Genomic DNA, 230,686 nt, shown 5'->3' with positions numbered 1-230,686 from the left:
TCATGGATCTGCGCCGGCCACTGCGCCTCCCCCGTCAGGCGATAGCCCACCGAGACACCGGCATAGTCACCGGATGCAACAAATCTCCCCAGGTTGCCGATGCCCCCTGCCTTGTCCCCATTGCGCCAGCCACCACCGTGGATAAATACGATGACCGGCAGCGGCTTGTCAGCCTTCCGCTCCTTGGGCAGATACAGATCCAGCTTTTGACGTGGATTTTCATTCTCCGCATAGGGCAGGTCCAGCCTGGCCTCCACCCCGGCTGGCACAGGCCTCGGCCCCTGCTGCGGGCGTCCGGTGGATGCTCGGCCTGCCGCCACAGCCAGGTGTTCCGCTTTGGAAATGAAGCCGTCCTTGTCCGTATCGAGACGCTCAAAGTTAGGCCGCATCCGCTCCGGCAGTTCTTCCTTGCTCAGTTTGCCATCCCGGTTGGCATCCAGTTGTGTGAACATCCGTGCCAGCCGCTCTGCGGGCGCTGGAGATTGCTGGGCCGGGGCTGCGAAGGAAAGGCAGATCAGCAAAAAGGCGGGCAGGCAGGGTTTCATGGTCCTGCTATAAACCGCCGTCAGCAAAAAAGTTTCGTCTTTACTCAGCTGGCTCCATGGAGGCCTTCATGGAACCCAGGCTTTCCTTCATGCGCGGGTCGGCTCCGTATTCGTGGATTTGCTCCACCCGCAGCTCTGCCAGTTCCTTGTGGCAGGTCACCACGATCACACGGTCGCTCTCATCCACTTCACAGGCAATCTGATACCCTTTCTTTTCATCATACCCAAAGATCATCATCATCATCTCAATCACATACGCATAAGTATGCGTGTCGTCATTGTGCAAGATGACATGATAGGGCGGCTCCAGGTCCGGCTGCAGCTGCGGCTGGACAGGGGCAGTGCGCGGCCGCGCCGGCAATGTCGGCGTTGCGGTGCTGTTGCGGGTGGGCTGTAACGGACCTGTCACATGGACAACATGCATGTAATGGCTGACTTCTCAACCCCGGACACAAAACGGCCCGCGCTCCGGACGGGGCACGGGCCGCTAAGTCAATAAGGCAGCCAATCAGTTTTTCCCGACAATGAAAAGCATCGTGTCTCCGCCACGGTAAACTTTCAGAAAGACATTCCGTTCACGGCTCTTGGCCATTTCATTGGCTTCACCCACCGCACGCACTGGGCTGTTATTCACGCTGACAATGACATCCCCTTCTTCGACGCCTTTTGTCGCAGCATCACTTTCAGGATCCAGCTTGGTCACCACGACGCCGGTGATGTCGGCTGGAACGTCATACCTTTCACGGGTAGCAGGGGTCAGGTTCTGCACGGTCACGCCCGGAACGATTTCTGCAAAGTTGACACCGCCTCCTCCACGTTTTGGAGCCGTTTCCTCCTCATTATTCCGGGCGGCTGTGACAGCACCAGGCAGTTCGCCCAGCTTGGCTTTGATCGGCACGCTCTGCCCGTCACGCATCACCGTCATCGTCACTTCCGTCCCGGGCTTGCGGCTGCTGACGATCAACCGCAGCTTGGCACTTCCGTCCACCCGCAGACCGTCCAGGGCGACCACCACATCTCCCACTTCAATACCGGCTGCCCGGGCAGGGGAGTTATCTGTGACGCGACGCACCAGAGCACCTCCCTGATCTTCCAGACCAAACATTTCTGCTTTTTCACGGTCAATGTCTTCCAGCTCGATGCCCAGGAACCCACGACGCACGGAACCGCTGTCAATCAGGTCCTCCACGATGCGCATGGCCATGTTCACAGGGATGGCAAATCCGATGCCCGCATTCATGCCCGAGCGGGAAAGGATGGCGGTATTGATGCCCACCACACGTCCCAAAGCATCCACCAGCGGTCCGCCGGAATTACCTGGATTGATAGAGGCATCCGTCTGGATGAAGTCCTCATACCCGGCTGTGCGGCCACGGCCCACAATGTTCATGCCGCTGCGGCCCAGGGCACTCACGATGCCCTGCGTCACAGAACGGTTCAGCTCCATGGGTGCGCCAGCGGCCAGCACAATGTCCCCCACTCGCAGTTTGTCACTGTCTCCCAGAGTGGCCTGCGGAAGGCCCGTCGCATCAATCTTGATCAGCGCCACATCCGTCAGCGGATCCGTGCCGACGACCTTGGCCAGGTAAGTGCGGGTCACCCCATTGACCTCCACCACCGCTTCAATCTTGTCGGCCTCTCCCACCACGTGGTTGTTGGTCATCACATAACCGTCACTGGAGACAATGAAGCCTGATCCCACACCATTGGGCCGCAGAGGGGCGGGTGCCTGCTGGGGAGCGCGGCGGTTTCCACCCCGGGGAGCATTGCGCGGCTGGTCATCCTCGGTGTCCGGCACACCGTCTTCACCGAAAAACCGGTAAAAGAAGGGGCGCAACTGCGGCGGAACATCTTCAATGTTTGGCTGCTCCTCCCCTTTGCCTCCATAGGCAAAGATGGTCACCACGCTGGGCAGGATCTTTTCCACCACGGTGGCGTAGCTCATCTGGAGCTGTCCGCCTTCTGGCAGCGGAGCCGTATCCGTCAGCAGACGGGATTTAAATTCACTGGCGACCAGCTTCGGCGCAGCATTTTTCACCTCCGCAAAGGCAATGCCGGACGACAGGGCAAGCAGTCCTGCTGCCGCCAAAATTTGGGTCAATTGAAGAGTTGGTTTCATAGTGTTGTAGGCTTTCAAAATACGCAAGTGTGCAGAACGTATGACGAAAACGTTGAGCGATTGTTGAAAACTATTGTACATACAAAAACGCCTGGCAGCGACGTTTAGCCGCCCCCAGGCGTGATTCGAAGGCCTTGATTTTCAGGCTCCAATGATGTGCACCAGCGCTTAGCGACGGGCTTCGGCAATGGCCTTGTCCATCACGGACTTCAGGGTCACTTCGGCTCCGCCCTGGCGTTTGCTCTCATCCGCCGCTTCCATGAATGCATAAATTTCCAGTGTCTCTTCCGGGCTGACGGGTGCCACGCCGGTACGGAAAAAGTGGACGATGGAAACCAGCAACGGATCATACCCGGCGGAGGAGCCCACAGCGGCCTCCCCTTTTTCGCCGATGGCCTTGCCCGTATAGCCTTTGCCTTCCGTATAGGTGCCGGTGCGCCCGCCTTCCCAGGTGCCGACGACCTGGATTTTCCCATCCGCCGTGGTGCTGCGCTTCACCGACTGGCAGCCCTTGCCCATCACGGTAAAGAGGCTTTCCACACCATGAATGCCATACCAGAACAGATCCGGATGCGTCGGCTCCAGGGAGGCCGGGCTGGATGTCTCCGCCTGCTTCACCTTGCCAATGCTGCCCCCACGAACGGCCTGGGTATCCGCGCCAAACCGCAGCGAGGAGGATGAAAACACCGGCACACCGGCTTTCTTGGCCTCGTCAAAAATCTTCACCGCATCCACCAATGAGCCTGCGATAGGCTTGTCAATATACACTGGCTTGCCCGCCTTCAGGCAGGGCAGAAGCTGCTCCAGGTGCGGGCGGCCATCATTGGTTTCCAGAAAAACCACGTCCACTTTTTCCAGCAGCGCTTCAATGCTCGGCACGATCTCCACTCCCATCGCCTTCACCTTCTCCGTGTATTCAGGCACACGCTTGGTACTGCTTTCGATGTCCTTGGACCCTTGCGGATAGGCGGCCACCATGCGCACGCCCATGACCTCCGGCTTCTGCGGATCCGCATTCAGCGTTTTGGAAAAAGCCAGCACGTGGGAGGTGTCCAGGCCGATGATCCCGGCGCGGATGTTCTGTGCAGATACCGGCGAAACCGCCAGCAACAAGGAAGCAAAGGTAAGGAGGGAACGAATCATGGAAGCTCTCATTACGCCATATCCGCCCACGCCTTTCCCAGCTTTGCTGATTCGTGACTTCCGCACGCACACGCATCACAAAAGGCCTGATATCCTCTTGGCACCTTGAGCAGCCAAGGGACGCTGATTCGCGCATCAGTCCCCCCGTGACAGTCCGCCGGATTCAGTCTAAGATCGCACCATGCCGTCTCTTTTCACCCGCCTCCTGGCCGCCATGTCACCTTCGTTTGATGGCGGGCGGCGGCGCGGCATCGGCTGCCATCCGCGCATCATCCTGGCTGTGCTGATCATGGGCGGTACCCTGGCTTACCATTACCTCGGCACCACCGAGTATGAAAATGAATTCACCGGACGCACCCAGCGGCTGGCCTTTGCCACGGCCGAGGAGGAGATCGCCCTGGGCCTGCAGTCCGCCCCAATGATGATCCGCCAGATGGGCGGCCAGTCCCGCGATGGCAAAGCCCAGGCCCTGGTGGACCGCGTGGGTACCAAACTGGTGCAGAGCAGCCTGGCACGTCAGACACCCTACCGCTTTGATTTTCATCTGCTGGGGGACCGGCAGACGGTGAATGCCTTTGCCCTCCCGGGCGGGCAGATTTTCATCACTGAAGCCCTCTTCCGTCTGTTTAAAAATGAAGACCAGCTCGCCGGTGTACTGGGCCATGAAATCGGCCACGTCGTGGGCCGGCACTCCAATGAGCAAATGGCCACCAGCAAGCTCTGGCAGGGCCTGGCCCAGGGTGCAGGCGTGCTTTTGTCAGACGGGCAGAGCTCCGCCGGCCATCAGATCGCCGGCATGGTGGCCAACATGCGCGTCATGAAATATGGCCGTGATGATGAACTGGAATCCGATGCCCTCGGCGTACGCTTCCTCATTGATGCCGGTTACAATCCCGAGGCCATGGTCGGCGTGATGGAAATCCTGGCCTCGGCCTCCAAAGGCAGCAGCCAGCCGGAATTTATGAGCACCCACCCGGCCCCAGAAAACCGAGTGGAGCGCATCCGCGCCGAGATCGCCAAATACCGCCTGAAAAACTGACCCTTCAGAAACCTGTTCCTCCTATGTCCAAATGTGTCCTGTGCCTGCTGACGGATGGGTTCGAAGAAATCGAAACCGTCACCCCCGTGGATCTCCTGCGCCGGGCGGGTGCGGAGGTGGTATTGGCTGCCCTGGGCGGACGCCTTCTGGTGGCGGGGCGATGCGGCATCACCCTCCAGGCAGACGCCTTTTTGGATGACCTGGACACCAGCGCCTTTGACATGCTTTTCATCCCCGGCGGACCTGCCGTGAAAGCCCTGCGCCAGGATGACCGCCCGGCTGTGCTGGCACAGTCGTTTTATGAAGCGGGAAAGTTCGTGGCCGCCATCTGTGCCGGCCCGCTGATCCTCCACGATGCAGGCCTTTTGGCAGGCCGGCGACATACCGCTCACGATTCCACCTATGATGAGCTGCCCTTCGCCGAGCCTGAAGAGGAGGTCGTGATGGACGGACGCCTCATCACCTCCCGTGGTGCCGGGACCGCCCTTCCCTTTGGCCTCGCCCTGGCAGCCCTTCTCTGTGGCAAAGAGGAAGCTGACAAGGTCGCCCTGGCCATCATGGCCTGAAGCCTGGCACCTGACATCAGATGCCAGGCAAAAGGGGGAGGGCCGAAGCCCTCCCCCATGGATGATCTGTCCTGCAATCCGACCGTCTTAATGACGGCGGCGGCGGAAGCAAAGACCCATCAGCCCCACAAAGAGCAAGAGCATGCGGCTCGGCTCAGGAACCACGAAGACGATACCGTGGCTGCTGAAGAAATCCGTGTTCCAAGTGCCGCCGCCTGGGATGAAAGGAAGGTTCACAAACTCCTGAGTGCCCCCCAGAGAAGTGGTGCCCAAAGAGGCCCAGTCCACGAAGTGGAAGACATCCCCAAAGGAGGGGGTGTAATCACCCAAATAAGTGCCTGAGATGGTGACGGTCGTATTCAGGGTGACGGCATCCGTGCTGGTGATATTGAGCTGGTCGTGGCTGGTATTCCCAGCGAGGTAGCTGCTGGTCCAGGAGTCTGGCACGGTGAAGGTGCCAGGGTTGGCCTGATAAGCGGCAATGGCCGCAGGATCCACAACGGTGGCACCGCCAACCTGAAGGAAGAGCTCAGAATTCGTATTGGCCACGATGGTGCCGACGGTAAGCTGCCCGGCCGTGCTGATGCCTGCCAGGTCCACAGACCCAGGAGAAAGCATTCCGTTAAGAGTGACTGCCCCCGAAATGCTGCCCATGCCACCCAGGGTGCCTGCAACCGCCACGGTGACATTGCCCGTTCCTGTAGCAGACCCGGTTGTGTTATTGGCCAGCAATGCGCCTCCGTTAACGTTGGTGTTTCCAGAGTAAGTGTTGGCATTACTCAATGACAGAACACCGGTGCCAGAATAGGTCAGGGCGCTGTTGCCAGTGCCTGTTCCGTTGGAGACCACTCCTGAGATGAGCACATTGCCATCACCATTGACAGTCAGCGTGCGCGCAGTCGTGGCATGCTCGGAAAGGTTCACTTGTCCGGCCAGTTCAGCTCCACCGGCTCCATTCACTGTCAGCGTGCGGCTGGCCGCATTGTTCAGCCAAGTTCCCTGGAAGGTTAGTTTGTCATCACCATCCAGAACAAAGGTCCCGCCATGGGTCACATTGCGGGCGATGACCTTCTCTCCGTTTCCGTCCCCGCTAAGCGTGCCGGATGTCAGAGCCAGAGTTCCAGTGGCCGCCCCCAGGGAGCTGCCATGACCAATGAAGGTTGTGCCTCCGTTAAGCGTGGTCGTTCCCGTGTAGAAGTTCACGGCATTTAGGACAAGCGTGCCCGCACCGGTTTTATTGACACTACCTGCTCCACTACCGTCCACAATCTGGCTGTTAATGACCAACGTGGCTCCCGTCCCAGGAGCCAGACCGATCGTCCGGGCCGTTGTGGAGGCATTCGTGATGGAGAGAAGGTTTCCGTCAAAAGTGGTGATACCCGTGTTGGTCACCGTCAGGGTGCGGCTGCCTGTTGACTGGTTGACATCCCCTGTGAAGGTAAGATTGGCTGAACCGGTGATCGTGCTGCTAACTGTGAAATCCAGAGATCCCAAGGTGGTGTCAAAAGCTCCGATGTCCAGGGTGCCACCCGCCAGTGTGAGGTTGGTGCCGGAGGGTAATGCATTGGCAACTCCATAGACCACAGTCCCCAGGTTGATGGAAACGGGTCCTGCGAAATTGCCTGCCGCATTCAGCGTCAGCACCCCGTTGCCAACCTTGGTAAGCCCGCCTTCACCGCCGCCACCAAAGACATTGGCAAAGGTCACATCATTACCATTGGTATCAAAGACAGCTCCCCCGGTGCCGAATGTCACGGACCTGCCCGTCGGATCGAATGTGCTGCCTGAGGCCCAGCGGAGTCCGCCGCCATGGAAGTTCAGACCGCCGCTGCCCAAGGCATCCAGACCCGACACTTCGATCAGCCCCTGGTTGAACCAGGTGCCGCCAGTGAAAGTGTTCACCCCGCTCAGGATGAGGGTACCCGCTCCTGCCTTGGTCAGCAGGGCATCACTGGTCAAGGAAGAACTGATGGCCAGTGTGCTGGTCGCATTGGTGACATACAGCAGATACTCCCCGGTCGCAGTGCGGAGCTCTGAGAAGCCGTCCATTACCATGGCATTTGCGGGCGTGGTGGTGGTGGCCAGAAGGGCCCCGCTTGCCAGAGTCAGGATATCCGATTCACCACCTGTCAGGGTCACTGCCTCCGCGCTGGAATCAATCACCAGAGAGTTGATGGTTTTGCTTCCCCCCGTCAAGGCCGCTCCGGGGTTCGCTGCGATGCGGACGTTGTCCATCGTGACTCCTGAAAGCCCGTTGTATCCTGCTGCATTGAGGGTGTACTCGGACGTCAAGTTCAGAGGACGGAATCCTTCACCAGAACTGACCCAGGTGACAAATGAATTGCCCAGGCTGGCAAGCACTTCGGCATCCGTAGAGCTGCCAAGGAGACCAGCAGCTCCGATGAAATACGGAACGATGGTCAGAGTGGCGGAGTCTGCAACACCAGCACCGCCCACAGCCCCTGCGGGCATCGCCCCTGTCGTGATCCTGCCGCGGGTGCCGGAGGCGCCGCCAAGATTCTGCCCGCGCAATATGGCCGTGGCCTGGTTCTCACGCAGCCAGTTGGTCACGCTCATGGTGCCCACATTGCTTGAACCGCCGCTTCCGCCATTGTTGGTGGCCTGGATGACGTTATGGCCGGAGCCCAGAAGGACCGTACCAATGGTGTCTGCGCGGTTGGCGTTCTGGTTTTCATTGCGCAGCCACAGCCCGCGGGTGGTGGCCGTGTTGTTCAGGGTCACAACCGCAGCATTGCCAATGCGGTCACGGCTGCCGCTCTGTTCCTGATCAGTGAGCAGCTCACCTCCGTTCACAATGAAGTTGGAAACCGCTGTCATGGCGCCCGAGCCGCTGTCCAGATGCAGCAGCCCCCGGTTGATGATCACTGTTCCAGTAAATCCTGTGCTATTGCCTTCAAATTCCTGGGAATTCGCCCCGTTCTTGATCAAGGTGCCTGAGCCCTCAAGCCTTCCAATGAAGGTCCGCGTTGAACCACTGTTGTTAAGCAAATGCAGCGTGCCGGTGCCGATTCTGACAACGCCGCCGTCCACCCCGCCGCCGGTCAGGCCGGAAATGGTCTCGGTGCCGTTGTTGAGCTCCAAAAAGGCATCAGGACGGTTCTTCACATTGACGACAGACCGGTCGCCAATGGCATTGCCGCCAAAGACACTGAGCGTGCCTTCATTGATGGAAGTCTGGTCCGTATAAATATTGTTACCATTGACGATGAGCGTGCCTGTTCCGCTTTTGGTCAGCGCCAGAGAGCCGTTCAGGGTGGACGTCAGGGTGAAGTCATTGGCACTGTGCTGATGAACGATGAGCTCTGTCAGAACCTGCGACGAGCCGATGGGGAGGGCGCTGGTGATGACACCGCCGCTGATGCTTCCTGCACCCGAGTTCTCAGTCACCAGAATACCACCGCTGGAAACGGTGAACCGCTCACCTTCACCGATCACAAGGGCGGAACCGGAGACTGCATTGAAAATGATGCTGTTGACGCTGCTGCTGCCCAGGCTGCCGGTATAACCGGAAGCATCGGTCACATTGTCCCCCGCCAGCCAGGTGCTCACATCGTCTTTGGCTGTGGAGGTGAGGGCGATGATTTTGCCTTCGTCAATGGTGGCGAAAGCCGTATTACTGACAGTGGCCCAACCACCAAGTGAAGTCAGATTGGCAGGGTTGCTGGCCGTGGTGATGACACTGGCGTTTGCCGAAGCCAGATTAAAGTTCACGGTGCCGCCCACGGTGGTGCGGGTGATGGCGCCAAAGCTGAGATCCGCCAGCTGGCCGGTGCCATTGTTGATTTCAATGGTGGAAGCCCCGGTATTGGCACCAACGCCACCGCCCACGTTTAGCAGACTCACGCTCTGCGAGGTGGTTGCCGTATCGCTGCCGTCCACGATGAGGGTGCCGCCATACATGTTCAGATTTCCCGAACCAATTTTGCGGTTGTTGTCATTAGAGTAATCCAGGCGCAACGTGCCGTTGATCACGTTGGTCGCACCTGTGAGGCCGCTGTTGTCCCCGCTCAGGACCACTTCTCCCTGGCCGTTTTTCGCAGCAGTGACGCCACTGGCCAGTCCCGCCTCAATGCTGCCGCGATAGAGGTTCAAAGTCGTATTGACTGTCAGTGTCGCCGTTCCCAGGATGATGCCGGAGAGATCCGCACCCACCTGGCCGAGATCCAGCCGCGGAGTGGTGAGGTCAAAGCCGTTCATATTCAGAGTACCAGGCAGCACGCCGCCTGTATCTCCCAGAAAAATAAAATCCAGACCGCCGGGCTCCACAAAAGGATTCAGGGCCAGGAGATTGATGACCGCTCCATTCCGCCCATACAGACCACTGCTGGTGGTCGTGTTATGCGTAATGATGCCAGTGCCGTCCAGGTTGAGAACGGCCGTCGGGCCCTGGACCACAATGTCATCCCCGATGACGTTGGAACCGCGCAGTGTCCAGTTACCCGAGGTGACATAGACATCTGCAGCAGTGCCAGTCTGCGTGATGCCGCCAGTAATGATACCGGCGCCTGAGCCAGCCAGGGTCAGGATATTGGCACCCGTGGTAATCGGACCCGAGAAGGTCACCACCGCGCCATTGGTGCCATTGGCTGCCAGATTTTGCAGACTGATGGACTGCCCGGCTGTACCCGGATCAATGTTGATCGGGTTCGGGACGGTGAGATCCGTGCTGCCACCAAAACTGAAGAAACCAGCCTGGAGGGAGATGGAGGTATCCGACCCGCCCAAGTTAGCCAAACTGGAGAACTCCAAGGTACCCCCGCTGCCATTGATGACGATCGGTGCCGTAAAGGTGTTGTTTCCTCCCAGGACCAGAACACCGTTTCCAGTCTTGGTGATGGAGCCATTGGTCAGATTTCCGGAAAGCAATGCCTTGTCCGTATCCACCACCACTCCTTCAACCAGTGTCAGGTTGTTGATGGCATTGATCGTCCGGTTTCCGCCGTTCAGGTCAATGTTGTGAGTGAAATTTACCACGCTGTCAGCGGTGGTGGAGCCGAAGATCAGCGGCGCGCCAGCAGGGACAAAGAATTCAGTGCCACCCCAGACCAGCGGATCCGGAGCCCCGGCCAGGGTGACCGTGAGATTCCCGCCAGATGCCGCAAAACCGCCCCCAGCCGTTCCGGCCGCCCACTGCACCTGGTTGGCACCGGTGCCGAGGCTGCGGGTGAAGCTGCCGTTGCCCTCGAACACACCGCCATTGAGGATGAGGTTGTCACCCTCATCCAGCCCCAAGCCCAGAATGGCACCAGCATTGATCTGGTAGCTGCCCGTGAAGTTGTAGTTCTCCACCCCACGGATGTCCAGGGTTCCTGCCCCGGCCTTGGTGAAGATACCGCTGCCGATGACGGTGTCCATCTCCCAGGACATGTCAATATCCACCGCTCCGCTGTTGTTGATTGTGACGAGAATGCCAGTGGTACCCAGATCCAGGGTGCCTTCACCACTGATCACGGCCGTCAGGTTGCTGTTGGTGGAACTGAAGCTGATGGCCGTCGGGCGCAGGGTCACCCCCGCACCAATGTCAATCTGCGCCGAAGCACCGGCAGGACCGCCGCCCATGGCCAGCGTGGCCACGGTCTGGAGCGGCGCATTGTGATGCAGGTTCAGAATGCCGTTACTGACCGTCAGGTTACCTGTGCTGAGCGTGCCGTTACCCGTGACATTTACTGTACCGCCCGCATTGCTGCTGTTTCCAATGGTCGTAGCCCCTGTGTAGAAGCTTGGCTGGGTGATATCCAGCGTGCCATTGCCATACTTGGCGAAGGCGCTGGCTGTGGAAGCGGCATTGGTGATGGAGCCGTTGAAGATGACATTGCCGTCATCATTGACAAAGAGCTGCAGGGTGCGGCTGGAGGTCGTCGGCGTGAGCATGACGTCGCCCTGGATGATGGCGGTGCCGCCGCCGTTGACCCTGAGGCTGGTGGTGGCATTGCCATTCAGGATGGTGCCGTTGACGGTGAGTGTGGCATCAGGGGCGATATTGAGAGTGCCGTTGGAACTCGAGTTCAATACAAGGCTGCCGATGGTGGAGCTATGCTCACCGATGTCCAGTACCGCCGTGGTGCCGGTGAACGTGACTTCCGTGGTGGTGGGCAGGGCATTGGCAGTTCCAAACCGGAGAGTGCCGTTGGTGATGCTGGTGCCGCCTGAATAGTTAGCCTGTGCATTGAGGGTCAGGATGCCCACACCCGTCTTCGTGAGGGAGCCTGCGCCGCCATTACCAATGGAATTGGCCAGGGTGAGGTCCAGACCGTTGGTGTCCAGCGTGCTGTTTCCAGAGATGAGGGTCACGGTGCGGGTGGAGAAGTCGTCGCCAGAATAAGCTTCGGCATCCAGGCGGAGCGTGCCTCCGGCCAGGATGAGATTGCCTGTGTTCCCGCCGATGTTGTCCAGATCCGTGAGCTGCAAGACGCCTTCGTTGATGGCGACATCACCGATGCCGGCGTTGTTGGCGGAGAGGATGAGGACACCCGGTCCCGATTTGGTCACCTTGGCGCCCGATGTTGTCAGCGGAGATGCTACAGTCGCTGAGCTTCCCATGACATGGAAGACATACTCTCCGGCAGTGGCACTGATAGCAATGCCGTTGAATCCGCCCAGGGTGGAAGTCCCCGTGCCGCTGAAGAGGAAACCACCACTCTGCACTGTCAAGAGACCGCTGCCGTCGCCGGTGAGATCCACCGCGCCGTCACCCGTGGCGATCAAAAGCGACCGCACCGTCTGGCTGGCGGCATCGGCGGTCGTTGCATTGACCAGCACGTTGTTGTTTGCATTCACGGCACCCCAGCCCGCCGTATCGGAGGCGATGGCGTATTCCGTGCTCAGGTTCAAAGGCCGCCAGGGATTGTTTGCGGCACCCGTCGTGGTCAGGAAGGAGTCAGCAGCATCGGTGCCGCCAGTGGATGAACCAATGGCCCATGGCACAACAGGCAGACTGGTTCCGGTTCCCGCCCCGAAAGGCGAGAAGACGGCAGTGGACTGGAACTGGGAGCTGCCACTGGAGGTTTTATGAGTATTGATGCCACGCAGAACGAAGGTGGCCTGGTTCTCGCGGACCACGGAAGCGGCACGGAGGACTGTCAGAGCACTGGTGCCGGTGCTGGTGGCATCCAAACGAATGGAGCTGACACCCGAGGCAAACTTCACACCGCCGATGATCTCAATGTAATCGTCATTTTGATTGTGGCGCAGAAAGAAGGAATCCGTGGTGGAGCCACCGCTGCTGAAATTGATCCCCACATTGTTGGAAATACGGCCCTGACCGCTGATGAGGGTGATGTCATTGTGTTCCACGAACAGACTGCCGCCGTCACGGATGTTCACCGTCATTCCGGAAGCAAGCTGGGTGATCTGGTTGTTGTTTCCATTCATGTCCAGAGCCAGGCGGCCTCCGATGATATTGAGAACCCCGCCGGCACCAAGATCCACGGATCCGTCGGCGATGGTGAGCTGGCTGGCACCGGTTTTAGTCAGTGTGGCCGCACCGGAAGCTGCCTGAATATTACCCCAATAGGTGAGCGAGGCCGTCTGGTTGAAAGTCAGTGTCTGATCGTCTGCAATCTTGATCACCATGCCTTTGTAATTGGCACTGCTGCCCCCCGAGATGGAACCGATGGATTCAGAGTTCGCCACATCCAGCACAACCCCTTCGACGGGCTCCAGGATCACCGCCGCACGGTCACCCAGCGCCCCCCCGCCCTGCAGACGGACGGTTCCACCGGACAGACGTAATGTGCCATTGGCGGTATTGGTGGCGCTGTCCAGCACCATCAAGCCAGTTCCGGCCTTGGTGATGGCCTGTGTGCCCGTCAGCTGCGAGCCCAGGGTAAAAGATGCCGCCCCATCGTGGGTGACGATGAGTTCATTGACACCGCCGGTGATGCGGCCGCCAGTGATGCTGACGTTGCCGCTCGCCACATTGTCTGTGATCAGGATACCGCCGCTGGCGATGTTCAGCACATCGTTCGCCCCCACCGTGATGCCGGAACCGGCCGCCGCATCAAAACGCAGGCTGTTGATGCTCAGGCTGCCTGCCAGGGAACCTGTGAAGCCGGTGCTCTCCGTGACATCTGCACCTTCAGTCCATGCACCGATGTCATTGATGACGGTGCTTGCAAATCCGGTGATCTCCCCACCGCTGACGGTGGCAAAAAGGGTGTCCCCGCCGGCCAGCCTGTAAGTGGCCCAGCCCCCCAGGATGTCCCCCGCCGCATTGGTCGCCGTAGTGGTCAAATGGGCGTCCGTGGAGGAACGGTTGAAGCGCAGAGTCGCCCCCAGATTGCGGGTGATGGTCCCCACCTGCAGCGTCGCCGCCCCACCGGCTGCGTTGATCGTCACCACTGATGGAGCAGGATCTGAGGTGCTGCCTAAGATCATCGGCCCTGCATTCACGGTCACAGGCGTTGTGGCATGACCGTCAATCTGCAGATTGCCACCAAACATGGACAGGCCGTCGCTGCCGATTTTAGTGTCAGTATTGGCTGAGAAGTCGAGGCGCAGTGTGCCGTTATTGACCGTCGTAACGCCAGCATTGGCCACATTGTTGGAGCCGGACAGCGTCACCGTATTGGGAGAATGCTTGGCCACGGCATTGTTATTGTTAAAAAGCAAATTACCTGAAATAGTTCCACTGAAGAGGTTCAGCGCGCCGTTCAACGTAACATTGCCAGTGATGTGGCCATCAGAGCTGTATATGCCGCCATTGTCCCCGCTCACAGTGCCGCCAAGAGTGACTGTGGAGGAGGCGACGACATCCGCTGAGACGGTGCCGCTGCGCACGTTGAGAGTACTGGGGTTGATGGAACCGCCGCCGATGCTGTCCACAAGAGAGCCGGTCAGAATGGGGAGGGCGGAAGGATTGGCCGCATTGCGCCCGATGATGATGTCTGTGGGCGCGGAGCCCGTCGTGCCATAGATGTCAAAGACACCGCCACTGCTCGTTTCCCCAGAGATCTGCACATCATCCGTCGTGCGGCTGAGGGCTGCATTCACGCCCAGGCGGAGCGTGCCGGACCGGATGAAAATATCATCTGCTGTAAAGGCTTCCGCAACATTCAGGATCAGCAGACCGTCGTTCACGAAAATGTCATCTGCAATGGTCTGTGCATTATCAATCCTCCAGGTGCCTGTGCCCTGCTTGGTCAGGTCGGCGGCCGTTCCCGTCTGAGTGACCTGGCCGGAGAGAATGCCAAAACCCGTTCCATCCAGGATCTGGGTAAAGCCGGCGGCAGTTATGCCTCCAGCAAAAGTGATGGTCGCATCATCCGTGCCGGAGGCGTCCAGGATGCCGGTCGTGGTCAAGGTAATGGCCCGGTTGGTGCTCTGGTCCGTATTGCCCACAAATTGCAGGCGCCCGCCGCTCAGAGTAATGCCGTCACTCCCCTGCCCCAGGTTGCTGGCAGCACCGCCATTATCACTCACCGTGGCAAACTGCAGGCTGCCGGAAGTCACCGTCACACCGCCGGCAAAGGTATTGTCGCCAGTCAGACGGAGAAAGCCATTGCCAGTTTTGACCAGGCTGCCATTGCTGATTATGCCAGAAAGATCTGCCCGGTCTCCCAGCAAGGTGGTATTGTCCACCACCGTCACCGTGCGCGGCCCGCCGTTCAGATCCAGGTCGTTGGTGAAATCCACCACGCTGTCAGCAGTCGCTGAGCCAAAAATCAGCGGAGCCGTCTCCTCGGCAAAAAAAGCAGTGCCTCCAGTGCCGCCCCACACCAGGGCGGCGCCCCCGTTCAGCTCAATGGTATGCAAGCCACCGAATGCGGAGAAACCGCCGCCGGCACTTCCTGCAGCCCACTGGACCTCGTTGTCGCCCGTGCCAATGTTGCGGTCAAAGTCGCCATTGCCCTCGAAGACACCGCCATTCAGCAGGATGTTGCTGTCGAACGCACCGAGGCCAAGAATGGCCCCTGCATTGACCTGATAAATGCCGGTAAAGTCATTGTTCGTGATGCCCCGGATGTCCAGTGTGCCATTGCCCGCTTTCGTCAGGGTGCCGGAGCCTGTGAGCCGGGCCATCTCCCAGGACATGTCAATTTCAGCAGACAGGTTGTCCGCAATCGTGACGATAGTTTCTGTCGCTCCCAGATGCATCGTGCCAGGTCCGCTGATTACGGCCGGATCAGGGTTGGCCGTCGCCGCATTGCTCGCCCCATAAGTGATGTTGCCGTTGATGGTCAGCGTGCGGTCCGCACCGATCCTGAGTTCGGAGTAGGTGGCCGTGGAAGCGCCCATGGTGAGGTTGGCGACCACCTGGTCAAGATTGCCTTTGATATCCAGGAGACCGGCATTGACGGTCACGTTGCCCGGGCTGAGCAGACCGTCATCAATGAGGTTGATGGTGCCTGCGTTGTTGTTAATGATGGTGTTGGCCCCGGTTGCGGCCGCTGTATTGAAGGTGGTGTTTGCACCTCCTAAATTCAATACGCCATTGCCGGTGTAAGTAATATTGAGACCGAAGGCTGTGGTGGATGTGATGTCACCGTTGATGAAGGTGGTGCCTGCGCCGAGCAACGTCCATGTGCGGGCGGCGGTGATGGCATTGGCGGTGACATCCCCGGCCAGAGTCACGGTTTTCCCCGGGGCACTGATGTTGTTGGCCGTGGTGGACGGATTGCTGGTGGTGGCCAGGAGAGCCAAGTCACTGGTAAAGGTGAGGCTGTAATCGCCAATGAAGGCCGGGCCCGTGTTGTTGTTCTGGGAGACGGCGTTGGTGATGGTGCGGTCTGCGCCATAGGCAAACATTGATCCGCTGCTCAGTATGAGGGTGCCATTGCCCAGCACGGAGTCACCACCGATGCCGAGCGAGCCTGCGCTCATGGTGGTATTGCCGGAATAGGTGTTGTTACCAGACAGAATCCAGGTGGCACCGCCATCCACAATCAAGGAGAGGTTGCCGCCATTGTCACCAAGATCACTGGTGACCATGTTGCCCAGGGAATTGGAGCCGCGGAGATATAGAATCTTGGCTCCGGCTGCCATGTCATTGACGACATTGGTCAGGATCAGCGGCCCGCTGCCGTCCGCATGGATGAGGGTGCTCCCCGTTGTTGAGTTGAGCCGGATCATGCGGTCGGAAATTTCTCCCTGGCCGATGTATTGCAGTGTGGCGCCGCCGGTGCTGCCGTTACCGAGCGTCAGCGCGCTGCCAGCGGTATCGGCCGTTGTCGTATCCCCGAGGCTGGAAGCGCCCGGGCTGTCGCTGTTGCCCAATGATTTCACCACCAGGGTCCCGGCCGTGTAGGAGGTGACGCCGGTGTAGGTGTTCTCACCGAAAAGCTGCAGCACACCGTTGCCGTTTTTGGTGATGCCTGCGGCACCGCTGATCGCCCCGGAGATGGTGGCAATGTCCGTGAATGTGCTGGTGTTGTCATTCACCGTGATGACGCGGTTGCCCCCATTGAGGTCAATGGGATTGCGGAAATCCACCTCCGCCAGGGAGGTGGTGGAGCCGAGAATGAGCCGGGAACCAAGGTTGGTTCCACTTGTGGTTCCTGTTGGCAAAAACCCGTCTGCGCCGCCCCAGACGAGGGTCGTCGGGCTGTCCAGCCCGCCAATCGCCACAACCAGCTTCTCAGTGGAGGCCGCAAATCCCCCCCCGCCTGTGGAGGTGCCCGTGGCCCAGGAAACCGTGTTGGCCCCAGCATTGGCCACCGTGGCCAGATCACGTGTGAAGTTGCCGCTGCTCTGAAATACGGCGGTGGTAGATGTCGTATTGCCTAAAATCAGGCCGCTCGCGTTTGGCAGGGTGGAACCATCCTGGGCCTGCACCACCCCGTCAGTAATGGTCGTCGGCCCGCTGTAGGAATTGTTTTCGTTCCCTAAAATCCACAAGCCAGCGTTGATCTTGGTGAGGCGGGTGATGGCCCCGGCATCCACATTGTCATTGATCTGCGGGTAGAACCAGTTGTCCGAAATTGACGACCCGCCAAGGCGCAGGTCCTGGTTGGCCGTGCTCCCAAAGGCAATCGGATTCGTGTTGCTGAAGACCAGGGACGCGTTGTTCAAGCCATTGTTGGTAATGCCGGCACCCGCAGTGGCGGCCGTGCCGGACATGGTGAAGAGGCGGTCAGTGACTACAGACACCGGGCCGGTATAGGCCAGCCCGCCCGTCGTGCCGCCAAAAATCAGGCTTGCTGCATTGGAGGCCGTATCGGTGGCATCTCCACGGCCAAGGCCGCTAGGCTCACCAATATTGGCCAGTGAGGACACGAAAAGGAAACCCGTGGTGCCAGAGCCAGGGACACCGATGGTGGTGGAACCGGTATAATTGTGGATGCCATTAAAAGTCTGGCTCGCAGTAGTCCCCATTTTCACATAGCTGATCTGCCCGGCCACTTCATTAATCGTTCCATTAAAAGTGCCACCCGAACCGGCCGTTGCAAAAACCACCGGATCCGGGCTCGTATTGGTCACCACTCCGGTACCCATCAACTGGCCCACAGAACTGCTGGTTGCTGTCTGCGCGACACTTATCCCGTTCAGGTCAAACTCAGTGCCCTGACGCATCAACAGATTCACTGTGTTAGCGCTCAGCCTGCCTCCAGGAGCCAATTGGATCTTCCCTTCGAGAAGGTTCGTCGCCCCACCAGTGGTGTGGGCATTTAATTTGCTGATCACCAGAGTCCCTTCCCCTGTTTTGGTCAGTCCTTTCGTTGTGGCACTGGTTACAGGCGTGTCCAGGTAAAGAATGTCAGTATCCTTATTGACCCGGATGACCAGTTCACCGCCCGTGGATCCGGTCGTAATGCCCCCGGTGCCGGTGATCGTGGCGGAACCATCGGTCACAAGAATGCCGCCGCTGGTGCCATTACCGCCCACCCCGTCTCCGCCAGCGCGGATGGTCATCAGCGCGGTGGCGTTCACCACCCGCGACGAGCCGGTTTCTCCCAAAATCTTCAATGACCGGACCGTGATGGCCCCATTGGAGGTATCCACCCCGGCCACCACGTTGTGGCTGTCGGCCACCAGGGCATCACTGGCCAGAACAAAACCTGCATCTGCCTCAGGTCCAAAGTAAATGGGAGCGCGCAGGGTGGAGGTGCCAACAGTGGGGGCGAAGGCAAAATCAGCTCCATTGAAATAGCTGTAACCATTCAGGAAGCCCGCAGTGGTCACCCCGCCCAGGGTGATCGTGCTCGCAAAATCAGGGGCAAAGTTAACCGTGCTGCTGCCAGGAACCCGCTCAAAGGTAAGCTCACGTCCAACCAGTAAACTGGCCTGATTGGAACTGAGCACCATCTGTGTACCGTTGGTGATGCTGACGATAAAGGCGGTGGAACTGCCTCCTAAAACCCTCATGCCAGGAACCAGGCCGGCTGTGCTGGCCACAGAGACCGTCGCAGTTGAAGTTGTTCCGATGGCTACCGTTGTGTTAAGTGTAGTGACGGGAAGCTCGTTCATGGAGGCAATGTTCAACACGGCGGTGCCGCCCTCACCTGCCGTCACCCGGATGGTACCTGCACCACTAATGGTGAGCAAATTACCAATGCTTTCCTCGCTCATAGCCCCGTCAGCCCCGGCATAATGAAACAGACCGCCCGCAGTCCCCTCGGTGATCACTCCCGATGAAAAGCCCAGACCTATGAGAGCATTGTCTGCCAGAACATTCGTTGAAGTGCCGGAAAAAGTATCCTGGATTTTTAGCACGCCGTTATTGAGCAGCGTGGAGCCCGTGTAGGTATTGGCCCCGGAGAGCACCCAGGTGTTGGAACCAGTTTTGTAGAGGCTGGTGACGTTGCTGGCACTGTTGTTGGCAATGGCCCCGCGGATTTCGTTTTCCTGGAGGTTGGTGCCGCCAAGAGTGAGGGCTTTGGTGCCTGCGCCGCCCGCTGTAAAGCCCCCATTGATCACCAGCCCGGGGCTGGATCCGGTCTGGTTGGCCAGGATGAGTCCGCCTCCGGTCGTGCCGGCCAGATTGAAGGCCTTGTTGACGGCCGTCTGCGAGGCGATGAGGTTTTCACCCACCACGTTCAGGGTGCCTGCGCCCGTGCCGGAGCCCATGTTTACCGCAGCCGAGTTATCATTAATGGAGCCAATGTGCGTGATGCTCAGCGTACCTGCATTGATGTTGGTGGCTCCGGAATAGGTGGAGTTTTCACCGCGGATGGAAAGGGTTCCAGCCCCGCCTTTCGTCAGGATGTGGGCGGCGCCCGTGGCATTCAGGTTTCCGGTAATCACGGCGTTCGCGCCGGTGTTGACCGTCATGGTGAGGGTGCGGGCGGTGGTATTGGTATTGTTCCAAAAATCACCCACGAAGGATACCAGGCCGTTGGCATTCACCGTGATGTTGTTATTCCCCGCGAGGCTCCCACCGACACTGTTGCCAGTGAAACTGACCCCATACCCATTTCGGCTGTTGATGGTCAGCGTGCGCGTGGTGCTGCCGGCTGTGAGGGTGAGGGCGGAGAGACGGACAGTCTGGTTGACCAGGTTGCTGTTCAGGCCGTGGTCCAAGAACAGGACGCCATTCCCGGAAGTGCTCATATGCATGCGCCTTGAAGCAAATGAATCAGGCGTATTGGTGCGGAGCTCGAGGGTGCCTGACCCACCGCCGAGGGTGAGGGCACCGTTGGCGGTGCTGGTGCCTGCGGAGGCCCCGTCATAAATTCGCACAGACCCCGATGAGGCAAGAACCAGGCCGCTGAAGGAACTGGCATTGGAAGGGTCCAGGATCAAGGTGCCCGCGCCTTGTTTGTCAATATTCATATTGCCTGTGAGGCGGCCTGTAACGTGATAGCTGCCCGTGCCGGTCGAATTCACGACACCAAAGCGCAGCTGGCCGGCACCCAGGGCTGTCAAGTCACCGCTCAGGCTCAGCATCCCGGAGGTGGAATTGATGGCCGTGGCCACATTTCCAGCGCTGAATTCAATATTACCTGTCACCGTATTGCTGCCGATGCTGCTCATGGCCGCAGAGCGATCTGTGATCGGGCCATATCCCTGAAGGCTAAGATCACGGGTGAAAACAATGCTGCCAGCACTGCCATCCAGCAGCAGGCTGCCACCGCCCAATCCACGTGTGGCTGAGCCTGTGACCACCACCGCAGAACTGTCGGCGCCCAGCTGGGCCGGATCGCTGATGATCAGCGTGCCGTTGGCGACCGTGGTCAGCCCAGTGTAGTTGTTGGTGGAATTCCCCAACCGCAAGGCCCCACCCCCGGTAAGATTGAGGCCGCCGCCCCCGGTCAGTTGTGAATCCAGCCTCAGCATATGGCCCCGGTTGATGTAAATCCCGCCAGTCGTCAGCCCCAGACTGCCACCGGTGAAAAGATAATCCCCCTGCATCCTCAGGCTGTTGGCCACACTCCCTGCACCCAGTGTGATCGTATTGATCGTCGGAATGGGCGTCGCAAAGGGGAACACCACATCATCCTCGGCCAGAGGCACGGCGGACGGATCCCAGTTTCCACCCGTTGACCAGTCTCCGCTGCCTGCTGTCCAGTTCACCGTGGCAGCGTATGGATGGGTGACCGCAAGAAGATGGAAACACAGCATGCTGGCAGTGGCGATGCTGCGGAACAAGGGACGTCTTAGGGGCTTCATGATCAGGTTGGGGAAATAAATCGAAATTCCTGATTCGTAAGTGATTCAGGATTTTCGCGAATTTCCCCGGCTTTTAGCGGATTAACCGCTTCAGCTTCCAGAGTAATTTTCCTTCCAAAAAAAGGGCCGAAATCGCCAAATAAACTTTATTCTAATAGACTCATAAAGATGATTCAGGCACTAAAAACACCTTCCGATCCAGTGTGGTAAAGAAGCTCCACCGCACACACCAAGACTCCTGCCCAACACTTCCATCCCTTGGGCTCCAATCGCTTCAGCATCAGCGATTTCGCGATATTATAGAACGTTACAAAAGCGCCATACAAGGGCATCAAACAGCTTACCGCATGGCTCTCCTCCCACGTATCCACAAGTGGTTTTCACGCTCCTGCTGGGCACTTGCTTACCTTTCATTTATTTTAAAAACCCGTTTTTGGCAAAGATATGCCTTATCTATGATATGCCTCAACTTTATGCCCTGGAGACTCCCGGAAAGGCTAAAGAACGCTCTATAGAACTAGGATATACCCTTATCTTTGCTGATTTAAAGATTTATTCCTCTTCGTCCTATTTCTGCTTTGCCCCATACCCGGCTAATAACGCAACCCGGTTCTAAAATGGCTTAGCCGCAGATATCAAAGTCTAAAGACCTTCTGTGCCAGTGAGCCCAGATGGAGCAAGAGGTCCCCTACAGACCGTCAGCCAGGATGACCCATGGATTTTGGCTGCACTCGCAGACCAGATGACCTGGAATGACTTTAGATACCCGTTCTCCGCACGCGTTTTGTACCTCGTAGCAGCAAGGATTCGGAACAGGGATCTAAACTCACGGCATCCGACACCTCAAAAAAAAAAGGAGGGAGCCGCAAAGCTCCCTCCCCTATTTATTTTACAACAAGCTCAGTCTTGTCTTCTCAATGGCGGCGGCGGCGGAAGAACAGTCCCATCAGACCCAGGAAAAGCAGCAGCATCCGGCTTGGCTCCGGAATCATGACAAACACGATGCCGTGGCTGTTAAAGAGGGTGGTGTTCCAATTCAACGAACCTGTCAGTGTAGGAAGGTTCAATGCCGCAGGGGTGCCCGAAAAGCTTGTGGTCCCCAGGGTGCTCCAGTCAACAAGATGGAAGACATCACCATATGCCAGATCCGAATATCCGTCTGCAAGTGTCACATTGATGACAGCATTCACCGAAGATCCGCTCATGTTTTCGATGAATACCTGGTCATGCTGGGTTGTCCCTGCCTGATAGGCGCTGGTCCAGGCTTCGAGCACCGGGGCTGGAGGCGTGCTGTTTTCGTAAAGAGCCACGTTGGCGGCGTCTGAGAGGCTCGGCAGACCGAGCTGAAGGAAGACGGAAGACGTGGTATCTGCAGTCAACGTACCCACCGTGAGCTGGCCCAGTGTGCTCACCCCCATATTGATGGAGCCTGGAGAAAGCGTCGCGTCGGCGGCCAGCGTGACGCCGCCGGAGATGCTGCCAACACCGCCTAGGGTGGCTGCGGCAGCGACGGTAACGTTACCGCCACCCGTTCCGGAGCCTGCGGTGTTGTTCACCAGGAGGGTACCTGCATTCACCGCAGTGTCCCCGGTGTAAAGGTTGTTACCACTCATGGCAAAAACTCCCGTTCCGGCCTTGGTCAGTCCGGCAGTCGTGGTTGCAATGACACCACTGAATGCCGAATCCAGGTTGTTCGTGCTGCCGACGGTCAGATTCAGACCGGCATTGATCTCCAAAGACCCGGCACCATTCAGAGCGCCCAAAGTCTGGGTAGCCCCTACGCCGAAGGTTGCACCGGAGGAGACCGTGACATTGGCCAGGCTGCCCAGAGCGGTGGCGTTGTTGGAGTTCAGTCTGCCGCCTTCGATATTGACCTGCGTCCCGTCAATCAGCCCGGCTGCGGCTGTCGTCAGGGTCATGGTGCCATTTCCCTGTTTGGTCAGTGTCCGGGCGACACCACCGTCGCTCAAAGCGCCAAGAGTCAGCACAGTGGTCGCTCCAGCGGTACTATTGGTCACCAGGAATGTGGGGGAACCACTCAGGGTGGAGACCCCGAAGTTCAGGCCCATGTTACCGGACGTCGCATTGGTGCCCGATTGCACCGTGACTGTCTGACTGGCAATGGCAAGAGTTCCCAAACTGTGGGTTACGCCAGCACCACCGCTGTTGCGGTTGAGCGTAATGGTGACGTTGCCGCCGACAGTCGTTGGCCGCGCATAAGCACGACCAGTGCTGTTGAAGAGCTGCAATTCACCACCATTGAGAACCAGTGTTGCAGCCCCAACTCCTAGACCAGAGGTTCCGTTAAAGCTGGTGCGAAGCACACCCTCATTCAGAGTCACCACACCTGTGTAGTTACCAGCATCGGAGATGATCATGGTGCCGTTCCCGTTTTTGGTAAAACCATAGCCAGAAGCTGCCGGGCTTTCAGACAATGACGTAACAGTCAGAAGCGTGGTGGCACCCAGACCGTTATTGACGACGTTGAAGACCGTGGAGCCGGTGATCGTGGCTGCCCCAAAGGCAAGCCCCTGGTTGCCGGAAGTCGAAACGGCACTCGTAACATTCAGAGTATGAGCGCCCATGCTGAGGGTGCCCAGTGTATGTGTCACACCTGCACCCGCCGTCAGGCGCTGGGTGGAGATGGTCACGTCTCCCGCGATGGTGGTGTTCCTTGCATGAGCGCGTGCAGTGCTGCTGGCAATTTGGAGCTCGCCACCGTTGAGGAACAATGCGGATGCGCCGGTGCCCAGACCTGATGTGCCTTCTGTTTCCACCCGCAGCGTGCCTGCATTGAGTGTGACGTTGCCCGTAAAGGTATTGATACCGGAGGTGACCACTGTGCCTGCACCGTTTTTGGTCAGGTTGCCACTGCCGGAGATCACTCCGCTGATGCTTAATGTAGAGCCTGCATCCGCTACGGTCCAGAACTGGCTGGCGCCAAGCACAACAGGAGCAGAGATCGTCGTCAGCGCAGGAGCACCGCTTGCGATGTCAATACCGCCTTCACCGACAGTCAGAGTGCCGCCAAAGCCTGGGGCGATGGTCACAGGTCCTGCTTCAGGGTTCACTCTCAGGCCAAGGATGCTGATGGGTGCATCCAGAGTGGTGGAAAACGGTGGGGTGACGGAATCGACCGCACTGAAGTGGACCGTATGCGTCGGCCCAGGGCCGAACCCTGCATCTGGGGTGCCGCCAGGGAACTCAGACCAGTTGGAAGCCGTGCCATCCAGGCCGCCCCAGCTGCTGTTCACCGCACCGGTCCAGTAAAGATTGGTGCCAGCTACCATGCTGAGGACATTCAGCTGCACCGTGTTCGCTGTGGTGGACAGACTGTATTGATAACCTGAAGGCAGGCTGCCCAGTTTGAGGTACTCCAGTCCCACAATCGGATTGGCGCTGGTGATCAGGGTGTAAGTCCCCACGCCGAAGCCGCTCAAAGGAGTGCCGGCGATGTAGCCATTACCTTCATTGATCGTCAGCGTGCCCGTGCCACTGATCACGATGCGGTCCGAGACGCCTGGTGCGCCCAGATTGAACCCAAGCTCACCGCTGTTGGAGTTGCTCCCCAGAATAATGCTCACATTCGCAGGCAGATTCAAGTCCGCCGCTACGCCATCCTGGTAGAGATTGAAGGACCCTGCCCCCAAATCCGTGCCCACCGTCAGTGCGGTGATGTTTGGCAGTGAAGTGGCCCCGACCGAAAGGAAGCCGCCATTGATCACGACTGGCCCGTTAAAGGTATTGACACCGCCCGCCAGCGTAAGAGCCCCTGGGCCGTTTTTGATCAGCCCGCCTGAGGCGTTAGGTGCAATACCTGAAGCCGTGACAGCCGCCCCCGTGCCGCCGCCGCCAACCAGGGTAATGGTCGGTGTGCTGGTATAACCGATGCCGGGGTTGGTCATCACAACACTTGTGACCTGGCCATAGGTCGGGCTGGAATCATCCAGGTCCACCACTGCGTAACCCGTGGCACCCGTGCCGCCACCGCCGGTGATTTCCACATAAGGGGCGCCGAAATAACCACTTCCACCAGCTCCGACGGTCAACCCGCTCACGCCATCACCGGTCGGAGCCAGAAGCGGCGTCGAAACCGTGACATATCTGCCTGCCGTGTCAAAGATGGCATTGCCAGAGTACACATAGGCTTTCAGAGCGCTGCTTGCAGGAATGAAGGCTGCGGTATCAATGGCCGCCTTGAGGGTGCCGCCGTTGAAATTAATCGTCGCGCTCGCAGTCGTGGCACCGACGGTGAAGGCATTCGTGGTCAGAGTGCCGCCCACCAGGTTAAGAATTCCGGTGGCTGTTCCCGTGGTTTGCCCAAAGGAAACATCTCTTCCCGTATTGTTCACCGTACCACCCACCATGTTCATCACGCTGGTGCCTCCCAGGTTGTAGCCCAGAGCGATGTTTTGAGAAGCATTGCTGTGGTCCACTGTGCCACCTGTCACCGTGAATTCCGAACGCAGGTTGCTGAGAATGATGTATTCATTGCTCGTCAAAGTGCCGCCGTTAACGCGCAGCACCCCGGTGCCTGTGGCACTGTTGTAAAGGCTAACCCGGTTGGCGGTGAATGAACCGCCGTCGATCTGGAAGGCGCCGTAGCCGGCTGTTCCCACAGATATGCCCGCAGAGGTGCTGGCAGAAGTGGCTTCCACCGTACCCTGTTTAATCAGCAAGGAGCCGGCACCTGTGGCATTGGTGCCAATGGAATAGCTGGATGAGCTGTAGCTGCCTTCCGTATCAATCCGCATCAGGCCGTTCGTAGCAGCAGAAGCTCCTACCGATGTGGAGCCAGGGCTGTTGTTCACGGTGCCAGTGACAACCAGCGTACCCCCGATGACCGAGGTCGTCCCCGTATAGCTCTGGGTGCCCTTCAGCTCCCAAGTACCAGCTTCAGCCTTCGTCACGGCCACCACACCAAACGGACCACTGGTGATCGTTCCCGCCAGGACGTTGTTAAAGCCGGTGGTGGAGCCGCTCAGCGTCAGAGTCTTCGTTCCATAGGTCGAAGATGAAATGTTGCCATTAAGAATCAGCGCAGCGGTGCCGTCATTGTCAATGGTCGCACCACCCGTGGTCCCGACCAGGTCAAATGGACGGTCGGTCGTTCCGCCCGTGCCGTCCGCAGGAATGGCCAGGGTGCCGGTCGTTGTGCCGAAACCAAAGCGGATGGTCGCGTTGGCCCCTGTCTGGTTGCCCAGATAGCTGGCGCTGCCGACATTGCTCATGGAAGGCACACTCAGCGTACCGTTCTGGATATGAGTGTAACCGGTGTAAGTGTTGGCGGGGTTGGTCAGTGCAACCGTCTGTGCAGCCGTCTGCTTGATGAGATTCATGCTGCCGCCCAGGATCGCTCCGATTGTGCCCTGGTTCAGTGTCGCATTTCCGTTCACAGTCAGAGTGCCTGCACCCGTGATGGCATTTTCACCCAGTCCCATTGTCAGGCTGCTGACGGTTGCATTAGCGGCCATTTCCAGTGTACCGCCCGTGGTGACGACGAGTCCCGCAGTGCTGATGGCCTGCGCCACGCCCACAGTCAGCGTGCCAGCATTCACCGTTGTGGTCCCCTGATAGGCAGCCGTTGTATTCAGCGTCAGTTTGCCCAGGCCCGTTTTGGTCAGACCTCCAACGCCTGACCCCACACTGCCCACCAGGGACAGGTCATTGCCGTTGGTGTCCCAGGTCGCCCCGCCCTGAAGGATAGTGACGGTCCGTGTCGCAAAGTCATCGGTAAATCCAGTGCCCAGACGCAGTGTGCCACCGGCGAAAACAAGCTCGCCCGTATCTCCACCAATGTTCTCCAGACCAGCGATCTCCAGGATGCCTTCATTGATGGTCGTCTTCCGGGTTCCACCGCCGGCGGTGTTCGTGCCGGTGAGGACCAGCGCGCCACGTCCAGATTTGGTAATGTCTGCTGCGGAGGTCAGTGGCGATTCAATCGTGGCCGTCAGCAGCGGTGTGGTGGCTGCCGATGAAGGATTCTGCACGAAGATGATGTACTCGCTGCCGGCAGTGGTGATCCCGCTGTCAAAGCCGCTCAGGCCGATGCCATGCAGGCTGCCATTGGCGGCGGTCGTGGCCTGGGTGAAGAGCATCGTCCCGCTCGTCACTGCCAGGGTCTGGCCAGCACCTGTGCCCGTCACATTGAAGGTGCCTGCAGCATCCGTATTCTTGTGCAGCACCAGAGAGTTAAGCGTCCGTCCTGCCAGACCGGTCAGATCCGCAGTGAGCGCCTCACGGGTGTTGTTCGTAGCACCGGCGGTGGCAAAGTTGGCGTATTCAGTGCTCAGATTCAACGGGCGGAAGCCCAGTCCGGAGACGTAAGTGACCAGGCTGTTGCCCATGTTTGTCACTGCAAGAGCTGCATTGTTGTGCGTTTCACCCAGCGCCCATGGCACAATGCTCAGAGTGGGCGTGTTTGCCGCCCCTGCACCGCCCACCATCGCATTGATGAAGCTGGTCTGGTTTGTCGCATCACCGATGCGGAACTGGATGTTGTGGGTCGTGGAGGTCCCCAGGTTACGGCCGCGCACGGCCACCGTGGCACCGTTGCTGCGCACAAAGTTTGTGGCAGCCAGCGCTGCACGTGCGTTGTTGGTGCCGGAGGCATTTGCATCCCCGGACAGGTAGCTGGCCCCGGAATTAAACTCCAGGTTGCCGATGGTCTCCACGCGGCTGTTGTTCTGGTCGTTGCGGACGGTAATGCCCAAGCGAGGCGCGCCGCCAGTCCCTGTCATCGCTCCGTCCACGGAGTTGAGGATCATGGGAGTGGTGTCCAGAATGCGCGTGGTAGAAGAGGTCGTGCCCGTATTGGCGATGTCCATTGCCGTCCCCTTGTTCATCGTGATGGAAGACGCATTGAGGGCACCGATGCTGGAGAACTGAATCCCGCCCTGGTTGACGATCAGCTGTCCGGTGAACTGGTCGTTGATGTTACGGAAGCCCTGGAAGCTGGCCCCCACCTTGATGATCGCGCCCGTTCCCACGATCTTGCCGTCAAAGTTCACATCTCCTGTCAGATTCCCTGTGGTCAGGGTATGGCTGCCCAAAATGACGGTGGCGAGGGTATCCTGTCCTGCCGAATTGCTGCCGCCGCTTAGGCGGCCAATCGTTTCATCATCCAGCAGCTCCAGCGTGCTGACGCGGTCATCCGCCAGCACCACGGAAGAGAGATCGCCGATGGCATTGCCACCCGCCGCCTGGAGAATGCCGCCCTGGATCTGGGTGGTGCCTGTGTAGTCGTTGCTGCCGGAAAGACGCAGGGGGCCGTTCCCTGTCTTGGTGACGGCATTGGTATAATTAATGTCCGCCGAGAGCGTGAACAGACGTGTGCTGTCCTGGGTGATGACGAAGTCCGCCGCTCCGGTGGCCACTTTACCGCCCAGGATGCCCGGGCTGCCGGCTGTCACCTGGTCCGTGACCAGAATCCCGCCGCTCACAATGCCGAGCTGGCCCCCTGGGGCGATGTTGACCACCGATCCGGAAGCTGCATCGAAGCGAAGGCTGTTCACCGATGCCTCCGTCACAGAGCCGGTGAAGCCTGTCGTTTCATCGGTGATGTGCTCACCTGTAATCCAAGAGCTGATGTCATTTTTGGGCGTCGAAACCAATCCCACAATGTTTGAACCATTGGCAGTGGCAAACCAGGTGCCTGAGGCGTCTTTGATGGTGGCAAAGGCGGCACTGGTGGACTGGGCCGAGGTACCTGTTCCCAAAAGGCCTGTGGCAGTGTTATTTGGGCTGGTGGTGGTAACCAAACCTCCAGTTACAGGAAGATTGATGCGGACGGTGCCTGCGCCAGCTGCGCGGGTGATGGCATTCAGGTTCAGCGTGGCGGTCTGGCCGCTGCCCGGATTGATGTTGATGGTGTTGTTGCCGCCGCTGGCAAGGGTGAACGAGCCGACAGACTGGGTCGTCTGGCTGGAGGCATTGCCATTGATGACAAGGGTGCCACCGCGCATGTCCAGCGCGGAAAGCTCCCTGATCTTGGTATTGTTATTCGTGGTGTAGTCCAGCACGAGGGTGCCTTCAGCCACAACGGTGGAACCGGTGGAGGCAAGATTGATGTTGTTACCGGAGAGGGTAACGGTGCCAATCCCCAATTTCTCAAAAGCAGTGGTGCCGGTGCTGGCAAGATTGGCGGAGATGGTACCTTCATATAGATCCAGGTTCCCTGTGACGGTCAGCGTGCCACTGCCGGTGATGTTGCCTGAGCGGTCAAGGTTACGGTTGCCAAGGATGAACTCTGTGACCGTCTGGCTGTAGGTGTTCATGTTGAATGTACCAACACCTGCGGCATCCACGCCAATGCGCAGTCCGTCAAACTCTGTCACGACAATCGCGTTGTCCGCGCCGAGATTGATGATGCCCCCGCCAGTCGCCCGCAGGGTGGAATCCGCGCTGAGGGTGGCCGTGTTGTAGGAGAGCACCCCTGTGTTCATGAGGTTCAGCGTGGCATTGACGGTGACGGTAAAGTCATCCCGCACCTGGAGCAGGCCGCTCTCAAGGTTGAGGATGGTCGTGGCTCCCGAAACGGTGACGTCATCCCCGATACGGCTGGTGGCAGTGCCGAGGTTCCATGTCCCGCCGTTGACAGTCAAGTCAGCTGAATCTCCCGTCTGGGTGATGGCTCCATTGATGTTACCGACGCTGCCTGCCGTGCCGCTGAGAACCAGCCAGGCACCGTCTGCCACAGGCCCCACGTTGATGGCCCCATTGTAAGTGATGCTGGCACCATTCGTGCCATTGGCAGAAAGGGTGGCCACCCCTGTGGTGGTGGTGATGGGGCGGTTGGTGGACTGGCTGGTGACGTCGCCAATGAAGCTGAGGGTGCCGCCAAACATGTTGATCGCGCTGCCCTGGCCCAGGCTGCTGGCCGCGCCGTTCATGTTGGTCACCGTATTGAACTGGAGGGTGCCTTCGGTCAGGGAAATGTCACCGGAGAAGGTATTCAGCCCGGTCAGAGCCACGGTGCGGCTGGTGACAGTCCAGGCACCGCGCTCGTCGTTGATGGCCAGGGAGTGGCCATTGCCGCCGTCGGAAATAACGGCAGGAATCTCCAGGTGACGCACCGAGCTGCCCTGATAGCTGATGCTGGCGTCATTGCCAAGGACGATGGAATTGGTGATGTTGATGATGCTGAAGTTATCTGAGGATTGGCTGATGCGCAGGGCGTTGTTGGCATTGTTGCTGCTGCCAAGAGTGATGACACCTGTCAGGTTTACCGTCATGTCGCTCAGCGGGGTGCCTGATGCGTCCGCACTCAGCTCCAGGATGCCGCCTGAGGCATCCAGGGTAATGTTTTGCGTCAGGTCAAAGGTGGTACCGCCAGCCGTGGCGAAAATGATGCGGCCAGAGCCACCGCCCAGAATGCTGCCAGAGCCCAGGGCCTTCACGTTAGCGGCAGTGACAGTACCTCCCAGGATCTCCAGGCCGCCCGTCCATGTGCTGTTGTCCGTATTCAGTGTCAGGGTACCGGCGGTCTGGTTCAAGTTGGTCGTGACTGCCTGAAGGCTGTTGACCTTCAGACGGCCGGACCCGCTGACTGTGTTGGTGAGAGTGATATTCCGGGCCGCGCCAGTCTGGTCTGCGGAATTATTGTCGCTCAGGTTGATGGTGGAAGCTGAGCTGAGGGTGATGGCCCCGCCGTAAAAGTGGTTGCCCCCGCCAACAGAAAGTGTGCCGCCATCCAGGGTGATGTCGTGAGGAACTGGAGCCAGCGCAGTGGTGGCCACAGCATTGGTGTAATAGAACGCGCCACCGCTGTTGATGATGATTTCGGAGACGTTGTTGTTGGAAGTGGCGCCGAGGCCGCCAAGCTGCTGCATTTCCAAATTGCCGCCATCGATGGTGACGGTGCCAACGTCATAGGTCGGGTCAGCGTTTGCCCCCAGGATGAGTTTGCCCGCACCCGCCTTGGTCAGGTCTCCACTGCCGCTGAGGGCACCACCGACAGTGAGCGTGGAGGCACCTGTGATGTTCCAGGTCTGGTCGGACCCCAGCTTGACAGCGGTATTGATATTGACCGTAGCGGGACCGCTGGTCGGGACGGTGATGCCATCGTCGGAATCTTCAGGGATGATATCCAGACGGCTTGTAGCCACGGCACCGGGATTGATGGTCACCGAGCCAGGTGTGCTGGCTGGGAGAGTGTTCGGCTCAAAAGTCAGGGATTTGATTCTGAAGTTCTGTTCCAGGGTAGTCTCGACATTGCCGGTCACACTGTCCGAGACAAAAAAGACATTCGTGCCCTGCCCCGGGGTCGTGGTGGCGTCAACCGCACCGGCTTTATCCTGTGACCAGTTGATCAAGGTATTCCAAGTGGCGTTCCCCGTGCTGCCGCGCCAGTAAAGGTCACCGGAGACCAAGCTGCCTGTGGTGATGAAAACCCGGCCATTCTCAGCCGTGAGGGTGATGCTACTGAAACCGCCGGGTTTGGCTCCAAGGATCCAGTCGGTGTTGGCGAGCACGCCGGAGGTAAAGCCAGTGCCTGTAAGGAGGTCATAAGTCTCACCAGGATTCAGGCCTGCATCGGTAAGATTGAGGGTGATCTGATTGCCGGCAAAGAGGTTCAGCGTACCCAGGGCCGTGAGGGAGAGCAGATCCGTATTGGACTCGTCACCTACAACATCGCCGTCGCCAACGTTCAGGCCAAGGTAGGTCATGCTGCCGCCAGGGGAACCAAGGGTCAGAGAGCTGAGGTTGCTGAACTTGCTGCCTTTGGCATCCAGAAGGTTAAGCGTGCCGCCGTTTTCCACCACGATGCTGGTGACAGCCCCAGGATTGGTAATGCCACCCGTGAGGGCCAGGATGCTGCCTGCGCCGGTGACGCTGAAGCCACTGGTTCCATTAAGTGGGGAGGCTATGGTGAAGGTGCCCCCGGTCACACCGGTGATGCCTGTGTGTGTGAGCGTCATCCCAGCGGAGAAGGTGGCTGCGGTATTGCCTGCCTTGTAGATGGAAAGGGCACCGCCGCCGGAGTTTTGAATCGTGTAAGATCCGGTGCCGGAGCCGAAGTTGACCACGCCGTTGTTGGCCCCAAAGGTGAGCGAGGAAGCGATGGAAGAAGTGTTGTCAATGACAATGGTGCCATTGGTAATGGCGGTCATGGAGCTGACGGTGTCCGACCAGCCTTTCATATCCAGCGTGGCGGTGAGACCGAGGGCCGGATTGAAGATGAGGCCGTTATTGAGGCCGTCGAAGGTCGAGTTACCAGTCGTTCCGCCCATCTCAGGGATGACGTTATTGGCCCCGAGGATGATGGTGCCGGAGGAGATGGTGGTCTTGCCGCTGTAGGAATTGGCCCCACCAAGGGTAAGGGTGCCTGTGCCGGCATAGGTGATGCCGAAGTCTGTATTGCTGACCGTGCTGAAGATGCCATTCAAGATCGTATCCCCGGAACCGTCAAAGCCGATGCTGCGGCTGGTCGTGCCGACAGTGGCAATGTAGGCACCATTAAGAGTGAGGGTTTTACCGGTGGCAATGTTGTTGCGGATAAAACGGCCGGTGCTTGTGGTGGAGGGGTCTGACCAGGCACCCATGAGAGTGATGCTATTATCTCCAATGAAAGTGGCAATGGTGCTGGAGGTAGCCGACTGGGTGATGGGATTGTTGATGGTGCGGTCCCCGCCATAGGCAAAAACCGCGCCGTTGGAGATAGTCAAGAGGCCGTAGCCCGAACCGGCATCAATGCCGAAGGCATTGTCATGGCCGATGCCGAGGGCACCCCCCGTAACGTTGATGGCTCCGGAAAGGGTGTTGTTACCGGCCAGGATCCAGGTGGCGCTGCTGTCCACGGTGACACCGAGGGTGCCGCCGTTATCAGCAAGGATGCTGGAGATCATGTTGCCCTGGGCGTTCGTGCCGCGCAGGAAGAGGGTCTTGGCTCCGGCCACCATGTCGTTGGCGACGTTGGTAAGAATGAGGGGGCCGACGCCGTCCGAATGAATCTGATTGCTGCCGGTCGTGCTGTTGAGGCGGATCTTGCGGTTGCTGGTTTCCCCCTGGCCGATGTATTGAAGAATGCCGCCGCCGGTGCCCGAATTGCCGAGGGTGACGGCATTGGAATTCTGGTTGGCATTGACCGTGGTGCCGACACTGGAGGTGCCAGGTCCGTTGCTGCCGAGGGAGGTGACGACCAGGGTGCCCTGATTGACGTTGGTTTCACCATCATAAGTATTGGCACCCGTCATGCGCAGGGTGCCAGTGCCCAGCTTGCGGATGCCAGTTCCAGCTGATCCGGAGATGTCACCACTGATGGTCGCGTAGTCGGCACCGGTGTTACCGTTGTCATCCACGCGGATCGGACGCAGGGTGTTGGCCAGAACGGCTCCATCCGTGTAAGTGCCCGCAATGCCTGAAGTATTTGCCGTATTGGCACTCATGGTGAAGGTCGTGGCGCTGTTGATGCTGACGATATAGGCCCCGGAAGGGATGTTGGTGCCGGTTACCGTCTGACCCACGACAAGTCCCGCCGTAGTGCCGCTCGCAAGCGTCACGTTGGCACTGTTTTGTGCCAACGTCAGGCTGCCAGTAAATGCGGCTCCCGCTGCGGCACCCAAGGAAAAATCACTGGCGAGCTCGACCTCAGAAAGAGCGATGGAACCGGTAGCACCCTGGGCCCGCGCCTGGGAGCCGTTGAGCATCAGACCGTTGCGGTTATCCAGGAAACCTGCGGTGCTGCCCCAAACCGGCGTGTCATTCCAGGTGACGGTGAGCTTGCTGTCACCACCGAGGAAACCGCCGGAAAACTGGGCGGTATTGGCTGCAGGAGCCAAAAACTGCATCTGCCCAGGGCCGGTGCCGATGTTTCGGTGGAAACTGCCCTGGGAATAAAGGGTGCCACCGTCAAAAATCAGATTGGAATTAGGAGAGAGACCCTGGCCATTGGTGGCCATGAGGATGCCCTGTGTGATGGTGGTCGGACCGCTGTAAGTGTTGGCGGCGTTGCCCAGCTTCCAGATGCCCGTGCCTGTTTTCGTCACCGTCGTGGCAAATCCCGTGCTGTCAGAGATTTGAGGATTAAAGGTGTTTTCGCCTTGGGAAGTGCCGGTGAAAATAATGGTCCGGTCCGCATTGGTGCCATGGACAATGGCCGCATGATTGCTCCAGACGATGGCGTTGTTGATGTTGGTGGCCGCAGCACTGGAAAGGGTGACCCCGCTTCCGGACAGAGTGAAGAGACGGTCGGTGCTCATGGACAGACTGCCCAGGGCAAGGATGCCGTTGCGGATGTTGCCTGCGTAAACGAGGCCGGAGGCGGAGGTGCCGTTAAAAACCAGGCTGCCTGCATTGTTTGCGGCATTGCCGCGGCCGATGGCGCTGTCGCTGCCAATGTCGGCAAGACTTTCCACCGTGACCAGAGCTGTGCCGCCGATGGTGGTGACGCCGGTGTAGTTGCTGGTGCCCAGCCAGCTTTGGGCACCACTGCCGGTTTTGGTAATATTGATCACCCCTTTATTCTCCTTCTGCTCGAAAGTACCAAAGGAGGTACCGGTCCCGTTGCTGCCACCGATGGTGAAGGTGACATCCTCAATGCCGCTGTTGGTCAGGATGCCGTTGTTGTTCCAGGAATTGGTGGTGTTTACCGGTGTCACACCGTTCAGATCCAGGACGGTGCCCTGACGCATGGTGATGGACACGTTGTTACCGGCAATGGTGCTGCCGACACCGCTCAATTGAATGGTTCCTTCGTTCAGGGAGACGGTGCCTGTCTGCGCATTGGTGCCTTTCAAGATGAGTGTGCCTGCGCCGCTCTTGGTCAGGCCACCGGAAGTGCCGCTGGTCATCACAGACTCCAGGGTCAGGGTGTCAGAAGCTTCATTAACCCGGATGGAAAGGGAGCCGGTGCCGCCGACCGAGATGCCCGTGCCCCCAGTGATGACGGCTGCACCGCCGGTGGAAAGGATGTAACCGTCCGTATTCGCAGCGCCGGTGCGGATGGTCAGCAACTGGCTTGCATTAAGGGTGAGTGTGTTGCTGCCGACGATTTTCAGGGCATCAATGGTCATCGCGTTTGTGGCGAAGCTGCCCGTCATTTCATTGGTATCTGTGCTCTTGAGGACGGTGGAGGAAGTGTGGAAACCCGTGTCTGATCCTGCGCCGCCAGCACCGTCGCCATAGACCGGGGCGCGCAACAAACCGGCCTGGGAATAGGCAAAGTCGCTGCCCTCAAAGAACATGCGATTCACAAAACCGGTGGCGAGGCCGGTCATGGTGACCGTGCTGCCAGGACCGGTGCCGACGATGTTCAAACTGGCGGCATCATTGACCGTACCAGCCGAGGCAAAGACCAGCGATGCCGTCCCGCCAAGCCCCGGGGTGAGGCGGAGGGTGTTGGCACCGGCATCGACAGCAAGGGCGCCAAGGTTCTGGACGTTGTTCACGCCGGCCTGGCCAACGAACTCCAGTATACCGCCCGCATAAACGTTGTTATTCACAAAACTGATGGCGTTGGCGCTGGAAAGAACCGTCGAGGTGGCCCCATTGGCCTTGATCTTGAATGTACCATTGGAGAGACTGGTGGTGCCGGTGTAAGTATTGGTTCCAGCCAGAACCCAGGTGCCCGGACCCGTTTTGAGAAGGGAGACAACACCGGTAACGGCATTGGGAATGCTCCCATTGATAATGTTGTCCGCCTTGTTGGTACCGCCGAGCGTCAGCGTCTTGGCTGAAGTCGTGGCGGTAGCTGTGAAGTTCGAATTAAAGATGACTGGGTTAAGCCCCGTCTGGTTAGCATAAATGCTGGGCGTTCCGGTTGAACCAGCGAGGTTGATGACTTTGCTGGTGGTCAGGCCGGCTGCGGTCGGAGCCACACTTGTACCAATGATGAGGGCACCGGCAGTGCCGCCAGAACCGATGTTGATAATACCGGAATTGTTTGTGACTGAGCGGAAGTCTGTGATGACCAGGGCACCGCCCTGAACGCTGTAGGTACCGTCAATGGTTGAACCTGTGCCAAGCAGGGTCAGTGAGCCTGCCCCGGACTTGGCAACGCTGTGGTCAAAGGCGGCTGCGGTGCCGAGGATGCTGCCTGTGATCAGGGAATTGCCGTTGCCACTGAAGGTCAGCAGGCGGTTGGCAGTGTTGTTGGTATTGCTCCAGAAATTTCCCCCATAAGTGACCAGACCCGAGGAGTTGTTGGTGAAGGTGGAAGGGTTGTCACCACCGTTGACCGCCATGGCCCCAAAGGTGAATCCATAACCGTTACGGCTGTTAAGAGTCACCGTAATGTTGTCTTCGAACGAGCTGCTGCCAAAAACGGCGGTGCCGTTAATTTTGCCATCGCTGCCGATGGCGTGATCGGCAAACATGGTGGAAGTGGCGCGGAAATAAACATTTGCATTGGTGCCGCCATTGACCCGGAGATCAGGCGCATCCATTCGCACTTCCAGGACGCCGCCGTTCATGTCCAGCACACCGCCTGTACCAGTGGCTGTCCGGTTGCCCAGCACCCCGCCAGAATTGATGCGAACCGAGCTCTGGCCGGAAGCTGCACTGCCACCGACGCGCAGGATGCCATTGAATGATGCCGTGGAGGACGGATTCAAGAAAAGCGTGCCTGCCCCGGTTTTTTCCAGGGTGCCTGTGCCGGAGAGGGCGCCTGTCAGGTTGTAAAAATTGGCCCCGGCCGTGGTGACGGCCCCCAGGCTGGTGACTGTGGTGCCAGCCGTGCCAATGACCTGCAAAGACCCGGTAATGGAGAGCGTGCCATTCGCAGAGGTGAGGCGGGTGTTGATCCCGGCGGTGCCAGGCTTGGCTACACCGGAATTGATAGTCCCGGAAAGGGTGTTGTTGCCAAAACTCAGGACCGCCGCACCGCGATCCCCAATCGGACCGGTGCCCTGAAGTGAGAGGTCACGGGTGAAATTCATGCCCAAAGCCGAACCGTCCAAAACCAAGGAACCGCCACCATACCCGCGGTTGGCAACGGAATTCAGAAGAGGGTTGTTCAGAGTGATGACGACCTCAGAATTGTCAGCACCGAGCTGGTTGGGATTGGTGATAATAACGGAGCCGTTGGCAATGGTGGTGATGCCAGTGTAGCCGTTGACCGCGCTCCCGAGCCGGACTGTGCCACCACCTGTTTTCATGAAACCGGCCGAGCCTTCGAGAGATGAATTAAGAGTCAATGTCTTGGCAAAATCCACGTAGAGCCCGCCAGCCCCGAGAGTGAGAGATCCTGCATTGAAAACATAATTGTCCTTGATGGTCAGCAAATTCGCCGAACTCAGGGAATTTAGCGTGATGGAAGACCCTGCAAGAGGGAATGGAGCCGGAAAAAAGACGTCATCGTTGATGGTTGGCAGCTCGGCGTCCCAGTTGGCGGGATCTTGCCAGTTGAAATTGGCGGCGCTGCCTGCAGTCCAATTAATATTGGCCGCCAACAGTGGCTGACCGATCTGCCAGAGGCACATCAGGGCCGTGAGGAAGAGGTTAAGAATGAAGCGATGGCGGCGCAGAGTGGTCATATGGTCGTTGAACAGGGGGACAGTGCAGGCTTGAGCCGGGCATAGCAGACACGGGACTCTCCATGGAACTCATGAAAAGCCAGATGCAAACTAGGGCCGGAAGTTGGGGTTGGGACTCAAGCGAGTGCTTATTAACTCCGCTATTTCATAGAAGATGCGCCGATTAGTAAAGATTTTTTTTGGTTTCACAGAAAAATCATTCACTGACTTTGTCCATTGGGCTTACGCCCATGGTTAATTCTGCCTCATACTGAGGTTTATTTTCTTCAGAACCCGGTTTCCAGCCACAAAAGCTGCCTCAATCCCCGTATTCTAAGGCTATGAAGCGATTTTGCCTCCTTGTCTGTCTTTTGACGGTGTCTTCCTTTAACTGGGCTGCCGAACCCGGCTTCCGCGCGGGCGCTTTTGCCCAGAATATCTCCCCAACGACCTTTCCAACACCGGTCAATGGCAGCATGAAGGGGAACCACGCCAAAGGAATTTCTGATCCCATGCACGCACGTTGCTTAGCCCTCCACGATGGCAAGCGGGCCCTGGTCTATGTGGTGGTGGATGCCTGCATGATCCCCCGGGAAATTTGCGAGGAAGCAAAGCGGCTGGCCAGCCAGGAAACGGGCATTCCGGCAGCCCATATGCTGATTTCTGCCACCCACACGCACTCGGCAGGCACCCTGGCGGCCGTTTTCCAGAGCGATCCCGACCCCGAATACGTCAAAACGGTGGCTCCCAATATCGCCGCCGGGATCATTCAGGCGGTGAAAAACCTGGAGCCGGCGGAGTTTGGCTGGGCTTTCGGCAGTGAGCCAAGGCACGTTTTCAACCGCCGCTGGCACATGAAGGAGGGGCAATATTATGAAAATCCCTTTGGCATCACCACGGACCGCGCGCGGATGAATCCGGGGGCAGTGAGCCCCGTCGTGTCTGTGCCCACCGCCCCCGTGGACCAGGATGTGGCCGTGATGGCGGTGCGGGCGCTGGCTGACGGGCGGCCCCTGGCCCTGCTGGCCAACTACAGCCTGCATTATGTGGGCGGGAACACGGCCATCAGTGCGGACTACTTTGGCGCCTTCGCCCGGGAAATCGGCACGCGGCTGGGCGCCGAGGATGAGCGTTATGCGGGCAAGCCGGCCTTTGTCGGCATCATGTCCAACGGCACCAGCGGGAATATCAATAACATCAATTATGGCTCCTCCCTGCGGTATAAACGCAATCCTGGCGAGCAGATCAACATCGTGGCCGGGCATGTGGCGGAGGTGGCCCAGGGTGCCTATGAGACCATCCGCTGGGAGAAGGAGGTGACTTTGGATTCTGAAGAGGCGGACGTGGAGCTGGCGGTTCGCAAAGGCACGGCGGAAGAAATGGCCCAGGCGAAAGAATGGCTGGCCACCATCCCCAGGGACAAGGATGGCCAATGGAGTGACAAAAAAGCCATCTATGCCCGTGAAACGGTGCTCCTGGCAGACTTCCCGGACACGGTGCCCGTAAAACTGCAGGCGCACCGCATCGGCTCACTCAGCGTCGCGGCGATTCCCTGCGAGGTGTTTGTGCAGATCGGCCTGCGCTTGAAAGAGACCACGCCGTTTGTCCGCCACTTCACCATCTCCCTGGCCAATGGTTACAATGGTTATCTGCCCACGGAGGCGGACCATGCCATGGGCGGTTATGAAACCTGGCGCGCCCGCAGCAGCTACCTGGAAGTGCCCGCCTCCACCGTGGTGACGGAGAAGCTGGAAGACATGCTCGGTGCCATGAAGCGGCGGATGGAGGAGTGAGGCGCGTGTGAATCAATGGGCTGCGAAGCTCCCCAATCCCCCACATCAATGCGGCACTCCGAACGCTGAATTCAGCCAAAAACGAAGCCAGTCCCGCAAAGGACTGGCTTCGATGTTTAGAAGGCTGCCTAACTTAAAGGACTTCGAAAGGAATCAGGCAAACAGGTTGGTGATCGGCTTGCCTTTGTCCGCGATGGTGAATGGTCGCTTGCTGGGGCTGTAGATGACCTGGTCCAGCGGAAGGCCGAGGGCGTAGGCGATGGTGGCGTTGAAGTCACCGATCTGCACTTTGTCCTCGATGACTTCGCGACCTTCCTTGTCGGTCTTGCCATAGGTCATGCCACCGTTGATGCCACCACCGGCCAGGACGGCGGAGAAGGCTTTCGGATAGTGGTCACGGCCAACGTTGATGTTGATGTCCGGGGTGCGGCCAAACTCGGAGGTGAGGACGACGAGGGTATCCTTCAGCAGGCCGCGGGCATTGAGGTCCTCAAGCAGGGTGGCGAGGCCGTGGTCCAGCGTATCGCAGAGCTCAGGCACGCGGACGAAGTTGGCGTTGTGCGTATCCCACCCGCCAAGGCTGACCTCAACGAAACGGACACCGCGCTCCACGAGGCGGCGGGCCAGCAGGCAGCCCTGGCCGAAGGCTTCTTTGCCGTAGGCTTTGCGCAGCTCTTCAGGCTCTTCGGTGAGGTCAAAGGCTTTGAGGTCTTCCGACTTCATCATGGCCATGGCGCTGTCATACATGTCGCTGTAGGCGCTGACGTTGCCATGCTTGAAGGTGGAGCGGAAGTCGGCATCCAGATCCTCGGCCAGGCTCATGCGCTTCTGGAAACGGTCCTCGGTGAGGCCTTTCTGCAGCTTGACGTTCTTGAGGCCGTTTTCCGGATTGTTGACATACAGCGGGCTGTACTGGGCAGGGAAAAAGCCGGAGCCGGGATGGCGGCTGTCATTGCCGATGAAGACAAAGTTAGGGAGGGTGCTGTTGCCGCCGCCCTGGAAGACGTTCAGCCAAGCACCCATGGCGGGATGGCGGATGGTGCCACGCAGGTCATAGCTGGTGTGCATCATGTAGTTCCCCTGCTCATGCGCGCCCTGGGTGGAGGTGAGGCTGTTGATGACGCAGGCATGGTGCATCTGGCGGGAACTCAGCGGCAGGTATTCGGAAATACGCACACCGTCGGCACTGGTCTTGATGGGCTTGGTGGGGCCGGCGGTTTCCACCCCGACCTTTGGATCCCAGGTGTCCATGTGGCTCTGGCCGCCGTTCATGTACAAGTAAATCACGTTCTTCGCCGTGGCCACCTGCTTGAGCTTGGAGGAGTTTTCAAAAGCCGCATAGGACTTGCCGTTCATGTAGCTGCCCAGGAGGCCGACTCCGAGAAGGGAGGAGGCGGTCTTGGCAGCAAAATCGCGGCGGCTGATTTCACCGGAGCGGAGGAGTTTTTGGGTGAGTTCTTGGCGCATACGGGTAGTCGGTTGAAGATTGCCTGGACGTTGGGTTATTGAATAAAAATGAACTGCTGGGTATTGAGCAGGGAGAAGATGAGGTCTTCGATGTCGGCAAGGCCGTTTTCCTGGGCTTTCATCCAGACTTCTTTCTCCCGTGAGGTAGGCTTGCGGGAGAGCACGGTTTTGTAAATGGCCTCCACTTTGTCATCTGGATACTGCGCCTTGCTGACGGTGAGCATGAGCTGGCTGTGGCGGCCCATGATCTGTGGCATGAGCTGGCCGTTCATCATGGCCAGGGCCTGGGGAACGCTGGCTTCGAGGTTGGCATTTTCGATGGTCTCACGGTCGCTCTGGCCGAACTCACGCAGGTAGTGGCCACGGGGAGCGGGGCTTTCCAGCTCGGCGGCGCGCACCCAGTTGCGGGTCTGATCGGCACGGGCGCGGTAGTAGCTGGCGAGGCCTCTGCCCTCCAGGCCGTAAAAATCCGCCTCTTCCTTCCAGACGGCCTCACGGGCGGCCTGGTATGCTTTTTCCTCATCGCGGGTGCGCTTGGGGGTGTCATAGCCAGGAAGAAAGATCTTGTTCACGGCATCTCCTGTATCGGCCATGCTGGACATCATCATGTCCATGCTGGCACCTGCGGCGGCGACGACTTTATCCCCCGCTTTGCCCCCGTCCTGGAGGACGGCGGGGACCACGTCCAGCTCGGTGGCGAGCTTCTTCATGCCGGGGACGATGAGGTTCTGGTTCACAGAGGTGCGTGTTTCACGCTGAAGCTGGTTCAGCTCCCCGCGCAGCTTGTTGTAGGTCTCCTTGTCTTCATTGGCCCGTGCCTCGGCCATTTTCACCTGGAGCTCGCGGACCCTGACGGCCTGGTCTTTGTAGAGCTTGCCGGACTTTTCAGCCCCGGCGAGCACTTCCTCAGCCGTGAGGGACTCCATAGAATCGTTGATCTTTTTGGCGGCGAGAATGCGGTTGGTGAAAGCGGTGCGAAGGGCCTCATTCGGCATGTCGGGATTTGGATTGATGAGGGTGACAAAGGAATCCCACATCTGCTCCGCCGTCATGCGGCGCAGGACGGGGCCGGTGAAGTGGTAAACGATGCCGGGGGCGACCTCCTCGCGGGTGACCTGGCGCTGATAGGCGCTGGTGTTGTAAAGGATGCGCAGATAAGCCTTCATGTCATAGTTCAGGCTGACGATGAGCTTCTCCAGGTGGCTCTGAAGCTCAGGAATCATGGGCACGGTGCTGTCCATGATCTCATCCAGCGGCTCCATGAGGGCGAGGCCGAAGGCGCGCTTCCACAGGCGGTTGGCGATGACTTTATTGAAGCGGTCATTGTCTTTGGAGGCCAGCCAGCGGGCATAAGCCTGGATCTGGGTCTCGCCGGTCTTTACCTCGGCAGCGTGGCCATACATGGTGGCAGGCTCCACGCGGGACTTGGGTTTGGCATCGCTGTATTGATAGTCGTGCGGCAGCACCAGCTTGCGGTTTTCCTGGACGCTGACGGATGTGTAACGCTTCAGGTTACGGACATCAGTGATGGCCTCCTGCACATAGCGGTTGTCTTTGCGCAGCTTGTCCAGGGCGTCTTTGTACTGTGCGGCCAGCTTTTCAGTCTCTTTTTTGACACGTGCTTTTTCCTGGGCAGAGGCTTTTTTGCTGAGGGTGGGCGCTTTGAACTTCTCTCTGAGTTCTTTTTCACGCTCGCGGAGCAAGGAGAGGGCGGCGGTGGAACTGCCGTCATAATAATCATTGGTCTGCACCGGGTAGGTGAAGGCCGCCATCTCGAAGAACTGCTTCTGCGTCCACTTATCAAAGGGATGGTTATGGCACTGGGCGCACTCCACACGAGTGCCGAGGAAGACGCGGGCGGTGTTGGCCATGTTGTCCAGGGGCATGCCGCGGTCGCGCATGTAATAACCGATGGCTCCATTGTCCCAGGAATCCCCTTCGGCGGCGATCATCTCCTGGACCAGCTTGTCATAGGGCTTGTTGGTGCGAAGGCTTTCCTTCAGATAGTTCGCATAGGCTGCACCGGTGATGGCTCCCGTCTGGTTGCCGCTGGTCTGGGTGCGCAGGACGTCCGCCCAGTAATTGAAGGAGTGCTGGACGTAGCCTTCGGAGGCAAGCAGGTGGTCAATGAGCTTGGCGCGCTTGTCCGGTGCCTGGGAGTTCATGAAGGTCTCCGCCTCACGGGTGGTGGGGATACGGCCGGTGATGTCCAGATACAGGCGGCGCACGAAGGTGCTGTCATCCACTTCGGGGTTGCCTGTGACCTTGTGCTTTTTCCAGTCCGCCTCAAGAATCTTGTCAATCGCCTTGGCGGCAGACTGGGTGTCGGGGGCGGCCTGGACCGGGGTGAGCATGGCCAGGACAGCAAGCAGGGAATGGGGGAGCAAGCGTATCATATGATAAACCAACGGCAACCGGGGCGGACTTTTTCACAATCCAAACTAAATCTTTTTCGTTAGGCCGGAAATTTTTCCCGCCAGCGGTTCAGGGCCTCCACCACGGCCTCCCGCCTGTTGCCGGGGCTGAGCTCCCAGATGAGAGGCACGCCGGCAGGGACGAGCGGCATCAGTTTTTCCAAGGCCACGCCGCCGGTGCTCAGTGGTGCGCGATGGTCTTTCATGGGCCAGGCGACGTCATGGACGTGGCAGCCAATGAGGTGCGCGGAGATCTGGGAGAGGTAGGTTTCGTGGTCCAGCAGCGCGAGATTGGCCTGGCGCTGGACGTGGCCAAAGTCATGCCAGGAGCCGACCCAGGGGCAGTCCTTGTATTCCTCCAGGAGGAGGAGCATTTCATGCTGGCTGGGGATCTGCTCGTAGTGGCTGCGCGTCTCGATGCCGAGGCGCACGCCTTCGGCTTCACACACGGGCAGGAGCTGGTCCAAGGCAGCACGCACGCGGTCCATGGCGAGAGCGCTGGCGGTCTGGCGCTGGGCGACGAACTTGAGTTTAAGGTCCGAATAATCGCGTGAATAAAGCTGACCGGCGAGCGCCATGGCCTCCAGTTTATCCGTGAAAGAGCGGATCCTGGCGCTGCCAAGATGGATGACGACGCGGTCCGTGCCAAAGCGGGTGGCCATGGCCAGGGTCTTTTTGGTCAGTGAGATGGCTCTTTCCCGCTCCCAGGTTTTGTCCGAGGTGAATTCATAGGCATCGGGTGCGTCCATGGTCACCTCGACGGGCGGGGGGCAGAAGTTGTGGAGGCTGCTGACTTGGATCTCACCGGCGGCCACGGCTTCCAGCAGGCCGGGAAGAAGGGAGATTTTGGTGCCGTGGCTGACCTCGATCCATTCGAAGCCGAGCTCATGGGCTTCCTGGGCCAGCGCACGCCCTTCGGTGTGGCGATGGCTGTTCCAGCAAGTGGACAGGGAAAGAATGGATGAGGTGGCTGGCACTGAAAAAATATATGGCCTGTCCGGCGTCGGATTGTGGTCAGAAGGGGTAGGCGAGAGGTTGAAGGCAGGTTGTTTTTAAACCACTAATGCCCAGCAATAGACACTAATATCAGAATTAATGGTTCGGAACATGAGTGTTCATTGCTGGGCATTAGTGGTTTTTTGAGCTGTGGCTTTTTTTTAGGAAGGATGTCGGGGGACGGTAGCGAGACGCGCGCGCTCCAGGGTTGAAAAAAGCGGGCAGCCCTGGAACAGGACCGCCCGCTTTTGGTGACTGATGCTCGGAGGAGGTTAGTTGACCAGCTCGCAGGTGACGGTGGCGCTTTTGTCCATCTCGCCGAGGACGACGGCTCCGGTGCTGACTTTGAGGGCTTTTTTGGCCTGCTTGGCATCCACGATGGCCACCCAGCCGATGCCCATGTTGAAGGTGTCCCAGCAATCCGCAGGGTCGGCGTGGCGGAGGACTTTCTGGACCACGTCGTTCTGCCAGTAAGGCACCTTGAGATGGCAGCCGAGGCCGCGCTTGGTGAAAATGCGCCCCAGATTTTCCACCAGACCGCCGCCGGTGATGTGGGCCATGGCGGCCGGTTTCACCTTCGCCTTTTTCAGACCCCAGCACTGCTCATGATAAAGAAGGGTGGGAGTGAGGAGCTGGGCGGCGTCTTTTTTGCTGAGCTTGATGCTTTCCTTCTCGATGATGCGGCGGACGAGGCTGAATCCATTGGCATGGAAACCGGCGCTGGGCCAGCCGATGAGGACATCGCCCTCTTTGATTTCGGCTGGATTGAGGACGTCTTTCTTTTCCGCCGCACCGATGGCGAAGCCGGAAAGCTCCACCATGCCATCGAGCACCGCGCCGGGCATTTCCGCCGTTTCACCACCGGCCAGGATGCAGTTGCAGGCCTGCAGGTATTCCGACATGCCGGCGATGATGCGGGCGAGCTGCTTTTTCTTGATCTGGTTCACGCCCACGTAGTCGAGGAACATGATGGGATCGGCCCCGCAGGTCAGCACGTCATTGACGTTCATGGCCACCAGGTCCTTGCCGGCATTTTCCAGCAGGTCGTACTTCAGCAGCAGCTCCAGCTTCGTGCCCACCCCGTCACAGCCGGTGAAGATCATCGGCTCCTTGTATTTGCTGAGATCGTAGCCGGCGGCGAAGAGGCCGAAGGCATTGGCCAGCTTGCGCTTCTTTTGCGTGGCCTTCACCAGCGCGCCGATGTCATCCACAAAGGATGCTGCTTCATGGATATCAACGCCGGCCTGTTTGTAAGTGTGCTTGGACATGGGAAAGAAACCGGCGCGCTGTGGCACCGGAACCCCTGAGAGTGAAGCGGGACGGCGGCGATGCAAGTGCGGGATTACGGCCACAGAGTTTGGCTCACCGAATCGAACCGCCTTCATTTGGCCTTTCCAATTTCATCTAATTCGCCAATAAACAAGGATGGAAGCCCCCCAAGTTGCAGAGCCATCCCCTGCACCGAAAAAGTCATCGTTTAAGCAGCTCTGGCTCCCCTTTTGCATCGCCGCGACAGCCGAAGTCCTGATGTTCATACCCTGGCATTGGAACACGCGCTGGATCGGTCAACTTTCCGGTTGGGTTTGTCTCGGGGGTTTGGCCTGGTTTTTCGGTTTGGCTGTAGTTTGCTTTTTCCAAAAGCGCATTGCCAGAGGCTTCGGTTCACTCGGCATCATGGTTGTTTTGGTCGGCCTGTTTATTCCATTAAATTTTGTAGGCCTGGTCCTCGGCTTCACCTCAGCTTCTGAGGATGGGTTTGCGGATGGACTGCAACTGCCAAAAGGCGTGGCCTTGACCGAGCCATTAGAAATAACATCACATGACGAAAAGGGATCTCCAGAGGACACTTTTCAGTCAGCCATACGCTCCGAAACCGCCAAGCCCCTCCCCGCCGATCTGAAACCAGATTTGCATCTCCCCTCCCTGGAACGATTGAGAAAAGAATACCCCGATCTGCTGGATCGCTATCTGGCAGCGCATCCTGGCTGGAGACTCTATAATGAAGATGGCGGGCACTTCGCTACACGACGTTGGATGAAAGGACCCGATTGGCAGATAACGCTGCACGGTTATTACAGTTTCTTTGAAGGTGAAGGACAACCTCGTTTTCAAACCCGGACGACACTCGGTTTTTCAGGAAAAACTTGGGCATCAGGTATTCAAAGGGTCGCTGCCGATCAGCCTGAGACCATCAAGACGCGCATGTATAATGATCTCTGGGAAAGTTACATTGCCGTCCCTGTCGGCGATTTGCTGGTCGAGCAAATGGAACAGTCGGAGACTCAAAAGCGCCGTATCACTGCCGTTGCCTTTGCTGAAATGGAAAAGGAATTTTCCGCCCTGCTTCGTCAACCTGACTGGCAACATGCCCGCCTTCTTTTACCTCCATCAGCCATCATCAGAGGCTCCCCGTCCCTTACCCTCGTCACCGCCTTCCAGGGCGGCATCTACAATGCCCGTTTGCGCGCCAATCCTGGTGAACCGGGACAAATCTACCTGAAAGCCTTTGAAATCACGCGCGACTACCGCCTTTCCTCTGATCGCCTGGAATCCGCAACCAATGAATGGATAGGCTGGTCCACCGACGCCGAAGAACAGTTTTTGTCTGAGACCCATTTCACCATCTATGAAGGTGATTGGGATCAATTTTATGGGGCGCGATTTGAAGTATGGTTCCGGCCTGACAGTGGAGCCCCCGAGCGTAAACTCATGGAGGCCAACTTTAAGATCGAGGGCTGGATGCGTTAATACCACCAGGAAGCACGGCCCTCACCGGACCGCCGGTTCGGCCAGCCGCCGGGTCAAGGCCTCCTGCAGCTGCCCGCGTTCCGCCGGGCTGATGGGGGCCGTTTGGGTCCAGGTGAGGAACAGTTCCAAAGTGGCGGGCTTGAGGTCGCTCCTTCTGGCCAGTTGCAGCCGGGTGGCGCGGCCAATGGGGGCAGGAAGTTGCTGCGTCCAGGCCAGCGGCGTGGTCACCGGGACTTGTTGATCAATCCAGACCCGGCAGAAGTTGCTGGTGCGTTTAGGGACATCGCCCCCCATCTGGGCCAGGTCCAGCTTCAGGATCTCGGCGGCATTGGCATCAATGTTACCCAGTTTGTTATACTGGAGTTCGCTCAGCATCTGCAAAGCGGCCATCTGCCAGTCGCGCCGCGAGTGCTTTTGCAGATAGGCGTACGCCTCCTGCGGCCGGCCGGCAAATTTCACCATGGCGATCTGGCCGAGCGCATCCGAGTATCCTCTCGGGTTCGTGATCTGCTGAATGAAGCGCGTGGACTCCTCCAGGCTGTTCTTGGCGGAAAACTGCTTCACCGCGTGGCCCATGGCCTGGTCATATTCCGTCCCGGTCATCCCCTCGCTGAGGATCAGTTCCAGCGCGGCCTGCGGATCCACCGCCGCCAGCCTTCGGCTCAGGGCCAGCGCCATCTCCTGCCGTGCCTTGTCGGCCGGCTGCTGCTTGAGCCAATACGCCGCCGCGCCTGCATCTTCGAAAGGCAGATTCCGCAGCACCTCCTTGGCCGCCTCCACCTGGTCCACCACCGTGGTGGATTCCATGATCTTTTGCAGCTGCGCATACATGCCCTCGGTACTCCGGCCATAAAGGGCGGCCATCGCGATGTCCTGCGCCACCGGCGGAGTGCCCTCCATCATCGCCAGCAGTGTGATGTCATCAGGCAGCGGGGACAGGGCACTGAGCACATGCCGCATGCTGTTCAGGTCCTTCAGCCTCGCGGTGTATTGCAGCGCCTCCTGGGGATAAGCCACGGCCCAGCCTTTGAAAACACTGATCCGGTAGTTGCCCATCCCAGCTTTTTCACAAGCGGCCGCCAGCTCAAGGGCTGTCAGGTAAGAAACATCCGGCTGCCCATAGGCGGCGCGCATGAGTGTCACCGCCCCGTCACTGATGTGAGAATCGGCCGAAGTGGCCAGCCCCTGAAGGAAGGGAACGATGGTTTGAAAAGACAGCTCAGAGTCCAGGATCAGCCGCATCGTCCGGGCGACGATGGTGGTTTTTCCTTCACCCAGCCTGCTGCCAAAGGCTTCCCAATTCAGCTTCTCACCGCCGCGCAGCATCGCCAGGTCCACCAAAAAACCGTCGTTCCCGCCGGTGCCCAACCGCGCGATGAGCAAGGAGGGATCATCCAGCCATTCAAGCGCCAGAGCCGCCTCCTTCTGCATGGATTCCTTCTTCAGGCCGCTGATCCATTCGCCTAATGCCGCTTTCTCAAACTGCCCGGCCTCCAACGCATAGAGCAGTTGTTTGCGCATGCCGAGGCCACCGTCCGGCTGGGAGGCCACCCAGTCCAGCGCAGCCAGCGGGTGCTCGTTGCTCCAGGCCATGAGGTAATTGTCAAACATGTCCAGGCGGTTTTCCAGCACCGCAAAAGTATCCCGCCACGGAGCCACGCTGGCGTCCATTCCCTGGGCGATGAGCTTGTCAAAGCCCGCCCGCGACAGGCCGATGCCCATCTGCTGCAGCAGCGCATAGCGTTTGTCCGGGTCGCTTTCCAGCAGCACCTGTTTTTTGCGTTCATCCAGCGCCATCGCACTGGTGAATTCGAAGCTGCCCTGCCAGCTTCCCTTCTTGGCAATATTGCCAGACTTCTTGTTAGGCTCACCCCGGTCACCGGCCCCACCGGACTGCGAGCCGGCTGCATAAGGATCTGTGGACCTTGAGGCAGTAAAATAGTACCCCGCTGCGGCGAGCGTCAGCGTGCAGGACTCCGCCGCCGTGGCGAGCACAAACTTCGACGTGAGCAGCGCCGCCGCCAGCGAAGTGCTGGCCGGCACCGCCATCATCGCCGCCACCATCGTCGCTCCGCCAGCCATCGAGGCTGAGGCCGCATGGGCGGGCAGCAGACCCGCCAGGGCCACCGCGCTGACCGCCACATGGCGCTTGGTGAAAAACTGCCGCAGGGTCTCCAGGGCCGCCCCCAGCTCGCGGCTGACGACGCTTTCCGAGCAGCCCATCGCCGCCGCAGCCGAGCGTTGTGACCGGTTTTGAAAATAGCACTGCACGACCAGGTCACGCTGGCGCACCGGCAGTGCCAGCATGGCCTCGTCCAGATGCGGCTCGATCTCGGTCCACAGGTTCGGTTGGGTATCGGGTGTCATTTGATTCAAGGCCTCCGCTGAGTTTTCGCGGACCCGGCGCCGCATGGCCGCCCGCTGGTGGTTTAAAGCAATGCGGCAGGCGGCGTGATACAGCCAGCCCGCCAGTGACGTCTCCGGCGGCAGGATGGCCGCCTTTTGCATCAGCAGCACAAAGGTCTCCTGCGCCGCATCCTCCGCCAGGCCTTCATCCCGCAGCACCCGGTAGCAGGCGCTCTTCACCAGCGCTCCATGCGTGGTGACAATCTTTTCACAAGCCGCCGCCGTCTTCCCCGCACGCAGCAGGGCCAGTTCTTCATCGGGAGGTTGGGTGGACATCGGATTCATAATCTTCCCAAACAAGTGTCCGCCCGCCCGGAGAACTTGCGGAAAATGTATCTCCCCGGCTGCGAATACTAACGAAAAGCAGCGCAGGGTTCTTGTAAATGGATGCCCGTTCGAACCTAACTGCTTTCCAAAAGTTCCCTCCTCACGTCTGGGCAGTGCATTCAGGCGAAATCTTTGTTCTGCGAATCTCAAACATTCCCCGTATAAATAACTCACTTCGATGCCATCATTCCGGCGCTCGGAGTACCGCTTTCAAGCGGAATCTTTGAAGCCGCGAAGCCCGCCAATCCATCACTCCCACCTCTGATAGACAATACCTTATGAAGTACGGTTACATTCTCATCGTCCTCATATTGCTAGGCGTTGCAGCATGGCTGACAAGCGCAATTTCGAGAGGTCACGATTCCATAAAAAAGACTCGCGTGGATCAAGTCTGCAGCCTTGTCGCCCAGTCACCGCCATTCCGGCTGGATGGAAACATGAGGGTCATCTTCAAAGGCCATCTGGATGGTGACGCCACTTTGGACATTGTATCCAACCAGGGTCGTGACCGCCATCAAATCAGACTGAAACCAGGCGAGGTCATGGGCAGCTATGGGGGAGCGGAGGATTGGACAGATGACATCCAGGTGCGCTATACTCCTGGCACCGCGAGATCAGGCCATCTATACCTGTCAGTTTATAGTGGAAGAATCCTCAGCCAGGAAGACTCGCTGTTGCTCTCTGAATGAAATATGCCCTGCTCAACAGCCTCCTTGGAAGCATTATGCTGGTCTATGGCATCGGCCTCACCGGCGCAGGCTGGCTGCTTGCATGGCTGGGAATAGGCTTCCTCATCATTGGCATCGCCTATGCCCGCCGCAAAGCAGCCGTCTTTGGCAAACGGTCTGATGGAACCTTGCCGTTATGGAGTTGGGCAGCGTTTCTTCCGCTGCATCTATACACTCTGGCGGTCTGGCATCTCATCCGTCTGCTTTCAGGCGAGTCAGCCTCCGACAGCCTTCGTGGTGGCATCGTCATCGGGAGGCGTGTCCTCGGTCACGAACTCCCCTACGGGATTGCAACGGTGGTGGACCTCACCGCCGAATTTCAAGAGCCTGCCCGCCTACGTTCTGGACCGAGCTATCGGAGCTTCCCCATCCTTGACGCCAGCGTCCCCGATAGCGATATTCTTCGACCCTTTATAGCATCCCTGCCAGCCGGTCCTCTGTATATTCACTGTGCCCAAGGGCATGGCCGCACGGCTCTTTTCACGATTGCTTTGTTGATGGAAAGGCATCACTGCCAAACGCTGGATGAAGCCCAGGCAATGATTCTTCAATCAAGGCCGGGTGCCCGGATGAACCGGCAACAGCAGGCTTTCCTGCAAGGTCTATATGGTGGCGACAGGCCAGAAAAGCCTGCCCCTGAGAGGACATCACAGGGCCCTGACGACCTAACAACAAACACGTCCATCAATTTCCCCAAGCTCTGGTCGCACGTCATCACCGCCTGCCCGCCCCACGATTCCTTTTCAATACATGGGCCAGACCACTGGCGACGGGTGGAACGGAATGCGCTGATTCTCGCCACCCGGACAGGTGCAAAAATCCATGTCGTGAGACTTTTTGCCCTCTTTCACGACTGCTGCCGCCTGCACGATGGCTGGGATCCCGGTCATGGCAAAGAAGGGGCCAAATATGCCGCCTCTTTACGCGGCCAAATGTTCCACCTGTCCGACGAAGATTTCGATCTGCTCAGTTATGCCTGCGAATGGCACACCGAAGGCAAACATAACGCCGACCCCACCATCGGCACTTGCTGGGATGCGGACCGGCTGGATCTCGGCCGCGCAGGCATGATCCCCAATCCCGCCTACATGAGCACTGAGTTCGGCCGCGAGATCGCCGATCATGGCGTCATTCATCCATGGGTGCATCTCGCAGAGTCACACCAAAACGAACCAGGTACAGCTCCCTGATTCCGAATATGAAAGCCTTCACTCTTATCACACTTTGTATCGCCAGCATCCTTCATGGCGAACCGCCTAAAGAAGATAGTACCTGGGAATATTTCACGACCCTTACCACACCTTCGAAAGATAACATTTCAGTGCGCATCATCACCGGGCCATGGGATCCGACCGTACATCTCATTGAAACGAAAAAGGATGGTGCCTGGAAAGAGATTCCATTCTCAGCAGACCTCTCATCTGAGCAGACCTATCGTATTGACGGCCGAGAATCCATCTGGGGAGCGGACGGATTTGGCTGGCCCGACAGAGAGGTTAAATTGTTTGTTATACGATGGGGTGAGAAAGTGATCAATGTTCCTCAAAAACATTGGCGGGATTACTATTGGCTGCTGCTCTATACTCAAGAAGAGACGAGAAAGGATTCAGACATTGGAGGCTGCTGGACCCATGTCCGCTTCGATGAAGCTACTCAGCGTCTCATTATCGTCTCAAACGGCGGGGGTGGAGCAGGCTGGTATGAAGTCTCCTGGACTGTCAGCCAGGAAGGAATCATCACCGACTCTGCCTCATCCAAAGGCGAATAAAGCAATCAGACGGTGAAGAGGGGCGGGACGCTCCTCCCCATCTACTTCCTGACCGGAAAGCGCGTGCAGATACCGCCGCCTGCCACCACCTCCGGGATCTGCTCCGCATGGCGGCCGCTGGCGATGATGCATTCCACACCACCATTGACTGCATCCTGGACGGCGCGCAGCTTGGAGATCATGCCGCCGGTACCGAGCTTGGTTTTTTCCTCCTGGGCATGGTGGATGACCACGTCCACATCTTCCACCACAGGAATGGGACCATCTTGAGGGCAGTTCATGTCCCGCAGCAGGCCGGGGGCGCTGGTGAGCAGCAGCAGCAAGTCCGCCTGCCACAGGCGGGCGACGCGGGAGGAGAGCTTGTCGTTGTCCCCGAAGCGAAGTTCCTCAATGGCGACGCTGTCGTTTTCATTGATGACGGGCACCACCTGCGGGAATTCCAGCAGGCGCTCCAGGGTGGTTTTCACCCGGCGGGCGCGGTCGTAATTTTCCAGGTCCTCATGGGTGACCAGAAGCTGGGCGACGTGGAGGTCATGATCGCGCAGGAGGTTCTCATAGGCATGCATGAGGTGGGTCTGGCCGACGGCGGCCAGGGCCTGCAGCGTGGTCATGTCCGTGGGGCGCTCGGTCAGGTTGATCGGCTTCAGGCCGGAGGCCACGGCCCCGCTGCTGACGACGACGACGCTATGCCCGGCACGCTTGAGCAGGGCCACGGCCTCGACCAGCTTGCGAAGCTGTACGGGATCCGGCTCAGGCGCATGAAGCTTGGTCAATATGCCGGTGCCGAATTTAAGAACAATGCGCTGGGGTGCCGTCGTGGACATGGAAAGAGGGCGAGCAGTATGCCGCAAGCGGCGCGGCAGGCAACGGGATGTTTTAACCCGACCTCCGCGATTGACCGCAGGTTGCACCCACGGGCAGGGCGGGGTATATTGTTAACCCGCCCTTAAATGCTGACCACCTTTACCCCCGTCCTCGATGCCCTCCCGGCGCGCAAATCGCCCCTGATGGAGCGTTTCTGGAGCCTGCTGGAAACCAAATCCCCGGCCCAGCTGGAGGCGATGGCCCGCGAATCCCGCCAAGTAACGCGGAGGAACTTTGGCCGTACGATGCGCATGTTCGCTCCGCTGTATGTTTCCAACGAGTGCGTGAACAACTGCTCCTACTGCGGCTTTTCCCGCGACAATGCCAGCATCATGCGGGTGACGCTGACCGTGGACCAGGTCATCAAAGAGGCCCGCCACCTGACGGAGCAGGGCTTTCGTAACATTTTGTTAGTCGCCGGTGAGCACCCCAAGTTCGTCAGCAACGGCTACCTGGAAGAGTGCATCCGCGCCATCCGGGATTTTGTGCCCACCATCGGCATCGAGGTCGGCCCCATGGAGGCCCCGGAATATGAGCGTATGGTGAAAGCCGGGTGCGAGGGGCTGGTGGTTTACCACGAGACCTATGACCGCCCCCTGTATGCAGAAATGCATACTGCCGGGCCGAAGAAGGATTTCGAATGGCGGCTGGCCTGCCCGGAGCGCGGGTATGAAGGCGGCTTCCGGCGCATCGGCATCGGCGCCCTCTTTGGCCTCAGCGACTGGAGGCTGGAGGCCCTGCGGCTGGCTGCGCATCTGGAGCATCTCTACAAGCACTGCTGGAAGTCCAGCTTCACCGTCGCCTTCCCCCGCCTGCGGCCTGCAGCGGGCGGCTTTCACCCGAAGACCTCCTTTCCGGACTGGGCGCTGGTGCAGACGATGTGCGCCTTTCGCCTCATCTTCCCGGAGGTGGGCATCGTCATGAGCACCCGCGAGCCTGCCCCCCTGCGCGATGCCCTGGCCCCGCTCGGCGTCACCGTCATGAGCGCCGGCAGCCACACGGAGCCCGGCGGTTACACCGGTGCCGGCAGCGACGACCTGCACCAGACCGTGCGCGGCCGCCGCGTGGAACTGGATACCGCTGCCAAGAAAGCCGATGCCAAAGCCGAAGGCCAGTTCGGCATCGCCGATCTGCGCAGTCCGGCGGAAGTGGCCGCCATGCTGCAAGCCCAGGGCCTGGACGCCGTCTGGAAAGACTGGGACGCCGCCATCCTCAATGAAGGCGCCCTCGCCGCCTGATGGGCTCAAACTCATTTCCGCTTTCTGCTTTCCCCATTTCTTCTTTCTCCGCCTCCCATGACCATCACTCTCAACGGCCACAAGCGCGAATTCCCCGCCCCCCTGTCCCTGCCAAGCTTATTGGAAAGCCTGGATCTGGCTGGCAAACCGGTCGTCGTGGAGCACAATCAGACCGCTCTTCTGCCCAAGGAAATCTCGACTGCCGAGGTGAACGAAGGTGACATCATCGAGATCGTCCAAATCACGGCTGGAGGGTAGTTAACGGATCACCGTGACCGGAAAATTTCGCTGGTGAGGCATTGCAGCATCAGGGTGTGCAGGCCGAGCTGGTTCTTCTTCACGGCGATGTGGATTTCATCGAGTTCGAAGTCATCGGCGGGTTCCATGTGGCGGCCGGTGCTGTAGGTGAGCACCTGGCGGATGAGATGACGGGTGAAAAGCTCTTCGCGGGTTTCGAGGAGGATGTTCTTGAAGCCGGCGAAGTCGGTATACGTCTCGCCGGAGGGGAATTCGCCGGAGGAGTCTACTTTGGGGGCGGGCTTCTTGCCGTTCTTTGGCTTCGGATAGCTGCTGCGCCAGCGGCCGATGGGGTCGAAGGTTTCGAGGCTGAAACCGAGGGGGTCAATCTTGCGATGGCATTCGGCGCAGGTCTTGTCGGTGCTGTGTTTGGCGAGGCGCTCGCGGATGGTGGTGGCACCGGAGATGTCGGCTTCGATGGCGGGCACTTCATCCGGCGGCGGGGGGGGTTGGATGCCGAGAATGTTTTCGCTGACCCATACGCCACGGGTCACGGGGGAGGTCTCGACGCCGTTGGCGCTGACAGTGAGTATGCCGGCCATGCCCATGAGGCCGCCGCGATGCTTGTTGCCTTTGAGGCTGACCTTTTGGAATCCATCCTCCAGGCGCAGGGTCTTCTGCTCGGGCAGATCGTATAGCTTGGCCAGTTTTTTGTCCACAAAGGTATAGTCGGCATCCAGGAACTGGGCGACGGAGCCATTGGTTTTCAGCAGGTCGCGGAAGAAGAGACGCGCCTCGGCTTTCATGGAGGTGGGCAGGTCCTCGGCATAGTATCCGCGGTTGGTTTCGCGCGGTGGGGGCATGCTGCCGAGGTCGCGGAGGTTGAGCCAGCTATCGAGAAAACCGTCAACAAAGCCGCTGATGCGATCATCGGCGATCATGCGCTGGACCTGCTTGGTCAGCTCGTCTTTTTGAGTCAGCTTGCCGGACTTGGCGGAGGCGAGCAGCTCGGCATCGGGTGGGGCGGCCCAGAGGGCATAGGAGAGGCGCGAGGCGAGATCGTAGGCGCCGAGGGCGGGATCAGATTCGTCGGTGATCTCGCTAAAATACAGGAAGGAGGGCGAGCAGAGGATGAGCTTCACGGCATCCAGCGCTGCCTGGCGCGGGGTGGCTTTTTCAGCGAGGCGCTTCTCATAGAATACCTGGATGGGCTGGCGGTCGGCGTCGGTCAGGGGGCGGCGGAAGGCTTTGCCGGCGAAGGTATAAAGCTGCTCCAGCGCGCGCTCGGGCTGGAAACCTTCTTTGCCAAAAACGGCGCGCTCTTCTGCACTGCCGCCTTTCTCTGGCATGGGGCCCTGGATCTTCACCTCGCTGATGCGGATGTGCGGCAGATCCCAGTCGCGCAGCAGGTGGGTGCGGCTGACGCCGGAGGTGCCGGCGGGGAGGTTGAACTCTTTTTTATACTTCTTGTTCAGCGTCACCACGGAGGCGCGGGATTCATAGGGGCCGTTCGGGAAGATGAAACGCGGGGTCTGCCCGGCCTCCAGCCAGACGCGAAATTTCAGCCAGGTGGGCTTCATATCCGGCACGACGCTGCTGGCCAGCAGGGGCTCGATGGTCTGCGGATAGTGGATGTGGCCGCGTGTGACATCGCCCGGCACGACGCCGAGTATAAAGGGCTCCGAGAAATCTATACCGAAAATCTCATGGTCAAATTTGGTGTTGCGATGCATCGCGGTGGCCTCGACCTCGATGTCGTATAAACCGGAGACAGGCACGCCTTTCAGGAAGTCCTCAATGTGGCCGTATCCGCCCTGTCGGGTATCCGTATTCGGCTGCTCGTAGATGTTCAGATAGCGGTATTTAAAGGCGGCTTTATGCGGTCCGCTCAGTTCCTCATACTGGACGAAGTTTTTGTTAAACTGCCACTTCTTCGGTTCCATCTCCGGCTTGCCCAGGCGCATCTCGACCAGCCGGTTAGCGGCCTGGAAATACTGGTCCACCAGGAATCCGGACGTCACCAGGGACTGGCCGATGGTGTCCATGTGGCGGCTGGTTTTCTCCTTGGGGAAATCCCCCGTTAGGCCCAGGGTATCCACGCGGCGGCCAAAGAGGGTCGCCAGGGTATTCTCATACTCGCGGCTGGACAGGCGGCGCATGACGGTGCGGCCGCCGGAGCTCTCGATGACGCCGCGCGCGGCGACGGTGCCTTCGCGCAGGGCGCGCAGCACAGCCAAGCGCTCCTCCTCCGTTGGCTGGTCGGCCTTCTTCGGGGGCATCTCCTTCAGAGTGAGCTGGTCAATGATCTCCTTGGCGTCAATCAGGTCGGCCTCGCTCTTCAGCGGCAGGGCAAATTTTTCAAACTCGCGGTCACCTTTCTGCACATCGGCATCGTGGCATTCCAGGCAGTAGCGGCCCATGAACTGCTGGACGAGCTTGGCCTCTGGCGGTGCGTGTCCATTGGCCTGAGCTTGTGCCTGCACCTGAATCGGGGCGGTCACGTTTAAAACCGTGGCCGCCAGACTGAGGGCGAAACTGGACCGGAAAAGGGCCTGCGTGCGCATCAGGAGAAACGGCCGGTGCTGCTGCCAAAGGTATCCGTCTCCACGCCCATGCGCTGGGCGATGTCCACGTATAGGTTGCAGAGCGGGACCTTGTTGATGCCCTCGCGTGGCACCTCGCGGAATTCGCCATGCTTGTATCCGCCGCCGGCCAGGATGATGGGCAGGTCGGAGTTTTTATGGGAGTTCGCATCGCTCATGCCGCTGCCGAAAAGCACGGCGGTGGAATCCAGAAGCGTTTTGTCGCCATCCAGCATTTTGGACAGGCGGGTGATGAATTTGTTAAACTGCTCCACCTGGTATTTTTCCAGGGTGATCAGGTGGGCGATGGCCTCCGGATCGTTGCTGTGGTGGGACAGGCCGTGGTAGGATTTGTCAATGCCGAGGTCCTGCGGCAGGAAGTCGCCGCCGATCTCCAGGGTGGCGATGCGGGTGGAATCCGTCTGCAACGCCAGGGCGATCAGCTCATAGAGCATCGGCAGGTCCTGCACCGGGTTTTTGTTGGCCGGTTTGGGAAAGGGGGCTTCGGGTTTGGGCTGATCGGCCCAGCGCTTGCGCAGTTCCAGGCGCTTCTCCACATCGCGGACGGAGGTGAGGTATTCGTCCAGCTTGTCCTTGTCCTCCTGGTTCACCTGGCGGGAAAGGCGGTTGGCACCTTCCAGCACCGAGTCCAAAATGGAGGCCTGTACCTGGTTTTCCTGCACCCGGCGCGCCTGGCGCTCTTTGGTGTCGCTGATGAACAGCCGCTCAAACAGTTCTGCCGGCCCGGTGATGGGTGGCACTCGCACGCCGGATTTGGTCCAGGCGATCTGGCAGCCGCCGTGGATGCCGCCTTCGGACCCGACGGTCAGGGAGGGGAAGCGCGTCTGGAAACCGACTTCGTCGGCGATGAACTGGTCAATGCTGACATTGCCGTCCGGGCGGTTCTGCGCCTCGGAGTTCAGGACGCCGGAAAGGAAGGAATGCACGGCGAAGTGCCCGCCTTTGACCCCGTGGTCCAGGCCCTTGAAGACGGTCATGTGGTTGCGGTTTTCCCAGAGCGGCTCCAGCAGCGTGGTCTTCTCATAGTTCCGCCCGGTGGTGGTGGGGAAAAGGGATTTGACCTGGTAGCCCAGCAGATTGCCAATCGCCACAAACCGCTGCGCCCCTGCCCCGGCTCCCTTGGCTGCCTGCAGTGCCGAGTTTCCGCCCACGGATTTGGCCATCAAGGAAGGCATGCCCGGCAGCGCCAGCGAGGCGCCCAGGGACTGAAGAATAAAACGGCGGCGGTTCATAGGGGGTGAGAAGGAATGAGGGGACAGGGACAATACGCGCGTGGGTGGGGGTTTATTGCAGGGAGAAGAGGGCCAGGACTGGGTTTGCGGTTGATGGCGATGGTTGGCCGTTGTTTGCGGTGGTTGGGGAACGGAGAAGGATCGGCCACGCTCTGGGGAGCGCAGCTACGGAGGGGACCACCTTCTTGCGAAGGCGGTTCCAGGGGCGGAGGAAGATCGGGGGTGGCGGTGGGGATGCCAAGGGGCGGATTTGGGGACTTGGGACAAGTGGCGAAGAAAGACGGGGGTGGGTGTCTGCTGGAACTTGACTGGGGTAGACTTGGTTTGACTGCCATGGGACTCTGGTTGGGTCGGACGTTCGTCAAGGCATGAGGAATAAGGAATTAGTGCAAGCGGCGCTTGCACAATTGCTCAGGGATGCCCATTGCGAAGTCTGGGCCCCCGATCTCAATTGTCCAACAGCCTGTTGGACCAAATGCAGAGGGTGAGATCTCACCGAAATTTGTTTGCTGACAACAAGACTCGCTTCTTCCTGCGGCTGGCATTACAGATATATATTACTGACGTTCAATACTTTAGGCCGTGAAAATTGATAGCCTGGCTGGCGGCATGTTTTTCTGACCGTTTCCCCGCCTTATAGAGTTTCATCTATAATTAATATTAGAGAAGATGAGAGGTGCCTGGATACCGTTACTTGCTAATAGCATTTCAACACCCAAGGTATTGTTCTTTATTGAAGATTTTGGCCCAACGTACACTTTGGTTATCGGCAATTTGAGGCCTGGTAATTCCTCGCGACGGCTGATATTCAGCTTTACGTATGGAGTAACGCCGAATTGTCCATACCGGTAGTTGATCTTACTGCTGGTTTTATGAACTGTGGCCACCAATCGCCACTCTGATTCTTCTTTATATGTTGCACTCTTGAAGGCTATAAGCAGTTCCTTTGCCCTGTAACGACACATGAATCTAAATAGTGTAAGGCTATCGGGGTCAGTTTGATCTTCTAGAGCCATCCAGAAGGTGTGTGCCGCGTCAATAAATATTTTTAATAATTTATGCTGATCTTTCGTTTCGTATACAACCGGAAGTAAATGATAGCACAAGACAAAATCTGGAGGCATCTTATCGGGATCCAAATCGCGCATGACGTATTCCCCGAAACCAGAGCGGTCACGAAGTATCGATCCGTCAAATCCAATGGAAACACCTGTGCCATTTGCCGCATAAGCTCGCCACTGACTTAAAAGATCGGGTCTGGCAGAAAGACTGACGACAAAGATACGCAAATCATCTTGAATCTTGTCCGCAAGCGAGTATGAGATTTGTTCAAGAAAACCAGACGAATACTTTTTCTTGCTTGCATTTAGATATTCTTCAAAAACTCCTAGACCCCATTGGAACTCTTTGGGGTCATTAAGGAAAGTTCGTTCAGTTGCGAGAAGGCATTGGGAATTAATTATCGCCAGCAGTGATTCGCCAGAGGTGTAATGATACAGCTCATCCGGTGGATCTTTCATTGCAAATTCAAAATGATACTTCGCAAACTGATCATTTTGGCAGATTAAAAAAAGAGGATTTTCAATGGTTCTCCAAGTCATATGGACACATATCTGGTATACCTCCGGTTCCTCTATCAGGCCAATTTGCCGAGAGTGCTGACTGAGTAGGTGCCGGATTCTTCCTAGCGATAGCGTTTGGACTTAAATATGGCAACCCGGAAAATTTAATAGATGACGGATTGTGCATGGGGCCTTGGGTAGTGTTAGATCTCGGGGGAAGAATGACATAGTGATGGGCTCCAGGCATGCCTCTGAATGCAACGTTGCAGGGAGGTCATGAGGGCAAGGGTGAGGGGAATGTGTTCGCTGGCTCCACATAATGCGAATAATGGGGGCGAACGGTGTCTTTCTAGGTGAATCGACACAAGCGTGGTTTGGCGGCAGGAAGGTGGTTTATGCGGTGGCAGGTACTGGTGGTGTGAAACGCTCATGGTGTCGCTAATACAGCAAAACGCCCTCTTTTCCAAAGAATACCCTTAAAAATCCGGATCCATCAGAACGCATGCCGCATAACTGTTTCGATATTTTATTTAGAATACATACTAGACATGATGATGATTTTATGCCTTTATGCATTCATGTCAGAAGAGCCAAAAAGCAAAAAGGTACCACTCTATGCACAGGGAAGCTATGACCGCGAACTGAACTACAAGCTTTGGTCCACCTATAAAAGCAGGTTCAACGCTGCGGCACGGTGCCAAAAGAAATACAATCTTTCGTCTAGAGCTGTTTCGTTTTTATCGGCCTATGTGATAATTTTTTCCCTTATCACTACGATGCTCCCACAATTTTCCCAGGGTGCTACGGAGCAGGTAATCTTATTTATCAGTTCTGCGCTATCCATCATTATTCTTGTGGTGAGTCAGCTTGAATCCTCGCAAAATTACAGCGTTCGGACCTACACCTTTCATCAAAGTGGACTCGCAATTGCTGAACTCTACAAAAAGCTTCGTGCTCTCAAGTCTAGGCACAAAGATAAATCGTCTCCTATTTTCCTCGATGCTGTTGAATTACTCTCAGACCAATATGATGAAATACTACGTCGATCAGATAACCACGAAGATATCGATTTTGAATCTTTTAAGGCATCTAAACCTTCCTATGAAGATCACAATCTAACTATAGTAAATGTCTTGCAAATTAAAGCTAGACTTATTCTATGCCATTATTCATATTATTATCTTTGCATGGGACTGCCTCCTGTGGCCTTTGCCGTTTTTGCTTGGCTTACATGGCCTCAATCAATTCCTTTAGCCAGTAATTGAATTGGCCATTCCAGATGGTTACGCTCATGGCATTGCCGGAGAAAAAATTGCCAGGCAATTATAATACCAACCTCTTAAAGCATTGATATTCAGCACGTAAATCACCCGCTCCGACTAGGCGCAGCGTTAAAACTCCCGCTCCCCCTGCCATCCTCGACCGTCAAAAGGCGTTGCGGCACTTGGCGTAAGAGAAGACCGTTATAATGCAGGGGCAATCGAGGGGCGGCGTGTAACCGACGCAACCCCGGTTGGGGTTGGCATTGAGGGTGGATCCGGGGCATGGGGTCCCAGGGTTGTGCCAACCCTGGGCTTGGGGACGGAAGCCCTTTGGGCTTGTTGGGGGAGGCTGAGGGCAAGATGCCCTCACACCTTGGTTGCACCGGTGGCTTGGGTAAGCTGAGGGCAGCGATGATTGACCGGATTTGGCCAGCACTGTTATTAGTTTAAACCCTGCAAAAAATCGACAAACGAATTCGCGCACACATTGAAATTTTTGCGGGTACTTTTTCGATTGAATGACCTTAACTCGTGATCATAAAAAAGGAGCTTGCCACGTTCGCTTCCTTGAATCGCTAAACATAACTTATTGCCGCCAATATCATGGCCTATGGATATCAAATCTGCTGGTATTTCCTGCCTTAAAGCCAGATATTCGTCGAACAACTCCCCTTTGCCATCTGGAGCTAACGAATAAAGGGTGGATAGCATTGTTCGTTCTCCAGTTTCGAGGACGGTAAAGTTTTCCAGTTTGGGCTTCTCCCCACCATTGGAGAGCGCCAAGAACTCCCTGTAGCTGTCGGGGAGTTTACATCCCACAAAGGTCTCAAAACTCATGATTACTGACTCCTCAACGGGAGGGTTCGGGAACCAGAATTCAAATGTCATATTATTGCTCGCTTGGTTTTTTACCGAAGGCTTGCTGGAAGGCGGCGGTGGGGGCGGGCAATTCTTTTGGGCGGGTGGAGAGCTGGCCGGGGTAGGCGGCATCGGAATCCCAGTAGGTGTGGGAGGGGATGTGGTTGGCTTTGATCCAGGCGGCGAGGGACTGGATGAAGGGGGCGGAGCGGGGACCCCAGACGCCCCATTCGTCTATTTGAAACGGTTTGCCATGGGCGCGGGCGAAGGCGTGCATGCCGGCGAGGTTCCAGGCGTTGTAGCCGGTGCCATCGGTACGGATACGGAGGGCCCAGGCTTCCTGGGGGTCGTCGGTCTCCCAGCCTTCGCCGCCCATGGACTTGGGCTTCCAGTAGAGGTCGTGGCCGACGATGTCCACGTAGTCGTCCCCGGGCCACATGGGGCGGGGGTCGGTGGCGCCTTCGGAGGTGGAGAAGCTGAAGCGGAAGCGGTGGCCGCCTTTGACGCTGCGAAAGACGCGGTGGAAGCGGTGCCAGGAGGCGATGAAGTCCGGGATCATGGCCTGGCGGGAGCCGCCGACGCCCCAGGGGAACCAATCGCCATTCATCTCGTGGCTGGGGCGGATGACGATGTCCCCTGCCCCGGGGTTGTTGGCGAGGATGGAATCCGCGAGGCACTGCCAGTGGGCGTCGTAATCCCCGGCGCGGGCGGCGGCATAGGTGGCGCCGGTGATGATGATGGGGACGTCATAAACGAGGCGACGGTGGCCGCGTGCGCCATAGACGGTCTGGCTGAGCCAGTCGGCATAGCGGTAGTTTTCCCACTTTTGGAAGTCCACGGTGCAGAGGATGAGGTCCACGGGGCGGCCGAGCCATTTTTCGAAGTCGAGGACGCGCTGCATGGAGTTTTCCCCATAGACTCCGAGAGCGGGCTGGGGGGCGGGTTCCGAAGATGCGCCCGACAAGGCCAGAGACACGCATATGGCGATGAGGAGTACTTTTTGAAGCCAGGGGCGTCTGTGCATGAGGGCTGCTATAGCGAGGAGCGGTGCGGAGTCTAAAGGGGACTGCCGAGTTTAACCGACACGTCCTCGATGGGGTGGTGCGTGGAGGGTGGGTCTAGGGAATGGGGTCCCAGGGTTGTGCCCAACCCTAAGATAGGGGACGGAAGTCCTTTGGGCATGGGAGCTGAGGGCAGGATGCCCTCACTCCTTGGCTTTACCGAAGGCTTGCTGGAAGGCGGCGGAGCGGGCCTCCGGACGCTTTCAGCAAAAACCTTTGAAAAAGCTCTGCGCAGTGATGCTGGTGTCACTGGCCACCTGCTCAACAGCCTGTCCGCGCAGTGCCGCCACCGCCCGCGCCGTATCCGCCACATAGGCGGGCTCGCAGCGTTTCCCACGATAGGGCACCGGTGCCAGGTACGGTGCGTCCGTCTCCAGCATGTAATGGCCCGCAGGGACCTGGCGCACCGTTTCTCCCGCCGGACCGGGATTCTTAAACGTCACAATGCCGGTGAAGGAAATAAGGTGGCCGGCATCCAGCAGCGGCTGTGCCTGCTCCAGCGTGCCGGTATAACAATGAAACACACCACGCAGGCGGCCGCTGTAGGGCATGACGATGGCGGTCAGATCCTCCCAGCTTTCGCGGTTATGCAGCACCACGTTCAGGCCGAGTTCTGCCGCAAGCTCCAGTTGCAAATGCAGGCAGCGGGCCTGGTGCAGTTTCCATCCATCCAGGTCGAATCCCTCCGGCGGCGCATGGAAATAATCCAGGCCAATCTCGCCAATGGCCGCCACCTTGGGATGCCGGGCCAGGTCACGCAGTTCGTTGATCCAAGCCTCGCCCGATACGCTGTCCACATCACAAGGATGGATGCCCACGGCGACCCGCACATCCGGCTCCTTTTCCGCGATGGCCAGCAGCTTGCGCGCATTGGCAAGATCCGTCGCCGGGGCCATCATGCGCGTCACCCCGGCCGCACGGGCCCGGTCCAAAACAGCGGGCAAGTCTTCATCAAACTTATGGCTGCCCAGGTGCGTGTGCGTATCGAAAAACATGAGTTTCCATAGCGGGCGAAATCCCCGCACGCAAGCTCCCCCACGCAAGGATGATCGTCACTTCCGGTTCAGCAAATTTGCCGTGATGCGCTGGATGCGGTCATCGGGTCCATGCGGGCGGGAATAGTGGCTCCAGACCGGCATGTGGCCTGGCGGTTTGCTCATCGCCTGCGCCCACCAGATGGTGGAGGCATTAAAAACAAAGTTCCCTTTCGGTCCCGGAAAGATGACCGCCGCCCATTGCTGCGGCACCTTGCCCCCCTGCCAGGCCGTGCCAGCGGCGATGACCTCCACTCCCTCAAGATCCGATGGCGGGTCGCCATGATATTCCCAGCCGATGAGGCCCGGCACGCTTTCCCCGGCCTTCATGCCGGTGCCTTCAAAGAGCCAGTGATCCGGCTTCACGCAGGTCCAGTCGCCGCCGCCATTGACGGGCCGGATGTTGCGCACGCCCATCAGATACCCTTCATCCGGGCCACGATGCGGGAAAGGACCGTGGTTGTCCTCGCGGTTTTGCGCCCACTGGTTGCTGGCACCATACGGCCCGCCACGAAAGATGCGCCGGTTGGCCTCCCCTTTGGCATTGTCCATAAAGGGTGTGACCCAGCACACGGAATTGCCGGAAAGGAACAGGAGATTGACCCCTTCATCCCGCATCTTTTCCACGCTGGTGAACTGGCGGATGTCCCAGTATTCATCATGGCCGATGCTGATGAAGGTCTTGCACTTCAGCCCCCGGTCCGGCGTCACCATGTCGGCATTGGAGCAATACGTCACATCATAACCCTGCTGCTCCAGCCAGTAGGCCATGGGATACTCAAAGCACAGCCACTCCCCGCTGCCCACCGACTGCGGATTCTCATAAATCTGCGCGTACTTCGCATAAGGTCGGTCAAAGCTCACATGCGCCAGCGGCCCCTGGCCACCACGCGGATCGGTATAAAGCGAATAGTCATCCGGCCAGCGGTTATACGCTTGCCAGGTATTGTCACTGCATTGCAAAAGAATGTCCGCAGGCCGCTCATCCTTCACAATGAAGACCACATAACTCTGCCAGTAAGGCTGGTCCTCCGTCTCCGGCAGCGTCGTCAAACGTCCAAGATAAACCCCGCTCACCCACGTCTCCGGGATGGTCAGCGTGTGTGATTTTTCCCAGCGGCATTCCCGCAACCTCGTCGTTTCATCCGGCTCCGGCACCGGCTGCGCCTTGCCTTCAAACGGGCCCAGTTCAGCCATCAACCTGGCCCCGCGTCCGCCATAATAACCCGTGCGGAAGATCTCGATCTTAAAGCGCGCCGCAGGGGCCGTGCTGACAAAGACGTCCAGAGTTTCCCCCGCCTGCACGGATTGCCTGGAGCAGTATCCTTCAATGTACGGGCTGCGGAAACCGCCCGTCTTGTCCAGCCGCATGCGCGTCAACTGCCAGTCGCGGCTTCCTTCCAGGGCGTTCTCTTGCTGAATGCGGTTCATCGTCTTCAAGATAAGCCCCTCGCCCCAGGTTCCTTTCGGCAAACTGGAGGCAGACGCAAGAGCCGCCCGTGACCGTCGTTTTCATGGCACTCATGCGCGTCCTCTTTTCCCTCCTCGTAGCCTCCCTGTCCTTGCTCACAGCGACAGCGGCGGACAAACCGAATGTGGTCTTCATCCTCGCCGATGACCTGGGATACTCCGACCTCGGCTGTTACGGCGGTGACATCGCCACGCCCGCCCTGGATTCCCTGGCGGAAAACGGGCTGCGCTTTACCCAGTTTTATAACACCGCCCGCTGCTGGCCCACGCGCGGGGCGCTGATGAGCGGCTACTACGCGCAGCAGATCCACCGGGACGAGCTGCCCGGCCTGGGCGGCGGTGGCCGCGGCGTGCGCCAGCCCTGGGCGCGCCTGCTGCCAGACTACCTCAAACCCGCCGGCTACCGCAGCTATCACAGCGGCAAGTGGCACATTGACGGCCCGGTGCTGGAAGCCGGATTCGACCGCTCCCTGGACACCCGCAACCAAGGGAACTTCTTCAGCTCCAAAGGCAATGCCATCAACGACGTGCCCGTCAATGCCCCCGAGAACGAAACCGGCTACTACACCACCATCGCCACCGCCGACCACGCCATTGACTGCCTGAAGGAGCACGCCGCCAAACACGCAGACAAACCCTTCTTCCATTACATTCCCTTCATCGCCCCGCACTTCCCCCTGCATGCGCTGCCGGAGGACATCGCCATCTATCGCGACAAGTATCTGAAAGGCTGGGAGGCCATGCGCGAAGCCCGCTTTAAAAAGCAAAAAGAGATGGGCATCCACAACACGGAGCTGTCCGCTCTGGAGGAGGATGTGGGCCCGCCCTATGACTTCCCCGATGCCTTTGAAAAGCTCGGCCCCGGCGAGATCAACCGCCCCCTGCCCTGGGACACGCTGACCGATGAACAGCGCCGTTTTCAGGCCACCAAAATGGCCATCCATGCCGCCATGGTGGACCGCATGGACAAGGAGATCGGCCGCATCGTGCAGCAGATCAAGGACATGGGCGCCTATGAAAACACCGTCATCTTTTTTGCCTCCGACAACGGCGCCAGCGCCGAGATCATGGTGCGCAACGGCGGCCATGATCCGCAGGCCGCACCCGGCAGCGCCGCGACCTATCTCTGCCTGGGACCCGGCTTCTCCAGCGCTAGCAACACCCCTTTCCGCCGCCACAAAACCTGGGTGCACGAAGGCGGCATCAGCACCCCATTGATCGCCCATTGGCCCGTAGGCATCCCCGCACGCGGAGAGCTGCGCCACACGCCATCCCATGTGGTGGACATCGTGCCTACCATCCTGGAAATCGCCGGAGTGGAGAAGCCCAAGGAATGGAATGGCGAGGCAATGCCAGAAGCCCCCGGCAAGAGCCTGCTGCCCGCCTTTGCCAAAGACGAAACCATCCCCCGCGATTCCCTCTGGTGGCTGCATGAAGGCAACCGCGCCGTGCGCGTGGGCGACTGGAAACTGGTGGCCGCCAAAGGCGATGCCTGGGAGCTTTACGACCTGAAAACTGACCGCGCTGAAGCCCATGATCTCGCCGCCAAAATGCCCGACAAGGTGAAGGAACTGGAAGCCGTCTGGCAACAGCAGACCGATGAATTTTCCACCCTCGTCCAAAAGACCGTCCACCTCCAGCCCAAGCCAGCGGCTAAGGGCAAGGGCAAAGGCAAAGGCCAGGGTAAAAGGAAGCCGTGATCGTTTGCCACCCCCATCAGGAAACAGTCTTGCTAAACGCCCGGTAATTTTATAAAAGGACACTGCAAATCCCCCTTGCTGTGCCCCCCCTCCGCCACGCGCTCATCGCTGTCCTGCTGACGTTCCTGCCCGTTCCGGTCCTTACTGCCGCCACGCCTGCGAGTGCGCCCGCGACCTTGCGCACCACGCGCACAGGCGATGCCCTGTCCGTGCCGATGGCCCTGAGCTATCACCAGGTGGTGCTGGAACGCAAAAGCGGCCCTGGCTGGAAGCCGTTAGCGGTACTGTATCCGCGCACGCTGAACCGCGAGCAGATGCGCGATGTCTCTTTTCCCCTGCCAGTAGGTGTGGCTGATGATGAAGTGCGGGTGCTGGGCTATCGCACGCCGAAATTTCCCAGCCGGTTCACTTACGCGAAGCACAGCTTTTCCCGCCCGGCGGCCGCTTTTGAAGTGCCGGTTTCCAAAGCCCTGGACCGGCTGAAGAGCAGCCCCAAAGCCCCGACCACCCTTACCCAAAGCCCGGCGACAGAAACGGAAAACTGGGAACTGCGCGGCACGCGTCTGTTTTACAGTCATGCCGCACGCGGGCTGCAGGTGCTGGATGTGAGCGATCCCACAAATCCTCTGCGCACCGGCAGCCTGAGAGTGCCGGTGGAGGTTCAAAGAATGTTTGTCCTCAATGCGGCCGGGACCGAGGTGCTGCTGATAGGTCCATCCACCAGCAAGGAGCATCCGGGAGCTCTGATGCTGCTTCTCATCCACATCCAGCATGGCGAGCCCATGCTGACCGGCAGCCTGCGGCTGGAGGGGCAGATGACCGATGCCGTGCTCAATCGCAGCAGCACCGAACTGCAAATTTTAAGCTCGGTCCAGGCCGCCAAAAAGGGACGTTCGACGCTTTTAACACGGCTGGAATTGATACATCTTGAGAAGCCCAAGATCGCCGGCAAAACGACCTTTGCCGGCAACAGGTCCGCTTTCCGTATCCAGGACGGACGTCTGATGGTCAGCGTACGTGAAGCCGGCCAAAAACGCCTCCACGAAGTCCCCGTGGAAGGAGGCGCTGGCGGACTGGTGACGCAGCCGGCCAAACGCCCGCCCGTCCTGGTGATGGGATATGAACTGAGCGTCGGCGGCAGGAATCTGAAGGCCCAAAATGCCGGCGACCCAACCGAGCTGCCTGTAGAAATGACGCTGTTCTGGAGAACTGACCGCGTCATCCCCGCCGGTGATTATCTGCTGCAGGTGGAGGATGGAGGAGAGGGAATTGAAGCGCCCCCGGCCCACTTGCGCCTCACGCCTGCCATCGCCCCGGAAGAACTGCTGGAAGAGCTGCCCCTGGGCCAGGGGCAGGTGGTGGGCATCAGCCGCCAGGAGGACCGCATTTTCATCGCCCAATGGCTCCCGGCAACAGCCAGCCAGCCGTCCCGGTTGCGCACCTGGATGCTGACCCTCAATGACACCGCTGCGATCACCGTCCTGTCCACGCAGGAACAGGATCTGGATGGCCTGGATGAAGGGGGCCTGAATCTTGCCAAGGTGCAACCGCTATGGGTGGATGCAGCTACCCTGGTCTGGTTTATCCCGGCGAAACCAGAATCCTGGCACTGGTGGAAGGATCCGAATGTCATTCAAAACAGCGCTGCGCCTCAAACTCGGGCAGGCTCCGTGGTGATGGCCCTTTGCCCGCTGCGTTTGGGCAAAGATGCGCTCATCGCCGAGGAGGCCCAGGTGTTTCCTGTCCAGGCTCAGGTGATGCATGTTTCACCCGCCACCTTTGCCGGAGGTTTTGTCTTTTTCAGCTACGACCATGTTGAAGGCAGCAGCCCGGCGGGCCACGCAGCGCCTGAAATAAAAGTACCCCTGCGCCCCCGTGCAGGTGAGATACGCTCCTGGCTGCAAGTGGTGGATTTCCGCTCTGGAACTCCCCTGCTGCGCGATGCCGTTTCCATTCCAGGCCAGTTGCTGGGGGTGCGCCTTGCGGATTCCCAAGGGGCGGTGCTGGTGACGCAAAGCGAGCTGATGCTCCGTGCCGGATTCAGCCCCACCCGCGTGGTCCATGCCAGCGCCTATGACGGGGTGAAAGCGAGCCTGCTAAGTGACTACGTGACCGCCACTGCCTTTGATGCAGCAGCCAGCATGGATGAAGCGGGCCTGTATCTCGCCCGCGAAACCGGCCGCCCAGGTGTGGTCAGCATCCGCTATGATGCCATGACCGGCCGGCTTTCGCAGGCCTCCGCCTGGAATACCAATGCCCTGCCCATCCTCTTGCAGAGCATCGGCGGGCACCTGCTGGCCAGCAGCCCCGGCCATTTTGAGGTCGCTTCCATCGCCCCCGTCACCGGCCAGCTAAATTCCGTGGCCTCTTTCGATACGCCAATCAACCTCATCCTGCCCGTGGAGCGTGCCACCAACACTGCGCCCCAGGACCTCTGGATCCCCGTCGGCGAACAAGGCGTGGAATTGATGCAGAAGCAGGCGCTGGGGAGCTATTGAAACGATCCTGCGTTTCACCCCGCACGATGCCGGCTGCCCCCCGCCTTCATGGATTCAATCAGCGCCGTGAATTTCCTCGAAGGTTTCGCATAGGTCGGATATTCGGGATAAATGTCCCGCGTGGGCAGGTAGCGCCAGTGCTTATACATCCACAGCCAGCACTCCGGATGCTCGCGGATGGCCTTTTCAAAATGATCCCACACGCGCTGCGTCAGCGCAGTCACATCATCCCCCGGCTGTGGCAGGAGAGCCTCGAAGATGGTGATCTCTGACCGCCCGTCCGGCAGCGGCCGGCAGACGCCTGTGATGAGAGACAGGCCCAGCCGCAGCGCCAGCTCCACATGCAGCGTCGGCACGCAGGTCATCAGGCCGAAGCAGCGGATGACGGTCGCTGATTTTCCGGGCGCGATGTTCAGGTCCGTCAGCAGTCCGGCGTGGCCTTTTTTCTTCAGCGCCTTCACCAGTTTGATAATCGCATTTTCCTGCGGAATGACGGTGTGCCCGGAGTGCTCCCGCAGCCGGCGGAAGATCGTGGTCAGCGCCGGGTTGGCAAAATCCTGCGCCACGACCGTGAAGTGAATGCCGCGAAACCCCCAGACGAGGCTGACAAACTCAAAGTTCCCAAAGTGCGGCGTGACCCAGATGGCCCCGGTCTCGCGGGCCCTGGCCTCCGCCTCGCTGTCGTCCATCCGGAGGCTGATGTGCTGCTGCCAGGTTTCCTTCGTGAGGCTGGCGGACCAGAAAAGATCCAGGAAGGTGCGGGCAAAATTTTGGTACGACTGCCGGGCGATGCGCTTCCGCTGCGCCAGTGTATAAGTGCCAGGGAAGGCGGCATTCAGATTGTCCAGGGCGGTACTGCGGCCGCGCGCATCCAGAAAATAGGCCAGCGAACCCAGCCCACGAGCCAGCCCCAGGATCACAGATCTTGGCAGTTTCGGCAGCAACCAGGCCGCTGATGAGACCAAAACGGTCTCGCAGAAATATCGGAGCTTCTTCACCTTGGCGTTTGTGGGTTGGGAAAAGGTCGTTACGGTAGGCACATGGCAGTGCCCAACCTCACAACCATTCTCAAGCGAATTCTAAAGCAGCCTACCGCTCCTTTCCACGAATACCATGTCCGCGCCGAAATCGAGGCGCTGCTGAAGGAATGCCCCCACGTCAAAACCAAACGGGACAAATACGGCAACCTCATCGCCACGTATAAAAACGGCAAAAGCAAGAGCAAGCCCACCTGGGTGCTCGGTGCCCACATGGACCACCCCGCTTTCGTCCGCGTCCCCGGCAGCAAGGGCAAGGATGATTTTGAATTCCTCGGCGGCGTGCCCAAACCTGAGGTGGAGGCCGGCGTCAAACGCGGTCTGCGTGCGAAGCCGAAGGGCGACATCGCCACCTGGGTTTTCCCGGTGAACATCACCGATGAAAAAATCGAGGCCACTGCCTGTGACGACCTCGTCGGCTGTGCTGTCATCGTCGCCACCTTCTGGGAGCTGGCGGAGCTGAACCTCAGCACCACCTTCCATGCCGTCTTCACCCGTGCCGAGGAAGTCGGTTTCCTGGGAGCCTGGCACATCGCCCAAAAATGGCCCTTTGAGAAAGACGACGTCTTCCTGTCCATCGAGACCAGCCGTCCTGTCAATGGTGCGGTGATGGGAGGTGGCCCGGTGGTGCGCGTGGGCGACCGCCTTTCCATCTTTGACAGCGAAGGTACCGCCGTGCTGATGACAACGGCCAAGGAACAGGGCATCCGCGTGCAGCGCTGCCTGCTGGACGCCGGAGCCTGTGAAGCCACCGCCATGCAGGCCGCCGGCCACCGCAGCGCCGGCATCTCCGTACCGCTGGGCAACTATCACAACATGGATGAGAACAAAAAGATCTCCCCCGAGTTCGTCATGCAGGCAGATGTGCGGGACACGATCAATCTCCTCAAAGCTCTCGTTGCCACCAAGCACGACGGCATCGGCGAGCGCAGCATCCGCGAGCGCGTGGAAATGCGCACCGAGGAATACGCCGGACATCTGAAGGCCGCCAACAAGCACTTCAAATAAACCAGCCGGGGCCCCGCTAAGGGGCCCTTACTTTTTTATACCCCTCAGTTCTTCTCCGCTGCTGCCTGCATCTGGCGGCTTGGAGGCAGCAGTTCTGCATAACCCGCACTCGTGCGGCGCAGTTCCGCCACCGCCGCAGCACGCAGTTTTTCCAGGGTGGCAAGATGCGCTGGCTCGTCCGCCAGGTTGGTCAGCTCCTCCGGGTCAGCCTGCAGGTTGTAGAGTTCCTCTGTCTCTCCGGGGGTCAGGTAACGGATGTATTTATACTGCCCGTCATTGAGCGCTGCATACCAGGGAACGTTGTGGTAGGCGGCCTCCTTGGCATCGGTCTTCATAACCTGCGTCACATCGCTGCCGTACAGATTTCCTGTTCCCTCATAATAGCAGGGATACGGCCAGGCGGCAGTCTCTGGCTCTTTAAGTAAAGGCGTGATGTCCCGCCCATGCACCTCCCACGGCAGCGGGATGCCCGCCATGGCGCTAAAGGTCGCCACCAGATCCGTTCCGTTCACCGGCTTCGTGCACACCTTCCCAGCAGCCACCGTCCCCGGCATGGAGACAATGAGCGGGCTGCGATAGGCAGCATCATACGGAGCAAGCTTGGTGCGCAGTCCGTGCTCCCCGGTGGCAAAGCCCTGGTCTGCGGTCAATACCACCAGGGTATTCTCCAGCTGCCCGCTTTCCCTCAGCGCCTTCATCACCTCCGCCACCCCCTCATCCAGGGACTGCACGCAGTCACTGAGCTGATGGATATGGTCTTCATAGGGGCGGGCCTTCTTGGCATTGTCGCCAAAGGTCTTCCCGCTCTTCTGCGGGACGATGCGGCCCTCTTTGTCTTTCCTCCAGGCCTGGGTGTCGTTGAGATAGTCAGGCTTGCCTGGACGCGGGCCCAAAATATCCGCCGGGACGGTCACTTTGTCCTCCTTGTGCAGACCTTTGTGCCTTTTCGCCGGCGTCGTCGGGCCATGCACCCCGCCATAGCACAGCCACAGATACCACGGCTTATCCGCCGCCCGGTGCTCCCCCCGGATGTATTCCGCCGCCCACTTCGTATAATTATCCGTGGAGTAGTCAGGGTTCGGCGCATCCGCCTTCACCCCATTCACCTCCAAAATCTGCCCCGTGTAGTAGGCCCCGGCATTCTCAGGATACTTCGGCCGGTTCCAGACGATCTGGTAATCCCAGTCCCGCCCATAGCCGGCATCCGTCCCCGTGTGCCACTTGCCAATGTGGGCTGTCTGATAGCCGTTTTTGCGGAACTCAGCCGGAAAGAAAGGTGTCAGCTTCGGATCGTATTCGCTGCCCGGATACTTGCCGCTCATGCGCATGGACTCAATGCCGTGAGGATGCCTGCCGGTCAGCATTGTGGCGCGGGAGGGCATGCACCAGGCCCCCATATAAGCATGGCTGAAGCGCACTCCGCTGGCGGCCAGCGCATCCATGGCCGGGGTGCGCACGCCAGGCATGGCCTCCAGGTAGCAGGACAGCGTCTTGTAGGAGTGGTCATCTGTGAAGATGAACAGAATGTTAGGCGGCTTCGGCGCAGCGGAAAGGCTGCCTGCGGCGGATGACAAAACCAGGGCCAGAAGGAGGTGACGTACAGTCATGCCAACCTAAACGCAGCCCAAAGAAAAAACTCTCCTCTCTCTCCGCCGGTCTGAGCTGTTTTTGGGCGAAACTTACTGATCCGGATTGATCCGTGCCCCGGAGGGGTCCACTACACGAACGCTGACAAACATGACCACATTGCGCAAGCGGCGCTGCTTCACGGTGCTTTTGAAAAACCGGCCAATGAAGGGCAGATCCCCCATGACGGGTACTTTGTCATCAATGAGTTCTTCACGATCTGTGATAACTCCGCCAAGGACCACTGTGGCACCATCCCAGACCTTGACCGAAGTCACGATCCTTTTGCTGTCGAACACCGGCTGGAAGATCAGATTGGGTGTCAGTTCAAAAAATTCACCATCCGTCACTGTATTGATGGGTGAGCCATAGTTCACAAAGCCAGTGAAATCGGTAAACTCCGGGTTCAGTGTGAGGTCCACCGATTTGCCGTCTTCGGAGATTTCAGGCGTCACGTTCAAGACGACTCCGGTGCGGCGCATTTCGAAAGCTGTCGGTGTGGTCGGAGTGATGACAGCCGGGGGCAGAGGCAGGGGAATCAAGGCACCGGTAACCGCATCTACCAAAGTCGTATTTCCAACGGTGGTCGGGATCTGGGGCGGATCAAACTCGGTGGGATAGATCAACTCGCGGATAATCTCCAAACTGGCCTGCTGCCCGGTGCGGGTGATGACGCTGGGCTGCGCGGTCATATCAATGCCTTTTTTCTGATCCAGTGCCCGGAGCACCCCCTGGAACTGCGGGGTGGTAAGAACACCAGCCACGGAAAGAACGCCCGGTGAGCGCCTGGCAGTGGAGGGAACAATGCCTGCAAGCACGCCATCCACACCTTGCACCCCTAAATCAGCCGAGGACCGCAATCCTGCAGTAACCGGATTGGCACCGACCGCCGTCGTGGCATTCTGAAATGGAAAGTCCTGGGAAGCTAAGGCTGAACCGAGATTTCCCGGAGTGCCGCCGCCGAGTACATATTGGTCATTGGAGACGCCGCCACCGCCCAGAAGCCAGTCAAAACCAAGTTCTGTCAGACGGTCTTCGCCAACATCCATCAATTTGACATCAATGATGACCTGCTTCGGAGAGCGGGTGAGGGCCTGCTCAACAAGATTGTCCACCAGTTCCAGATTGCTGGCAGTGTTGCGCACCATGAGAGTGCCACTGACAGCACTATAAGTAGCACTTGCTCCTTCTCCAAAAAGGATGCCATAGCTTTGTAAATACTCCTGGGCACCCATGCGCCGGAACCCAAGACCGGATGTCGGGGCGCTGCTGGTATTGGCGAAAGGATCTGCCGTGGCGGGCGCCTCAGCGCCCACCGGCGTCCGGGTGATGAAGTCCGGCGGAACCCGGTAGGTCTTGGTGATGATGACAGATGAGCCGGATGCAGCGGTGACAAGGCGCACTGCAAACTCTTCCACCCGGTAACTCAATCCGGCAATCTCAGCCACATAACGAAGGACTTCCTCCAGCGGCACCTCAATCAAGTTCAGGGAAATAGGCCGGGAGGGAAAATCAGGCGGCAGGCTGATGACAAAATCAATGCCACGGCCTGCAGGGTCAAGATCCCTGGAGCGAACGCGCAGATACTCCACGACTTCCTGCAAAGAAGCACCGCTGAAGTCAATGCGGGCAATTTTCAGGTCCCTGAGTTTCTGCTGGATGGCTTCCCGCCCGCCACGAATGCCGGTGGCAATGCCCGTGGTCCCGCTGCCGTTGAACAGGCTGGACACATCAGTTCTGCTCACCGCAACCGGATTTTCCCAAGCTCCGCTGACGTCATTGAGCATTTTGCTGCGCGTGTGATCTTTGGCCGCATCCAGGTAGCGGGTGCGGTCAGCTTCTGTTTTCTGCATCCCCAGGCGGGCGGCAGAATTGTAGGGGTCCAGCCGAAGTACCTCTTCAAAGGTCAGGAGGGATTTGTCATACTCACCGATTTCCCGTTGGGAATTTCCGAGTTCCAGCAAGGTCTTCACTTCAGCCACGCGCGCTACATGGCCAGGAGTAAGGGCAGGAGGATAGCGGTCCGGGTCACTAAAGAGGGCCCTCATCCGGGAGATGCGTTTGTCCCCTTTCGCCACGCCCTGGCTGTCCAGCCTGTCGAGCAGAGCCGTAGCGCCGGGATAATCACCGGCAGTGGTCAGTTCCTGGGCACGGACAAGACCGGAACGCACATAGCCATCCAGGGCAAGAGCCCTGGCTTCCTGGGCCAATGGTACATCCGGGAGGCCGGTATAGACCTCTTCGTAGATCTTTAAGGCGGCAGCGGTTTCCCCTTTGCGCAGGAGGGTTTCAGCCTCAGGCAGGAGCATCTCACGTGAGGACACGGTTTCAGCACGCCTCTGAATTTCCTTTTCAGCCAGGGCAAAAGTAGATTCGCCCGCCACTGAAAAGCAGGGGAAAAGAAGGCTGCCACCGGCCATGACTAGGCAATAAGCGACAGTCTGCACTGCATGCTGGCGGGCGGATCGTGAGTTCTGGCAATACATTCGGGATCGGGGGAGCGAAGCGGAAACGCGAGGAATATCAATTTTTCCCCGCCAGCCCAAGCATTTTCTCTGTGGAACTGATCTTTCTTGCGTTATAAAGATTACACCAACCAAATATGGAGGATTCTTTTTCAAGAATCCCACAAGCCTTTAAACGCTATCCGGCATCCTTTGTCTCACCGTTCAACCATGTCTCTGCCCCCCCCACACGCAGCATTCCGTTCCGCCATCTCAAGCCGTTGTTGGAGGCTCCTCCTCTTCCCCCTTGTTCTGGGCTCTGCATCCGCACTGAAAGCGCAAATCAATGACCTCAACGATCTGCGCCAGTTGCTCAGCCAGAATGGCAGCAATACAGCCTCGACTTCTGCCTCCACATCGGCCACGCCTGCCCCCGGCCCGAACACCTTTTATGCGGCTCCTGGTCCATGGGGCAAGCTGCGCTGCTCTTACATCTATCTCGAAGCGCCTACGGCTTTGGTGGACAGCTTTCCGCTCCCCAATTCACGCCCCCGCTGGACTTTCCCAGAGGAGATGCTCAGCACACTGCCGGAGTTCTTTCGCAAAGCCTCCCTGTCCCAGGCCTTGATCACTCTCTTGCTGTCTCCAGACCAGATGGTCCGGGAAAACGGTTTCGTTCACCTTTTCCCACCACTTCCTGATCTGGAATCCATCAGCCCGGAATCCAGGGCTTTCATTTACACGGAGCTGTCCAAGTATCCGCCCAATGAATTTTGTGTGGACCCGGTTTTGATTGTCGGCCAGACGGTGGGCGAATGGTATCGCACCAGCAAACTGCGCCCGGCGCTCATCGCCAAAATCGAGCAGATGTGCTACAAACGCGGAGATACGATCGCCTTCAGTGATGTGGGTGCCATCCTCAATTATGCCGAGTCTGATTCCGAAGCCCGTGCGATCTTCAAGGCCTTCACCCGCACCCGGTCCCTGATGGTCAAGGTGGAAGTAGATCATTCCACAAATATTGATGAGCTCGTGGGCTACTGGACGCTGGGGATCGGCCTGCGGCGCAAGGACATCGAGCCGTTCGTACAATCCGTCATTGATACGGACGGCCTTGAGACACTGCCTCTGTCGCACTTGCTCCCCTCTCTGGTGCGCAAGCTGATGTACACTTACCCCGGACTGGATTTGGCCAAGCATGGAATGCTGCCGGACTGCCACTGGACATCCCTGAATTTCTTCAACTACGAGCCGCATGAATACCTGCTGGATTCACGCCTGGCCACCAGTGCGGTTTTGGAAAACTTCCAGCCGGTGGAAGCTCCCTATAAATACGGGGACATCCTGTTCTTCCTCAGCAATACCACCGGCGATGCCTACCATTCCTGCGTTCATCTGGCAGATGGAATTGTCTTTACCAAGAACGGGCGGAATCTCCTCTCCCCCTGGCTGCTGATGAAACTGGAAGATGTTGGCAAAATCTACCTCTACAAAGGGGAGGGACGCATCCAGGGCTTCCGCCGGAAGAATCCTGAGGAGTCCATCCCCAGCCAGTAGTGGCCGGGGTGACGCCAGAGTGATCAGGGGAGTTCTACGATCACCTCAATCTCCACCAGGGCGCCGAGCGGCAGCGCGGCGACCTGGACGGTGGATCTGGCAGGCTTGTGACCGCTGAAAGCCTCTTCATACAGTGCGTTCACTTTCGGGAAGTCCGCCATGCTTTGCAAAAAGACGGTGGCTTTGACGACGTAGTTCAGCTCCAGCCCCTGGCTCGCAAGCAGGGCCTTGATGTTGGCCAGCACCTGCCGCGTCTGCCCTTCCACTTCGGTCGCTTCAATCTTGCCTGTGGCCGGATTAATGGGAATCTGGCCGGAGCAGAACAGGAAACCGTTGGCACGGACAGCCTGGGAATAAGGCCCGACCGCAGCGGGCACGTCAGCAGCGTTGTTGATGAGTTCCATACAATGAGAATCTATAAGGCGTGTCAGATCAGGCTTTCACCAGGGTGTCGTACAGGGCCTTGGTACGCACGGCGATGCTTGTCCAGCTAAAGCGGTCCACGGCACGCTTGCGGCCGGCCAGGGCCATTCGGCGGCATTTTTCAGGATCGGCCATGAGGCTGTTGATTCCTTCCGCCAGATCAGCGGCGAACCGGTCCGGATGAAGCGCTTCAAAAGGGCTTTCCGTCTGCTGGTCCAAAGGCACAAGGATGCCAGTTTCCCCAGGTACGACGACTTCTTTGATACCGCCCACCGCGCTGGCGACCACGGCTGTTTCACAGGCCATGGCTTCCAGGTTGATGATGCCAAAAGGCTCATAAATGGACGGGCAGCAAAAGACCGATGCATGAGAATACATGGCGATCTTTTCCTGGACCGGAAGCATGGCCTGAATCCAGACAATGCCGCCCCGCTTTTCCTGGGCGTGTGCGACGGCGGCCTGCATTTCTGCCGCGATCTCCGGCGTGTCCGGCGCGCCGGCACAGAGGACGACCTGATATCCCGGGTCCATCTTCTCAATGGCCTTCACCAGATGGACGATGCCCTTTTGCCTGGCGATGCGGCCCACAAACAGCACATACGGCACCTCCGGGTCCACCCCATGCTTGCGCAGGACCTCAGGAGCCTCCACGCGGTGGTATTCATCCGGATCAATGCCGTTGTGAATGACGTGGATCTTATGCGGATCCAGCGGAAAGAAGCGCAGCAGGTCGCTCTTGGTCTCTTCCGAGACGGCGATGACCGCATCCGCCATTTCCAGCGCGGTCTTTTCCAACCAGACGGTGAAGTCGTAGCCGCCGCCAAGCTGCTCCCGCTTCCAAGGGCGCAGAGGCTCCAGAGAATGTACGGTGAGGACCATTGGCAGGCCGTAGTTCATCTTGGCCAGGATGCCGCCGAAGTGGGCATACCAAGTATGCAGGTGCACCACCTGGGCATCCACTTTTTCAGTATTGAAATCCAGGCAGCGCTGCACGGCCCCAAAGACGGATTTCAGATTCGGCGGGCAGTTCCAGCCTTCCATGTCCAGGCCCACGCCTTTGACCTTCAGGTTAGGCTCAGTGCTGTCCTGGTCGCCAAAGCACCTCACTTCCACTTCCATGAGCTTGGCCAGCTCGCGGGTCAGATATTCCACATGCACCCCGGCCCCTCCGTAAATGTGAGGCGGGTATTCGTTGGTGAGGAAAAGGGACTTCATGATGGCAGGCCGCTTTCTAGCCCAGTCCTGCCCCAGGGTGCAAGAAGAAGCATCAATCACCGCCCCCCTTACATCACCGTCGCCACGATCTGCTCTCCAAGACCCGGAAGCTGCTTGAGCGCCTGTGCAGGGGAAGGCCGCATGCCTGGGACCAGCAGGCCTTTGGCACTGACCGTGGCCACCAGTTCTTCCAGCGCCTCCGTAAAGGCCTGGATGGCCAGCCGCTCATCCGCCTCATCAAAAATGAGTCCGTTGAGCAGGGCCACATGCTCATAACGCTGCATCCATTCATGAGCCCGATGTTTGGCATAGCGCTCCAGCACCATGCGGAGCAGGGATTCCGCCGCACGCTCTTCCGCATCACGCAGAATTTGATACGTGAGACAGCGGACCACATCCGCCGCCGCAGCCACCAGCCCCTGTTCCAGGCCAGGGTTCACAAGCTGCCGGTGCCGGTGCTCAAAGTGAAAGCCCAGATCCACCTGGCACTGCTCCGCCGGGGTGAGATAACGGTGGGATTCACACAGCATGGCAATCTCCAGCCCCCAGGCCGGAGGCAGGCTGAACTCTGCGAGGGTCTCCAGCTCACCGGCAAACTCCCCTGACAATGGATAGCGGAAGCTTTCCAGATGCTCCAGCAGGGGCTTCACGCCCAGCACATCCTGAAAGGCCTGGATCAGAGGGAAAATAAGAAGCCGCGTCACGCGGCCATAGAGGCGGTCCGCGACACGGCTGTAGTAGCCTTTGGCAAAGCGGTAATTCAGCCGCGGATGGGCCACAGGATAACACAGCTTGGCCAGCATGGAGCGGCTGTAGTTCAGGATGTCCGTATCATGGCTGATGACAATGCCCGTATGACCGGCCGCCTTCAGGCAGGCCAGCCCCATCCAGATGTTGGCCCCCTTCCCTGAGAAAGTCCCGTCCCAGCCCTTTTCACTCAGGCGGTGATGAGCTGCCTTCAGATCCGGGCCATCATTCCACAGCACATGCACTTTTTTTCCACAAGGGGACTCCCGGCAGAGCTTCAGGGCGGTCTCCACCTGGCTTTCTTCCATGCCGTTCATGGTCAGCAGCACCTCGCTGATGTAAGGAACCTGGGAAACCTGCTCCAGGATGGCCGGCAGCGCAGGACGCTGAGTCTCCACAAACAAAGCCGGGAGCAGCAATGCCACCGGTTTGTCACGGGTCAGCTCCACCAGCTCTTCGTCACGCGCGGTGGCGTCAGGGCTGGCAAGATGATGCAGGGTGGGAAGTCGCGCGTGCTGGTAAAAATCCGCCATCCGAAAAAGGTGTCTGTCTGATGCGTCGCTGAATTAAAGAAGCTTAAATTTGGGAGGCCGGATCATTCGACCCCTCATCCTTTTTGGGGATCTCCGTCTCCATGGGGATGGGATCATCAGGCGTGTCTGCGGCTTCATACTCGATCTCGATCTCACGCCGCCAGCGGCGGGAAACCCAGGGACGCACCAAACCATAGAGCAAATAGCTGACAAAAAGCACGGAAGGCATCCACTGCCAGTTCCGCACCGCAAAGGCCACCACGATAATGGAGATGATCACCCAGACCGGGGAGCGCCGCGTGCGCCAGTTGATGGACTTGAAGCTGGGATATTCCAGATCACTCATCATCAGCCAGGACAGCAGTACCATCAGCACCGCCAGCCCGTATTTCCACTGGCCAATCTCCTTGCTGCCTTCATCCAGCCAGAGCATGAGCAGCGTCAGGGAGGCGATGACGCCCGCCGCCGCCGGGATGGGGCAGCCCCGGAAATGCTTGCTGTTGGTCTTGTCATCACTGGCGGCGATGCAGTTAAACCGCGCCAGCCGCATGGCTCCGCAGACCAGGTAAGCACAGGCGATCAGCCAGCCGAGCCCCGCAGGCTTTTCAATGCTGGAAAGCACAATGTCATGCACCAGCAGCGCCGGGGCCACACCAAAGGATACAATGTCCGCAATCGAATCCAGCTCCCGTCCAAACGGGGACTCCTGCCCGCCCAGCCTGGCCACCCGACCATCCAGCACATCAAAAAGACAGGCAGCCAAAATGGCGATGATGGCCCAGTAATAATGTTCCGTGATGGCCCCTTCCCGGCCTTTGAAAATCTGCAAAATCGCGACAAAACCGGACAGGATATTCCCGGCCGTCATCATCGTGGGCAGCACATAGATGCGAGGTTCGCGTTCAAGCATAAAGGCGGATTGTAGCGCACGCGGCCCGCTTGCCCACATGAAGTTTGCAGTTTCGTCACTTCCTACGTGCGTTATTCATTATACCCATGACCGCCCTGCCTCCGCTTTCTCCAGAAACCACCCTCTCCCAGGTCCTGCAATCCTACCCGGGAGCCCAGCGCGCCCTCTTCGCCCGCTACCACATCGGCGGCTGCAGCAGTTGTGCCTTCAGCCCGTCTGAAACCCTCGCCCAGCTCTGCCAGCGCAATGAGAACCTGGATGTTCAGGAAGTCATCGCCCACATCCAGGACAGCCACCAGGGCGATGCCACCCTGCAAATCTCCCCCGCCGACTTCGTAGAACTCCGCAAAATCACCCCGGATCTGGCCATCCTGGACGTACGCACCCGCGAGGAACACGAGGCCGTCACCCTCCCCGGGGCCCGGCTGATGACGCAGGAACTCGTGCAGGAAGCCTTTTCTGCCTGGGATAAAAACGCGCCGCTGATCCTCTACGACCACACCGGCTCCCGCTCCCTGGATGCCGTCGCCTACTTCATCGGCCACGGTTTTACCAACGCCCGCTGCCTGGCCGGCGGCATTGATGCTTACAGCCAGCAGGTGGACCCTTCCCTGCCCCGCTACAAAGTTGAGATCGAAGCATGACCCTCAGTTCTCCCAGCACCCGCTGGTCCCGGGCGGACTGGCAGGCCCGGCACGAGGCCCATCTCGGCCGCGTCGCCACCCTGGCGGATGCGTTTGTCACCAGGCGCTGCCACCAGAAGAAACATCCCGTCCACGATTTCCTCTTCACCTATTACACCTTCTCCCCGGCCAAGCTGAAGCAGTGGATGCCGCCGCTCGGTGTCGAGATTGAAGTCACCGATGAAGATTTGATCAACCTGCCCTGGCTGGCATCGGACCGCATGATTCATCAGGACGGCTGCGTGCGGCTGGATGAAACCCGGCTCAGCCCCCACCTGCGCGACCTCGCCCGCTGGGTGGCCACCCTCTGTGAGAATGTGCTGGACCGCGCACCGCGCTTCCGCTGTTTCGGCCTGCATGAATGGGCCATGGTGTACCGTCAGTCGCGCGAGCAGATCCGCCATCAGGGTTATGAACTGCGCCTGTCCCCCGAGGTGATGGCCACGTTTATCGAGAGCCAGAGCATCGGCTGCTCCCACTACGATGCCTTTCGTTTCTTCACCCCCGAAGCCAAACCGATGAACGTCCTCCAGCCCGTGCTGGAAACGCGGCTGGACATGGAACAGGGGGCCTGCCTGCACGCCAACATGGATCTTTATAAATGGGCCACCAAGCTCTGGCCCTGGGTGGGCTCGGACCTCGTCGGCCAGGTCTTTGCCCTCGCCTGCGAAGGCCGTGATCTGGACATGCGCGCCAGCCCTTACGACCTGCGCCACCTGGGTTATGAACCTGTCTGCATCGAGACACCTGAAGGCCGCGAACGCTACGAGCAAGAGCAGCGCCTCCTGGCCGAAAAAGCCGTGCCGCTGCGGAAGGAGCTCAGGCAGGCCGCGCTGCGCCTCACCGAACGCCCTTAAGCAGATCAAAGACGGTCACCATGCCTAACAGCTTTTGCTCATTATCTACCACCACCGCCTTGCTCACACCGGTGCGCATCAGTGTCTGAACCAGCTCCGGCACGGGCATGTCAGCCCGCACGCAGAAGGGCGTGGTCAGCGGCAGGTTCTTCAACGCATCCTGGTTGCTGAGGCCCCGGTTCTTCAGCCAGTCATAGGCGATGGAGCGCCTCAACAATCCAATGACCCGGCCATCTTCCGTCACGGGATAGGTGCTGTGCGGATGTGCCTGAAACTCCGCCACCGCATCCTGCACCGTCTGCTCCGCCAGCAGGGAGGTGACCTTGCGCGTCATTACCTCACCGGCGGTGGACATCCGCGTCGCCTCCGGCATCGCGGCCACGGTTTGCTGGATCTCCTCCGGCAGATGATACTGCTGGGCGGTGGAGCGGAACAGGCTGTCCAGGGAGCCGATACTTTTGACTAGCGTTTTAAAAGTCCCTCCATCAATGGCCACGAGGGAACTGGGCTCCTTGGCCGTGGCATCGAAGCGCCAGATGCCGTCGCCTAACAAAGCACGTTCGCCGAAATGTTCCCCTGCCACCGCTGACTTCACCAGCTGACCGCTGGCATCTGTGATCTCCACGCAGCCCTTTTTCACCGCATAGAGCGACTGCGCAGGCTCGCCGGATCGGAACAGCGAATCGCCCTTTTCCAGATGCATCTCTCCCAATGGCGAGGAGAAGCTGGGCGTGAGCAAGTTGATGTCGCGGGGGAAGAACATCTCAAAGGTCCACTCGGTCATGACGCGCAGCTTGCGATCCAGCCCCGGGAGCTTCATGAGATAAATGCTGCGCCACATGAACCAGGCCAGCAGGCCGGAAAAACGCAGGCCCATGACCATGGCCACGGCCTTGCGATGGCCAATGGTAGCCAGCTCGCCCAGGCCGGTAAATTTAAACGGCTTCAAAGGCCGGTCATGGAGGCTGGCCACCATGTTATCCCCGATCAAAGACCCCTGCCGCATGGCAAACTGGGCCGTTTCCGGGCATAGGCCACCATCCGACTTGGGGAAGGCTGCGCAATCCCCCGCCGCCCACACTTTTTCCACGCCCTTCACCTGGCCCGTGGCCTCCACGACCACCTTCCCCCGCTCCAGCGGCACCACGCCTGCAGCCCCGAGTGCCTGAAGGATGGGATGCGGCGCATTGCCGACGGTGCAGACCACGAGGTTGGAGGTCAGCGTGCTGCCATCATTGAGCTGCACCGTCCGCGCCGTGACCGCCCGCACGCGTTTGTTAAAGACCAGGTTCACCCCCATCTTTTCCAGGCAGCGGCGGGTGTAGTCCCCCAGGCCAGGGCCGAGCATACTGAGCAATCGCTCGCCGCTATGGACCAGGGTCACGCTCGGTTCATCCGCGCGGATATTATCATAATATCGTAAAACACCAGCGATCAGATCCTGGATCTGCCCCGCCGTCTCCACCCCCGAATACCCGCCGCCTACGACCACAAACGACAGCATCTCCTTCCGCTGGGCATGCTTGGTGATGAGGTTGGCCTCCTCCATGCGGCTGATGATGGCCGCGCGCAGCTTCATGGCATCCCCCACGGTGCGCATGAGGTAGGCATGCTCGGACATACCGGGGATGCGGCTCAGGTCCACCCCGGCCCCGGGAGCCAGCATCAGGTGGTCAAAGGTCACCGTCACTGTCGGGCTGAACTTGCCTCCATTCAGGGTCAGCACACGGCTTTCCAGGTCAATACTTGTGACCTCCCCTTTCAGCACATCCGCCGCCTCGCAGATCATGCGGATGGGATTCACCACATGCTGCGGGGAGAGCGAGCCGCCCACCACCTCCGGCAGCATCGGCTGGAAGACCATGTGGTTTTCACTGGCGATGATGCCCACCCGCAGAGACTGCCCCCGCACCCGTTTGAGCACCTGCTGCGCACAATACACCCCCGCAAACCCGCCCCCAATGATGGCAATGTCAAAATGTCGTGAGGGAGCTTCGTGCATGGTCAGGCCGTGGTTGCGGACCCTTCCCACGCACGCAGCGGGCCAGAATAGAAATAAAGTTTATTCTGAAGGCCTTGCCCGCTCCTCTTTCCTTGAGCCTAACCAACAAGACGACGCTCCATTACCAAGCGGCAATCACTTCGTAGGCATAGCCAACGAGGTACTCCGTCTCCGGAATGGTGGCCAGGATGGGGTGGTCTGGTCGCTGGGTATAAACGGCGATGCGGCGGAGGGTTTTCCGGGCATCCACTGCGGCGTCCCGGATGCTGGCGTGAAACTCGCCGCTGCTGACGTGGTGGCTGCAACTGAAAGTGGCCAGAATACCGCCGGGCTGGAGCATCTTCAGCGAGCGCAAATGGATCTCTTTGTATCCGCGCATGGCGTCCTGGACCTTGGCTTTGGTCTTGGTGAAGGAGGGCGGATCCAGAATGATGAGGTCGTAGGTGGCAGCGGCGGTTTCCTGGGCTTTGAGGAAATCGAAACAGTTGGCGGCGATGAAGTTGACCTTGGCTCCTGAGATTTCGGCGTTCTTTTTGGCTTGCTCGGTGGCGCTTTCGCTGATGTCCACGGCGGTCACCTCAACGGCTCCGGCTAAAGCGCAGGCCTGGGCGAATCCGCCCTGGTTGCTGAAGCAATCCAGCACGCGGCGGCCTTTGGCCAGTTTGGCGGCGTGCTGGTAGTTATCGAGCTGGTCCAGATAGAGGCCGGTTTTCTGGCCTTCGATGAGATCCGCATGAAACGCGCTGCCTTCATGCCGGACGATGAAGGGTGCGGGGGCTTCACCAAAGACGGCTCCTTTGATTTGCTCAAGCCCTTCGGCCTTGCGCACGCCGCCTTCATTGCGCTGGACGATGCCTTTAGGAGAGAAAATCTGGACGAGGGCCTGGATGATGAGGTCCTGCCGCTGCGCCATGGCGAGGGTCAGCGTCTGTAGGACGAGGTAATCGCCGTAACGGTCCACGATGACGCCAGGGAGGCCGTCTGACTCGCTCCAGACGACGCGGCAGAGGGCCGTGTCCACGCCCGCATCCGTGCGGACTTTCAGCGCACGTTCGATGCGGCGGGTGAAGAAGTCGAGGTCCAGGTCCTGGCGGCGGTACGAGAAAAGCCGGGCGCTGATCTGCGACTGCGGATTGTAAATGGCGCTGCCCATCGGCTTGCCACGCGCATCCTGGAGCTGGACGACATCCCCCGGCTTGGGCTCGCCGAAGCGGCCTTTGATCTCGGTGGCATAGACCCAGACATGACCGTGGAAAATGCGTGCGCGAGGCTGGATGGAGAGTGTGGGCATGGTGTGGCGGGGAAAGAGGAAGCGAACCGGGTCTATGCAACGGGATGGAGCTGAGGGCAAGTAGCTCAGTTGGGCTCCAACTGAGGTTTGTGCCGAGACAACCCCCAGATGTGCAAGGGGGCAAAGCACGTCCGGGGCCGCCGTTGCCGGCGCAACAGCACTACTCAGGCCACCAGATCATACCCGCGCCAGTCTTTAATGGTGACGTCGGCGAAGCTGCCGATGGGGAGGGACTTGTCCACGAAGACGGTGGTGTCGATATCGGGAGCGTCCATCTCGCTGCGGGCAACGCCGGGTTCTTCGATGAGGACTCGGAGGGTTTTGCCGACCTGCTCGCGGTTGACGTGCTCGACGCTGCGCTGGATGGCGCGCATGGCTTCGTTCCAGCGGGCTTTACGAGTCATGTGATGGATCTGGCCTTCCATTTTGGCGGCGCGGGTGTCCTCTTCACGGGAGTAATTAAAGACGCCAGCGCGCTCGAATTTTTCATCCTCAATGAACTGGACCAGCTCATTGAAATCGGCCTCGGTCTCGCCGGGGAAGCCGACGATGAAGGTGGTGCGGATGGCGATGCCGGGGATGCCGGCACGAATGCGCCGGATCAGGTTGCGGATATAGGCGCCATCGGTTTCGCGCTTCATCAGCGTCAGCATGTTGTCGCTGATGTGCTGCAGAGGCATGTCAATGTAACGGGCCACTTTGGGGCTTTCAGCGATGGCGGAAATGAGGTCGTCGCTCCAGTGCGCGGGATGCGTGTAAAGCAGGCGGATCCAGAAGTCGCCGGGGATGGCGTTGATCTCGCGGATGAGGGTGGAGAGGGAATCGCCTTTGGTGGAGTCCACCTCGCTGCGCGGTTTGGGCCGCTCGCCTTCCCAAAGATCCATGCCGAAGTAGGTGGTGTCCTGGGAAATGAGATTGATTTCTTTGACGCCACTTTCGATGAGCTGGCGGGCTTCTTTGACGACGCTTTCCTGGGTGCGGCTGCGATGGCGGCCGCGGATGCGCGGGATGATGCAAAAGGAGCAGGTGTGGTTGCAGCCTTCGGCAATCTTGATGTAGGCGAAGTGCTTCGGAGTGAGGCGGAAGCGCGGGGTATCGTAATCCGGGATGTACTTCGGCTGGCGGGTGACGTGGTTTTCCTGGCCATCCTCGCTGCCCATGAGGCGCTGGATGATGGGGGCGACCTGGGTGATCTGGTCCAGGCCAATGAAGGCATCTACTTCCGGCATGAGGCCGGGCAGTTCCTGCGCAAAGCGCTGGGACAGGCAGCCGGCGACGATGATCTTCTGGCGTTTGCGCTGTGGCGCTTCCTCCCGCGCATCGACAGCCTCGTGGACCGCGCCGACGCTTTCCTTTTTGGCCATGTCAATGAAGGAGCAGGTATTGATGATGAGGACATCGGCAAGATCTGCCTCCGGGGTCATGGTCATGCCTGCCTGCTGGAGGTGGCCGACCATGATTTCGGAGTCAATGAGGTTCTTGGCGCAGCCGAGGGAAACGAGACCGACTTTGATCATAGGGGCGAGGAGAATACGGGTAAAACGGCGGGATGAAAGGAGAAGATGGTGGGCGCGGCGGAAAGTGCAGGGACGAAGAGAATGAAAACAAGCCCTAGCAATCGCTGGAAATGTGCGAAGCACCCCGTATATCACTCCTAGCCATGTTTCCCGTCCGCTCCTCCACCGCCCGCGCCTGCCTCCTGGCAGCGCTGACCGTCCTGACCTTTGAGGGAGGGCGGGCGCAGACGCCAGCCCCGGAAACACCGCCCGCGCCCCCGGTGCCACCTGTCCCTGGACAGGAAGGCCAGCGCAGGCCCATCCCGGATGATCTGCTGGGCGATGAGCATGTGCGCGAGGAATTCGGCGTGAACCAGTTCACCACCCCAAGCATCCGCAAGCTTTTTGAGATGCTGGACGGGCTGGGCAAACTTTCCTACGATGCGCTGAAGCGGCCCATCTCCCGGCAGACGCCGTCTGATCGCGTACTGGTCTCCCTGGGCCTGGGGACGCTGATCGCGGATGGCTTCCTCATCGTGCAGTGTGAAAAGGTGGAGGCCATGGAGGATGTGGGCCGTGCTTTAATCAAATACGCCAAAGTACTGGGCACCGGCAGCCGGATGAACCGCCATACGCAGAGCCTGTTCGAACACAGCATTGATGGCGAGTGGGACAAGCTGCGCACGGAGCTAGCGCTGACCCAGGCGGATGTGGAGGCGGAAATGGTGCAGCTTCGGGATGTGGACATCGCGCATCTGGTGAGCCTGGGCGGTTGGCTCCGGGCTTTTGAGATCGCCACCCGCAGCGTGCATGACAATTACACGCCGGAGAAGTCGCTGCGGCTGCTGCGCAAGGACATTGCGGAATATTACCTGATGAGCCTGGAGCACCTCAGCCCGCGCCTGCAAGCCAATGCTTCCCTGAAAGCGCTGCGTGAGGGCTTCCAGGTGCTGGTGCCGCTGATGGACCTGCCCCAGGACCAGCCGATGACGCAGGAACAGGTGAAAGCCCTGAGCGACCAGGCCGCCAAGCTGGCGGGAGTGGTGACCGGTGCGATGAAAAGCTAAGCGTGCCACTGTACCGCCCGCCCCTGACCGATTTAAATTTTTTAGCTGAGCTGATCTGACCGAACTGACATGTCCCAACTTTCCCAAGAACAACTGGCCCAGGTAGAAATCTGGGCTGCTGATGGTGCCAATCTCAACCAGGTGCAAGACCGCCTGAAAACGGAGTTTGGCATCACGCTGACCTATCTGGATGCCCGCCTGCTGATGCTGGACATGGGGGTGAGGTTGAAGGAGAAACCGCGCGATGTGCCGAAAGCGGCGGAGCCGGCACCCGCCTCCCCTGCCCCGATGCCGGGCGAAGATGCGCTGCCTGCGGAGGATGAGACGTGGAACGAAAACTTTGATGATGCGACCATGGAAAAAGCACCGGGTGCAGGCATCACGATGACGGCGGACCAGATCACCCTTCCAGGGGCGTTGATCAGTGGCAAGGTGACTTTTAGCGACGGGATGAATGCCTCGTGGTTCCTGGACCAGATGGGCCGGCTGGGGCTGAACGGTGCTCCGCAGGGCTACCAGCCGCCACCAGCGGATGTACCGCAGTTTCAGCAGCAACTGGATCTGCTGCTGCAAAAGGCGGGGCTTTAAGAGCGCATCACCTGCTGACTATTTTTCAGCGCGGCCCAGAGGTCGCACTTCGGTGCCGGTGGTTTCAGTCAGCTTATCCCCCAGCTTCTGGCGGAAAGGCTCAGCCAGCGTTTGCAGGCGCTCGACCACGTCCGGATGGGCGGCGCTGACGTCGTTGCTTTCGCTCAGGTCCTCTTTCAGATTGTAAAGGGCGACGGGTTGCTGCGCCACCTTGTAACCATGACGGGTGGCGATGCCCTCGATGCCGGACTGGGTGATGGCGGCGGGTTTCATATTCTCCCAGTTAGCCGGTTTGCCGTCCCGGCCAGGAGTCTCATGCGGAGTGATGTAAGGGTGGGCAAAGTGTAGCTTCCATTCACCCGTTCGGATGGCCTGGAGCTCCGCACCGGCATACACGGCGATGGCCTCATGCGGGCTTTTGGCATCTCCTTTGCCTAACAAAAGGTCTGACACGTCCTTGCCGTCGAGAGTCTTGGTGGACGTGGCAGGCTCCGCATCCTCACCCCAGGCCATGAAGGTGGGCATGAGGTCCATGGCGGTGAAGAGTTCATCATTCACCTTTCCGGCAAGCACCTTGCCGGGCCAGCGGACGATGAAGGGCACGCGCACGCCGCCGTCATAGCTGGTGAGTTTTCCCTCGCGCAAAGGCGCGGCCACACCAGCATGGTTGCCATAGCTCAGGAAGGGACCGTTATCGGACATGAAGATGACCAGGGTGTTGTCTGCCACACCGGCCTGCTCCACAGCGGCGAGGATCATGCCCACACTCCAGTCCAGCTCCTCCACCACATCAGCATAGAGACCGTGCGGGGATTTTCCTTTGAACCGCTCCGAGGCAAAGATGGGCACATGCGGCATGATGTGCGGCACGTAGAGGAAGAAGGGCTTCTTCTCGTTGCGGCGGATGAAGCTGACGGACTTCTCCGTGATATGGCGGGTGAAGAGGCTCTGATCAGGGTCGGTTTTGCTGACCTTCTCGTTATCATAGAGCGGCAGCGGCGGCATCTCGGCGGCCAGGGAGGGATGATATTTGCTGTTATCGTTGGAATACGGGATGCCCCAAAATTCATCGAAACCGTGCTTCATGGGATGAAACATATCCGCCGTGCCCAGGTGCCATTTGCCATGAATGGCAGTGGCATAACCGCGCTGCTTGAAGAGCTCCGGCATCAAAAATTCATCCGGGTGGATGCCTTCCAGGCTGGTGTGGTTCAGTGCCCCTTGCATGCCCACGCGGTTGGGATAACAGCCGGTCATCAATGCCGCACGTGAGGCACTGCACACCGCCTGAGCCACGGTAAAGGAGGTGAAACGGACGCCCTCCGCCGCCATGCGGTCCAGGTGCGGCGTGCGGATGGTCTTGGAGCCGTAGCAGCCGATGTCTGAATACCCGAGGTCATCGGCGACGATGAGGATGACGTTGGGCTTTAGCGGAGCCGGTGCGGTCTCCTGGGCCAGAGAGAGACAGGGGATGAGGAGGGAAAGGAATAGCAGGCGCATGATGAATGAGAGAAGAAACAGTCTCCCATTTCAACGTCAAAACTGTGGGTCAATTGCGCTGAATTGAAGTTCCCGGCCACTTCACTTGATCACTAAATCCGTCACATACTCCATCGGCACCACCTTCCGTCTGCCATCTGCTTGGTGAATGATGAGGAGGCGTTCATAAACCTCCACGTGGCTATCGACAGGGATGGACTTCACGCTGTTGGCGTGTCCGTCACTAGCAAGGGACTTTTCCCAGACTTTTCCAGTAACGACGACACCGGATGCCAGGGGCTTTCCGGTGTCGTTGCAGGCGGGAAGGAGCAGCGTGGTCAGAACGGCCAGGAGCAGGATGAGCGATTTCATGGTTCTGGATGTTTACGGATGTCAGGAAACGGTTCCGCGAACGCGAAAAACAGCACGCAGGATACGTGCGCTCCAGGTCAGCCAGCAGGCGTGAGCACCACTTTCATGAGGCCCTCTTTGTTGTCGTAGAGGCGTTGGAACCAGCCGGCTCCTTCTTCCAGGGGGACCACAGCGCTGAGCAAGGGCTCCACCTGGATACTGCCGTCTTCAATGCGGCGGATGGCTTCGGGATACTCGCCTGCGCAAGAGCAGGAGCCGCGCAGGGTGATCTGGCGGGTGACGACTTCCTGAAGCGGAAACGGCGTGCTGGCCTGGAGATTTCCTACCAGGATGACCTGCCCGCCTTTGCGCACACAGCGGATGGCCAGGTCCACGGGAGCGGCGGCCCCCACCACTTCAAAGCTGGCATCGGCGCCGTCACCACCGGTGATTTCGCGCAGGTGCATGGCCAGATTTTCCTGCTTCGCATTGAAGGCATCATCGGCACCCAGGGTCTTGGAAAGCTCCAGGCGCTTGTCATCCAGATCCACGGCGATCACACGCTCCCAGCCCCGCGCCTTCAGCGCCTGGATGACCAGCAGGCCGATCAGACCTGCTCCGACGACGACGGCCACACCGCCGCGCACCTCTTCATGGTTGTGGCCGCAGGCTTCACCTTCCGCGTGATCATGACCTTCGTGATCGTGGCTGCCGCAGGAGCCACAGTCACCGTCTTCACACTCATCAGCAAAGGCTTCCCCCACCTCGATGCCATCGGCCAAATTCACCGCATGCAGGGCGATAGCCACCGGCTCGGCAAAGGCGGCTTTTTCAAAGGAAAGCGTCTCCGGGATGCGGTACAGGATGCGCTCTGGCAGGACGATTTGTTCAGCAAAACAGCCGTGGCGGCGGTAGCTGCCGGGGGAGACTCCCAGTACCTTGCGGTCCGGGCAGAGGTTCACGTATCCAGCCTGGCACTCCTCACACTCGCCGCAGTATTCCGTGGAGTCGAAGGTCACGCGCTCGCCCACCTTCCAGTCGGTCACGCCATCACCCACCTCAATGATTTCTCCTGCCGCCTCATGCCCCATGACGATGGGCATCTGGCGGCGGCCGCTGCGGCCATCCATACCGTGAATGTCACTGCCGCAGATGCCGCAGGCCTTGATTTTCACCAGCACCTCTCCGGCTCCGGGAGCAGGATCCGGGAAGCTGGTGTCGTAATTGAATTCGCAGGGGGCAGTGAGGACGAGGGCTTTCATGGTAGGTGGGTATGACCAGGAGCATGAAAAGGCCAGACCGTCCGGCAAGCACGGATTGCGGCCTTGGTACTTTCATTCGTCAGATCGCGCACTTGGGTCGCGAGACACCCTGCGATCTGAAGTCACTTCCCCCCTCACCCCTTTGCCGCCTGCTGGCAGAGGGCTTTGAGGTAGTCGTAGGAGTAGAGGCCGGTGTTGTGGCCGTCGGAAAACTCGAACTGGATGGCATAGCCGCCGATAGTGCGCCAGCCACGGACGGTCACGCCGGGATAGGTCTTTTGATCTGAACCGCCATATTTTTTCCCCAGCAGGTCACGCTCGCCGGTGGTTTCCGCGCTGGGTGACCAGGCGCGCAGCCGCTCGCAGGGAATGTAATCTTCAGACTGGTCCGACCAGCGGATGGCGAGTTCGGAACCAATGATTTCAAGATGTTCGGGAATGAGCATGTGAAGGAAGACAGGGAGGGGTTGGACGGGCGGATATTGGATGTACGAAAAAGGGACGCCGCTAGGCGTCCCTTTTGAAAAGGCTGGTTGCCCTGGCTCCGCGAATTAACGGGAGTAGAGTTCCACCACGAGCTGCTCATTGGCAATCGGGTTGATCTCGTCGCGGATCGGCACGCGGTTGTAAACGCCGGACATCTTGTCGCGATCCACCGTCACCCAATCAGGGCTTGGGTTGCCGAGGGTCATTTCCAGGAAACGGCCAACGAGCTGCTGGGAACGGGGGGACTGCTTGGCGGCGATAACGTCACCAGGCTTCACCTGATAGCTGGCGATGTTGACGATGCCGCCGTTCACCGTGATGTGGCGATGGCTAACGAGCTGCCGGGAGGCAAAGCGGGTGTTGGCAAAGCCCATGCGGAAAACCACGTTGTCGAGACGGGACTCCAGCATCTGAAGCAGGTTTTCACCGGTCACGCCTTTACGACGCTGGGCTTCTGCAAAAGTGAGGCGAAACTGCTTTTCAAGCACGCCATACTGGAAACGCAGCTTCTGCTTTTCGATCAGGGCGACTGCGAAATCAGAGTTTTTGCGGCGGGAGTTCTTAACGCCGTGCTGCCCTGGAGGGAAGTTGCGGGTTTCGAGGGACTTGGAAGGACCGAAAAGCGCGACGCCAAAACGACGGGCGATCTTTTCGCGGGGACCTGTGTAACGTGCCATACTGGTAAAATGCGGGGGAAAACGAAATTAGACGCGACGGGCTTTCGGCGGACGGCAGCCGTTGTGGGGGATCGGAGTCGCGTCTTTGATGACGGTGACTTCCACACCCATGGCCTGGATGGCACGGACAGCGGACTCACGGCCGGAGCCGGGGCCGCGAAGGCGCACTTCCACTTCACGGAGGCCGTGGCTCATGGCCTGACGGCAGGCATCCTGGGCGACGACCTGGGCCGCGTAGGCTGTGCCTTTACGGGAACCGCGGAAGCCCATTTTACCGGAGGTGGACCAACCCATCAGGTTGCCGCCACGGTCGGTGATGGAAACCATCGTGTTATTGAAGGTGGAGCGGACGTGAACGATCCCTGCGGAGACGTTCTTCGAACCTTTGGCCTTGATGATTTTCGTAGCCTCAGGGCCATCGCCACCACCGATTTCGGCCCAGATACTCTGGGAAACGGCGCGGTCACCGCTGGTAGGCAGCTTGTCTGCGCCAGGGGCAGCAGGAGCGCCTGATGCTGCTGGAGCACCAGCGGCTGCAGGTGCGGGTGCGGGAGCCGGAGTGGCTTCTGGGGTGGCTGCTTCAGGAGCGGCTGCCGGAGTTGTTGTGTCTTCTGCCATAATACAAAGGGATTAAATCGCGGTGTCTCAGTCGAAGCCTGATTACTTCTTACCGGGCTTGCTCTGAGCACCCACAGTCTTGCGAGGACCTTTGCGAGTGCGGGAATTGGTGTGCGTGCGCTGACCGCGGACAGGCAGGCCACGACGATGGCGGGTAGCACGGTAGCAGTTGATGCCCAGCAGGCGTTTCATGTGCATGCCCTGCTCACGGCGAAGGTCACCTTCATAGACGATGGCCATGCCCTGGATCACCTGGGTGATGAGGGAGATCTGGTCATCCGTCAGCTCTCCGGCGCGGACGTTAGGGTCAATGTTGCTGGCGGCAAGAATCTTGCGGCTCAGGGGAAGACCGATGCCATAGATATATGGCAGGGAATATTCGATCTTTTTCTCGTTCGGGATTTCGACTCCAAGTAGGCGTGCCATAATCAGAAGGTGCTTGTAAAAGGAAATGAGTCTAATTAACCCTGACGCTGCTTGTGGCGTGGGTTTTTGCAGACGACGCGAACTACTCCTTTGCGGCGGATGACGCGGCAGAGTTCGCAGAGAGGTTTGACGGATGTACGGACACGCATAAGAGGTCGGCGCCCTGTTAGTGGGCGGGGGAGTCGGAAGTCCTAACACACCATCAGGGGTGCGCAACATTGTTTTTCGACTTCTTCCCACTTTTTCGGTTAACCATTTCAAACCTTTTTTCGCAAAGTTTCGGCGTTTTGCATGAACAAAACGTATCGTGACCACGACTAACCAGTCACTTACCCAAGCATGAAAACCATCACACTCTCCCTCCTTGCCGCCCTCGGCCTTGTCTCCTGTGCCACCGGACCCAATGCCCAGACGGGCACGGTCATCGGTGCCCTCGGCGGTGCCGCAGCCGGCGGTATCATTGGCAATCAAAGCGGTCGCGGCCTGGAAGGTGCGGCCATCGGCGCTGGTCTGGGCGCCCTTGGTGGCAACGCCATCGGCAATGCCCAGGACCAGCGCAATGCACAATACCGCTATGAGCAGGGCTATGACAGCCGTGGCTACCGCGGCCAGCAGCGCCCCTCCGGTTATTACCCGAACGGCCAGCCCTATTACGGCAATCCATACTGAGCCGTCAGCACCAGAGATTTTTATCCACTCCCAAAAACGCGACCGCAGCCCGGTCGCGTTTTTTTGTTTCTTGTGCATTTGGGAAAAGGCGGCGTCAGTACCGGCTCTCCCATTTATGCTTTCCCAGCTAAGCTCCCTCTCGCATTTCGTCCGCTCCAATGACTGGCGCACCATCCTGGCGCATGTGAACTCCCGCGATGCGCATCCGCTGCTGCAGTTCATCAAATACGGCATCTGCGGGCTGGGTGCCTTCATCACCCATCAGGTCATCTGGCTTGCGCTGTCCGTCTGGGCCTTTCCCTCCATTGACTCTGAGATCCCCAAGGAGATCCGGGCCGTGAATACGACGATCAGCAATTCCATCGCGGTGCTCTTCAGCACGGCAGTGGCCTATGTGACTAACATCCTGTGGGTCTTCAAATCCGGACGTCACAGCCGCCTGGTGGAAATCGCCAGCTTCTTTGGCATCGGCGTGATCAGCTTTGCCGGCGGTCTGCTGGCCGGGCCTTATCTGATCCAGATGTTTGGCATTGATACCCGTCTGGCACAGGTGAGCATGGCCGTCACCTCCATGCTCATCAATTTTGTCTGCCGGAAGTTCTTTATCTTCAAGCACTGAGCCAGGCCGCGATGCCGGCGATCACCTCGTTCCGCTGCGCCTCGGTCAGCTCGCCATAGATGGGGATGCTCAGCACCTCCTGGGCCATGCGATGGGAAACCTCACAACCAGTGAGGGAGGCCTCCGGCAGGTCAGCAAAGCAGGGCTGCTGGTCCAGCGTCAGCGGGTAGTAGATCTCACAGCCGATGCCCGCCTTCTGCAAATGATCGCGAAGGGAATCCCGCTGCCCGGCCCCGATGACCCGCAGGGTGTATTGATTCCAAATATGCGTGTTATGGACATAGCCCACCGGCAGGACGATGCGCGCCCCCTGCCCTTCCAGCCAGGCGTCCTGGGTGGTGGTGCATTTGCAATGAGAAGGGTCTGCCTGCACCACGCCGGGCAGGGCGGAGAGCGCCTCCGTATAGTGCGCCGCATTGGCCTGGCGCTGGGCGGTATATTCGCCATAGCGCTTCACCTTCACACTCAGCAGCGCGCACTGGAGCGTGTCCATGCGGAAGTTCCCGCCGACGTAGTGATGGTAGTACTTTGGCTTGGAGCCGTGCACCCGCAGCACACGGGCAAATTCGGCCAGGGCATCGTCATTCGTCACCAGCATGCCGCCATCGCCAAAACCGCCCAGGTTCTTGCTGGGGAAAAAGCTGTACGCGCCAAAGTCCCCCATGGACCCGCAGCCACGGCCTTTATATGTGGAGCCGATGGCCTGTGCGCCGTCCTCAATGACACGCAGTCCCTTTTCCTGGGCGAGCGCCAGGATGGGGTCCATGTCCGCACACTGGCCGAAGAGGTGCACCGGGATGATGGCCTTCGTGCGTGGGGTGATTTTGGCCCGCGCATCATTCACATCCATGTTGAAGCAAATGGGGCAGATGTCCGTAAAGACCGGCACCGCTCCCAGACGGGAAACCGCCCCGGCCGTGGCAAAAAACGTGAAGGCCGGGCAGAGCACCTCATCCCCCGGACCGATGTCCAGGGCCATGAGCGCGAGAAGGAGCGCATCCGTACCGGAGGAGACGGCCAGGGCATGCTTCACACCCACCATGTCGGCGATCTCTTTTTCAAAGGTCTCCATTTCCGGCCCCATGATGAACCGGCCATGCTGCAGCACGCGGCTGAAGGCGGCCTGGAGTTCAGATTCGAGAGGGTGGTTCTGGGCGTTGACGTCGAGGAGCGGAACGGACATGAGGACGGCCAAAATCAGAGCGCAAGCGGCGACGGTCAAGGATCAAGACTGGCTCCAGAGCGGGAAAATGAAAGCGCCTGCCCAGGAGATCCGGACAGGCGCTCGCAGGAATGGGATGTCAGATCAGGCCTTCGGTGTATTGGGTCCGCTGGCAGGCAGCTCAGGCTGGGCGATGTACTCGGCAGGAATCTCTCCCTTGAGAGATTTCAGGAAGGTCACGATGCTGGCCGTCTCCTCCGCCGTCAGCGTTTTACCCAACTGGTGCTCGGCCATCATGCTGACCATCTGCTCCAGGCTGGTGACGGAGCCGTCATGCAGATATGGGCCGGTTTCCGTCACGTTGCGCAGGCTGGAGACCTTGAAGAAATGCTTGTCACTGTCCACCTTCGTCGCCTCATATCGGCCCAGATCCTTCAGCTCAGGCCAGGCTTTCACGAGGCCCAGCTTGTGATACATGGCACCGCCGATGGCAGGTCCGTTGTGGCAGGTGGCGCAGCCGGCTTTGGCAAAGGTCTCGTAGCCTTTCTGCTCCTCGGCGGTCAGGGCCGCCTTCTGCCCTTTTAGATACTCATCCCAGCGGGAGGGGGTGACGAGCTTGCGCTCAAAAGCGCCGATGGCTCTGCCAAAGTTGTCGTAATGGACCGGGTTTTCCTCGCCAGGAAAAGCGGCTTTGAAGGCCTCCACATACCCGGGGATGGACTTCAGGACATCCACCACAAAGTCGGCGCTGGGCATGCCCATCTCCACCGGATTCAGCACCGGGCCCTTGGCCTGCTCTTCCACCGTCGGCGCACGTCCGTCCCAAAACTGGGCGATATGGAAGGCGGCATTGTAAACGCTGGGGGAACTACGGCCGCCAAGCTTGCCTTCATGTCCTGGGGAGAAGGGCAGGTTGTCCTGGCCGTATTTGTCCAGCATGTGGCAGGAGTTGCAGGACATCTTGCCGTTCTTGGAAATGCGGGTCTCATAGTAGAGCATGCGGCCCAGGTTGATCTTGGCTTCGGTCAGTTCGTTGTCCGGGCTCAGGGCTTCTGTGGGAAGCGGCTTGAACATGGCCAGATAGGAATCTGAAAGCGCGTCCGCCATGGCGGAGGTGGCCAGCAGAGACAGCAGGGAGGTGGTGAGAAGGAGGGTGGTTTTCATTTGATCTCGGGGGGTCAAAACGGGCGTAAGCTACGCAGCCAGAAATTCATTGGTTTCAAACAAATGAACTTCCCCGAAAACTTCTGCGATTGCTCATCCGGTCTTGTCAATCGCAGCGCCCATTTTGCGCAGCGTTGCGCCATATTTGCGTCCCCCCAGATTACTGCTGCCGTCCTTTCCCTTGCCTGCGCAGATGCGGACGGTAAGGTGCTGTACGTATGATCTTACGCTGCGCCCTCCTGCTCACACTCCTGTCGGCTGCTGCGCTCCGCGCGGAATCCCCGCCGCCCCCGGAAGTCATCGCCCTGCTGAAGGAAACGCAGAGTTTGCAGCAGCAGCAGCGCTACGTGGAGGCCATGGTCAAGCTGGATGAGATCGAAGCCCTGGCCCCTGGCCTGGCCGACCTCTACAACCTGCGCGGCGCGCTCTACCTGACACCGGCCTTGCGCGACTTTGACAAAGCGACGGAACAACTGGACAAGGCCGCCGCTCTGCAACCCGGCGCAGTCGCCCCTCTCTTTAACAAAGCCGAGCTGCTCTTTGTCAAACATGACTGGGCGGCCGCAGCGGCAGCCTTTCAAAAGCTCCTGGACCAGTTCCCCAAGCTGCCCATGCAGGTCCGCCACCTGACCCTCTACAAACGGCTCATCTGCGAAGTGAAACAGGGCCAGTTTGAGGCGGCGGAAAAGACGCTGAAGGATCACTTCAAGTTCATGGATGACACGCCTGCCTATTATTACAGCCAGGTGGCCATCGCCTATGGAAAGGACGATGAGATCAAAGCCAAAGAATGGCTGTCCAGGGCCGATGCCATCTACAAACCGGCGGAAGCCTCCGCCTACCTGGACTCCCTGATGGAAGCCCGCTGGGTGGGCAACATCAGCCTGCCTCCCCTGGAAAAAAAATAAGCTCATGTGGCGCATCTCAACGGATACCGGAGGCACCTTTACGGATGCCTTTGCCCTGGATCCGCAAGGCCGGGAAACCCGCTGCAAGGTCCTCTCCACCGGCGTGCTCCGCGTGCGCGTCACCGCCTGCCCGTCCCCCGGCCAGTGGCAGGTGGAGGGCCTGCCCAGGATGGACGAGGCCTTTTACACCGGCTTTCAGGGCACGGTCATCGGTGGTCAGTCTCCGGTATCCAGTGTTCAGTCTTCAGCAGCCAGTCTTCAGTTCACCGTCACCGGCGTTCAGTGGACACCGCAAGGCTGCATTCTGAAAACCGAACACCGAACACCGAAAACCGGACACCGCCTGTCGCCCCCGTTTCTCATAGACCTGGGCACCGGCGAGGAGGCACCGGTTCTCGCGGCCAGGCTTTTAACACACACTCCGTTAGGCCGCCCCTTCCCTCCGCTGGAGCTGCGGCTGGCGACGACGCGAGCCACGAATGCCCTGCTGGAAAGGAAGGGCTCGGCGACCGCCTTTTTCATCACGGCAGGCTTTGGAGACCTCTTGAAAATCGGCGACCAGCGGCGGGCGGACCTTTTCGCGTTGAAGCATGAGGCCAGGCCGGTGTTTTGTGCGGCCGTGGCCGAGGTACCGGAGCGCATCGCTGCGGACGGGCAGGTCCTTTTGCCTTTGGATGAACAGGCCGTGAAAGCGCAGGCCGCGGGCCTGGTGGCCAAGGGCCTGCGCCATGCCGCCGTGGCGCTGCTGCACAGCTATGCCCACCCGCAGCATGAGCAGCGCGTGGCGGCGCTGCTCATGCAGGCAGGCTTTACGCATGTGTCCGTTTCCAGCGACATCGCCCCTTTTGCCAAGATCCTGCCTCGCGCCCAGAGTGCCGTGGCCAATGCGTATCTGACCGGCCCGGTGGAAGCCTTCATCCAGGGCGTGGCAGGTCCATTGACCGCAGCCATAGGCGGCCAGGAAAAAATCTCCCTGCTGGTGCTGAACTCCGCCGGCGGGCTGGAGACGGCCGCCAGCATCCGGCCCAAGGACCTGCTGCTCAGCGGTCCCGCAGGCGGTGCCCTGGGCGCGGCCAATGCAGCGGCGGCCCTGGGCCATGACCGCATCCTCACGCTGGACATGGGCGGCACCAGTACGGATGTGGCGCGCATTGACGGCCGGCCGGGTTACCGCTTCAGCCAAAACGTGGCCGGCATGCAGTTGCTCGCCCCCTGCGTGGCCATCGAGACCGTCGCCGCCGGCGGCGGGTCCATCTGCCAGTGGACACCGCATGGCCTGGCCGTGGGGCCGGAGAGTGCCGGGTCAGATCCCGGACCCGCCTGTTACGGCCGTGGCGGACCGCTGACCATCACGGATGTGAATCTTTTGTTAGGCCGCTTTGACCCGGCGCGCGCGCCGATCCCGCTGGATGCGGCGGCCGCCCGTGCCCGGCTGCAAGAGCTGCTGGCAGCGGGCAGTGGTTTTTCAAGTGAAACAGATCTCCTGCAAGCCTGCCTGAACCTGGCCATTGAGCACATGGCGGATGCCATCCGCCGCATCTCTGTGGCGGAGGGCTATGACCCGGCAGACTATGCCCTGCTGGCCTTCGGTGGAGCAGGGCCGCAGCATGCCTGCGCCGTGGCGGAACGCCTGGGCATGAAAACCGTCCTGGCCCCGGAGCACGCAGGCATCCTCAGCGCCGTGGGGCTGCATCAGGCCGTGCCGGAAAGGTTTGCGGAAAAGCAGGTGCTCCTGGCTTTGGGGGATTGTATCGGGGAAGTGGATGAATGGGTTCAAAACCTGGTGGTGGAGGCGGCACTTGCCCTGAGTGGTGAAGGTCTGGCCACAGGCCGTGAAACGCATGTGGCGTCCTGCCTGGCCGAGCTGCGGCTGCGCGGACAGGACACACCCGTGCAAGTGGCTTTTGAAAAAGGTAGCGAGCTGCCCCAAGCGTATCGTGCGGCTTATGAACGTCTTTTTGGATATGCTCCGCCGGAGCAGCGCGTGGTGGAGCTGGTGAGTTTGAGGGTCGTGGTGGCGGCGGGCTCAGGCGCGGCGGACGACCACGCTCTGGCGAGCGCAGCTACGGCGGAGGCCCACGCTCTTGCGAGCGCGGCTACATCAGGGGTGCGGCTGATCCAGGATGCTTTCAGCACGCTGGTGGTGAACGAGGGGTGGGAGGTGGAACACCATGCGGGATGGGGACACCGGCTGCGGCGGAATGAGGAAACGCTCATGGCGAAGCAGCCAGGCCAGGACAGCCCGTCCTTCTCCACGCAGCGCGATCTCGTCCGCCACCGCCTCCACAGCATCGTCACGGACATGGGCGCGCTGCTGTGCCGGACCGCCATCTCTACCAACATCCGCGAGCGGCTGGACTTTTCCTGTGCGCTGCTGGATGCCAGCGGACATCTCATCTCCAGCGCCCCGCACATTCCCGTCCACCTTGGGGCGCTGGGTGTATGTGTGCGGGAGGCCACGCGCGGGTTTGACCTCAAGCCGGGAGATACGCTCATCACCAACCACCCGGCCTTTGGCGGATCGCACCTGCCGGATGTCACGCTCATCACGCCCGTGTTTGATGAGGCAGCGGGCCTCCTGGGTTTTGTGGCCAACCGGGCGCACCATGCCGAGATCGGCGGCATCACGCCCGGCTCCATGCCCGCCACGGCGGCCAGGCTGGTGGAAGAGGGCGTCGTCATCGCCCCGCAGCACCTCGTGCAGGCGGGAGAATCCTGTTTTGAAAACGTCGCCTCGCTGCTGGAAACCTCACTGTATCCAACGCGGAATCTGGCGGACAATGTGGCGGATCTTCATGCCCAGCTCGCCGCCAATCTCCTGGGCGTGGAACGTTTCCGAGCCCTGGCAGGCGGGGATTCTCAAGGTCTGCGCGACTGTCTCCAGGCCATCCTGGCCCACAGCGCCAGCGTCATGCGGCGGCAGATCCCCAGCATCCATGACGGCCTCGCAGAGCAGCATCTGGATGATGGATCCGTGCTCCGTGTGCAGGTGAGCCACCCGGCCCCGGACCGCCTGCGCCTGGATTTCACCGGCACCGCCGCAGTGCATCCGCGCAACCTCAATGCCACCCGCGCCATCGTGAACAGCGCGGTGCTGTATGCCCTGCGGCTGCTGCTCCAGGAAGACCTGCCGCTGAATGAAGGCCTGCTGGAGCCGGTGGAAATGATCCTGCCGGAAGGCAGCCTGCTGAATCCCGTCTTCACCGGCGATGCCGCCCAGGACCCGGCCGTCGTCGGCGGCAATGTGGAGGTGAGCCAGCGCCTCGTGGACACCCTCCTGCTCGCCTTCAAGCTCCAGGCCTGCAGCCAGGGAACGATGAACAACTTTTTGTTCGGCAACGACCGCTTCGGTTATTATGAGACCATCGCCGGCGGTACCGGGGCGGGTCCGGGTTATGCTGGCAGTGACGCCCTGCACAGCCACATGACCAACACCGCCATCACCGATCCCGAGATCATCGAGCAGCGCTATCCCGTGCGCCTGCGGCAGTTTTCCATCCGCCCCGGTTCCGGCGGCACGGGCCGCTGGCCGGGTGGAAACGGCATCGTGCGGGAGTTTGAATTCCTCGCCCCCCTCACCGTCTCCCTCCTCACCCAGCATCGCCTGTCCGCCCCCTACGGCCTCAATGGCGGCAGCGAGGGCGCTAGCGGAAACCAATTTCTCATCCGGGACGGCATCAGCTCCACCCTCCCCTCCAGCACCAGCTTCCCCGTGGAAAACGGCGACCGCGTGCGGCTGGAGACTCCCGGCGGCGGCGGGTGGGGAAGGGAAATGACGAATGCAGAATGACGAATGATCCCGCCAGGTGCGGAACGAATGCTGAAGACGAATGATCCTACGTGCAAGGAGGATTTTTTCTGATGGTTTGAAATTCGGAATTCGTCATTCGTCATTATTCCCCCCGCCTCTCCACTTGCACCGCCCTCCGCCCAGTTTTACAGCATTCCCTCTCATCCAGCCATGTCCACCACCTACCACGTCCTTCCCACTGCCGCCCACAATGATCTCGTCCGCGCTGCCTATGTGCACCGGGGTTACACCGCTGCGGAGGCTGAAGACGCCGCACGGTTTTGTGAAATGGCCTCGGCCCACGGCATCCGCACGCACAATGCCATCAAGGCGCTGCATCTGGACCACCTCTTCGGCAGCGCCACGGGCGGTTGCAAGCCAGGGGCGGAAGTGAAGGTCATCGAGAAAAAATTTGCCGCCAGCGAGGTGTGGGACGCACAATTGAAGCTGGGCCAGAGCGTGGCCTTCAGTGCCATGGAGCGCTGCATGGAGATGGCAGACAAATACGGCATCGGCCAGGTCAGCGTGGACAATGCCTTCCATTACCTCTGGGGCGGCGGTTACGTCATGGACGCCGCCAAAAAAGGTTACATCGCCTACACCAACTGCACCTCCACGCTGGGTGAAGTGGTGCCCTTCGGTGGCAAATTCCCTGTGCTGGGCACCAACCCGCATTCCTGGGGCCTGCCTACACAGGACGCCTGCGGTTTCCCCATTGTGATTGACTGGGCCACCAGCACTGTGGCCATGGGCCGGGTGCAGCAGCTCAAGCGTGAAGGCAAGCCCCTGCCTCCCGGTGCCGCCGTGGATGCAGCAGGCAACCCGACGACGGACGCCAATGCCGCCCAGTGGCTGCTGCCCTTTGGCGCGCACAAAGGCTACGGCCTCTCTCTCCTCATCGAAGTCATGGGTGCGATGATCGGCGGTTCCCTGCCGACCCTGCGTGGTGGCGGTGCCCACCCAACGATCAAAGGCCAGCCGACACCGGAAGGCGAAAAACGCACCGGCAGCTTCTATTTCCAGGTCATCCACCCGGACGCCATCAGCAGCGGCCTCTTCGCCCAGGGGCGCGACTTCAACAGCAACATGAAGGCCGTCATTGATGACATCCTGGGCCACGGCAACGAGGGCTGCATGCTTCCCGGCCAGCCGGAAGCGCAGAACGCCGCCCACACCGCCAAGGCCGGCGGCCTGCTGTTCACCACCGCAGAAGTGGATGCGCTGAATGAGATCGCCGATGAAGTGGGTGCCGCACGTTTTGACGCCGCTTCCCTGCCGACTTACGACACGCCGTGATCCCGGCCCGCCATGCCCACCGCCACCCCTGCTGCTGACGAGATCAAATCCATCCCGCGTCACATTGCCATCATCATGGATGGCAATGGGCGCTGGGCCAAGGAGCGCGGCCTGCCGCGCACCGAAGGCCACCGGGCGGGGGCGGAAACCGTCCGCCGTGTGACGGAAGGCTGCGGCGAGCTGGGTGTGGAATACCTGACCCTGTACGCTTTTTCATCCGAAAACTGGAAGCGCCCCAAGCGCGAAGTGGACGCCCTCATGAAGCTCCTGGAGCAGTTTCTCCGCAGCAAGACGGATGAAATGAAGGAGCAGAACATCCGCCTCCAGGCCATCGGCCGGCTGCATGACCTGCCCAAGTCATGCCAGGATCAGCTGCACCGCTCCGTGGAGGCCACCTCCCAGAACAATGGCCTCACCCTCATCCTGGCGCTCAGCTACGGCGGGCGGGAGGAGATCATTGACGGCATCAAAAGCCTCATTGACAGCGTGGAGCGCGGGCACCTGGACAAGGGCATGATAGACGGCGATGTCTTCAGCAAACATCTCTACACCCGCTACTATCCGGACCCGGACCTGCTCATCCGCACGAGCGGTGAGATGCGCATCTCCAACTTCCTCCTCTGGCAGCTCAGCTACACGGAGTTTTTCGTCACGCCGAAACTCTGGCCCGACTTCGACAAGGAAGACCTCAAGGACGCCATCCGCGACTACAGCAAACGGCAGCGCCGGTTTGGGGGTGTGTGATTTAGCATGGAGAACAGCCATCTTGGCTGTTCAAGCCACAGGCGGGACGCCTGTGTCCCATGCTTGGGCTACGCCCCACGGAGCTTGGAAACATCATACAGGCTCATCATCGAAGCCATCACTTCCTCCCGGCGGCCCTCTTTGAGCGCGCTGAAGGTGGTGTGATTTCCCGGCTCAAACTTGAAGTGCCCGCTGCGGGAACGGCGCAGCGCGGTCAGATGCGCGCCGCAGCCCAGCTTCTGGCCGATGTCATGCGCATACGTGCGGACGTAAAACCCTTTGGTGCACACCACCCGGAAATCCACGTCTGGCACCGCGATCTTGTTGAGCTGATAATCATACACCCGGACGAAGCGCGGTTTGCGCTCCACTTCCTTGCCCTGACGGGCCAGTTTATAAAGCGGCACGCCATCAATCTTGATGGCGCTGACCATGGGCGGCGTCTGGTAGAAATCACCCCGGTAGGCGTCAAAGGCTTCGCGGATCTGGTCGTCGGTGAAGGCGGGCACGGGCTTTTCCTCCAGGATCTCCCCTTCCCGATCCTGCGTACTGGTGGTCGCGCCCAGGCGCAGACTGCCGATGTATTCCTTGTCCTCGCTCATCAGCAGGTCCTGCAGCTTCGTGCCGGTGCCGATGACCAGGATGAGCATGCCGGTGGCCATCGGATCCAGGGTGCCGCAGTGGCCGATCTTTTTGGTATTCAGGCAGCGGCGGGCCACGGCCACCACATCGTGGGAGGTCATATCGGGGTCTTTGTCCACTAATAGGACACCATTAATCGAGTCTTCGGACTTCATTTTCTAGGGCGGTCAAAAAGGTTTCTGCGGCCACCTGGATGGGGCCTTTCATGCGGGTGCCGGAGGCCATGCGGTGGCCTCCGCCCCCAAACTGGCCGCACACGGCGGAGACGTCCAGCCGCGGGTCCTTGGACCGGGCGCTGACGCGGACTTTGCCCCCGGCCATCTCCTCAAAGATGACGGCGGAGACCACGGTATCAATCATCCGCAGGGTATCAATGAGGCCCTCCGTATCCCCCGGCTGCACCTGGATTTCATCCATCAGCGCCTGGGTAAACTGCCAGCTGGCGATCCGTCCCTCCGCGCGGAGCTCCATCTCATTCAGCATGGCGCGCAGCAGCAACAGGCGGCGGGCGGGAAAGGTGTGATAAATGAGCTGTGAGAGCCGGGAGGTATCCAGCCCCGCACGCAGCATCTCCGCCGCGATTTCATGCGTGCGCGGATTCGTGCTGGAATATTGGAAAGAGCCCGTGTCCGTACTGATGGCCGTGTAGAGATGCTGCATCACCGCATCCGTGATGGGAAAGCCGCCCGTTTTCAGCAGATCATAGACGATCTGGCCCACCGCCGGCTGCGTGCCGTCCACATGGTTCAGATGCCCGTAGCCGGGATTGCTGGGATGATGGTCAATATCAATAAACAGCGGCGCGCGGGCCAGTACGGCCTGCGTCTGCTCGCCCACCCGCTCATGCGTGGCCGTGTCCAGGGCCACCGCGACATCAATGTCAAAATCCGCATATGGCGGCGTCAAGATGGTGGCCACCTCCGGCAGAAACGTCAGGTTCAGCGGCACGCCATCCTCCAGCAGCGCATACACCGTCTTGCCCATGGCCCGCAGGCTCAGCGCCAGGCCCATGACCGAACCGACGGCATCTCCGTCCGGCCGCACGTGCGCAGCAATGGCGATGCGCTGGGCTGGGCGCAGGGCGTCGGCAATCTCAGAGAGCGGAGTCAGGGTGGAAGACATTGGGCGGGTATTCACAAAGCACTCCCCGCGAAAGCTGCAAGAGGAAGATGAGGCTGGTGGTCGGCCTTCGTGGGTGGTGATTTCGAAATGTACAGGTGGACGATTGACGGCTTGATCTGCGCGTTTAGAGACCACCGACTTCATGCAGACATCCCACAACTTTACTCTCGACTTAGGAAGATGTTTTTTTGCCTTTTGCGTGGTGTTTGTCCACCTGGGTCCCGCAGATGCAAGTTCCGATGCAGTGGGCAGGGCGTTTAATATGCTGAGTGTTCCGTTTTTCATCACTCTCGCTCTGTATTTTTTTATCCATCGCCTCAGGACTTTCACGCATAAAGGTAAGCATGTGCGTTCGAGCCTAAAAGGACTGCGGTTTGACAGAATTTGTGTGCCGTATGCAGCATGGACACTGATCTATATTTCAATGAGGTTCATTAAACACGGCCTGCAAGACCAGCCTTTTATTCCGGACTGGCTGCATCTCCTCTTCTTTGGCGGGGCCGGGGTACATCTTTATTTTCTGCCCTTTTTAATGCTCTGCCAGACGTGGGTGCTCGGATTCTTCTTGATTTTTCAACCCTGTTTGAAATGGCGTGCAGCAGGGCTCATATTCCTCATTTCAGCGGCTGGCTTCGGGCTTTTGGGGATGTCGCGGGCGTATCTGATGTTCGAGTCGGCTCTACATGATAGCCTGCTGTACGCAGGCTTGGCGGCGGTTGTGCATTGGCGAATGGGCCGGGGCCAAGTCAGATGGCCTGAGAGCTTGTGCTATTACCTTACCGTGATAGTACTAGCGGCAGGTCCGGCCTTCGAAATTCTGCCCCCGTGGATGGAGGGCGGGCAGAAGGCTTTGGCGGGTTTTGGAGTGACGATGCTTTTGCTGAGCCTTCCTTCCATCCGGAGATTGCCAGCATCAGTGGTGGCTGTTGTCACTTCAACCTATGGCATCTATCTTTCGCACCATGCACTCATTGAAACGGTGGAAGTAGCTGCCAGCAGGCTGGGCCTGAGCTTGGTGCCTTACAGTCTTGCATCCAGGACTTTCATTGCGCTGCTAACCTGTCTGGTTTGCGCACTTACGGTGATTTTCATCCGCAAAAACAAGCCTCTTAGATACCTGCTGCTGGGTGAAAACGGAGAGTTGCGTGACAAACCGGCCGTTCTTGCCAACGGTGGACCATGACTCCGGCTGAGACGCCCGCCCTGACCACCTGTCCCGTTTTACACCGCGACCGTTTTGTCGTGATCGTGAACAAACCGGCCGGCGTGCTCTCCCACCCGAACACGAACCGGGGCACGGAGAAGGCCGCTTTTGAAGGCCGCTATGACCTGGAAAACCAGTGCTTCGACGGACCCGGCGGCAAGGTGTGGCTGATCCACCGCCTGGATCAGGACACCTCCGGCGTGCTGCTGGGGGCGCTGGATGAAAAGACCGCCATGAAGTGCCGGACCATGTTTGAGGAGGATGCCGTACAGAAAGAATACCTGGCCCTGCTGCGGGGAAATCCCGGCAAAGAAGGCACATGGCTGGACCACCTGGCCACCTCCCGCGAAAAGGGCCGGGTGCGCACAGGGGTGGTGAAAGGCCGTCCGCCCAATGCCGAGCTGGATTTCCAAACATTGGCGCACCACGCTGGCGAGCGGGTCTCCCTGGTCAGGCTGGACCTCATCACCGGCAAGACCCACCAGATCCGCGTGCAGGCCTCTTCCCGCCAGCATCATTTGTTAGGCGATGACGTCTATGGCCACTTCGAGCTGAACCGGAAGTTAAAAAAAGACCTGGGATTGAAACGGCTGTTTCTGCATGCGCAGCGGCTGACGATGAAACACCCCGCCAGCGGCCAGCACCTGCAGGTGGAAGCCCCGCTGCCGGAGGAGCTGAAGGGGGTGCTGGGGAAGCTGGGGATGGAGGCGTGAAGGGCGGCAAACCCCACGCTCTGGCGAGCGCAGCTACGTCGTGACCGGCTGCGAAAGCAGTTGGACTATGCGGTCGTCTTAATGGCTGGGGGCCGGAAGTTCCGAGACCAGGACCGCAGTATCCGGAGCTTTGCCGGAGTAGAATGAGAGGTAGTGGGTGCCCTTGATCGCGGTGGCGTTCACATTACCGGCATCAAACTTAACCTGGCTGCCTTCAGCCACAACTTCTGAAGCAGGCCAGCGAAGCGGACTGTTGAAGATGCGGCCAGCGTCAACCACCCGGCGACGAAGGGCGCCTTTGCCGCGCTGATAATAATAGTTGCTCAGCAAGCCTGTCCCGGCATCAAGGATGAGGCTGGGAGTGGAGTTGGTCACATCGCCAATGTTGGTTCGATGACGTGTCCAGGTTGCGCCATAATCGGTGGACACCATCTGGAATTGCGCCCGCTCCGTGGTATTGACGGCCAGTTCTGTCCGCGCAATGGCAAGAATTTTTCCATCACCGAGATATACGGCGGCAGGCTCGGTGGGCCACTGCGCTTTGAGCAGATCGGACTCGATGGTGATCTGGTGCCAGGTGGCACCGTTGTCGCGGCTGGTCAGTGTGCCCCAGGAGTGACCTTCCTCTTCCTTGTAGCTTCCGCCAAACCACAAAGCCATGAGTCCGACGGTGGGAACCTCAAAGATATCGGTGATCTGTACCGGCTTCACGGGAAGTGGAGGCGTCGCCACAAGGACGAACTTCACTCCATCCGTACTGCGGTAAAGATCGTGCTGCCATTCCTTCCCGACACGGCGTATCCAGAGCAACATCTGCCCGGAGGAGTCCAGCCCCTTGCCGACCGGGACCTCACCGTAATGTGGCGTGTTGGCGACCACAGTTTCGGCCGTCCAGGTTTTTCCACCGTCCACGGATGTTCGGGAGTAAACGGCGCGGGCGTCTTCACCGACCGTGTGTCCTTGACCCCGGCTGTACACGCAGACCAGCTTGTCCCCGATGGCCTGCATCATCGGCCACGAGTTGTAGCCTTTCGTATCTTGCACCACCTGTGGCTTCTGCGGGGCATCCAAGGGTGTCACTTTGACCGCAGCCAGGCCCGTGGGCCTAGTGAACGTGTCGGCAGGATCCCCAGGTTCGCGCTGGATACGAATCCACAGAGGCGCATTCGGGACTGTCTCGTAGCAGGACTCCAAAACGATGGTCCGGGTGCAAAATCGAGTGGCGGGAAGCCGGGTTCGCACGGGGGTGCCCAGATAGTAACGGGTAGTGAAGGGTGCATCCTCCACCATCTGCGTGAGATGAACCCGGTAAACATCCTCCAACCCGGGCTCCGCCGGCGTCTCTGTGTTTATCACCACGATCTCCACCTTCACAGCGGCGCAATCGCCGGGAAGACCGGCCACAAGGCCCGCAACCGACTGCCCTGCAGTGCCTCCTGACAAGGACCAAATGGGGATCTGCACGGAGCCGCCGGCCATGAGTTTCAGCGAGGGCTGGCCTGTCGCAATGGACAGGTCGTTTGCCGTCAGGCAGATAGGAGTTGCCCCACTTTTTTCGCCCGATGCCATCGCTCCGAGAACGAGCACCGCATTGGCAAGCAGGGCAGTGCAGAGGTGAAAAGCTCTCATCATCGCCACACGATGAAGGCTTCCAGAATTGACTTCAATCTCAAATACACCACACGATTAGCAGCCACGAGGATTTCTCCACCCCTCACGAAAGCTTCCTCTTAAAATCCTCATATCCGAAATGGCGTACAATGCGAACCTCGCCCGTGGCAGGATCGTACAAATCAATGTCCGGGTGCGGCACGCCGTTGAAGGTGCTTGTTTTCACCATGGTGTAATGGGCCATGTCGGTGAAGACGAGCTTTTGGCCTAACTGCAAGGGTTGCGGAAAGCTGTACTCATTGATCACGTCCCCGGCCAGGCAGGTGAGGCCACCCAGGCGGTAGGTGTGGGGGAGGACGCCGGGCAGGTCGCTGCCGATGACGTGCGGGCGATAGGGCATCTCCAGGGTATCCGGCATGTGGGCGGTGGCGGAGGTGTCCAGGATGGCGGTGGGGATGTCGGTGGGCACGATGTCCTGAACCTCGGCGATGAGGTAGCCGGTGTTCAGCGCGATGGCTTCCCCAGGCTCCAGATAGACTTCCTTGCCCCAGCGCTCGCGGAAGCTGCGGATGACGCGGACCAGGCGCTCGACGTCGTAGTCGTTGCGGGTGATGTGGTGGCCACCGCCCATGTTCACCCACTTGGCCTGGGCGAGGAGTTTGGGAAAGCGCTTTTCCACAGCGGCCAAGGTGCGCTCCAGGACATCGGAATCCTGCTCACAAAGGGCGTGAAAATGCAGGCCTTCAAGGCCGGTAAGGTCGGTATCCTCAAGGTGAATGGAACGGGTGCCGAGGCGGCAGCCGGGGGAGCAGGGATCGTAGAGGCTGCACTCCACCTCGCTATGCTCAGGATTCACGCGGATCCCGGGGCTCGGCACATGCAGACCGGCGGCACGCGCGGCCTCCAGCCGGGGGCGGAAGCGCTGCCACTGGGCGGGGGAATTGAAACTGAGATGATGGGCGATGGGGATCAGCGCGTCCATTTCCGCATCCTTGAAAGCAGGGGCATACACATGCAGCTCCTTGCCAAATTCCTCATGGGCCAGCATCGCCTCATGGATGCCGCTGGCACAGCAACCATGAAGGTACTGGCGCACCAGAGGAAAGGTGGAAAACATGGAAAAACCCTTCAGCGCCAGGAGGATGCGGGCGCCGGAGCGCTCCTGCACATCCGCCAGCTTTTCCAGGTTCCTTTTCAGCAGCCCCAGGTCCACCACATAGGCGGGAGTTTCGACCTGGGAGACATCAAAGGCGGGAGCGGGCTGCTCAAAAACGTGCGGAGGGGTGGGGGCCATGTTGCGTGCTTTTTAAAGAGAAGCGACGCCCGTGCCAGCGATAGTTTGTACACATGCCTTGCGTCTTTAAGGGGCTTCATGATAAACCTACGCTGATCATGCAAAAAACGATACTTTGTCTGTGCCTCGTCACTTTGTGCTGCCTGCCATTGGCGGGACACGCGGCATCGCGCGCCTGGACGGATGATACCGGCCGGAAGGTGGAGGCGGAATACGCGGGGGTGCAGGGGGACAGCGTGATGCTGAAACTGCCCGCAGGAAACACCGTCCCCTTCCCCCTGGCGCGCCTGAGCGCAGAGGACCAGGCATTCGTCAAGGCTCAGGGGGCAGCCCCTGCCTCCGCCCCTGCACCGGCTGCCCTTGCGGACCCGAAGCGACTGCCCATGGAAAAACGTACCTGGCCGGGAAAAGTGGAGGTCTCCGCCCGGTCCCTGGAGATCAAAGCGGTCCATGAAAGCGTGGCTGAAAGGAAATATGTGTACCAGTCGGAGGCGTTCGAATTCCAGTCCCAGGCCAAGCTGGCGGCCAGTGTGATGAAGGAAGTGGCGCGCACGTTTGAGGCCACCCGCGCCCTGGTGGAGGCCCTGCCCTGGGGCATCGTCTGCCATCCGCCGGATGGCAGGCCCCGCTTCCTGGCCGCCCTCTATGAGTCGCGCCAGGATTACTTTGATGCCGGTGGTCCTGAAAATTCCGGCGGCGTTTATAGCAGCGGGGACAAGATTTTCAAGATCCCCTTCCCCAGCCTGGGCCTGGAAAAGCGCGGGCAGACCTACTTCAAAAACGACGGCTACAGCAATGGCACCCTGGTGCACGAAATCACCCACCAGCTCATGGATGAATACCTGGGCTTCCTGCCCACCTGGGTCATCGAAGGCACGGCCGAATACACGGAAATGCTGCCACTGAACGCCGGCACCTTCCGCGCAGACGCCCACAAAAACGCCATGAAAGAGGACATCACCCACTGGGAGAAGCAGGAAGGTTTTCCAGCGGAGATCGGCAGCCTGGAAACCCACATGACCATGTCGCGCGACAAGTGGATGGAAGCCTGCAGCACGCCGGAGCAGATGCGCATCATGTACCACCGCTCGCAGCTCCTGGTGTATTTTTTCAGCCACCTGGACGGCGATGCCAAGGGCACCCGCTTCATCCGTTACATGGATGCCGTGCACGGAGAGGTCGCCGCCATGCGGGCCTTCTTTGACGATCCCCGTGTCAAACGCATGGACGGCGGCCGCTTCACCTATCCCCGCGACATGAAGCCCCCCGCCATGCGCGGCGAGGCTGTATTCAAACATCTCCCCATCCTCCTCGAAGAACGCCCCTATGCAAAGATCGCCAGCGAGATCGTGGAGGGCTACAAAAGCATCGGCGTCAAAGTGAAGGTGGAGTAAGGCGGATCCGTTCTTCGTGGCCGGCTTTGACAAGCCCCAGGTCAGCCTCATCGTGCACTTGAAGCATGGCCAGCCCCTCTCTACGCATCGCGATCTCAGGATGCGGAACCGCAGGCCCGGCAGCAGCCATCTTCCTGGCCCGTGCCGGGCATGATGTGACCCTGTTTGAGCGCGCCGCGCAGAGGCTGCCCGTGGGGGCCGGTTTCCTCCTCCAACCCACGGGCCTGGCCGTGCTGCAACGCCTGGGGCTCCTAGATGAGCTGCTGCCGCACACGGCGGAGGTTTCCAAACTGTATTGCCGCACCACCGGCGGGCGGGTGCTGCTTGACCTCTTATCAAGAGCTGGGTCCGGGACTTTCCGGCGCAGGTACCCACCGGGCCACCCTGCTGGAAATACTTGTCAGGGCCATGCAGGCCGCCGGGGCGACCATTCATTGGGGAACGCCCCTGGAAAAACTGACGCGCGACAGCACCGGCCGCCCCCTCCTTCAAGACGCCCATGGTCACCGCCACGGCCCGTATGATCTGCTGCTGATCTGCGATGGCGCCAGCTCCTCCCTGCGTGCACAGAGCGGCGTGCCCGCGCGTGTCAGCCGCTATCCGTGGGGTGCCCTGTGGTTCATCGGCCTTCGCACACCGGAGTTTGATCCGCACGTTCTCTGGCAGTCCGTGAGCGGCACTCGTCAGCTCAACGGCTACCTGCCCACCGGCACTCGGGATGACCTTTTGAGCCTGTTTTGGAGCCTCCGTCTGGATGCGATTCCTGAATGGAGAACCCAGCCCCTGGAAAAGTGGAAAAGGCAGGTCCTTTTCCTGGCACCGCAGGCAGAGGCTTTTTTGCAGCAGATCGAATCCCATGACCAGATGGCCGCCGCAGCCTACTCCGATGTGGTGATGCGCCAGTGGCATGGGGAGCGGGTGGTGATGCTGGGGGATGCCGCGCATGCGCTCAGCCCGCAGCTTGGCCAGGGCGTGAACCTGGCCCTCATGGATGCCGCCGCACTGGGAGATGCCCTCACGGAGCATCCGTTGCCCGCGGCCCTGGCCCAGTATTCCGCCACGCGTAGGCGGCACCTCCGTTTTTATCAGTTCGCCACCCGCTGGACCACGCCGTTTTTCCAGTCCGGCCTCCTGCCTCTCGGATGGCTGCGCGACCTCGCCTTTCCCATTCTTCACACCCTCCCTTACATGCGCAGGCAGATGACCGCCACCATGGCCGGCGGCAAGCTCGGCCCCTTTGCCCAAATGCAACTCCAGCCCAGCCCTGCCCGCCTCCCCTCCTCCACCCTGACCAGGAGCGGAGAAGACCAGTCCGCCCCGCGGGTGCGATTTCATTGCATGAGCACCAATGCCCAGCACCCGTCTGATTCCCCCGTCTTCGACGTTCCCGCCCAACCCATTGAAGTCCTGACTTTAGGCGAATCTCTCGAAGCCGAATTCCCGGACATTCCCGGCGAAGAAATCCGGCAAGCCATCGAAACCGCCCAAAAAGAAACCAGTTTTGCAAACGACCTGATCACCCTCAAATCGCGAGTGCGAGAGATCATCAGGAGGTGATACGATTTCGCGTCAATTGGCCGCGCCTTTTAAGGCGCGTTAATCATGCGGCATTGGCCTCTCTCGTTGCGTCGCAGAGCAACGCGCGAACTGCCGGTGATTCCAACAGTTAATGACGGGGAATCGTGTGAGTTCCTGGTCCGTCACGGACAATGATTGGCTTTCCGAGGAGTCTGGATTCAACATTCTGGCGTTCGGAGTACCGCTTTTAAGCGGAATCTTTGAAGCAGCAAAGCCCCCCAATCCCCGCATAAATGCGGTCCTCCGAACCCAAATTCCAGCCTTCTAGAAGCAAGATTTTGGAGAAGAGTTCAGACAACCTTTTGGAAATCTCTACAAGCTAAAGACTTCAAAAAGGGTACAAGCGGCACATTCCTGCAACGCCTTTATTGGGTAGCGGGGACAGGATTTGAACCTGCAATCCCGCTAGCGGATTATGAGCCTGACTTTGCTGCCGTGACAGGCGCTCAACTCAAAAAAGGTGAAGGCCGTGCATTGCTGCACGGCCTTCATTTGGTAGCGGGGACAGGATTTGAACCTGTGACCTTCAGGTTATGAGCCTGACGAGCTACCGGGCTGCTCCACCCCGCGGTTTGTTGGGAGGTCAGTATGCCTCAGCTCGCAGCATCCGCAAACGCTTTTTGCTTCTTTCTCAAGCGGCTCTTGCAACATGGCCGGGGCGTGCTCGTTTCGTCTTCCCTGATTCATCATGAAATATTACCTCACCCCTGCTCTCCTGCTGGCCCTGGCCGGCCCTCTTCTGTCTGCTGACAAACCGGCACCGGATGCTCCGTCGCCCATCGGCTACTCGGACACGCCTGTCATTCCAGGCACCCAGTGGAAGGTCCATGACATCGACCGCCCGCGGCCGGAATACGTCGCTCCTGGCAAAAAGCTGGGCGATGCCCCGGCCGATGCCATCATCCTTTTCGACGGCACGAATGCAGACGCCTTTGTTTCCAAGGTCAAAAATGCCGAGGGCAAACCGACGGCGGAACTGGGCCCTTGCGCCTGGAAAATTGACAACGGCGAGCTCGTCGTGGACGGAGGCGATTCCTGGACCAAGGAAGAATTTGCCAGCTGCCAGTTCCACATCGAGTGGAAGAGCGAGCCGCACACCGCAGGCAACTCCCAGAAAAAGGGCAACGGCGGCGTGTTCTTCATGGACCGCTACGAGTGCCAGATGCTGGACACCTATGAAAACCCCACCTATGCCGACGGCATGACCGGCTGCATCTACGGACAGACGCCTCCTCTCGTCAATGCCGTGAAAAAGCCTGGCGAGTGGCAGACCTATGACATCGTCTTCACCGCGCCAAAACTGGACGGCGACAAAGTGATCGAGCCGGCCTACGTGACCACCTTTGTGAACGGCGTCTGCGTGCAGGTCCACACGAAGATCATGGGCCCCACCAAGCACAAGAACATCACCGACTACACCGGCTCCTTCCCGGCCACCGCACCGCTACGCCTGCAGGATCACAAGAACAATCCTCCGATCCGCCTGCGCAACATCTGGGTACGCAAGCTGCCCTAACCATCTTTGAATCAAAAAAAGAAAGACGCCGTGGCCTCCAGGTCACGGCGTTTTTTTTGCCTCGCATGTCTCGTATCCCTGGCAGCGATGCTCAGGGCATCATCGTGGGGGCCTCGCCTTTGAGCTGCTTCCAGTTGTTATAGGCGAACATGGCAAAGAAGATCACAATGAAAATCTGGCCGACCGTGATGGCATAAAGGCCAAACCCCAGCGCGCAGATCATGCTGATGCGCAGCGCGGTCCGCTGCTGGCGCGGCCCCAGGATGGCCTGCATGATGTGGCCGCCATCCAGCGGAATGATGGGAAAAAGGTTCAAGACCGCCCAGATCAGGCTGACGGTCACAAAAGAACTCATGAAATACACACCCAGCCGGGCCTCAGGCCGCCACGCATCCATGAGCCACCAGACAGCCACTCCGGCAGCGATCTGAAAGAACGGCCCCGCCGCACTCACAAAGAAATCCTGCTGCCGCTGGAAGCGCCTCTGCCCCTGCGCATACCCGCCGAATCCATGCAGGACAATGTGCACCTGCTGCGCCCCAAAATGCCGCATCACAGTGGCATGGCCCAGTTCATGGATGAGGATGGACAGAAACCCAGCCACCACCCAGACCAATACCCGCTGCATGGCCTCCGGCGTATTGGCCTGGAAGCCGCCGCCCAACATGGCCATCGTCAGCCAGAAGACCCAGTGAATGACGATAGGGAAACCGAAAAGGTTAAATCGCAGCATGGTGTGGTGGGGCGATGCCTCAGGCAGCCTGCCGCACTTCCCAGGTGTGGATGGCGGGGTTGCAGATGTCGCGGACGAAAGGTTTGGAATCCGCCTTGTCACCAAAGACATAGACGCGCTTGCGCAGGGTCAATTTGGTGATCTCGAAGTCGGGATTTTCCAGCGCCCGGTAGTAGTTCAGGATCATCTCCTTCTCCAGGTCCAGCGCCCCGCCCTTCATGCCGTATTCCAGGGTGAAGGCCGCCTTGTCAAACGCCCCCGTCTCCCCATTCCGCAGTGTCTGGCTGATGGGGTCCAGCAGCACCTGGCGGACAAAGGCCTCCAGCGCCGTCACATCGCCCTCAAAGTCCACTTTGTACACCGTCGTCTCCCGGAACGTGAGCTTCTGGGGGAGCGGAGCGTAAAGCAGCTTCTGGCAATCGCTTTCGTGGTCAAACTGGCCGAGGATTTCGAAGAATTGTGTCATCTGGGAATACTCCTTTGGATAGCAAGGAAGGCAGGAGGTGCAACGACGGAGTCACTCCTCAGGACATTCCAGCAGGGCTTGCGCATGAAAAATGGGGCACCCGTTTCTACAGGATTCACAAGATGAACATGATTGACAGGATCTGAAAAAATCCTGTTCATCCTGTTAATCGTGTAAATCCTGTAACTTAAGGCACTCCTTAAAACGGTGATCTCATTTCATGCGTAAGCCCTGACATTCCAGCCCCTGCAGACCGCCTGGCCGCCCGTTCTCGGATGGAATGTGATCGGGTTATCTCGGCTGAAAATCTGAACTGGAACGCCCCCTGATTTACGCTACATTCCCTGCATGTCACACGTCGCAGAGTTAATTCAGGAGGCGTCCAGGCTTGATCTGCGGGATCGTGCCGAACTGGTCTCTGCGCTCCTTGAGGATCTTGACCCAAGTCCGCGCTACGTGAGCGATGAGGAGGCCTTGCAGCGCCTTGACGATCTTAAGTCAGGCCGGGTTAGAGGACTCTCTGAAGGCGAGTTTTGGAAGGCCTGCGGACGTCAGTAGCAGATGCAGACCATCCGCCATCCAAAACTTGCCGAAGACATCCGTGATGCCACCGCGCACTACGGGGAAATTTCGGAGAGGCTTCTTTCTGCCTTCTGGAGTGAGTTGGATTGGGTTTTGGCCACTGTGGAGAGAAATCCCCGAAGCCAGCACTATGATTCATGTGGCTTGCGCAGAGCCAATTTTCGCAAGTTTCCGTATCACTTGCTGTATGAGGTAAATGAAGAAGCCATTTATCTTCTTGTCCTCAGACACGACAGAAGGCACCCAAATTATGGGATCAATCGCGCACTATAGGCTTGAACTTCAAAGGCGGTGATGGACCGGGCACAAGCTATCTCCCCTCACCCCTCCTTCACAATCAAATCCGCGATCTTTTCCGCCGAGTTGCGCACCGCCAGCTTGCTGACGGCGCGTTTCATTTCGTCGGTCTTTTTTGGGTTGAGCAGGATCTCGCGCACGACATCGGCGAGGATGTCGGCATTCAGTTCTTTCTCGGTCAGCAGGCGGGCGGCACCGGCTTTGGAGAAGACTTCGGCGTTGCGGGTCTGGTGGTCATCCGCAGCGAAGGGATAAGGGACGAGCAGGCTGGGCACGCCGAAGTAGGCGAGCTCAGACATGGAGGAGGCGCCGCTGCGGGCGATGGCCAGGTCGGCCACGCGGTAGGCCAGGTCCATGCGGTGGCAGAAGGCGGCCACATGCTGGGGGAGGGTGGGATTTTTGGCGTACACATCCCGTACCTCTTCGTAGTCGGTGGGACCGGCGATGTGGAGGACCTGGATGCCCATTCTCTCAAACTGCTCCAGGGCCATGCCGACGACGCGGTTCACGCCGCGTGCGCCCTGGCTGCCGCCCATGATGAGCAGAGTCTTCTTGGTCTTGTCCAGCTTGAAAAACTCCCAGGGATCCTCTTTGGAAGCCGTGCGCATGGAACTGCGGACAGGCGTGCCCACCACCCGCACATCTGAATGCGGGGCAAAAAACTCCTCGCAGGCGTCCAGGCCGCAGAGCACGGTATCCGCATACCGGGCGTTCAGTTTGTTGGCTTTGCCGGGAATGGCATTGCTTTCGTGAATGAAGGTGCGGCGCTTTTCTTTTTTACCCGCGAACAACGGCGCAAAGGAGGTGAAGCCGCCCATGCCCAGCACCACGCTGACGTCTTTTTCGCGGATCATTTTTCGGCACTTCGACATGCCTTTCCACAGGCCCGCCAGGAAACTGATCATCTTGGGCGACCAGGGTTTCGGCATGGCCAGAAAGGGCATTTTCTCAAAATGCAGGTCCTTGTGCCCGGACGCGGCGATGGAATCAATCTTCTTCTCGCTGATGAGCAGGGTCACCTGATGACCGCGTGCGGAGAGCACTTCACCGACGGCAATGCCGGGAAACAGGTGCCCGCCTGTGCCTCCACAGGCGATGAGCACATGGATGGACTTTTTGGATTTGGATTTCACGAAATTTCAAAGCTGGGGTGTCCAGCGGCGCTTTCTGCGGATCACGGGGAGCTGATCCCAGGTCAGATGAACGCCCTGGCGGTGGATATTGACCAGGACCCCTACCGCCATCATGGCGGCCAGGAGGCTCGACCCCCCGTACGAGACGAAGGGGAGCGGCAGTCCCTTGTTGGGGAGCAAAGCAGTGGTTACGCCCATGTTCAAGAGCGCTTCGAGGGCCAGGAGAAAAGTTAATCCAAATCCCAGCAGCTTGCCAAACCGGTTCGGCGCATAGGAGGCGATGCACATGCCTGCGAAGGTGAGCATGATGAAAACCGCGACGGTGCCGGTGACTCCCCAGAAGCCCAGTTCCTCTCCCACCATGGGGAAAATGAAGTCCGTGTGCGCCTCAGGCAGGTAGGACAGTTTCATGCGCCCTTCCCCAAGGCCGCGTCCTTCCAGCCCGCCGGAGCCAAAGGCCAGCTTGGAGATCCACTGCTGCAGGCCCATGGTTTCTTTGTGCTTTTCCAGGTCAAAGATGATCATCACGCGCTCGAAGCGGTTGGGAGCCAGCTTGATCCCAGCCCACAGGGCGGCCAGCGCCGTGCCACCAATGATGGCCAGGAAACGGAAGCGTGTGCCGGCCACGAACATGATGCCCGCGCCGACCGCTGCTGAAACGGACGCATTGCCCAGATCCACCTCTCCGCCGATGAGGGCGACGATGAGGCCCAGGATCAGCCCCGGAATGAGAAGTCCGTGCTTGAAGGTCCGTTCCAGGTTCTCATGACTGGCAAACCAGCCTGCCAGCGCAATAATGAGCACCAGCTTGGCAAATTCCGAAGGCTGGATCCTCACGCTTCCCTGGCCGATCCAGCGTGCGGCACCGTTGACGCGGGCGGCGATCATGGGCTTGTAGCCCAGGGCCTGCGCCACATACCATTCATAACACAGCAGCAGCCCAAATGACGCCGCCCCCAGCAGCCACCAGCGCCAGCGGAACCAGACATTATAATCCACCAGCGCCATCACCACACAGGCCCCCATGGAAATGCCCACCCAGGTGCACTGCCGCCACAAGGTCATGTAATCCTCCCCGCCCCCTTCACGGGTGTAATAGCTGGTGCTGGCCAGCATGGTGATGCCCAGGCCCGTCAGCAGGGCCACGGCAAGCAACAGGATAAGGACGGAGCGTTTGGCCATGCGCGGGAGCGTTCTGGATTTTCGGGACGGTGCGGTGCGGTCCGGGATTCACCTCATTCGCGATTCAACCGGACCTCCTTATTTGCGGGGAATGGCCAGCTTCATGCCGATCTGCAGTGATTCAGGTTTGGCATTCTTGTTGGCGGCCTGGAGGGCGGCCACGGAGATGCCATGCTTGGTGGCGATGCGGTACATCGTCTCGCCAGACTGCACCACATGCGTGCCCATGGATGGGGCCGCAGGCTTTACAGGCGCTTTTTTGATGGGTGCCGGGGGCGCTTCAGCCACTTTCTTCACCGGTGCTTTCTGCACGGGCGGCAGTTCCTTGGCAGCAGCGGGCGGAGTGTAGGGGATCGCTTTGATCACCGGTTTCTCCTCCTCTTTCACGGCCAGCGGCTGCGGGGCAGGTGGTGCAGGCGCAGGAGGGGCTTCTTCCATCCTTGCGGTGTGGTTGCCTTCGGGCAATTCCACCAGCACCGCCATGCCGGAGGCTTCAGCAGGGGCTGCGGCGACAGGCGGGCTGTCCTGGACCACCGTGCCCGGGCCCACGGTCGGCACCGGGGTGAGCTGGTCCTCAATGGTGGCGGTAAAGCTGAAGGCAGGCTCCTCCTCAGGCACGGCCAGGTTCATGGGCACCTCCGCCGCACCGATGGTGTCCTGAGGAGTTGCCGATTTGGCCAGTTCGCCATTCGTTCCGGCCACGCTGATGCCCACGGCTTTCTTCACCGGCCGCTTCGGATAAAGGATGACGTCGTTGGTATTGATCTGCCGGCCCTGAAGATTGTTGATCTTGATCAGGGCCGCTTCGGAGACTTCCAGCTTTCTGGCCACCAGGGGGATTGAGTCGCCGGATTTCCATTCATAGGTGGAGTATTCCTCCAGCGACAGGCTGTCATCCAGCCCCAGGCCCACGGGGGCCGCAGGCATGGTGGAGGCAGGACGCTGGTCATAATTTTCCGCCAGGGCCGTCGTCGGTGCTTCCTCGCCGTTCATGAAATCATAGACAATGATGCCGCCGATGACCACGACATGGATGAGCAGCATGACCACAAACATGCGCGCCATGTTGGAATTCGGCTCATGCTGGTTAAAGGCACCTTCGTCAGTGACCATGGCTACTCGGTGTTTGTAGCGCTCACCCTCCAGGAGGTTGAGCAGGAGTTTGTCTTTCTTCTTGGTGCTCATGATGTTCGGGATGTTGCGGAAGACGGATCAGTTGAGGGACAGGACGGCGCTGCGAAAGGCTTCGCCGCGCTGTCCATAGCCGGTGTACATATCAAAGGAGGAGGTGCCGGGGCTGAGGATGATGCTGTCCCCCGGCTGGGAGATCTGCGCGGCCTGCTGCACCGCATCCGCCATGTCTGCCGCCGTTTGGCAGGGCAGCAGGTCTTCAAACATGGTTTTCAGGGAATGGGCGATCTCACCGATGCACACCATCGCCCGCACCTGGCCGTTGAGAGAGCTGCGCAGCGGGCTGTAATCCAGTCCTTTGTCCTTGCCGCCGGCGATCAGCACGATGGGCCGTTCCATGGAGCCGATGCAGGCTTCCAGGGCATGCAGGTTTGTTGCCTTGGAGTCGTTGATGAATTCGCGACCATTGAGCACGCGCACCAGTTCACAGCGATGCGCCGGGACCTGGTAACTTTGCAGCGCCGGGCGCATTTCCGCCAGCGTCAGCCCGTGAACCTGGCAGGCCATCATGGCCGCCATCACGTTTTCCATGTTGTGCCGGCCCCGCAGGCCGGACTTTACATCAAAAGTCACTCCTTCCGGTTTGGCGTGGATGCGCCCGCCTTCATAGGTCCAGTCTGCCTCTTCGCCATAGGCGGAAAAGGTCATGCGCCGGGCATTCCCGGTATCCACCGTCTCACCCGCACGCACGATGGCCACATCGTCTGCCGTGACGTTTTCAAAGATGCGCGCCTTGGCGGCATAATATTCTTCCATGCCGGGATAGCGATCCAGGTGGTCGGGGGCGAAGTTCAGCCACAGGCTGGCCTTGGCCCGGTAGTTCTGGATGGTCTCCAGCTGGAAGCTGCTGATTTCCAGGGACAACACATCATAAGATACGCCACTGGCCACGACTTCACTCAAGGACATGCCGTGATTGCCGCAGGGCACGGACTTCTTTCCGCAGGCATTAAAAAGATGCGCGATGAGCTCCGTGCAGGTGCTTTTCCCATTGGTCCCCGTGATGCCCACAAGCGCCATGTCCGTGAGGTTAAAGGCAAATTCCAGCTCGCCTGTCAGGGGCACGCCGGCATCGGTAAATTTTTTCGGCAGCGGCCATCCGGCATCCAGCCCTGGGCTGAGGATGACCAAGTCAAAGTCCCCCGGCTTCACCACCAGTTCCCGCACGGCCTGGCCGCTAAGGGTGCGGAAGCCTTCTGCATGCTGCTTGTCCAGAGCTGCCTGGATTTTCTCCGGCCCGCCTTCATCCATCACCGTCACCTCCGCCCCGTGCAGGCGCGCCAGACGGGCAGCCCCAAGGCCGCTGCGTCCTGCTCCCAGGATGGCGAAGTGTTGACCGGCAAATTTTGACATGGAGAGAATGGTGGTTTTTGTAGCTCTAATGAGACGTCAGCAGTTTACCATTATTTAATCAACTATCATTAATATTTTGGACTTAGCGAAGTTTAAGTGTGGCTAGGCCAAGTAGGGCAAAGAAAAGCGATAGCGCCCAAAATCTCACAATGACCTGATTCTCGTGCCAGCCCCCCAGTTCAAAATGATGATGAATGGGGGACATGCGAAACACCCGCTTGCCCCTCGTCTTAAAGCTGAAGACCTGGATGATGACGCTCATCGCCTCCATGACAAACACGCCGCCCACCAGCGCCAGGACGATCTCCTGCTTGCAGCCGATGGCCAGCGTGGCGATGCAGCCGCCCAGCGCCAGCGAACCCGTATCGCCCATGAACATCCGCGCCGGATGGGCATTGAACCACAGAAAGCCCACGCAGGCTCCCGCCAGGGCCATGGCCACAATCGGCAGCTCATTGGCCATCGTGTGATGAGCCACGCCGAGATAATCGGAATATTTGGCATTGCCGCAGACATACCCAAACCCGGCATAGGCCAGAGCCGTGGTCAGCGAGCAGCCGGTGGCCAGGCCGTCCAGGCCGTCCGTCAGGTTCACTGCGTTGGAACTGCCAACGATGATGAGGGTGAAGAGCAGCACCGAAAAGATGCCCATGTCAGTGATGAGGGCCTCTTTAAAAAAAGGCACATAAAGGGCACGAAGCGTCACGCCTTCATCCGGTGGCACCGCATAGGCCATCAGCAGACCGGCCAGGACGGCCACAGACGTCTGCCACACCAGCTTGGTGCGTGCTGAGACGCCTTTGGAGTTCTTTTTGCTGATCTTCAGGTAGTCATCCCAAAAGCCCAGCGCGCCGAGACCCACCGTGGTAAAAAGGATGGTCCAGACCATGATGTTGTCCCATTTGGCCCAGATCAGCGTCGTGACCACGATGGCCCCCAAAATGAGGATGCCGCCCATGGTAGGAGTGCCCGCTTTTTTCCCCTGAAGTTCATAGAGCCTGCCCACTTCTTCCGCCGTGCGGATGGGCTGGCCGATCTTCAACGAGATGAGCTTGCGGATCAGGCGCTCTCCATAAAGCAAGGAAAGCACAAAGGCCGTCACAAAGGCTCCTCCCGACCTGAAGGTATGGTAGCGGAAGATGTTCAGCAGCTTGTACAGCGCCGAATCTGCACTGATCCAGTCGGCAGCTTCGAGCCAGTTGCGAAATTCGTAGAGCCAGTAAATCATGCCTTCTGAAAATGGGATAAAACTTTTTCCATGCCCGTTGAGCGGCTGCCTTTCAAGAGCACCGCATCCCCTGGCTGTAACAATTTCTTCAAATGCGCTGCGCAGGTTTCGTGGTCTGGAAAGTTCAAGGTTTCACGGAGCCCCGCATCGCGTGCGGCGTCGCTGATGATGGCAGCTTCATCACCCACCGTATAGACGGCGGCGAGATTCAGCCCGGCGGCAAACTGGCCGATGCCCTCATGCCCGGTCCGCGCATGGATGCCCAGCTCCCCCATGCGCCCCAGCACGGCGATCTTTTTTCCCGGCGTCTTCAGGGAGGCCAGTGTGGCCAGACCGGCTTTCATGGAGTCCGGGTTGGCATTGTAGGAATCGTCAATGAACAGGATGTCCTGTACGGTCTTGGTCTCCATGCGCCCGCCCGTCAGCCGGGCACTGCTCAGGGCGGCGGCGATGTCCGCCGGCAGGATGCCGTGTGCCCATCCCATGCAGGCAGCCAGCGCGGCATTGCCCACCATGTGGCTGCCCATCACCGGCAGAAAGGTCTCCACCACCTCCCCAGCAAAATCGAGTTTAAAATGGGTGCCGTCCGGCCCTGGCCGCAGGTCAATCGCTCGTACATCTCCCGCTTCCGTCCCGGCGGTGAAGACCGTGGCCTGGCAGTGGCGGGAGATGAGCGGCGTGTAGGGATCATTGGCATTCAGCACCACCACGCCCTCGGCATGCACATTGGACGGCAGCGTGGCCTTTTCCCAGCCAATGGCGTCCTGGCTGCCCATATATTCGATGTGCGCCATGCCCACGTTGGTCACGATGGCCGCATCCGGCAGGGCGATGTCCACCAGCGTCTTGATCTCCCCCGGGTGGTTCATGCCCATTTCCACCACGCCACATTCATCCCCTTCTTCCAGGCTCAGCAGCGTCAGCGGCAGGCCGATGTGGTTGTTCAAGTTACCCAGCGTGGCGCGGGTCTGCACCTTGATGCCCATCACCAGCGCGGTCAGGTCCTTGGTGGATGTTTTCCCATTACTTCCGGTTAGGCCAATGATCAGCGGCTGGTGCCAGGCCCGGTAGCAGCGCGCCAGGCATTGCAGCGCCAGCAGCGTGTCCACTACCTCGATGACGGCGCAGGCCTCCCTGCTCCAGGCGGCCTCCGTCCGGCTCACCAATACCGCAGCGGCCCCGGCGGCCATGACCTGCGGGATGAAATCATGCGCATCAAATTTGTCTCCGGCCAGGGCCACAAACACATCCCCTTTCCCGACCTTGCGGGAGTCGGTGACGATGCGGGTGACCAGGCGTGAACCGGCAGATGGGGGGCCGCTCAGCCTGCCTTCGGCAAAATCAGCCAGGGTCTGGAGGGCGATGGCTTTCATCTCAGCGGTCGTAGGGCCGCCTCCGCTCGGCGTCGCGCATCTCCCGTTCCGCCTGCTTTTCCGCACGCTCCACGTCCCGGTTGCCGGCGATCTGGATCATCAGCTGGCGCACCACACGACGGTCATCAAACGGATGCTTCTTGCCCTGGATCTCCTGATAGTCCTCATGGCCCTTGCCAGCGATGAGCACCAGGTCTCCGCCACGGGCATTTTCCAAAGCGATCTTGATCGCCTCCCGCCGGTCCACCATGATGACGTGGTTCTTCGGACGGGTGAAACCTTTCACCGCATCGGCAATGATGACCTGAGGATCGTCGTTGCGCGGATTGTCGCTGGTCAGCACGCAAATATCGCTGCCAGCCTCCGCTGCGGCCGCCATCAGCGGGCGCTTGGAGCGGTCACGCCCGCCACCGCAGCCAAAGACAATGATGATGCGACGCGGGCGCAGGGCGCGCAGGGTGCTCAGCGCATTCTGGATCGCATCCGGCGTGTGGGCATAGTCCACAAAGACTTGGAACTTGCTCGTGGCCTCCGTCACACGCTCCAGCCTGCCGGGCACCTGCGGGGCATTTTTCAAAAGTGCCACCGTCTCCCGCAGATTCAGTCCCATGGCCTGCACCGCCGCCAGTGCGCCGAGAGAGTTATAGACATTGAAGTCACCGATGAGCGGCGTGCGCACCAGGAAGGTCCGGCCCTTGGCCTCCAGCTCAAACGTCGTGCCGGTGAGGTCGTAGCGCACGTTCACCGCGCGATAGTCAAAACCCACACCATAACCAAATTTGATGACCTTGCCCGTGTCTTCATAGCGGGCGATGAGCTTGCGGCCCCAAAGGTCATCCGCATTGATCACCATGGCCCCTTTCGGCTGCCGCGCGATCATTTCAAACATTCGCACCTTGGCCGCATAGTACTCCTCCATGCTGCCATGGTAGTCCAGGTGGTCCTGGGTCAGATTGGTGAAGACACCGGCCGCGATGGGCAGGCCATGCACCCGGTGCTGATCCAGCGCGTGGGAGCTGATCTCCATGGAGACCGCCCGGCAGCCGTTGTCCCGCATCTGGGACAGCAGGCCCTGGATTTCCAAGGACTCTGGCGTGGTGTGGGTGGAGGGCACCTGCTGACCGCCCAGGTCATAAATGACGGTGCTCAGCAGCCCGCAGCGCTTCTGCCCGGCATTCAGCAAATGATGCATCAGGAAGGCCGTCGTGGTCTTGCCGTTGGTGCCGGTGACGGCGGCGATGGCCAGGTTCTTCGCCGGCTCCCCATGCAGGAAAGCCGCGGCCTGAGCCAGGGCTATGCGGCTGTATTTGACGTGCACCCAGGGCACCTTCACGTCATCCGGCGGGGCCTGTTCAGAGATGACCACCGCCGCGCCAGACTCGATGGCCTTGGGGATGTAATCGTGCCCGTCGGAGGTCTTGCCGCGCAGGGCCACAAAAGCGATGCCCGGCCCGGCGGTGCGGGAGTCATAGGTCAGGCCGTTGATGACGGTGTCCAGGCTGCCGGAGACAGCCGGTTTGTCCAGATGGGGAATCAGATCACGCAGGATCATTCAGATTCTCCTTTCAGGGCGAGAGGACGTTGAGGGCGGATGGAGAGTTGTTTGAGAGTTTCGGCCACGATTTCAGCAAAGATGGGAGCGGCGACCTTTCCGCCGCCGATATCTGCGGGGTCCGGTGCCTTCGGATTGTCCAGCACGACCACACACACAATTTTTGGGTCATTCGCCGGGGCGAAGCCTGCAAAGGAAGTGATCCACTGGTCTTTTCGATAGCCTCCCTTTTTCAGACTTCCATCTTTATTCTTGCCGGTGATCATCTCGTGGTCATACCGCTGGGACGTGCCGGTTTTCCCCGCCACCGGGATGCCTTCAATCTGCGCACGCGTTCCCGTGCCCGTTTCCACCACGCCGGCCAGCAGCTCACGCATCGTCGCCGCCGTCTTTCCGGTGCAAACCTGCGCCACCGCCACCGGTGGCACCTGGATGACCTGCCGCCCGCCGTCCGCCACGATCCGGTCCACCATCCGTGGTTTCATCAGGATGCCGCCGTTGGCGATCGCCCCGTAGGCCATGGCCATCTGCAGCGGCGTCACATTCACCTCGTAGCCCATGGGAAAGCGTGAATACGTGGTGTTGGACCAGCGGCCGTCATTGATGTACCCCGCGCTTTCCCCGGACAGGTCAATCCCGGTTTTCTGGCCGAAGCCAAAACGCTTCACGTAATCCAGATAGGTGTCCTGGCCCACCCGCTTGAAGATCTTGTAGGTGGCGATGTTGCTGGACTTCGCAAAGGCCTCCCGTGCTGTCACCGTGCCCATCTTGGTCACGTCCCTCAGGGAGACATTCAGCCCAGGATCCGTGTAAAGTCCCCAGTGGCAGTCAAAGCGCTCGTCCGCGCTGGTCTTCCGCTGGTCCAGAGCTGCCGTAAAGGCCACCACCTTGAACGTGGAACCTGGTTCATATGGCTCATAAATGGTCAGGTTTTTCCAGTTGGTGCTGCCGGGCTCGCTCCGGTCATGGCCGGGAAGAAAGCTCATCGCCAACACGGAGCCGGTGGCCACTTCGGTAACAATCGCCATGATTTTGTTGGGCTTATAGGTCGCCTGGGCCTGCGCCACAATGGCATCCACCGCGTCCTGCATTTGCAGGTCAATGGTCAGATGCACATCCTTACCATGCACCGGCTCCTGGATCTCTCCGCGATACAGCAGCAGTTCCCGGCCATACTTGTCATGCTCCACGCAGACGGATCCGGAGACTCCGCGCAGCGTGTCTTCATAAATCCGCTCGATGCCCTGGACACCGCCCTTGCCCTCCTCCGTGCCTCCGATGATCAGCGCCAGACGGTCATCGGTGGGATAGTGGCGGCGCACGGCCGGCTTCACATACACACCTTTGACAAAGAGGTTCTCCAGATGCTCCCGCCATTCTTTGGCCAGGTCATCGTTCATATTGTGGGTCAGCACCTCGACCTGCTTTTTCGAGGTCACCTTTTCCAGCATCTCCGCTGCCGTGCCGCCCAGCTTGGCGCTGAGCGCTTCTGCCACATGGGCATGATAAGCCGCCAGGATCTGCTTGTCGTCCAGTGTCCGCTTCAGTTCCTTCTGGGTGGTCCCCTGAATGCGGGCCAGGTTTGGCAAAATGGAGCGCACATCGTGCAAATGCACCCGGTCCGTGCGCAGTTCATAGACCTCCTCATCATAGGCCAGGTAACGGTCGGAATGATCCTTGATGGACCCGCGCTGGGCAGGCAGGATGCGGTCTTCACGGAACTTCCGCGAGGCTTCCTCGGCCAGTTGCGGCCCTTTTTTCAAATGCAAATCGTACAGCCGCCAGACGACGACGGAAAAGCAGACGGTGAGCCCGCAGGTCACCATCATCATGCGATGGCAGAGAGGACGGTCGCGGCGCAGTTGGGACTGGTTGGGGGTGGGCATCATGGCAGTTCAGCCTCGGTGGACTGGGCCACGGTTTTCGCCGTGGGAATGGGTTTCAAATGGATGATGGCGCGGGCATCGGGGCTCAGCTTTTGCAGCCAGGTTCCTTTGGCCTGCAGGATGGGCTGCACACGCGCACCATCCAGCAGCAGGTCCACTTTCCGCTCCAGGCTAACGATCTCAAAATTCAGCAGCTTCATTTCCTGCTCCACCTGCCGCTGCTGCTCCGCCAGCGCCGTGATGCGGTTCTTGTTCACCACCACGCTGAGCGCCGCCAGCAGGCCGGCCCCGCACAGGATCAGGACCGCCGTCAAAACGGGCAGGCCGATGGAATTGCGATAGCGATTGTTTTTCATGCGGGCAGGCGTTCCACACCGCGCAGACGGGCGCTGCGGGCGCGCGGGTTTAGGCTCAGTTCCAGCTCCGTGGCCTCCATCGGCTTGCGCGAGATGAGGCGGTAAAAGCAGTCGGGATTGCGCTTCGGCTCCGGCCACTCCGGCCGGTCCAGCCACACCTGGCTCTGGCGGTGAAAGGCATGCTTCACCACCCGGTCTTCCAGCGAATGGAAACTGATGACCGCCAGGCGGCCACCAGGCTTCAGCCACTTGGGCGCAGCCGCCAGGAAGTCCTCCAGCGCCGCCAGCTCCTGGTTGGTCTCGATCCGCAGCGCCTGGAAGGTCAGCGTGGCCGGATGCCTCTTGCTGTATTTGGGGCACACCTTGGAAATCAGATCCGCCAGTTGCAGCGTCGTTTTGATGGGTCCCTTCGCCCGCTCTGCCAGGATCGCTTTCACGATCTTCCGCGCCTGGTTTTCCTCCCCGTATTTCCACAGGATCCGCTCCAGCGCGCCCTGCTCATAGGTGTTCACAATGTCCGCCGCCGTGATGGGTCCGGACGTGTCCATGCGCATGTCCAGCGGGCCGTCCTTGTTAAAGGAGAACCCGCGCTCCGCCGCATCCAGGTGCCGGCTGCTCACGCCGATGTCAATCAGCATACCGTCTAGACCGGTCACTCCCGCCTCCCCCAGCACCGTGGGAAAGTCGCGGAAATTCCCCTTCAGGGCGCAAAACTGGTCCGCATAGCCCTTCAGCCGCTCGCCCGCATGGCGCAGCGCCTCATCATCCTGGTCCATGGCCACCACCCGGGCACCACGTTGCAGCAGCGCCTCCGTATGCCCGCCACCGCCCAGGGTGCCATCGAAAATCAGCTTTCCCGGGGCCGGTTGCAGCACCTCCAGCACTTCATTCAGCAGCACTGGCAGATGGTAAAAAGGCACCTCCCGCGCCCCGCCCGGCTCCGGCGCAGACCCGCCGCCCAGACCGGCTTCATCCCCCACAGGACGCTGAATCAGCGTCCCCCTCCCCAGCGGCATCAGATCGTCCATGGCATCTTCAGATGTTCCAAACCACGGCCAGACGCCCGCTTGAAACGTTTGTACAATTCTAGAAACCCATCCCTTTTCACCCTCCCTGCCCGCTTCCTTCCCTGCCGCGAATTCATCGGCATTCCAGGGATTCGAGAAAAGACTGGCGGTTTGGGCAAACATCTGTTGTGATCACAGTTACAATGACGTTTCTCGCTTACAGCAATTGATATTCCACAATTGCCAGTAATTAAGATGACCTTAGTAACGAGAAAGGTTACAAAGTGCAATCTCAGAATTCCGAAAGTAATTCACAATGCGTCTCATTAATGCGTTCATATGAACACTTTAAAGCTGCTTTCGCACACCTCTCTTCTGAATTAAAGGTGTCTTGCAGCATCGAGCGAATAGGACCCGTCCTGTAAACCCTGCCAATTCTGTCATCCTGTCTATTTCCCCCCCTCCGCAGGCCCCGCTCCGCGAAATCCTTCGTCATTCTGCATTCGTCATTCGTCATTCCCCCCATGCCCCGCCCCCTCCATCTGCCTGAACTCCTCTCCCCCGCCGGGAACTGGGAGTGCGCCCGTGCCGCCGTTGCCAACGGTGCCGATGCCATCTTCTTCGGCCTGCCCCGCTTCAATGCCCGCATGCGCGCGGATAATTTCACCGCTGAGGACCTGCCGGAGCTGATGAAATTCCTCCACAGCCACGGAGTCAAAGGCTACTGTGCCTTCAACGTCCTCATTTTCACCAGCGAGCTGGCCGATGCCGAGACCCAACTCCGCGAGCTCGAAGCCGCCGGCGTGGATGCCGTCATCGTCCAGGACCTCGGCCTCGCCCGCATGGTCAAGGCGCTCACTCCTGGCCTGCGCCTCCACGCCAGCACCCAGATGACCATCACCTCACCCGAGGGCCTGGAACTGGCCAACACCCTCGGCATTGACCAGGCCGTCCTCGCCCGCGAGCTCAGCCTCCGCGAACTGGAGCGCTTCCAGGCCAATGACCACCCGGACGTGCCCCTGGAGGTTTTCGTCCACGGCGCCCTCTGCGTCGCCTACAGCGGCCAGTGCCTCACCAGCGAATCCCTCGGCCGCCGCAGCGCCAACCGGGGCGAGTGCGCCCAGGCCTGCCGCATGCCGTATGAGATGATCGTGGACGGCGAGCACCTGGACCTCGGCGACAAACGTTACCTCCTCAGCCCGCAAGACCTCGCCGCCGTCCAGGAAATCCCGCGCCTCATCGAGCTCGGCATCCGCAGTTTCAAAATCGAAGGCCGCCTCAAAACACCCGAATACGTCGCCGCCGTCACCCGCGTGTATCGCAAGGCCATAGATGCCGCCCTGGCCGACAAGGACCTCGCGGACATCATCACCGAGGACGACCGCTATGAGCTGGAGATGACCTTTTCCCGAGGCCTCTACAGCGGCTGGATGCATGGCGTGAACCACCAGGAGCTCGTCGGCGCGTACTACGGCAAAAAACGCGGCTACTACGTCGGCGTCGTCCGCTCCGTCGCCCGCGATGCCGTGGAGCTGGAAGAAAATCCCACCCACCTCAAAAACGGCGACGGCGTCGTTTTCGAAAACCTCCAGGACACTAACAACGAACAGGGCGGCCGCATCTACGGCCAGCAGGGCAACTGGATCGAATTCCAGCACGGTCGCCTCCGCACGGACCTCATCGTCCCCGGCATGCGCATCTTCAAAACCGGCGACCAGGCCCTGGACCAGCGCCTCCGCCAGACCTTCCAGGGGGACATTCCCCTGCGCAAAAAGCAGCCGCTGCATCTCATCGTCTCGGGCAAGGCAGGCGAGCCGCTCGTCATCCGCATCCGTGACCAGGACGCCAGCGTCTCCTCCACCATCCCCCTCGCCCCCGCCCTCCAACGCCCGCTCACCCTGGAGACATTGCAAAACCAGTTAGGCCGCCTCGGCGGAACCCCGTTTGAACTCGGCACCCTGGACCTCCACCTTGACGGCGACTTGATCCTCCCCGTCAGCGAGCTCAACCGCATGCGCCGCTCCATCGTCAGCCTGTGGAAACCACCCGCGACGACAGAACCGGCCCTCCAGCCCAGACCTGTCATCACCGCCACTTACGAATCTCTTCTTCCGGCCCAAGAAGAATCAACTGCCCCTGACGCCCCCACCCTCCACATCCTCTGCCGCGACCACGCCCAGATCCAGGCCGCCCTGGAGGCCGGCATCCACCACCTCTACGTGGACTTCGAAGACGTCCGCCAGTACGCCGATGCCGTCAAACACGTCCGCGCCCACAGCGACGCCCGCATCTACCTCGCCACCCCCCGCATCCAGAAATCCGGCGAGGCCGGCATCTTCAAGCTCATCACCCGTGCCGAGCCGCACGGCGTCCTCATCCGCAACCTCGGCGCCATCGCCCACTTCCGCGACCTCGGCCTCCCCATCACCGGAGATTTCTCCCTGAATGTCGCCAATCCTCTCACCGCCGGTTTCCTCAAGCAGACCGGCCTGGAGCGCCTAACCATCAGTTACGATCTCAACATCGACCAGGTCCTCGCCCTCCTCCACAGCGCCCCGCCGCATTGGTTCGAGATCACCCTCCATCAGCACATGCCCATGTTTCACATGGAGCACTGCGCCTTCGCCGCCTTCCTCTCCGAAGGCACCGACTTCACCAACTGCGGCCGCCCCTGTGAAAAGCACAAAGTCCGCCTGCGCGACCGCGTCGGCATGGAGCATCCCTTGAAGGCCGATGTCGGCTGCCGCAACACCCTCTTCAACGCCGTCCCCCAGACTGGTGCCCAATACTTCAACGGCCTCGTCCAGACCGGCCTCCGCCACTTCCGCGTCGAGCTTCTGGAGCAGACCCAGGACGAGTCCCTCCGCATCATCCACACCTACCAGTCCCTCCTCGCCTCCCGGCGCGGCGGCGAGGACATCTGGCGCGAGCTGAAGGCACAGTCTCAGCTAGGCGTCACCCGCGGCACCATGGCCGAGATGGTTTGAGAACAGTCAGGATTGGACAAAACCCACCCACAAAAAGCTCTTGGCAGACGTATTATAGATGGCTGCATAAACACGCCAAAAATACCATGATCATCCAAGTCAATACCGACAACCACATCACCGGCCATCAAGATTTCATCGCCCAGGCCGAGGCCACCGTCTCGGACGCCCTCAGCCATGTGAGCGAACACGTCACCCGCGTCGAAGTGCACCTCAATGACGAGAACAGCCAAAAGAGCGGCCCTGAAGACAAGCGCTGCATGATGGAAGCCCGCCTCCAAGGCCTCCCCCCCATCGCCGTCACCCACAAAGCCGAAACCCTCGCCTTCGCCCTCGACGGTGCCGCCGAAAAACTCAAAGCCGCCCTCGAGCACAAACTCGACCGCCTCCAGCACCATTAATGAACCACCCCGGTTAAAACCAACCTCTTCCCCAAAAAATGCCAGGCCCCCGCCTGGCATTTTTATTTCCCCCCACATCGGCACCCTGTTGACCAAGGCGGAGCCGGCCCAGCTTCCTCATTGAGCTTGACTCAGGTCTCGCCTATGTCCCTCCCATGCGCCGAAGGGCGCGATATGTTCGACCTCAGCGCATATGAGCAGTAAAAAAGAGCAAGGTTCCACCCGATGCTTCCCTCGTCCGTTCATCGGCTGCGGAATACCTCACTTTCGTCGCCGCCAGCGGCAAGGGAGACGTGAACGCGGTTTATGCCGATGAAAACGTCTGGCTCTCCCAGAAGATGATGGGCCTGCTCTACGATGTGGATGTCAGGACCCTGAAGGCGGGAAGCGTGAGCCGAGAAAGTACGGCAGGCACTCCTGCCCGTCCCCTCTCACCTCTACGTCCTCAAGCCACTCCGGCTCATCGCCAGCATTCGGAGCCATTCAATCTAGCTTCGGCATTCATCACCCTGCACGCGAGATCATCGGCCCCACATGCAGGATCATTCGGCATTCGGTCCCGCCTCGCGGGGTCATTGTTATCGCTCCTCAATCGGCAGCACCTTCTGGCCATACGGCCGGCCGACGTACTCGCTGAGCGGGCGGAAGAGGCGGTTCTCGCTCCACTGCTCCAGCACGTGGGCGGTCCAGCCGCTCATGCGGGCGATGGCGAAGATGGGGGTGAAGAGGTCCGTCGGGATGTCGAGGCTGTAATAAACCGTGGCGCTGTAGAAATCCACATTTGCATTCAGGCCCTTCTGCTCGCGCATGATCTCGGCGATGCGCTCGGACATCTGGATCCACTTGGCCTCGCCAAGCTGGGCGGTGAGCTGGATGGCCATCTCACGCAGATGCGGAGCGCGGGGATCCAGCACTTTGTAAACGCGGTGACCGATGCCCATGATCTTCTTCTTCTGGGCCAGGGCGTCGGCCACCCAGGCATCCACCTTGTCCGGGCTGCCGATCTCTTCCAGCATGTGAATGACGCCTTCATTGGCACCGCCGTGAAGCGGACCCTTCAGCGCGCCAATGGCGGCGCTGATGGCGGAATACATGTCGCTCAGCGTGGAGGCCACCACGCGGGCGGTGAAGGTGGAGGCATTGAAGCCGTGCTCAGCGTGCAGCACATAGGCCACATCCAGGGTCTTTTCAGCCTCTTTGGTCGGCACCTCGCCGGTCATCAGATAAAGGAAGTGGGCGGCCTCGCTGAGATCCTTGCGGACCGGCGGCAGGGACTTGCCCGTGCGGGCACGGTGGAAATACGCGGCAATGACGCCGATCTGTGAAACCAGGCGGATGGCCGTGGCGAGATTCTCGCTCACATTCACATCGTGACGGTTCATCTCATAGCTGCCCAGCATGGAGACAGCCGTACGCATGATGTCAATCGGCTTGGCCTTCTTCGGCGCCGCCAGCAGGTAGTCAATGACCCCCTGCGGAAGCTCACGCTCGGCCCGCAGCGCCGTGGTCAGCTTGTCCAGTTCCGACCGGTTCGGCAGCTTCTGGTAAAACAGCAGGTAAACCACTTCCTCATAGCTGACCTTGCCGGCCAGTTCATTGATGTCGTATCCGCAGTAATAGAGGATGCCTTCAGCACCGTTGACTTCCCCGAGACGGGTTTCTGCTGCGACGATTCCTTCGAGACCTTTGGAGACGACTGCCATGGCTTTTTAGTGAGATAAGTGGGTTTACGATTGGAGTGAAGTGAAATGAAGTGAGGCTGCGCGCCCGAATCCCCATGTTTTCGGGAGGAGCGCGGGCACTCCTGCCCGCCTCAAATGAAGATACGCGCCCGAGTGCCGATGTCTTCTGTCGAGTTAGCTGCAAGCGTGCAAACGCTCAAGGCAAAATACGCATCGAAAGCGATTCCTGGGAGCCAATGTCCCTTATTCTCCGCCAGACACGCCCGCTCCATCAGAATTTCCTTGGCCAAGCGATAAAGGCATTTGCCAGACGGAGGCATCTTTCGGGATCTCCTCCAGCTCCATGAACGGTGCCACCGCCGGATTCGGACGGCTGGTCCGCGCCACCCTCTGCACAGAAGAATCCGAAGCTTCACCTTGGCTCCCGCTGCTGCCGTCAGCAGCGGAGGAGAACGCCCGGATTCGCGCCTCCAGGGTGCGCGGCTCCACCTTCGTCCACACCTTTGCGGACCAGTAATCCCCCTTCCACGCCTGCCCCGGCGTGTGTCGCACATACAGGGAATACCGGTCAAACATGATTTCCGGCACATACCGGCTCCCCACCCGGGTCACTAGTGGCGGGTTCGACAGATCCGGCCGCCCCTCCGTGGATTCCAAAAGATACTCCTTGTCATCCAGCTTCACCACCACCCAGGCATGCCCCCCCATGTCCCCAAACCTCCCCAGCGCCACCCGCGCCTGAAACCCCCGCGAAAGCAGCCAGTCACACAAAAAAATCGCCGAATCCTCACAGTCCCCCTGCCCCATCCTCTGCGTCTCCAAGCTCGTCTGCCAAGAATCCGTTGCCTCCTTTGCCGCGCCGGGATCTTTGGTATAAACGCAGTTGGCATGCACCGCCGACCAGATCGTGAACAGCTCATGCACCCGTGAATGGTCTTTGGAAAAAGCCGCTGGTGGCGCATACCCGGTGAGGTATTCGTTCACATACCGGTATTTTCCCGCCGCATCCGCCGCCACCACCGCATACGTGCGCCGGCACTGCGGGCATTCCAGCCCCAGGCTGTGCTGCTGCCGGGAAATGCGGACGATGTGCGGGTGCTGACAATGCAGGCAGGTGCTGAAAAAAGCCTCCTCTTTCGTTTTGGAAATGATTTCCGGGCTGAAATCCTCCAGCCGCTGCCCCACCACAAACAGGGCGTGATGCCCCAGGCCCCCAGGCGACTGCCGCACCGCACAGGCCAGATGCGTCATTTCAGGACCGGTCTGTTGGCAAAAGTCATGAAACTGGTCCAGCAGCGTAGCCAAAGTGGGGCCGCTGGCCGTGCAGACCGAGACCCGAAAGTAACGCGGCACTGCCTCCTGCACCCGCCGGGTGATGCTGTTCACATCCCCTAGCACCATGGTGGGAAATTCACTTTGCAGCCATCTTTCCAGCTCCGTATCCACCCGCAGCACAGGAAGCTTGGCTCCGATCCGGGCATAATTGAGGCGGTCAACCAGGTCCACCTGGAAGCGCACGCTGGCGGCGGCTTGGTCCGTCCCGCTGACCCATTCCTGAAACCAAAGATTCCACGCCACCCACTTGCCATCACGATGGGCCATCAGGCCGCCTGCGAGGGCAAGACCGGCAATGATGGACCAGGAGAGAAGACGGATGAACATGGAGGAGCAAAAATTATAGTATTTATAAAATCGCACGCAATCCGAAACCTATCCCTGACAAATTGCTTACATTCCCATATCGCACTCCTCTTGGAAGATCTTCACTTCTCCGGAATACGGTTCAAAGTGTAGGCTGAAAGGCGATGCCAAAGGGGCGATCCGTCCTTCCCGTTCACCATCGGCAGCTCAAATTCATGCACGTATCCGGGGCGCAGGTTGGCGCATTTGACGGTTAGAGAGAGCCCGTCTTTGGACAGCTGCCAGCCGCTGAGCTTGAGCGGGGCGGTGTCAGTTTCCGCGCTGCCGTACTTGGCGGTAAAGAGGTAGGTGTAGCTCTGGGCCTTCGTCTGCCCCCATTTGGCCGGCTTGACCGGGCGGGTGAAGGTGAAACGGAAGCCGTCCTTCAGCGCCTCCAGCTTCTGCACATCCAGCGGTATTTTTCCCGTGGGAACCAGCCGCTGGATGCCAAACGGGCGGTTACCATAACTGTTCCAGCCGCGGTTGGACTGGCCGACGACCATGGAGCCGTCTTTCAGGAAGTTCACCGCCAGGACGGCGCTCTGCAATCCGCTGACGAAGGGAAAACAGGCTCCCTGATATTCGCCACCCACCTTTTCCAAAAAGACGCGGTTCACTCCAGAAAGGACGAATTCACCGACGAAAAGCTGTTTCTCAAAAGGGCCAAATTTGCCGCCGGTCAGGTCGCAGCGCAGGCCCGTGGGACTCTGGCCAAATTTCACATACGGAAACCACACCGCCGGCGGCGAATAATGGGGAAGTTGCTTCATGGCCTCAGCCACCGTGATGCCATCGGGCTGCTTGCCCTCCGGGGCCGGGATGGGGGAATCCGGGTGCTTCATGTCCACCAGGGAATCGGCATGGCTGAAGTAGGCGCCTTCGCGCACATGAACGAGCGGGTTGGTGGGCATCCAGTTGCCCTGCTGGTCGGTGGCGAAGATGTCTCCTTCGGCATTCAAACCAAGGCCGCTGGGGCTACGGAAACCGGCGCTGAATCCGCTGGCCTTGCTGCTGCCCTTAGGCGTCATCACTGACCATCCGCGCCAAAGCGTGTGCTTGGCCTCCTCACCTGCTCCAGGCCATTTTTTACCCATGGAGGCATTGAGGGTGTTGTGCATGTTGCCTTCGCGGTCAAACACAGGGCCATAGGCATACTCATGGTAAGCGCCGGAGACGCCCCAGCCCTGGCCGACGGTGAGGTATTCATCCGCCGTGCCATCCTTATCGGTATCCCGCAGGCGGGTGACTTCAGACCGCTGGGTAACGTAAAGGTCGCCTTCGTGGTAGGCCAGACCGAGAACTTCATGCATGCCGGAGGCGAAGAGCTTATACCCCAGACCGGCCACTGTGGCGGGTTCGGCTTGTGGATTCTGAATGATCCATACTTCCCCGCGACGGATGGAAACGGCCAGCTTGCCATCTGGCAATACCGCCATGCCACTGACCTCCAAGTTCAGGCCTTTCGGCACCGCATAGGTCACGGTGCGATAGTAGGGATTCGTCTCCTGCGCGCTGGCGGCGGACACAGCCAACACAGCAGCCAATGAAATCTTCAGCATCTGGCGGACAGTGGGCATTACCATGACAGGACCTCCTTGGTGATCTCACCGTTCATCTTCATTTCGCGTTCAAAGTTCTTGCCGTCCTTCGCCGGACGCAGGGTTTCCTCCACAGCCTTTCCGTCCTGCTGATACAGGAAGGTGGGCACGCCCGCCTTGTCCAGACGGTAGCCGGAAAACACCCGTTCGCCTGTGGCCGGCGGCAGCTCCTTGAGGTCGGTGCCAAGGGGTTTGATAGGCAGCATCTCGCGGCTCTGCCAGTTGCTCATCGCATCCAGGAAGCGGCCACGCCAGACCTGGGTGAAACGCACCTGGGCGGCGTCAAAGGTGGCGTGAACTCCTTCAGGAAAACCGACGGCGATGGCATGGCTACCGGCCCCTTCAATGAAGCTGCGGAAGATGATGGGACGCTTTTCCTTCTCCGGTTTCAGCTCGAAGTCCTCTGTGGACAGCAACCCTTCCGGTAGCGGCTGGCCTTCCAGTTCCTTGAGGTAGGTCCACAGGGATTCGATCTCCTGGTCCGCCTTCTTCCGGCCCATGAACATCGGTGGCATCATGGTGCCCTGCTGGGTGGCCTGGGGATTGAGAAGCAGCTCTTTGAAATACTCCGGCTGCAAGCGCGCCACGGTGTGATCCAGGCGGATGACTGGAGGTCCGAGGGACTTGCGATCTTTTAAGCCATGACAGGCGATGCAGGCCAGGCCGGTGGAGCCCATGAGCTGGCGGCCAATTTCCGCCCGGTGATGTTTGCCCAGACCGCTGACATCAATCTCCATCGGTGTCTCGCGTTTATCCGCCTTCGGCAGCAGGCCGACGAGCATCTCCGTTTGTGCGCGGCCAAAATTCGGCATGCGGGTATCCATGTAAGGGCGCACGCTGCCGCCTTTGCCATACAGCACTTTGCGCAGCCAGTTGGCCGTGAGTTTGCGGCCGACGTTGTCCAGATTCGGTGGGAGGTGAGCCAACTCGCCGAGGGATTCAGCACTGCCATCGTTGGAGGTGAAATACTGCGCGCGGGGATCTTCCGGCCCGCCCTTGCCATCGCGGTCATGGCAGGAATAACAATTGAGGCGCGTCATCTGCCAGTCCACCTTTTGCTCCGGCGTCTGCTTCGGCGCATCCTGTTTCTGGATGGCGGCAAGCGCCAGGCGGATGGCCCGTTTTTGCAGGTCATTCAGGTCGTAGCGCGGGATGCCGCTGGGCTGCGTTTCAGCCAGGCAGCCCACGGCTGGATTCAGGGAAACGAGGGTCTTGGCAGCTTTCGCCGGGACCACTCCGGACGGCGCATCCGCTGGGGCTGGCAGCGTGTGGCAGGCGGCGCAGTTCATCTGGGCGAAGACCTCCCGGCCCTTCTCGATGCCCTGGGCGGGGATCTTCAGCGCGGCCCGTTCCGTGGCCAATTCCGCCTCCCGGCCGATGTGCAGATACGCGGCTATGTCCGCCGCCTCCTGGGCGCTCAGGCGCATGTCCGGCATGCGACCGGAAGGCCGGTGGGAAAGCGGATCCTGGAGGAACTGCGCCAGCGCATTCACGTCATAAGCATCGGCCAAAGCGATGGGCACGGAGCCAAGGCCGGGTTTCTCAATCTCCGCATCCGCGGCGGCCTTGGCCGGGCGGTAGTCGGTGGCGGGCTCATGACAGGCCACACAGCCGACTTTATGATAAAGCTCCTTGCCGCGCGCGATGTCTCCGGCGGGCATTTTCTTCACCTCCTGTTTCAAGCTGCCCAGATATTCCGTCAACGCTTCTACCTTCTCTGCATCGCCTTCCTCCCCGGCAAACAGGCCGGGCATCTGGGTGCCCTTTTTGCGATGCTGAGGACTGCGGATCATGAGCCAGAGCGTGTCCGCATCCAGCCGTGAGCCCACACCGGCCAGGTTCGGCCCCGGTTTGGCCGCCAGCCTCTCCGCCCAGGACTGGGGCGGCGCATGGCAGGCCGTGCAGTTCAGCTCGCCTAACAAAAGATATCCACCTTCCACCACGTGCTCATCGGGATCCTCCGGCAGATTATACTGGTCGAAGGGAAAGACGTACGCGTGGTTGATCGGCTCCGCCTGGAGAGGGTGGGCGGATGAAGGGGAAGAGGCCAGATGCAGCAGGGCGAAAGCAAAAAACAAATGACGAATGACGAATGCAGAATGACGAATGGCAGGCATGGAACGGACGTCGAGATGAGAAGGGGTGGGCTTAATCATTCGGATTGAATTCGTCATTCATCATTCGTCATTCGTCATTCGTCATTTCTTAGACTCCCATCTTGGCGCGCTCGGCATCCAGAGCTTTGATCCAGGGGCCGATGAAATGGCCGCTGTCATGATAGGTGCGGCCGGAGTACATGTGCTGGTCAATAACGCAGGGCTCGTTCACGTAGATGCCGCCACAGATTTCCAGGTCGAACTTGCACTTGGCCACGGTGGCCATGCGCAGGCCTTTGACGATATCGGCGCGGGCCGGGATCTCCACGCCGTGGCAGACGCTGGCGCAGGGTTTTTTCTGCTCCCAAAACCACTTCGTGATGCGCAGCAGGTCGGCATCTTCACGGATGTATTCCGGGGCGCGGCCACCGCTGAAAAAGATGCCCACGTATTCTTCCGGGTTGATGTCCTTGAAGGCGATGTCGGCATCAATGCTGTAGCCTTCCCACTCCTTGGTGATGGTCCAGCCGGGCTTGATTTCATGCAGCACCATCTGGTACTTCCGTTTTTCCGGCGCGGCGACGACCGGAGTATAACCGCCTTCGATCAGACGGAAAAAGGGATACAGGGTGTCAACGGTCTCGGTGGCGTCACCGACGATGAGGAGTACTTTGGCTTCGGGCATAAGGGGGCTGGTGGAGATTCTTTTTTTTACAGGATTAACACGATTTCAGGATTAACAAGATTTCAGTAGGGGAAGTTTGATTCCTTGGATTAAATCTTGTTAATCGAGTTTTAGATGAGGCTGTCGAGGTGGTTTTTGGCGCGGACGATTTCGGCGGTGGTTTCAGCGGCGGTGGGCAGGATGGGGATGCCGCGTGGGGTGGGGTGCATGAAGATCTCGGTGGGGCCGGTGAAGTTGGTTTCGCGCAGGGCCTGGAGCAGCGGTTTCCAGTCCAGCGGCCCGCGACCGGGCATCTGCTGAAGCTCCTCTTCTTTGGGCATGGGTTTCATGCAGCCCATGCCGTGCTCCCAGGCATAAAAGAGTGTCATTTTTTTGTCAATGTGGCGGATCAGGCCGGCCAGCAGAGCCGGGTCCTGCGGCAGATGGTACGGGGCCAGGGCAATGCCGATGCCTGGCATGTCGCGGATGTCATCGGCCAGCCAGCGCAGGGAGTCCGGCGTATCAATGATGTTGTTGATGTGGTTCTCGATGCCGATCTCCACACCGTTTTCCGCAGCCAGGGCGGCGTGGGGTTTCATCTTTTCCACGAAGTCCTTCACGTTTTTGCGAAGCTGCTCCGGGGTGACTTTGAAGTCGCCCTTGCCGCCGGTGACGATGAAGGAGCCGCCGAATTTTTTGACCACGGCAATCTCTTCCGTCAGGCCAAAAGGCCCCAGATCGTAACGGGTGCTGCCGCCAAAGCTGATGCCCTGCTCCTTGAGCATGTCGGCAAACTTGTCATGGCCGATGGCGTCCAGCTCCTCGCGCTGGGTACCGTGTTTTTTAGGCCACAGTTCAATGCCTGTCGCGCCGGTTTTTTTGACCTCGGGCAGAATTTCCGTCAGGGACAGGTTGCCATACATGGAGGAGGCCAGCATGTAGTTAAGCTTCCAGGAGGCGGCAGCGGCCCAGGCAGGTGCCGCACCGACTGCGGCGAGGGATTGGAGGAAATGGCGGCGGTTCATGGTTGTGGCGTATTGAACGGGATCTGACAGCAGGTTTCATTCAGACTTTGAATCCCCTTCTTCAGATTTTGCGGCGTCCGCTTCCACCCGAATGACGGAGTGAATCCTCTTCATTCCTTTTGCGCCCGCACCGGGTCCCGCCTAGGATTGCGGCATGAATCGAACTGTTTATGGCTGTCTGCTGGCTGCACTGGTGGCGTTTTTGTTTGTTAGTTTGGGGCTCAATGCCCTGCAATTCATGACTCTAGTAGGCAGCAGCCTTCCAGGCCTGCCCGTACAGCCTGAAAAGCTGACGGAAAAAATCGTGGTCAGCGGCAAAACGGGTGTCAGTGACCGCATCGTACACCTGGATCTGGAAGGCATCATCAGTTCCATGAGCACCGGCGGATTTCTCGAAGCCGCGCTGCCGAGCGTGGACACCATCAAGCGCAGCCTGGAACAGGCGCTGGAGGATGACCAGGTGAAGGCCATCGTTCTGCGGGTCAATTCCCCTGGGGGCGAGGTCACCGCCTCCGACATCATTTATGCGGCGGTGAAAAAGGCGGCTGAGAAAAAACCGGTGGTCGTTTACATGGACTCCGTGGCGGCCAGCGGCGGCTATTATGTGGCCTGCGGAGCGACGAAGGTGGTGGCCAGCGAGACGACCCTGACGGCAAGCATCGGCGTCATCATGTCCTCCACGAATTACCATGAGCTGTATGGGAAAGTGGGTCTGGCCCCGCAGACCTTCACCAGCGGTGCATATAAGGACACTCTGAGCGGCTCCCGCCCGATGCGCGAGGACGAGAAAGCCTACATCCAGGGCCTGGTGGACACCATGTATGACCGCTTTCTCGGCATCGTCTCCGATGCCCGAAAAGTGCCGAAAGATGTCCTCCGCAACACCGTGGCTGATGGCCGCATCGTCACCGGCAGGCAGGCGCTCGATGCAAAGCTGGTGGACCAGATCGGCTACATCGAAGATGCCTACACCCTGGCCCGTGAGCTGGGCGCGGCCCCGGATGCCATGGTGGTAAAGTATGAGTCTCAGCCCACGCTCTTCAGCGTCCTGGGCATGGCCTCGGCCAAAGCTCAGACACCCGCCAAGGTGGAAGTGGACTTCACCAGCGGCGTGATGCCGAAGCTGCAACCGGGCATGATGTATTACCTGCCGGGTTCCTACCTGCATTGAGCCATACGCCTTCACTCACATGGATGCCCCTACCGCCGGTGTATTGCGCGACATCACCCTCATTGTCTGGCTGGCGCTGCTGATCGGCGTGGCGGCCTATAAATGGGTGCGTCAGACCCGCCCCAGCGCCGTTTGGAATTTAGGGGGCAAGGTCGAAGTCCTCCCTTACACCAGCCTGGATGCCATCGTCCTGGCGGCCATTTCCATTCTGCTGCTGGGCGGTCTGCAAAAGGTGGTACCTGCCGCTGAATCCGCCGCAGCCGCTGACACGGAACTGAGCGCCACGGCCATGTTTGTCAGCATTTTGATGCAGCTTCTCGTCTGTGCCGTCCTGCTTTTCTATCTGCGGGCCATCCGTAATCTGGATCCCGTGGACCTCTTTGGCATCCGCCGGCTCAGTGCCGGACGCGTTTTCACTACGGTGCTCATTTTCATGCTGCCCACCCTGGTCATCGTCATGTTCACGTCCTCAGTGGTCACGCTGTGGCTGGAGGGTTTCTGGCCGGACCTGGCGCAGCAGGAATCAGTGGAAGCTTTTCGTAAATCCACTGACCCGCTGGCGAAAACGCTCCTGGTCATCGCGGCGGCCATCGTGGCACCCATTGTTGAAGAAGTCATTTTTCGCGGCTTTATCTATGGTGTCATCAAGCGCTTTACGGACGGTTATTTTGCCGCCCTCTGCTCCGCCCTGCTGTTTGCCGTCGTTCATTTTCACATCGGCAGCATGATCCCGCTGGCCATCCTGGCGCTGGTCTTTTGCGCCGCGTATGAGCGCACCGGCAGCCTGGCGGTGCCCATCCTGATGCATGCGGTTTTTAATGGCACCAGCATCGCCCTCATGCTGTTTTTCCCTGAGCTGAAATGACCACTCTGACCGACATTGGTGAGAACGAGCTCATCCGCCTTATCATCAAAGATCTGAAAAAGGATGTCAGCGTCATCCTCGGTCCTGGCGATGACTGCGCGGTGGTGAAAGGCAGCCGGGAGAACCTGCTGCTCAAAACGGATACCGTGGTGGAAGGCGTACACTTCACACCGGAGACGCCCGCGAAGCTCATCGGCCGCAAGGCGATGGCCCGTGTCATCAGCGACTTTGCCGCCATGGCCGCCACGCCACGACATGCGCTCGTCACACTCATCGCGCCGCCGCAGACGCCGGTCAAACGGGTGCTGGAGGTGTATGCCGGGCTGCGCGCCATGGCGGACTCCTATGGCGTCAACATCGTCGGCGGCGAGACTTCCTCAGGCAGCCAGCTCATCATCACCGTCAGCCTGACCGGCACCGCCCCGGCCAAAAAATGGATTTCCCGGAGTGCTGCTTCCGTCGGCGACCAGCTCTATGTCACCGGCCGCCTCGGCGGCTCCATCCGTGGCAAGCACCTGAAATTTGAGCCGCGGATGAAAGAGGCCCACTGGATCGCCCAAAACCTGCCGGTGCGGGCCATGATGGATCTTAGCGACGGCCTGTCCAAAGACCTGCCCCGGATGGCCGCCGCCTGCGGTCTCGGATTCGAACTGGACGCGAAAGCCATTCCGAAAAACCCCGGCTGCACTCTCGCCCAAGCCTTGGGCGATGGTGAGGACTATGAGCTGCTGCTGGCCCTTGCCCCCAGCGTCACCCAGGCGCAACTCGCAGACTGGAAGACCGCCTTTCCCAAACTGAAGCTGACATGCATCGGCACCCTGGTGGAAGGGATGAAGACCGGCCATGCCATCGGCGGCGGATGGGAGCATTTTTAAACCCGGAATCCCATGCACTCCCCTGCCCTCCTGCCCACACCTGAAGCCACCTTTGACTGGGGCCGCATGCTCGCCAGCAGCCTCCAGAAAGGCGCGGTCATCGCCCTCTGCGGGCACCTGGGCGCAGGGAAAACGCAGGCCACCAAGGGCATTGTCAGCGGCCTCGGTTCCAGGGTGGATGTGACCAGTCCCACCTTCACCCTGGTGCATGAATACCTGGACGGCAGCGTACCGGTTTTTCACTTCGACTTTTACCGCATGGACCGCCCGGAGCAGGTGCTGACCGTCGGCTGGGATGACTTTCTGGACGAGCCCGGCGTGGTCATCGTGGAGTGGGCGGACCTGTTTCCGGACCTGCTGCCGGAGCACACCCGCTGGTTTCATTTCACGTCCTTGCCCAATGGCGAAAGGCGGGTGATGGAAGGCACCTCCGCCCAGCCATGAGCCACAGCCGCACCGTCCTCGCCATTGACCTCTCCTCCACCCGTGGAGTCATCGCCGTGCTGCGCGAGGGCACCCTCCTTTTTGAGGCCGTTTTCACCGCCGAGCGGTCGCACAATGCCCAGGTCTTTGCCCCGCTCGGCCAGGCGCTGGAGGCGATGGGCAGCGAGCCGGGCCTCATCATCATCGGCACCGGACCCGGCTCCTACACGGGCGTGCGCATCGCCATTGCCGCGGCACAGGGCATCGCCCTGTCACGTGGCTGGCCCGTCATCGGCTGGCCCTCCATCACCACCGCCCCGGAGGCGGACTGCCAGGTCATTGGCGATGCCCGGCGAGGCATGTTTTACACAGCCTCCGTGACAAACCGTTTGTTAGGTCCCATTGAGATCGTGGATGCGGCCACCGCCCAGGCCCGTGTGCAGACCGGCGGTGACTGGCGCAGCTTTGATGCCCGCCCTCCGCTCGGCCTGCCGCAGGTACAACTGTGCCCTCCGGATGCCGGCCGCCTCGCGGAAACTGCCGCAGGACTTTCTGAAGACGAAATCCAGGCGCTCGCCGCCCGGCCGCTGGAGCCGGTGTATTTGCAGGAGGCCTTCATCACCAAGGCCCGGAAGGCGGGGAAAAAAGTGCCTGGCAGCAGACCCGCCTAACAGCGGGTGTAATCATTCAATTTTAACACCGGCAGCGATTTGCGACTGCGCTGCCTCTGCCGCCGCCTGGGACCGGGCATGGATGCGCAGCAACACCTCACCCGCTTTGATTTCCTGGCCGACTTTGCGCAGCCTGTCCACGCCCACGGCAGGGTCCACCGGGTCGCTGGCCTTGGATCTGCCCGCGCCCAGAGCGAGCACCGCGCGGCCCACCGCGCCTGCATCCAGGCGGGTCAGCGTGCCGCTGCGGTCCGCCTTCATCTCATGGATGACAGGCGCGGCGTGGATGGCATGCAGCCGCTCCAGGCGGTCCGCCTTGCCGCCCTGGACGGTGACCATGTGCTGAAATTTGGCCCATGCGCGACCATCCATTAACATCCGTTTCAATTCTTCCCGCGATGAAATGGAGACCGCGCAGGCCAGGTCCAGCACCAGGTTTTCCAGATCCGCAGGGCCCTTGCCTTGCAGGCAGCGGATGCATTCGATGACTTCCAGCGCATTGCCTGCGGATTCGCCCGTGGGCTCATCCATGGGGCTCAGGCGCACGCTGGATCGTACACCCAGGGCGCGGCCCACATTGACCAGGCTTTCCGCCAGTTCATGGGCCTGCTCCCGTGTCTGCATGAAGGCTCCGCTGCCATACTTCACGTCCAGGATCAGCCGGTTCAATCCCTCGGCCAGCTTCTTGCCCATGATGCTGGAGGTCAGCAGCGGGATGCTCTGGATGGTGCCGGTGACATCGCGCAGGGCGTAGAGTTTTTTATCCGCCGGGCAGAGGTTCGCTGTCTGGCCTACCATCAGGCAGCCGGTGATGGGCAGGGTTTTATAAATCTCGGATTCGCTGAGCTGCGTGCGGAATCCGGGGATGGAATCCAGCTTGTCCAGCGTGCCGCCCGTAATGCCCAGGCCGCGCCCGGAGATCATGGGCACCCACAGGCCGTCGCAGGCCAGCAGCGGCGCGAGCACCAGGGAGGTCTTGTCGCCAATGCCGCCCGTGGAGTGCTTGTCCACCCGCATGGGAGCATCCGCCGGCCAGTGAAGGACGGTGCCGCTGCGCAGCATCGCCTCTGTGAGGGCAGCCGTTTCCTCCCCGCTCATGCCTTTGAAGAAGATGGCCATGGCCAGCGCGCTCATCTGGTAGTCCGGCATATCCCCGGCAGTGTACGCCTGGATCACGGCGCGGATCTGCTCGTCAGTCAGCGCGTGGCCGTCGCGCTTGGATTCAATAAGGGACGGGATTTGCATGGCTGTATTTAAACGTGGGCAGAGAGATTGTTCAAGCCGCTTGCTTTGAATGCGATTTTAATTCCTACTTGCGCAATGTAGTTTTAAAGGATATGGCATTTACACAACACCTCCCCGCCACATCTCCCATGACCCAGACACTCCCTGAAACTGAAGCCGAAACATGGCTGGAAATAGTGAAACAAAAAGTCGCCGCCATGCGCTTTGGCTCGGTCCAGATCATCGTCCATGAAGGCCGCGTCACCCAGGTGGAAAGCACCGAAAAGACCCGCCTGCCCAATGATCCCGCACCTCTCGGGCGGCGATAAAATGCCAGAACCGGACCACCGGACCTGCGCGATTCAGATCTGTCCATGACCCTCCTTATTCTTGTTCTCTGCGTTGTCTCTGTGCTGGGCATCTCCTTCCTCTGCTCGTTAACAGAGGCCGTCCTGCTCAGCCTGAACCCCCTGGACCTGAAGCTGCAGGAGAAAAAAGGCGTCCAGAATGCGGCCCGCTGGCTGGAATTGAAAAACCAAATCGAGCGTCCCATTTCCGCCGTACTGGTTTTTAACACCCTGGCCAATACCGGCCTGGCCAGCTTTGCCGGGGCTCTCTTCAGCGTCACCTACGGTGCCCATTGGTTATGGATGTTTTCCATTGTCATGTCAGTGCTCGTTCTCTTCGGCGGCGAGATGGCTCCGAAGATCCTGGGCGTGCACCAGGCGGACCGCTTCGCCCCGCGCCTGCTGCTGCCATTACGGATGATGATGTGGGCCTGCCATCCCGTGGTCCTGCTCATGGAAAAGTTCTGCGAAAAGTTCAAGTCCCGCTCCAATGGCGAATGCACCCAGAGCGACCACATCATGGACATCATCACCCTGGTGCAGGCGGCCAGGGCGGAAAAGCTTCTGCATAACCAGGAGGAGATCATCATGATCCACGCCGCCACCCTCAGCGCCCGCCGGGTGAAAACGGCCATGGTTCCCCAGGCCGCCGTGCGGGTGTTTGATTCTAACAAGACGTTTGCTGAAAACGTCGCCGTGCTCGGTCCTAAGCTGCATCGCAGCTATCCGGTGAGTGCGGACGGCAGATTCAATCACATCATTGGTTATGTACGCATCCGCGAGCTTTTTGTCCACAACCTCACCCACCCGGACACCGGCTGGACCCACCTCATCCGCCCCGCGCTGCGCCTCAGCGGCCACGCCTCCCTCACCCAGTTGCTCACCCAGTTTCTCGAGAAACAGGAGATCGCCTCCCTCGTCATTAAGCCTGATGGCAGCCTCAGCGGCTGGATCACCATGGACGATGTGATGAAAGTGCTCATGGGCGCAAAAGTCTGAACTTTTTTTTTGCAGCGCCATTTGACATCCATGCATTACACAATTAAATCCTATCATTCCAATATGAATTATTGTTTGCCTTTTTGAGCACGCACGATTCGCCGCCGATCCCAACACGGGAAGGCATCCAATGACTGTGAGGTGACCTCGCCAGCAGCGCCCTGAGTGGTCCTGATTTTCAGGACACGCAGCTCCAGCAAAACCGCTGCCGAGGCCATCCCCACCAGGGGCATCCACCCGGCGATTCCTCCCGCCGTCCATGTTCATCACCTCCCGTTTTTTCCTTTCTGCCCTCACGGTCAATGCCATCCTCACGTCCACTCTTCCGCCTCTCGCTGCGCAAACCGATAACACTCCTGGAGGCCCTTACGTCATCCAGACAGGCGAGTTGCGCATCGCCGCCGGGCTCACCGTTCCTGTCTCCAGCCTCACCATGGGCGGAGCCGCAGGGGAGGCCGCCGCTCTGACCCTGGAGGCCGGAGCCGTGCTGGATCTGGGTGGCAACATCACCTTTTCCAGCGTCAACACACCGCTCGCCGCCACCATTCAGGGCCCTGGCACGATCCACCTCAACGGCACGCGCACCATCGCAGTACAATACCTGGTCACTGACCCGGATCTCATCATTGAAACGGTCATCGCCGATGGCAGCGAATCCTCCGGCCTAACGAAAAGTGGCGGCGGCTCCCTTCTCCTCACCGGTGCCAATGCCTATACCGGAGCAACGGTCATTAACACCTCCGGCGGCAGCCTCATCGTCCAGGGAAACACAGCCTCCATTGCCGCCAGCAGCTCCCTGTCCATCGGCGCGGCCGCCATCGCCACCTTTGGGGATGCCGTCGTGGACACCGCCAGCGTCAACCGCATCGGCGACACGGCCTCCATCACATTAAACGGTGCCGCCGCCGGCGGTGCCACCTTCAATTACAATGGCCCGGATCTGGCCGTGGCAGGCACGCATGTGGAGACCGCCGGGGCGCTGACCTTTGCCGGTGACCACCGCAGCACGCTCTCCGTGCAGGCCGGGGCCGGGGATGCGGTGGAGCTCCGCTTCGCCTCCCTGAACCGCACCGAAAATGCCGTGGCCTATGTGCGGGCTCCACAGCTCGGCGCTGCCGCAGGCATAGCCGATTCCGCCCGCCTCTTTTTTGATGCCGCTCCTTCCCTCACCGGCGGCATCCTGCCCTGGGCCATTGTGGATGCCTCCGGCACCATCGCCTTTGCCACCTACGATCCGGTCAGAGGTCTCGCCCCCCAGACCGGCACCGTCGCACCGGCCAGCGCCACGGCAGGGGCCAATGTGCTCAAATCCACCGCCGGCACCGTTTCGCTGCCTAACAGCGTGTCCGTCAATTCCTGGACCGGCAGCGCCACAGGGGCCGTCAATCTCGGTCCCCCAGCCACCTTGGGCATCCAGAGCGGAGCCATGCTTTTCACGGTGAACAGCACCTTCAATAACGGCAGCCTGGATCTGGGCGGCAGCCATCCGGGCTACATCCACCTGGTCGGTTCCGCAGGCCTGACCGTGGTGATCAACAGCAGCCTGACCGGCAGCCAGGGGCTGACCCTCAGCGGCTCCGGCGCAGGCAATAAAATACTGACTCTCAGCGGCAGCAACACCCTCACCGGCGGTATCCAGGTTTATACCGGCATCCTGAACCTAACCTCCGCAGGCGCATTGAATGCCGACGGCAGCAACAGCCTCACAGTGCAGACCGGCGGCACCGTCCGCCTCAATGGCCATGACCTCACCGTCAGCAGCCTGAGCGGCTCCGGGGCCATCAGCAGCAACAGCGGCAGCCCCACCGGCGTTCTGCGCGTCCATGGCGGCGGCAGTTATACCGGCGTCCTTTCCAACGGGGCCAACGGTGCCCTGGCCCTGACCAAGAGCGGCAATGGTGCCCTGGTCCTGGGCGGCGTGAGCACCTACACCGGACCCACCATTGTCGAAAACGGCGTGCTCCACCTCAATGCCACCGGCGGCAATCCCGGCACCAATGGCCGCCTCACCGCCACCAGCAGCGTCCACATCCTGCAGGGCGCCACCCTGCGCATCAACAAAGGCAATGGCTCAGGCAACAGCAACCATCCAGACCGGCTCAACGATGCCGCCCCCATCACCCTGGCCGGTGGCACGCTCAATTTCACCGTCAATGGCAGCGACATCGTTTATTCGGAGACCCTCGGAGCCGTCACAGTCTCCGCCGGTTCCGCCCTCATTCAAACCAGCCAGGCCGGTGCCAATGGCACCTCCACCCTCACCCTCGCCACTTTGCCCCGTGAAAAAGGCTCCATGCTGAACTTCGGCGGTGCGGGCCTGGGAACCTCCCTGCGCAACCGCCTGGAGATCGGCGGACTGGAGGCCGGCTTCATCGGCGGCTGGGCCACCGTCGGCAATGAGTTTGCCAAATACGTCACCAACCTTGACGGCAGCCTGGCCAGCGTCACCGCCTTTGTGGCTGAAGATTACACCACCACTCACGCCAATGATGAAAGCGCTCCGTGGTCCGGCAGCCTGCACGTCAAGCCTGCCGCCGACCAGGGCGTGGCTCAAGGGATTAATACTTCCCTCCAGGTCCTCAGCCTGAACCTCACCGGCGGCATTGACCTGACCCAGGGCGGCGGCACGCTGAACCTCCTCAGCGGCGGCTTGCTCAAATCCGGCGGCGGCGTCAATGGCACCGGCACAGGTGGCATCAGCCGCATCAATGGCGGCACCCTCACCGCCGGCGGCAGCGCCGCTGAGTCCGAGCTTTTCATCCGTGTCACCGGGGCCAACCTGAACATCGGCTCCACGGTCACGGACAATGCCGGCGATGGCCGGGTGACCTTGGTCAAAAGCGGCGCAGGCACCCTGAACCTGACTGCGGCCAACACCTTCAGCGGCGGCGTTTACCTCAATGAAGGCACCCTGCGTGCCAACAACACCACCGGCTCAGGCACCGGCTCCGGCAGCATCCTCACCGCCCGCGGCAGCGTGCTGGGCGGCAATGGCTTCATCACTCCGATGGCGGATGCCAGCATCACCGTCAACGGCACCCTGTCCGTGGGCAATCTCAATGACACCGTGGCGCAAAACCTCACCCTGTCCGTCGGCGGCAGCGGCACTCTTTCTCTCCATGGCATCGTGCTCCTGGACCTCTTCACCAATGCCGGGGAGGGCACGCTGCATCCGTCCACCGCAGCGGATGTGCTCACCCTCCAGGCTCCCTCCTGGCAAAACATCAGCTTTGGCAGCAGTTCCACCCTTCAGGTCGTCACCGGGCTTCCTTCCACCAACTTTGTGGAGGGCGATTCTTGGAAGCTCTTTGACTGGGCAGGCATCACCGGCGGCACCGCACCAGTCCATGGCGAATACGGATTCGACCAGTATCTCCTGCCAGAACTGGCCCCCGGCCTGGCGTGGGATCTCTCGCAGCTCTACACCAGCGGCCTCATCCTCGTCATGGTTCCAGAGCCCGGACGCACTGCGCTGCTGCTGGGCGGTCTCCTCATCGCCTTCACCCGCCGCCGGCGGATGGCGTGAGACCCGCCCCGGACGTTTCCTTTCTTTCCTCCTCAGGATCCGCAATTCGCTTGGAAGTGCGGCATTTGTCCCTAGCATGACGTTTCATACACATGGACTGGGAATCGCCGAAACTTTTGCTGCTGGCTCTGCCGGCCATGGCCTTGCTGCTGTGGTTTGAGAACCGGTCCGCGCATCCCATGGAGGGGCTGCGCAAGCGCCTGCTGCTGGTGGTGCGCGCCCTCGGCGTCCTGCTGGCGCTGCTGGCCCTGGCCGGTCCGGCCCGGGTTTCCCAGACCGGTAAAAAAGCCCTCGGCATCGTCGTGGATGCCAGCCAGAGCATGGGCGCGGAGGGTTGGCAAAAGAGCCTGGTGGAAGCGAAGCGGCTGCAAAACGACCTCGGCTCCGAGGCGGAAAGTTTCATCGTCATGCTGGGGGCGCAGCCTGCACTTCTCCCCGAAGGACCGGAGCCGGACGTCACTCCTTTTCAGACCGCGCAGGGCGGCGACAGCCACTACAGCGCCGCCATCGAGTACGCCCAGGCCCTCTTTCCCGCCGGAGCCAGCCGGGACATCGTGCTCATTGGCGATGGCCACGAGACGCGCGGCAGCCTGCTGGAGGCCGCCCGCCAGGCCAGTGTCAGCGGCGTCCGCCTCCATGCCCTGCCCGTCGCCGGACCGCGCAAGCCGGATGCCCGCGTGCGGGAGCTCACCGCCAGCCGCAACCGTCTGAACGAAGGGGCCACGCTGAAGCTCACCGCCCAGCTCGAGTCCACCCTGGATGCGCAGGGCACCCTGCGCCTCTTTGAAAATGGCATCCAGGTGGAGCAGCGGCCCGTGACATTTAAAGCCGGTCAACCGCTGACAGAAACCTTCACCCGCACCCCCGGTGAACGAAACATCTTTAAATATCGCGCCGTGCTGGAAGGCATCAGCGCGGACAGCATCCCCGCCAACAACAGCGCCCTCACCCTGGTGGATGTGCGCGGACGGCTGCGCCTGCTTTATCTGGACAGCGACAACAGCGAGGCCGCCTACCTCCAGCAGGCCATGGCCAAAGAAGGCATCGAGCTGGACCTGCGCCAGCCCGGTAACATCCCAGGTAGCCTGGACCAGCTCTCCGGTTATGACGGCATCATCCTCAGCGACGTGCCTGCGCACCTGCTGGGGGAAGGCACCATGACGGCCATGCGGGACTACGTGGACAAACTGGGCGGCGGTTTCCTCATGCTTGGCGGGCCCAACAGCTTCGGCCTTGGCGGCTTTTACAAAACACCCATTGATGACATCCTCCCCGTCCGCCTCAAGGCGCCGGATGAAGAGGAAAAACAGAGCGCCGCCGTGGCCATCGTCATGGACCGCTCCGGCTCCATGGCGGGTGAAAAACTGGAGATGGCCAAGACCGCCTCCATCGCCACCGCAGAGGTCCTCGGGCGCAATGACTCCATCGGCGTCTATGCTTTCGACAGCGAGGCCCATGTCGTCGCCCCCATGACCCGGCTCACCTCCACCGCCACCGTCGCGGGCCAGATCTCCGCCGTCGCCGCCGGGGGCGGCACCAATCTGGAGCCCGCCTTTCTCCAGGCCCGCGATGCCCTCCGCCGCGTGAAGGCCAAGGTAAAGCACATGATCATCCTCACCGATGGACAGACCTCTGGCACTGGATATGAAGCCCTAGCCTCCCAGTGCCGGGGCGAGGGCATCACCATCTCCACCGTCTCCATTGGGGAGGGCTCCCACGTCGCGCTGCTCCAGGCCATCGCCAGCAGCGGCGGCGGCCAGTCTTACACCACTACGGATGCCAGCAGCATCAGCCGCATCTTCACCCAGGACACCCTCATGCACACCGGCCGCATGATGCGCGAGGAGCCGTTCATTCCAGAGCTCGTCGAAAAACATCCCATGCTCGTCGGGTTCGACTCCTGGACCTCGCCCGACCTTCTGGGGTATGTGAAGACCATCCGCAAATCCACCGCCCAGGTGCCTCTGGTGACGGATACGGGCGATCCTCTGCTGGCCCACTGGCGCTTCGGCCTGGGCAAGGTCACCGCCTTCACCAGCGATGCCAAAAGCCGCTGGGCCTCCCTTTGGATCGCCCGCTGGCCGGACTTCAGCCGCTTCTGGTCCCAGCTCCTGCGTGAGACCGCCCGCCCGCCGCAGGGCCGCCACATGGACCTGGCTGCGGAAATGCGCGGGGATGACGCCCGCATCCGCGTGGACCTCCAGCAGGATGCCGGCACCCGCGCCAACGATGCCCGCGTGCAGGCGGAAGTCTTCTTTGTCTCGGCAGATGCCCTGGGAGCCCCCTTGAAGCCTGTACAAAACCTTTCGTTAGGCCAGACCGGCCCCGGCCTCTACGAATCCGTCTTCCGCCCGGACCAGCCCGGCGTTTACCTCATCCGCGCGCAGAGTGGTGCCGAAACCGTCTCAGCCGGTCTGGTCCACAATCCGGGCAGCGAGGCCAGCCTGGGCACCGTCAATGAAACCTTGCTGCAACAGGCCACAAAACTCACGGGGGGCAAAGTCCTGCAACCCGGCCAGCAGCCCGATCTCAGCCAGACGCAGGCCGTCCAATACGTCGAGCTCTGGCCGCCTCTCATCCTCATGCTCCTGATCTTCTTCCTGCTGGATGCCGCCATTCGCCGGTGGGAGCACGTGCAGGGCATCTGGGAGCGCGCACTCCAGGCCATCCCGTCCAAGGCAAAGCTGTAGCAGCATCGCAGTCTAAAAAGCCAAGCTGCGCAAAACAGGCCGGTTCTTTGGCGTATAGGATGGATTGCTTATGCAGCCTTTCTCCATGCCTGCTTCTATCCGCCATGTCCTATGGGTGGCGCTTGCTTGCAGCCTGGGCACTGCCGGTGCCGCAGAGATGACTGCTGAAAGACGCGCTTTCTTTGAAGCCAGGATCCGGCCCGTGCTTGTAAAACAATGTTACGAATGCCACTCAGCGGGAGCCAGAAAGATCGGCGGCAAGCTGCTGCTGGACAGTCCCGGTGATATGCTGGAGGGCGGCGAATCCGGCACGGCCATGGTGCCCGGTGACCCGGATGAAAGCCTCATCATCCAGGCTCTGAAGTATGAGGGAATCGAGATGCCACCTGACAAGCCCCTGTCTGAGGGCGTGGTGCAGGATTTTATCACCTGGGTGAAGATGGGCGCACCGGACCCTCGCGAAGAGCGGCCCCGGCAGACGGACCGGATGACCGTTCATGATCCCGATTCTATTTGGGCTTATCAACCCGTGAAGGATCACGCGGTGCCAAAGGTAAAGAACAGTACCTGGCAGCGTGACCCTCTAGATGCTTTCATTCTGCAAAAGATCGAAGCCGCCGGACAGCATCCGGCCAGAGATGCCTCAGCGACCACTCTGGTCAGGCGCGTGTTCATTGACCTGACCGGCCTGCCACCGACGGCAAAGGAGGTTGATGATTTTGTCTCAGCGACTAACCAAGAGTCCAACCACGCGACCAACCCCTCCAAGGCCTATGAAAAGCTCGTGGACCGCCTGCTGCAAAGCCCGCACTTTGGCGAACGATGGGGGCGGCACTGGCTGGATGTGGCACGTTTTGGCGAGTCCAACGGCAATGACGGCCTGAGCCGCAATCCCAGCTTTCCCCATGCGTGGCGTTATCGTGATTACGTCATCCAGTCCTTCAATGAAGACACCCCTTATGACCGCTTCATCACAGAGCAGATCGCCGGAGACCTGATCCCTGCCGGGTCCCCTGCCCTGCGCGACCGGCAGCTCATCGCCACCGGCTTTTTAGCCCTGGGAGCCAAGCCGGCCAAGGCGATGAATGAGAACTTTGAGATGGATGTCGTCGCCGACCAGATCGGCGTCGTCGGGCATGGCATTATGGGATTGAGCGTCGCTTGTGCGCGCTGTCATGACCACAAAACCGACCCCATTTCCGCCCGCGATTATTACGCGATGGCCGGTATCTTCAAGAGCACGGAAACGCTTTGGGGCGCTGCGGCCATGCAGGGTCTCACAGCTCCGCAAACCGCCTTGCACGAGCTACGCGCCTCTCCTCCTGCAAAGCCCAGGGCGGAGATCGAGCCCGTCATCCTGGCCAACAAACCGCGCCGCACACCGGCTAAAGTGGTCCACACTTACAAGAACAGCGACAGTCTGGCCATGGGCGTGCGGGAGGCGAAGAAGATCGAAGACTGCAAACTGAACATAGACGGCGAATCCAAGCGACTCGGTGCCAGTGTCCCTCGCGGATTCCTGACCACCCTCGGCAGCCTGGACGTGGCCATCCCACCAACCGGTCAGCAGAGCGGCCGTCTCGAACTGGCCCAATGGCTCACGCATCCCAAACACCCTCAGACCGCGCGGGTCATGGTCAACCGCCTCTGGCTGCATCTCTTTGGTGAGGGCCTGGTGCGGACACCGGATGACTTTGGTGTCTATGGTGAAAGGCCGACCCACCCGGAGCTGCTGGATCATCTGGCTACCCGTTTCATCAAACAGGGCTGGTCAATGAAACGCATGATCCGTGACCTGGTTCTAAGCCGCACGTATCAGCAGGACAGCACCTGCGATGAAGCCCTGGTCAAAGCCGATCCCGACAACCTGCTGCAAGCCCGGCACAATCGCCGGCGGCTGGATGCGGAAGCATTAAGAGATGCCATTTTAAAAGCCAGCGGCAGCCTGGATGCCCGCCCCGGGCAGGGCTCTCTCATTCAGGCGCGCGATGTGCTCATCAATGAACTGGACCACCTGCACCAGCCCAGCCCGCACCGCAGTGTGTACCTGCTCATGCTGCGCAACTCCATGCCCCCGGAGCTGACGCCCTTTAACCTGCCGGACGGTACCGCCGTCACCGGCAGGCGTGATGTTTCCACCCTGCCCACTCAGTCGCTTTACCTGCTGAACAACCGCTTCCTGGTGGAACAGTCAGAGCAGTTTTCCAAACGTCTGATGCTTAAAGACGGCGACAACCACGATCAGCGGATCCACACCGCCTACCGCCTCGCTCTTGGCCGCGGCCCCACCACTGCCGAAAAAGAACGTGCCGCAGAATTCATCCGTGAAACAGACTTGCACCTGGTCTCAACCGTGGAGGGAGAAGCCGAACGCAGCCATCTCGTCTGGGCAGCCTTCGCCCAGGCTCTGCTGGCCAGCAGCGAAATGCGGTATGTGGACTGAGGCGAATGCCTGCGCATTCCTCTCACGCCCCCGGCTTCACCCAAGGTGCCGGAGCACCCTCTGGCTGCTGCATGGCTTCATTGCGCTGCGTTTGCATCAGCGCCTCCGCTTCAGCCGCCTTCTGCATCTCTTCCCGAATGTTCAAGGGCACACTGTTTTCACTGAGGGCGGGCAAAAGCGGATTCGGTCCCGCAGTCCACGGCCCCTGGTCAGGCAGTCCGGTTGCCAGCATGGCATTGGGGTTGGTGACACGGTGTTTACCAATGACTCGCAGACGTGTGCCCAGGAAATAAAAAACCGTATCGTCTTCCAGACCCTCAATGATCGTGCCTCCACGCTGCAGGATGGGCTTGCCCCGGAGCACCGCTTCGTCACCATTGATGAATGCCTCCTGGCAAAGAATCTTGGCTGAATCATCCGCTCCGGCTTCCAGGTACACTTTACCAGTGGCACGTACCTTCCGGGCACGGCCCTCTTTGTCGGATTTGATTACCTCAATGTTCTCCGCCGCCACACGGCCGTTGATGCCGAGGTCCAGGCTCTGCCCGGAGATCGTCTTGGCCTCCGCATAGTCCATGGTCAGCAAGAATGCCAGGTCCACCGGAGAGGTATCCGTACCAGGGGCCAGATCACCCTCTCCGGATGTTAAACTTACCAATTGTGCACCATTTGCAGCAGCCGTGTTGTCATCGCTGGTCTCCAGGGATTTCAGCTTCTCCAAAGCAGGCACCTCATATCCCGCACATCCCACCAGCAGCAGGCCCAGCACAGGCACTGTGCATAGCAGCAGACGATGGATGGAATTGGGTGGCATGGCGGGAACGTATATAACGCACTGTGAATAACGGCACGCAAAATGATACGTCTGAAATACCCTTTTTGGTGGTAAAGAAAGGGCTTAGCCAGTCAGCCTGCAGCTGATATCTGACAGCCGCCATCCCTTTTGCCCAGTGCGCCCGAATCCTTCCGCCCCTTTCCTTCCATGCGCTTCCTCGTTTCCTTGCTCCTTCTTTCCATTCTCCAGGCCCCGGCACAAACCACGGTCCCGCTTCCCGCGCGGGAGCTGCGGGGTTCATGGATCGCCACTGTCCACAACATCAACTGGCCCAGCGAGCCCGGCCTCCCCGCCACCCGACAGAAAGAGCAGCTCCAGCGCCTCATCCAGAGCGCCCATGACCATGGCCTGAACTGCCTCATCTTTCAGGTCCGCCCTGCCGGGGACGCGCTCTACGATTCCAACATCGAGCCTTGGTCCCCCTACCTCAGCGGCCTCATGAGCCTCCCCCCCTCCCCCAAATGGGACCCTCTCGAATTCGCCATCCAGGAGGCGCACCGCCTTGGCATGGAACTGCACGCCTGGTTCAATCCCTACCGCGCACTCGCCGGGGACAAGCACAGCCCCAGCGCCGACCACATCCGCCGCACCAAACCCGAATGGACCGTCAAATACGGCCGCGACTGGTGGATGAACCCTGGCATCCCGGAGGTACGCCAGCGTGCCGTGGATGTGATCCTGGACGTGACCCGCCGCTATGATGTGGATGGCATCCACATGGATGACTACTTCTACCCCTATCCCATCACCGGCGCGGACAAAAAGCCGGTTCCCTTTAACGACGCAGCCGCCTATGCCCAATACAATGGGCTGGGCGGCATGACCCAGAGTCTGACTGCCTGGCGCCGTCAAAATGTGGACGAAACCGTCCGCGCCATCTACACCGGCATCAAGGGCATCAAACGCACCGTCAAATTTGGCATCAGCCCCTTCGGCCTCTGGCGGCCCAACCATCCCGAAGGCACCGGCGGCGGCCTGGACCCCTATGAGGAACTCGGGGCCGACAGCCGCAAGTGGCTGCAGCAGGGCTGGGTGGACTACCTCACTCCGCAGCTCTACTGGACCATTGACCGCCCCAAGCTCGGCTTCACCACCTACTACGACTGGTGGCTGGAGCAAAACACCGCCGGCCGCCACATCTGGCCCGGCATGAACAGCAGCAAAGTCGGCGACGACCGCAACGCAGGCGAGATCCTCAAACAGATCAGCGTATTGCGCGAGCGCGGCCTGCGCATGACGCCCGGCCACTTCCACTGGAACTTCGGCGCCCTGGACAAAAATCTCGGCAAGCTCGGCACTTATGCAAAGGAACGCGCCTATAACATCCACGCCCTGCCGCCCGCCAGCCCCTGGCTCAGCAACGTCGCCCTGCCCGCCCCATTGATCGAAAAGTTCGCCGAAGGCAAACGCTTCCGCTGGGGTTTCAAAGACGTCCGCTGGGAAGGCTACAGCCGCTGGTGGGTCATCCAGGCCATGATTGAGGGCAAATGGCGAACCGTCGAAGTCACCTTCAAAGACCAAAAGGAGCTCGCCTGGCCCGCCAACGCCAGCGCCGTTGCCGTCCGCGCCGCCGGAAAATCCTGGGAGGTCGGCGAGGCGGCGGTGGTGGGCCGCTGATTTCCGGAAGGTCTTAAATCCAGGTTCCCGCCGGAATCACCGTGTCCTTCGGAATCACCACGATGCCATCGCGGATATAGAACAGCTCGCTGTCCATGTTCTCCGGCTTCCCTTCAGGAGTGATGACCACATTGTCCCCAACGTGGACGTTTTTATCCAGGATGACCTTTTCAATCCGGCAGTTGCGGCCAATCCCGGGTGCCGGTTTGGTCAGATCCGTCCCTGCCGCCCCCGCATAATAGTCCGCTCCCATGATGACGGTATCCCGGATGGTCGTGCCTGTCTCGATAATGGACCGGATGCCGATGACCGCTGTCTCCACATGCGCATCCGTAATGATGCACCCGTCTGAAATCAGCGCCTCGCGGATCACCGCGCCATTAATCTTCGTCGCCGGCAGGAAGCGGGCGTGGGTAAAGATCGGGGCCGACGAATCAAAGAAGTCATACTGCGGCACCAGCTTGCATAGGTCCAGGTTCGCCTGGAAAAAGCTGCGGATCGTCCCGATGTCCTCCCAGTAGCCCTGGAAGTTATAGGAGTGCACCTTGTAGTTCTTCAGCGCGGCCGGGATGATATGCTTGCCAAAGTCCATGCAGTCATTGTCCAGGCTTTCGATCAGCGCTTTGCGGTTGAAAACGTAAATCCCCATGGAGGCCTGGTAGGCAGGTTCATCCACCGGCAGCCCCAGTTCCTTCAGCGTTTCCGCCGGCATGCGGAAGTCTTCCAGAACCGCAGGGTCCTTCGGCTTCTCCACAAATTCATGGATCCGGCCCGTCGCATCCGCCTTCATGATGCCGAAGCTCGTCGCATCCGTCGCATTGACCGGCAGCGTCGCGATCGTCAGTTCCGCCCCAGTCATCAAATGCTGGTCCATCACCTTGCGGAAGTCCATCCTATAGAGCTGGTCACCGCTCAGGATCAGGAAATACTCATGATCCCCTTCCAAAAAGTATCGCAAATTTTGCCGCACCGCATCCGCCGTCCCCTGGTACCAGCGCTCCCCCTGCGGCGTCTGCTGCGCCGCCAGCACCTCAATAAACCCGCGCGTAAACTCATCAAACTGATACGTCCGCGCGATGTGCCGGTTCAGCGAGGCACTGTTATACTGCGTCAGCACATACACCTGCCGCACACCGGAATTGATGCAGTTGCTGATCGGGATGTCCACGATGCGGTACTTCCCCGCCAGCGGCACCGCCGGCTTCGCCCGGTCCTTCGTTAGCGGGAACAGGCGGGTTCCCGCCCCGCCGCCCATCACGATGGCCAGGGTGGAGCGTCGCAGGAGGGCATCAGTTTCGATTCGTGTGGGCATGAGGTCAGGATCAGTAAGGGTTGAAGCAGTTTTCCTTGAAACAAGACGCTGAGGCAAGCGTTTCTCTCGCAGGTGGTGCAGGTTTCCTAAAGTTTCTTCGCGCACCATACACACCCACCCCCAATCCGCATGTCTCCCGCTTCGTTTCGCCTCCCTTTTTTTGCGCTCGCCCTCACCGGCATCGCCCCCGCTTTGCACGCCGCCGTGGACTTTGAAAAACAGATCCTCCCCGTCCTGGAGGCCAAATGCCTGGACTGCCACAGCGCCCCCAAAATGGTGGACGGCAAAATGAAAAAGCCCAAGGCCGACCTCCGCCTCGATGCCGCCTGGGCCATGCTCAAAGGTGCCGAAAGCGGCCCCTCCCTCGTACCTGGCGACCTCGCCAAAAGCTACATGTACGAAGTCGTCACCCTCCCCGAGGACGACGACATGTTCATGCCCCCCAAAGGCGATCCCCTCACCAAGACCGAGGTCCAGCTCCTCAAAGAATGGATCGAAAGCGGAGCCGATTTCGGCGGCTGGAAAGGCAACATGGAAGGTGCGCCCAAAGAGGACGCCGCCAAAGCCGCTGCCGTCAAAGTCCGCGAGCATGAAGTCTTCTATGCAAAACTGCAAGAAGGCCTGAAACCCGCCGATGCCGCCGCCATCGATAAAGCCAAAGCCGCCGGTGCCCAGCTCGCCACCCTCAAAATGGACAGCCCGCTGCTCCGCGCCGACTTCCTCACCGGCGTCTCCAAGTGCGATGATGAAAAAGTCGCCGTCCTCCTTCCCCTCAAAGAAAACATCGCCCAGCTCGACCTCGGCCGCACCGTCATCACCGATGCCGCCCTGAAAACCGTCGCCCAGTTCCCCCGCCTCGCCTCCCTTGACATCCGCCAGACAAAGGTCACCGATGCCGGCCTCGTATCCCTCACCGGCCTGAAAAACCTCCAGCACCTCAACCTCTTCGGCACCGCCGTCACCGACAAAGGCGTCAAGCACCTCGCCTCCATCAAGTCCCTCAAAACCATCTCCCTTTTCCAGACCCAGGCCACCCCCGCCGCCGTCAAAGACCTCACCGCCGCCATCCCCGGCATCAAGGTCACCTTGAAATAGCCGTTCCCAGGTTTCCGCCTCAACAATCCGCCCCCTTGCGCATCCCCATGCGCCTGGGGGTCTTTCTTTGCCACCCATCCCCCTGGACAACCCCACCGCCCCACGCCACAATCCCACTGCACCAACCATTCCCTTTATGCCCCTCTCCCAGCAGCTCACCGAAGACATGAAAACCGCCATGAAGGCGAAGGACACCGTCGCCCTCAGCGTCATCCGCGGCCTCAAGTCCGCCATCAAATACGCTGCCATTGAAAAACACGGTGCCGAAGGCGAGCTCGAAGACACCGAGGCCATCGCCGTCATCCGCAAAGAGCTCAAAAAACGCCAGGACTCCGTCACCAGCTATGAAGCCGGCGGCCGCCCCGACCTCGCAGCCACTGAAAAAGCCGAGATCGCCGTCCTCGAAAAATACCTCCCCGCCGCCATGACCGCCGACGAGATGGAAACCCTCGTCAACACCGTCATCCTCGAGCTCGGCGCCACCTCCAAAAAAGACATGGGCAACGTCATGAAAGTCCTCGGCGAACGCGCCGCCGGCCGCGCCGACAACCGCCTCCTCTCCGCCGAAGTCTCCAAGCGCCTCAGTTAATCAAAGCGTCAAAGAGCCAGGCAACCCATCCACGTCGCCCCCCTCGTCCCCTCGTCCCCTCGTTCCCACCCCAACCTCACCCCCCCGTCTCCAAGCCCAACGGGCTTGCATCCCCTAGCCCAGGGTTCGAAGAACCCTGGGTCAAAGGCCCCCCTCACTCCCCCTTCGTCCGCTCCAGCGCCCGGTTCCATCCGGCCATCAAGCCCTTCCGCTGCGCTGCCTTCATCGCCGGTTCAAAGCGACGCTCCGTCTTCCATTGCGTGGCGATCTCCGCCTGGTTCTTCCAGTAGCCCACCGCCAGCCCCGCCAGGTACGCCGCCCCCAGCGCCGTCGTTTCCGTCACCACCGGCCGCACCACTGGCACGCCCAGCAGGTCTGCCTGGAACTGCATCATCAGATTGTTATTGCTCGCCCCGCCGTCCACCCGCAATTCGCGCAGCTTCACCCCAGCATCCGCCTGCATCGCATGCAGGATGTCCGTCACCTGAAAGGCGATCCCCTCCAGCGCCGCGCGGGCGATATGCGCCTTCGTCGTGCCCCGCGTGATGCCGCACATCAGACCGCGTGCATACTGATCCCAGTGCGGTGCGCCCAGTCCGGCAAAGGCCGGCACCAGATACACCCCGCCGCTGTCCTCCACCTGCGCGGCCAGAGCCTCCACATCGGCGGATTTTTTGATGATCCCCAGCCCGTCGCGCAGCCACTGCACCACCGCCCCGGCGATGAACACGCTCCCCTCCACCGCATACTCCAGCTCCCCGTCGCCGATCTGCCACGCCACCGTCGTCAGCAGATTGTTGCCTGAGGCGATCCTCTTCGTCCCCGTGTGCATCAGCATGAAGCAGCCCGTCCCATACGTGTTCTTCACCATCCCCGGCGTCGTACAAACTTGCCCAAAAAGCGCCGCCTGCTGATCCCCCGCGATCCCCGCGATCGGGATGCTGCTGCCAAAAAGCGACGTCTCCCCAAACACCCCGCTGGACGCCATCACCTTCGGCAGCGTCTCCTTCGGCACGCCGAAGAGTTTCATCAGCTCCGCATCCCACGCTCCTTTGGTGATGTCATAGAGCATCGTGCGGGAGGCATTGCTCACATCCGTGCCATGCACCCGCCCCTCCGTCAGGTTCCACAGCAGCCAGGAGTCCACCGTGCCAAAGGCCAGCTCCCCGCTCTTCGCCAGCGCCTTCGTTTCCGGCACATGCTTCAGCATCCAGTTCATCTTCGTCGCCGAAAAGTACGCATCCACCACCAGCCCCGTCTTGTGCCGGATCATGGATTCCGCCCCCTTCGCCTTCAGCCGGTCGCAGAAAGCCGCCGTCCGCCGGTCCTGCCACACGATGGCCTTCCCCACCGCCTTCCCCGTCGTCTTGTTCCACGCCACCGTCGTCTCCCGCTGGTTCGTGATGCCGATCCCCGCGATGTCCTTGCCCGTCGCCTTCGCCTTTTTCAGCACCTCTTTGATGGTCTTGAGCTGCGTGCTCCAGATCTCCCCCGCATCATGCTCCACCCACCCCGGCTGCGGATAATGCTGCGTAAACTCCTTCTGCGCCGTCGCCACCACCTTGCCCGTTTGATCAAAAAGAATGCTGCGGCTGCTGGTCGTCCCTTGGTCAAGCGCGAGGATGTATTTCATCCCCCGATTCTTCACATCCCCCAAGAATTGACCAGCCCGAAATGACCCCGCCAAAATCTTCATCCCAACCTTGTTCAAGACCTTAATACTCCCCGCCTTCAGTCCCCCCATCCTGTCAATCCTGCCAATCCTGTAATCCTGTCCAAAAAAAAGTCCCCCTATCCCCCACCCCCAGCTTCCCCCCATCGAATAAGACAAACCAGAAGATCGGATCCGCCCCCCAATCCCCGCCCCCCATGATAACCCCCTCCCCTCCCTGACGTTATACTCCCTTCTGATGCGCACCCTTTTCGTCATCGCCTTTTCCGTGTTCGCCGCCCAGGCCGCGAGCGCCGCCGCCCCGCTGGATTTCAACCGGGACATCCGGCCCATTCTCAGCGACAACTGCTTCGCCTGCCACGGCTTCGATGCCAGCAAACGCAAGGCCGACCTCCGGCTCGACACCCCGGAGGGAGCCTACCAGGCCATCGACGGCATCCAGCCCGTCAAGCCAGGCGACCCCGCCGCCAGCAGCATCATCACCCGCATCCTTTCCAAAGATGAGGACGACATCATGCCCCCGCCGGAGTCGCATAAAAAGATCACTCCCGCACAGGCCGAGATCCTCCAGCGCTGGATCAAAGAAGGCGCGAAGTATAAAAACCACTGGGCCTTTGAAAAACCCGTCAAGGCCGCCACGCCGGACATCAAAAGCCCCCTCGTTCGCAATCCCATCGATGCCTTCATCCAGGACCGCCTGAAGAGCGAAGGCCTCACCCCCTCCCCGGAGGCTTCCAAAGAAACCCTCATTCGCCGCGTCACCCTGGACCTCACCGGCCTGCCGCCCACCGTCGAAGAAGTGGATGCCTACCTGGCGGATACCGCCCCGGATGCCTATGAAAAAGTCGTCGCCCGTCTGTTAAAATCCACCCGCTATGGCGAGCACATGGGCCGCTACTGGCTGGATGCCGCCCGTTATGCCGATACCCACGGCCTGCACCTGGACAATGAACGCAGCATGTGGCCCTACCGCGACTGGGTCGTCCGCGCCTTCAATGACAACCTTCCCTTTGATGAGTTCACCCGCTGGCAGCTCGCCGGGGACCTCCTGCCCAATGCCACCGTGGACCAGCAGATCGCCTCCGGCTTCAACCGCTGCAACGTCACCACCAGCGAGGGCGGCTCTATCGCCGAGGAATTCGTCTTCCGTTACGCCGTGGACCGCACGGATACCACCGTCGCCGTCTGGATGGGCCTAACAGCAGGTTGCGCAGTCTGCCACGACCACAAGTTTGATCCCATCAGCCAGAAGGAATTCTATTCCATGTATGCCTTCTTCAACAGCGCGGCAGATCCCGCCATGGACGGCAACATCCTCCTCACCCCGCCCATCCTCCGCCTCTCCACGCCGGAGCAGAAGGCCGAGCTCGCCAGCCTCGACCAGCAGATCACCGCCAAGCAGGCCGAAATCAAAGCCGCCATCGCCAAGATCGAGTACACCGATCCCGCCACCCTCACCCCGCCTCCCCCGGTGCAAAACAGCGAGGTCGTCTGGTTTGAGGACAGCTTCCCTGCCGGCGTCACCGTCAATGGGGCCGGCGGTGCCCCCACCACCTTCGTCAGCAAAAAAGACGGCCCCGTTTTCAGCGGCGAGACCGCCATCCAGCGCACCGCCACCGCTGTCGCCCAGGATTTTTTCAGCGGCGGAGCCACCTTTGATGTGCCCGCCAATGGCCGCCTCACCGCCCACTGCTTCCTGGATCCCAAAAATCCGCCTTCCTCCATCATGCTCCAGTTCCACGTCGGCGGCTGGAACCACCGCGCCTTCTGGGGAGAGGAAGGGGCCATCCCCTTTGGCAAAGTCCGCACCCCCGAGCGGGTCAAAATGGGCGCTCTGCCCAAAACCGGCGAGTGGGTCAAGCTCGACATCCCCATTGAAAAAATCGGCCTCAAGCCGGGCATGAAAGTCACCGGTTACGCCTTCACCCAGTTCGGCGGCACCGTCACCTGGGACCGTCTCAGCATGAGCTCCCGCGTGGACCCCGCCAAGGATGTCCAATGGTCCTGGAGCCTCTGGGTGCAAAAGAATCAGGGCAAGCGCGTCGCCGCCCTCCCGCAGGATTTGCAACTCATCGTCCGGGGCAAAAAAGCCGCCGAATGGACCGAGGCCGAAACCAAAAGCGTCAAAGACTGGTGGTTTGAAAACGAATACCAGGGCGCCCGCGAAATCGTCAATGGCGTCCGCGGCCAGAAGCTCGCCCTCGAGTCCAAACGCAAGGCCCTGGAGGACATCATTCCCGCCACCTTCATCATGGCCGACCTGCCCGAGCCACGGGAAAGTTTCATCATGGATCGCGGCCTCTACGACCAGCCCGGCGAGAAAGTCAGCCGGGGCACCCCCGCCATCTTCCCGCCCCTGCCCAATGCCGGAAATCCCAGCCGCCTGGACCTCGCCAACTGGCTCGTCTCCCCGGACCATCCCCTCACCTCCCGGGTCATCGTCAACCGCCTCTGGCAGCAGTTTTTCGGCACCGGCCTTGTCAAGACCACCAACGACTTCGGCTCCCAGGGCGAGCCGCCCAGCCATCCGGAATTGCTCGACTGGCTGGCCGTCACCTATCGCGAAATGGGCTGGGACACCAAGGCCTTTGTCCAGCAGATCGTCACCTCCCACACTTACCGCCAGAGCGCCGAATTCACCCCCGCCAGCCTGCAAAAAGATCCTGAAAACCGCCTGCTCGCCCGTGGCCCCCGCTTCCGTGCCGATGCCGAAGTCGTCCGCGACAGCGCCCTCTTCGTCAGCGGCCTGCTCAGTCCCAAAATTGGCGGCAAAGGCGTGCGCCCCTACCAGCCCGAAAACATCTGGGAGCCCGTCGGCTTCGGCGGCAGCAACACCCGCAACTACGTCCAGGACACCGGCGAATCCCTCTACCGCCGCAGCCTTTACACCTTCTGGAAGCGCACCGCACCGCCTCCCGGCATGACCAATTTTGACGCGCCCAACCGCGAGTCCTACTGCCTCCGCCGCGAGCGCAGCAACACCCCCCTTCAGGCCCTCAACCTGATGAACGACGTACAATACTTCGAAGCCGCCCGCAACTTCGCCCAACAACTTTTGCTTCAAGAAAAAAACGCCGATTCCCGCATCACCCGCGCCTTCCGCAGCACCACCGGCCGCTACCCTAGCGCCCAGGAAGCCGAGATCATCCGCCAGGCCCTGGACCACCATCTGACCGATTACCAAGCCCGCCCCGAGGAGGCCCAACTCGCCATCACCTACGGCGAATCCAAACCCGACCCCTCCCTCGATCCCGCCGAGCTCGCCGCCTGGACCCTCGTCGCCAACCTCCTGCTCAACCTGGACGAAATGGTCACCAAGTAAGGGCCGGAACACGCATACGGATTATTTGCGATTCCCCCCGTCCTGTGAGAGGCTGTCGATCCCCTGATTCAGCCTGCCCCCCGCCTTGATCCGTTACCCTGCCGACCTCCCCATCACCGCCCGCCGCGACGACATCCTCGCGGCCATCCGCTCCAGCCAGGTCGTCATCCTAGCCGGCGAAACTGGATCCGGCAAGACCACCCAGCTCCCCAAAATGTGCCTGGAGGTGCTTGGCGATGCTCGTGGCATGATCGGCTGCACCCAGCCGCGCCGCGTCGCCGCCATGAGCGTCTCCAAGCGCGTGGCCGAAGAGCTGGACGTCCGCTGGGGCGGCGAGGTCGGCTGCAAGATGCGCTTCAGCGACGACACCAGCCGTGACACCCGCATCAAGTTCATGACGGACGGCATCCTGCTGGCCGAGATCCAGAGCGATCCCCTCCTGCGTTCCTATTCCATCCTCATCCTCGACGAGGCCCATGAGCGCTCGCTCAATATTGACTTCTTGTTAGGCTACCTGAAGACACTGCTGGAAAAGCGGCCGGATTTGAAGCTCGTCGTCACCTCCGCCACCATTGATACGGAGGCCTTCAGCGCCCACTTTGGCAGTGCGCCCATCATCGAAGTCTCCGGCCGTCTCTACCCCGTGGACATCCGCTATAAACCGGCGGGTGACGATGACGACGGAGGTTATGTCGATGCTGCCATCGTCGCCGTGGAGGAAGTGCTGATCGAGACCGATACCGGCGATGTCCTCGTTTTCATGCCCACCGAGCGCGACATCCGCGATACCCGCGATGCTCTCGATGGCCGCCTGGGCAAAGGCATGGAGGTCCTCGCCCTCTTTGGCCGCATGGCCTCGCATGAGCAGCAAAAGGTGTTTTCGCCAGGCTCCAAACGCCGCGTCATCATCGCCACCAACGTCGCGGAAACCTCCATCACCCTGCCCCGCATCCGCTATGTGGTGGATACCGGCCTGGCCCGCATGAGCCGCTACAATCCGCGCACCCGCACCAAGCGGCTGCCGGTGGAAGCCATCAGCCAGAGCAGCGCCAACCAGCGCGCAGGCCGCGCCGGGCGTGTCCAGGACGGCATCTGCATCCGCCTGTATGAACAGGAGGATTTTAACAAACGCTCCCGCTTCACCCAGCCGGAGATCCAGCGCTCCAACCTCGCCGAGGTCATCCTGCGGATGAAAGCCTTCCGGTTAGGCGAGATCGAAACCTTCCCTTTCATCAACCCTCCCGTCAGCGCCGCCCTCCGCGCCGGGTATGACCTGCTGCATGAACTCGGCGCCCTGGGCGAAACCCATGAGATGACCGCCACCGGCCGCGAGCTGGCCAACCTGCCTCTCGACCCCACCCTGGGCCGCATGCTCCTGCAGGCCCGCAGCGAGGGCTGCCTGGAAGACATGCTCATCATCGCCGCCGGCCTCAGCATCCCCGACCCGCGCGAGCGCCCCGAGGACAAACGCGAGCAGGCCCAGGCCGCCCATAAAACCTTCACCTCCCCGGAGTCCGATTTCATCAGCCTGCTCAAGATCTGGAATCACGCGCCCGACCCGGAAAACAGCGGCAAAAACGCCCTGCGCAAATACTGCAAATCCTACTTCCTTAGCTTCACCCGCATGACCGAGTGGCGCGATGTCTGGCATCAGCTTCGCGACACCTTCCGCGATGACCGGAAGAAGGCCTCCGCCTCGCCACCACCTCCTGCCGCCAAAGCACCCGCCACCGCCTCGTCCCCCTGGGAAAAAGCCGCCGAAAAAGTGGCCCAGAAGGACGCGGCCAGCACCGCCGACCAGGCCATCCACCGCTGCATCCTGGCCGGTCATCTCGGCCACATCGCCACCCGCCTGGAGCGCAACCAGTACAAGGCCGCAGGCAACCGCGAGGTGATGGTTTTTCCCGGTTCCAATCTTTACGAACGCCGCGAAAAACAGGGCAAGCAGGGCCAGGGAAAAACCCGCCAGCCCTTGTGGATCGTCGCCGGCGAAATCGTCCAGACCTCGCAACTCTTCGCCCGCTCCATCGCCCGCATAGATCCGCAATGGGCCGCTGAGCTAGGCGCCCATCTCGTGGAGCGCCGTTACAGCGAACCCCACTGGAGCGCCAAGGCGGGCCGCGTTCTGGTCACCGAACGTCTTCTTCTGCACGGCCTGGAGGTGAAACGCCAGCCCATTGACTTCGGCAAGATTGATCCCGTGGCTGCCACCCAGCTATTCATTCGCGGAGCCCTGCTGGAAGGCACCACCAATCTTCCGCACCGCTTCTTCCAGCATAACCAAAAGTTACGCGACCGCCTGGAGGCCACCTTGACCCGCGTGCGCAGCAGCCGCGTGTATGCCATTGAAGAACATCTTTTTGAATTCTATCGCGCCCGCCTGGAGGCCATCTCCTCCGTGCATGACCTGAACAAGCTGGTGAACGCCCGCGTGCGCGATGAACCCGGTTTTCTCTGCGCCCGCGAAGAGGACCTGACCGGCGGCGACGACCTCTCCCACGACCTGGAAATGTTCCCCGATGCCGCCTCGCTCGGGAACTCCGTGCTGCCCATCACCTATGCCTACAAACCCGGCCAGGAAGATGATGGCGTGACCGTCCAGGTCCCCCTGCCCATGGCCGAGCACCTGACCAGCGGCCAGGTGCTCTGGATGGTGCCCGGCCTGCGCGAAGAGCAGATCACCACCCTGCTGCGTGCCCTGCCCAAGACCGTCCGCCGTGACCTGCTGCCCCTGGAAGTCAAAGCCCGCGAGATCGCCAAAGACTTCGATCCCGGCCGCGCCGATTTCCACGAAGCCCTCGCCGAGTTTCTCCGCCAGCGTTACCGCCTGCAAGTCAAGGCCAGCGACTGGGATGCACAAACCCTCCCCGCCTATCTGCAACCGCGCGTGGAAGTGATGGGCCAGGGCAACAAAACCGTCATGACCAGCCGCGATGTGGACAGCATCCGCGAGACCATGCGCAAGCAGGAGCAGGCCCGCCCCTCCGGTGCCTGGGACCAGGTGGCCAAACGCTTCGAGGACTATGCCCTGTCCAGTTGGTCCTTTGGCGATCTGCCGGAAACCGTGCTCATCGAGACCATCCAGGGCGTGCCCGTGCTCGGCCATCCCGGCCTTGTCCTCCGCGATGGCGAGGTGGACCTGCGCCTGTTCAAACGGCCCGAAGAAGCCCGCAGGCAAACCCCCGCCGCCGTGCGCAAGCTCGCCGAAAATCTCATGGGCAAGGACATCTCCTGGCTGCACAAGGAGCTGCGCGTGCTGGATGTCAAAGCCGCCCCTCAAAAGACCATGAACTTCCAAGGCGGCCTGGCAGCGCTCGGCTCCATGTCCGCACCCCATGCGAATGCACCCGCCGGCAGCAAAGCCGAAGCCGCCTGTGATCACATCCTGGCCCATGCCCTGCGCCTGGAGCCGCTGCTGCCGCTCACCCACAAACGCTTCATGGAAATGTGCGAGCGCGCCCGCCGGGAGATCCCCGCCCTCACGCATCGCGTTCGCGACCTGCTCAAGCAGACCGAGGAGCTGCGCCAAAAGATCCTGGCCTATCCCAAACGCTACGCCGGCCTGGAAAAGGACCTCGCCCGCCTGCTGCCGCCTAACCTGTTGTCTGTCACGCCCCACGCCCAGCTTCAGCACCTGCCGCGCTATTTGAAAGCCGTTCTCCTCCGTGCCGAACGCGCCGCCAACAACCCCGCCAAGGACCTGGACAAAGCCGCCGCCATTGCCGACTTCAACGGCTGGGAGCAGGAAGTCAGCGATGCCAACCGAGAAGCCTTCCGCTGGCTCTTTGAAGAATACCGCGTCTCCATCTTCGCCCAAGAACTCGGCACCGCCCAGCCCGTCAGCGTCAAGCGCCTCGAAGCGCTTCTGGGTTAGTACAGTACTCACCACTCTCCGAGTGATGCGGCCCACGACTTCGCAGCCTAACAAACTTTCAAACAACAAAGGACATCTTCGCGAGTACAGTACTCATCACTCTCCGAGTGATGCGTTCCACGACCCCGCCGCCTAACAAACATTCAAACAACAAAGGACATCTTCTCGGTTCTTCGAAAACCAGATGTGCTTCCACCTCCCATAACGCATCACTCGGAGAGTGATGAGTACTATGCCAGCAACTCCGTCACCACCCGCGCCGCAGGGTTCTCCACCAGTACCTGCTCAGTACCGTTGCGCTTATAGGTCAGCTTTTTCGGATTCAGTCCAAACAGATGCAGCAGGGTCGCATGGTAGTCATAGTGGTTCACCACCTTGTCCACCGCATGATGCCCAAACTCATCCGTGGCCCCATGCGCATAACCGGCTTTGAAACCACCACCGGCCACCCACATGCTGAAGCCATAGGTGTTGTGGTCGCGGCCCACGGTCTTGCGGTCCTTGGCACCGGCACGATTCTGAATCACAGGCAGACGGCCCATCTCGCCGCCCCAATGGACGACGGTGGAATCCAGCAGACCACGCTGTTTCAAGTCCAGCACCAGGGCCGCTGCGGGCTGGTCCACCTGCTCACAAGCCTTCGGCAGGGAGGTGAGGATGCTGCTGTGATGGTCCCAGGTCTGGTTGCCGGTGAAGATGGAGACAAAGCGCACCCCGCGCTCCACCATGCGGCGGGCGATGAGGCAGCGTTTGCCGAACTCTTCCGTGGCCGGTTTGTCCAGGCCGTAAAGCTTCTTCGTGGCCTCGCTTTCGCCACTGATGTCCAGCGCTTCCTTCGCCGCCGTCTGCATGCGGGCCGCCAGCTCAAAGCTCTGAATGCGGGCCTCCAGATCGCTCTCGCCCGGACGCGCATCCGCGTGCTCGCGATTGAGCCCCTGGACAAACTTGAGGTATCGCGACTGCGCCTCGCCCTTAAGCGAAAGCGGCGGGTCGAGGTTCAAAATGCGCGGCTCTTTGGACCTGACCACGGTGCCCTGATAAACGGAAGGCAGCCAGCCATTGCTGAAGTTGTCCACGCCCAGCACGGGCAGGCCGCGCGGGTCGGTCAGAGCCACATAGGCGGGCAGATCCTGGTTGTCACTGCCGAGGCCGTAAGTGATCCAGCTTCCCAAGGTGGGCCGTCCGCCGACGATCTGGCCATTGAGAAGCGCATAGATGGACTGGCCATGATTGTTCACGCCCGTATGCATGGAGCGGATGAGCGTCATTTCATCGGCAATGCTGCCCATGTAAGGAATGAGGTCGCTCATCTCGATGCCGCTCTCACCGCGCGGCTTGAACTTCCACTGCGGTCCCATCACCTCGCGACTCGCGCCAGCAGCGTCATCGTACTTGATCTCACCGGGGAAGTCCTTGCCGTCCAGCTTGGCCAGCTCCGGCTTGGGCTCGAACATGTCAATGTGGCTCGGCCCGCCCTGCATGAACATGGAGATCATCGCCTTGGCCTGGCCAAAGCCGTGCGCCGGTTTCGGCGTCAGGTCAAAGTGCTGCGGCCCGCCGCCTGCCAGGGCCGGATTCGCCAGAAGCCCCTGCTGCTGCAAAAGCGAAGCCAAAGCAATGCCGCCAATGCCATAAGCCGTACGGCCCAGCATGGCCCGACGGCTGAGAGGGGAGGAAGGAAGCATGTCGCACATAAAGATATTACGGGTAATGGATTAGCACAGGGACAGTCCTTTCAACTCAGTCCACATAAAGGAACTCATTCGAGCTCATGAGGCCGTGGCAGAGGGCGGTGAGGCCGAGGAGGGCGGGGCTGGCGTCTTTTTTCTCGGCGGGGCCGGCGACGTGCTCGAGCTTGGTGGGATTGGCTTGGTAATGGGCGGTCTGGGCCTGGACGAAATCGGTGGCGGTCTGGAGGTCGGCCATGCTGGGGGCGCGGCTGAAGCTGAGCTGCCAGGCGAGGCGGATCTGTTTTTCGAGATCGGGACCGGCTTCCTGCTGGAGGCGCATGGCGAAGTCCTGGGCGTGCTCGCGCATGTAGCCGTTGTTCATGAGCAGGAGGCTCTGCGGGCTGACGGTGGTGACGGGGCGGCTGGCGCAGTTGGGGTCCGTCATGGCCGGGGCATCAAAGGTGGCGAACATCTCCAGCGGGGTGCTGCGGCGGGCCTGCACGTAGATGCTGCGGCGGTATTCCTCGCCTTGCAGAGAGGTGTATTTGCCAGTCTGGCGGCCAGCGGTGTCGCGGGTGTCGATGCCGATGATGATCTGGCCTTCTTCGCTAAAAGTGACGGGCACGGGCGCGCCGCCGAGCTTGGGATTGAGCTTGCCGGAGACGGCGAGGAAGGAATCGCGCAGGGTCTCGGCCTCCAGACGGAGGACGTTCATGCGGCTGAGCAGGCGATTGTCGGGATCCACCAGATCCCGCTGGTCATCGCGGCGTGAGGACTGGCGGAAGGTGCTGCTAGTGACGATGAGGCGGTGAAGCTGCTTGAGGCTCCAGCCGTTGTTCATGAACTCGGCGGCCAGATAATCCAGCAATTCCGGGTGGCTGGGTTTTTCGCCGAGCTGGCCGAAATCATCCGGGGTATTGACCAGGCCCTTGCCAAAGTGGCGCTTCCAGACCTGGTTGACGATGACACGGGCTAACAAAGGATGCTTGCCATCCGTCAGCGAGTTGGCGAAGGCGAGGCGGCGGCCGGTGGTGGGCGTGGCGGGGTTTTTCTCCGGCACCTCGATCTGGCGCTGGCCGGCGAGGACGGTGAGGTCACCGGGCTGCACTTTGTCCTTGGGCTGCTCGATGTCGCCACGGTGGAAAATGAAGGTCGCAGGCACCAGCTCAGGCTTCAATGGCGGCTCGTCGAAAGCGTGGATGAATTCTTCCTTGGGCTTGGTGGCGCGGACGGCGGCGGCCTGGGCCGCCATTTCCTTCAGGGTGTTGGCGTGCTTGGTCTTGTATGTCGTGTCGTAAAGGTACAGGGAGCCGGCGTGAAGCTTGAGCACACGCGGATTGTTTTTCAGCAGGGCGAGCTGCTCAGGCGTGCGTTTTTTGACATCGGTCCGGTAGGCAGTGCGCAGGGCTTCGCGGTCTTTTTCGGCGACTTTGGCGAGCTCTTTCTCCAGCACTTCGGTGATGAAAACTTCCGTCTGGGCGAGGCGGGCGGCATCTATTTTTTTGGCCTCAACCTCCACCTTGGCGGCAGCGGCAGCTTCTTCCGCCGTCTGCAATGAGACAAGACGGGCAGCGGGCGTTTTCCATTTCGGAGCGTTGAAGCCAGGCTCAAAAACGGCACGCAGGCGGTAGTAATCCGCCTGGGTGATGGGGTCATAACGATGGTCGTGGCACTGGGCGCAGCCGATGGTCATGCCATAGAAGGCGGTGCTGACGATTTTGAGGGTGTCGGCGATGGTGGAGTTCTGGGCCACCTTGTCATTCATGGCACCGGTGCCGTCCGCCGCCATGCGCAGAAAGCCGGTGGCGGTGATTTTTTCAATGGCGTCCGCGCTGAGGTTTTTATGCGGCTGCGGCACCATTTCATCCCCGGCAAGCTGCTCACGCACGAACTGGTCGAAGGGCTTGTCCTTGTTCAGCGACTGGATGACGTAGTCGCGATATTTATAGGCCCATTTGCGCTCCAGGTCCTTGTCGGTATAACCATCACTGTCGGCGTATCCGGCGATGTCCAGCCAGTGGCGGCCCCAGCGCTCGCCATAGGCGGGGCTGGAAAGCAGGCGCTCGATGGCGGCATCGTAGGCCCGGCGGTATTCGGCAGCGCCACGGGTGGCGGCGGTTTCAAAACGGGCCACATCCTCCGGCTCCGGTGGCAGGCCGGTGAGGTCAAAAGTGAGGCGGCGCAGGAGGGTCACGGGGTCCGCCTCAGGCGAGAACGAGAGCTTGTTCTCGGCCAGCTTTTCCGCCACGAAGGCATCAATGGGATTGGTGATGGCAGCGGCTGTGGTGACCGCCGGGACAGCGGGCTTGCGGATGGGCTGGAAGGCCCACCAGGCGCGTTCTTCATCGGTGAAGGCATGTTCCGGCCCCAGTTTTTCCGGCTCTGGGCGGGCGGTTTTGGCCCCCTGGGCGATCCACTGCTCGATGAGGGCGATCTCGCTGTCTTTCAGCTTGGCCTTGCCCTTGGGCATCTCGCCTTCCTGGACCATTTTCAGGAGATGGCTTTCCGCCGCTTTGCCGGGGACGATGGCGGGCCCTTCATCGCCGCCTTTGAGGATGAAACGGGCCAGGCGGACATCCAGGCCGCCCTTCATTTCCCCTTCCTCACCATGGCAGTGGAAGCACTGGGCCTTCAGGATGGGGCGGATGTGTTTTTCAAAGGTCACGGGCGCAGCCGCACCATGGGCCAGAGGTGCCAGGGCGGTGAACAGAAGAGCAATGTGACGGGTCTGCATGGGGGAAGAACTGGGGAGAAGTACGGTCATTCACCGCCAGTTTCTTACCAGCCCGCCCAGTTCGTCACTTTTAGATGCGTATTTAGCCCAAAAGTGTCATCAACTTTTCCTTGATGGTCTCCACGGAGAACGGCTTCTGGATAAAGGAAGTGGGACCGCCGTCATTCATGAGGTCCGTGGCCTGGTGGGAGGAATAGCCGCTCATGATGATGATGGGGAGATGGGGCATGCGCTCCCTGACGATTTTATAGACCTCGCGGCCGTCCAGGTTGGGCATGGTCAGGTCCAGCAGCACGACTTTGTAATTGCCAGCCTGGCGTAGGATTTTTTCCAGGCCGCGCATTCCGTCTTCCGCCACATCCACGTGAAAGCCAAGGTGGCTGAGAACGGCCTGCCCGGCCATGCGGATGGTGGCTTCATCATCCACAATGAGGGCATGGCCTGTGCCTAGCCACGAGGTGGAATTTAAATCCATGGGAGGTGCGGCGTCCGCCTGCTTCGATGAGGCTGGCAGGTAAATTCTGAAAGTGGTGCCGGCTCCTGCAATGCTCTCCACAGACAGATCCCCGCCATGGCTGCGCACGATGCCCAGGACAGCTGCCAGGCCGAGCCCGCGACCGGTGAACTTGGTGGTGTAAAACGGGTCAAAGATACGGGCCAGGACTTCAGGGGCCATGCCTTCACCGGTGTCCTTGACCTCAATCATGAGATAGTCGCCCTCCTTCAAGGCATTGCCCGTGCGGCAGGCAAAGAGCCGGGCCTGGTCCACATGGGCGAAGCGGGTCTTCAGCTTGATCCTGCCAGGGAGGTCCTGGAGGGCTTCTGAGGCATTGATGACCAGATTCATGATGACCTGCTGGAGCTGGCTGCGGTCACCGTTGACCCAAGGCATGTTATCCCCCAGGTCCAGAGACAGGGAGGTTTTCTTGCTGATAGCGGTGGTCAGGAGCTGGGCCGTGTCGCGGGTCAGCTCATTGATGCAGAGCGGCTCTTTGGAAACCGGGCCCTGGCCGGCATAGGAGAGCATCTGGTTGCATAGCTGGGCGGCGCGCTCGGCGGAGGACTGGATGTCCGTCAGGCTCCGGAGCACCGGTGAATCCCGGGGCACAAAGGTCTTGCCCAGCGAGGCGTTCATGGTCACCACCGTGAGGAGATTGTTAAAATCATGGGCGATGCCGGCGGCGAGAACGCCCAGGCTCTCCAGGCGCTGGGTCTCCTGCATTTTAGTTTCAAGCCGCTTCCGTTCCTCCAGCAGGCGCTTGCTTTGGGTGCAGTCACGAAAAACCACGACACAGCCGGTGATGCGGCCCTCATCATCACGAATGGGGGAAATGCTCTCATCCACGGGGATCGTCCGTCCATCCTTGGATTTGAGGCTTTTGTCTTCACCCCGGTTGATGGTGACCCCGGCCTGCATCGCCTCGTAAAACAGGTCCTGGGTTTCGTTGCTGCCGTTCTCACTGAAAATGGCCAGCACCTGATCCAAGGGCATACCGAGCGCCTCTGCGCCAGACCAGCCGGTGAGGGATTCCGCCAGGGGATTGATGAGTGTGATGCAGCCCTGGTCGTCGGTGGCAATGACACCGTCGCCAATGCTGCGGAGGGTGGTGGAAAGCCAGCGCTCCAGCTTGCGCACGCGGGTTTCCGCGCGGTGACGGTAAAGGGCCATCTCAATGGTGGCGCGGAGCTCGCGTTCATCAAAGGGCTTGAGAACATACCCGAAAGGCTCCGCCTGGCCGGCCCGGCGCAGGGTGATCTCATCCGCATGGGCGGTGACAAAGATGACAGGGACATTGGAGGTCTTGCGCAGGCTGGCGGCCACATCCACCCCGTCCATGGAATCTCGCAGATGGATGTCCATCAGTACCAGGTCCGCCTTGACGGCCAGGATGCCAGCAAGGGCCTCGCCGCCGTTATCCGCCATTCCACAAACCTGATAGCCCATTTTCGCGAGCCGGTCTTCCAGGTCCATGGCAACGAGGCTTTCGTCCTCGACGATGAAGACGTTCAGGGGAGTGCTGGATGTATGGACCGCAGGGTCTCCTTGAATGGGCATGGCTTGTTGAATTCCAGTGGGTTTTAAACATCAAAAGCGATCTCGACACAACAACCGGCAGCAGTGGCAGAGAATTTATTTTGCGCGCGCATCTGATGGCTCAAAGACCTCACCAGGCGCAGACCTAGGGTGCGGGCACTGTGGGGCTCCGCAGCGGATGGCAGACCGATGCCGTCGTCACTGATGCAGAGCAGCATCTTTTTTTCCTCGGCCCTAGTCAGCCGGATGGTGATGCAGCCGGACTCACGCCCCTTGAAGGCATGCTTGAAGGCATTGGTAATGAGCTCTGTGGCGATGAGGCCGAGGGGGATGGCCTTGTCCAGGTCCAGTTCCACATCGTCACAGCGGACATCCAGACGGATGTGAGCCATGCCACCGGACTGACCGCGAACCATTAGGCTGGCCAGCTCCCGAAGGTGCTCCCCAAAATTGATGGTGGAAAGGCTGCCGGAGCGGTAAAGCCGGTCATGAACCATGGCCATGGCATGGATGCGCGCCTGGCAGTCCTGAAAGATGGCCACATCCGCAGGATCATGGAGGGCGCTGGTCTGGAGCTGCAGCAGGCTGGAGATGATCTGCATGTTGTTTTTCACACGGTGATGAATCTCACGAAGCAGGACCTCTTTTTCCTCCAGCGATGCGCGAACATTTTCCGCAGCGTTTTTACGCTCGGTGATGATCTCGGTGAACATGACGATGCCGCCAACTTCCCCGTCCACCTCCCGCCAGGGCCGGACCTCCCAGCGCAGCCATTCCTCCTGGCCGTCTGCACGGAGGAACCGGTCCTCATCCCGGCTTTCGACGGAGCCGGCCAGGGCACGCTGGTGAACGGCCTTCCATTCGGGACTGATCTCCGGGAAGACTTCATAGTGGCTGCGGCCAAGGAGGGGCTGCGACTGCAAATGGTAGTCCTCCCTCCAGCGGCGGCTGGCGGCGACGTAGCACATGTCCATGTCAAACATGGCCACGGCAGCAGGGGTGTGCTCGATGAGCATGCGGAGCTGCTTTTGCTGATAGTTGAGCACGCGCTCGGCCTCGTGCCGCTGGGTGATGTCCTCCACCTGAGAGATGAAGTAGGCGGGGCTGCCATCAGTCTCCTTCACCAGGGAGGAGGTGAGCATGACCCAGACAATGCTGCCATCCTTGCGAAGGTAGCGTTTTTCCATCTGATAGTGGGTGACATCCCCACGGATGAGCCGGTTGATGTTGTCCTGCTCCTCATGAAGATCATCAGGGTGGGAGATGTCACGGAAGGACTTCCCCAGAAGCTCCCGCTCGGTATAACCAACAATGCCGCAAAGCGCCTTGTTCATGCCCAGCCAGGCACCGTCCGGATCCACCAGGGCCAGGCCGATGGCAGAATATTCAAAAGCATGGCGGAACCGTTCTTCGCTCTCGAGAAGGCCGGCCTCGGACATGACTTTCTGAGTGATGTCCGCATTGGTGCCGAGCATACGCAGCGGAAGGCCGTTTTCATCCCGCTGGACGATGGCCTTGGTCTGGAGGTAATGGACGGACTGGTCCGGCCAGACGATGCGGAAGATGATGTTAAAATCCCGCACTCCATCCAGGGCGTCCTTGAGCGCGGCCCGCACCCCCGGACGGTCATCCGGATGCAGGCGGCTCTCCCAGACCTGGTAATCCAGCCCTGAATCCGTACTAGGCACCTGGTAGATCTGATGCATGAGCTCATCCCAAACGAGTTCATTGGTCTGAATGTTCCAGTCCCAAATGCCGATGTCCGCTGCCAGCGTGGCGAGCCTGAGGCGCTGGGAGATGCTTTCCAGGTCCCGGGTGGCTGCGCGATGTTCAGTGATGTCCCGGGCCTCCGGCACCAGGAAGGCGGTCCTGCCGTTTTCATCCAGTACCGGATTGAGGGAGAAATCCACCGGGCGGAGGCTGCCATCGGCCGCGCGATACTCGGTCTGAAAACGCACCGGTCTGCCGGCAGCGGCCTCCTGGATGCCCTGACGCATTTTTTCCTGGGTTGCAGGAGAATGTTCCCACCACGGGCACTCCCAAAAGGGCAGGCCGATGATGTCCGCAGCCTGCACGCCTGTAGCATCCAGGGAGGACTGGTTGGTTTCCAGCAGCACTCCCTCAGGCGTGGTGAGGCCGATGAACTGGAAGGTGCTGTTGAAGATGCCGCGGAAGCGGCGCTCGCTCTCGGCATGGCGGCGGGCGATTTTTCTTTCTGTATGCTCGCGCAGGCGGTCCAGGCGCGCCACCGTATGGGCATGATGCAGAATGACTCCCACCAGGATGACGGTGGTGACTGTACTGTAGAAGGCGGCACCAAACTCTGTGGTGAACCCCCAGCGCTGCTGGGCCCAAAGGCGGACCAGGCCAAAAAGCAAGGTCAGGAACACGGCTAGAGGCAGCAGGCGGCGGACCAGCCTGCCTGCCGGAGCGGGGGATGAGACGATCCTCACCACCCCCTGATACGGCCGCAAGAAGACGAGACCTGCACAGACCAGGAGCATGGTCACGGCGGCGGGCAGGGACACCTGACCAAACAACAAGTTAGGCCGACCAGGGTCGCTGCCATAAACCAGGCTGAGCAGGGAAAGCCACGCCACGGCGAGAGCCAGACCGGTGCAGATGCCAAACCAGGCGGCACCGCGCGGCTGCCTGGCCAGAAAAAGGCTGCATCCGTACAGCAGCAGGCTGAGCCCGGTGGCAGGCGCCGGCATGATGGACCACATCCCGGGGATGGAAGGTGCAGGCCAGACCTGGAGATGAACCGCCAGAATCCAGGCACCCATGCCCAGGGGCGCCAGGGCCAGGACCAGCGCAACACAGCCAAGGTGGGGACGCCAGCGGCGCAGATCCGTCCAGCGGCTCATGGAGGAGGCCAGGATGGCCAGCACAGTGGCCTGCATGCCTGCCGCCGTCAGGCATTTCATGGTCGGCCCGCCCGGTAACCAGGTTTTCAGAAGGGGGACATCCAGAAGCCAGCCCGCCTGGACCAAAAGACAGATCACCACCGCTAACAGGACCGCCCCCCAGACATACTGGCGGGCCATGCGTTTCATTCGCACTAATGACAACGGACCTGGATGGCTCATTTCTAGGATAATGAAAACGTTGCCATTCTTTGCCGCCTTCACAACCGCATCACGCATTCTTTATGCGAATAAGCACAGGCAGTAACCGTTTATTGTCCCTTCATCTGCCTTCTGTATATTCACAGGCAGGCTTCCACATGCATGCCTGTTTCCGACCTTACTTCACCCATGCCTGCCACCCTCATCTCCCCAGCCGAACTGGACACCCTGCGTCTGCAGCAGCCGTCAGCGGTCATCATGGATGTCCGCCTGCCAGACGACCATGAACGCTGTGCCATTGCGGGCTCGGTGAACAACTGTGTGCTGGAGGTGGCCTTTCATGACCGCCTTGCCGCCCTGGTGCCGGACAAAAAAACGCCCGTCTGTGTCTATGGCAGTGCAGCCTCCAGCCATGAGGCCACGATGGCGGCGGAAAAGCTGCTCCGGGCCGGGTATGACCCAGTGTACCGCCTGGACGGCTGCCTGGCCGCCTGGTGCGAAGCGGGCCTCCCCACGGTGGGAAGCGGTGAAACGCCGCAGCCAGCCCCGCTGCCCACCGGCCGGCTGACGGTGGATGTGGAGGAGAGCCGGATGGAATGGCTGGGGCGGAATCTGATGAACAAACACTGGGGCAGCATCCCCATCACCTCCGGTTACCTGGATGTGAAGGACGGCCAGATCCAGGGCGGCGAATTTGTGCTTTCCGTGGCGGACATAACTTGTGATGACCTGGCCGGGAACCCGTATCATGATGTGCTCATCGCTCATCTGCGGAGTGATGATTTTTTTGACACGGCCCTGTATCCGGAGGCGCGGCTCAAGCTCACGGACGCCACGGTCATCCCGGAGGCTCCGCCAGGATCGCAAAATCTCCAGGTGGAGGCAGACCTGACGCTGCGCGGAGTAACTGCGCCAATCTCCTTCACCCTGTCTGCGGGCATGGATGAAAAGCAGCGCTGCGTGGCCCAGGCGGCGTTCAGCATTGACCGTACACGGTGGGGTGTCCTGTATGGCTCAGGCCGTTTTTTTGCCCGTCTGGCAGGGCATCTGGTGAATGATTTGATTGAGCTTCAGGTGCGCATCGTTATGGAACCTGCATGAGCCTCCCGGCAATGTTTTCCTGGACCCTGGCCGCAGCGGTCCTCCTGAATTCCTGTGCCCTGGCACCGGCCCGGCTCATCCGCCCGCTGCAATCGCAGATCCGGCAGATCAACGCGGAACCGCCGGCCTCTTTGCATCAACTGCTGTCCACCGTCGTCACCGAAGCGCCGGATTCACCTGAAGGAAGCAAGGCGCTGGGAGAGGTGGTGGAGCGGTGGAAAAAGGAAAAGCTGCCCGCCCGCAGTCCGGTAAAGGTCAAGGACAAAGACGCCATCCATTTTGAAGTGGTGATGGAGGGGGCTCATCCTGGCGATGATCCGCTGTCCTACTTTGATGAAATCCAGGCAGCATCCGGCTTTAAAACCACCCGCATCCGCCACCATCAGCGTCCGGGCATCGGCGCCCCGCTCATTGCCCTGCGGGAGAACAAGGAGCGCGAGCGCATTGAGCGCTTTTTCCCGCCGGAGGCGATCAGCCGCCCGCTGACGGCAGTGGCGGAGGCAGGGCCTGCGCAGAGAGGTGTGCAGCGCGTACGCATCCGTCTGCTGCCATCGCTCAAATATGAAACCGTCATGTACAAGGGCCGGAAGCAACTGCTGGCAGCGGACTTTTCCAGTTCCTGGGCAGCGGCGCTGTCCCGTGCAGGCGCGCTGCGCCAGTCCGGCATCCTGGACATGCTGACGCCGACACCGAAACGCAAACCGCAGCTCTACCTGATGGAAGCTTACGATCCGCAGAAGGAGCCGCTCATCATGATCCATGGCCTGCTGTCCACACCGCTGGCCTGGGCGGACATCAGCAACGATCTGTGGGCGGATCCGCGCATCCGCAGCCGCTACCAGATCTGGCATTACCTTTACAACACCTCCGCACCGGCGCTGTACTCATCCCGCATCCTCAGAAGCCAGCTCAAAGAGTTACGCTTATTGTTAGACCCGGACGGAAACGACCCCGCCATGCAGAAGACGACGCTGCTCGTCCACAGCATGGGCGGCCTCATCGGCAAGAGCCTCATCGTCACCCCCGGAGATGCTTTTTGGGAAGCCGCCTTCACGGTCCCGCCTGAGCAGCTCAAGCTGTCCGCTGAAGACCGGAAGGTGCTGAACGAGGCCTTCGAATGGCAGCCGGACCGCACCATCCACCGCGTCATCTTCATCTCCACGCCGCACCGTGGCAGCCGCATGGCGGATAATCCGGTGGGGAAAGTGGGCAGCCTGCTCACCCGGCCACCGGTTCAGTTTCAGGACTTTTTCAAGCGCATCTATGCGGATAATCCCGGCGCCTTCACCCCTGCCTATGAGGCCCTGGGCACCGGCCGCATGGACAGCGTCAGCTCCCTGTCACCCAAGCAGCCGACGCTGCGCATCCTGGCGGATCTGCCAATCCCCGGTCATGTGCGGACGCACAGCATCATTGGCAACCGGGGCTGGAAGGGCCCGCTGGAAAAAAGCACCGACGGCATCGTACCCTATACCAGCAGCCGGCTCGAGGGTGCGACTTCCGAACTGATTGTGCCAGCCCGTCACGGAGCCTTTCGCCATCCCGCCGCCAAGGCGGAGATTGTGCGCATTCTGCACCTGGACTGACTCTGCGTCTAACCACTAAAGTCGAATGGTTAGAAAACCTGGCAAAATGCCCGCTCAGGCAACTTTAAAAGGGGGTGAAACGTTATTATTCCACCTCAAAAGTCTTTACGTTAAATGGATTCTTTTAAAACCGGTTTAGACATTGGAGGAAAGTGATAGAAGCTGCGTTGAATTTATCCTCCTTCCTGTGGCTGTCCCTCTGACCTCGCGCTCCCCCCTGAGTGTGGCTGATTCTCAGCTACCGCAGGCAGAGCGTATTTGTGACGGCATTGTCAAAGCCGCTGTGTTGGGAACGGTGCTGATCGCAGGCAGCAATCTGGCCGTGTGGATGATTCCATCGCTTCATTACATTGCCGGTCTGCCAGGCATGATGGTGATGCGGGTCAACAACTGCGTGGCCCTGCTCTGCGCCGCCCTGTCACTGCTGATGTGGCAACTGGCCAAAAAATTTGCTGCCTCGAAGGGTTACCGTCAGGCAGCCGGTCTGCTGGGGGCGCTGGTCGCTCTGATCGGGGGTCTGACCAGCCTTCAGTACTTTTCAGGTGCGGACTTGCAAATAGACAACCTTTTAACGGCCGCCACCTTCCCAGAGGATCACGCGAATGCTCATGTGACAGCTCCCGGAAGGATGAGCCTGAATGCCAGCCTGTCGCTATTCTTTCTGGGCCTGTCCCTCTGGGGGCTGGACTGGACGGTGAATGCAGGCCGTGCCAGACGTATATTCACCGCCCCAATCCTGGCGGTGACCGCTGCCGTGCCTGCGGCATTTGGACTGGTCGGCTACATGGCGGGAACAGGCGCTTTTACGGGACTGCTGAAATCCACCAACATCCTGATGCATGCTGCCCTGGTCCTGGTGCTGCTGGCACTGGGTGTGATGGCCATCCGGAATGAGCGGCAGCCAGTGCGACGGGTGCTTTCACAGAGTGCGGGCGGCATGCTGCTGCGCTGGATGCTCCCTGGATCCACCGCCTCCCTGGTCATCCTGGCCTGGCTGGTGGGCCATGGCCGGGCCAACGGCATGATCGCGACAGGTGAAGGCCGGGCGCTGATGCTCTTTGGCGGACTGCTGCTGTTTTACACCCTGATTGTCGCAGTAAGCCGGGCGGTGGATGACCAGGAGGCAAAGGCGCGCCGCGCCAAATTTGCGCTGAGGGAGGAAGAACAACGCAGCGAATCCATCCTCAAAACTTCCCTGGACGGCGTCTTGCTCATGGATGACAGCGGCCGCGTGGTGGACTGGAACCTGGCGGCGGAAAAGATCTTCGGCTGGAGCCGCGAGGAGATGCTGGGGCGCATGCTGGCGGACTACATCATTCCTGAAAGGCTGCGTGAAGCGCATGAATCGGGCTTGAAAAAATATCTCGATGCCGGGACCGCCCCCATTTTGGGCCAGCGTCTGGAAATGCCCGCCCTGCGCCGCGACGGCACCGAATTTCCTGTGGAGCTTAGCATCAATGCCGTGGTGGATGCCAGTCCGCCGATGTTTGTGGGGTTCATCCGGGACATCACGGCGCGCCAAAAGGCGGAACAGGCTCTTTTAGAGGCCAAGGAGCAGGCAGAAAAAGCCAGCCAGGCGAAGGACGACTTTCTGGCGGCCCTGTCCCATGAACTGCGCACCCCGCTGACCCCGGTGCTGCTCAGCTCCTCCGTGATGAGCAGGGACGAGCGGCTGCCTGAAGATGTGCGCCATGCGCTGGGGATGATTGAGCGGCACGTCAGCCTGGAGGCCCGTCTCATTGATGACCTGCTGGATCTGACCCGGATCTCCCGCGGAAAACTGCTGCTGCGCGCCGAAACGTGTGACGTTCATTCGCTCATCCTCCATGCCTGGGAAATCATCAAGGAGGACGCCCAAATCAAAAACCTGGTAGTGCGGCTGGTCCTGCAATCCCCGCACAGCCTGCTGCCGGGAGATTCCTCCCGCATCCAGCAGGTGTTTTGGAACCTGCTAAAAAATGCGGTGAAATTCACCCCTGCCGGTGGAACCATCACACTCAGTTCCCATTACCTGGAGGAAACATCGCAACTGGTGGTGCGGATCCAGGACAGCGGCATCGGTTTTGAACCAGGCATCGCCGAGCAGCTTTTCATGCCCTTTGAACAGGAAAAAATGGAGGTCCAGTTTGGCGGTCTCGGACTTGGCCTGGCCATTGCCCGCGCCATTGTGGAACTGCATGGCGGCAGCATCTCCGCCGCCAGTGACGGCCCCGGAAAAGGGGCCTTATTCACCGTGACCCTGCCCTGCAGCAGCACACTCCAGGAGACTGCCACCATCCGCCCGCAGAAACCCGAGGCCGAGCCCCCTGCCAGCCACCTGTTTAACATCCTGCTGGTGGAAGACCACGAGCCTACCCGGCAGGTGCTGGCACGGCTGCTGAACCGGGCAGGACATGTGGTGACGGCGGTGGGCAGTGTGGCGGAAGGCGTGCTGGCGGCTGAAATGGCCGCAAACACACTGGACATTCTCGTCTCCGATGTGGGACTTCCAGACGGCTCAGGCATGGACCTGATGCAGCAGCTCCGCAGCCGGGGCATTATACTCAGCGGCATCGCCCTGTCCGGCTACGGCATGGAGGAGGACCATCAGCGCACCCGTGAGGCCGGCTTTGCCCGCCATCTGGTGAAGCCCGTCAAGTTCGAGCAGCTCCAGCAGGCCCTGGCGGAATTGCAGGGAGCCGACGGAACTCACGTTCCAGGGAACCAGCCTATTTGAGCGGAGTCCAGGCGATGTCGCCATAGAGGTCACCATGACGGTCCACCTGGAGCTGGGCCAGCCAGGGGTCAAACCCCAGCATCATGGCGCGCGAGCAGATGCTGTCATGCTCCGCCTGGGTAAGGACAGGGACCGCTTTCGGTTCTAAAGTGGCATTGATGTGAACTAGCATGTTGCTGTCCTCGCTGCGGGCCTCCAGGTCTTTGGTGCCATGACGCTGCTTGTGGCGGTAGCAGCGGTATCCTTTTTCGGTAAGCCAGTTCTCCACATGGCGTTCCCCGCAGTCAGCTATGTCAGTTGGTGTCAGCATGGCGCATGATGGTCAGGTTGATCCTGTAAAATCTGGCCTCCAAGATGGCGCCCATTTGAATAACAGAATTACTTTTAGTTATACCAAAAGGCGTTTTGCAGCGCAACATTCCTCTGCGTCCCATCTGAAAACACAAAAGGCCGCCCGGTGAGAGGCGGCCTTGAGATGGTGAACAAGGATCTGGAAGTGTCCGCTGCTTTATTCTCCCAGCAGTTCCTTGATCTTCGGCTCGATGGCCTCGGCCCACATGCCATAACCGTTTTCAGAAAGGTGCAGTAGATCAGGCATCACCTCGCGGGTCAGGGTGCCATCGGGCTGGAGGAAGGTCTGGCTGATGTCGAGGTAATGGATGCGCTTGCCATCGGCAAGGGTGGCGATTTTGGCATTGGTCTCCTGGTTCTGTTTGCGCATGGCGTCTTCATTGTTTTCTCCACGCGGGAAGATGCCGAGGACGAGGACCTTGGCCTGGGGGGCCTTGGTCTTGAGACGACGGAGGATGAGCTCCACCCCGTCAAAGGTCTGGTCGGCGCTGCACTCGTAATTGGCATCGTTGAGCTCCTTCATCGGGCGGCCAGCGTGGCCAGTGTTGTTGGTGCCGATCATCAGGACGATGAGCTTGGGCTTGAGACCGTCGAAGTTGCCATTATCCAGGCGCCACAAGACGTGCTCGGTGCGGTCACCGCCGATGCCAAAATTGGCGGCTTTGCGGCTGCCATAAAACTTCTCCCAGGCGGCTTTGCCATTTTTTTCCCAGCCCTGGGTGATGGAGTCGCCCAGGAAGACGAGAGTGGCTTCGCCTTTTTTGGAGATTTCATTGAAGGTGTTGTGACGGGTCATCCATTTTTCATCACGGGGCACCGGATTGGTGGCGACATGGGAGGGGATGACGCGCTCCGGCTTTTCACAGGCGGTGAGCAGGAGGAGGCCAAGGAGGGCAAGGGCAGTGTTTTTCATGAGGGTTGGGAGAGGCATTCAAAAACGGAGCGGTGGGTCAAAAGCAATCATTTCTTCTCCAAAGCGGCTCTGGCCATGATGGGATCATCGGTGGTGATGCTGTCCACGCCGAAGCCGGCGAGGCGGCGCACGTCACCAGGGCGGTTGACGGTCCAGACATGGACTTCCAGGCCAGCGTCTTTGATCTGCTTCACCATGGCCTCACTCCACTTCCACTTGAGGCCCAGGTCCAGGCCGTCGAGGCCGTCGGCCTTTGTATCGGCAATGAGCTGGGTGAGGTCCACGGGCTTCTTGTTCTCCTTCTCAGAGGAGAGGCGGTACACCTTGATCCAGGGAAGGGCTTTTTTGGATTCCTGGGCGACCTGACGGTTGAAGGCGATGATGCAGAGCTGGTGGCCGCGCAGTCGCCATTTGGCCAGTTTTTTGGCGAGAACGGGGACGACTTCCGGGCCGCTTTTCACCTCCAGGAAAAAACGGCGCGTACCCAGCGGCAACGTGGCCAGGCTTTCCTCCAGGCTGGGGATTTTTTCGCCTTTGAAGATGGCGTTCTTAAAGGAGCCGGCATCCAGGGTCTGCAGGTCGGCAAGAGTGCTGTCCCGGACGATTTTGGCGACCTTGGTGGTGCGCTTGGTGTCTGCATCATGCAGCACGGCGATCTCGCCATCGCCAGTCAAAAGAAGATCGAGCTCACAGGCATCCGCGCCCTGCTGCCAGGCGAGGTTGAAGGCGGCGACGGTATTCTCAGGAGCGCGTGCGGAGAAACCGCGATGGGCGACAATCTCAACGGCGTTTAGGCTGAAGAGCGAGGTCATAGTGAGGCAGGCGAGCAGGGAAAATCGTTTCATGAGGGGCACAGATAACGTTGCGGGCGGGGACTTTTTTCGGAAGGAAGATTCCGATGGTAGTATCAACGCTTTCGCCTCAGGTCCATGCAGAAGATGGCGATGGCGGTCCAGATGAAGGCAAAGGCCACCAGGGACAGCGGACTGAGAGCCTCCCCAAAAGCCAAAACGCCCAGGAGGAACTGCCCTGTGGGTGCCAGGAACTGCAACAGGCCTAACAAACTGAATGGCAGCTTCCGTGCCGCGTGAGCAAAGCCCAGGAGCGGCACCGTCGTCACAACGCCCAGCCCAAGGACGAGAGCCAGGTCCAGGCCGCCGCCATCGCCAAACACAGCGCGGCCATGCAGGCTCTGCCAGATCAGAAAACCGCCCGCCAGCGGCAGCGCGACGAGGGATTCCGTGGCCAGTCCGGTCAGCGGTCCCTGGACGGACTGACGCCGTACCAAGCCGTAAAAACCGAAGGAGAAGGCGAGGACCAATGCGATCCACGGCGGCCTGCCCACGGCGAGCATTTGCAGGAGTACCCCGCATGACGCCAGGGCCACGCTCACCCGCTGCCCCCGCGACAGCCTTTCTCCCAGCAGCAGGTAGCCGATGACGACATTGAGCAGCGGATTGAGAAAGTAACCGAGGCTGCATTCCACCAGGTGCCCGTGTAGGGCAGCCCAGACAAAGGTGCCCCAGTTCACCCCGAGCAGGACGGCGGCCAGAGAGTGCGTGCGAAGCACGTCAGCGCGTCGCAGCTCTCGGAGCCATTGCCCAAGCTCGCCCCGCAGCAAGAGCAGGGGCAAGGTGAGCGCCATCGTCCACACCACCCGCTGCGCCACCGCCACGTCCGCGCCGAGGTGACCGATCCATTTCCAATAAATAGGAATGATGCCCCAAAGTCCAAAGGCCATGACCGCGCTCAAGAGGGCGGAGGTGGGGGGACGGGTCATGGAGGGGGTGACTCATAACGGAGCAAATGAGAAAACCGGCAAGCGAATTCATCTGCCGTTTCATTCCCGATCCTGCTTGAATTGGCAGAGGTTTCCGCCCACTCATCGGTTTCCATCCCCAACCCATGCCACAGCCAGCACGCCGCCTTGAAATTTTTACGGAATCCGTCATCCGGGAGATGACGCGCCAGTCCAACCGGCACGGGTCCATCAACCTGGCGCAGGGGTTTCCGGATTTTGATCCGCCGGAGGAGCTGATTGAGGCGCTGGCGGTGGCCATCCGGGGGCCGCATCATCAGTATGCGGTGACTTGGGGCGCGCCGCGGTTCCGCCAGGCGCTGGCACGGAAGCACTCCCAATACACCGGGCTGGATCTGGATGCGGACCGGCATGTGGTGGTGACCTGCGGCAGCACGGAGGCGATGATGGTGGCCATGATGACGGCCTGTGATCCGGGGGACAAGGTGATCGTGTTTTCGCCGTTTTACGAAAACTATGCGGCGGATGCGATCCTGTCCGGGGCAATCCCGGTGCACATCACGCTGCATGCACCTAACTATGAGTTTGATCGTGATGAGCTGCGCAAGGCGTTTGCGGATGGGGCCAAGGCGATTGTCATCTGCAACCCATCGAATCCATGCGGCAAGGTTTTCACGCGGGGGGAGCTGCTTTTCATCGCGGAGCTGGCGGATGAATTCGATGCGTTTGTGCTGATGGACGAGGTGTATGAACACATCGTCTATGCGCCGAATGAGCACACGTATTTTGCCACGCTGCCAGGCATGTGGGAGCGGACGCTGAGCTGCGGGTCGCTTTCGAAGACTTACTCCATCACCGGCTGGCGGCTGGGCCATGTCATCGCACCGGAGAATCTCATCTCACGTTGCAAAAAGGTGCATGACTTTCTCACAGTGGGAGCGGCTGCGCCTTTGCAGGAGGCGGCGGTGACGGCGCTGGAATTTCCTGCCAGCTACTATGCGGGTCTGCAGAGTGACTACAAGGCCAAGCGGGATGTTTTTCTGCCGTATCTGCGCCAGACAGGGCTGCCCTTCACGGAACCGCAAGGAGCCTATTACACGATGTTAAACATCCACTCGCTAGGCTTTGCCACAGACACGGAAGCGGCAGCGTGGCTGACGTCCGAGGTGGGTGTGACGGGCGTGCCGGGGTCCAGCTTTTACCGGGAGCCGGAGCACCGGTACATCCGTTTCCACTTTGCCAAAAAGGAGGAGACGCTGCATGCGGCAGGAGAAAAACTAGTGGAAGGCCTGAGACGCGGAAGGTAAGCGCCGGAAGGAGCGTATCCCCTTCCCTTCTCTTATGCCCAAGACCATCCTCGCCATCGGTGCCCATTATGATGACTGCCCTTTCGGACTGCCGGGCATTCTTTTGAAGGCCGTGCAGCAGCACCAGCGGGTGGTGATCCTGAGCCTGATCGGCGACTACAGCAACTGGCCGCCAGTGCGGGGGCGTGAGGAGGGGCTGAAGCAAAAGACCATCGAGATGGCCAAGGAGCGCGGCATCGAAATGCGATTTCTAAACTACAGCTCCATGGGCTTCGAACCGACGTTGGAGGCCAAGCGGGAGGTGGCCCAGGTGGTGGCGGAGGTGAAGCCGGACACGGCCTTCATGCTATGGCCGAAGGACCGGCACCCGGATCATGAGGCGGCCTCCGCCATCAGCCATGCGGCGCTGTTTCAACCGGCGCGGCTGCTGGGGGATGACAATGCGCGCAGCCCGTCCCAGGTCTTCTGGTATGACAACGGGCCGGGGCATACGATTGACTTCACGCCGGACACCTATGTGGATGTGAGCAGCGTGTGGCCAGCCGCCACCGAGTGGCTGGGCGGGCTGATGGCCTATGTCCGCAACCGTCCGCTGGATGTGCAAAAGGAGGCGGCGGTGGAGACCAAGACGGTGCTGGCGCGGTATCGCGGCCTGGCCTGCGGAGCCAAGTATGCAGAAGCGGTGCGGACGGTGAGGCCGGTGGCGCGGGATTGGGTGGTGTGAAGCGGGCGGAGATGAGCTCCTCAACCCCGCTGACCTGTCGTTCCCGCACTAGGGACAGTGCGGACCACTTTAATGTGGAAGTCAGGCCTCCTGCCAGTCACGTTTGTCCGCAGCGCGGTGGAAGCGCCATTTTTTACCGGGGGTGTAGCCGGTGCCGTCCCAGCGGCTGGCCTGGACGGTGAGCTCGTGGGCGTCCCCTTCGATGATGTGGAAGCCGTTGGGCTCGCCTTTGAGACGATGGGAGATGGCGGTGGAGACGGCGGAGAGGACGCAGCTACGGGCAGCACTGCCGCCGCTGAGGCGGAGGGTCTGCGCATAACTGATGTGGAAATGCCCGGCCAGAATGAGGTCCACGCCCGCGAGATTGACCGACTGGGAAAACTCCCGCTGACGGCCGATGAGGTGGCGGCGGGTGCCCTGCGGCGGGGCGGCGGGGGGATGATGGACGACGAGGACCTTGAGGGCGTTGTCATCAGCTTCCTGGCCGGTTTTGACCATGCGGGCCATTTGATGATGAGACAGGCGGCCGCGTGACCAGTCCAGATGCCAGCCAGCGATACGGGCGGAATTGGTGCCCATGACAAAGAGGCCGGGGCTTGTCCAGACGGGTTCCAGGTCCTCCTGCACGATGCACCGGTAATGCCGCCAAGGACGGCGGAAGCGCTCCCAAATGACCCACCAGCGGGGGACGTCATGGTTTCCTGGGACGACGAGCTGCGGGATGGGAATGGAATCCAGGAAAGTGCGGGCTTCTTCAAACTCGCGGGCGCGGCCGTTTTGGGTGAGGTCTCCGCTGACGACGACGACCTCCGGCTCCGCTGCCATCACCGCATCCCGCAAAAAAGCGGGCATGTCCGGCGAGACGGCCCCAAAGTGGAGGTCAGAAATGTGGACCAGGCGCATGGTCAGGCGGCCGCGGTGGTTTCCTCTGCCAGGGCGGCTTCCTCCGCGATGCGGGGGGCGATGACGCGGAGGGCTTTGGGCACCAATTTCACCCGCAGGGGAACGGTGAGTTTTTCCAGCTCGCCGTCCATCATGACCGGGATGCGGCGCTTGCGGGTGACACGGATTTCCAGGTCCGTGGCACGCATGGAGACGATTTCGCGATCTTCTTTCCACCGGCCCATGACCCAGGCGACAAAGGAGCGCATGAGGCCAAACTGCGTCTGGTGCTTGGAAACATAAACGGTGAAGTAACCGGCATCCAGCGTGCGCCGCCGTGGGATGATGCCAAACAGATCCTCGTAGTCATTGTTGGCCAGCAGGGCGATGCGGGTGCGATGGCGGATGACCTTGTCCCCTTCCTGAAGGCAAAGGTGCAACGGCGGAAAGGTGGCCGCACTGCGCAGGGCATCCCACAGGGTGCGCGCGGATTTGACGATCCAGCTTCCGTGATACTCCGGGCGGCCCATGACAAGGGCAGGATAAAAGCCGAGAACCACAACGCACATGTAGAGATTTCCAGCGACATCGAGAAGGTCCATCTCACCCACTGGGGCGGTGACCAGGGCACGAGCGGCCTCCTGCCAGTCCAGTGGCATGCCGACATCCCTGGCGGCAAGATTGAAGGTGCCCAGGGGCAGAATACCGAGGGGCTTGGCATGACCGGCAAAAACGGTGGCCGCCGTGGCGACAGTACCATCCCCGCCTCCAACTATGACGGCATCGGCATCGCCATCGCGGGCTTTTTCCAGGGCCGCCTCCACTTCTTTTCCTGGCACCTGGCAGATCTCCACCTCGCAGCCCAGCTCCTCAAAAATTTCCTTCAATCCCTGCTCCACGACATCCGGTCCCAGGGTGGCCAGGGTGCCGGATTCACAGTTGAGAATGACGCACAGACTCCTGCGGGGATTAGGATTCATCGGGAAAAGATACGCGACTGGACGCTCTAAGCAGCATTTATAATCGCAGTTACCCTCTGGAATGCGCGTGAAGAAAGCCGGTTTAGGCGATCCTTACCGGCTCAGTTCCAGCATGCGCAGCAGCGGTTTCTCGGCGCGGACGCGGATTTCCTCGGGCATGGTCACCTGGGGGGTGAGGTCGCGGAGGGAATCGTGGAGCTTTTGTAGGGTGTTCAGCTTCATGTAGCGGCAGTCGGCACAGGCGCAGTGGCCGGTGGGGCCGGGGATGAAACGCTTGCCAGGCACTTCCCGCTCCAGGCGGTGCATCATGCCGCTTTCGGTGACGATGATGAAGGTGCTGGCCGGGCTGCCCTGGCAGTAGTGAACCATTTTTTCCGTGGAACACACCACATCCGCCAGCATACGCACGGCATACGTACACTCCGGGTGGGCGACGACCTCGGCGTCCGGATACTCGTCCTTGATGCCCTGGATGCTGTCGCGGGTGAACTCCACATGCACATAGCAGGCCCCTTTCCAAAGGTCCATCTTGCGGCCCGTCTGCTCCATGACCCAGCTCCCCAGGTTCTGGTCTGGGACAAAAAGGATGGGCCGGTCAGCCGGGGCAGCATTGACGATTTTCACCGCGTTGCCGCTGGTGCAGATGCAATCGCTGAGGGCTTTGACGTGGGCGCTGCAATTGATGTAAGCGATGACGTAATAGTTCTTTTCCGCGTTAGCCTTCAGGAAGGCCTCAAGCTGCGGGCCGGGGCAGCTCTGCTCCAGGGAGCAGCCGGCATTGGCATCGGGAAGAATGACCGTCTTGGTGGGATTGACGATTTTGGCGGTCTCCGCCATGAAATGAACCCCGCAAAAGGCGATGACATCCGCATCAGTCTCCTTCGCGTGATAGGCCAGGCCGAGGGAGTCGCCCACAAAATCGGCAATCTCCTGGATTTCTTTGGACTGGTAGTTGTGAGCAAGAATGACAGCATTCCGCTCTTTTTTGAGGCGGAGAATTTCAGTGACCAGGGTGGGGGTGGCGACAGCGACCATGCTCATGATATAGCGGAGACTGGCCCCGGCTCAAGGGAGAAACGGTCTCATCAGAGCGGGAAGAAAGCTTGCGTGTGATTGGGGGCTTGAAATAGGATCCCAGGATGTGGCGTAAGATCATGGTTCTCATTTGGGGGATAGTCCTGCCTGGGCCATTGCTGGCGCACGTGGATCCTGCAGGGGATACTTATCCCCAAGTGATGGTCGAGGATGGCCGGTTTTTGATCTCTTTTACGACGAGACTCGCCGTGGAGAAGGGAGATCCAGTCGAAGTTAAAAGTGCGGTCATTTATGAGCCGGATGGCAGTGTATTTATCCCTCGCCATCGGGTGAACTATCCTGAACGGAAAAATCAGTTCTCTAAAGTCGAGTTCCGATCCACCTCAGATATTGAAGAACAGGAGCTGTTAAAGCCAGGTGAAACTCCAAAACGTGAAGAGAACCGGCTGCATCGTGCGGTTTTGATTGAGCATCCCTATGACTTGCCCCAGCGAGTGGAGCGCCCGTTGCCCATCGAAATTACAGCTTCATCACCCTATGCGGATAAAGCGAGCTTCAACGGTGAACAGGTGGCCTTTATTTGGTCTGACGATGAGGAAGAGCAACACTTCTCTGCTCATCACCTGCATCTCAGCATGGCCAGTCTAAATGGCTCTGCTGAGGATAAAACATTGCCACTAGGAAAGGTGGCGACGATCTATGACTTCCCCGCCGCATCCTCCCCGCTCTGGGCAGCAGGCCGCTGGTGGGTTGCATGGGTCCAAGAGAGCGGGCAGTCCCAATCAGCGCAAGACGAGCGCTGGCAGACCCTGCTCAGCAGCTACGATCCCGTGACTCAGAAGCTGGAACACCAGGCCTTACCGGGCATCAGCCACTGGAACAGCAGCCTCTCCATAGCGGCGACTGAGGGCTGGTTGTGCATCGCCTGGCACGCATCCCAAGAGGGCCGTTATCCGGGAAGCGCCAAGATTGTCACGGCTTTTGTCAAGATGCCTGCAGTTAAGGAATAGCAGCCATCTACACTCATTCGATGAGCGGCTTTGAAAACCTCTTTGAGGAGATGGCCAGCCACTGCTCGGTGGTGCGCCCCTCTATGTCTGTTGAGGCTGGATCGGCCCCCAGCAACAAGAGATGCGCATAAATATCTTTGGCCCCAACCATGCCCGCCCATAGCAAGGGTGTACGGCCATCGGAATCGGAGGCATCAACAGGGCACCCGGCGGCGAGAAAGGCTTTCAGCAATTCCAGGTCATTGACCAATACTGCCCAAACCATCAATGATCTGCCGTCCACCTCAAAGGATTTGGCATCTTGGATGGCTGGCAGGACCTTCGTCACCATGCGGCGAAGGCTGGAGGTTTGAATGGTCTCTGTTTCCGTCGTTTTGACCAGACGACGGATAAAGGCTTCCGCATCCCCATAGGATGCGCCCAGGGAAACCAGCTTCTCCACGACCAGCCACCTGCTTGTCTCATAGGCGTGATCGAGAGCGCTGCGATTTTGACGATCCAGGAGGTCCAGGGAAGCGCCGCCTGAAGCGAGTATGCTGACGACCTCCGGCAATTCTAAAAAATGGTGCGCTGCTAGCATTAGAGCCGTTTGTCCCTGGTGGTCTGTAGCATCCAGATTCGCGCCATGCTGGATCAGCCATTTGAGAGCTTCTTTATTCACTGACTCGACGGCTCCATGCACCGGCGTGCGGCCTTTCTTATTGGCGGATTCAGGGTTCACCCCTAGTGCCAGCAACCGGTCCAGCATGGCCGTCACGACCTTCGGAGATTCAGTATCATGGGAAAAAGAATGGTAACTCGAGGCGCAGGCACAATAAAATAATGTGTCGCCATCTTGGAGCACGGCCTTCGAATCGGCCCCCTTTTGTAGCAGAAATTCGAACACATCCATTTTATAAGCCTGGACGGCAGCACCCAGTGCTTCAGCAGTGAGGGGCGCACCCCTGTCTAACAAAAAGCGAACTTGATCAAGATCTCTTTTGGCAGCGGCTGCCAGGGCATGCGGATCCTGGCGAGGATCGGCCCCTTTCGAGATCAGAAACTCCAGCAAATTTTCAGCATCTCCCACAAATGGCAAGAGCCCGCCCACTGAGGAAAGTGGCGTTTGATTGGATTCAAAGGGGCCGTTGAGCCGGGCTCCTGCTTCGATGAAGGCCGTCACCATCTCCTTGTTTCCCTGTGAGATGGCCTTATGAAAGGGAATGTCAGGGTAGGTGTCAGTCCCGCCATTGGGGTCCACCCCTGAACGCAGGAGTTGGGTCGCCACTTCGACATCTCCCACCTGGACGGCATCATACAATTGATCCAGCCGTTCCTTATCAGGCGACGAGGCCTTGCCATCCTGCCCAATTAGCGCACCAGCCATAAGGATGAAGACTCCGATGAACACACGTTTCATGAGGATGAATAATACCATGCGCCAGCAGGTGGCTGGCAAGCCCATTCAGCTCAAGTCAGCCTGTCAGTGCCTTTGGATCTTGGAAAAAATGGGGGGGTGAGAGGCGTCCAGACTTGCGTTAAGAGCCGAATTTTGAGAGGAACTTGTATATGAGTGATGACCAACCCCCCTCGCTGACTCTTTTCACCCTCAAAGACGGGCTTGTCGAAAGCTCTGGCGACCAGGAAGTCGTGGATGCCTTTGCTGCTGATTTCCAGGGGCTGCGTCACTTTGGCTCCAAGATCGGCGATGCGCTGAACCTGGGCGAAGCCTGGACGGGCACGCTGCAGGAGGAGGACCTGACGGTGGGCTATGCCTATCATGAAGAGGGCACGGGCCCGAAAGATCCGGGTGCCGGGGCGCTTATCGGCAAAAAAGTACTCCTTTACGAACTGCTCACCGAAGTCACCACCCAGGAAGCATAAACATCATGGCTGCAAACATCACCCCTTCCCTCCGTGCGGCAATGGAGCGCCTGAAAAATGGTGGCTCTGTCAACGGTCTGCTGCTTGGCTGGCGCCGACAGATCCTGCTGAACATCCTGCCTTTTGAAGAATTCCGTGCGGAGCGTCTGCTGCACACGCTGCATGACGGTCGCGACCACTTTGCCAGCGGTGGCGACCGCGATGTGCAGACGTTTTGGTTTGGTTATGACAGCTGTCATGTGCTGGTGAGCTTTCGTGGAGAGTGCACATTGGTCATCCTGCATACCCGTGCCGAGGAAGTGGATTTTCTGAAAACGGCGGCAGAGACGTTCCTCGAAGACAGCCAGCTTCTCCTGGATTCCCTGTTGAATCCCTCCCCTCAGGATGGAGGTCAGACGCAGCCCTTGGGCACTTCGGGTGAAATCCCCACGCAAAGTGACAAGCACACCAATTTTATCGGCCGCATGGCTTAGCCAGCAGCCGATAAATCCAGACTCCGAGCCGCAGAGTCAGTCCTGTGGCGCAACTGCGGGCAGCAGGAACCCCCGGTGGTCCATGATGATGCCTGGCAGCACCACGGGGCCGGGATTCTGCGGAGTGAGCATGGAGATCTCCAGTCCGTCCGGCCCGGTCTGCACGGCATAGCCCGGCAGCAGGCGGCCATAGGTGCCAGGGATGATGCCGAGTTGCAAACCGCGCTCGTCATCCGGCATCTGCGGGTCTGGCACGCAGGTGGCGATGAGCGCACCGGTGGGTGAATGGAGCAGGCCGCGATAAAGGCTGATGTCTTCCGAGACGGGCACGGTGGCATCCGCCCAAAGCAGGGCGATTCTGCCGATGTGGTCCCAATCTGTCACCTGGGCGAGTTTTTCCGGCAGTGTGGCATCGCCCACGGCGACGACGCTTTTCTCAGCACAGCCAATGACCGAAGCGACCTCAGTAACCACACGCACGCGGCCTTTCATATCGGCAAAGGCCAGGAGAGTCTGATGGATGAGGCTGCCGACGGGGGCCAGGCAAAGAATCGTCTCTCCCTGGCGCGCCCATTCGACTTCCATGAGGCGGAGGGCATTGCCGATGATTTGCTGCTTGTCACGGTTGTCCGTGACCTCAAACTCGCGCCGGCTGAGAATGGCCTCGGCGCTGAGGGCCAGCATTTGCGCACGCACGTTCTCCGGGGTGGCTTCCTTGGCCGTGATGGGATGGCCGAAATAAACACTAATGGGATAGCGCAGCTTCTTGGGCCACTTTTTGAAAAACAGCCCGCCTTCAAAAGAGAAGATGCTACCGTAAAGGCCGTCCATATAAACGGGAACGACCTGGGCATCGCCCTGGCGGGCCATGAGTTCGTAGCCTTTGCGTAGGTCATTGACGATGCCGTGCCGGGTGATCTGACCTTCCGGAAAAAGGCAGACGATGCGGCCTTCCTTCAAAGCCGCCCCAACGGTGCGGACGGCATCTTTGGCACGCGTAGGCGAGATGGGCACGGTGCCGCAGAGCTTCACAAACCACGTCATCGCAGGGATGTTATAAAGCGCATCCCACATGACAAAACGCACCTGACGGGTGCAGGAGGCCCCCATGATGAAGGCATCCACATAGCTGACGTGATTGGGCAGCAGCATGGTGCCACCACCTTTGGGCACGCGCTCATGATGCACGGAACGGACTTTGTAAATGCTGCGCACAATGGCCAGGGCGATGAAGCGGAGGAGGTAATGAGGCAGGAGCTGGATGATGTAAACTGTGGCCACCAGCATGAGCACGCCGAGCAAGAAGAACTGTGCTTGAAAGCCGAAACCCACGGCCTTCAGCCCCATAAGCACCGCCACACCCAGCACGCCGGCCAGGCTGTCCAACAGGTTCATGGAGGCGAGCACACGCCCGCGTTTTTGTTCATCCGCTGTGTCCTGGATGAAGGTCTGGATGGGCACCATGTAGCAGCCGCCCATGAAGCCCACGAGTGCCAGCGCCCAGTCAAAGCGGACCGTGCCCACTGGCGTGAGACCGGCATAAAACAAGGCTCCGGCGAGACCCAGGGCACCGATGGGAATCATGCCGAGCTGCAAAGAACGGCGGTTCACCCAAGAGATGAACAGGCTGCCCGCCACGGTGCCAATGCCGATCATGAGGGTCATTTTGGAGGAGGCCGTGGCCGCCCCACCGACGGCCTGGTCCGGATACAGGGCCAGGCCGATGTCCACAAACATAGCGGCGGCCATGCTGGCGACGAACCAGTAGGTGGAATTGCCCAGGAACGCGCGGCGCATGGGAGGGAAAGCCAGGCTCTCCTTGAGATGGCTAAAATGCTCCCACCAGAGGGAGCGCTGATACTTCACCCCTGGATGGGCCGGGGTGCGCTGAATGTAAAAGCCTGCGACCAGAGCGACCATGGCCACGCCAAAGAGCCACCAGATAGGTTCCGCAGCAGCGAGCCAGGGATCACCGTGTTCGTTAAAGAGCGAGTCAAACCACGCGCCGCCGACGCCCAGGCCGGCCAGGATGCCGATCATAGTGACCATTTGCAGCCAGCCTACCGTGAAGCCGAGCCGCCGTGAACCCACCACTTCCTTCAGGATGCCCATTTTGGCCGGGCTGTAAAAGGTGGACTGCACCGCCAGCATGAAGAAGGCACCCAGGGCCAGGAGGATGCTCAGCTCCCCCAAGGCCAGGTGGAAACACAGCCCTGCGAGCAGCAGGATCACCGACTGCGCCACCAGCATGGCCAGGATGACGGCCCGCTTGGAATAACGGTCGGCAAAGTAACCGGACAATGGCGCCAGAAGGATGAAAGGCAGCAGGATCATCCCGCCCAGCCAGACGCCGATATTTTCCCCCAGCGCACCGGTGGCCACCTTGGGGGCCAGGCCGACGAGCATCATCTTCAACAGGTTGTCGTTGAAGGCATTCAGCATCGTCGCCCCCAGCACCAGCGCGATGGATACCCAGGCCCGTCCGGGCAGGGTCTTCATCTTGTCAAGGGCATCAGGATCTGGGGAAAGCGGGGTGGGCATGTGGAAGGGAGCGCAGATTGACAGCCCATGCGTAAAAGTCGCCACAAAAAGATCAAGGATTCAGGAAAGAAAAGGTCACTTTTCTCCCCGCACCACCAGATCATCCACCCAAAAGGCCACTTTCTCCGTGGCCGTGCTGACGAAACCCAGCCAGGTGAACTCATTCCAGCCGGGATCGCAGGGCAGGTCCTTGAACTCCTGCGCAGGCTGGCTGGTGGGCGTGATCTTGACCGACCAGGTGCCGGGATTTTTCTCCCCGAGCAAGGCGGTCATCTCTATCCGCACCCAGGTATCCGCCGGAAGGGCGAGTTTCTTTTGGCTGCGACGCTCGATGACCAATCCATTTTCAAACGCGAGGCTGGGACCAGTCAAATAGGGCTCACCGGAGTTGCGGCACTCGATGAAAAACTTGGCTGTCTTCTCCATGCGCAATTGAAAGGCGACGGTGATCTGGCCCTCTTTGAAATCCGGCTTCAGCACCAGATGCGGATCGTACGTGGGTTTCAGACCGGGGGCATCGGTGAACTTGAGGCTGCGCCTGCCGCTGGCGGCCTGGTCTTCCGCCACAAAGATGCCATCGCCTTTGTTCTGCCAGCGCACCTCCTGCCGGGGCAGCACGGGAAAACTGAGGCCCATGTGCTCGAAGTCCTCGTTGATCTCATAAAGCGGCAGCGGCCAGGGTTTGGACTGCTCCCAGAAATCGGGAAAGGACAGCGAGGTCGCCAGTTTGCGCCATTCGCCGTCTGTGCGGACGCCTGCTTTCTTCACATCGCCCGGCATAAAACCCATCTTCAAAGCCGGACTTTCCTTCTTCAATCTGAAGTCCCGCTTGGCCGCATCCACGAACAATGGATCTGCCACGACACTGCCCTCATCGTGTCCTTTGGCCTGCCATCCGGCCAGGTCGGTGTCTTGAAAGATCACCGGCAGGCCCGCACTGTTCCAATAGACATTGTTGCGCATTTCATAGCTGCCGGTGTCCCAGTTATAGGAGGTGCCGTCCAGGAGCTTTGCGGTCTCATAGATGACCACATTGTTCTCATACGCAAAGGAGGCATGGGTCTCTGGACGGGTGCGCTGAATCTGCGCTTTGCGGCCATAGGCAAACACGTTGTGGCTGATCTGGTTCCACTTCCCGTAATGCTGGTGAAAGGTGGACTCGCTCGTGTCATGCACCACGTTATGCATCATCGTCACGCCCGTGCTGCCTTCATCCGTGTAGAGACCCCAGCCGCCGTAACGGTAGCTGCCGACATCGTGGATGTGATTGTGATTCACCGTGGTCCCCTCGCTGCGGCCCAGGCCGTAAAAGCCGCCCATGTCGCTCAGCACGCCCCACCCGAGGTGGTGGATGTGATTATAATCCAGCCGGTTGCGCTTGGAAGGGCTGTGCTTGTAGCCCCACACCCACCCGGCGCTGATGCCGGTGTAAAAGAAGTCGCCAATGTCATTGTGCGTGATCTCGCAGTCCGCCGCATGCGCCAGGAAAATGCCGCAGGCGCTGGGGAAAAGGCGGCCCCCATGATGGATGATGCAGTCATCCACGGTGATGTGATGAGTGAGGCTGGCATCATCCGGCATCTTGATATCACCCAGGCGCACACCGCCGCCACCCAGGTCATGAAGATGGCTGTGGGTGAGGCTGCTGTGCGAGCAGGCCGTGCGGAACCAGATGGCATAACCACCAGTGTGTTTGATTTCACAACTTTGAAAATGGATGTGCTGGGAGCGGTCCAGCTCAATGGCCGCACCGACACTGGCAGCCGCCTGGCCATCATGATGACCGGAGGGTCCATAAAGATGCTGCGTGTGGGCAAAGGTCAGTCCCTCGAACCGCAGATGCTGCGCCCCATCAAGGATGAGCAGTTTCTCCGTGACCGGGGCGATGACCACCGCTTGGGCCATGTCCTCACCCGGCAGCGGTTTGTAAAAAAGCTGGCCGCTGCGGTCCAGGAACCACTCGCCAGGCGCATCCAGGGCAGCGCGGAAGTTTTCGACATACCAGCGCTGGTCAGGCTCGTTCTGGACAAAGGGATAACGGGAGGAGCCGACGATGCGGATGGCACGCGCGGCATCGTTCAGCTCCTGGATGCGGCACTGACCGACGGTCCAGGTCTGCATGGCGGTGAGGAGGACATCCACAAGTTCCCCTTTGGGAATGTCCTTGAGGATCTGATAGTCCGCAGGCCGGGCGACAAAGGTTTCGTATTGGGGACGTTTCAGGCCCGTGAAAGTATCGTCGGAGGCCTGGGACTTGGCATTGAAATATCCCCCGACCGCACCCGGCCGGTTGCCGGTGGCATTCGGCGTGCGGGCGCGGACCGCTCGGCGGCCATTGACCCAAAGCTGCTCGAAACGGCCTTTGACACCCGTTTGCCAGAGGCCGTCAGAGCCGTGTTTCCAGCCCGTGATGACCTGCCCGCCGGTGAGGGTGACCTGCGCCTCTTTTTCCGCCTCATAAACCGTGGGGCCGGTGGCCGTGCCGCTGTCCTCAGCCGTGAGTTTAAGAGGCTCGGCAAGGAAATAATCCCCTGCCCCGATCTGCACCCGCACAGTGCCCGTTTCCCCTGCCTCACGAAGCTGCCGGACATGATCTACGGCAGCCTGAAGCGTAGCGATGGAGCCTGCAGGACGGACCTGAACGAGGGTGTCTGCCCAGGCTGGCGCAGTGAGTAAAAGGAGAGCAAAAAAGCCACGCATGCGGGCGTGTAACGCGGCTCACGGCGAGGTGCAAGACACAGTCATGAGAGCCTGACCTTTTCAGGCTCAAAACGCCCTTCACAGAAAATCCAATGGATCCTCTCGTCGAGGATCAATCAGCAAGGCCTCACCGTCCGGCGGCGGCATTGCAATCCACCCTGCGGGCTAGCGCTTTGACGGCGTCACATCCAATTCCTGACCGGAAGTCAAAAATGAGGCAAACTTGTGGTCTTTAGGTCCATTGCACGTACGACATGCATATGTGTAGTTCAGCCAGTTAAAGACACGATTGGGATAAATGGTTTTGGGGTAGATATGCTCAACTTCATTTGTGCGAGAGTATTCACAATGAGCACAACGGATCAAGTCACCGTGCATCTGCACCAAGCCGGAACGGACCGCTCGGAACGTTGGATTATTAACATCATTTTTAGTCTTACACTGCTTCTTCGCCTCTTCCACCTGTTCACCAAACGAAGCCTTGGCATCCACCAGCCCCTGCCAGTTTTGAAGGCTGTCAGAATGCTCCTTTTCAAGGTCAGTGTCAGGAAGCCGGAGCATGGTCAGAACGGTGACTGGATATGAGCAGAAAAAGCCTGTTTTAACTGAATCTGCTGGGCCTGTTCCGATGCCGTCAGTTCACCTTGCGTAACTTTCTGGTTCAGCAAGGCGAGCTCCTCAAGTTTCTCCTTCGCCACATCGGACAGGTCCACTTCCTTGCCGAAGAGTTCCGTGCCATAGGCATCCAGCACATCCCCATGGATCAGCCTCTCGCGTTGTGGACCCGTCACAAATCCAGCATCGGACTGGTCGCTTCCTGGTGTTGGCAGGCGGAAAATGCTTCGGTTCTCCGCCTGGCAGACCAGTGGACTGTGTGTAGTCACTATGAACTGAATTTCCGGAAAATGCTTGGTAAACCAAAAGCCAATTTTCCGCTGCCACGTCGGATGCAGGTGCGCATCCACCTCATCAATCAGCCCCCCCCGGAGCTTTACCACGACCGAGCCATCCCCCATATCTTTGAACAGTTCGTAAGATCCATAGCACGCCGAAGGCTGACGTATAAGCTCAAAAGTCATGCTCAAGATGGACCTGAATCCATCGCTGAGCCGCGTCACATCAATGTCCATTCCTTCTGGATTTCGAAAAACAACTGCTTTCGAGTTCACCTCCTTAAACCGTACTCCGTGCGGAAGGAAATTCGGCTAATTGATAAAGGTCTGGATCCGCTTCAGTAATCCGCCTGAAGACTGATTGTTATCCAATTCCTCAAACCGAAGTTGGCTAAGCCACTCAAGAGATTCGGTGAGTACCACATTCTCTCCAAAAACGCTGAGGTGACGCCCCAATATGGCATGCGTGTAGAAGACAGATTTCTTTTCCGCATCACCGCCGGTAAATCGCCGAAAGGGTCCGTAGGATGCTGAAAACCATCCGGCCTTTTTGCTCCAGACGTATCTCGTCGGTTCATACCATCCTTGTGTTGGCACCGCTTCAGTCCCCCCTTCTGGTGCCTGCCTGAACTCAATCCCACAGTCTGGAAAGTAGTTTTCTGCCTTCCTGCCTCCTCCAGCCCAGTTGTCCCAATCCTCTGAATCGGTTAATTCGAGGACAATTTTAGATTTGGACTTTTTACGCTCCAATCCTTGTCCAGCACTCCCATCTTTCCCACAGTCCTTGGATTTCCTAGGTCCCACATAGAGCCAAAGCAATGCTGCGCAGGAAAGTGGACTTTCCTGCGCCATTGTCACCAATGATGACATGCCAGCCGCTGAGCTTCGAACCCTGAAGTTCCCTGTCTAAAGACGGGAAAGACCGGATGTTTTGAATCTTAACGGACTTGATGTGCATGTCATTGGAGGGTCCTCGGGTTACACCTTCGCCAAAATCTCATTCAGCGTCGCGCTCGGCCGCAGCGCCTCGCTGGCTTTTTCATCGCAGGGTTTGTAGTAGCCGCCGATATCCACCGCCTTGCCTTGCACGGCCAGCAGCTCCTGGACGATCTTGTCCTCGTTCGCCGTCAGCTCTTCCGCGATGGGTTTAAACTGGGCCTGCAGTTCCGTATCGCCGGTCTGCTCTGCCAGGGCCTGGGCCCAGTAGAGGGCCAGGTAGAAATGGCTGCCCCGGTTGTCAATGGTGCCCAGCTTGCGGCCAGGGGAGCGGTCAAATTCCAGGAACTTGCCAGTGGCCGTGTCCAGCGTGTCCGCCAGCACCTTGGCCTTGGCCAGCTTGAACGTTTCCGCCAGATGCTCAAAGGAGGCCGCGAGGGCAAAGAACTCGCCCAGGGAATCCCAGCGCAGATAGTTCTCCTCAGTGAACTGCTGCACATGCTTCGGAGCCGATCCGCCCGCACCCGTTTCAAACAGGCCGCCGCCGTTCATCAGTGGCACGATGGACAGCATCTTCGCGCTGGTGCCCACTTCCAGGATTGGGAAAAGATCCGTCAGGTAGTCACGCAGCACATTGCCCGTCACCGAAATGGTGTCCTCACCCTTCACGATGCGCTCCAGGCTGAAGGTACAAGCCTCCGCCGGGGCCAGAATACGGATGTCCAGGCCGGTGGTGTCGTGGTCCTTCAGATACGTTTCCACCTTGGCAATGATCTGCGCATCATGAGCGCGGGCCTTGTCCAGCCAGAAGACAGCCGGGGAGCCCGTCGCACGTGCGCGGTTCACGGCCAGCTTCACCCAGTCCTGCACCGGCGCATCCTTTGTCTGGCAGGCACGCCAGATGTCGCCCTGCTCCACTTCGTGGGAGAACAGCACCTTGCCGTCCTTGTCCGTCACCTTCACCGTGCCCTTGCCTGGAATTTCAAACGTCTTGTTATGCGAGCCGTATTCCTCCGCCGCCTGCGCCATCAGGCCCACGTTCGGCACGGAGCCCATCGTCTTCGGATCCAGCGCACCGTTTGCTTTGCAGAAATCAATCACCGCCTGGTATACTCCTGCATACGAGCTGTCCGGGATCACCGCCAGCGTATCCCCCGTGCGGCCCTGCGCATCCCACACCTTGCCGCCTGCGCGGATCATCGCGGGCATGGAGGCATCCACGATCACATCGCTCGGCACGTGCAGGTTCGTGATGCCCTTGTCAGAGTTCACCATGGAGAGCGCCGGCCCGCTGGCATACGCAGCGGCGATGTCCGCCTCGATCTCCGCCTTCTTCTCCGCAGGCAGCCGGTCCAGCTTGCCCACCAGATCGCCAAAGCCGTTGCGGAAATCCACGCCCAGCTCCTGCAGCGTCGCCGCATGTTTGGCGATGAGGTCCTGGAAGAACACCTCCACCGCACGGCCAAAGATGATCGGGTCGCTCACCTTCATCATCGTCGCCTTCATGTGTAGGGAAAACAGCACGCCGTCCTTCTTCGCCTCCGCGATCTGGTCCGCCAGGAAATCCACCAGCGCCGCCTTGCTCATGAACGTCCCGTCCAGGATCTCCCCCGCCTTCAGCGGAGTGGATTCCTTCAGCACCTTGCTTGTGCCGTCCACGCTCACAAACTCGATCTTCACGTCCGTGGCCTCCGCCACCGTCACGGATTTTTCATTGGAGAAAAAGTCACCCTTGCCGCCCATCGTACCCACACGGGTCTTCGAATCCGACGCCCACTTGCCCATCGAGTGCGGGTGCTTCTTCGCATAGTCCTTCACCGCCTTCGGCGCACGGCGGTCGGAGTTCCCCTCGCGCAGCACCGGATTCACCGCGCTGCCCATCACCTTGGCATAGCGCGCCTTGGTTTCTTTTTCCGCGTCCGTCTGCGCATTCTCCGGATAGTCCGGCAGCGCATAACCCAGCGCCTGCAGTTCCGCCACCGCCGCCTTGAGCTGCGGCACCGAGGCCGAAATGTTTGGCAGCTTGATGATGTTCGTCGTCGGCTCCAGGCAGAGCTTGCCCAGGTAGCCCAGCTCATCCGGGATCCGCTGCTCCGCCTTCAGCACATCCGCAAACGTCGCAATGATGCGCCCCGCCAGCGAGATGTCCCTCAGCTCCACCCGGATGCCGGAGGACTTCGTAAAGGCTTCCACAATGGGCAAAAGGGAATACGTGGCGAGAGCTGGGGCTTCGTCGGTCTTCGTGTAGATAATGGTGGGCTGTGCAGACATGTCGGAATGATTTTGCTTGGACCCCAAGAGCTAGCCCCTCCTTCCGCGTCGTGCAACGGGCAAGGCAGGGGGGATGTTGGCAAAATGGCGGGAGAGGGGGGGGGAGAAGTCCTCAGTCCTCAGTTCGCAGTTCTCACATGCAAAGTAGCTTGAGCCGGTGCGGCTGGTCGTGGAACGTGGCGGGTGTGCCATGCAACCGTGGCCTGGCTTCGCTGCGACCACGGCTACGGATAGGGTCGCCGCGACGCGGCTCTGGGGCATCGTGAGGCCTGGGGGTTCTTTTTTTCCACTGCGAACCACCTTTGATCACCGCCCTGCACGCGCACAACCTCCACCTGCTGAACCCCGCGCTGCCGCCCCAAACTAAAGTTATGGGCGAACGAACCTCACTTCGCCCGAGAGTCTCTCGTTGCTCGGGGCACCCGGCAGGGCGGGCAGCAGGTAGTGACCATTGCCGATCAAGACATCGGGTTCCGTCGCAGGCTGACGCAGCACCCCACTGAAGGTCACAACGCGCGGCTTCACCGTTGTGTCCGCAAGCTCGAAGCTGCCACTAAAGAGACCCGTCTTTGGCACCAGCTTCGTTTTCCACTTGGTGGAGTTTACGGGCGTGGTCAGCGGGAGTTGCACGCTGACGACGTTCTTGAGGCTCAGGCCGACGCGGGTGGGCAGGTTGCCGTGCAGCGTGCTGGCCGTGTCGCTGTGCATGACCTCAAAGCTGTTGTCGGTTAGGCCGAGCCGGGTCGCGAGGGTGATGGCCGGGGTCGATCCCTTGGCGGTAACCGGGGGCAGCCAGGGGTCAAGCATCATCACCGTGGTCACCGGGCCGAAGCCTGCGCGATACGTGGCATCCGCAGCGAGGCCCGCCTTTTGCCAGGTCAGGCCAGCCTCAATGACATAACGGCGGTTCGTCTGCGTTGGGTGCGGCAGCAGGGTGAAGACACCGCCCAGATAGGACTCGGTGCGTTTTTTGTAGGGTTGCACAAAGAGGCGGTAACCAGGGTCTGGATCCGCATCCGGGGCCAGGGCGGTGGTGAAGACGGTGCCATCGGCCAGCCTGCCTGCGAGGGTCATCACCCCCGTGGTGCTGAGGGTGGATTTCGCCCAGCCGGCTCCTGCGGGGATGTCTGCCACTGCGGGCAGCGCGGGCTCCAGCACAGCGGTATGGGCACCGCTGTAGAGCACCTTCCCGCCTTTGGGCAGGACCAGGAGCTTGCGGCCCGTCACGGCACTGCTCAGGGGCTGGCCATCGCGCATCGCGGTTACGAGCACGTCCCCCTTCATCGGCAGGGTAAAGCTGACGACATAGGGCACGGCACCCTTCATCACGGTCGCGGTTCCGGTGGCGATTTCGTTCTCCACGCTTATTGTTAGGCTGCCCTTCAGCGACAGGGCGGCGGTCTCCTTGGCGGTGGCGAGCTTGCCGGTGAAAGCCTGGCCGGTGAGCGGCACCGTGAGCATCAGTTTGCCCACGGGCAGGGCGCTGGCATCCACCAGCAGCGCTTCATAACTCCCGCCAAAACTTTCCACCACCATCGTTCCTTGCTGATAAACAAACAGGTAGTTAGCCGCCGCACCGGCGCTGGCCGTGATGGGGTAGAGCCCGCCTCCACTGGTTGCCTTGGCCTTCGTTTTGAGCACGGGTGTCTTGGTAAAGACCACCGCCGTGTCCGATGCCATGAAGCCGCTGTAAACGGATGTCAGTGCGGGATTCTCCTGCCCGGCGAACTTGCGTTTGTCATCGGGCGTCACGTAGAGCGGGGCTTTGCTAATGGTGAGCGTGCCGGTCTTGGTGCCGGTGCTGTCCGTGGCCTTCACGCTGTATTTGCCCGCCGCCGTGGGGGCTGTGCTGCCAAAGGCGGTGCCGATCTTGTATTCGATCGTCACCTCGCCGCTACCACCGAGGGTGCCGATGACACGGGGTGTGCCGGTGTAGCTCTGGGCCAGATCGACCAGCGTCAGCGCTGCGGGGGTGGCTTTGACCGTGATCGTTTTCACCACGGTCTTGGCGGCCGCATAGTTGCCGTCACCCGCCTGCACGGCCTGCACCTTCACCTTGCCGATGCCTGCGAAGCTCAGCACATTCCCCACGATCCCGGCCCCTGCCGCAGTAGTCCCGACGGGCACCACATTCAGCGTCACCGGCAGCTCCGAGCTGGCATAGGCGCTCAGGGTCAGCGAGCTCTGGCCGAGGTAAACCGTCTTCGGCGGAGCAAAGGTGATCGTTTGGGTCTTCAGCTTGCTCAGGCCGCCGAAGCCACTGATGGCGAAGCTGTAACTGCCGTTCGCTCCATCATCACTGGCCACCGTCACCGTGGCCGTGCGGAGGCCCGGCAGGCGGGGATCGAAGGTGATGGCGAAGGTTGTCTGATCACTCGCGGCCACAGCGGCAGCAGGAAGCGTCGTCACCTTAAAATCCGCCGCGCCGGGGCCGCTGAGGACCACGGCGGGGCTGGCGAGATTCAGTACGGCATCCCCGTCATTGGCGATGGTGAAGAGGTGGGTCACCGGCGCGTTGACAAGCGCCGCGTTGCCAAAGTCGGTCGCGTCCGCCGCATCAGGCGTCGTGTCGCCGTTGATGATGACCTGGTCCCTGCCCAGGACAGCGATCACCGGCTCTGCCACATCGAGAATCATGAGAATGAAGACCTCCTCAAAGGTGCCGCCCTCACCGTCATCGGCCTGCACGCGGAGGCTGTAGCTGCTCTTCGTCTCGTAGTCGGTGCTCACGGAGATGCGCAAATCCGTGCCGACGATGCTGAAGTCGTCGTTGTCCGTGTCCCCGGTGCCTTCGACGATGCTGAAGGTGTGCGTCTGATCTACATTGGGGTCTGTCGCGCTTAGCGAGCCCACCGTGGCATTCGCCAGGTTGTTCTCAGGTAGCGTATTGCCGCTCAGAGCCAGGGCGGTCGGGGCTTCATTCGTTTCATTGATTCCAATGGTAAAGCTACGCGCAAAGATCAGGCCGCCCGCATCGGTCGTGCGCACTCGCACGGAATAGCTGCTCTTAACATCATAGTTAGGCGAAGCGGTGAGCCGCAATGCGTTACCCAAAATATTAAAGGCCCCATTGTCCGTGCTGCCCGCGCCCGCCACCAGCGTGTAGGTGAAGGTTTCAGCGGCATCCGGGTCGTTACTGCTCAAAGTGCCCACCGTGCTGTTGGGGGGCGAGGCCTCAGGGAGCATGTTACCGCTCAAAGTCAGGCCCGTGGGCGGTTCATTCACGTTCGTGATCGTAATGGCAAAGCTTTTCTCGAAGGTCAGGTTGCCTGCATCCCTCGTGCGCACTCTCACGGTATAGCTGCTCTTGGTCTCGTAGTTAGGCGAGGCGGTGAACCGCAATGCATTGCCTGAGATGTTAAAGGACGCATTGTTCGTGCTGCCCGCGCCCGTCACCAGCGTATAAGTAAAAGTGTCATCGGCATTCGGGTCGGTGCTGCTCAAGATGCCCACCGTGGTATTGGAGGGTGAGTTTTCCGCCAGCGTGTTGCTGCTCAGTGCAAGATCAGTTGGGGCTGAATTGATAACGGTCGCCACCTGTACTGCGGTGCCACTGCTCTGGTTATTCGTGGTGACGGTGGCATAGAGCGCACCCACTTTCTGGCCGCTCAGGTTGGTCACGGTCAAAGAGGTGGCTGTCGATGCAGTCACGGTTCCGCTACCTGCCGGGGTAAAAACGACCGTGTTGTTGCCGGGGGTCACGGCATCAAAATTCGCTCCAGTGATGGTTAGGCTGGTGGCGTTGCCCGTCAAATTCGACGTATTCAGGCTCACTGTCGGGGCAGGCCGGATGTAGGTGAAGAGAGAGTTGGCCTCGCTCGTTCCACCGGGGGTGGTGACGAGGACACTGACCATCCCTTCCTCGTGAGGTGGAACCGTGGCCGTGATCTGCGTGGCTCTGTTCACGGTAAAGGCAGTCGCATTTGTGCCGCCGAAAGTCACTGCCGTGGCTCCGGTGAGATCGGTGCCGGTGATCGTCACCACCGTCCCGCCCGCCGTTGAGCCACTGGATGGGTTGATTCCCGTAACGGTGGGCGCATACACGGCCAAACCGTCACCTTGGGAACCGAGGCGAACCTTGCCGGAATTTTCATCGATAAACCGGCCGAAGTAGGTGCCGTTGAAGTAATCAACAATAACGTAACCCAAATTCGCGTCCCTGGTCAGACCGACGAGGCTCCCGGCGGCGCTCACCGCTCCGCTTACGCCACTGCTGCCATCACCCCAGGTCACCGCTCCGGCATTAACAAAAGTTCCGTTGTCCCAGTTTGGGCTGCACACCACGTAGTTGCCATTGATCAGACTCGTCACGCCCCCGCTGCCCACTTGATCACCAAACTTGCTGCCCACCAAGCTGTTGCTGCTGCCCACCGTGCCGCTCACTCCACCGCTGCCACTGCCCCAGGTCACCGCTCCGGCCTTGTCCGCAGTTCCATTGCTCCAGTCGCTGCTGACCACCACGTAGTTGCCATTACTCAGCCTCGTCACACCGCCGTCGCCCACTTGGTCATCAGCCTTGCTGCCCACGAGGCTGTTACTGCTGCTCACCACGCCGCTTATGCCACTGCTGCCGCTGCCCCAGGTCACCGCTCCGGCCTTGTCCGCAGTTCCATTGCTCCAGTCGCTGCTGAGCACCACGTAGTTGCCATTACTCAGCTCCGTCACACCGCCGTTGCCCACGTAATCTTCGACCGTGCTGCCCAAGAGGCTGTTGCTGCTTTTGATCTCACGATTCACGCCACTGCTGCCGCTCCCCCATGTCACCGCTCCGAGGCCATCACCCCAGAGTGGACTGCACACCACGTAGTTGCCATTGCTCAACGCTTTCACGCCCCCGCTGCCCACTCCGTCCCACATCGTGCTGCCTATCAGGCTGTTGATGCCGTTCACCGAACCGCTCACGCCACTGCTGCCGTCGCCCCAGGTTACCGCTCCCAGATAGATAAAAGGCAGTCTCCCCCAGTGCGGGCTGGACACCACGTAGTTGCCATTGCTCAGCGCCGTCACGCCCCCGTAGCCCACTGCGTCAAGGGCCTCATTACCCACCAGACTGTTGCTGCTGTTCACCTCTCCCGTTGCCCCGCTGCTTCCGTTGCACCAGGTCACGGCCCCGTAGCTGAAGGTGCGGCCATTTCCCCATAATGGGCTGCACACCACGTAGTTGCCATTGGTGAGCGCCGTCACCCCCCCGCTGCTCAATTCGTCGCTATCCGTGCTACCCACCAGACTGTTGCTGCTGCTTACTTCACCGCTCGTTCCATTGTTACCGTCGCACCAGGTCACCGCTCCGGCATTCCACACAGTTCCATTGTCCCAGGACGAGCTGCCTACCACGTAGTTGCCATTGCTCAGCACCGTCACGCCCCCGCTGCCCACTTGGTCACTGGCCGTGCTGCCCACGAGGCTGTTGCTGCTGCTCACCACACCACTCACTCCACTGCTGCCGCTGCCCCAGGTCACCGCTCCGGCATCCACCACACTTCCGTTGTTCCAGTCTGGGCTGCACACCACGTAGTTGCCGTTGCTCAGCAACTTCACGCCCCCGCTGCCGACTTTGTCGCCGGTCCTGCTGCCTACGAGGCTGTTGCTGCTGCTGATCACGCCGATCATGGCACTGCTGCCACTAACCCAGGTCACCGCTCCGGCATCCACCGTGCTTCCGTCCCAGTCTGGGCTGCGCACCAGGTAGTTGCCGTTGCTCAGCAACATCACACCCCAGTTGCCCAAGCGGTCTTCAGCCTTGCTCCCCACGAGGCTGTTGCTACTGCTCACCCTACCTATGGTTGGACTGCTTCCGTCGCACCAAGTCAAAGCTCCGGCATCAACCACATTTCCATTATCCCAGGATTGGCTGCACACCAAGTAATTGCCATTGCTCAGAGCAGTGACTTGTCCCACGGAATCATGGGCTTTGCTGCCGACCAAGCTGTTGCTGCTGCTTACCGTTCCGCTCACTCCACTGATGCCACTGCCCCAGGTCACCGCTCCAACATCATAGTTCGTTCCGTTGCTCCACGATGAGCTGGATACCACGAAGTTACCATTGCTTAGCGCCGTGATGCCCCCGTTGCCTATAAAGTCATAACCGGATGCTCCCCGCAGGGTACTGATCAGCGCTCCAGTGGCTCCATTGAAAAGATAGACCGCACCGGCACCGTAGCCGCCTGCATCATCGAAGGGGGCGGTAATGACCACATTCCCCGTACTGAGAACGACGACGGTCTTCCCAAACTGATTTCCTTCTCGGGGACGCGGGTCCACAAACTCCGGGAAAGGCGGCGCGGCATGGCTTAGGCTGCTGATCATGCCCAGCCAGGCGATCCCAATCAGGGCCAGGAGGCGGAGGCAGGTCAGGGCTGGGCAGGTGCGGCGGCGGGAGGACATAAGGATTTAAAAGGGGACGGATGATGAGGTAAAACCCGGCACCACACACGATGAAGGCGGCAGCAGGATGAAGCTGAGAGAATTCCGGATGGAGCCTTAGATGAGGGGAGCCTCAAAAAAAAGCACCCCGGCCTCCGCTTTCTGCTGATCCGCGTATGTTTCACTAAGCCGTTAGGTCTGACAATCTTTGAATTCGGGCAATTTGCCTAACCACCTGTCGTTTGAGAAAGCTTTCATGGTCTGAACCTAGGGTTATCATCGGACCAGCTTAAATTTTACTCACTTTCACCCACTTTAATACTAAGTATAAAGCTTGAATAGACACAATAAAAATCTCGCTGCAAGGATAGGATGCAGACCACAAGAAGCCAGAACTACAATGCACTGAGCACTTCCCCCCGCCGCCCCAGCCGTCCCACAATCCCATTCCTTCCTCCGCCCTCCACTCTAAGCCTTCGTGATCCGCTTCCAAAAGAAATCCAGTTCCCGCGCCAGCACCGTCATCACCTGCGTCGGCTCCGCCTGGACAGCGCCGGATTCCGCATCCTTGATGATCCGTTGCATCGCATACAGCGCCGCCACGCTCCGTCCGTCCAGATGCACCGCATCCAGGTTCGGCTTCAGCGGCGTCGGGATCGTCTCCCCCGCATACAGCGCCTGCCAGGCTCCATGCTCACGGTCTGACTTAAAGGTCACCAACTTCAGCTTCGAGGGCCGCGCGTCATTCTGCTCCGCCTCCACTGCCAGGTCCGTGATGCGCCCGGCGGCAAAACCCGCCAGCACGCTCCAGTAGGCCGAGTCCGAAAAAGGCGCCAGACCAAAAAGCAGCTCCACCCCCTGGATGGACCACACCATGGTCTGCCGCCCCGTCAGGCCCGGCAGTTCATGCTCGCTGAATCTCACCAGCGGAAAACGCCGCCCCGCCAGCCGGATCAGATCAGCCAGCTTCCCATAATCCAGCGGCTGTGATTCCGCCTCTGCATTAATTTGCAGGCGCAGCGCCTCAAAACGGCCCAGCAGCGCATCTCCCGGACGGGCCGGGGCCACCGGCGTCGGCACAGGCTTCGTACCAGCACCCGCCGCCGCAGCAGCACCAATGGGTACCGCAGCTGTCACCGGCTGCGCAGGCAGGTTCATCCGCTCCGGCGGCATGTCCGCCATCTCATCCATCATCGGGCTGCGCGCCCCCGGCTGCCGCAGGTGGTGCAGCATTTCCCGCAGTTTCACAAAAGCATCCGCCGAAGGCGTAACCGACCCTGTCCCGGTCCCTGCTGCCGCAGCCGCACCATTGCCACCCGTCACACGCCAGTCACTGGCAGACCCAGGCGGCGGTGGCACCGGGGCCTCATCCGGCTCAGACTTCTGTTGATCATGCAGCGGCATCGGCACATCCGGCGGCAGTCCCGACGCTTCAGGTTCACTCCCCGTATCCTCCAGCGATGTCTCAAAGCTCGGTGGACGTGGCGGCAGTTCAGGCGTCCTCGCAGCAGGCGGCGGCAGCCCGGCAGGCAGTTCTGCCTCCGGTTTGTCAGCCAGCCCTTCATCCTTCGGCTCCCCTTCAGGCCCGATCTCCGCCCGTGCTTCCGCCAAAAAGCCTCCCGCCTCGGACTCAGGTTCCGGCACCTCCGTATTCACCGTCACCGGCAACAGCTCAGGTGCCTCATTCTGTGGCAGGGCCGCCCGTGGCTCCTTCAGCGTCTCCGCCATCTGCTGCAATTGCGCACAGGTCGGCGCGTCAAAAAGCGATGGCGGCTCATCCCCCTCCTCTCCCGCTTCCAAAGGCAGCGTCTCCGTCATCAGCGGAATACCCTCTGCAGGCTGCGTCGGCAGCACCGGAAAAGAAAAGTCAGATTTCGCAGCCGCCACGCCCCCCTCGGCGCCCTTCTTCTCAGGCATCGCCTTGCCCCCGCCCAGCGGCACCGAATTTTGAAAAATCTCCCACTGCCGCGCACAGTGCCGCAGAAACACCCGCGCCGCGACGGACCCGATGGGCCGTCCCAGGAAGTACTGCTTAACATCCACAAACGCCTCAAACTCCCGCACGTCCTCCGCAGCCACCTTCGCCCGCTCCAGCCGCAGCCGCAGCAGCGCCGCCGCATCCGCCTCCCGCAGCCCTCTCAGCAGCACCTGGCTGGCCGTCAGCCGGTCCTCCAGCGCGCTCGGCAGATGATGCCCAAAGGTCGCCTGCCACACATCCTGGTTCAGGCTCAGCAGCACATGCAGCTCCTGCGTATCCACCAGGTCCATGAGCAGAGAGGCGATCGTCACTCCCGCGTCCGGATTCCGGTAATAGCCGTCCAGGTGGTCCACCAGCAGCACCACCGGCCGCCACATCCCCAGCATCCGCAGCCACACCGGCGTTCCCGTTTCCCGGTCCGCCGCCGCCAGGTCCTGCATAGGCGCCAGCCCCTCCGCCCCGCCTTCAAAGGCCTGGCCCAGCATCGCCTCCAGCCACGCATCCGCCACCTCCGTCCGCACCGGCACCTGCCGGGACACCCGCCGCGCCAGGATCGGCCTCAGCCCTCCTGCATGCTTGCGCAGCCAGTCACCGATCATATGCGCCGCCCCGTCCGCATTAAAAACATCCCCCACCGGGCCAGAAAGCACCCGCAGCGCCTGCTCCGGATTGGCACTCGGCACCAGCCCTTCCTTGATCAGCTCATGCAGCAGGTGCGCCACCAGTCCTGCACACCCCTCCCGCAGCCGGGACCAGCCCTCCGTCTCCCCCGCCGCCGTGCCCAGCGCCTCCAGTCCGCGCCGCGTCACCGTCGTCAAATTCAGCGCATCTCCTGTGCGGAAGGCCAGCGGCACCATCACCACCGCACCACCCGCCGCCGCCACCACCCGGCCCAGCAGATGCGTCTTTCCATAGCCAGCCCGCGGAGCCGTCAGCAGCATCAGTGGAGCACCTGCCCGCATCTCCACCGCCTCCAGGAGCTGGTCCAGCACCTCCTCATTCAGCCCCTCCACCGAGGCACCCGGGGTCACCGCCAGCGGCCCCGCGCACACATCTGCCGAAAACGGATTTCCACCGCCCCAAACAGATCCTGTTTCGGCAGCGGTTGGATTGATGGACATTTCAGAGCTTCCCACAAGGTTCACCAGTTCGATTTTTTTCTGCTATCCAGTATTATCTATTGAAACTATTCTCCAGCACAAAAAATTAAAGCAGAGAGTTCGTTTATTTGCGAAAATTTGCAGAATCGCAAATCCCCGCCTCTCGCTTTTGACCGATCCTGCCAGTTATTCACAAACCCAGATCACTTCTTCACTTTAGGCCACCTTAACCAAATTCCCCTGTTCAGACCCCTTCCGGTGGCAAAAGCGTCAAAAAATTCCCTCAAACGCAAAAACCCGTTGCACGCACCCCCAGCCTTTGCCAATGTCGCGGCCCGCCAAACATAGCGGGAATGGCTCAGTAGCTCAGTCGGTAGAGCAGGGGATTGAAAATCCCCGTGTCGGCGGTTCGATTCCGTCCTGAGCCACCACTTTTTCTCTCGAAAGAAATAGCGGGTGGCACTGGCCATTTATTGGCAGCATTTTGGCCAAAAGATTTCACTCTCTCTTGCGCCCCAACAGCAGCGTCGGCAGCAGCACCGCCAGTAAAAGCGCCCCGGACAGCGCACTGGCCAGCGGCAGGTTGCGATCACTGAAGGCGCGCTGCTCGATCTTGTTGCCAATCATCTCATTACCCGTGCCGCCGACAAATTTCGGGATCACATACTGCCCGAGCGAGCAGACAAAAACGATCACCACCGCCGCCTTCAATCCCTGCCGGATCCCAGGCATGAAGACCTTCCGAAACGCCTGCCACGTCGTCGCGCCCAGGTCCCGCGCCGCATCCACCAGGGTGAAGTCGAACTTCTCCGCCGCCGCATACATCGGCAGGATGGCGAAGGGGAGCTGAGTATAGACCATGACCAAAATCACCGCGCCCGCGTTGTTCAGGAGCATGGTTTCGTCCGTCGCCAGGCCCAGCCAGACGAGGCCTTGTTTGACGAGACCTTCCGGATGCAGCAGCGACTTCCAGGCAAAGATGCGGATGATGAAATTCGTCAAAAACGGCACCACCACCAGCAGCAGCACCGCCCGCCGCCACGCTGTGCTCATCCTCGCCAAGGCCCATGCAACCGGCAGCGCCAGCGCCAGGCAAAGAACCGTCGTCACCGCGCTCATCCACAGCGTGCTCCACACCACCGGCAGGTAACCTCCCTCCGCCAGCAGCCTCACAGTTTCCAAAGTCCATCCCTCCCCGACTCCGCCGCGCAGATCGCTCTCGCGGAAAGCCAATGCCAGAATCAGGACACATGGCAGCGCAAAAAACGCCCCCAGCCAGCCCAGCGAAGGCAGCGTCAGCAAAAGTTCACGGCGGGATTTCATGGAGGACAGAGCACAGCAGAGTCAGTTGTCCGCACAAGGCTCGATCCAGTAAAACTGTTTGTGACCGCGTTCTTCCAATAAGTTTTTGATTTCTTGAGCCCGGGATCGGTGGATGTGTTTTTCGATAGTAAAGTGGTTCCCGTTATCATCCTGCCGCTTCAGGGCCCAGACAGGGGCGTCCAGAGCGCCATAAAATTCAGTCTTGAAAATACGGTCCAGAATCCAGTCTGCATAATGACGCTGCTCGTCCCCCTAGATGCCAAATTCCTGCCAGAGCAGAGCATCCACATAGATGAACATCCGCTTTCGAGCCTCATGCCAAAGGGTATCTTCAATCATCGTCGGTCCAGGGGTTAGAGTTGGAGGTGGGAAGGTTTCGTCGGCTTTCTAGAATGTCTGCTTCAAAAGCCTCGGCCTCTTCCACCGTGAGATGCGGCATTTGGGACCATTTGGCGGCAAGCTCTCTGCCTGTGGCCTCTTGGATCTTCCCGACCTTTGTCACCGTTGCCCAAAACTCATCCAGTGTAAGCGGCTTCACGAGCCCGTTTTGCATCTCCTCATCGCGCCGGATCACCTCGGCGAGAATCTCTTCAGGAGACTCAGCTTCTGGAGGTGGATTCATGCGGACATTCTAATTCGCAGGTGCAGGTAGGCAAGAGGAAGACAATCCTTTTAGCCGTGGCTGCCTGCATCCCACCAAGCCCCCAAGGAAAAGCACTTGCCAAGTGCCTGCTTTGGCACCGCCCTTCATCAATCCACCACTCGCGCCGCCTCCGGCGCAAAACTCATCCACGCTTCTTCACCCGTGGTCCAATGTCCCTCGCGGCCAGATTGCTGGACCTGCATTGTGTGCGCGCCGTACGTGACTCTTAGACGCGTGTGGGGTCCAAAGTAAGTCACGGACTGGATGCGCACCTGGGCGACGTTTTTCGGCCCGTCAGGCGCGAGCGCTTCCGGCAGGAGATACAGCTTTTCCGGGCGGATCATGATGCGCACGGGCTGGCCAGTTGTTAGACCTTCGCGGGCCACGACTTGCACGCTGCCCAGGCCTTCCGTCTTCACCTGCACAAAGCCGCCGACTTGCGTTTCCTCCACGATAGCGTCCAGGAAATTGGCATCGCCGATGAAGCCGGCCACAAAGCTGGTGGCGGGAGCCTCGTAGAGGGCACGGGGCGCATCCACCTGGACCACACGACCGGATTCCATGACAGCGATGCGGTGGCTGAGGCTCAGGGCCTCGCCCTGGTCGTGGGTGACGTAGATGAAGGTGGTGCCGACCTGGGCATGGATGGCCTGCAGCTCGGCGAGCATGTGCTGGCGCAATTTGAGATCCAGGGCGGCCAGCGGCTCGTCCAGCAGCAGGACCTTGGGTTCATTGACCAGTGCCCGGGCGATGGCGACGCGCTGACGCTGGCCGCCGCTGAGCTGCGCGGGCCGCTTGCGGGCGTGCTCGCCGAGCTGGATCATGCCCAGCATGCGATCCACGGCGGCCTGGATCTCGGCTTTTTTCTTCCCCGCGATGCGTAGGCCAAAAGCGATGTTTTCCCAGACACTCAGATGCGGAAACAGGGCGTAGTTTTGAAACACGGTGTTCAACGGCCTGCGCTCCGGCGGCAGCGCGGTGACGTCCTGGCCGTTCAGCACCAGCCGGCCCGAGTCCGGTTTTTCAAATCCCGCCAGCATCTTGAGCAGGGTGGTCTTGCCGCAGCCGCTGGGTCCCAGCAGAGAAAAAATTTCTCCCTGGCCAATTTGCAGGGTCACGCCGTCCACGGCCTTCAGCGGGCCGAAGTGCCTGGAGACTTTTTCGATGGAGAGAAAATCGTTCACTGAATGGCTGGCAGTTGTTGTCTATGAATTGCAGTCGCTGGCACCGGCTTTAAAGAAACCATTGCCAACGACGGCAAACAACTGCCAACCACCGCAAACTTTTTCATGAGCGAAGACCTCTTCCAAGCCACCTCCGAATCTCCTGGCACGGTCGTGGATGCCCAGCCGGACGCGCCCCTGGCCTCCCGCATGCGCCCGCGCAGACTGGCGGAGTACACCGGCCAGGGCCACATCCTGGGCGAGGGCAAGCTGCTGCGCCGCGCGGTGCAGGCGGACCGTTTTTCCTCACTCATCCTCTATGGGCCGCCCGGTGTGGGCAAGACCACCCTGGCGCACATCATCAGCCAGGAGACGAAGGCCCGCTTTGTCACCCTCAGCGGTGTGGAAAGCAGCGTGGCGGACATCCGCAAAGAGGCCGATGCGGCGCTGAAGCTGAAGAAGCTCACCGGCCAGGGCACCGTGCTGTTTGTGGATGAGATCCACCGGTTTAACAAAGCCCAGCAGGACGTCCTCCTCCCCCATCTGGAACGCGGCACGCTGCGGTTCATCGGTGCAACGACGCACAACCCGTTCTTTTACGTCAATAGCCCGCTGGTCAGCCGCTCACAGGTCTTCACTTTGGAGCCGCTGGGCATTGAAGATTTGCAGCATCTCATGCAGCGCGCCCTCACAGATGAGGAGCGCGGTTTGGGAAAATGGAAGGCCACCCTCACGCCCGAAGCCAGCCTGCACCTGGCCACCATCGCCGATGGCGATGCGCGCAAATGCCTGAATGCCCTGGAGCTGGCCGTGCTCTCCTCCACGCCGGATGCGGACGGACAGGTCATGATTGACCTGCACGAGGCGGAGGAATCCATGCAGCAGAAAACCGTGGTCTATGATGGCGATGGCGACGCGCATTATGATACCGCCAGCGCCTTCATCAAAAGCATGCGCGCCTCCGATCCCGATGCCGCTATTTACTGGCTGGCCAAGATGCTGCATGCGGGCGAGGACATCCGCTTTGTGGCCCGCCGCATCGTCATTGCCGCCAGTGAGGACGTGGGCATGGCGGACAGCAACGCCCTGCGCGTGGCCGTAGCCGCCCAGCAGGCCGTCGAGGCCATCGGCATGCCGGAGGCCCGTATCATCCTGGGCCATGCCGTGATCTATGTGGCCACCGCGCCGAAGAGCAACCGCGCCTACATGGCCATCAATGCCGCCCTGGACGATGTGAAAAACGGCCGCACCCTCCCGGTGCCGAAGCACCTGCGCGATGCCCATTACAAAGGTGCCAAGCAGTTCGGCCACGGCGAAGGTTATCTCTATCCTCACGACTACGAAGGCGGCTTCGTCCCCCAGCGCTGCCTGGAGGGTGGGAAGCAGTATTACGATCCCACCACCAACGGCCTCGAAGGTCGCATCAAGGAGCGGTTAGACCACTACCGGCGCGAATGGGCGAAGCAGGCGGTTGAGGAGAAGGCGTAACGAACGATTGGATAATGGCGTTGCATCTACAGGACAATTAACCTCCCACCCTCATGAAAACACGCCGGATGACGATTAAACTGGCCGCCGTGGCCCTGTGCCTCTTTGGATGGCTGGCCGCCACAAGCATGTCGTATGGAGAAGGCCCGCTGAAAAAGTGGTTAGACCGCAGAGAGGCAAAAGCTGGAGCGGCGGCTGCCAACAGGGACACCGCACAGGGCGTGATCCGCTACGAGATCGTCGGCATGCCCTCTCCTACTGATGCTGAACTGAGGCGCCTGGCGGCTGAAAGGTATCAAATCACCGTTGCCTTCACAGGCTGCGTTATCGGTCCCAAGGTGGCCTATGACAAAGCTTATCGGGAGGCGGTGACGGCCCACCTCAAAGACAAGCATGGATTTGATCCGGTGATGAAGATCGAGGCGGAGCTGCGGGCTAAGCAGAGATAGTGCACCGGATTTTTCTTGGAGAGCTCTGAAGGTAAAAAGATGTATGGGTAGAAAAATGGAGGCGCATAACGGTCAGTGACCACGATGATCGTCTGATTCCTATCCCCTCACCTGTCCGCTGCCATCCACCAGGTATTTGTAACTGCACAGCTCGGCCAGGCCCATGGGGCCGCGGGCGTGCAGCTTGTCGGTGCTGATACCGATCTCGGCACCGAAGCCAAATTCGCCGCCGTCGTTGAAGCGGGTGCTGGCGTTGTGCAGCACGACAGCGCTGTCCACTTCATGCTGGAAGCGCTCCGCTGCCGCGCGGTCGGCGGTGATGATGCTGTCGGTATGGTGGCTGCCGTACTGGTTGATGTGGGTGATGGCTTCATCCAGGCCGGAGACGGTCCTGGCGGAAAGGACCAGGTCCAGCCACTCGGTGCTCCAGTCCTGCTCCGTGGCCGGAACGCTGGCCACGCCTAACAAACTTTGCGCCTCCGCATCCGCATGCATTTCCACTCCGGCAGCGGAAAGGCGCTGGCCGATGAGGGGATAAAAGACGGCGGCGATGTCGCGATGCACCAGGATGGTCTCCAGGGCATTGCAGACGCCGGGTTTCTGCGTCTTCGAATTGACGATGATGTCAGCGGCCATCTGCAGGTCCGCATCCGCCGCGACATAGACATGGCAGACGCCGTCGTAATGCTTGATAACGGGCATGCGCGCCGTGGCGACGACTTTTTCAATCAGCCCTTTGCCTCCGCGGGGGATGATGAGGTCCAGATGCTGGTCCATGCGCGCCATGTGCTCCACACTGGCGCGGTCGGTAAAGGGGATAAGCTGCACGCTGTCCGCAGGCAGTCCGGCACGCTCGCCACCGGCCTGGAGGGCGGCGGCCAGGGCGACGTTGGAGTGGATGGCCTCACTGCCACCGCGCAGCAGCGTCGCATTGCCGGTTTTAAAACACAGGCTGGCAGCATCCGTCGTGACATTGGGACGGGATTCAAAAATGATGCCGATGACACCGATGGGCACGCGCTTCTTGGTGATGTGCAGCCCGTTGGGCCGGGTCCATTCCGTCAGCACTTCGCCCACGGGATCGGGCAGCGTGGCGACTTCCCGCACCGCCTGGGCGACTGCGGCCAGTCTTTTGGCATCCAGCGTGAGGCGGTCCAGCATGGCCTTGGACAGGCCGTTTTCCGCTGCCCGTGCCAGGTCCTTGGCATTCTCTTCCAGGATGGTGGCCTCGCGGGCCTGGATCTCATCGGCCATGGCCAGCAGGATGGTGTTTTTCTGTTCCGTGCTCAGCTTGACCAGTTCACGGGAGGCAGCGCGGGCACGGCGGCCCATGTCGTGAATGGCGGCTTGGATTTCAGGATCAGTCATGGGATGAAATGGGAAAAAGGAGGCAGTCAGGGAAGGACGGAGAAAAGGCGATGTCAACCCGGCATGAGACCGGGCGGCGGGAAGGGCATCAATAAAAAGCGGTGCCGCGTTCTCACACGGCACCGCTGGGTCAGACTTTATCTGGGCATCAAGCAGGAACGCCGGCGAGGCCGCCAGGGAGGCCTCCGATGTCTTCTTCATCCTGGGCAACAGGACGGTGCTCGGTGGCCTTCGGCAGCGGAGGCGGTGCAGGCGGCTTCGGCTTGTCCTTGGGCGGATTGATCATGTAACCGTGCTGCATGATCTCCTTGATCTGGGAACCGTCCAGGGTCTCATATTCCAGCAGGGCGGCGGAGATGGCATCCAGCTTGTCCTTGTGGTGAACCAGGATCTCCTTGGCCTTGGCATAGGCGCTGTCAATGAAGTGCTTCACTTCTTCATCAATCTTCTGCGCGGTGGCGCCGCTATAGTTGCGGTTACGCGCCAGGTCGCGGGCCAGGAAGATGGCCTGCTCGCCTTCGCCGTATTCCACCATGCCCATCTTGTCGCTCATGCCCCAGGCGCACACCATGTTGCGGGCGATGGCGGTGGCCTGGCGGATGTCGCCCATGGCACCGTTGGTCACATCACCAAACTGGATTTCTTCCGCCACACGGCCGCCCATGGCGACCACAAGGTCATCCAGAAGCTCGCTCTTGCGGTGGGTGAATTTGTCCTCTTCTGGCAGCCACATGGTGGAGCCCAGGGAAGGACCGCGCGGGATGATGGTCACCTTATGGAGAGGATCGGTGTGTTCCAGCACCTCGATGAGGATGGCGTGCCCGGCCTCATGATAGGCGGTGTTTTCCTTTTCCTTCTCGCTCAGGGCCAGGCTGCGGCGCTCGCGGCCCCAGCGGACTTTGTCGCGGGCCTCTTCCAGCTCGGGCGTGCCGATGGATTTCAGGTTCTTGCGGGCGGCCAGCAGGGCGGCCTCGTTGATGACGTTGGCCAGTTCAGCCCCGGAGAAGCCGGGTGTGCCACGGGCGACCTTGGACAGGTCGGCGTTTTCGTTCAGCTTCACCTTCTTGGCGTGCACGTTCAGGATCTCCTCGCGGCCCTTCACGTCCGGCAGGCTCACCGTGACCTGACGGTCGAAACGGCCTGGGCGCAGCAGCGCAGGGTCCAGCACGTCTGGACGGTTGGTCGCGGCAATGATGATGATGCCTTCCTGGGTGTCAAAGCCGTCCATTTCCACGAGAAGCGCGTTCAGCGTCTGCTCGCGCTCATCGTGACCACCGCCCATGCCATGTCCGCGATGGCGGCCCACGGCGTCAATTTCATCAATGAAGATCAGGCAGGGAGCGTTCTTCTTGCCCTGCTCAAACATGTCACGCACGCGGCTCGCGCCGACGCCAACGAACATTTCCACGAAGTCAGAGCCGCTGATGCTGAAGAAAGGCACGTCCGCCTCACCGGCGATGGCCTTGGCCAGCAGCGTCTTGCCGGTCCCTGGGGAGCCGACCATGAGCACGCCTTTCGGGATCTTGCCGCCCAGGCGCTGGAAGCGCTTCGGGTCCTTGAGGAATTCGACCAGCTCCACCACTTCTTCCTTGGCCTCTTCCACGCCGGCCACGTCCTTGAAGGTCACCTTGTTGCGGTCCTGGGACAGCATCTTGGCCTTGCTCTTCCCGAAGCTCAGGGCACCGCGGCCTGCGCTTTTGATCTGCTGGCGCACCAGGAAATAAAGCAGGAACAGCAGCAGCAAAATCGGCAGCATGGAGACCAGAATGGTGCTCCACTGGTTGTTGGTGTACTTGGGGATCAGAACGAGATCCTTGGAGGCCATAAGCTCCTGCAGCTCTTCTTTCTGATACTGGATGCTCACCGGCACGCTGAACTTCACGGAGCCAGGCGTGGCAGCTTCACCTTCACCGGCGGGCGGGGCCAGCATCGGTTTGCCGGTATCACCTGCCGGGAGGGCGGAGCGGAAGGCATAGCCTTCGATGAACTCGGCCGTGGTCGTATCCTGCTGGATCAGCTCCAGATTCTTGCTCTTGTCAATCTGGTCCTTTTCAACCAGTTCCTTGAACTCTTTGTATGAGATTTCCTTGGAGCGGGTGGCCTGGCTGCTGGCAACGTAAGCCGAACCCATGAGCAATACAGCCATGGCGAGCAGGAGAAAGCCCCTCCAGTTGAACTGCGGCTCTTGATTGCGCCGGTTCGGGCCTTCGGGTTTTGGGGTAGGGTCGTCTGACATGTTAAATTTTTGGAACGAAAGGAATTACGAACGGGCAGCATACATGCTGCGCCATCTTTTGCAAAAACCCATTCCTCAGGCTTTTTCGCGATCTGTCGAGCCGCTATTTCTTCAATCGGTAGGGTGTACCGCAGTACATACACCGAAAACTGCCCGTGCTCAAGAGAGATAGCACCGTGGAACTGCGGTAGGAAAGCGGGCCGGTTTTGACGGCCTCCGCATGCTTGTGGCAGCTTTTTTCCTCCAGCACCGGACCGTGGCAGAGCGTGCAATTCAGATGCCGGCTGAGCAGAAAGGCCATGCCGCGTCCAAGTGCAAAAGTCATCAGCCCGCCCAACGCCACCCAGCCTGCCAGGCGGTTTTCAACACTCCACAGCATGGTGCCTGCGATGACAAAAAGCCCCAGCCCCAACCCGGACAGCCCTAGCAGAACCGCCACACCCAGCACCCTGCCCGCACGCGGATGATGCCGCGCCCGGCGGACCCGGGAAGGTTCAAGAGGTTGCGGTTCGGATGCCTGAAAAACGGCCTTCATTATGAAAATGATAAAGGTTTCCAAAAATTCAGCAAACGGATATTGGCCTAAGTTATTGAATAATAGCCATTTCAATTATGATCAGGCTCGCACCGGGGCTGTAGGCCGGATGTGTTCGGCGCAAAACCAGACCGCCGCCCCTTGATCCCCTCCGCCGAACTATCCGGCTTCTTTGAAGGTGCGGAGTCTGGCAAGCCTTCGTTTTTCACCAAGATGGCTGCATGAAACAGGGCACCGCCCAAGAGGCCGGATAGTTCTGCGAGTGGAATGTTTCAGGACCACGGACTCACCCAGGCAGAACACATCAGGCATACGGCCCGGCCTGGCGTCCATCTCTTTTTTCTTCCTTTTCCTCGTTCAGACCATTATTGCGGCAGCCTCTCCCTGGCGGCGCTTTTTCTTCTCCGCCTTCAACTGGCCGCAACCCGCCGCCACATCAATGCCACGCCGCTGCCGCACGGTGCAGGGAATGCCCGCCTCCAGCACGATGCGTTGGAAAACGTCTCCTGCGGCCTCCACACTCTCGCGCCCTTCATAACCCGCCGTTTCATTCAGCGGGATCAGGTTCAGATGCGCGTCTATCCCTTGCAGCAAGGCCACCACCCGCCGGGCGTGCTCCGGCGTGTCATTCACACCTGCAATCAGCGTCCAGGCAAAAAAGATCCGGCGGCCTGTAGTCTCCCCATAGGTCCGGCAGGCGGCCATGAGCTCCGCCAGCGGCCAGCGCTGGTTGGCCGGGATCAGCGCGGCGCGCTCCGCCTCCGTGCTGCCATGCAGGCTGATGGCCAGATTGTAGGGCCGCGCTTCCGCCGCCAGGCGCAGGATGCCGGGCACCACGCCCACCGTGCTGACGCTGATCTTGCTCGGCCCGATGTTGCAGCCGCGAGTGTCGCTGATCATGTCCAGCGCCTTCATGACGTTGTCATAATTATGCAGCGGCTCGCCCATGCCCATAAGCACGATGTTGCGCAGCCGCTCGCCCTTCGCCCGCAGGATGCGCTGCGCATGCAGCACCTGGCCCACGATCTCGCCCGGCCGCAAATGCCGCACAAAACCCATCTGTCCGGTGGCGCAGAAAACGCAGCCCATGGCACAGCCGGCCTGGGTGCTCACACACACCGTGTGCCGCCCGGTGTAGCCCATGATGACGGTCTCGATCTCCTGCCCATCCTGCAACCGCAGCAGGTACTTTTGCGTCAGCCCGTCCCCGCTCGGGATGTGGGCGGCCACCGCCAAGTGATCCAGCCGGTATCCGCCTTCCCCGATTCCGCTCACCTTCTCCGCCACCCAGCGCTGCAGCGGCGGCACCCAGTCCGTCCGCGCCGCCAGGTCCGTCTCCGCGCGGAAGTGCAGCGCATTCCACACCGCCTTTACATGCACCGGCCGCAGCCCGTCCGCCACCAGCAGGTCGCGCAGCTCATTAAAGGTCAGGTCATGGAGAAAAACAGGCACCCGGCCACTATGCCCGCACAGACGCCGCCTGCCACTCCCGAAAATAGCAAAGGATGGCGGCCTTCAAACATCATGGCAAGCGCCCCCCATGAGCCTGACAACCCCAACGCATACCTTGAAAGGTTGCGCTCGAGGGCCCCTTGCCTCGATGAAGGCATTAGTTAGCGATAGTCACTATTTTAAAATTTTAGAGAATTCATCTCATAATTCCCTTTATATCAGTAAAACTACCGATTTAGAATTGACACCTTAAGATTTCAACCCATGAATTTCAATGTTAGGCAACATCCCTTTAACCCTTTTAACCGCCACTATGAAATCATTCCTCCTCTTCTCATTTTTGGTCCTTACGATGATGCTCTCAACGGCGGCAGGCCAGAAATCACCGAAGCTTCCTGCCTTTCCGACCCAGCCGAATATCAATATCGCACTGAATCAGCTCAATTTGGCCCGACAAAAAGCGGACGGCAATCCGGTGCACGCCATCGTACACCTCCAGAAAGCGAACATCTCTTTGAAGAGATCTGCAAACAATAAGGGCTCCTTCCGGGCCACGGCACAGCGCCTCGCCGACCAGGCCATCAAGCACCTGGAAAAAGGCGAGAAAGACACCGCAAAAAAAGAAATTGAGGACGCCATCAAGGCTACAGTCAAAGCTGGCGAAGCGTCTGCCAAGTGACCTTCAACAGTAATGCCGAGCAAAGAAGGGGATTTTCAGCACTTCTCCCCCCACCTCAATACAGCACCCGTACCAGGTACAGCCCGGCCGCCGGGGCCATCTGATTGCTTTGCACCGACTGGGCATCCGTCAGCAAGCCCTGAAACCACTCCACCGTCGCCCGGCCCCGCGCTACCTGGACCAGACTGCCGACGATGAGGCGCACCATCTTGTAAAGGAAGCCGTCGCCTTCGAATTCCAGCTCCAATAGGTCGCCCTCCTCCCGTAGCTCTGCGCGATAGAGGGTGCGGGTGGTTTTCTCCGTCAGCACACGCCGCAGGGTCTCCGGCATGTCGCCCCGGTTGGCGGACAGGCAGACAAAGTTATGCGTGCCCACCAGGCTCTGCAGGCAGGTTTTCAGCGCCTCCATGTCCAGCGGACCATGCACCTGCCACACCCGGTCCGCCTCAAAGGGGGAGAGCAAGGCTGAGCGCCAGATGCGGTAACGATACACCTTTCCCTTCGCATCATAACGCGAGTGAAACGTCGGCTCCGCGCCGCTCACCTCCACAATGCGGATGCTCAGCGGCAGGCAGGCATTGATGGAATTCACCCACGCCTCATCGCTCATGCGCAGGCTCACTGGAACATCCATGTGCGCCACCTGCGCCAGGGCATGCACGCCCGCATCTGTGCGGCCGGAGCCATGCACCACCGTCTCCGCGCGCGTCGCCTTCAGCACCGCCGCAGCCAGCTCATCCTGGATGCCGCCACGGATGGCCAGTCCCTGCCAGCCGCGCCATGGCGTGCCGCAGTAGGCCACCACCAGGCGCAGCCGCCGGTGGCCGGGCAGAGGTCCCTTGTTCAGGCCGAGCCTACTTTCGACGTCGCTTCGGCTCATTCGGGGTCCATTCCAGATCGTAGGCCTCGTCCGGCAGAAGAAAGCCGGCGGGACCGCGTTGTTGGTTTAAATAATCCTGCAAGATGACCACCGCAGCCAGCTGGTCCACGATCTCGTTGCGCTCACGCTTGTCCGTGATGCCGGCACGGGACATGGACGCCTCCGCCTCCACGGAGGAAAGCCGCTCATCTACAAACTCAATGGGCACCTCATGCTGCAAGGCCTTGCCCAGGCGCTCGGCAAACTTTTCCACACGCCCCGTGGCCTCGCCCCGGTTGCCGCTCATCAGAAAAGGCATGCCGATGACGATGCGGGAAATGTGTTTCTCCCGCACGATGCGGGCGATCTCGCGCTCCGCCTCGTGTTTGGCATCCAGCGTCTTCAACGGACTGGCGGTCAGCTCCATCTCATCGCTGATCGCCAGTCCAATGCGGACGGTTCCGTGGTCAATGGCGAGGATGCGTGGCATAGCGGAAAGGCGGGCAGAAAAAGGCGGGAAAGGCCGTCAAGATGCACCGCATTCCCGTCCCGATCAAGCCCCTGCCGTCCATTGATCCCAAAGCAATTTCATCACCATGGCAAAGACCACGATGAGGAAGACAATGCGCACAAACGGCGCCCCATGCCGGATCACCAGCCCCGATCCCAGTCGCGCCCCAATCAACTGCCCGGCAATCATCACCACCGCGATGTCATAGCGGATGCGCGCCGCCAGGATAAAGACCAGCAGCGAGGCCAGGTTGCTCGTCAGATTCACCACCTTCGTATAGGCCGTGGCGCGGGTCAGCTCCAGGCCCAGCAGGGACAAGCAGGCCACCGTCCAAAAGGAGCCCGTGCCTGGGCCGAAAAAACCGTCATAAAAACCCAGCACACTCCCACCTAGACAGGCAAAAACCCTGGGGCTGAGCCGCTGCCGGACCTTCTGCTGGCCAAACCCCGGATTCAGCAGCGCATACGCGGCGATGCCCAGCAGCAGCCAGGGCACAATCTTTTTCAGCAGCTCATTGCTCACCTGTGTGACCACAAAAGTACCCAGCATGGCGAAGACAAAAGTCACCGCCACCGCCAGCCGCACCTCGGACCATTTGACCAGCCCTGCCTGCATGTACCGGCGCACCGCCAGCATCGTCCCCCAGGTGCTCTGCATCTTGTTCGTCCCCAGCGCCATCTGCGGCGGCAGCCCGGCCCACAGCAGCGCTGGCACCGAGATCAGCCCGCCACCGCCCGCGATGGCATCAATGAACCCCGCGCTCAGCCCGGCCAGGAAAAGAAGCAGGACAACAGTAGGCGTCATGGGAGAAAGTCATCAGTTGTCCACAGAGAGTCCAGAGCCATTGCCTTGTCAGTCAGAAAGTGTGGATGACCAAATAATAAAAATCATAGCAAATACAAATTTGATGCAATGACTTAACTTCAAATAAAGCTGAATGGATGCATTTTGACTGACAACTATTATGGTTAATGCAATAGTTTACTGTTATGAAGACTGTTTTACTCGCCGATGATGATCCGCTCCTGCATCGTGTACTGGGTTTCAAGCTCGGGCAGCAGGAG

General features: G+C 60.0%; 154 protein-coding genes, 2 tRNA genes and 1 pseudogene (2 of these 157 only partly in view). 60 read left to right on the top strand and 97 right to left on the bottom strand.

The genetic code is table 11. The features are described 5' to 3' along the window. The 4 genes from WJU23_RS04820 to WJU23_RS04805 form a co-directional block, all read right to left on the bottom strand. A protein-coding gene (locus WJU23_RS04820; protein WP_346331404.1) for an alpha/beta hydrolase fold domain-containing protein crosses the window boundary here: on the bottom strand, positions 1–545 show its 5' end (the start). It extends 607 nt beyond the left edge of the window; only the first 545 of its 1,152 coding nucleotides appear in the window; the start codon lies at positions 543–545; its stop codon lies beyond the left edge, outside the window. Between the two features lie 40 nt (positions 546–585). After that, positions 586–969 carry an ATP-dependent Clp protease adaptor ClpS gene (locus tag WJU23_RS04815; RefSeq protein WP_346331403.1) on the bottom strand — a complete coding sequence of 128 codons (384 nt, stop codon included), beginning with the start codon at positions 967–969 and terminating at the stop codon, positions 586–588. An 84-nt stretch (positions 970–1,053) separates the two neighbouring features. Next, the gene (locus tag WJU23_RS04810) at positions 1,054–2,664 is read right to left on the bottom strand and encodes a Do family serine endopeptidase (RefSeq protein ID WP_346331402.1); all 1,611 of its coding nucleotides are present in this window, start codon (positions 2,662–2,664) and stop codon (positions 1,054–1,056) included. Positions 2,665–2,832: 168 nt separating this feature from the next. Then, positions 2,833–3,807: a Gfo/Idh/MocA family oxidoreductase gene (locus tag WJU23_RS04805; protein WP_346331401.1), complete on the bottom strand. Its 975-nt coding sequence runs from the start codon at positions 3,805–3,807 to the stop codon at positions 2,833–2,835. A gap of 181 nt (positions 3,808–3,988) precedes the next feature. On the opposite strand from WJU23_RS04805, the gene WJU23_RS04800 reads away from it, so the two are divergent. After that, positions 3,989–4,846, top strand: a complete 858-nt coding sequence (locus WJU23_RS04800; protein ID WP_346331400.1) for a M48 family metalloprotease — start codon at positions 3,989–3,991, stop codon at positions 4,844–4,846. A 23-nt stretch (positions 4,847–4,869) separates the two neighbouring features. Next, complete coding sequence (locus WJU23_RS04795) at positions 4,870–5,412, top strand: DJ-1 family glyoxalase III (protein WP_346331399.1); 543 nt, start codon at positions 4,870–4,872, stop codon at positions 5,410–5,412. 87 nt (positions 5,413–5,499) lie between these two features. Here WJU23_RS04795 and WJU23_RS04790 read toward each other — a convergent pair whose 3' ends face one another. Further along, complete coding sequence (locus WJU23_RS04790; protein ID WP_346331397.1) at positions 5,500–20,979, bottom strand: autotransporter-associated beta strand repeat-containing protein; 15,480 nt, start codon at positions 20,977–20,979, stop codon at positions 5,500–5,502. Between the two features lie 914 nt (positions 20,980–21,893). Further along, positions 21,894–37,451 (bottom strand): autotransporter-associated beta strand repeat-containing protein, encoded by a 15,558-nt coding sequence (locus tag WJU23_RS04785; RefSeq protein WP_346331396.1) that lies wholly within the window; start codon positions 37,449–37,451, stop codon positions 21,894–21,896. Between the two features lie 320 nt (positions 37,452–37,771). Between WJU23_RS04785 and WJU23_RS04780 the strand changes: the two genes are divergently transcribed. Continuing rightward, positions 37,772–39,223, top strand: a complete 1,452-nt coding sequence (locus WJU23_RS04780) for a neutral/alkaline non-lysosomal ceramidase N-terminal domain-containing protein (RefSeq protein WP_346331395.1) — start codon at positions 37,772–37,774, stop codon at positions 39,221–39,223. Positions 39,224–39,376: 153 nt separating this feature from the next. On the opposite strand, the gene WJU23_RS04775 is transcribed toward WJU23_RS04780, so the two are convergent. The 4 genes from WJU23_RS04775 to purM form a co-directional block, all read right to left on the bottom strand. After that, positions 39,377–40,690 carry a DUF1501 domain-containing protein gene (locus WJU23_RS04775; RefSeq protein ID WP_346331394.1) on the bottom strand — a complete coding sequence of 438 codons (1,314 nt, stop codon included), beginning with the start codon at positions 40,688–40,690 and terminating at the stop codon, positions 39,377–39,379. A gap of 35 nt (positions 40,691–40,725) precedes the next feature. Beyond that, positions 40,726–43,086, bottom strand: a complete 2,361-nt coding sequence (locus tag WJU23_RS04770; RefSeq protein ID WP_346331393.1) for a DUF1549 domain-containing protein — start codon at positions 43,084–43,086, stop codon at positions 40,726–40,728. A 59-nt stretch (positions 43,087–43,145) separates the two neighbouring features. Beyond that, entirely contained in the window at positions 43,146–44,081 is a 936-nt protein-coding gene (locus WJU23_RS04765; protein ID WP_346331392.1) for a TIM barrel protein, read from the bottom strand. A 291-nt stretch (positions 44,082–44,372) separates the two neighbouring features. After that, on the bottom strand, positions 44,373–45,368 hold the full coding sequence (gene purM / locus WJU23_RS04760) for a phosphoribosylformylglycinamidine cyclo-ligase (protein WP_346331391.1): 996 nt from the start codon (positions 45,366–45,368) through the stop codon (positions 44,373–44,375). 157 nt (positions 45,369–45,525) lie between these two features. Here purM and WJU23_RS04755 point away from each other — a divergent pair, with 157 nt between their 5' ends. Then, positions 45,526–46,848 carry a hypothetical protein gene (locus WJU23_RS04755; protein ID WP_346331390.1) on the top strand — a complete coding sequence of 441 codons (1,323 nt, stop codon included), beginning with the start codon at positions 45,526–45,528 and terminating at the stop codon, positions 46,846–46,848. A 21-nt stretch (positions 46,849–46,869) separates the two neighbouring features. On the opposite strand, the gene WJU23_RS04750 is transcribed toward WJU23_RS04755, so the two are convergent. After that, positions 46,870–49,530 (bottom strand): sigma-70 family RNA polymerase sigma factor, encoded by a 2,661-nt coding sequence (locus WJU23_RS04750; protein ID WP_346331389.1) that lies wholly within the window; start codon positions 49,528–49,530, stop codon positions 46,870–46,872. Between the two features lie 488 nt (positions 49,531–50,018). On the opposite strand from WJU23_RS04750, the gene WJU23_RS04745 reads away from it, so the two are divergent. From WJU23_RS04745 to WJU23_RS04735, 3 genes are read left to right on the top strand one after another with little or no spacing between them, the layout of a single operon-like run. Continuing rightward, the gene (locus WJU23_RS04745; protein WP_346331388.1) at positions 50,019–50,270 is read left to right on the top strand and encodes a hypothetical protein; all 252 of its coding nucleotides are present in this window, start codon (positions 50,019–50,021) and stop codon (positions 50,268–50,270) included. Then, on the top strand, positions 50,267–51,499 hold the full coding sequence (locus WJU23_RS04740; RefSeq protein WP_346331387.1) for a hypothetical protein: 1,233 nt from the start codon (positions 50,267–50,269) through the stop codon (positions 51,497–51,499). The genes WJU23_RS04745 and WJU23_RS04740 overlap by 4 nt, the downstream gene beginning before the upstream one ends. Before the next feature lie 8 nt (positions 51,500–51,507). After that, entirely contained in the window at positions 51,508–52,077 is a 570-nt protein-coding gene (locus WJU23_RS04735) for a hypothetical protein (protein ID WP_346331386.1), read from the top strand. 41 nt (positions 52,078–52,118) lie between these two features. Here the strand turns inward: WJU23_RS04735 and proB are convergent, their stop codons facing one another. After that, positions 52,119–52,901, bottom strand: coding sequence for a glutamate 5-kinase (gene proB, locus WJU23_RS04730; protein ID WP_346331385.1), 783 nt, complete (start codon positions 52,899–52,901; stop codon positions 52,119–52,121). A gap of 126 nt (positions 52,902–53,027) precedes the next feature. Here proB and thiH point away from each other — a divergent pair, with 126 nt between their 5' ends. Together thiH and thiS are read left to right on the top strand one after the other, a co-directional pair. Next, positions 53,028–54,179, top strand: coding sequence for a 2-iminoacetate synthase ThiH (gene thiH, locus WJU23_RS04725; protein ID WP_346331384.1), 1,152 nt, complete (start codon positions 53,028–53,030; stop codon positions 54,177–54,179). 57 nt (positions 54,180–54,236) lie between these two features. Continuing rightward, complete coding sequence (gene thiS / locus WJU23_RS04720; protein ID WP_346331383.1) at positions 54,237–54,437, top strand: sulfur carrier protein ThiS; 201 nt, start codon at positions 54,237–54,239, stop codon at positions 54,435–54,437. An 8-nt stretch (positions 54,438–54,445) separates the two neighbouring features. On the opposite strand, the gene WJU23_RS04715 is transcribed toward thiS, so the two are convergent. The 3 genes from WJU23_RS04715 to WJU23_RS04705 form a co-directional block, all read right to left on the bottom strand. Beyond that, positions 54,446–56,980, bottom strand: coding sequence for a DUF1592 domain-containing protein (locus WJU23_RS04715; RefSeq protein ID WP_346331382.1), 2,535 nt, complete (start codon positions 56,978–56,980; stop codon positions 54,446–54,448). Then, positions 56,980–58,251, bottom strand: coding sequence for a DUF1552 domain-containing protein (locus tag WJU23_RS04710; RefSeq protein ID WP_346331381.1), 1,272 nt, complete (start codon positions 58,249–58,251; stop codon positions 56,980–56,982). The genes WJU23_RS04715 and WJU23_RS04710 overlap by 1 nt, the downstream gene beginning before the upstream one ends. Positions 58,252–58,895: 644 nt before the next feature. After that, positions 58,896–59,852, bottom strand: a complete 957-nt coding sequence (locus WJU23_RS04705) for a DUF2971 domain-containing protein (protein WP_346331380.1) — start codon at positions 59,850–59,852, stop codon at positions 58,896–58,898. Positions 59,853–60,391: 539 nt separating this feature from the next. Here WJU23_RS04705 and WJU23_RS04700 point away from each other — a divergent pair. Continuing rightward, positions 60,392–61,078 (top strand): SLATT domain-containing protein, encoded by a 687-nt coding sequence (locus WJU23_RS04700; protein ID WP_346331379.1) that lies wholly within the window; start codon positions 60,392–60,394, stop codon positions 61,076–61,078. A 438-nt stretch (positions 61,079–61,516) separates the two neighbouring features. On the opposite strand, the gene WJU23_RS04695 is transcribed toward WJU23_RS04700, so the two are convergent. The 4 genes from WJU23_RS04695 to WJU23_RS04680 all read right to left on the bottom strand — a co-directional run bounded on the left by WJU23_RS04695 (position 61,517) and on the right by WJU23_RS04680 (position 65,459). Then, the gene (locus WJU23_RS04695; RefSeq protein WP_346331378.1) at positions 61,517–61,963 is read right to left on the bottom strand and encodes an SMI1/KNR4 family protein; all 447 of its coding nucleotides are present in this window, start codon (positions 61,961–61,963) and stop codon (positions 61,517–61,519) included. Position 61,964: 1 nt separating this feature from the next. Continuing rightward, positions 61,965–62,957, bottom strand: coding sequence for a glycosyl hydrolase (locus WJU23_RS04690; RefSeq protein WP_346331377.1), 993 nt, complete (start codon positions 62,955–62,957; stop codon positions 61,965–61,967). Between the two features lie 240 nt (positions 62,958–63,197). Further along, a complete protein-coding gene (locus WJU23_RS04685; protein WP_346331376.1) occupies positions 63,198–63,989 on the bottom strand; it encodes a TatD family hydrolase in 792 nt (263 codons plus the stop codon). A 57-nt stretch (positions 63,990–64,046) separates the two neighbouring features. Continuing rightward, positions 64,047–65,459 carry a N,N-dimethylformamidase beta subunit family domain-containing protein gene (locus tag WJU23_RS04680; RefSeq protein ID WP_346331375.1) on the bottom strand — a complete coding sequence of 471 codons (1,413 nt, stop codon included), beginning with the start codon at positions 65,457–65,459 and terminating at the stop codon, positions 64,047–64,049. A 92-nt stretch (positions 65,460–65,551) separates the two neighbouring features. On the opposite strand from WJU23_RS04680, the gene WJU23_RS04675 reads away from it, so the two are divergent. Continuing rightward, positions 65,552–67,198, top strand: coding sequence for an arylsulfatase (locus WJU23_RS04675; RefSeq protein WP_346331374.1), 1,647 nt, complete (start codon positions 65,552–65,554; stop codon positions 67,196–67,198). 80 nt (positions 67,199–67,278) lie between these two features. Further along, a complete protein-coding gene (locus WJU23_RS04670) occupies positions 67,279–69,696 on the top strand; it encodes a hypothetical protein (RefSeq protein WP_346331373.1) in 2,418 nt (805 codons plus the stop codon). Between the two features lie 14 nt (positions 69,697–69,710). Here WJU23_RS04670 and WJU23_RS04665 read toward each other — a convergent pair whose 3' ends face one another. Beyond that, a complete protein-coding gene (locus WJU23_RS04665; RefSeq protein WP_346331372.1) occupies positions 69,711–70,694 on the bottom strand; it encodes a lysophospholipid acyltransferase family protein in 984 nt (327 codons plus the stop codon). A gap of 42 nt (positions 70,695–70,736) precedes the next feature. On the opposite strand from WJU23_RS04665, the gene WJU23_RS04660 reads away from it, so the two are divergent. Beyond that, positions 70,737–71,741 (top strand): M20/M25/M40 family metallo-hydrolase, encoded by a 1,005-nt coding sequence (locus tag WJU23_RS04660; protein WP_346331371.1) that lies wholly within the window; start codon positions 70,737–70,739, stop codon positions 71,739–71,741. Between the two features lie 44 nt (positions 71,742–71,785). Here WJU23_RS04660 and WJU23_RS04655 read toward each other — a convergent pair whose 3' ends face one another. After that, positions 71,786–73,348 (bottom strand): sulfatase-like hydrolase/transferase, encoded by a 1,563-nt coding sequence (locus WJU23_RS04655; protein WP_346331370.1) that lies wholly within the window; start codon positions 73,346–73,348, stop codon positions 71,786–71,788. Between the two features lie 72 nt (positions 73,349–73,420). Continuing rightward, on the bottom strand, positions 73,421–75,787 hold the full coding sequence (locus tag WJU23_RS04650; protein WP_346331369.1) for an Amuc_1098 family type IV pilus outer membrane protein: 2,367 nt from the start codon (positions 75,785–75,787) through the stop codon (positions 73,421–73,423). Positions 75,788–76,042: 255 nt separating this feature from the next. On the opposite strand from WJU23_RS04650, the gene WJU23_RS04645 reads away from it, so the two are divergent. After that, the gene (locus WJU23_RS04645) at positions 76,043–77,368 is read left to right on the top strand and encodes a hypothetical protein (protein ID WP_346331368.1); all 1,326 of its coding nucleotides are present in this window, start codon (positions 76,043–76,045) and stop codon (positions 77,366–77,368) included. A 23-nt stretch (positions 77,369–77,391) separates the two neighbouring features. Here WJU23_RS04645 and WJU23_RS04640 read toward each other — a convergent pair whose 3' ends face one another. The 4 genes from WJU23_RS04640 to pssA form a co-directional block, all read right to left on the bottom strand. Beyond that, the gene (locus WJU23_RS04640) at positions 77,392–77,772 is read right to left on the bottom strand and encodes a Rid family detoxifying hydrolase (protein WP_346331367.1); all 381 of its coding nucleotides are present in this window, start codon (positions 77,770–77,772) and stop codon (positions 77,392–77,394) included. Positions 77,773–77,800: 28 nt separating this feature from the next. Further along, complete coding sequence (gene glgA, locus WJU23_RS04635) at positions 77,801–79,006, bottom strand: glycogen synthase (RefSeq protein ID WP_346331366.1); 1,206 nt, start codon at positions 79,004–79,006, stop codon at positions 77,801–77,803. A 68-nt stretch (positions 79,007–79,074) separates the two neighbouring features. Continuing rightward, on the bottom strand, positions 79,075–80,286 hold the full coding sequence (locus WJU23_RS04630) for a hypothetical protein (RefSeq protein ID WP_346331365.1): 1,212 nt from the start codon (positions 80,284–80,286) through the stop codon (positions 79,075–79,077). A 43-nt stretch (positions 80,287–80,329) separates the two neighbouring features. Further along, positions 80,330–81,196, bottom strand: coding sequence for a CDP-diacylglycerol--serine O-phosphatidyltransferase (gene pssA / locus WJU23_RS04625; protein ID WP_346331364.1), 867 nt, complete (start codon positions 81,194–81,196; stop codon positions 80,330–80,332). 86 nt (positions 81,197–81,282) lie between these two features. Here pssA and WJU23_RS04620 point away from each other — a divergent pair, with 86 nt between their 5' ends. Beyond that, entirely contained in the window at positions 81,283–81,840 is a 558-nt protein-coding gene (locus WJU23_RS04620; RefSeq protein ID WP_346331363.1) for a rhodanese-like domain-containing protein, read from the top strand. Next, complete coding sequence (locus WJU23_RS04615) at positions 81,837–82,736, top strand: hypothetical protein (RefSeq protein ID WP_346331362.1); 900 nt, start codon at positions 81,837–81,839, stop codon at positions 82,734–82,736. Before WJU23_RS04620 ends, WJU23_RS04615 begins: the two co-directional genes overlap by 4 nt. On the opposite strand, the gene WJU23_RS04610 is transcribed toward WJU23_RS04615, so the two are convergent. From WJU23_RS04610 to rimO, 3 genes are all read right to left on the bottom strand, one after another. Continuing rightward, positions 82,720–84,738, bottom strand: a complete 2,019-nt coding sequence (locus WJU23_RS04610) for an FAD-dependent oxidoreductase (protein WP_346331361.1) — start codon at positions 84,736–84,738, stop codon at positions 82,720–82,722. The two genes, WJU23_RS04615 and WJU23_RS04610, sit on opposite strands and share 17 nt — an antisense overlap. Positions 84,739–84,859: 121 nt before the next feature. Beyond that, on the bottom strand, positions 84,860–86,029 hold the full coding sequence (locus tag WJU23_RS04605) for a class I SAM-dependent rRNA methyltransferase (protein ID WP_346331360.1): 1,170 nt from the start codon (positions 86,027–86,029) through the stop codon (positions 84,860–84,862). A 164-nt stretch (positions 86,030–86,193) separates the two neighbouring features. After that, positions 86,194–87,546, bottom strand: a complete 1,353-nt coding sequence (gene rimO / locus WJU23_RS04600; protein ID WP_346331359.1) for a 30S ribosomal protein S12 methylthiotransferase RimO — start codon at positions 87,544–87,546, stop codon at positions 86,194–86,196. Between the two features lie 143 nt (positions 87,547–87,689). On the opposite strand from rimO, the gene WJU23_RS04595 reads away from it, so the two are divergent. Both WJU23_RS04595 and WJU23_RS04590 read left to right on the top strand, forming a co-directional pair. Then, complete coding sequence (locus tag WJU23_RS04595) at positions 87,690–88,592, top strand: hypothetical protein (protein WP_346331358.1); 903 nt, start codon at positions 87,690–87,692, stop codon at positions 88,590–88,592. A gap of 69 nt (positions 88,593–88,661) precedes the next feature. After that, on the top strand, positions 88,662–89,180 hold the full coding sequence (locus tag WJU23_RS04590; RefSeq protein ID WP_346331357.1) for a hypothetical protein: 519 nt from the start codon (positions 88,662–88,664) through the stop codon (positions 89,178–89,180). Between the two features lie 18 nt (positions 89,181–89,198). Here WJU23_RS04590 and WJU23_RS04585 read toward each other — a convergent pair whose 3' ends face one another. From WJU23_RS04585 to rpmJ, 8 genes are all read right to left on the bottom strand, one after another. Then, on the bottom strand, positions 89,199–90,680 hold the full coding sequence (locus WJU23_RS04585) for a sulfatase (RefSeq protein ID WP_346331356.1): 1,482 nt from the start codon (positions 90,678–90,680) through the stop codon (positions 89,199–89,201). Between the two features lie 81 nt (positions 90,681–90,761). Further along, on the bottom strand, positions 90,762–91,031 hold the full coding sequence (locus tag WJU23_RS04580; protein WP_346331355.1) for a hypothetical protein: 270 nt from the start codon (positions 91,029–91,031) through the stop codon (positions 90,762–90,764). Between the two features lie 77 nt (positions 91,032–91,108). Continuing rightward, positions 91,109–92,272, bottom strand: a complete 1,164-nt coding sequence (locus WJU23_RS04575; RefSeq protein WP_346331354.1) for a galactitol-1-phosphate 5-dehydrogenase — start codon at positions 92,270–92,272, stop codon at positions 91,109–91,111. Positions 92,273–92,406: 134 nt separating this feature from the next. Next, positions 92,407–92,718, bottom strand: a complete 312-nt coding sequence (locus WJU23_RS04570; protein ID WP_346331353.1) for a DUF971 domain-containing protein — start codon at positions 92,716–92,718, stop codon at positions 92,407–92,409. A 105-nt stretch (positions 92,719–92,823) separates the two neighbouring features. Further along, positions 92,824–93,435, bottom strand: a complete 612-nt coding sequence (rpsD, locus tag WJU23_RS04565) for a 30S ribosomal protein S4 (protein ID WP_346331352.1) — start codon at positions 93,433–93,435, stop codon at positions 92,824–92,826. 27 nt (positions 93,436–93,462) lie between these two features. Continuing rightward, entirely contained in the window at positions 93,463–94,053 is a 591-nt protein-coding gene (gene rpsK / locus WJU23_RS04560; protein ID WP_346331351.1) for a 30S ribosomal protein S11, read from the bottom strand. Positions 94,054–94,095: 42 nt separating this feature from the next. After that, a complete protein-coding gene (gene rpsM, locus WJU23_RS04555) occupies positions 94,096–94,479 on the bottom strand; it encodes a 30S ribosomal protein S13 (RefSeq protein ID WP_346331350.1) in 384 nt (127 codons plus the stop codon). Positions 94,480–94,514: 35 nt separating this feature from the next. Next, the gene (gene rpmJ, locus WJU23_RS04550; RefSeq protein ID WP_133796336.1) at positions 94,515–94,628 is read right to left on the bottom strand and encodes a 50S ribosomal protein L36; all 114 of its coding nucleotides are present in this window, start codon (positions 94,626–94,628) and stop codon (positions 94,515–94,517) included. 190 nt (positions 94,629–94,818) lie between these two features. Between rpmJ and WJU23_RS04545 the strand changes: the two genes are divergently transcribed. Next, a complete protein-coding gene (locus tag WJU23_RS04545; RefSeq protein ID WP_346331349.1) occupies positions 94,819–95,148 on the top strand; it encodes a glycine zipper domain-containing protein in 330 nt (109 codons plus the stop codon). A gap of 115 nt (positions 95,149–95,263) precedes the next feature. Further along, the gene (locus WJU23_RS04540) at positions 95,264–95,767 is read left to right on the top strand and encodes a GtrA family protein (RefSeq protein ID WP_346331348.1); all 504 of its coding nucleotides are present in this window, start codon (positions 95,264–95,266) and stop codon (positions 95,765–95,767) included. Here WJU23_RS04540 and WJU23_RS04535 read toward each other — a convergent pair. Both WJU23_RS04535 and WJU23_RS04530 read right to left on the bottom strand, forming a co-directional pair. Next, the gene (locus tag WJU23_RS04535) at positions 95,757–96,950 is read right to left on the bottom strand and encodes a DegT/DnrJ/EryC1/StrS family aminotransferase (protein ID WP_346331347.1); all 1,194 of its coding nucleotides are present in this window, start codon (positions 96,948–96,950) and stop codon (positions 95,757–95,759) included. The genes WJU23_RS04540 and WJU23_RS04535 overlap by 11 nt on opposite strands. A 123-nt stretch (positions 96,951–97,073) precedes the next feature. Then, positions 97,074–98,093: a cytochrome-c peroxidase gene (locus WJU23_RS04530; RefSeq protein WP_346331346.1), complete on the bottom strand. Its 1,020-nt coding sequence runs from the start codon at positions 98,091–98,093 to the stop codon at positions 97,074–97,076. A gap of 218 nt (positions 98,094–98,311) precedes the next feature. Here WJU23_RS04530 and WJU23_RS04525 point away from each other — a divergent pair, with 218 nt between their 5' ends. From WJU23_RS04525 to WJU23_RS04510, 4 genes are all read left to right on the top strand, one after another. Next, positions 98,312–99,001 carry a tetratricopeptide repeat protein gene (locus tag WJU23_RS04525; protein WP_346331345.1) on the top strand — a complete coding sequence of 230 codons (690 nt, stop codon included), beginning with the start codon at positions 98,312–98,314 and terminating at the stop codon, positions 98,999–99,001. 4 nt (positions 99,002–99,005) lie between these two features. After that, on the top strand, positions 99,006–102,791 hold the full coding sequence (locus tag WJU23_RS04520) for a hydantoinase B/oxoprolinase family protein (protein ID WP_346331344.1): 3,786 nt from the start codon (positions 99,006–99,008) through the stop codon (positions 102,789–102,791). Positions 102,792–102,962: 171 nt separating this feature from the next. Next, complete coding sequence (locus WJU23_RS04515; protein ID WP_346331343.1) at positions 102,963–104,087, top strand: Ldh family oxidoreductase; 1,125 nt, start codon at positions 102,963–102,965, stop codon at positions 104,085–104,087. A 12-nt stretch (positions 104,088–104,099) separates the two neighbouring features. Further along, on the top strand, positions 104,100–104,831 hold the full coding sequence (locus WJU23_RS04510; RefSeq protein WP_346331342.1) for an isoprenyl transferase: 732 nt from the start codon (positions 104,100–104,102) through the stop codon (positions 104,829–104,831). Between the two features lie 68 nt (positions 104,832–104,899). Here the strand turns inward: WJU23_RS04510 and truB are convergent, their stop codons facing one another. Both truB and WJU23_RS04500 read right to left on the bottom strand, forming a co-directional pair. Further along, positions 104,900–105,574, bottom strand: coding sequence for a tRNA pseudouridine(55) synthase TruB (gene truB, locus WJU23_RS04505; protein WP_346331341.1), 675 nt, complete (start codon positions 105,572–105,574; stop codon positions 104,900–104,902). A gap of 31 nt (positions 105,575–105,605) precedes the next feature. Continuing rightward, a complete protein-coding gene (locus tag WJU23_RS04500) occupies positions 105,606–106,595 on the bottom strand; it encodes a bifunctional oligoribonuclease/PAP phosphatase NrnA (protein WP_346331340.1) in 990 nt (329 codons plus the stop codon). Between the two features lie 142 nt (positions 106,596–106,737). On the opposite strand from WJU23_RS04500, the gene WJU23_RS04495 reads away from it, so the two are divergent. Both WJU23_RS04495 and WJU23_RS04490 read left to right on the top strand, forming a co-directional pair. Beyond that, complete coding sequence (locus WJU23_RS04495; protein WP_346331339.1) at positions 106,738–107,778, top strand: acyltransferase family protein; 1,041 nt, start codon at positions 106,738–106,740, stop codon at positions 107,776–107,778. After that, positions 107,775–108,512 (top strand): RluA family pseudouridine synthase, encoded by a 738-nt coding sequence (locus tag WJU23_RS04490; RefSeq protein WP_346331338.1) that lies wholly within the window; start codon positions 107,775–107,777, stop codon positions 108,510–108,512. Before WJU23_RS04495 ends, WJU23_RS04490 begins: the two co-directional genes overlap by 4 nt. A 78-nt stretch (positions 108,513–108,590) precedes the next feature. Here WJU23_RS04490 and WJU23_RS04485 read toward each other — a convergent pair whose 3' ends face one another. Together WJU23_RS04485 and nspC are read right to left on the bottom strand one after the other, a co-directional pair. Next, positions 108,591–110,144 (bottom strand): sialidase family protein, encoded by a 1,554-nt coding sequence (locus tag WJU23_RS04485; protein WP_346331337.1) that lies wholly within the window; start codon positions 110,142–110,144, stop codon positions 108,591–108,593. An 82-nt stretch (positions 110,145–110,226) separates the two neighbouring features. After that, positions 110,227–111,417, bottom strand: coding sequence for a carboxynorspermidine decarboxylase (nspC, locus tag WJU23_RS04480; protein ID WP_346331336.1), 1,191 nt, complete (start codon positions 111,415–111,417; stop codon positions 110,227–110,229). A gap of 98 nt (positions 111,418–111,515) precedes the next feature. Here nspC and WJU23_RS04475 point away from each other — a divergent pair, with 98 nt between their 5' ends. After that, positions 111,516–112,811 (top strand): SHD1 domain-containing protein, encoded by a 1,296-nt coding sequence (locus WJU23_RS04475; protein ID WP_346331335.1) that lies wholly within the window; start codon positions 111,516–111,518, stop codon positions 112,809–112,811. A gap of 324 nt (positions 112,812–113,135) precedes the next feature. Beyond that, the gene (locus tag WJU23_RS04470; RefSeq protein ID WP_346331334.1) at positions 113,136–114,368 is read left to right on the top strand and encodes an NAD(P)/FAD-dependent oxidoreductase; all 1,233 of its coding nucleotides are present in this window, start codon (positions 113,136–113,138) and stop codon (positions 114,366–114,368) included. 514 nt (positions 114,369–114,882) lie between these two features. Here the strand turns inward: WJU23_RS04470 and WJU23_RS04465 are convergent. Further along, positions 114,883–114,959, bottom strand: a tRNA-Met gene (locus WJU23_RS04465). Between the two features lie 118 nt (positions 114,960–115,077). Here WJU23_RS04465 and WJU23_RS04460 point away from each other — a divergent pair. Further along, positions 115,078–115,905, top strand: a complete 828-nt coding sequence (locus tag WJU23_RS04460) for a DUF1080 domain-containing protein (RefSeq protein ID WP_346331333.1) — start codon at positions 115,078–115,080, stop codon at positions 115,903–115,905. A gap of 91 nt (positions 115,906–115,996) precedes the next feature. On the opposite strand, the gene WJU23_RS04455 is transcribed toward WJU23_RS04460, so the two are convergent. The 12 genes from WJU23_RS04455 to rsmH all read right to left on the bottom strand — a co-directional run bounded on the left by WJU23_RS04455 (position 115,997) and on the right by rsmH (position 130,265). Then, positions 115,997–116,638, bottom strand: a complete 642-nt coding sequence (locus WJU23_RS04455) for a M50 family metallopeptidase (protein ID WP_346331332.1) — start codon at positions 116,636–116,638, stop codon at positions 115,997–115,999. A 19-nt stretch (positions 116,639–116,657) separates the two neighbouring features. Next, a complete protein-coding gene (locus WJU23_RS04450) occupies positions 116,658–117,104 on the bottom strand; it encodes a hypothetical protein (protein WP_346331331.1) in 447 nt (148 codons plus the stop codon). A gap of 902 nt (positions 117,105–118,006) precedes the next feature. Further along, positions 118,007–119,116: an undecaprenyldiphospho-muramoylpentapeptide beta-N-acetylglucosaminyltransferase gene (murG, locus tag WJU23_RS04445; protein ID WP_346331330.1), complete on the bottom strand. Its 1,110-nt coding sequence runs from the start codon at positions 119,114–119,116 to the stop codon at positions 118,007–118,009. A 6-nt stretch (positions 119,117–119,122) separates the two neighbouring features. Further along, positions 119,123–120,298: an FtsW/RodA/SpoVE family cell cycle protein gene (locus tag WJU23_RS04440; protein WP_346331329.1), complete on the bottom strand. Its 1,176-nt coding sequence runs from the start codon at positions 120,296–120,298 to the stop codon at positions 119,123–119,125. A 78-nt stretch (positions 120,299–120,376) separates the two neighbouring features. Beyond that, on the bottom strand, positions 120,377–121,483 hold the full coding sequence (locus WJU23_RS04435; protein WP_346331328.1) for a LysM domain-containing protein: 1,107 nt from the start codon (positions 121,481–121,483) through the stop codon (positions 120,377–120,379). Positions 121,484–121,510: 27 nt separating this feature from the next. After that, the gene (gene murD / locus WJU23_RS04430; RefSeq protein ID WP_346331327.1) at positions 121,511–122,842 is read right to left on the bottom strand and encodes a UDP-N-acetylmuramoyl-L-alanine--D-glutamate ligase; all 1,332 of its coding nucleotides are present in this window, start codon (positions 122,840–122,842) and stop codon (positions 121,511–121,513) included. 82 nt (positions 122,843–122,924) lie between these two features. Further along, positions 122,925–124,070, bottom strand: coding sequence for a phospho-N-acetylmuramoyl-pentapeptide-transferase (gene mraY / locus WJU23_RS04425; RefSeq protein WP_346331326.1), 1,146 nt, complete (start codon positions 124,068–124,070; stop codon positions 122,925–122,927). Next, positions 124,067–125,443 carry a UDP-N-acetylmuramoyl-tripeptide--D-alanyl-D-alanine ligase gene (gene murF / locus WJU23_RS04420; protein WP_346331325.1) on the bottom strand — a complete coding sequence of 459 codons (1,377 nt, stop codon included), beginning with the start codon at positions 125,441–125,443 and terminating at the stop codon, positions 124,067–124,069. Before murF ends, mraY begins: the two co-directional genes overlap by 4 nt. Position 125,444: 1 nt before the next feature. Continuing rightward, positions 125,445–126,995 (bottom strand): UDP-N-acetylmuramoyl-L-alanyl-D-glutamate--2,6-diaminopimelate ligase, encoded by a 1,551-nt coding sequence (locus WJU23_RS04415; protein WP_346331324.1) that lies wholly within the window; start codon positions 126,993–126,995, stop codon positions 125,445–125,447. Beyond that, positions 126,992–128,884 (bottom strand): penicillin-binding protein 2, encoded by a 1,893-nt coding sequence (locus tag WJU23_RS04410; protein ID WP_346331323.1) that lies wholly within the window; start codon positions 128,882–128,884, stop codon positions 126,992–126,994. Before WJU23_RS04410 ends, WJU23_RS04415 begins: the two co-directional genes overlap by 4 nt. Continuing rightward, on the bottom strand, positions 128,881–129,237 hold the full coding sequence (locus WJU23_RS04405; protein WP_346331322.1) for a hypothetical protein: 357 nt from the start codon (positions 129,235–129,237) through the stop codon (positions 128,881–128,883). The genes WJU23_RS04410 and WJU23_RS04405 overlap by 4 nt, the downstream gene beginning before the upstream one ends. Beyond that, complete coding sequence (gene rsmH / locus WJU23_RS04400; RefSeq protein WP_346331321.1) at positions 129,234–130,265, bottom strand: 16S rRNA (cytosine(1402)-N(4))-methyltransferase RsmH; 1,032 nt, start codon at positions 130,263–130,265, stop codon at positions 129,234–129,236. The genes WJU23_RS04405 and rsmH overlap by 4 nt, the downstream gene beginning before the upstream one ends. 503 nt (positions 130,266–130,768) lie before the next feature. Here rsmH and WJU23_RS04395 point away from each other — a divergent pair. From WJU23_RS04395 to WJU23_RS04385, 3 genes and pseudogenes are all read left to right on the top strand, one after another. Continuing rightward, a complete protein-coding gene (locus WJU23_RS04395; RefSeq protein ID WP_346331320.1) occupies positions 130,769–133,231 on the top strand; it encodes a DUF3656 domain-containing protein in 2,463 nt (820 codons plus the stop codon). An 86-nt stretch (positions 133,232–133,317) separates the two neighbouring features. Continuing rightward, on the top strand, positions 133,318–133,632 hold the full coding sequence (locus tag WJU23_RS04390; RefSeq protein WP_346331319.1) for an HPF/RaiA family ribosome-associated protein: 315 nt from the start codon (positions 133,318–133,320) through the stop codon (positions 133,630–133,632). A gap of 224 nt (positions 133,633–133,856) precedes the next feature. Then, positions 133,857–133,997, top strand: a pseudogene (locus WJU23_RS04385) (cell filamentation protein Fic); the annotation flags it as partial. A gap of 213 nt (positions 133,998–134,210) precedes the next feature. On the opposite strand, the gene WJU23_RS04380 reads toward WJU23_RS04385, so the two are convergent. From WJU23_RS04380 to WJU23_RS04355, 6 genes are all read right to left on the bottom strand, one after another. Continuing rightward, a complete protein-coding gene (locus tag WJU23_RS04380; RefSeq protein ID WP_346331318.1) occupies positions 134,211–135,335 on the bottom strand; it encodes a citrate synthase in 1,125 nt (374 codons plus the stop codon). Positions 135,336–135,557: 222 nt separating this feature from the next. After that, the gene (locus WJU23_RS04375) at positions 135,558–136,976 is read right to left on the bottom strand and encodes a transglutaminase domain-containing protein (RefSeq protein WP_346331317.1); all 1,419 of its coding nucleotides are present in this window, start codon (positions 136,974–136,976) and stop codon (positions 135,558–135,560) included. 101 nt (positions 136,977–137,077) lie between these two features. Further along, positions 137,078–138,571 (bottom strand): hypothetical protein, encoded by a 1,494-nt coding sequence (locus tag WJU23_RS04370; protein WP_346331316.1) that lies wholly within the window; start codon positions 138,569–138,571, stop codon positions 137,078–137,080. Continuing rightward, complete coding sequence (locus WJU23_RS04365) at positions 138,571–140,709, bottom strand: c-type cytochrome (RefSeq protein WP_346331315.1); 2,139 nt, start codon at positions 140,707–140,709, stop codon at positions 138,571–138,573. Before WJU23_RS04365 ends, WJU23_RS04370 begins: the two co-directional genes overlap by 1 nt. Before the next feature lie 88 nt (positions 140,710–140,797). Next, positions 140,798–141,373, bottom strand: a complete 576-nt coding sequence (locus tag WJU23_RS04360; protein ID WP_346331314.1) for a DJ-1/PfpI family protein — start codon at positions 141,371–141,373, stop codon at positions 140,798–140,800. A 110-nt stretch (positions 141,374–141,483) separates the two neighbouring features. Then, on the bottom strand, positions 141,484–142,377 hold the full coding sequence (locus WJU23_RS04355; protein ID WP_346331313.1) for a TIM barrel protein: 894 nt from the start codon (positions 142,375–142,377) through the stop codon (positions 141,484–141,486). 154 nt (positions 142,378–142,531) lie between these two features. Here WJU23_RS04355 and sppA point away from each other — a divergent pair, with 154 nt between their 5' ends. From sppA to tsaB, 5 genes are read left to right on the top strand one after another with little or no spacing between them, the layout of a single operon-like run. After that, complete coding sequence (sppA, locus tag WJU23_RS04350) at positions 142,532–143,548, top strand: signal peptide peptidase SppA (protein ID WP_346331312.1); 1,017 nt, start codon at positions 142,532–142,534, stop codon at positions 143,546–143,548. A gap of 19 nt (positions 143,549–143,567) precedes the next feature. Next, entirely contained in the window at positions 143,568–144,413 is an 846-nt protein-coding gene (locus WJU23_RS04345) for a type II CAAX endopeptidase family protein (RefSeq protein WP_346331311.1), read from the top strand. Then, positions 144,410–145,288, top strand: coding sequence for a thiamine-phosphate kinase (locus WJU23_RS04340; protein ID WP_346331310.1), 879 nt, complete (start codon positions 144,410–144,412; stop codon positions 145,286–145,288). Before WJU23_RS04345 ends, WJU23_RS04340 begins: the two co-directional genes overlap by 4 nt. A gap of 12 nt (positions 145,289–145,300) precedes the next feature. Further along, positions 145,301–145,732, top strand: a complete 432-nt coding sequence (gene tsaE / locus WJU23_RS04335) for a tRNA (adenosine(37)-N6)-threonylcarbamoyltransferase complex ATPase subunit type 1 TsaE (protein WP_346331309.1) — start codon at positions 145,301–145,303, stop codon at positions 145,730–145,732. Beyond that, positions 145,729–146,382, top strand: a complete 654-nt coding sequence (gene tsaB / locus WJU23_RS04330) for a tRNA (adenosine(37)-N6)-threonylcarbamoyltransferase complex dimerization subunit type 1 TsaB (protein ID WP_346331308.1) — start codon at positions 145,729–145,731, stop codon at positions 146,380–146,382. Before tsaE ends, tsaB begins: the two co-directional genes overlap by 4 nt. A gap of 12 nt (positions 146,383–146,394) precedes the next feature. Here tsaB and WJU23_RS04325 read toward each other — a convergent pair whose 3' ends face one another. Beyond that, on the bottom strand, positions 146,395–147,627 hold the full coding sequence (locus tag WJU23_RS04325) for a thymidine phosphorylase (protein WP_346331307.1): 1,233 nt from the start codon (positions 147,625–147,627) through the stop codon (positions 146,395–146,397). A 128-nt stretch (positions 147,628–147,755) separates the two neighbouring features. On the opposite strand from WJU23_RS04325, the gene WJU23_RS04320 reads away from it, so the two are divergent. The 5 genes from WJU23_RS04320 to WJU23_RS04300 all read left to right on the top strand — a co-directional run bounded on the left by WJU23_RS04320 (position 147,756) and on the right by WJU23_RS04300 (position 157,611). After that, positions 147,756–147,935, top strand: coding sequence for a YezD family protein (locus WJU23_RS04320; protein WP_346331306.1), 180 nt, complete (start codon positions 147,756–147,758; stop codon positions 147,933–147,935). Positions 147,936–147,980: 45 nt separating this feature from the next. Beyond that, entirely contained in the window at positions 147,981–148,952 is a 972-nt protein-coding gene (locus tag WJU23_RS04315; RefSeq protein WP_346331305.1) for a CNNM domain-containing protein, read from the top strand. Positions 148,953–149,211: 259 nt separating this feature from the next. Then, positions 149,212–152,478: an autotransporter-associated beta strand repeat-containing protein gene (locus WJU23_RS04310; RefSeq protein WP_346331304.1), complete on the top strand. Its 3,267-nt coding sequence runs from the start codon at positions 149,212–149,214 to the stop codon at positions 152,476–152,478. Between the two features lie 92 nt (positions 152,479–152,570). Next, positions 152,571–155,168 carry a VWA domain-containing protein gene (locus WJU23_RS04305; RefSeq protein ID WP_346331303.1) on the top strand — a complete coding sequence of 866 codons (2,598 nt, stop codon included), beginning with the start codon at positions 152,571–152,573 and terminating at the stop codon, positions 155,166–155,168. Positions 155,169–155,253: 85 nt separating this feature from the next. Next, a complete protein-coding gene (locus WJU23_RS04300; RefSeq protein ID WP_346331302.1) occupies positions 155,254–157,611 on the top strand; it encodes a PSD1 and planctomycete cytochrome C domain-containing protein in 2,358 nt (785 codons plus the stop codon). 22 nt (positions 157,612–157,633) lie between these two features. On the opposite strand, the gene WJU23_RS04295 is transcribed toward WJU23_RS04300, so the two are convergent. Then, positions 157,634–158,425, bottom strand: a complete 792-nt coding sequence (locus WJU23_RS04295; protein WP_346331301.1) for a hypothetical protein — start codon at positions 158,423–158,425, stop codon at positions 157,634–157,636. 168 nt (positions 158,426–158,593) lie between these two features. Between WJU23_RS04295 and WJU23_RS04290 the strand changes: the two genes are divergently transcribed. After that, a complete protein-coding gene (locus WJU23_RS04290; protein WP_346331300.1) occupies positions 158,594–160,063 on the top strand; it encodes a family 10 glycosylhydrolase in 1,470 nt (489 codons plus the stop codon). Positions 160,064–160,076: 13 nt separating this feature from the next. Here the strand turns inward: WJU23_RS04290 and WJU23_RS04285 are convergent, their stop codons facing one another. Continuing rightward, a complete protein-coding gene (locus tag WJU23_RS04285) occupies positions 160,077–161,375 on the bottom strand; it encodes a glucose-1-phosphate adenylyltransferase (protein WP_346331299.1) in 1,299 nt (432 codons plus the stop codon). Between the two features lie 129 nt (positions 161,376–161,504). Between WJU23_RS04285 and WJU23_RS04280 the strand changes: the two genes are divergently transcribed. Further along, entirely contained in the window at positions 161,505–162,470 is a 966-nt protein-coding gene (locus WJU23_RS04280; RefSeq protein WP_346331298.1) for a c-type cytochrome domain-containing protein, read from the top strand. A 136-nt stretch (positions 162,471–162,606) separates the two neighbouring features. Continuing rightward, positions 162,607–163,059, top strand: coding sequence for a GatB/YqeY domain-containing protein (locus tag WJU23_RS04275; protein WP_346331297.1), 453 nt, complete (start codon positions 162,607–162,609; stop codon positions 163,057–163,059). Positions 163,060–163,213: 154 nt separating this feature from the next. Here the strand turns inward: WJU23_RS04275 and glpK are convergent, their stop codons facing one another. Continuing rightward, positions 163,214–164,692: a glycerol kinase GlpK gene (gene glpK, locus WJU23_RS04270; protein ID WP_346331296.1), complete on the bottom strand. Its 1,479-nt coding sequence runs from the start codon at positions 164,690–164,692 to the stop codon at positions 163,214–163,216. Between the two features lie 277 nt (positions 164,693–164,969). On the opposite strand from glpK, the gene WJU23_RS04265 reads away from it, so the two are divergent. Further along, entirely contained in the window at positions 164,970–168,053 is a 3,084-nt protein-coding gene (locus WJU23_RS04265; RefSeq protein ID WP_346331295.1) for a PSD1 and planctomycete cytochrome C domain-containing protein, read from the top strand. A gap of 85 nt (positions 168,054–168,138) precedes the next feature. Further along, positions 168,139–171,927: an ATP-dependent RNA helicase HrpA gene (gene hrpA, locus WJU23_RS04260; RefSeq protein ID WP_346331294.1), complete on the top strand. Its 3,789-nt coding sequence runs from the start codon at positions 168,139–168,141 to the stop codon at positions 171,925–171,927. Positions 171,928–172,157: 230 nt separating this feature from the next. On the opposite strand, the gene WJU23_RS04255 is transcribed toward hrpA, so the two are convergent. Genes WJU23_RS04255 through WJU23_RS04240 form a run of 4 tightly spaced genes read right to left on the bottom strand, consistent with a single transcriptional unit; the run spans position 172,158 to position 181,422 of the window. After that, positions 172,158–173,612 carry a DUF1501 domain-containing protein gene (locus WJU23_RS04255; RefSeq protein ID WP_346331293.1) on the bottom strand — a complete coding sequence of 485 codons (1,455 nt, stop codon included), beginning with the start codon at positions 173,610–173,612 and terminating at the stop codon, positions 172,158–172,160. A gap of 55 nt (positions 173,613–173,667) precedes the next feature. Continuing rightward, a complete protein-coding gene (locus tag WJU23_RS04250) occupies positions 173,668–176,361 on the bottom strand; it encodes a PSD1 and planctomycete cytochrome C domain-containing protein (RefSeq protein WP_346331292.1) in 2,694 nt (897 codons plus the stop codon). Between the two features lie 52 nt (positions 176,362–176,413). Beyond that, a complete protein-coding gene (locus tag WJU23_RS04245) occupies positions 176,414–178,387 on the bottom strand; it encodes a response regulator (protein WP_346331291.1) in 1,974 nt (657 codons plus the stop codon). 23 nt (positions 178,388–178,410) lie between these two features. After that, a complete protein-coding gene (locus WJU23_RS04240; protein ID WP_346331290.1) occupies positions 178,411–181,422 on the bottom strand; it encodes a PAS domain S-box protein in 3,012 nt (1,003 codons plus the stop codon). 201 nt (positions 181,423–181,623) lie between these two features. On the opposite strand from WJU23_RS04240, the gene WJU23_RS04235 reads away from it, so the two are divergent. The 3 genes from WJU23_RS04235 to WJU23_RS04225 all read left to right on the top strand — a co-directional run bounded on the left by WJU23_RS04235 (position 181,624) and on the right by WJU23_RS04225 (position 186,837). Beyond that, the gene (locus WJU23_RS04235; protein ID WP_346331289.1) at positions 181,624–182,535 is read left to right on the top strand and encodes a YceI family protein; all 912 of its coding nucleotides are present in this window, start codon (positions 181,624–181,626) and stop codon (positions 182,533–182,535) included. Continuing rightward, the gene (locus tag WJU23_RS04230) at positions 182,532–184,121 is read left to right on the top strand and encodes an alpha/beta hydrolase (RefSeq protein WP_346331288.1); all 1,590 of its coding nucleotides are present in this window, start codon (positions 182,532–182,534) and stop codon (positions 184,119–184,121) included. The genes WJU23_RS04235 and WJU23_RS04230 overlap by 4 nt, the downstream gene beginning before the upstream one ends. Before the next feature lie 187 nt (positions 184,122–184,308). Beyond that, positions 184,309–186,837 (top strand): PAS domain S-box protein, encoded by a 2,529-nt coding sequence (locus WJU23_RS04225; RefSeq protein ID WP_346331287.1) that lies wholly within the window; start codon positions 184,309–184,311, stop codon positions 186,835–186,837. Here the strand turns inward: WJU23_RS04225 and WJU23_RS04220 are convergent. The 4 genes from WJU23_RS04220 to rarD form a co-directional block, all read right to left on the bottom strand. Continuing rightward, positions 186,830–187,147, bottom strand: a complete 318-nt coding sequence (locus tag WJU23_RS04220; RefSeq protein WP_346331286.1) for a hypothetical protein — start codon at positions 187,145–187,147, stop codon at positions 186,830–186,832. The two genes, WJU23_RS04225 and WJU23_RS04220, sit on opposite strands and share 8 nt — an antisense overlap. Before the next feature lie 198 nt (positions 187,148–187,345). Beyond that, on the bottom strand, positions 187,346–188,101 hold the full coding sequence (locus tag WJU23_RS04215) for a platelet-activating factor acetylhydrolase IB subunit (RefSeq protein WP_346331285.1): 756 nt from the start codon (positions 188,099–188,101) through the stop codon (positions 187,346–187,348). Between the two features lie 47 nt (positions 188,102–188,148). Further along, positions 188,149–188,946: a glycerophosphodiester phosphodiesterase family protein gene (locus WJU23_RS04210; RefSeq protein ID WP_346331284.1), complete on the bottom strand. Its 798-nt coding sequence runs from the start codon at positions 188,944–188,946 to the stop codon at positions 188,149–188,151. A 62-nt stretch (positions 188,947–189,008) separates the two neighbouring features. After that, positions 189,009–189,881: an EamA family transporter RarD gene (gene rarD, locus WJU23_RS04205; RefSeq protein WP_346331283.1), complete on the bottom strand. Its 873-nt coding sequence runs from the start codon at positions 189,879–189,881 to the stop codon at positions 189,009–189,011. 125 nt (positions 189,882–190,006) lie between these two features. Between rarD and WJU23_RS04200 the strand changes: the two genes are divergently transcribed. Together WJU23_RS04200 and WJU23_RS04195 are read left to right on the top strand one after the other, a co-directional pair. Further along, positions 190,007–191,167 carry an aminotransferase class I/II-fold pyridoxal phosphate-dependent enzyme gene (locus WJU23_RS04200; RefSeq protein ID WP_346331282.1) on the top strand — a complete coding sequence of 387 codons (1,161 nt, stop codon included), beginning with the start codon at positions 190,007–190,009 and terminating at the stop codon, positions 191,165–191,167. Between the two features lie 34 nt (positions 191,168–191,201). Next, positions 191,202–191,891: a PIG-L family deacetylase gene (locus WJU23_RS04195; protein WP_346331281.1), complete on the top strand. Its 690-nt coding sequence runs from the start codon at positions 191,202–191,204 to the stop codon at positions 191,889–191,891. Positions 191,892–191,972: 81 nt separating this feature from the next. Here the strand turns inward: WJU23_RS04195 and WJU23_RS04190 are convergent, their stop codons facing one another. The 3 genes from WJU23_RS04190 to nadA form a co-directional block, all read right to left on the bottom strand. Further along, positions 191,973–192,794, bottom strand: a complete 822-nt coding sequence (locus tag WJU23_RS04190; RefSeq protein ID WP_346331280.1) for a metallophosphoesterase — start codon at positions 192,792–192,794, stop codon at positions 191,973–191,975. A gap of 2 nt (positions 192,795–192,796) precedes the next feature. Further along, positions 192,797–193,753, bottom strand: coding sequence for a diacylglycerol kinase family protein (locus WJU23_RS04185; RefSeq protein WP_346331279.1), 957 nt, complete (start codon positions 193,751–193,753; stop codon positions 192,797–192,799). Between the two features lie 93 nt (positions 193,754–193,846). Beyond that, positions 193,847–194,788, bottom strand: coding sequence for a quinolinate synthase NadA (gene nadA, locus WJU23_RS04180; RefSeq protein ID WP_346331429.1), 942 nt, complete (start codon positions 194,786–194,788; stop codon positions 193,847–193,849). A 104-nt stretch (positions 194,789–194,892) separates the two neighbouring features. Here nadA and WJU23_RS04175 point away from each other — a divergent pair, with 104 nt between their 5' ends. Continuing rightward, positions 194,893–195,798 (top strand): hypothetical protein, encoded by a 906-nt coding sequence (locus WJU23_RS04175; protein ID WP_346331278.1) that lies wholly within the window; start codon positions 194,893–194,895, stop codon positions 195,796–195,798. Positions 195,799–195,811: 13 nt separating this feature from the next. On the opposite strand, the gene WJU23_RS04170 is transcribed toward WJU23_RS04175, so the two are convergent. Beyond that, entirely contained in the window at positions 195,812–197,197 is a 1,386-nt protein-coding gene (locus WJU23_RS04170) for an ankyrin repeat domain-containing protein (protein WP_346331277.1), read from the bottom strand. A gap of 149 nt (positions 197,198–197,346) precedes the next feature. On the opposite strand from WJU23_RS04170, the gene WJU23_RS04165 reads away from it, so the two are divergent. Continuing rightward, a complete protein-coding gene (locus WJU23_RS04165; protein WP_346331276.1) occupies positions 197,347–197,661 on the top strand; it encodes a hypothetical protein in 315 nt (104 codons plus the stop codon). 5 nt (positions 197,662–197,666) lie between these two features. Further along, complete coding sequence (locus WJU23_RS04160) at positions 197,667–198,134, top strand: hypothetical protein (RefSeq protein ID WP_346331275.1); 468 nt, start codon at positions 197,667–197,669, stop codon at positions 198,132–198,134. Positions 198,135–198,170: 36 nt separating this feature from the next. Here WJU23_RS04160 and WJU23_RS04155 read toward each other — a convergent pair whose 3' ends face one another. The 9 genes from WJU23_RS04155 to WJU23_RS04115 all read right to left on the bottom strand — a co-directional run bounded on the left by WJU23_RS04155 (position 198,171) and on the right by WJU23_RS04115 (position 216,937). Next, complete coding sequence (locus WJU23_RS04155; RefSeq protein ID WP_346331274.1) at positions 198,171–200,675, bottom strand: MFS transporter; 2,505 nt, start codon at positions 200,673–200,675, stop codon at positions 198,171–198,173. A gap of 75 nt (positions 200,676–200,750) precedes the next feature. Next, on the bottom strand, positions 200,751–203,375 hold the full coding sequence (locus WJU23_RS04150; protein WP_346331273.1) for a right-handed parallel beta-helix repeat-containing protein: 2,625 nt from the start codon (positions 203,373–203,375) through the stop codon (positions 200,751–200,753). A gap of 165 nt (positions 203,376–203,540) precedes the next feature. After that, positions 203,541–203,936 (bottom strand): hypothetical protein, encoded by a 396-nt coding sequence (locus tag WJU23_RS04145; RefSeq protein WP_346331272.1) that lies wholly within the window; start codon positions 203,934–203,936, stop codon positions 203,541–203,543. Between the two features lie 2 nt (positions 203,937–203,938). Next, on the bottom strand, positions 203,939–204,544 hold the full coding sequence (locus WJU23_RS04140) for an AAA family ATPase (protein ID WP_346331271.1): 606 nt from the start codon (positions 204,542–204,544) through the stop codon (positions 203,939–203,941). 36 nt (positions 204,545–204,580) lie between these two features. Beyond that, the gene (locus WJU23_RS04135; protein ID WP_346331430.1) at positions 204,581–205,138 is read right to left on the bottom strand and encodes a hypothetical protein; all 558 of its coding nucleotides are present in this window, start codon (positions 205,136–205,138) and stop codon (positions 204,581–204,583) included. Further along, on the bottom strand, positions 205,062–205,226 hold the full coding sequence (locus WJU23_RS04130; RefSeq protein ID WP_346331270.1) for an AAA family ATPase: 165 nt from the start codon (positions 205,224–205,226) through the stop codon (positions 205,062–205,064). The genes WJU23_RS04135 and WJU23_RS04130 overlap by 77 nt, the downstream gene beginning before the upstream one ends. A gap of 20 nt (positions 205,227–205,246) precedes the next feature. Beyond that, positions 205,247–207,475, bottom strand: coding sequence for an NADP-dependent isocitrate dehydrogenase (locus tag WJU23_RS04125; protein WP_346331269.1), 2,229 nt, complete (start codon positions 207,473–207,475; stop codon positions 205,247–205,249). A 369-nt stretch (positions 207,476–207,844) separates the two neighbouring features. Then, complete coding sequence (locus WJU23_RS04120) at positions 207,845–213,859, bottom strand: choice-of-anchor D domain-containing protein (RefSeq protein ID WP_346331268.1); 6,015 nt, start codon at positions 213,857–213,859, stop codon at positions 207,845–207,847. 447 nt (positions 213,860–214,306) lie between these two features. Beyond that, positions 214,307–216,937 (bottom strand): hypothetical protein, encoded by a 2,631-nt coding sequence (locus WJU23_RS04115; protein WP_346331267.1) that lies wholly within the window; start codon positions 216,935–216,937, stop codon positions 214,307–214,309. 334 nt (positions 216,938–217,271) lie between these two features. On the opposite strand from WJU23_RS04115, the gene WJU23_RS04110 reads away from it, so the two are divergent. Beyond that, positions 217,272–217,347, top strand: a tRNA-Phe gene (locus WJU23_RS04110). A gap of 67 nt (positions 217,348–217,414) precedes the next feature. Here WJU23_RS04110 and WJU23_RS04105 read toward each other — a convergent pair. From WJU23_RS04105 to WJU23_RS04095, 3 genes are all read right to left on the bottom strand, one after another. Next, positions 217,415–218,239, bottom strand: coding sequence for an ABC transporter permease (locus WJU23_RS04105; RefSeq protein WP_346331266.1), 825 nt, complete (start codon positions 218,237–218,239; stop codon positions 217,415–217,417). 331 nt (positions 218,240–218,570) lie between these two features. Continuing rightward, entirely contained in the window at positions 218,571–218,861 is a 291-nt protein-coding gene (locus WJU23_RS04100) for a hypothetical protein (RefSeq protein ID WP_346331265.1), read from the bottom strand. Positions 218,862–218,989: 128 nt separating this feature from the next. Beyond that, the gene (locus WJU23_RS04095) at positions 218,990–220,066 is read right to left on the bottom strand and encodes an ABC transporter ATP-binding protein (protein ID WP_346331264.1); all 1,077 of its coding nucleotides are present in this window, start codon (positions 220,064–220,066) and stop codon (positions 218,990–218,992) included. 189 nt (positions 220,067–220,255) lie between these two features. Here WJU23_RS04095 and WJU23_RS04090 point away from each other — a divergent pair, with 189 nt between their 5' ends. Both WJU23_RS04090 and WJU23_RS04085 read left to right on the top strand, forming a co-directional pair. Then, entirely contained in the window at positions 220,256–221,533 is a 1,278-nt protein-coding gene (locus WJU23_RS04090; protein WP_346331428.1) for a replication-associated recombination protein A, read from the top strand. Between the two features lie 53 nt (positions 221,534–221,586). Continuing rightward, positions 221,587–221,982, top strand: a complete 396-nt coding sequence (locus WJU23_RS04085) for a hypothetical protein (RefSeq protein ID WP_346331263.1) — start codon at positions 221,587–221,589, stop codon at positions 221,980–221,982. 99 nt (positions 221,983–222,081) lie between these two features. On the opposite strand, the gene WJU23_RS04080 is transcribed toward WJU23_RS04085, so the two are convergent. The 4 genes from WJU23_RS04080 to rlmN all read right to left on the bottom strand — a co-directional run bounded on the left by WJU23_RS04080 (position 222,082) and on the right by rlmN (position 227,573). After that, positions 222,082–223,350: a glutamate-5-semialdehyde dehydrogenase gene (locus WJU23_RS04080; protein WP_346331262.1), complete on the bottom strand. Its 1,269-nt coding sequence runs from the start codon at positions 223,348–223,350 to the stop codon at positions 222,082–222,084. A 148-nt stretch (positions 223,351–223,498) separates the two neighbouring features. Next, positions 223,499–225,586 (bottom strand): ATP-dependent zinc metalloprotease FtsH, encoded by a 2,088-nt coding sequence (gene ftsH, locus WJU23_RS04075; RefSeq protein WP_346331261.1) that lies wholly within the window; start codon positions 225,584–225,586, stop codon positions 223,499–223,501. 103 nt (positions 225,587–225,689) lie between these two features. Then, on the bottom strand, positions 225,690–226,121 hold the full coding sequence (locus WJU23_RS04070; protein ID WP_346331260.1) for a hypothetical protein: 432 nt from the start codon (positions 226,119–226,121) through the stop codon (positions 225,690–225,692). 357 nt (positions 226,122–226,478) lie between these two features. Then, positions 226,479–227,573, bottom strand: coding sequence for a 23S rRNA (adenine(2503)-C(2))-methyltransferase RlmN (rlmN, locus tag WJU23_RS04065; protein ID WP_346331259.1), 1,095 nt, complete (start codon positions 227,571–227,573; stop codon positions 226,479–226,481). Between the two features lie 313 nt (positions 227,574–227,886). On the opposite strand from rlmN, the gene WJU23_RS04060 reads away from it, so the two are divergent. Continuing rightward, positions 227,887–228,252: a hypothetical protein gene (locus WJU23_RS04060; protein ID WP_346331258.1), complete on the top strand. Its 366-nt coding sequence runs from the start codon at positions 227,887–227,889 to the stop codon at positions 228,250–228,252. 55 nt (positions 228,253–228,307) lie between these two features. On the opposite strand, the gene truA is transcribed toward WJU23_RS04060, so the two are convergent. From truA to WJU23_RS04045, 3 genes are all read right to left on the bottom strand, one after another. Further along, positions 228,308–229,132: a tRNA pseudouridine(38-40) synthase TruA gene (gene truA, locus WJU23_RS04055; RefSeq protein ID WP_346331257.1), complete on the bottom strand. Its 825-nt coding sequence runs from the start codon at positions 229,130–229,132 to the stop codon at positions 228,308–228,310. Further along, positions 229,107–229,601 (bottom strand): Holliday junction resolvase RuvX, encoded by a 495-nt coding sequence (gene ruvX, locus WJU23_RS04050; protein WP_346331256.1) that lies wholly within the window; start codon positions 229,599–229,601, stop codon positions 229,107–229,109. Before ruvX ends, truA begins: the two co-directional genes overlap by 26 nt. 63 nt (positions 229,602–229,664) lie before the next feature. Next, on the bottom strand, positions 229,665–230,426 hold the full coding sequence (locus WJU23_RS04045; protein ID WP_346331255.1) for a TSUP family transporter: 762 nt from the start codon (positions 230,424–230,426) through the stop codon (positions 229,665–229,667). Positions 230,427–230,611: 185 nt separating this feature from the next. Between WJU23_RS04045 and WJU23_RS04040 the strand changes: the two genes are divergently transcribed. After that, positions 230,612–230,686 carry the 5' end (the start) of a response regulator gene (locus WJU23_RS04040; RefSeq protein ID WP_346331254.1) on the top strand. Its footprint extends 303 nt past the window's final position, so the window shows 75 of its 378 coding nt (coding positions 1–75); it begins with the start codon at positions 230,612–230,614; the stop codon falls past the right edge of the window.

This window comes from Prosthecobacter sp. SYSU 5D2 (genome assembly GCF_039655865.1).
GTDB lineage: Bacteria > Verrucomicrobiota > Verrucomicrobiia > Verrucomicrobiales > Verrucomicrobiaceae > Prosthecobacter.
Note: the sequence above shows the minus strand (reverse complement) of the source record. Positions and strands in the feature narration are given on the sequence as shown.

Bases quoted from the DNA above. Each gene is read 5' to 3' on its own strand.
- WJU23_RS04235 (WP_346331289.1), top strand. From the start codon at position 181,624: ATGCCTGCCACCCTCATCTCCCCAGCCGAACTGGACACCCTGCGTCTG.
- rarD (WP_346331283.1), bottom strand. From the start codon at position 189,881: ATGACCCGTCCCCCCACCTCCGCCCTCTTGAGCGCGGTCATGGCCTTT.
- WJU23_RS04615 (WP_346331362.1), top strand. From the start codon at position 81,837: ATGACCCTCAGTTCTCCCAGCACCCGCTGGTCCCGGGCGGACTGGCAG.
- WJU23_RS04265 (WP_346331295.1), top strand. From the start codon at position 164,970: ATGCGCACCCTTTTCGTCATCGCCTTTTCCGTGTTCGCCGCCCAGGCC.
- WJU23_RS04215 (WP_346331285.1), bottom strand. From the start codon at position 188,101: ATGAAAAACACTGCCCTTGCCCTCCTTGGCCTCCTCCTGCTCACCGCC.
- WJU23_RS04170 (WP_346331277.1), bottom strand. From the start codon at position 197,197: ATGAAACGTGTGTTCATCGGAGTCTTCATCCTTATGGCTGGTGCGCTA.
- WJU23_RS04290 (WP_346331300.1), top strand. From the start codon at position 158,594: ATGCGCTTCCTCGTTTCCTTGCTCCTTCTTTCCATTCTCCAGGCCCCG.
- ftsH (WP_346331261.1), bottom strand. From the start codon at position 225,586: ATGTCAGACGACCCTACCCCAAAACCCGAAGGCCCGAACCGGCGCAAT.
- WJU23_RS04195 (WP_346331281.1), top strand. From the start codon at position 191,202: ATGCCCAAGACCATCCTCGCCATCGGTGCCCATTATGATGACTGCCCT.
- pssA (WP_346331364.1), bottom strand. From the start codon at position 81,196: ATGCTTGAACGCGAACCTCGCATCTATGTGCTGCCCACGATGATGACG.
- WJU23_RS04375 (WP_346331317.1), bottom strand. From the start codon at position 136,976: ATGTTCATCCGTCTTCTCTCCTGGTCCATCATTGCCGGTCTTGCCCTC.
- WJU23_RS04660 (WP_346331371.1), top strand. From the start codon at position 70,737: ATGGCAGTGCCCAACCTCACAACCATTCTCAAGCGAATTCTAAAGCAG.
- WJU23_RS04800 (WP_346331400.1), top strand. From the start codon at position 3,989: ATGCCGTCTCTTTTCACCCGCCTCCTGGCCGCCATGTCACCTTCGTTT.
- WJU23_RS04135 (WP_346331430.1), bottom strand. From the start codon at position 205,138: ATGTCATCATTGGTGACAATGGCGCAGGAAAGTCCACTTTCCTGCGCA.
- nadA (WP_346331429.1), bottom strand. From the start codon at position 194,788: ATGGTCGCTGTCGCCACCCCCACCCTGGTCACTGAAATTCTCCGCCTC.
- rimO (WP_346331359.1), bottom strand. From the start codon at position 87,546: ATGATCAAAGTCGGTCTCGTTTCCCTCGGCTGCGCCAAGAACCTCATT.
- WJU23_RS04775 (WP_346331394.1), bottom strand. From the start codon at position 40,690: ATGCGCCAAGAACTCACCCAAAAACTCCTCCGCTCCGGTGAAATCAGC.
- WJU23_RS04545 (WP_346331349.1), top strand. From the start codon at position 94,819: ATGAAAACCATCACACTCTCCCTCCTTGCCGCCCTCGGCCTTGTCTCC.
- WJU23_RS04790 (WP_346331397.1), bottom strand. From the start codon at position 20,979: ATGAAGCCCCTAAGACGTCCCTTGTTCCGCAGCATCGCCACTGCCAGC.
- WJU23_RS04295 (WP_346331301.1), bottom strand. From the start codon at position 158,425: ATGCCACCCAATTCCATCCATCGTCTGCTGCTATGCACAGTGCCTGTG.
- WJU23_RS04795 (WP_346331399.1), top strand. From the start codon at position 4,870: ATGTCCAAATGTGTCCTGTGCCTGCTGACGGATGGGTTCGAAGAAATC.
- WJU23_RS04255 (WP_346331293.1), bottom strand. From the start codon at position 173,612: ATGCTTCCTTCCTCCCCTCTCAGCCGTCGGGCCATGCTGGGCCGTACG.
- WJU23_RS04590 (WP_346331357.1), top strand. From the start codon at position 88,662: ATGTCCCAACTTTCCCAAGAACAACTGGCCCAGGTAGAAATCTGGGCT.
- WJU23_RS04475 (WP_346331335.1), top strand. From the start codon at position 111,516: ATGCAAAAAACGATACTTTGTCTGTGCCTCGTCACTTTGTGCTGCCTG.
- WJU23_RS04365 (WP_346331315.1), bottom strand. From the start codon at position 140,709: ATGCCTGCCATTCGTCATTCTGCATTCGTCATTCGTCATTTGTTTTTT.
- murF (WP_346331325.1), bottom strand. From the start codon at position 125,443: ATGAAAGCCATCGCCCTCCAGACCCTGGCTGATTTTGCCGAAGGCAGG.
- WJU23_RS04045 (WP_346331255.1), bottom strand. From the start codon at position 230,426: ATGACGCCTACTGTTGTCCTGCTTCTTTTCCTGGCCGGGCTGAGCGCG.
- WJU23_RS04070 (WP_346331260.1), bottom strand. From the start codon at position 226,121: ATGAAGGCCGTTTTTCAGGCATCCGAACCGCAACCTCTTGAACCTTCC.
- WJU23_RS04710 (WP_346331381.1), bottom strand. From the start codon at position 58,251: ATGAACCGCCGCCGTTTTATTCTTCAGTCCCTGGGCGCCTCGCTGGCG.
- WJU23_RS04125 (WP_346331269.1), bottom strand. From the start codon at position 207,475: ATGTCTGCACAGCCCACCATTATCTACACGAAGACCGACGAAGCCCCA.
- WJU23_RS04405 (WP_346331322.1), bottom strand. From the start codon at position 129,237: ATGAAAAACAATCGCTATCGCAATTCCATCGGCCTGCCCGTTTTGACG.
- WJU23_RS04345 (WP_346331311.1), top strand. From the start codon at position 143,568: ATGGATGCCCCTACCGCCGGTGTATTGCGCGACATCACCCTCATTGTC.
- WJU23_RS04240 (WP_346331290.1), bottom strand. From the start codon at position 181,422: ATGAAACGCATGGCCCGCCAGTATGTCTGGGGGGCGGTCCTGTTAGCG.
- WJU23_RS04515 (WP_346331343.1), top strand. From the start codon at position 102,963: ATGTCCACCACCTACCACGTCCTTCCCACTGCCGCCCACAATGATCTC.
- WJU23_RS04735 (WP_346331386.1), top strand. From the start codon at position 51,508: ATGAAAGCCTTCACTCTTATCACACTTTGTATCGCCAGCATCCTTCAT.
- WJU23_RS04145 (WP_346331272.1), bottom strand. From the start codon at position 203,936: ATGCTCCGGCTTCCTGACACTGACCTTGAAAAGGAGCATTCTGACAGC.
- WJU23_RS04280 (WP_346331298.1), top strand. From the start codon at position 161,505: ATGTCTCCCGCTTCGTTTCGCCTCCCTTTTTTTGCGCTCGCCCTCACC.
- WJU23_RS04410 (WP_346331323.1), bottom strand. From the start codon at position 128,884: ATGATGCCCACCCCCAACCAGTCCCAACTGCGCCGCGACCGTCCTCTC.
- WJU23_RS04740 (WP_346331387.1), top strand. From the start codon at position 50,267: ATGAAATATGCCCTGCTCAACAGCCTCCTTGGAAGCATTATGCTGGTC.
- WJU23_RS04315 (WP_346331305.1), top strand. From the start codon at position 147,981: ATGACCCTCCTTATTCTTGTTCTCTGCGTTGTCTCTGTGCTGGGCATC.
- WJU23_RS04285 (WP_346331299.1), bottom strand. From the start codon at position 161,375: ATGCCCACACGAATCGAAACTGATGCCCTCCTGCGACGCTCCACCCTG.
- rpsK (WP_346331351.1), bottom strand. From the start codon at position 94,053: ATGGCAGAAGACACAACAACTCCGGCAGCCGCTCCTGAAGCAGCCACC.
- WJU23_RS04320 (WP_346331306.1), top strand. From the start codon at position 147,756: ATGACCCAGACACTCCCTGAAACTGAAGCCGAAACATGGCTGGAAATA.
- WJU23_RS04165 (WP_346331276.1), top strand. From the start codon at position 197,347: ATGAGTGATGACCAACCCCCCTCGCTGACTCTTTTCACCCTCAAAGAC.
- WJU23_RS04105 (WP_346331266.1), bottom strand. From the start codon at position 218,239: ATGAAATCCCGCCGTGAACTTTTGCTGACGCTGCCTTCGCTGGGCTGG.
- WJU23_RS04500 (WP_346331340.1), bottom strand. From the start codon at position 106,595: ATGTCTTCCACCCTGACTCCGCTCTCTGAGATTGCCGACGCCCTGCGC.
- WJU23_RS04575 (WP_346331354.1), bottom strand. From the start codon at position 92,272: ATGAAAGCCCTCGTCCTCACTGCCCCCTGCGAATTCAATTACGACACC.
- thiH (WP_346331384.1), top strand. From the start codon at position 53,028: ATGCTGACCACCTTTACCCCCGTCCTCGATGCCCTCCCGGCGCGCAAA.
- WJU23_RS04130 (WP_346331270.1), bottom strand. From the start codon at position 205,226: ATGCACATCAAGTCCGTTAAGATTCAAAACATCCGGTCTTTCCCGTCT.
- WJU23_RS04360 (WP_346331314.1), bottom strand. From the start codon at position 141,373: ATGCCCGAAGCCAAAGTACTCCTCATCGTCGGTGACGCCACCGAGACC.
- WJU23_RS04490 (WP_346331338.1), top strand. From the start codon at position 107,775: ATGACTCCGGCTGAGACGCCCGCCCTGACCACCTGTCCCGTTTTACAC.
- WJU23_RS04300 (WP_346331302.1), top strand. From the start codon at position 155,254: ATGCCTGCTTCTATCCGCCATGTCCTATGGGTGGCGCTTGCTTGCAGC.
- WJU23_RS04310 (WP_346331304.1), top strand. From the start codon at position 149,212: ATGTTCATCACCTCCCGTTTTTTCCTTTCTGCCCTCACGGTCAATGCC.
- WJU23_RS04200 (WP_346331282.1), top strand. From the start codon at position 190,007: ATGCCACAGCCAGCACGCCGCCTTGAAATTTTTACGGAATCCGTCATC.
- WJU23_RS04690 (WP_346331377.1), bottom strand. From the start codon at position 62,957: ATGCACAGACGCCCCTGGCTTCAAAAAGTACTCCTCATCGCCATATGC.
- WJU23_RS04705 (WP_346331380.1), bottom strand. From the start codon at position 59,852: ATGACTTGGAGAACCATTGAAAATCCTCTTTTTTTAATCTGCCAAAAT.
- WJU23_RS04395 (WP_346331320.1), top strand. From the start codon at position 130,769: ATGCCCCGCCCCCTCCATCTGCCTGAACTCCTCTCCCCCGCCGGGAAC.
- WJU23_RS04495 (WP_346331339.1), top strand. From the start codon at position 106,738: ATGCAGACATCCCACAACTTTACTCTCGACTTAGGAAGATGTTTTTTT.
- WJU23_RS04585 (WP_346331356.1), bottom strand. From the start codon at position 90,680: ATGCGCCTGCTATTCCTTTCCCTCCTCATCCCCTGTCTCTCTCTGGCC.
- WJU23_RS04250 (WP_346331292.1), bottom strand. From the start codon at position 176,361: ATGACCGTACTTCTCCCCAGTTCTTCCCCCATGCAGACCCGTCACATT.
- WJU23_RS04640 (WP_346331367.1), bottom strand. From the start codon at position 77,772: ATGGAACTCATCAACAACGCTGCTGACGTGCCCGCTGCGGTCGGGCCT.
- tsaB (WP_346331308.1), top strand. From the start codon at position 145,729: ATGAGCCACAGCCGCACCGTCCTCGCCATTGACCTCTCCTCCACCCGT.
- WJU23_RS04745 (WP_346331388.1), top strand. From the start codon at position 50,019: ATGAGGGTCATCTTCAAAGGCCATCTGGATGGTGACGCCACTTTGGAC.
- WJU23_RS04160 (WP_346331275.1), top strand. From the start codon at position 197,667: ATGGCTGCAAACATCACCCCTTCCCTCCGTGCGGCAATGGAGCGCCTG.
- WJU23_RS04815 (WP_346331403.1), bottom strand. From the start codon at position 969: ATGCATGTTGTCCATGTGACAGGTCCGTTACAGCCCACCCGCAACAGC.
- WJU23_RS04355 (WP_346331313.1), bottom strand. From the start codon at position 142,377: ATGAACCGCCGCCATTTCCTCCAATCCCTCGCCGCAGTCGGTGCGGCA.
- purM (WP_346331391.1), bottom strand. From the start codon at position 45,368: ATGTCCAAGCACACTTACAAACAGGCCGGCGTTGATATCCATGAAGCA.
- WJU23_RS04155 (WP_346331274.1), bottom strand. From the start codon at position 200,675: ATGCCCACCCCGCTTTCCCCAGATCCTGATGCCCTTGACAAGATGAAG.
- WJU23_RS04655 (WP_346331370.1), bottom strand. From the start codon at position 73,348: ATGACTGTACGTCACCTCCTTCTGGCCCTGGTTTTGTCATCCGCCGCA.
- WJU23_RS04415 (WP_346331324.1), bottom strand. From the start codon at position 126,995: ATGATCCTGCGTGATCTGATTCCCCATCTGGACAAACCGGCTGTCTCC.
- WJU23_RS04305 (WP_346331303.1), top strand. From the start codon at position 152,571: ATGGACTGGGAATCGCCGAAACTTTTGCTGCTGGCTCTGCCGGCCATG.
- WJU23_RS04715 (WP_346331382.1), bottom strand. From the start codon at position 56,980: ATGCGCACGCAGGCCCTTTTCCGGTCCAGTTTCGCCCTCAGTCTGGCG.
- WJU23_RS04770 (WP_346331393.1), bottom strand. From the start codon at position 43,086: ATGATACGCTTGCTCCCCCATTCCCTGCTTGCTGTCCTGGCCATGCTC.
- WJU23_RS04750 (WP_346331389.1), bottom strand. From the start codon at position 49,530: ATGTCCACCCAACCTCCCGATGAAGAACTGGCCCTGCTGCGTGCGGGG.
- WJU23_RS04535 (WP_346331347.1), bottom strand. From the start codon at position 96,950: ATGTCCGTTCCGCTCCTCGACGTCAACGCCCAGAACCACCCTCTCGAA.
- WJU23_RS04100 (WP_346331265.1), bottom strand. From the start codon at position 218,861: ATGAATCCACCTCCAGAAGCTGAGTCTCCTGAAGAGATTCTCGCCGAG.
- WJU23_RS04780 (WP_346331395.1), top strand. From the start codon at position 37,772: ATGAAGCGATTTTGCCTCCTTGTCTGTCTTTTGACGGTGTCTTCCTTT.
- ruvX (WP_346331256.1), bottom strand. From the start codon at position 229,601: ATGCCACGCATCCTCGCCATTGACCACGGAACCGTCCGCATTGGACTG.
- WJU23_RS04455 (WP_346331332.1), bottom strand. From the start codon at position 116,638: ATGCTGCGATTTAACCTTTTCGGTTTCCCTATCGTCATTCACTGGGTC.
- WJU23_RS04115 (WP_346331267.1), bottom strand. From the start codon at position 216,937: ATGTCCATCAATCCAACCGCTGCCGAAACAGGATCTGTTTGGGGCGGT.
- WJU23_RS04580 (WP_346331355.1), bottom strand. From the start codon at position 91,031: ATGAAATCGCTCATCCTGCTCCTGGCCGTTCTGACCACGCTGCTCCTT.
- rpsD (WP_346331352.1), bottom strand. From the start codon at position 93,435: ATGGCACGTTACACAGGTCCCCGCGAAAAGATCGCCCGTCGTTTTGGC.
- proB (WP_346331385.1), bottom strand. From the start codon at position 52,901: ATGTCCACGACGGCACCCCAGCGCATTGTTCTTAAATTCGGCACCGGC.
- WJU23_RS04090 (WP_346331428.1), top strand. From the start codon at position 220,256: ATGCGCCCGCGCAGACTGGCGGAGTACACCGGCCAGGGCCACATCCTG.
- truB (WP_346331341.1), bottom strand. From the start codon at position 105,574: ATGACCTCCCACGATGTGGTGGCCGTGGCCCGCCGCTGCCTGAATACC.
- WJU23_RS04610 (WP_346331361.1), bottom strand. From the start codon at position 84,738: ATGCACGAAGCTCCCTCACGACATTTTGACATTGCCATCATTGGGGGC.
- WJU23_RS04595 (WP_346331358.1), top strand. From the start codon at position 87,690: ATGTTTCCCGTCCGCTCCTCCACCGCCCGCGCCTGCCTCCTGGCAGCG.
- WJU23_RS04530 (WP_346331346.1), bottom strand. From the start codon at position 98,093: ATGAAAACCACCCTCCTTCTCACCACCTCCCTGCTGTCTCTGCTGGCC.
- WJU23_RS04695 (WP_346331378.1), bottom strand. From the start codon at position 61,963: ATGACATTTGAATTCTGGTTCCCGAACCCTCCCGTTGAGGAGTCAGTA.
- WJU23_RS04810 (WP_346331402.1), bottom strand. From the start codon at position 2,664: ATGAAACCAACTCTTCAATTGACCCAAATTTTGGCGGCAGCAGGACTG.
- WJU23_RS04245 (WP_346331291.1), bottom strand. From the start codon at position 178,387: ATGCCCATTCAAGGAGACCCTGCGGTCCATACATCCAGCACTCCCCTG.
- WJU23_RS04785 (WP_346331396.1), bottom strand. From the start codon at position 37,451: ATGACCACTCTGCGCCGCCATCGCTTCATTCTTAACCTCTTCCTCACG.
- WJU23_RS04190 (WP_346331280.1), bottom strand. From the start codon at position 192,794: ATGCGCCTGGTCCACATTTCTGACCTCCACTTTGGGGCCGTCTCGCCG.
- WJU23_RS04520 (WP_346331344.1), top strand. From the start codon at position 99,006: ATGTGGCGCATCTCAACGGATACCGGAGGCACCTTTACGGATGCCTTT.
- tsaE (WP_346331309.1), top strand. From the start codon at position 145,301: ATGCACTCCCCTGCCCTCCTGCCCACACCTGAAGCCACCTTTGACTGG.
- WJU23_RS04175 (WP_346331278.1), top strand. From the start codon at position 194,893: ATGTGGCGTAAGATCATGGTTCTCATTTGGGGGATAGTCCTGCCTGGG.
- murD (WP_346331327.1), bottom strand. From the start codon at position 122,842: ATGTCAAAATTTGCCGGTCAACACTTCGCCATCCTGGGAGCAGGACGC.
- WJU23_RS04630 (WP_346331365.1), bottom strand. From the start codon at position 80,286: ATGGCGGATTTTTACCAGCACGCGCGACTTCCCACCCTGCATCATCTT.
- WJU23_RS04620 (WP_346331363.1), top strand. From the start codon at position 81,283: ATGACCGCCCTGCCTCCGCTTTCTCCAGAAACCACCCTCTCCCAGGTC.
- WJU23_RS04085 (WP_346331263.1), top strand. From the start codon at position 221,587: ATGAAAACACGCCGGATGACGATTAAACTGGCCGCCGTGGCCCTGTGC.
- WJU23_RS04460 (WP_346331333.1), top strand. From the start codon at position 115,078: ATGAAATATTACCTCACCCCTGCTCTCCTGCTGGCCCTGGCCGGCCCT.
- rpsM (WP_346331350.1), bottom strand. From the start codon at position 94,479: ATGGCACGCCTACTTGGAGTCGAAATCCCGAACGAGAAAAAGATCGAA.
- WJU23_RS04450 (WP_346331331.1), bottom strand. From the start codon at position 117,104: ATGACACAATTCTTCGAAATCCTCGGCCAGTTTGACCACGAAAGCGAT.
- WJU23_RS04080 (WP_346331262.1), bottom strand. From the start codon at position 223,350: ATGACTGATCCTGAAATCCAAGCCGCCATTCACGACATGGGCCGCCGT.
- WJU23_RS04380 (WP_346331318.1), bottom strand. From the start codon at position 135,335: ATGGCAGTCGTCTCCAAAGGTCTCGAAGGAATCGTCGCAGCAGAAACC.
- WJU23_RS04540 (WP_346331348.1), top strand. From the start codon at position 95,264: ATGCTTTCCCAGCTAAGCTCCCTCTCGCATTTCGTCCGCTCCAATGAC.
- WJU23_RS04650 (WP_346331369.1), bottom strand. From the start codon at position 75,787: ATGGCCGGTGGCAGCCTTCTTTTCCCCTGCTTTTCAGTGGCGGGCGAA.
- glpK (WP_346331296.1), bottom strand. From the start codon at position 164,692: ATGAAATACATCCTCGCGCTTGACCAAGGGACGACCAGCAGCCGCAGC.
- WJU23_RS04570 (WP_346331353.1), bottom strand. From the start codon at position 92,718: ATGCTCATTCCCGAACATCTTGAAATCATTGGTTCCGAACTCGCCATC.
- WJU23_RS04805 (WP_346331401.1), bottom strand. From the start codon at position 3,807: ATGATTCGTTCCCTCCTTACCTTTGCTTCCTTGTTGCTGGCGGTTTCG.
- WJU23_RS04485 (WP_346331337.1), bottom strand. From the start codon at position 110,144: ATGATGAGAGCTTTTCACCTCTGCACTGCCCTGCTTGCCAATGCGGTG.
- rsmH (WP_346331321.1), bottom strand. From the start codon at position 130,265: ATGGACGATCTGATGCCGCTGGGGAGGGGGACGCTGATTCAGCGTCCT.
- WJU23_RS04755 (WP_346331390.1), top strand. From the start codon at position 45,526: ATGGAAGCCCCCCAAGTTGCAGAGCCATCCCCTGCACCGAAAAAGTCA.
- WJU23_RS04185 (WP_346331279.1), bottom strand. From the start codon at position 193,753: ATGAATCCTAATCCCCGCAGGAGTCTGTGCGTCATTCTCAACTGTGAA.
- mraY (WP_346331326.1), bottom strand. From the start codon at position 124,070: ATGATTTACTGGCTCTACGAATTTCGCAACTGGCTCGAAGCTGCCGAC.
- WJU23_RS04340 (WP_346331310.1), top strand. From the start codon at position 144,410: ATGACCACTCTGACCGACATTGGTGAGAACGAGCTCATCCGCCTTATC.
- WJU23_RS04675 (WP_346331374.1), top strand. From the start codon at position 65,552: ATGCGCGTCCTCTTTTCCCTCCTCGTAGCCTCCCTGTCCTTGCTCACA.
- WJU23_RS04060 (WP_346331258.1), top strand. From the start codon at position 227,887: ATGAAATCATTCCTCCTCTTCTCATTTTTGGTCCTTACGATGATGCTC.
- glgA (WP_346331366.1), bottom strand. From the start codon at position 79,006: ATGAAGTCCCTTTTCCTCACCAACGAATACCCGCCTCACATTTACGGA.
- WJU23_RS04325 (WP_346331307.1), bottom strand. From the start codon at position 147,627: ATGCAAATCCCGTCCCTTATTGAATCCAAGCGCGACGGCCACGCGCTG.
- WJU23_RS04605 (WP_346331360.1), bottom strand. From the start codon at position 86,029: ATGCCCACACTCTCCATCCAGCCTCGCGCACGCATTTTCCACGGTCAT.
- truA (WP_346331257.1), bottom strand. From the start codon at position 229,132: ATGAGCCGAAGCGACGTCGAAAGTAGGCTCGGCCTGAACAAGGGACCT.
- WJU23_RS04390 (WP_346331319.1), top strand. From the start codon at position 133,318: ATGATCATCCAAGTCAATACCGACAACCACATCACCGGCCATCAAGAT.
- WJU23_RS04645 (WP_346331368.1), top strand. From the start codon at position 76,043: ATGTCTCTGCCCCCCCCACACGCAGCATTCCGTTCCGCCATCTCAAGC.
- WJU23_RS04510 (WP_346331342.1), top strand. From the start codon at position 104,100: ATGCCCACCGCCACCCCTGCTGCTGACGAGATCAAATCCATCCCGCGT.
- nspC (WP_346331336.1), bottom strand. From the start codon at position 111,417: ATGGCCCCCACCCCTCCGCACGTTTTTGAGCAGCCCGCTCCCGCCTTT.
- WJU23_RS04680 (WP_346331375.1), bottom strand. From the start codon at position 65,459: ATGAACCGCATTCAGCAAGAGAACGCCCTGGAAGGAAGCCGCGACTGG.
- WJU23_RS04435 (WP_346331328.1), bottom strand. From the start codon at position 121,483: ATGAGCACCAAGAAGAAAGACAAACTCCTGCTCAACCTCCTGGAGGGT.
- WJU23_RS04220 (WP_346331286.1), bottom strand. From the start codon at position 187,147: ATGCTGACACCAACTGACATAGCTGACTGCGGGGAACGCCATGTGGAG.
- WJU23_RS04440 (WP_346331329.1), bottom strand. From the start codon at position 120,298: ATGGCCAAACGCTCCGTCCTTATCCTGTTGCTTGCCGTGGCCCTGCTG.
- WJU23_RS04230 (WP_346331288.1), top strand. From the start codon at position 182,532: ATGAGCCTCCCGGCAATGTTTTCCTGGACCCTGGCCGCAGCGGTCCTC.
- WJU23_RS04120 (WP_346331268.1), bottom strand. From the start codon at position 213,859: ATGTCCTCCCGCCGCCGCACCTGCCCAGCCCTGACCTGCCTCCGCCTC.
- WJU23_RS04370 (WP_346331316.1), bottom strand. From the start codon at position 138,571: ATGCCCACTGTCCGCCAGATGCTGAAGATTTCATTGGCTGCTGTGTTG.
- rpmJ (WP_133796336.1), bottom strand. From the start codon at position 94,628: ATGCGTGTCCGTACATCCGTCAAACCTCTCTGCGAACTCTGCCGCGTC.
- WJU23_RS04685 (WP_346331376.1), bottom strand. From the start codon at position 63,989: ATGTTTTTCGATACGCACACGCACCTGGGCAGCCATAAGTTTGATGAA.
- WJU23_RS04700 (WP_346331379.1), top strand. From the start codon at position 60,392: ATGTCAGAAGAGCCAAAAAGCAAAAAGGTACCACTCTATGCACAGGGA.
- thiS (WP_346331383.1), top strand. From the start codon at position 54,237: ATGACCATCACTCTCAACGGCCACAAGCGCGAATTCCCCGCCCCCCTG.
- WJU23_RS04210 (WP_346331284.1), bottom strand. From the start codon at position 188,946: ATGAAACGATTTTCCCTGCTCGCCTGCCTCACTATGACCTCGCTCTTC.
- WJU23_RS04525 (WP_346331345.1), top strand. From the start codon at position 98,312: ATGATCTTACGCTGCGCCCTCCTGCTCACACTCCTGTCGGCTGCTGCG.
- sppA (WP_346331312.1), top strand. From the start codon at position 142,532: ATGAATCGAACTGTTTATGGCTGTCTGCTGGCTGCACTGGTGGCGTTT.
- WJU23_RS04150 (WP_346331273.1), bottom strand. From the start codon at position 203,375: ATGCGTGGCTTTTTTGCTCTCCTTTTACTCACTGCGCCAGCCTGGGCA.
- WJU23_RS04275 (WP_346331297.1), top strand. From the start codon at position 162,607: ATGCCCCTCTCCCAGCAGCTCACCGAAGACATGAAAACCGCCATGAAG.